The organism is Catenulispora sp. GAS73 (assembly GCF_041262085.1).
Classification (GTDB): Bacteria; Actinomycetota; Actinomycetes; order Streptomycetales; family Catenulisporaceae; genus Catenulispora.
Genome location: NZ_JBGCCM010000002.1, coordinates 170,285 through 400,970, shown reverse-complemented (window position 1 = coordinate 400,970; position 230,686 = coordinate 170,285). Strand labels below are relative to the sequence as shown.

At 68.6% G+C, this 230,686-nt stretch carries 210 protein-coding genes, 5 tRNA genes and 3 pseudogenes (2 of these 218 cut by a window edge); 158 read left to right on the top strand and 60 right to left on the bottom strand.

Features of this window, described 5'->3' with window-relative positions:
• The 7 genes from ABH935_RS04340 to ABH935_RS04310 form a co-directional block, all read right to left on the bottom strand.
• Positions 1-1,568, bottom strand: the 5' portion of a protein-coding gene (locus ABH935_RS04340; protein WP_370376429.1) for a hypothetical protein. It extends 1,282 nt beyond the left edge of the window; 1,568 of the gene's 2,850 nt are visible here — the first part of the coding sequence; the start codon lies at positions 1,566-1,568; its stop codon lies off the left edge, out of view.
• Positions 1,565-3,274, bottom strand: coding sequence for a phosphate ABC transporter substrate-binding protein PstS (locus ABH935_RS04335; RefSeq protein ID WP_370376428.1), 1,710 nt, complete (start codon positions 3,272-3,274; stop codon positions 1,565-1,567). Before ABH935_RS04335 ends, ABH935_RS04340 begins: the two co-directional genes overlap by 4 nt.
• The gene (gene pstA / locus ABH935_RS04330) at positions 3,271-4,698 is read right to left on the bottom strand and encodes a phosphate ABC transporter permease PstA (RefSeq protein ID WP_370376427.1); all 1,428 of its coding nucleotides are present in this window, start codon (positions 4,696-4,698) and stop codon (positions 3,271-3,273) included. Before pstA ends, ABH935_RS04335 begins: the two co-directional genes overlap by 4 nt.
• 1 nt (position 4,699) lies before the next feature.
• Entirely contained in the window at positions 4,700-5,752 is a 1,053-nt protein-coding gene (gene pstC / locus ABH935_RS04325; RefSeq protein WP_370376426.1) for a phosphate ABC transporter permease subunit PstC, read from the bottom strand.
• A complete protein-coding gene (locus ABH935_RS04320) occupies positions 5,749-6,141 on the bottom strand; it encodes a hypothetical protein (protein ID WP_370376425.1) in 393 nt (130 codons plus the stop codon). The genes pstC and ABH935_RS04320 overlap by 4 nt, the downstream gene beginning before the upstream one ends.
• A 445-nt stretch (positions 6,142-6,586) precedes the next feature.
• A tRNA-Tyr gene (locus tag ABH935_RS04315) sits at positions 6,587-6,667 on the bottom strand.
• 206 nt (positions 6,668-6,873) lie between these two features.
• Positions 6,874-7,845, bottom strand: coding sequence for an ArsR/SmtB family transcription factor (locus ABH935_RS04310; RefSeq protein WP_370376424.1), 972 nt, complete (start codon positions 7,843-7,845; stop codon positions 6,874-6,876).
• Between the two features lie 73 nt (positions 7,846-7,918).
• On the opposite strand from ABH935_RS04310, the gene ABH935_RS04305 reads away from it, so the two are divergent.
• Complete coding sequence (locus ABH935_RS04305) at positions 7,919-9,304, top strand: hypothetical protein (RefSeq protein ID WP_370376423.1); 1,386 nt, start codon at positions 7,919-7,921, stop codon at positions 9,302-9,304.
• Positions 9,305-9,522: 218 nt separating this feature from the next.
• Here the strand turns inward: ABH935_RS04305 and ABH935_RS04300 are convergent, their stop codons facing one another.
• Positions 9,523-11,436, bottom strand: coding sequence for a hypothetical protein (locus ABH935_RS04300; protein ID WP_370376422.1), 1,914 nt, complete (start codon positions 11,434-11,436; stop codon positions 9,523-9,525).
• Between the two features lie 308 nt (positions 11,437-11,744).
• On the opposite strand from ABH935_RS04300, the gene ABH935_RS04295 reads away from it, so the two are divergent.
• Positions 11,745-12,431, top strand: a complete 687-nt coding sequence (locus ABH935_RS04295; protein ID WP_370376421.1) for a RibD family protein — start codon at positions 11,745-11,747, stop codon at positions 12,429-12,431.
• On the opposite strand, the gene ABH935_RS04290 is transcribed toward ABH935_RS04295, so the two are convergent.
• On the bottom strand, positions 12,432-13,193 hold the full coding sequence (locus ABH935_RS04290) for a YqjF family protein (protein ID WP_370376420.1): 762 nt from the start codon (positions 13,191-13,193) through the stop codon (positions 12,432-12,434).
• 85 nt (positions 13,194-13,278) lie between these two features.
• Complete coding sequence (locus ABH935_RS04285; protein WP_370376419.1) at positions 13,279-13,695, bottom strand: PPOX class F420-dependent oxidoreductase; 417 nt, start codon at positions 13,693-13,695, stop codon at positions 13,279-13,281.
• Between the two features lie 42 nt (positions 13,696-13,737).
• Here ABH935_RS04285 and ABH935_RS04280 point away from each other — a divergent pair, with 42 nt between their 5' ends.
• The 5 genes from ABH935_RS04280 (at position 13,738) to ABH935_RS04260 (ending at position 22,080) form a co-directional block, all read left to right on the top strand.
• Positions 13,738-15,375 (top strand): alpha/beta hydrolase, encoded by a 1,638-nt coding sequence (locus ABH935_RS04280; RefSeq protein WP_370376418.1) that lies wholly within the window; start codon positions 13,738-13,740, stop codon positions 15,373-15,375.
• Between the two features lie 92 nt (positions 15,376-15,467).
• Entirely contained in the window at positions 15,468-16,064 is a 597-nt protein-coding gene (locus tag ABH935_RS04275; RefSeq protein WP_370376417.1) for a DUF2076 family protein, read from the top strand.
• Between the two features lie 379 nt (positions 16,065-16,443).
• Positions 16,444-19,872 (top strand): S8 family serine peptidase, encoded by a 3,429-nt coding sequence (locus tag ABH935_RS04270; protein WP_370376416.1) that lies wholly within the window; start codon positions 16,444-16,446, stop codon positions 19,870-19,872.
• Between the two features lie 126 nt (positions 19,873-19,998).
• The gene (locus tag ABH935_RS04265) at positions 19,999-20,460 is read left to right on the top strand and encodes an iron chaperone (RefSeq protein ID WP_370376415.1); all 462 of its coding nucleotides are present in this window, start codon (positions 19,999-20,001) and stop codon (positions 20,458-20,460) included.
• 111 nt (positions 20,461-20,571) lie between these two features.
• Complete coding sequence (locus tag ABH935_RS04260; RefSeq protein ID WP_370376564.1) at positions 20,572-22,080, top strand: SDR family NAD(P)-dependent oxidoreductase; 1,509 nt, start codon at positions 20,572-20,574, stop codon at positions 22,078-22,080.
• Positions 22,081-22,093: 13 nt separating this feature from the next.
• Here ABH935_RS04260 and ABH935_RS04255 read toward each other — a convergent pair whose 3' ends face one another.
• A complete protein-coding gene (locus ABH935_RS04255; RefSeq protein ID WP_370376414.1) occupies positions 22,094-22,852 on the bottom strand; it encodes a helix-turn-helix domain-containing protein in 759 nt (252 codons plus the stop codon).
• 72 nt (positions 22,853-22,924) lie between these two features.
• Between ABH935_RS04255 and ABH935_RS04250 the strand changes: the two genes are divergently transcribed.
• Complete coding sequence (locus tag ABH935_RS04250) at positions 22,925-24,157, top strand: alpha-L-fucosidase (RefSeq protein ID WP_370376413.1); 1,233 nt, start codon at positions 22,925-22,927, stop codon at positions 24,155-24,157.
• Between the two features lie 183 nt (positions 24,158-24,340).
• On the opposite strand, the gene ABH935_RS04245 is transcribed toward ABH935_RS04250, so the two are convergent.
• The 5 genes from ABH935_RS04245 to ABH935_RS04225 form a co-directional block, all read right to left on the bottom strand.
• Positions 24,341-26,560, bottom strand: a complete 2,220-nt coding sequence (locus ABH935_RS04245) for a DUF5107 domain-containing protein (protein WP_370376412.1) — start codon at positions 26,558-26,560, stop codon at positions 24,341-24,343.
• A complete protein-coding gene (locus tag ABH935_RS04240; RefSeq protein ID WP_370376411.1) occupies positions 26,557-27,426 on the bottom strand; it encodes a carbohydrate ABC transporter permease in 870 nt (289 codons plus the stop codon). The genes ABH935_RS04245 and ABH935_RS04240 overlap by 4 nt, the downstream gene beginning before the upstream one ends.
• Positions 27,427-27,439: 13 nt before the next feature.
• Positions 27,440-28,408, bottom strand: coding sequence for a carbohydrate ABC transporter permease (locus tag ABH935_RS04235; RefSeq protein WP_370376410.1), 969 nt, complete (start codon positions 28,406-28,408; stop codon positions 27,440-27,442).
• 2 nt (positions 28,409-28,410) lie between these two features.
• Positions 28,411-29,730, bottom strand: coding sequence for an ABC transporter substrate-binding protein (locus tag ABH935_RS04230; protein WP_370376409.1), 1,320 nt, complete (start codon positions 29,728-29,730; stop codon positions 28,411-28,413).
• A gap of 227 nt (positions 29,731-29,957) precedes the next feature.
• Complete coding sequence (locus tag ABH935_RS04225; protein WP_370376408.1) at positions 29,958-31,952, bottom strand: DUF5107 domain-containing protein; 1,995 nt, start codon at positions 31,950-31,952, stop codon at positions 29,958-29,960.
• A gap of 121 nt (positions 31,953-32,073) precedes the next feature.
• On the opposite strand from ABH935_RS04225, the gene ABH935_RS04220 reads away from it, so the two are divergent.
• Positions 32,074-32,859 carry a DeoR/GlpR family DNA-binding transcription regulator gene (locus ABH935_RS04220; RefSeq protein WP_370376407.1) on the top strand — a complete coding sequence of 262 codons (786 nt, stop codon included), beginning with the start codon at positions 32,074-32,076 and terminating at the stop codon, positions 32,857-32,859.
• 111 nt (positions 32,860-32,970) lie between these two features.
• Complete coding sequence (locus ABH935_RS04215; RefSeq protein WP_370376406.1) at positions 32,971-33,777, top strand: SIMPL domain-containing protein; 807 nt, start codon at positions 32,971-32,973, stop codon at positions 33,775-33,777.
• 40 nt (positions 33,778-33,817) lie between these two features.
• Here ABH935_RS04215 and ABH935_RS04210 read toward each other — a convergent pair whose 3' ends face one another.
• The gene (locus tag ABH935_RS04210; RefSeq protein ID WP_370376405.1) at positions 33,818-34,450 is read right to left on the bottom strand and encodes an NUDIX hydrolase; all 633 of its coding nucleotides are present in this window, start codon (positions 34,448-34,450) and stop codon (positions 33,818-33,820) included.
• Between the two features lie 91 nt (positions 34,451-34,541).
• Here ABH935_RS04210 and ABH935_RS04205 point away from each other — a divergent pair.
• The 6 genes from ABH935_RS04205 to ABH935_RS04180 all read left to right on the top strand — a co-directional run bounded on the left by ABH935_RS04205 (position 34,542) and on the right by ABH935_RS04180 (position 37,288).
• Positions 34,542-34,614 (top strand) — tRNA-Thr (locus ABH935_RS04205).
• A 78-nt stretch (positions 34,615-34,692) separates the two neighbouring features.
• Positions 34,693-34,766, top strand: a tRNA-Met gene (locus tag ABH935_RS04200).
• Between the two features lie 109 nt (positions 34,767-34,875).
• Positions 34,876-35,040 carry a 50S ribosomal protein L33 gene (gene rpmG / locus ABH935_RS04195; protein ID WP_194892873.1) on the top strand — a complete coding sequence of 55 codons (165 nt, stop codon included), beginning with the start codon at positions 34,876-34,878 and terminating at the stop codon, positions 35,038-35,040.
• A gap of 177 nt (positions 35,041-35,217) precedes the next feature.
• The gene (locus ABH935_RS04190; protein ID WP_370376404.1) at positions 35,218-35,685 is read left to right on the top strand and encodes a MaoC family dehydratase N-terminal domain-containing protein; all 468 of its coding nucleotides are present in this window, start codon (positions 35,218-35,220) and stop codon (positions 35,683-35,685) included.
• Positions 35,682-36,110, top strand: a complete 429-nt coding sequence (locus ABH935_RS04185; RefSeq protein WP_370376403.1) for a MaoC family dehydratase — start codon at positions 35,682-35,684, stop codon at positions 36,108-36,110. The genes ABH935_RS04190 and ABH935_RS04185 overlap by 4 nt, the downstream gene beginning before the upstream one ends.
• Positions 36,111-36,223: 113 nt before the next feature.
• Positions 36,224-37,288, top strand: coding sequence for a UDP-N-acetylmuramate dehydrogenase (locus ABH935_RS04180; RefSeq protein WP_370376402.1), 1,065 nt, complete (start codon positions 36,224-36,226; stop codon positions 37,286-37,288).
• Positions 37,289-37,541: 253 nt separating this feature from the next.
• Here ABH935_RS04180 and ABH935_RS04175 read toward each other — a convergent pair whose 3' ends face one another.
• The 4 genes from ABH935_RS04175 to ABH935_RS04160 all read right to left on the bottom strand — a co-directional run bounded on the left by ABH935_RS04175 (position 37,542) and on the right by ABH935_RS04160 (position 43,807).
• Positions 37,542-40,109 (bottom strand): ArnT family glycosyltransferase, encoded by a 2,568-nt coding sequence (locus ABH935_RS04175; protein WP_370376401.1) that lies wholly within the window; start codon positions 40,107-40,109, stop codon positions 37,542-37,544.
• Positions 40,106-41,392 carry a glycosyltransferase gene (locus tag ABH935_RS04170; protein WP_370376400.1) on the bottom strand — a complete coding sequence of 429 codons (1,287 nt, stop codon included), beginning with the start codon at positions 41,390-41,392 and terminating at the stop codon, positions 40,106-40,108. The genes ABH935_RS04175 and ABH935_RS04170 overlap by 4 nt, the downstream gene beginning before the upstream one ends.
• Before the next feature lie 241 nt (positions 41,393-41,633).
• Positions 41,634-43,079 carry an ATP-binding protein gene (locus ABH935_RS04165; protein ID WP_370376399.1) on the bottom strand — a complete coding sequence of 482 codons (1,446 nt, stop codon included), beginning with the start codon at positions 43,077-43,079 and terminating at the stop codon, positions 41,634-41,636.
• Between the two features lie 8 nt (positions 43,080-43,087).
• On the bottom strand, positions 43,088-43,807 hold the full coding sequence (locus ABH935_RS04160; protein WP_370376563.1) for a response regulator transcription factor: 720 nt from the start codon (positions 43,805-43,807) through the stop codon (positions 43,088-43,090).
• Positions 43,808-44,093: 286 nt separating this feature from the next.
• Here ABH935_RS04160 and ABH935_RS04155 point away from each other — a divergent pair, with 286 nt between their 5' ends.
• Positions 44,094-44,762: a TetR/AcrR family transcriptional regulator gene (locus ABH935_RS04155; RefSeq protein ID WP_370376398.1), complete on the top strand. Its 669-nt coding sequence runs from the start codon at positions 44,094-44,096 to the stop codon at positions 44,760-44,762.
• 147 nt (positions 44,763-44,909) lie between these two features.
• The gene (locus ABH935_RS04150; RefSeq protein WP_370376397.1) at positions 44,910-46,466 is read left to right on the top strand and encodes an MFS transporter; all 1,557 of its coding nucleotides are present in this window, start codon (positions 44,910-44,912) and stop codon (positions 46,464-46,466) included.
• On the opposite strand, the gene ABH935_RS04145 is transcribed toward ABH935_RS04150, so the two are convergent.
• From ABH935_RS04145 to ABH935_RS04135, 3 genes are all read right to left on the bottom strand, one after another.
• Positions 46,353-47,147 carry a lysostaphin resistance A-like protein gene (locus tag ABH935_RS04145; protein WP_370376396.1) on the bottom strand — a complete coding sequence of 265 codons (795 nt, stop codon included), beginning with the start codon at positions 47,145-47,147 and terminating at the stop codon, positions 46,353-46,355. The genes ABH935_RS04150 and ABH935_RS04145 overlap by 114 nt on opposite strands.
• Positions 47,148-47,380: 233 nt before the next feature.
• Entirely contained in the window at positions 47,381-49,195 is a 1,815-nt protein-coding gene (locus ABH935_RS04140; protein WP_370376395.1) for an alpha/beta hydrolase, read from the bottom strand.
• A gap of 105 nt (positions 49,196-49,300) precedes the next feature.
• Entirely contained in the window at positions 49,301-50,533 is a 1,233-nt protein-coding gene (locus tag ABH935_RS04135; RefSeq protein WP_370376394.1) for a pyridoxal phosphate-dependent aminotransferase, read from the bottom strand.
• A gap of 192 nt (positions 50,534-50,725) precedes the next feature.
• On the opposite strand from ABH935_RS04135, the gene ABH935_RS04130 reads away from it, so the two are divergent.
• From ABH935_RS04130 to ABH935_RS04085, 10 genes are all read left to right on the top strand, one after another.
• A tRNA-Trp gene (locus tag ABH935_RS04130) sits at positions 50,726-50,798 on the top strand.
• A 109-nt stretch (positions 50,799-50,907) separates the two neighbouring features.
• Complete coding sequence (gene secE / locus ABH935_RS04125) at positions 50,908-51,177, top strand: preprotein translocase subunit SecE (protein ID WP_370376393.1); 270 nt, start codon at positions 50,908-50,910, stop codon at positions 51,175-51,177.
• Between the two features lie 48 nt (positions 51,178-51,225).
• Positions 51,226-51,969, top strand: coding sequence for a transcription termination/antitermination protein NusG (nusG, locus tag ABH935_RS04120; RefSeq protein WP_370376392.1), 744 nt, complete (start codon positions 51,226-51,228; stop codon positions 51,967-51,969).
• A gap of 119 nt (positions 51,970-52,088) precedes the next feature.
• A complete protein-coding gene (locus ABH935_RS04115) occupies positions 52,089-54,218 on the top strand; it encodes a cell wall-binding repeat-containing protein (RefSeq protein WP_370376391.1) in 2,130 nt (709 codons plus the stop codon).
• Between the two features lie 279 nt (positions 54,219-54,497).
• Positions 54,498-54,932: a 50S ribosomal protein L11 gene (gene rplK / locus ABH935_RS04110; protein WP_194908826.1), complete on the top strand. Its 435-nt coding sequence runs from the start codon at positions 54,498-54,500 to the stop codon at positions 54,930-54,932.
• A gap of 171 nt (positions 54,933-55,103) precedes the next feature.
• Positions 55,104-55,817, top strand: a complete 714-nt coding sequence (gene rplA / locus ABH935_RS04105; RefSeq protein WP_370376390.1) for a 50S ribosomal protein L1 — start codon at positions 55,104-55,106, stop codon at positions 55,815-55,817.
• Between the two features lie 925 nt (positions 55,818-56,742).
• The gene (rplJ, locus tag ABH935_RS04100) at positions 56,743-57,267 is read left to right on the top strand and encodes a 50S ribosomal protein L10 (protein WP_370376389.1); all 525 of its coding nucleotides are present in this window, start codon (positions 56,743-56,745) and stop codon (positions 57,265-57,267) included.
• A gap of 52 nt (positions 57,268-57,319) precedes the next feature.
• Positions 57,320-57,703: a 50S ribosomal protein L7/L12 gene (gene rplL / locus ABH935_RS04095; RefSeq protein WP_370355830.1), complete on the top strand. Its 384-nt coding sequence runs from the start codon at positions 57,320-57,322 to the stop codon at positions 57,701-57,703.
• Between the two features lie 595 nt (positions 57,704-58,298).
• Complete coding sequence (gene rpoB / locus ABH935_RS04090; RefSeq protein WP_370376388.1) at positions 58,299-61,775, top strand: DNA-directed RNA polymerase subunit beta; 3,477 nt, start codon at positions 58,299-58,301, stop codon at positions 61,773-61,775.
• 32 nt (positions 61,776-61,807) lie between these two features.
• Entirely contained in the window at positions 61,808-65,686 is a 3,879-nt protein-coding gene (locus ABH935_RS04085; protein WP_370376387.1) for a DNA-directed RNA polymerase subunit beta', read from the top strand.
• 90 nt (positions 65,687-65,776) lie between these two features.
• On the opposite strand, the gene ABH935_RS04080 is transcribed toward ABH935_RS04085, so the two are convergent.
• Positions 65,777-66,121 carry a hypothetical protein gene (locus tag ABH935_RS04080; RefSeq protein WP_370376386.1) on the bottom strand — a complete coding sequence of 115 codons (345 nt, stop codon included), beginning with the start codon at positions 66,119-66,121 and terminating at the stop codon, positions 65,777-65,779.
• A 112-nt stretch (positions 66,122-66,233) separates the two neighbouring features.
• Between ABH935_RS04080 and ABH935_RS04075 the strand changes: the two genes are divergently transcribed.
• The 7 genes from ABH935_RS04075 (at position 66,234) to ABH935_RS04045 (ending at position 72,584) form a co-directional block, all read left to right on the top strand.
• A complete protein-coding gene (locus ABH935_RS04075) occupies positions 66,234-66,650 on the top strand; it encodes a hypothetical protein (protein WP_370376385.1) in 417 nt (138 codons plus the stop codon).
• A 555-nt stretch (positions 66,651-67,205) separates the two neighbouring features.
• Positions 67,206-67,580, top strand: a complete 375-nt coding sequence (gene rpsL / locus ABH935_RS04070) for a 30S ribosomal protein S12 (RefSeq protein WP_194896225.1) — start codon at positions 67,206-67,208, stop codon at positions 67,578-67,580.
• Complete coding sequence (rpsG, locus tag ABH935_RS04065; protein WP_012785149.1) at positions 67,580-68,050, top strand: 30S ribosomal protein S7; 471 nt, start codon at positions 67,580-67,582, stop codon at positions 68,048-68,050. The genes rpsL and rpsG overlap by 1 nt, the downstream gene beginning before the upstream one ends.
• A 37-nt stretch (positions 68,051-68,087) precedes the next feature.
• Entirely contained in the window at positions 68,088-70,205 is a 2,118-nt protein-coding gene (gene fusA / locus ABH935_RS04060) for an elongation factor G (protein ID WP_370376384.1), read from the top strand.
• 114 nt (positions 70,206-70,319) lie between these two features.
• Positions 70,320-71,513 (top strand): elongation factor Tu, encoded by a 1,194-nt coding sequence (gene tuf, locus ABH935_RS04055; RefSeq protein ID WP_370355836.1) that lies wholly within the window; start codon positions 70,320-70,322, stop codon positions 71,511-71,513.
• A 170-nt stretch (positions 71,514-71,683) separates the two neighbouring features.
• Positions 71,684-71,902: a hypothetical protein gene (locus tag ABH935_RS04050; protein ID WP_370376383.1), complete on the top strand. Its 219-nt coding sequence runs from the start codon at positions 71,684-71,686 to the stop codon at positions 71,900-71,902.
• Positions 71,892-72,584, top strand: a complete 693-nt coding sequence (locus ABH935_RS04045) for a hypothetical protein (protein ID WP_370376382.1) — start codon at positions 71,892-71,894, stop codon at positions 72,582-72,584. The genes ABH935_RS04050 and ABH935_RS04045 overlap by 11 nt, the downstream gene beginning before the upstream one ends.
• Positions 72,585-72,597: 13 nt before the next feature.
• On the opposite strand, the gene ABH935_RS04040 is transcribed toward ABH935_RS04045, so the two are convergent.
• Positions 72,598-72,783: a type II toxin-antitoxin system prevent-host-death family antitoxin gene (locus ABH935_RS04040; protein WP_194914692.1), complete on the bottom strand. Its 186-nt coding sequence runs from the start codon at positions 72,781-72,783 to the stop codon at positions 72,598-72,600.
• Between the two features lie 136 nt (positions 72,784-72,919).
• Between ABH935_RS04040 and ABH935_RS04035 the strand changes: the two genes are divergently transcribed.
• The 26 genes from ABH935_RS04035 (at position 72,920) to ABH935_RS03910 (ending at position 89,232) form a co-directional block, all read left to right on the top strand.
• Positions 72,920-74,179, top strand: coding sequence for an FAD-dependent monooxygenase (locus ABH935_RS04035; protein ID WP_370376381.1), 1,260 nt, complete (start codon positions 72,920-72,922; stop codon positions 74,177-74,179).
• A gap of 574 nt (positions 74,180-74,753) precedes the next feature.
• Complete coding sequence (gene rpsJ, locus ABH935_RS04030; RefSeq protein ID WP_012785157.1) at positions 74,754-75,062, top strand: 30S ribosomal protein S10; 309 nt, start codon at positions 74,754-74,756, stop codon at positions 75,060-75,062.
• An 11-nt stretch (positions 75,063-75,073) separates the two neighbouring features.
• Complete coding sequence (gene rplC, locus ABH935_RS04025; protein ID WP_194914696.1) at positions 75,074-75,721, top strand: 50S ribosomal protein L3; 648 nt, start codon at positions 75,074-75,076, stop codon at positions 75,719-75,721.
• Position 75,722: 1 nt separating this feature from the next.
• Positions 75,723-76,376: a 50S ribosomal protein L4 gene (gene rplD, locus ABH935_RS04020; protein ID WP_370376380.1), complete on the top strand. Its 654-nt coding sequence runs from the start codon at positions 75,723-75,725 to the stop codon at positions 76,374-76,376.
• Entirely contained in the window at positions 76,373-76,708 is a 336-nt protein-coding gene (gene rplW, locus ABH935_RS04015; protein WP_194914704.1) for a 50S ribosomal protein L23, read from the top strand. Before rplD ends, rplW begins: the two co-directional genes overlap by 4 nt.
• Positions 76,708-77,544: a 50S ribosomal protein L2 gene (rplB, locus tag ABH935_RS04010; protein ID WP_370376379.1), complete on the top strand. Its 837-nt coding sequence runs from the start codon at positions 76,708-76,710 to the stop codon at positions 77,542-77,544. The genes rplW and rplB overlap by 1 nt, the downstream gene beginning before the upstream one ends.
• 12 nt (positions 77,545-77,556) lie before the next feature.
• Positions 77,557-77,838 (top strand): 30S ribosomal protein S19, encoded by a 282-nt coding sequence (rpsS, locus tag ABH935_RS04005; RefSeq protein ID WP_370337329.1) that lies wholly within the window; start codon positions 77,557-77,559, stop codon positions 77,836-77,838.
• Positions 77,831-78,223 (top strand): 50S ribosomal protein L22, encoded by a 393-nt coding sequence (gene rplV / locus ABH935_RS04000; protein ID WP_370355844.1) that lies wholly within the window; start codon positions 77,831-77,833, stop codon positions 78,221-78,223. The genes rpsS and rplV overlap by 8 nt, the downstream gene beginning before the upstream one ends.
• On the top strand, positions 78,223-79,101 hold the full coding sequence (gene rpsC, locus ABH935_RS03995) for a 30S ribosomal protein S3 (protein ID WP_370355845.1): 879 nt from the start codon (positions 78,223-78,225) through the stop codon (positions 79,099-79,101). Before rplV ends, rpsC begins: the two co-directional genes overlap by 1 nt.
• A complete protein-coding gene (gene rplP / locus ABH935_RS03990; protein WP_012785165.1) occupies positions 79,101-79,520 on the top strand; it encodes a 50S ribosomal protein L16 in 420 nt (139 codons plus the stop codon). Before rpsC ends, rplP begins: the two co-directional genes overlap by 1 nt.
• Positions 79,520-79,744, top strand: a complete 225-nt coding sequence (gene rpmC, locus ABH935_RS03985) for a 50S ribosomal protein L29 (protein ID WP_370355846.1) — start codon at positions 79,520-79,522, stop codon at positions 79,742-79,744. The genes rplP and rpmC overlap by 1 nt, the downstream gene beginning before the upstream one ends.
• Positions 79,741-80,019, top strand: coding sequence for a 30S ribosomal protein S17 (gene rpsQ, locus ABH935_RS03980; protein ID WP_370355847.1), 279 nt, complete (start codon positions 79,741-79,743; stop codon positions 80,017-80,019). The genes rpmC and rpsQ overlap by 4 nt, the downstream gene beginning before the upstream one ends.
• 91 nt (positions 80,020-80,110) lie before the next feature.
• Positions 80,111-80,479 carry a 50S ribosomal protein L14 gene (gene rplN, locus ABH935_RS03975; protein WP_012785168.1) on the top strand — a complete coding sequence of 123 codons (369 nt, stop codon included), beginning with the start codon at positions 80,111-80,113 and terminating at the stop codon, positions 80,477-80,479.
• 12 nt (positions 80,480-80,491) lie between these two features.
• The gene (gene rplX, locus ABH935_RS03970) at positions 80,492-80,851 is read left to right on the top strand and encodes a 50S ribosomal protein L24 (protein WP_370355860.1); all 360 of its coding nucleotides are present in this window, start codon (positions 80,492-80,494) and stop codon (positions 80,849-80,851) included.
• A 1-nt stretch (position 80,852) separates the two neighbouring features.
• Positions 80,853-81,425, top strand: a complete 573-nt coding sequence (rplE, locus tag ABH935_RS03965) for a 50S ribosomal protein L5 (protein ID WP_370355848.1) — start codon at positions 80,853-80,855, stop codon at positions 81,423-81,425.
• A gap of 4 nt (positions 81,426-81,429) precedes the next feature.
• Positions 81,430-81,615: a type Z 30S ribosomal protein S14 gene (locus ABH935_RS03960; RefSeq protein WP_012785171.1), complete on the top strand. Its 186-nt coding sequence runs from the start codon at positions 81,430-81,432 to the stop codon at positions 81,613-81,615.
• 94 nt (positions 81,616-81,709) lie between these two features.
• Positions 81,710-82,108 carry a 30S ribosomal protein S8 gene (gene rpsH / locus ABH935_RS03955; protein WP_370376378.1) on the top strand — a complete coding sequence of 133 codons (399 nt, stop codon included), beginning with the start codon at positions 81,710-81,712 and terminating at the stop codon, positions 82,106-82,108.
• 17 nt (positions 82,109-82,125) lie between these two features.
• Positions 82,126-82,668 carry a 50S ribosomal protein L6 gene (rplF, locus tag ABH935_RS03950; protein WP_370376377.1) on the top strand — a complete coding sequence of 181 codons (543 nt, stop codon included), beginning with the start codon at positions 82,126-82,128 and terminating at the stop codon, positions 82,666-82,668.
• Positions 82,668-83,051 carry a 50S ribosomal protein L18 gene (gene rplR / locus ABH935_RS03945; RefSeq protein WP_370376376.1) on the top strand — a complete coding sequence of 128 codons (384 nt, stop codon included), beginning with the start codon at positions 82,668-82,670 and terminating at the stop codon, positions 83,049-83,051. The genes rplF and rplR overlap by 1 nt, the downstream gene beginning before the upstream one ends.
• A gap of 31 nt (positions 83,052-83,082) precedes the next feature.
• The gene (rpsE, locus tag ABH935_RS03940; protein ID WP_370376375.1) at positions 83,083-83,721 is read left to right on the top strand and encodes a 30S ribosomal protein S5; all 639 of its coding nucleotides are present in this window, start codon (positions 83,083-83,085) and stop codon (positions 83,719-83,721) included.
• 5 nt (positions 83,722-83,726) lie between these two features.
• Entirely contained in the window at positions 83,727-83,909 is a 183-nt protein-coding gene (rpmD, locus tag ABH935_RS03935) for a 50S ribosomal protein L30 (RefSeq protein ID WP_012785176.1), read from the top strand.
• A 1-nt stretch (position 83,910) separates the two neighbouring features.
• On the top strand, positions 83,911-84,351 hold the full coding sequence (rplO, locus tag ABH935_RS03930) for a 50S ribosomal protein L15 (RefSeq protein ID WP_370376374.1): 441 nt from the start codon (positions 83,911-83,913) through the stop codon (positions 84,349-84,351).
• A 941-nt stretch (positions 84,352-85,292) separates the two neighbouring features.
• On the top strand, positions 85,293-86,639 hold the full coding sequence (gene secY / locus ABH935_RS03925; RefSeq protein WP_370376373.1) for a preprotein translocase subunit SecY: 1,347 nt from the start codon (positions 85,293-85,295) through the stop codon (positions 86,637-86,639).
• A 91-nt stretch (positions 86,640-86,730) separates the two neighbouring features.
• Positions 86,731-87,408, top strand: coding sequence for an adenylate kinase (locus ABH935_RS03920; protein WP_370376372.1), 678 nt, complete (start codon positions 86,731-86,733; stop codon positions 87,406-87,408).
• A gap of 47 nt (positions 87,409-87,455) precedes the next feature.
• Positions 87,456-88,283 carry a type I methionyl aminopeptidase gene (gene map / locus ABH935_RS03915; protein WP_370376371.1) on the top strand — a complete coding sequence of 276 codons (828 nt, stop codon included), beginning with the start codon at positions 87,456-87,458 and terminating at the stop codon, positions 88,281-88,283.
• A gap of 76 nt (positions 88,284-88,359) precedes the next feature.
• On the top strand, positions 88,360-89,232 hold the full coding sequence (locus tag ABH935_RS03910) for a sensor domain-containing protein (RefSeq protein WP_370376370.1): 873 nt from the start codon (positions 88,360-88,362) through the stop codon (positions 89,230-89,232).
• A 61-nt stretch (positions 89,233-89,293) separates the two neighbouring features.
• Here the strand turns inward: ABH935_RS03910 and ABH935_RS03905 are convergent, their stop codons facing one another.
• The 3 genes from ABH935_RS03905 to ABH935_RS03895 form a co-directional block, all read right to left on the bottom strand.
• Positions 89,294-91,423: an MMPL family transporter gene (locus ABH935_RS03905; RefSeq protein WP_370376369.1), complete on the bottom strand. Its 2,130-nt coding sequence runs from the start codon at positions 91,421-91,423 to the stop codon at positions 89,294-89,296.
• A gap of 78 nt (positions 91,424-91,501) precedes the next feature.
• Positions 91,502-92,185 carry a response regulator gene (locus ABH935_RS03900; RefSeq protein WP_370376368.1) on the bottom strand — a complete coding sequence of 228 codons (684 nt, stop codon included), beginning with the start codon at positions 92,183-92,185 and terminating at the stop codon, positions 91,502-91,504.
• Between the two features lie 36 nt (positions 92,186-92,221).
• Positions 92,222-93,379: a sensor histidine kinase gene (locus ABH935_RS03895; RefSeq protein WP_370376367.1), complete on the bottom strand. Its 1,158-nt coding sequence runs from the start codon at positions 93,377-93,379 to the stop codon at positions 92,222-92,224.
• Between the two features lie 115 nt (positions 93,380-93,494).
• On the opposite strand from ABH935_RS03895, the gene ABH935_RS03890 reads away from it, so the two are divergent.
• From ABH935_RS03890 to truA, 9 genes are all read left to right on the top strand, one after another.
• On the top strand, positions 93,495-94,118 hold the full coding sequence (locus ABH935_RS03890; RefSeq protein ID WP_370376366.1) for a DUF1707 domain-containing protein: 624 nt from the start codon (positions 93,495-93,497) through the stop codon (positions 94,116-94,118).
• A 378-nt stretch (positions 94,119-94,496) separates the two neighbouring features.
• Positions 94,497-94,718: a translation initiation factor IF-1 gene (gene infA / locus ABH935_RS03885; RefSeq protein WP_012785186.1), complete on the top strand. Its 222-nt coding sequence runs from the start codon at positions 94,497-94,499 to the stop codon at positions 94,716-94,718.
• A gap of 131 nt (positions 94,719-94,849) precedes the next feature.
• The gene (gene rpmJ / locus ABH935_RS03880; protein WP_009740505.1) at positions 94,850-94,963 is read left to right on the top strand and encodes a 50S ribosomal protein L36; all 114 of its coding nucleotides are present in this window, start codon (positions 94,850-94,852) and stop codon (positions 94,961-94,963) included.
• Positions 94,964-95,142: 179 nt separating this feature from the next.
• Positions 95,143-95,523 (top strand): 30S ribosomal protein S13, encoded by a 381-nt coding sequence (rpsM, locus tag ABH935_RS03875; RefSeq protein WP_370365682.1) that lies wholly within the window; start codon positions 95,143-95,145, stop codon positions 95,521-95,523.
• 75 nt (positions 95,524-95,598) lie between these two features.
• Positions 95,599-96,009 (top strand): 30S ribosomal protein S11, encoded by a 411-nt coding sequence (gene rpsK, locus ABH935_RS03870; RefSeq protein ID WP_012785188.1) that lies wholly within the window; start codon positions 95,599-95,601, stop codon positions 96,007-96,009.
• A 20-nt stretch (positions 96,010-96,029) separates the two neighbouring features.
• The gene (gene rpsD / locus ABH935_RS03865; protein ID WP_012785189.1) at positions 96,030-96,656 is read left to right on the top strand and encodes a 30S ribosomal protein S4; all 627 of its coding nucleotides are present in this window, start codon (positions 96,030-96,032) and stop codon (positions 96,654-96,656) included.
• A gap of 111 nt (positions 96,657-96,767) precedes the next feature.
• Complete coding sequence (locus ABH935_RS03860) at positions 96,768-97,793, top strand: DNA-directed RNA polymerase subunit alpha (protein WP_012785190.1); 1,026 nt, start codon at positions 96,768-96,770, stop codon at positions 97,791-97,793.
• Between the two features lie 89 nt (positions 97,794-97,882).
• Positions 97,883-98,416 (top strand): 50S ribosomal protein L17, encoded by a 534-nt coding sequence (gene rplQ, locus ABH935_RS03855; RefSeq protein WP_370376365.1) that lies wholly within the window; start codon positions 97,883-97,885, stop codon positions 98,414-98,416.
• A gap of 135 nt (positions 98,417-98,551) precedes the next feature.
• Positions 98,552-99,406, top strand: a complete 855-nt coding sequence (gene truA, locus ABH935_RS03850; protein ID WP_370376364.1) for a tRNA pseudouridine(38-40) synthase TruA — start codon at positions 98,552-98,554, stop codon at positions 99,404-99,406.
• Positions 99,407-99,443: 37 nt separating this feature from the next.
• On the opposite strand, the gene ABH935_RS03845 is transcribed toward truA, so the two are convergent.
• Both ABH935_RS03845 and ABH935_RS03840 read right to left on the bottom strand, forming a co-directional pair.
• A complete protein-coding gene (locus tag ABH935_RS03845; protein WP_370376363.1) occupies positions 99,444-99,998 on the bottom strand; it encodes a DUF6886 family protein in 555 nt (184 codons plus the stop codon).
• A gap of 34 nt (positions 99,999-100,032) precedes the next feature.
• Positions 100,033-100,500 carry an NADPH-dependent FMN reductase gene (locus ABH935_RS03840; protein WP_370376362.1) on the bottom strand — a complete coding sequence of 156 codons (468 nt, stop codon included), beginning with the start codon at positions 100,498-100,500 and terminating at the stop codon, positions 100,033-100,035.
• 57 nt (positions 100,501-100,557) lie between these two features.
• On the opposite strand from ABH935_RS03840, the gene ABH935_RS03835 reads away from it, so the two are divergent.
• The 4 genes from ABH935_RS03835 to glmM all read left to right on the top strand — a co-directional run bounded on the left by ABH935_RS03835 (position 100,558) and on the right by glmM (position 104,922).
• Positions 100,558-102,219: an ABC-F family ATP-binding cassette domain-containing protein gene (locus tag ABH935_RS03835; protein WP_370376361.1), complete on the top strand. Its 1,662-nt coding sequence runs from the start codon at positions 100,558-100,560 to the stop codon at positions 102,217-102,219.
• Between the two features lie 197 nt (positions 102,220-102,416).
• Positions 102,417-102,860, top strand: coding sequence for a 50S ribosomal protein L13 (gene rplM / locus ABH935_RS03830; protein ID WP_370376360.1), 444 nt, complete (start codon positions 102,417-102,419; stop codon positions 102,858-102,860).
• A 75-nt stretch (positions 102,861-102,935) separates the two neighbouring features.
• Complete coding sequence (gene rpsI / locus ABH935_RS03825) at positions 102,936-103,430, top strand: 30S ribosomal protein S9 (RefSeq protein WP_370376562.1); 495 nt, start codon at positions 102,936-102,938, stop codon at positions 103,428-103,430.
• Positions 103,431-103,578: 148 nt separating this feature from the next.
• Complete coding sequence (gene glmM / locus ABH935_RS03820; protein ID WP_370376359.1) at positions 103,579-104,922, top strand: phosphoglucosamine mutase; 1,344 nt, start codon at positions 103,579-103,581, stop codon at positions 104,920-104,922.
• Positions 104,923-105,064: 142 nt separating this feature from the next.
• Here glmM and ABH935_RS03815 read toward each other — a convergent pair whose 3' ends face one another.
• Positions 105,065-106,384 (bottom strand): ATP-dependent 6-phosphofructokinase, encoded by a 1,320-nt coding sequence (locus tag ABH935_RS03815; RefSeq protein ID WP_370376358.1) that lies wholly within the window; start codon positions 106,382-106,384, stop codon positions 105,065-105,067.
• 230 nt (positions 106,385-106,614) lie between these two features.
• Here ABH935_RS03815 and ABH935_RS03810 point away from each other — a divergent pair.
• The 7 genes and pseudogenes from ABH935_RS03810 to ABH935_RS03780 form a co-directional block, all read left to right on the top strand.
• Positions 106,615-107,592 (top strand): annotated as a pseudogene (locus ABH935_RS03810) (ABC transporter ATP-binding protein); the annotation flags it as partial.
• 466 nt (positions 107,593-108,058) lie between these two features.
• The gene (locus ABH935_RS03805) at positions 108,059-109,021 is read left to right on the top strand and encodes an ABC transporter permease (protein ID WP_370376357.1); all 963 of its coding nucleotides are present in this window, start codon (positions 108,059-108,061) and stop codon (positions 109,019-109,021) included.
• 2 nt (positions 109,022-109,023) lie between these two features.
• The gene (locus tag ABH935_RS03800; protein WP_370376561.1) at positions 109,024-110,001 is read left to right on the top strand and encodes an ABC transporter ATP-binding protein; all 978 of its coding nucleotides are present in this window, start codon (positions 109,024-109,026) and stop codon (positions 109,999-110,001) included.
• Positions 110,002-110,014: 13 nt separating this feature from the next.
• On the top strand, positions 110,015-110,809 hold the full coding sequence (locus ABH935_RS03795) for an ABC transporter permease subunit (protein ID WP_370376356.1): 795 nt from the start codon (positions 110,015-110,017) through the stop codon (positions 110,807-110,809).
• Positions 110,810-110,905: 96 nt separating this feature from the next.
• Positions 110,906-111,745 (top strand): helix-turn-helix domain-containing protein, encoded by an 840-nt coding sequence (locus ABH935_RS03790; protein WP_370376355.1) that lies wholly within the window; start codon positions 110,906-110,908, stop codon positions 111,743-111,745.
• Between the two features lie 327 nt (positions 111,746-112,072).
• Positions 112,073-112,576, top strand: coding sequence for a SigE family RNA polymerase sigma factor (locus ABH935_RS03785; protein ID WP_370376354.1), 504 nt, complete (start codon positions 112,073-112,075; stop codon positions 112,574-112,576).
• Between the two features lie 14 nt (positions 112,577-112,590).
• Positions 112,591-113,508 (top strand): hypothetical protein, encoded by a 918-nt coding sequence (locus ABH935_RS03780; RefSeq protein ID WP_370376353.1) that lies wholly within the window; start codon positions 112,591-112,593, stop codon positions 113,506-113,508.
• 85 nt (positions 113,509-113,593) lie between these two features.
• Here the strand turns inward: ABH935_RS03780 and coaA are convergent, their stop codons facing one another.
• A complete protein-coding gene (gene coaA, locus ABH935_RS03775) occupies positions 113,594-114,580 on the bottom strand; it encodes a type I pantothenate kinase (protein ID WP_370354873.1) in 987 nt (328 codons plus the stop codon).
• A gap of 95 nt (positions 114,581-114,675) precedes the next feature.
• Here coaA and glmS point away from each other — a divergent pair, with 95 nt between their 5' ends.
• Together glmS and ABH935_RS03765 are read left to right on the top strand one after the other, a co-directional pair.
• Positions 114,676-116,565: a glutamine--fructose-6-phosphate transaminase (isomerizing) gene (gene glmS, locus ABH935_RS03770; protein ID WP_370376352.1), complete on the top strand. Its 1,890-nt coding sequence runs from the start codon at positions 114,676-114,678 to the stop codon at positions 116,563-116,565.
• A 24-nt stretch (positions 116,566-116,589) separates the two neighbouring features.
• A complete protein-coding gene (locus ABH935_RS03765) occupies positions 116,590-116,940 on the top strand; it encodes a holo-ACP synthase (protein ID WP_370376351.1) in 351 nt (116 codons plus the stop codon).
• 167 nt (positions 116,941-117,107) lie between these two features.
• Here ABH935_RS03765 and ABH935_RS03760 read toward each other — a convergent pair whose 3' ends face one another.
• Positions 117,108-117,761, bottom strand: coding sequence for a DUF1707 domain-containing protein (locus ABH935_RS03760; RefSeq protein ID WP_370376350.1), 654 nt, complete (start codon positions 117,759-117,761; stop codon positions 117,108-117,110).
• Positions 117,762-117,807: 46 nt separating this feature from the next.
• On the opposite strand from ABH935_RS03760, the gene ABH935_RS03755 reads away from it, so the two are divergent.
• Positions 117,808-119,292 (top strand): NAD(P)H-hydrate dehydratase, encoded by a 1,485-nt coding sequence (locus ABH935_RS03755; RefSeq protein WP_370376349.1) that lies wholly within the window; start codon positions 117,808-117,810, stop codon positions 119,290-119,292.
• Here ABH935_RS03755 and ABH935_RS03750 read toward each other — a convergent pair.
• Entirely contained in the window at positions 119,286-119,657 is a 372-nt protein-coding gene (locus ABH935_RS03750; protein WP_370376348.1) for a hypothetical protein, read from the bottom strand. The genes ABH935_RS03755 and ABH935_RS03750 overlap by 7 nt on opposite strands.
• A gap of 745 nt (positions 119,658-120,402) precedes the next feature.
• Complete coding sequence (locus ABH935_RS03745; RefSeq protein WP_370376347.1) at positions 120,403-121,206, bottom strand: GNAT family N-acetyltransferase; 804 nt, start codon at positions 121,204-121,206, stop codon at positions 120,403-120,405.
• 104 nt (positions 121,207-121,310) lie between these two features.
• On the opposite strand from ABH935_RS03745, the gene alr reads away from it, so the two are divergent.
• From alr to ABH935_RS03720, 5 genes are all read left to right on the top strand, one after another.
• Positions 121,311-122,489, top strand: coding sequence for an alanine racemase (gene alr / locus ABH935_RS03740; RefSeq protein WP_370376346.1), 1,179 nt, complete (start codon positions 121,311-121,313; stop codon positions 122,487-122,489).
• A gap of 52 nt (positions 122,490-122,541) precedes the next feature.
• Positions 122,542-123,726, top strand: coding sequence for an alpha/beta fold hydrolase (locus ABH935_RS03735; protein WP_370376345.1), 1,185 nt, complete (start codon positions 122,542-122,544; stop codon positions 123,724-123,726).
• Positions 123,727-123,773: 47 nt separating this feature from the next.
• On the top strand, positions 123,774-124,496 hold the full coding sequence (locus ABH935_RS03730; RefSeq protein WP_370376344.1) for a glycosyltransferase family 2 protein: 723 nt from the start codon (positions 123,774-123,776) through the stop codon (positions 124,494-124,496).
• Positions 124,493-124,945 carry a DUF2304 domain-containing protein gene (locus ABH935_RS03725; protein ID WP_370376343.1) on the top strand — a complete coding sequence of 151 codons (453 nt, stop codon included), beginning with the start codon at positions 124,493-124,495 and terminating at the stop codon, positions 124,943-124,945. Before ABH935_RS03730 ends, ABH935_RS03725 begins: the two co-directional genes overlap by 4 nt.
• A gap of 164 nt (positions 124,946-125,109) precedes the next feature.
• Complete coding sequence (locus ABH935_RS03720) at positions 125,110-126,690, top strand: DUF2142 domain-containing protein (protein ID WP_370376342.1); 1,581 nt, start codon at positions 125,110-125,112, stop codon at positions 126,688-126,690.
• 21 nt (positions 126,691-126,711) lie between these two features.
• Here the strand turns inward: ABH935_RS03720 and ABH935_RS03715 are convergent, their stop codons facing one another.
• Positions 126,712-129,720, bottom strand: coding sequence for a lipopolysaccharide biosynthesis protein (locus ABH935_RS03715; RefSeq protein ID WP_370376341.1), 3,009 nt, complete (start codon positions 129,718-129,720; stop codon positions 126,712-126,714).
• An 87-nt stretch (positions 129,721-129,807) separates the two neighbouring features.
• Here ABH935_RS03715 and ABH935_RS03710 point away from each other — a divergent pair, with 87 nt between their 5' ends.
• Together ABH935_RS03710 and tsaE are read left to right on the top strand one after the other, a co-directional pair.
• Positions 129,808-131,538, top strand: a complete 1,731-nt coding sequence (locus ABH935_RS03710; RefSeq protein WP_370376340.1) for a hypothetical protein — start codon at positions 129,808-129,810, stop codon at positions 131,536-131,538.
• A 28-nt stretch (positions 131,539-131,566) separates the two neighbouring features.
• The gene (gene tsaE, locus ABH935_RS03705; protein WP_370376339.1) at positions 131,567-132,118 is read left to right on the top strand and encodes a tRNA (adenosine(37)-N6)-threonylcarbamoyltransferase complex ATPase subunit type 1 TsaE; all 552 of its coding nucleotides are present in this window, start codon (positions 131,567-131,569) and stop codon (positions 132,116-132,118) included.
• Positions 132,119-132,167: 49 nt separating this feature from the next.
• On the opposite strand, the gene ABH935_RS03700 is transcribed toward tsaE, so the two are convergent.
• Complete coding sequence (locus ABH935_RS03700) at positions 132,168-132,809, bottom strand: hypothetical protein (protein ID WP_370376338.1); 642 nt, start codon at positions 132,807-132,809, stop codon at positions 132,168-132,170.
• Between the two features lie 34 nt (positions 132,810-132,843).
• Between ABH935_RS03700 and tsaB the strand changes: the two genes are divergently transcribed.
• The 5 genes from tsaB (at position 132,844) to ABH935_RS03675 (ending at position 136,431) form a co-directional block, all read left to right on the top strand.
• On the top strand, positions 132,844-133,500 hold the full coding sequence (gene tsaB, locus ABH935_RS03695; RefSeq protein WP_370376337.1) for a tRNA (adenosine(37)-N6)-threonylcarbamoyltransferase complex dimerization subunit type 1 TsaB: 657 nt from the start codon (positions 132,844-132,846) through the stop codon (positions 133,498-133,500).
• Positions 133,501-133,516: 16 nt separating this feature from the next.
• Positions 133,517-133,987: a ribosomal protein S18-alanine N-acetyltransferase gene (gene rimI / locus ABH935_RS03690; protein ID WP_370376560.1), complete on the top strand. Its 471-nt coding sequence runs from the start codon at positions 133,517-133,519 to the stop codon at positions 133,985-133,987.
• The gene (tsaD, locus tag ABH935_RS03685) at positions 133,984-135,033 is read left to right on the top strand and encodes a tRNA (adenosine(37)-N6)-threonylcarbamoyltransferase complex transferase subunit TsaD (protein ID WP_370376336.1); all 1,050 of its coding nucleotides are present in this window, start codon (positions 133,984-133,986) and stop codon (positions 135,031-135,033) included. The genes rimI and tsaD overlap by 4 nt, the downstream gene beginning before the upstream one ends.
• Positions 135,030-135,320, top strand: coding sequence for a hypothetical protein (locus ABH935_RS03680; protein ID WP_370376335.1), 291 nt, complete (start codon positions 135,030-135,032; stop codon positions 135,318-135,320). The genes tsaD and ABH935_RS03680 overlap by 4 nt, the downstream gene beginning before the upstream one ends.
• Before the next feature lie 112 nt (positions 135,321-135,432).
• Positions 135,433-136,431 (top strand): polysaccharide deacetylase family protein, encoded by a 999-nt coding sequence (locus ABH935_RS03675; RefSeq protein WP_370376334.1) that lies wholly within the window; start codon positions 135,433-135,435, stop codon positions 136,429-136,431.
• Here the strand turns inward: ABH935_RS03675 and ABH935_RS03670 are convergent.
• The gene (locus ABH935_RS03670; RefSeq protein ID WP_370376333.1) at positions 136,428-137,012 is read right to left on the bottom strand and encodes a hypothetical protein; all 585 of its coding nucleotides are present in this window, start codon (positions 137,010-137,012) and stop codon (positions 136,428-136,430) included. The two genes, ABH935_RS03675 and ABH935_RS03670, sit on opposite strands and share 4 nt — an antisense overlap.
• Positions 137,013-137,680: 668 nt before the next feature.
• Between ABH935_RS03670 and groES the strand changes: the two genes are divergently transcribed.
• Positions 137,681-137,977, top strand: a complete 297-nt coding sequence (gene groES / locus ABH935_RS03665) for a co-chaperone GroES (RefSeq protein ID WP_012785229.1) — start codon at positions 137,681-137,683, stop codon at positions 137,975-137,977.
• A 151-nt stretch (positions 137,978-138,128) separates the two neighbouring features.
• The gene (gene groL, locus ABH935_RS03660) at positions 138,129-139,751 is read left to right on the top strand and encodes a chaperonin GroEL (protein WP_370376332.1); all 1,623 of its coding nucleotides are present in this window, start codon (positions 138,129-138,131) and stop codon (positions 139,749-139,751) included.
• Positions 139,752-140,207: 456 nt separating this feature from the next.
• Here the strand turns inward: groL and ABH935_RS03655 are convergent.
• Positions 140,208-140,469: pseudogene (locus ABH935_RS03655) on the bottom strand (WhiB family transcriptional regulator); the annotation flags it as partial.
• 867 nt (positions 140,470-141,336) lie between these two features.
• Here ABH935_RS03655 and ABH935_RS03650 point away from each other — a divergent pair.
• The 11 genes from ABH935_RS03650 to ABH935_RS03600 all read left to right on the top strand — a co-directional run bounded on the left by ABH935_RS03650 (position 141,337) and on the right by ABH935_RS03600 (position 152,377).
• Complete coding sequence (locus ABH935_RS03650) at positions 141,337-141,948, top strand: response regulator transcription factor (protein WP_012785233.1); 612 nt, start codon at positions 141,337-141,339, stop codon at positions 141,946-141,948.
• A 167-nt stretch (positions 141,949-142,115) separates the two neighbouring features.
• Complete coding sequence (guaB, locus tag ABH935_RS03645) at positions 142,116-143,612, top strand: IMP dehydrogenase (protein WP_370376331.1); 1,497 nt, start codon at positions 142,116-142,118, stop codon at positions 143,610-143,612.
• A gap of 78 nt (positions 143,613-143,690) precedes the next feature.
• On the top strand, positions 143,691-144,800 hold the full coding sequence (locus ABH935_RS03640) for a GuaB3 family IMP dehydrogenase-related protein (RefSeq protein WP_370376330.1): 1,110 nt from the start codon (positions 143,691-143,693) through the stop codon (positions 144,798-144,800).
• Between the two features lie 130 nt (positions 144,801-144,930).
• Complete coding sequence (locus ABH935_RS03635) at positions 144,931-146,640, top strand: glycerol-3-phosphate dehydrogenase/oxidase (RefSeq protein ID WP_370376329.1); 1,710 nt, start codon at positions 144,931-144,933, stop codon at positions 146,638-146,640.
• Between the two features lie 85 nt (positions 146,641-146,725).
• On the top strand, positions 146,726-147,214 hold the full coding sequence (locus tag ABH935_RS03630) for a glutathione peroxidase (RefSeq protein ID WP_370376328.1): 489 nt from the start codon (positions 146,726-146,728) through the stop codon (positions 147,212-147,214).
• Between the two features lie 44 nt (positions 147,215-147,258).
• Positions 147,259-148,233, top strand: coding sequence for an oxidoreductase (locus ABH935_RS03625; protein ID WP_370376327.1), 975 nt, complete (start codon positions 147,259-147,261; stop codon positions 148,231-148,233).
• A 123-nt stretch (positions 148,234-148,356) separates the two neighbouring features.
• A complete protein-coding gene (locus ABH935_RS03620; RefSeq protein WP_370376326.1) occupies positions 148,357-148,866 on the top strand; it encodes a hypothetical protein in 510 nt (169 codons plus the stop codon).
• Positions 148,867-149,081: 215 nt separating this feature from the next.
• Positions 149,082-150,734 (top strand): succinic semialdehyde dehydrogenase, encoded by a 1,653-nt coding sequence (locus ABH935_RS03615; protein WP_370376325.1) that lies wholly within the window; start codon positions 149,082-149,084, stop codon positions 150,732-150,734.
• 191 nt (positions 150,735-150,925) lie between these two features.
• Positions 150,926-151,294 (top strand): WXG100 family type VII secretion target, encoded by a 369-nt coding sequence (locus ABH935_RS03610; RefSeq protein ID WP_370376324.1) that lies wholly within the window; start codon positions 150,926-150,928, stop codon positions 151,292-151,294.
• A gap of 13 nt (positions 151,295-151,307) precedes the next feature.
• Positions 151,308-151,604, top strand: coding sequence for a WXG100 family type VII secretion target (locus ABH935_RS03605; RefSeq protein WP_370376323.1), 297 nt, complete (start codon positions 151,308-151,310; stop codon positions 151,602-151,604).
• A gap of 317 nt (positions 151,605-151,921) precedes the next feature.
• Positions 151,922-152,377 (top strand): chorismate mutase, encoded by a 456-nt coding sequence (locus ABH935_RS03600; RefSeq protein ID WP_370376322.1) that lies wholly within the window; start codon positions 151,922-151,924, stop codon positions 152,375-152,377.
• Positions 152,378-152,700: 323 nt separating this feature from the next.
• Here the strand turns inward: ABH935_RS03600 and ABH935_RS03595 are convergent, their stop codons facing one another.
• Complete coding sequence (locus ABH935_RS03595) at positions 152,701-153,135, bottom strand: hypothetical protein (protein ID WP_194917767.1); 435 nt, start codon at positions 153,133-153,135, stop codon at positions 152,701-152,703.
• A 229-nt stretch (positions 153,136-153,364) separates the two neighbouring features.
• Here ABH935_RS03595 and ABH935_RS03590 point away from each other — a divergent pair, with 229 nt between their 5' ends.
• The 3 genes from ABH935_RS03590 (at position 153,365) to ABH935_RS03580 (ending at position 154,665) form a co-directional block, all read left to right on the top strand.
• Positions 153,365-153,940, top strand: coding sequence for a PaaI family thioesterase (locus tag ABH935_RS03590; RefSeq protein ID WP_370376321.1), 576 nt, complete (start codon positions 153,365-153,367; stop codon positions 153,938-153,940).
• 76 nt (positions 153,941-154,016) lie between these two features.
• Positions 154,017-154,088, top strand: a tRNA-Arg gene (locus ABH935_RS03585).
• Between the two features lie 373 nt (positions 154,089-154,461).
• On the top strand, positions 154,462-154,665 hold the full coding sequence (locus tag ABH935_RS03580) for a hypothetical protein (RefSeq protein WP_370376320.1): 204 nt from the start codon (positions 154,462-154,464) through the stop codon (positions 154,663-154,665).
• Between the two features lie 312 nt (positions 154,666-154,977).
• Here the strand turns inward: ABH935_RS03580 and ABH935_RS03575 are convergent.
• A pseudogene (locus tag ABH935_RS03575) lies at positions 154,978-155,250 on the bottom strand (recombinase family protein); the annotation flags it as partial.
• On the opposite strand from ABH935_RS03575, the gene ABH935_RS03570 reads away from it, so the two are divergent.
• Positions 155,188-156,090, top strand: coding sequence for a hypothetical protein (locus tag ABH935_RS03570; protein ID WP_370376319.1), 903 nt, complete (start codon positions 155,188-155,190; stop codon positions 156,088-156,090). The pseudogene ABH935_RS03575 and the gene ABH935_RS03570 overlap by 63 nt on opposite strands.
• 13 nt (positions 156,091-156,103) lie before the next feature.
• Here the strand turns inward: ABH935_RS03570 and ABH935_RS03565 are convergent, their stop codons facing one another.
• On the bottom strand, positions 156,104-156,754 hold the full coding sequence (locus tag ABH935_RS03565; protein ID WP_370376318.1) for a DNA methyltransferase: 651 nt from the start codon (positions 156,752-156,754) through the stop codon (positions 156,104-156,106).
• A gap of 393 nt (positions 156,755-157,147) precedes the next feature.
• Here ABH935_RS03565 and ABH935_RS03560 point away from each other — a divergent pair, with 393 nt between their 5' ends.
• From ABH935_RS03560 to ABH935_RS03490, 15 genes are all read left to right on the top strand, one after another.
• Complete coding sequence (locus ABH935_RS03560) at positions 157,148-158,026, top strand: hypothetical protein (RefSeq protein ID WP_370376317.1); 879 nt, start codon at positions 157,148-157,150, stop codon at positions 158,024-158,026.
• 26 nt (positions 158,027-158,052) lie between these two features.
• Positions 158,053-158,451: a pilin gene (locus tag ABH935_RS03555; protein WP_370376316.1), complete on the top strand. Its 399-nt coding sequence runs from the start codon at positions 158,053-158,055 to the stop codon at positions 158,449-158,451.
• Between the two features lie 6 nt (positions 158,452-158,457).
• Positions 158,458-160,086: a conjugal transfer protein TrbL family protein gene (locus ABH935_RS03550; RefSeq protein WP_370376315.1), complete on the top strand. Its 1,629-nt coding sequence runs from the start codon at positions 158,458-158,460 to the stop codon at positions 160,084-160,086.
• Entirely contained in the window at positions 160,067-160,978 is a 912-nt protein-coding gene (locus tag ABH935_RS03545) for a PrgI family protein (protein ID WP_370376314.1), read from the top strand. Before ABH935_RS03550 ends, ABH935_RS03545 begins: the two co-directional genes overlap by 20 nt.
• An 80-nt stretch (positions 160,979-161,058) precedes the next feature.
• Positions 161,059-162,747 (top strand): VirB4 family type IV secretion system protein, encoded by a 1,689-nt coding sequence (locus tag ABH935_RS03540; RefSeq protein ID WP_370376313.1) that lies wholly within the window; start codon positions 161,059-161,061, stop codon positions 162,745-162,747.
• Between the two features lie 701 nt (positions 162,748-163,448).
• Positions 163,449-165,251 carry a TraM recognition domain-containing protein gene (locus ABH935_RS03535; protein WP_370376312.1) on the top strand — a complete coding sequence of 601 codons (1,803 nt, stop codon included), beginning with the start codon at positions 163,449-163,451 and terminating at the stop codon, positions 165,249-165,251.
• On the top strand, positions 165,248-166,078 hold the full coding sequence (locus ABH935_RS03530) for a replication-relaxation family protein (RefSeq protein ID WP_370376311.1): 831 nt from the start codon (positions 165,248-165,250) through the stop codon (positions 166,076-166,078). The genes ABH935_RS03535 and ABH935_RS03530 overlap by 4 nt, the downstream gene beginning before the upstream one ends.
• An 89-nt stretch (positions 166,079-166,167) precedes the next feature.
• Positions 166,168-167,013: a C40 family peptidase gene (locus tag ABH935_RS03525; protein ID WP_370376310.1), complete on the top strand. Its 846-nt coding sequence runs from the start codon at positions 166,168-166,170 to the stop codon at positions 167,011-167,013.
• A gap of 758 nt (positions 167,014-167,771) precedes the next feature.
• Positions 167,772-168,002, top strand: a complete 231-nt coding sequence (locus tag ABH935_RS03520; protein ID WP_370337486.1) for a hypothetical protein — start codon at positions 167,772-167,774, stop codon at positions 168,000-168,002.
• A 155-nt stretch (positions 168,003-168,157) separates the two neighbouring features.
• A complete protein-coding gene (locus ABH935_RS03515) occupies positions 168,158-168,535 on the top strand; it encodes a hypothetical protein (RefSeq protein ID WP_370376309.1) in 378 nt (125 codons plus the stop codon).
• Between the two features lie 17 nt (positions 168,536-168,552).
• A complete protein-coding gene (locus ABH935_RS03510; RefSeq protein ID WP_370376308.1) occupies positions 168,553-169,143 on the top strand; it encodes a hypothetical protein in 591 nt (196 codons plus the stop codon).
• A 61-nt stretch (positions 169,144-169,204) separates the two neighbouring features.
• Positions 169,205-169,795 (top strand): hypothetical protein, encoded by a 591-nt coding sequence (locus ABH935_RS03505; RefSeq protein ID WP_370376307.1) that lies wholly within the window; start codon positions 169,205-169,207, stop codon positions 169,793-169,795.
• Positions 169,795-170,076, top strand: a complete 282-nt coding sequence (locus ABH935_RS03500; RefSeq protein ID WP_370376306.1) for a hypothetical protein — start codon at positions 169,795-169,797, stop codon at positions 170,074-170,076. Before ABH935_RS03505 ends, ABH935_RS03500 begins: the two co-directional genes overlap by 1 nt.
• A gap of 172 nt (positions 170,077-170,248) precedes the next feature.
• A complete protein-coding gene (locus ABH935_RS03495; RefSeq protein ID WP_370376305.1) occupies positions 170,249-170,383 on the top strand; it encodes a hypothetical protein in 135 nt (44 codons plus the stop codon).
• A gap of 52 nt (positions 170,384-170,435) precedes the next feature.
• The gene (locus ABH935_RS03490) at positions 170,436-171,323 is read left to right on the top strand and encodes a hypothetical protein (RefSeq protein ID WP_370376304.1); all 888 of its coding nucleotides are present in this window, start codon (positions 170,436-170,438) and stop codon (positions 171,321-171,323) included.
• Between the two features lie 176 nt (positions 171,324-171,499).
• On the opposite strand, the gene ABH935_RS03485 is transcribed toward ABH935_RS03490, so the two are convergent.
• Positions 171,500-172,024: a MarR family transcriptional regulator gene (locus tag ABH935_RS03485; RefSeq protein ID WP_370376303.1), complete on the bottom strand. Its 525-nt coding sequence runs from the start codon at positions 172,022-172,024 to the stop codon at positions 171,500-171,502.
• A 315-nt stretch (positions 172,025-172,339) separates the two neighbouring features.
• Between ABH935_RS03485 and ABH935_RS03480 the strand changes: the two genes are divergently transcribed.
• Both ABH935_RS03480 and ABH935_RS03475 read left to right on the top strand, forming a co-directional pair.
• Positions 172,340-172,804, top strand: coding sequence for a hypothetical protein (locus ABH935_RS03480; protein ID WP_370376302.1), 465 nt, complete (start codon positions 172,340-172,342; stop codon positions 172,802-172,804).
• A 55-nt stretch (positions 172,805-172,859) separates the two neighbouring features.
• Positions 172,860-173,711, top strand: a complete 852-nt coding sequence (locus tag ABH935_RS03475; RefSeq protein ID WP_370376301.1) for a phosphotransferase enzyme family protein — start codon at positions 172,860-172,862, stop codon at positions 173,709-173,711.
• 39 nt (positions 173,712-173,750) lie between these two features.
• On the opposite strand, the gene ABH935_RS03470 is transcribed toward ABH935_RS03475, so the two are convergent.
• Both ABH935_RS03470 and ABH935_RS03465 read right to left on the bottom strand, forming a co-directional pair.
• The gene (locus tag ABH935_RS03470) at positions 173,751-174,299 is read right to left on the bottom strand and encodes a hypothetical protein (RefSeq protein ID WP_370376300.1); all 549 of its coding nucleotides are present in this window, start codon (positions 174,297-174,299) and stop codon (positions 173,751-173,753) included.
• Positions 174,300-174,416: 117 nt separating this feature from the next.
• Complete coding sequence (locus ABH935_RS03465) at positions 174,417-175,751, bottom strand: hypothetical protein (protein WP_370376299.1); 1,335 nt, start codon at positions 175,749-175,751, stop codon at positions 174,417-174,419.
• 302 nt (positions 175,752-176,053) lie between these two features.
• Between ABH935_RS03465 and ABH935_RS03460 the strand changes: the two genes are divergently transcribed.
• Genes ABH935_RS03460 through ABH935_RS03430 form a run of 7 tightly spaced genes read left to right on the top strand, consistent with a single transcriptional unit; the run spans position 176,054 to position 182,143 of the window.
• A complete protein-coding gene (locus ABH935_RS03460) occupies positions 176,054-176,401 on the top strand; it encodes an ATP-binding protein (protein WP_370376298.1) in 348 nt (115 codons plus the stop codon).
• The gene (locus tag ABH935_RS03455) at positions 176,398-177,675 is read left to right on the top strand and encodes a UDP-N-acetylglucosamine 1-carboxyvinyltransferase (RefSeq protein ID WP_370376297.1); all 1,278 of its coding nucleotides are present in this window, start codon (positions 176,398-176,400) and stop codon (positions 177,673-177,675) included. Before ABH935_RS03460 ends, ABH935_RS03455 begins: the two co-directional genes overlap by 4 nt.
• Positions 177,672-178,892 (top strand): metallophosphoesterase, encoded by a 1,221-nt coding sequence (locus ABH935_RS03450; protein ID WP_370376296.1) that lies wholly within the window; start codon positions 177,672-177,674, stop codon positions 178,890-178,892. Before ABH935_RS03455 ends, ABH935_RS03450 begins: the two co-directional genes overlap by 4 nt.
• Positions 178,889-179,431 (top strand): dCTP deaminase, encoded by a 543-nt coding sequence (gene dcd / locus ABH935_RS03445; protein WP_370376295.1) that lies wholly within the window; start codon positions 178,889-178,891, stop codon positions 179,429-179,431. The genes ABH935_RS03450 and dcd overlap by 4 nt, the downstream gene beginning before the upstream one ends.
• The gene (locus tag ABH935_RS03440) at positions 179,428-179,952 is read left to right on the top strand and encodes a deoxycytidine triphosphate deaminase (RefSeq protein WP_370376294.1); all 525 of its coding nucleotides are present in this window, start codon (positions 179,428-179,430) and stop codon (positions 179,950-179,952) included. The genes dcd and ABH935_RS03440 overlap by 4 nt, the downstream gene beginning before the upstream one ends.
• Positions 179,949-181,061, top strand: coding sequence for a glycosyltransferase family 4 protein (locus ABH935_RS03435; protein WP_370376293.1), 1,113 nt, complete (start codon positions 179,949-179,951; stop codon positions 181,059-181,061). Before ABH935_RS03440 ends, ABH935_RS03435 begins: the two co-directional genes overlap by 4 nt.
• Before the next feature lie 5 nt (positions 181,062-181,066).
• Complete coding sequence (locus ABH935_RS03430; RefSeq protein ID WP_370376292.1) at positions 181,067-182,143, top strand: serine hydrolase domain-containing protein; 1,077 nt, start codon at positions 181,067-181,069, stop codon at positions 182,141-182,143.
• Positions 182,144-182,246: 103 nt separating this feature from the next.
• Here ABH935_RS03430 and ABH935_RS03425 read toward each other — a convergent pair whose 3' ends face one another.
• A complete protein-coding gene (locus ABH935_RS03425; RefSeq protein WP_370376291.1) occupies positions 182,247-182,855 on the bottom strand; it encodes a hypothetical protein in 609 nt (202 codons plus the stop codon).
• A 1,104-nt stretch (positions 182,856-183,959) separates the two neighbouring features.
• On the opposite strand from ABH935_RS03425, the gene ABH935_RS03420 reads away from it, so the two are divergent.
• From ABH935_RS03420 to ABH935_RS03370, 11 genes are all read left to right on the top strand, one after another.
• Positions 183,960-184,679 (top strand): hypothetical protein, encoded by a 720-nt coding sequence (locus ABH935_RS03420; RefSeq protein WP_370376290.1) that lies wholly within the window; start codon positions 183,960-183,962, stop codon positions 184,677-184,679.
• Positions 184,680-184,743: 64 nt separating this feature from the next.
• Positions 184,744-185,460, top strand: a complete 717-nt coding sequence (locus ABH935_RS03415; protein ID WP_370376289.1) for an SAF domain-containing protein — start codon at positions 184,744-184,746, stop codon at positions 185,458-185,460.
• Positions 185,460-186,182: a hypothetical protein gene (locus ABH935_RS03410; RefSeq protein WP_370376288.1), complete on the top strand. Its 723-nt coding sequence runs from the start codon at positions 185,460-185,462 to the stop codon at positions 186,180-186,182. The genes ABH935_RS03415 and ABH935_RS03410 overlap by 1 nt, the downstream gene beginning before the upstream one ends.
• Positions 186,183-186,187: 5 nt before the next feature.
• On the top strand, positions 186,188-187,483 hold the full coding sequence (locus ABH935_RS03405; RefSeq protein ID WP_370376559.1) for a CpaF family protein: 1,296 nt from the start codon (positions 186,188-186,190) through the stop codon (positions 187,481-187,483).
• Positions 187,480-188,385, top strand: a complete 906-nt coding sequence (locus ABH935_RS03400; RefSeq protein ID WP_370376287.1) for a type II secretion system F family protein — start codon at positions 187,480-187,482, stop codon at positions 188,383-188,385. The genes ABH935_RS03405 and ABH935_RS03400 overlap by 4 nt, the downstream gene beginning before the upstream one ends.
• An 83-nt stretch (positions 188,386-188,468) precedes the next feature.
• Positions 188,469-189,281: a type II secretion system F family protein gene (locus tag ABH935_RS03395; RefSeq protein ID WP_370376286.1), complete on the top strand. Its 813-nt coding sequence runs from the start codon at positions 188,469-188,471 to the stop codon at positions 189,279-189,281.
• Between the two features lie 48 nt (positions 189,282-189,329).
• Entirely contained in the window at positions 189,330-189,545 is a 216-nt protein-coding gene (locus ABH935_RS03390; RefSeq protein WP_370376285.1) for a hypothetical protein, read from the top strand.
• Complete coding sequence (locus ABH935_RS03385; protein ID WP_370376284.1) at positions 189,545-189,940, top strand: TadE family protein; 396 nt, start codon at positions 189,545-189,547, stop codon at positions 189,938-189,940. The genes ABH935_RS03390 and ABH935_RS03385 overlap by 1 nt, the downstream gene beginning before the upstream one ends.
• A complete protein-coding gene (locus tag ABH935_RS03380; RefSeq protein ID WP_370376283.1) occupies positions 189,937-190,353 on the top strand; it encodes a TadE/TadG family type IV pilus assembly protein in 417 nt (138 codons plus the stop codon). Before ABH935_RS03385 ends, ABH935_RS03380 begins: the two co-directional genes overlap by 4 nt.
• Positions 190,350-190,736 carry a hypothetical protein gene (locus ABH935_RS03375; RefSeq protein ID WP_370376282.1) on the top strand — a complete coding sequence of 129 codons (387 nt, stop codon included), beginning with the start codon at positions 190,350-190,352 and terminating at the stop codon, positions 190,734-190,736. Before ABH935_RS03380 ends, ABH935_RS03375 begins: the two co-directional genes overlap by 4 nt.
• Complete coding sequence (locus ABH935_RS03370; protein ID WP_370376281.1) at positions 190,733-193,474, top strand: BTAD domain-containing putative transcriptional regulator; 2,742 nt, start codon at positions 190,733-190,735, stop codon at positions 193,472-193,474. The genes ABH935_RS03375 and ABH935_RS03370 overlap by 4 nt, the downstream gene beginning before the upstream one ends.
• Positions 193,475-193,731: 257 nt before the next feature.
• Here the strand turns inward: ABH935_RS03370 and ABH935_RS03365 are convergent, their stop codons facing one another.
• Positions 193,732-194,169 carry a hypothetical protein gene (locus ABH935_RS03365; protein WP_370376280.1) on the bottom strand — a complete coding sequence of 146 codons (438 nt, stop codon included), beginning with the start codon at positions 194,167-194,169 and terminating at the stop codon, positions 193,732-193,734.
• A gap of 101 nt (positions 194,170-194,270) precedes the next feature.
• Positions 194,271-194,819, bottom strand: coding sequence for a thioredoxin family protein (locus ABH935_RS03360; RefSeq protein ID WP_370376279.1), 549 nt, complete (start codon positions 194,817-194,819; stop codon positions 194,271-194,273).
• 439 nt (positions 194,820-195,258) lie between these two features.
• Between ABH935_RS03360 and ABH935_RS03355 the strand changes: the two genes are divergently transcribed.
• Complete coding sequence (locus ABH935_RS03355) at positions 195,259-196,629, top strand: sigma factor (RefSeq protein ID WP_370376278.1); 1,371 nt, start codon at positions 195,259-195,261, stop codon at positions 196,627-196,629.
• Positions 196,630-196,898: 269 nt separating this feature from the next.
• On the opposite strand, the gene ABH935_RS03350 is transcribed toward ABH935_RS03355, so the two are convergent.
• The 3 genes from ABH935_RS03350 to ABH935_RS03340 all read right to left on the bottom strand — a co-directional run bounded on the left by ABH935_RS03350 (position 196,899) and on the right by ABH935_RS03340 (position 199,609).
• Entirely contained in the window at positions 196,899-197,354 is a 456-nt protein-coding gene (locus ABH935_RS03350) for a fibronectin type III-like domain-contianing protein (RefSeq protein ID WP_370376277.1), read from the bottom strand.
• Positions 197,355-197,451: 97 nt separating this feature from the next.
• Positions 197,452-198,918, bottom strand: coding sequence for a hypothetical protein (locus ABH935_RS03345; protein ID WP_370376276.1), 1,467 nt, complete (start codon positions 198,916-198,918; stop codon positions 197,452-197,454).
• Between the two features lie 70 nt (positions 198,919-198,988).
• The gene (locus tag ABH935_RS03340; RefSeq protein WP_370376275.1) at positions 198,989-199,609 is read right to left on the bottom strand and encodes an SLATT domain-containing protein; all 621 of its coding nucleotides are present in this window, start codon (positions 199,607-199,609) and stop codon (positions 198,989-198,991) included.
• 107 nt (positions 199,610-199,716) lie between these two features.
• Here ABH935_RS03340 and ABH935_RS03335 point away from each other — a divergent pair, with 107 nt between their 5' ends.
• The 3 genes from ABH935_RS03335 (at position 199,717) to ABH935_RS03325 (ending at position 206,836) form a co-directional block, all read left to right on the top strand.
• A complete protein-coding gene (locus ABH935_RS03335) occupies positions 199,717-204,294 on the top strand; it encodes an HTH domain-containing protein (RefSeq protein ID WP_370376274.1) in 4,578 nt (1,525 codons plus the stop codon).
• Positions 204,295-204,670: 376 nt separating this feature from the next.
• The gene (locus ABH935_RS03330) at positions 204,671-205,966 is read left to right on the top strand and encodes a hypothetical protein (RefSeq protein WP_370376273.1); all 1,296 of its coding nucleotides are present in this window, start codon (positions 204,671-204,673) and stop codon (positions 205,964-205,966) included.
• 207 nt (positions 205,967-206,173) lie between these two features.
• On the top strand, positions 206,174-206,836 hold the full coding sequence (locus ABH935_RS03325; RefSeq protein WP_370376272.1) for a hypothetical protein: 663 nt from the start codon (positions 206,174-206,176) through the stop codon (positions 206,834-206,836).
• Between the two features lie 575 nt (positions 206,837-207,411).
• Here the strand turns inward: ABH935_RS03325 and ABH935_RS03320 are convergent.
• Positions 207,412-209,451: a hypothetical protein gene (locus tag ABH935_RS03320; protein WP_370376271.1), complete on the bottom strand. Its 2,040-nt coding sequence runs from the start codon at positions 209,449-209,451 to the stop codon at positions 207,412-207,414.
• A gap of 266 nt (positions 209,452-209,717) precedes the next feature.
• Here ABH935_RS03320 and ABH935_RS03315 point away from each other — a divergent pair, with 266 nt between their 5' ends.
• From ABH935_RS03315 to ABH935_RS03300, 4 genes are all read left to right on the top strand, one after another.
• Positions 209,718-210,347 carry a hypothetical protein gene (locus ABH935_RS03315; protein ID WP_370376270.1) on the top strand — a complete coding sequence of 210 codons (630 nt, stop codon included), beginning with the start codon at positions 209,718-209,720 and terminating at the stop codon, positions 210,345-210,347.
• Between the two features lie 190 nt (positions 210,348-210,537).
• Complete coding sequence (locus tag ABH935_RS03310; protein ID WP_370376269.1) at positions 210,538-211,002, top strand: hypothetical protein; 465 nt, start codon at positions 210,538-210,540, stop codon at positions 211,000-211,002.
• On the top strand, positions 210,999-211,187 hold the full coding sequence (locus ABH935_RS03305; protein ID WP_370376268.1) for a hypothetical protein: 189 nt from the start codon (positions 210,999-211,001) through the stop codon (positions 211,185-211,187). The genes ABH935_RS03310 and ABH935_RS03305 overlap by 4 nt, the downstream gene beginning before the upstream one ends.
• Positions 211,188-211,256: 69 nt before the next feature.
• A complete protein-coding gene (locus tag ABH935_RS03300) occupies positions 211,257-211,754 on the top strand; it encodes a hypothetical protein (protein WP_370376267.1) in 498 nt (165 codons plus the stop codon).
• A gap of 156 nt (positions 211,755-211,910) precedes the next feature.
• Here the strand turns inward: ABH935_RS03300 and ABH935_RS03295 are convergent, their stop codons facing one another.
• From ABH935_RS03295 to ABH935_RS03275, 5 genes are all read right to left on the bottom strand, one after another.
• Positions 211,911-215,108, bottom strand: coding sequence for a tetratricopeptide repeat protein (locus tag ABH935_RS03295; RefSeq protein ID WP_370376266.1), 3,198 nt, complete (start codon positions 215,106-215,108; stop codon positions 211,911-211,913).
• 62 nt (positions 215,109-215,170) lie between these two features.
• Entirely contained in the window at positions 215,171-215,497 is a 327-nt protein-coding gene (locus tag ABH935_RS03290) for a trypco2 family protein (protein ID WP_370376265.1), read from the bottom strand.
• Between the two features lie 1,041 nt (positions 215,498-216,538).
• Positions 216,539-217,012 carry a hypothetical protein gene (locus tag ABH935_RS03285; RefSeq protein WP_370376264.1) on the bottom strand — a complete coding sequence of 158 codons (474 nt, stop codon included), beginning with the start codon at positions 217,010-217,012 and terminating at the stop codon, positions 216,539-216,541.
• A 231-nt stretch (positions 217,013-217,243) separates the two neighbouring features.
• Positions 217,244-217,711, bottom strand: a complete 468-nt coding sequence (locus ABH935_RS03280; RefSeq protein ID WP_370376263.1) for a hypothetical protein — start codon at positions 217,709-217,711, stop codon at positions 217,244-217,246.
• Between the two features lie 71 nt (positions 217,712-217,782).
• A complete protein-coding gene (locus ABH935_RS03275; protein ID WP_370376262.1) occupies positions 217,783-223,839 on the bottom strand; it encodes an RHS repeat-associated core domain-containing protein in 6,057 nt (2,018 codons plus the stop codon).
• 73 nt (positions 223,840-223,912) lie between these two features.
• Here ABH935_RS03275 and ABH935_RS03270 point away from each other — a divergent pair, with 73 nt between their 5' ends.
• Positions 223,913-224,371 (top strand): hypothetical protein, encoded by a 459-nt coding sequence (locus ABH935_RS03270; protein WP_370376261.1) that lies wholly within the window; start codon positions 223,913-223,915, stop codon positions 224,369-224,371.
• Positions 224,372-224,632: 261 nt separating this feature from the next.
• Positions 224,633-229,354, top strand: a complete 4,722-nt coding sequence (locus ABH935_RS03265) for a LamG domain-containing protein (RefSeq protein ID WP_370376260.1) — start codon at positions 224,633-224,635, stop codon at positions 229,352-229,354.
• Here the strand turns inward: ABH935_RS03265 and ABH935_RS03260 are convergent.
• The gene (locus ABH935_RS03260; RefSeq protein ID WP_370376558.1) at positions 229,341-230,399 is read right to left on the bottom strand and encodes an IS256 family transposase; all 1,059 of its coding nucleotides are present in this window, start codon (positions 230,397-230,399) and stop codon (positions 229,341-229,343) included. The two genes, ABH935_RS03265 and ABH935_RS03260, sit on opposite strands and share 14 nt — an antisense overlap.
• A gap of 246 nt (positions 230,400-230,645) precedes the next feature.
• A protein-coding gene (locus ABH935_RS03255) for a hypothetical protein (protein ID WP_370376259.1) crosses the window boundary here: on the bottom strand, positions 230,646-230,686 show its 3' portion. The gene runs 250 nt beyond the window's last position; only the last 41 of its 291 coding nucleotides appear in the window; the start codon falls outside the window, past its right edge — the gene reads right to left on this strand; it ends in the stop codon at positions 230,646-230,648.

Sequence of the window (230,686 nt, the reverse complement as noted above, 5' to 3'; positions counted from 1 at the left end):
TAGTTCGGATTGAGGGTCATGCCCGTGTAGCCGGGCTGACCGTACTTCCCGGCGTTGTCCGCGACGCCGTTGAGGAATTCCGAGGCCGCGGGGTCGTTCTTGAGCCAGGTCCACAGCTCGGTGTAGGCGTCGGCGTTGCCGAACGGCACCACCACCGACGGGATCCCGCCGGAGAAACTCAGGCCCTTGAACTGGGGGTTCAGTGCCAGGAACTCCGGATCCACGGTCAGATCACGCGGATTCTGCTTCGCCAGGTCCGACGCCGCGCCCTGCGCGGTGCCGACGGAGGAGTCGACACCCCACCGGTAGGACTGCGTGACCAGCTTCGCCACCAACCTGGCGTTCAGGTTCAGCCGGGTGAGCTGCACCCCGTTCTGGGCCGCCGGCGGATTCGGCGGCTGTCCCGGCGGCGGGACGACGGCCTGGCTCTGGATGTAGAACGAGATGGTCAGCCCGGAGATCGCGGCCGGGGCGTAGAGCATCTTCGGTAACGGCACGCCCGACGTCGGGACGACCGGTTTGGAGACGAACTGGAAGCCCGGGATGGGCCCGGCGAGCTGTTGGCGGGCGGCGTCCCCGCCGATCTGCGAGAAGCTGAACGGGGCTTTGGGGTTCTTGGCGCACAGCCCCGGCTCCCAGCTCTTGATCGCCTCGGCCAGCATCTCGTCGCCGCCGATCTGCACCTCGTTCGCGCCGATGGTGCAGGCGGAGGCGGCGGGCTGGAAGGTCAGCTGGAAGACGATCCGGTTGGCCCAGTTCGTGGGGGACAGCGGCGAGGTCTGCAGCACGATGTTGGTGCCGTCGACGGTGGTCTTGCCGTCGGCCTCCAGGGTGCTGCGGGGCACCACGACCAGCCAGCAGGGCTCGATCCTGGTGCCGCCCGGCGCCGTCGGGTCGGCGACCGGCTGCCCGCAGCCCAGCGCCGGGGACTCGCGCACGGTGTCCAACTGGAAGTAGACGTGGCCGGTGCCGTTGGCGTAGGTCCGGGCGTAGGGGATCTCGTTCGTGTTCGAGCTGTCGAAGGACGTGGCGATGTGCGCCGGGTCCTTGGTCGGCGCGGGCGCCTGGTAGGGGGTCGTCGGCGCGGTCGTCGGGGCCGGGAGGAAGTCCTCGTACTCCTGGTTCGGGTCTTTGGCGACCGCCGGAGGCAGCAGTGGATCGGGGAGCTGGGGGTTGTTCAGCCGCCGGGTGGTCGGCCCGCCGAGCGTCGTGCCGCCGAACTCACACTGCGAGGCGTCCGGGCCGTTGGGGTCGTCGCCCCAACACTGCATGATCTGCAGGTAGTCGGCGCCGAAGTTGGTGTTGTTGTTCGGCGGCAGGGTGGTTGGCGCGCCGGACCAGCTGACGCCGACGGCTTCGTTGATCAGGCTCTGGGTCTTGTCGACCGTCACCGCCGTGCCGCTGAAGGCGCCGGTGCCGGTTTTGGTCACCGACGAGCTCGGAGCCTGCGCCGCGCTGTGCGGCGGCGCGGCGACGGCGTGCTGCGCCGGGCCCGCGAGCAGGCCGGACACCGCCACGCAGACGGCGAAGACTCCGGAGATCTTGCGGGACAGTGTCAGGGCCCTCATGATCGGCGCCCCTTCCGCAGCCGGGTCACCAGAGGCGGACCGAACACCGTGACCAGCAGCAGGGTCGCCGCCACGGCCGCGAGGTAGGCCCCGAGCGAGCCGCCGAACGACGAACCGACGGACACCGGCTCGGCGGCGGCGTCGGCGCCGTCGAGCGAGACCGCGGTGCTCGGCGTGGTCGGCACCGTGACCACGTCTCTCGTCGAGCTGGGATGCGCCGACGGGCCGCCCTTGCCGGAGGCGCTCGCGGTCGCCGGGCCGGTCGCCCCGCCGGCGCCGTTCCCGCCGTTTCCGTTGTCGCCGCCCGAACCGCCGGACGAGCCTCCCGAGGAGCCGCCGCCGGAGCCGCCGCCCGAGCCGCCCGCCGCGCCGACCGGGATGGCGGTCACCCCGTCGTCGGCGCACTGGGTGTTGCCGGCCTTGTCGCAGGGCGCCGGGTTGGGCGCGGTCGCCACCAGGGTGTTGACCCCGCTGGTGGAGAAGGTGGGGTTGTTGCAGGAGGAGATCACGATGTTCTGCACGACCGCCCCGGGGATCTTCTTGATCTGGTTGAAGCCGGCCTGCACCAGGTTGATCGGCAGCGGCGAGTACCCGAGCGGGGCCATCGTGCTCTGGCCCTGGCACAGCAGGTAGTAGCCGAAGGCGCTCAGCGTCTGGCCCTTGGCCGTGTTGAACGGCGGTGCGGTGGACAGCGGGATGACCATGTAGCTGTAGCTGGACAGCGGGTACGTCCGCGGGTCGGAGTACCCGTACACGTTCGACAGGTTCTCCGTGAGGTACTTCGTGGGATCCGAGGCGTCCTCGTCGATCTGCGCCTGGGTCAGGGAGACGGCGACGTTCGACGCGTTGGGCAGCGTGTAGTAGCCGGCCGCGTTGAGCATCTTCGCGACCGGGAACCCGGACTGGATCGCGTAGGAGTACTCGGTGTACGTGATCGCGCCCTCCGAGGTGGGCTGCGCGACGTAGCCGGCGACCCCGGAGTCCAGCGACTGCGAGATGAAGGCCGATCCGGCCGGCGCCGGCGGGAAGAACGAGGTCGCTCCGCAGTGCGGGGCGACCACGCGGCCCGCCGTGGAGCAGAACGCGTCCCACAGTCCCGGATACTTGGCGGCCATCCAACCCGTCAGCTGCGCGGTGGTGCCGGAGCCGTCGGTGCGCACCACCGGGATGATCTGCCGGGCCGGCAGCGTCAGCCCCGGGTTGGTCTTCGCGATCGCGGGGTCGTTCCAGCTGGTGATGCCGCCGGTGAAGATCTTCGCGATCGTCTGGTCGTCCAGGCGCAGGTCCGTCACCCGGTGGCCGCCGATATCCAGGTGGTACATGAACGCCGTGCCGCCGGCCACCACCGGCATGTAGGCGAACGGCTTGGTCGGCAGGACGTCCAGGGTGCCGTTGTCGACCGAGCCGTAGGGGATGTCGGAGATGGCGAAGTCGACGGTGGCCGGGTCCGCCTTGAACTGGTTGCGGCCGTCGGACGAGCCGGAGCCGGTGTAGCTGACCTGCATGCCGTACTGCGCGACGTCGCTGGTCCACTGGTTCACGGCGTTCTCGGCCCAGGTGGAGCCGGCGCCGGCGATCGGCGCGTACTGCGTCGCCACCGCCGTCGGCGGGGTCGCCAGCTGCGCCCCGAGCAGGCCGAGGGCGGCGCCGAGCAGCAGGAGTCTGCCGCGCGGCGATCGACGGCGCCGCGGGTGCTGGCGGTTCATGAAGGGCGCTCCGGGGGTTCGGGTCGGTCGGTCGCTGCGGGGTCGGTCGCTGCGGGGTCGGTCGGCACGAAGTCGGTTGGTCCGGGCTCGGCCGGCACGGCGTCGTTCGGGGCGAAGCCGATCGCCGCGAGACCCGTCGCCTCCAAGCTGGTCGTCCCGAAGCCGCCCCGGCGCTCCAGGAACCGCGCCTGGACCCGCCTGGACGCGGCGGTCCGGCGTCTGCGCTGGCGCCGGCTCAGCTGCCCCGCGCCCTTGCCGCCGACCGCCCGCGCGGCCACGAACAGCACCAGGACGAGCAGCATCAGCAGTGCTGCGGCGCCGTACCCGCGCGTGATGTAGTTCGGCTGGCCGGAGGTGACGAGTTTGAACGTCGCCAGCGGCAGGGAGGTCTGCGGGCCCCGGCGCGGGTCGTAGTTCGTGTACTGCGTGTAGCCCGCGGTCAGCAGCACCGGCGAGGTCTCGCCGATGCCGCGGGCCGCCCCCAGGATCACCGCCGTGGCCAGTCCCGACCGCGCCGTCGGGATGGTGACCCGGAGCGCGGTCCGCCAGCGGCTGGCCCCCAGGGCGTAGGAGGCCTCCTTCAGATGGCCGGGCACCAGGCGGAGCACGACGTCGGAGGCGCGGATGATGATCGGCAGCGTCATGATGCTCAGCGCGAACGCCGCGGCCAGCCCGGACTTGGGGAGTCCGAATTCGAGGATGAGCAGCGCGAAGACGAACAGGCCGGCCACGATCGAGGGCAGTGCGGTGGCCGCCGCCGCGACCGTCCGCACCAGGTTCGCCAGCCGGCCCGGGGACTCGTTCATGAACACCGCGCAGGCGATGCCCAGCGGGACCGTGATGGCCAGGGTGATCGTGATCTGCTCGACCGTGCCGACCACGGCGTGCCGTACGCCGCCGATCGAGATCGGCTGGACCGGGCCGGCCACCCGCAGGTCCTGCGTGTAGAAGTTCACGTGGGTCAGGGACTTCAGGCCGCCCCAGATCGGGAAGCCGACGATCAGCACGAGGACGCAGAACACGAGGATCGCGATGGAGTGCGTCACCACCGCCATCAGGCGGTCCCGCAGGATCGGGCCGCTCTCGTCGGTCCACACCAGGATCGCGTAGCAGGCCAGGAAGAGCGGATAGCACAGGACGACGAAGCCGAGCGGCCCGGAGAACGGCGCGAACCAGTCGCTGATCAGGACGGTCAGGCTCACGGCCGCGGCGGCGGCGCCGAGGAGGGCGAACAGCGCGTCGGGTTTCAGGCGGCGGACGCGGCGGCGGCGCTCGGGCGGGGCGCCGTCCTCCGGTGATTCCGGCGGCTCCGGCGGCTCCGGCGGGATGGTGGTCTCGTCGGCGTCCTGGGCCTCGACGTCCTCGAAGTCTTCGGAGTTCTTGAAGTCCTTGAAGCCCTCGACGTCCTCGACGGTGGCGGTCATCTCAGCCGCTGTCCCTTCCGGACCGGCTGCGCGCGATGATCGCCGACGCGGCCAGGTTGATGACCAGGGTGAGCAGGAACAGCACGAGGCCGGCGGCCATGAGCGCGGAGAGTTCGAAGGGCGTCGCCGTGCCGTAGTGCGCGGCGATCAGCGCCGCCACCGAACTGGCGCCGGCCTGCAGGAGGTGCGGCTGGATCCGGAACACCAGCGAGATGATCATGTACACCGCGATCGTCTCGCCGAGCGCGCGGCCCAGCCCGAGCATCGCGCCGCCGATCACGCCGCCCCGGCCGAACGGCAGCACGACGGTGCGGATCATGCCCCACTTGGTGGCGCCCAGCGCGTAGGCGCCCTCCCGCTCGCCCAGCGGCGCCTGCGAGAACGACTCGCGCATCAGGGAGCTGACGATCGGGGTGATCATCAGGCCGACCACGATGCCGGCGATGAAGGTCGAGGCGGTGTAGACGGTGAGCGGCGCCAGCGGGTCGTGGACCCGCGCGCCGGTGACGTGGAACCCGGGGATCCAGCCCAGATAGGTCGCCATCCAGTGCGCGACCCCGACCGCCCGGTGCTCCAGGAACAGGAAGCCCCACAGACCGTAGACCACGCTCGGTACCGCGGCCATCAGGTCGATGAGGCTGGTGAACAACGGCCGCAGCCGGGGCGGGGCGTACTCGGAGATGTAGAGCGCCGTACCGAAGGCCAGCGGCACCGCGATCACGATCGCGACCAGCCCGATGAGCACCGTCCCGGTGAGGATCCCGGCCACCCCGAACTTGGACGCGCCGCCGGTGCCGTTCCCCGGGGACCACGCGGCGGTGGTGAGGAAGCCGGTTCCGGCCACCCGCAGCGCCTGCGAGGCGCGGGTGCCGAGGAAGCCGCCGATGACGGCGATGACGGTCAGGACCAGGATCCCGCTGCCGGCCAGCACGGTGAGGAAGACCCGGTCCCCGCCGCGGGCGCGCAGACGTACGGCTCGCGGCGGTTCCGTGCCCGTCACCGGCGGCAGGTCGACGACTACCGTCTCGGCCGCCGGGATGGATTGTTCCGTCATGCCAGGCACACCCGGCCGCGTTCATCCCGAGTCGACGCGGGCAACTCGGCGAGCAAGACGGAGTCCAGGAAGTGGGCGAGGTTGTAGAGGTTCTCCCGCCCCCGCAGATACGTCCGCGCCGACCGCGCGACCACCACGTTGTCGATCTCCAGCCGCCACGTCCGCCCCCCGGTGTCGGCGGCGACCCCGAGCACAGGGACCGCGTCGGCGATCCGCGCCCGCAGGAAAAGAATGGCGGCGTACCCGGTCTCGAAGTCCTCGAAGCAGCCGGGCGCACGACCCAGAACCCGGTTGTTCCCGCCGACCAGCCGCCAGGCCGGAAGCGCCGCCGAACCCGGCCCGGCGATCGCGGTCTGCGAAGGCCCGACGTGAAAGCGAGTATGTGCCATGAGCCCGATCCCTCCCCCACACCCCACAAGGACCGGACGCCGGAGGAGAATCAGTAGCCCGGGCGTCCGCGAACACTAGTTCCGTGCAGGCCGAAGGTCCCAGCCCACTACGTCATAGCGGCGACCGAAGTGTTAACGCCGGACATGGCGCGGCCAAACCACAGACAATCGCAGCCCCCTGACCTTGGCTGATTCACAGCGCCACAGCGGTGACACACAGTGACGATCATCGGTGCCTGCTCATCCGCTTTATCGACGGCTTTGCGCTCCGGCACCGGATCAGGAGGGCGGAGAGGTTCCGCCGATCATGCTGGCCGACGCGAAGCGGAAGTCGGCGGCGCGGCGATGACGGGTGCGGCGCGGCCTTAAGCGATCAACCGTACGGGGGTTGGTTAACGCGAAACAGCCTCGGGCCAGATTTCTTGGCCAGAGGCTGTTTCTGATGTGGCAGGTGAAGGATTCGAACCTTCGAAGCTTTCGCGACGGATTTACAGTCCGCTCCCATTGGCCGCTCGGGCAACCTGCCAGGGATGTGTCCCGCGGGTCCGATCGGGACCGGCTCCGTGGGGCGACGGCACAACAATAGCGGATGGCGGGGGGTGCTTCGCCACCCGGTTCTTTCGTGGGGGGCGGGTGGGGCGGGCGGGGTGGGCGGTCTGTGTGATCTTCGGGTGGGCGGGTGGTGGGGTTGTCGGCTTTTCGGGGGTCGGGCTCGGCCGGCCTGCGCGCCGGTCAGGCGGGGGCTGCTTCGGCGAGGATGCGGCCGAGGTCGGTGCGGGTGTGCTGGACGCGGCGGCCGTCGCGGGTGGTGGTGATCAGGCCGGCGCGGCGGAGGGCGGCTGAGTGGGAGGAGGCTGTGGGCAGGCTGAGGTGCGCCTGGGCCGCGAGTTCGGTGGTGGTGCGGGGGTGGTCGAGGAGGCGGAGGATGCGGGCTCGGGAGGGGCCCAGGACGTCGGCGAGGGCGTCGCTCGGCGGGGTCCCGGTGCTTCCGGTGCTTCCGGTGCGCGGCGGGGGGAGGCCGGGGCCGGCCGGGTAGACGAGGAGCAGGGGGCGGTCGGGCCACGCGCCGATCAGCGGCTCGTGGGTCCAGTGAAAGGTGGGGAGCAGGGTCAGGCCCCGGCCGGCGAGGTGGAGGTCGCGGTCTCTGGAGGCCGGGAGGTGCCAGCTGGCGCCGCAGAGGTGGGCGCCGGGAGTCAGGGCGGTGAGGGCCCGCTCGACGCCGTGCTCGGCGGAGCCGAGGGCGAAGCGGGTGAACTCGGCGGCGTGCTGTTCGCGGACGGTGTTCCAGGACGTCGCCAGCACCGACCGGTAGGCGTCGCGCAGGCTCAGGTCGAGGAGGTCCCAGGCGTGGGCGTCCCGCGCCATCAGGGCCCTGACCCAGGGCGTCGGGGCTCGGTCGAGTTTGGCGACGTCCGAGCGGACGACCCGGCCGGGGGTGCCGCGAACCAGTTCCAGACCCTCTTCGAGGTCGTCGGAGACCGGATCCAGGAACGCCGGGCCGCGGTGGGGTTGGAGCAGGTCCCACAGCGGCCGGGTGGTGGCGGGCAGGCTGTGGCCGACGTCGCGGCGCCAGCGGCCGAACAGCAGGGCCGAGTCGCGGCGGCGGGACATCATCAGCGACAGCTTCAACTCCACCAACGGCGCCGGCCGTGCCAGGAAGCGCACGCGGGCGAAGTCGCCGGGGCTGAAGTGGATCCGCAACATCGTTCCTCCGCAAGCCTTTCCACCAGGATAGAAAGCCTCGCCCCGCTGTGTCGCGCGGTGGATCCTCGCAGGCATGGGTCTGGATCGGCGACGAGTCTCCCGCATCGCGACCGTGCTGGTCCTGGCGCTCGCCGTGGCGGGCTGTCACGGGGGCAGCCCGCGCGCGGTGCCGAGTGGGACACGCAGCATGGCGGCGTCTACGAGTTCTGCGACGGCGGCTTGTTTCGGCCAGCCGGCTGGCGCGCGGGCGCTGACGCTCACGACCAACGACGGCCTGGCACTCTCGGCGGTGGAGATCGGTGGCGGCGCCAAGGGGGTGCTGCTGGTTCCGGAGGCCGGTACGCAGGGTGAATGCGGCTGGATGTCCTATGCCGGTGAGCTCGCCGCGAAAGGGCTGCACGTCCTGCTCTTCGACATGCCGTGTCAGGGAGCGAGTACGTGCTCGTCGGCGGCGTCGGCGGCGGCGGATGAAGAGCAGCCGGGATTCGGGAAAGAAGGCATCGCGGCCGTCGACGCCGCGCTGATCGAGCTCCACTCCGCCGGCGCCAAGACGATCGTGATGGTCGGCGCGTCGGCGGGGGCGACCACAGCGCTGGCCGCCGAGGCCGGAACCGCCGCGAGCTCGTCGCCGGGTGTGGCGGCGATCGTGGCACTGTCGGCCGACGAACTGGGCACCCTGCCGTCCGAGGCCTCGACCATCCACGTCCCCGTCTTCATGGCGGTGGCGGACGGCGACAAGTACGTGTCGACAGTCGACGAGCGCAAGCTCTTCGACGCGCTGGGGGCGCCGCCGACGCTCAGGACGCTGGACGTGCGACCGGCCGGTGCGGGCCACGGCTGGGATCTGTTGGCCGATGACGGGTTCAAGGGCAAGGTGACCGACTTCATCACGGCGCAGCTGGCCGCCGGCTACACCCTCTGGGGCACCGGCGCGAAGACGATCATGCTGAGCAACGAGAGTGACGAGGACCAGGGGTCGTGGCAGGCGTACGCGGACCATCTCGTCGGCGAGGGCTACAAGGTCGCCATGTGGGACTACGGCGATCAGGACCCTGTGACGCATCTCGGCGCGATCGTGGCCGATCTCCGTGCGCACGGCTCCGGACCGGTGTTCTTGATGGGTGCTTCACAGGGTGCGAAGACGTCGCTGGTCGCCGCGGCCGGGATCAAGCCGCCGGTGACCGCGGTGGTGACGTTGTCCGCGGAGGCGATAATGAGGCCGGGTATCGACGTTTCGAGCTATGTCAAGCAGCTGACGTGCCCCGTGCTCCTTCTCACCGCGGCGCAGGACGTCTACGGATCGGCCGACGCCGCCAAGACCTTCCAGGCGGACTTGCCGAACCTGGCGCGCACCCTGACCTACGACGGCTCGGACCACGGGACACACCTGCTGAGCGGATCCAATGGAGTGAAGGTGATCGCGGACGTCGACGCGTTCCTGAAGGCGCACTCGGCCTAGGTCAGAATGTGTGTCTGGGGTGCCGGGAACCGGCCAGGATCTCCAGCGCCTTGATCAGACCATCCGCACCGGCGACGTCCAGGTCCAGGCTGCCGCGGTAGAGCTCCAGCAGGCGCGCGCGCCCGTCGGCGTCGGGCAGCGGGGCTGCGTCCGGGTGGGTGGAGCGGTCCCGGGCGATGAGGCGTATCAGGGCGCTGAACCAGAGGTGGAGCGAGGGCTTACCCGCGGTTGACGGCCCGTGCCAGCCCTGCGGCGATGGTGGTGGCGAGGATCCATCCGGCGGCGGTGAGCAGATAGGCGACCCACTGGTAGCCGCCGGTGGCGACGTAGGCGCGGCCCTGACCGAAGTTGATCACCGGCAGCAGCAGGTCGAGCGAGTAGATCAGGGGATTGAAGGGCGGCGCCGTGCCCGGGCTGACCGGGACCGGATGACGCAGGCCGAAGACCACGATCCCGGTGACCAGCAACGCGGCCAGCCAGCCCAACGCGCGCTCGGGACGGTAGCCGTAGCCGACGGCGGCATCCTGCACGAACCCCCAGGGCCGCGCGGCGCGAGGCAGGGTACGGCGCCGCGCACGCTGCTTGGCGAGCAGGACGCGGCGGGCCTCGCCGTCCAGGCCCTGCCGCCGGTAGACGGCCGCGAGCTGCTCGTAGGGGCCGGGCCGGTACCCGGCGGCCTCGCGGGCCAGCCAGCCGATGCGGCCCGCGACGGGGCCCGGCTCGGCGATGCGGTCGTACGTGAAGCCGTCCCGGGTGAAGTGCGGGGACCAGGTGGCGGGATCGTCGTTGAGGACGCCGACCTGGGCGTTGGCGAGGTGGATGGAGCCGGCCGGCGGGGCGGCGAAGCGGAGGGTGAGTTCGCCGGCCCGGAGGTTGCCGAGGAAGAGGATGTTGGAATCAGAACCAGAAGAAACACTGGCGCTGGTGACGGCAGCTGGACTGGAGGCGGCAATTGCAGCACCGCCGGCGATGGCGGAAGTGGTTGAGGCCCCGCCACCCGCAGTCCCCGCACTGCCTGTGCCGCCGCCACTACCACCGAAAACCGGCCCCAGCCCCAACTCCGCCACCGAACCGGCCAGCACCGCCTCGCGGAAGTCCAGATCGTTCCCCACCCGCGCGCTCGCGAATCGCACCGACCCCGCCGCGCGGATGCCGCGGCAGCGCGCCGCGCCGCCTATCTCAGCGTAACGGGCGTCGAGGGCGGTGGTGTCGTCGCCGCGGAGGGTGGCGCCGTCGAAGCGGGCGTGGCCGGTGATGCGGGCGCCGTCGATGCGGACCAGGCCTTCGGCGTCGAAGCCTTTGTAGCACTGGAGGTCGGCGCCGATCTTGGCCTGGTACGCGATCAGGGCTATGCCTCCGGGCTGGTGCAGTTTCGCGTTCGCCAAGCGCAGTAGGCCTTGGATCTCCGCGCCGGAGAAGCGCAGCATGCCGTCGGCGTGCAGGTCGTCGCCGATCAGGTCGCTGCCGACCTGGACCCGCGCGGCGTCCAGGACCAGGCCGTCGGGGTCGCGCAGGTCCGTGCGCTCCAGGCTCATGACGCCGCCGACCTTCGCGTCGCGCAGGCTCGTGCGCCCCTCGATCGTCGTGCCCCACAGCATCAGGTCGCCGCCGACGCGGATGCGGTCGGCGCGCAGTGCCAGGTCGGCGGGGTGGTGCAGGTGTGCGTCGGTGATCAGGAGTTCGCCGCCGATGACCGCGTGGTCCAGGCGGACGCGTCCGTCGACCCGCGTCTTGTGCAGCACCACCGTCGCCTCAACGCGCGTCAGCGAGGCGTTCAGGCCCGCGAGGCGGGTGCCGCGCAGGTTCAGGCGGCGCAGGCGGGTGTCGTGCAGGTCCAGATCGTCCTGGAACCAGCAGTCGGCGAAGCTCAGCGAGTAGCCGAGCTCCAGGTACTCCAGCTCCAGCGGCCCCACGATGCTCGCGCCGACCACGCGCAGCGGCGCGCGCCGGTCGCCGGCCTCGGTGATCAGGCCCCTGAGGAACTCGGCGCGCAGGGTGCGCTCCGCGCCCCAGGCCGCGCCGGTTGCTGGGTCGTCAGCTGCCGGGTCGCCGGTCTGGAAGGACGTGCGCCCTCCGGCCAGGAAGTCTGCCCGGACCCGCTTCTCGCTGTCGGTGAGTCCGATGGGGCGCATGGGACGTTTCTACCGTGGTTCGGCCAGCTCGATCGAGTCCTGAGGCGGCGTCCCCTTCGGCCGGCGCGGTTCGCGCACGCCGCCGTCGGGTCCCAGAGGTCCCTTCGGCCAGCCCCGGCCGCCCGGCTCGCGGTCCCTCCTTCTCGCTTTTCTGGAACGCAGGGCGTGTTTCACTCGCTGCTTCACCGTCATGTATCGGGAACGCCTCGGAGAAAAGCTCCGGTTCCGGAACGGAGATCGCGTACTCTCTCGGCGAACACCAGGAAGATCGCCAAGCTCCCGGCCGCCGCCGATGCGACGATGACACCATGCCCGAGCGCCCCCACGTGATCCTCAGCGCCGCCATGTCCCTCGACGGCCACCTCGACGACACCACCCCCGACCGCCTCATGCTCTCCGACGACGCCGACTTCGACCGGGTGGACGCGCTCCGGGCCGCCTCCGACGCGATCATGGTCGGCGCCGAGACCATCCGCCGCGACGACCCCCGCCTCCTGGTCCGCGACCCGGAGCGCCGCGCCGAGCGGCTACGGCGCGGGCTGCCCGAGCACCCGGTCAAGGTCACGGTGACCGGCTCCGGTGCGCTCGACCCCGACGCACGCTTCTTCACCACCGGCGGCCACAAGCTCGTCTACTGCGCCGACGCGGCGGTCCCGGCGCAGGCCGACCGCCTGGCCACGGTCGCGGACACCGAGGTGGTCCCGGCCGGCGCGCTGGTCGACTTCCCCGGCATCCTCGCGGACCTGAAGCGGCGCGGCGTCGAGCGGCTGATGGTCGAGGGCGGCAGCTCGCTGCACACGCGGTTCCTCGCCGAGAACCTCGCCGACGAGATCCAGCTGGCGATCGCCCCGTTCTTCGTCGGCGACGACCTGGCCCCGCGCTTCGTGCGTGCTGCGGAGTTCCCGCAGAACGCGCAGCACCGCATGACCCTCGCGGAGACGCGGCCCATCGGCGATCTGGTCTTCGTGCGCTATTTGATCAGCCACAAGATCTGATCAGTCGCGGCTGACGGGGCGCGGCAGCCCGAACCGCACCGGCACGCCCGGCGAGAACAACACGCTGTCCGGCGGCCCGGACGCGACGCCCGGCAACCCCGCCGCCGCGACCAGATCCTCGTCGCACGCCAGCAGTTCGGCCTTGTGCAACGGCCACCGCGGGTGCGCGTTCGGCATGTGCACGGTCCGGCCGCCGAGCGTGAAGTGCAGCCGCCAGCGGGCCGTGAGGAAGTGGTCCAGCGCGGTCGGCGACTTTACAACAGGCCCGACCCGCACTCCGATCAGACTCCGGGAAGGCGGCAGGCCGGGCTCGCGGCGTCGCGAGCCGTACCAGTACTCGTCCCCGACGCGGTACGCCGACATCCGGGCCCATCGGTACGGCAGCCGGAAAGCGGTCCGCGCCATGGCCACCGGGGCCAGTCGCGACGCTTCCAGCGACCGGAACACCACGCCGCGCCGTCCGGCGGCGTCCACGGAGTACAGCCGCACATTGGTCTCGGGAAAGGTCCCGAGATAGGGCAAACCAGGTAGCGGCCACCACCCGATCCGGTGCATGCGGAAGGCGATGAGCCCCACGTAGGTGACCCCGTCGATGACGTCGGGCAGCACCCCGGCGGGCAGCAACGGTGCCACCTTCGCCGGATCGACGGCCCAGTGCAGGAAGGTCGCGTCCAGCCAGGACTGCGTCATCAGCGGCCGGCCCGGCAGCCGCGGCGGATCCGCGGTGACTGGCTCCGCGGTGACCGGCTCCGGCTCGATCATCGGCTCCGAGCTGATTTCCGGCTCCGGTTTGGCTGCTGACTCCGGCTCAGGCCCCGCCGCCGAAGCGCCTCCCGCCGTGTCCGTCTCAGACCCCCATGCCGTAAGCGTGCGTCACCCGGATGCGCAGCACCAGCCGCTTGTCGGCGACCATCGCGGCCCGGTACTCGTCCCAGTCCGGGTGCTCCTTCCCGGACGCCGCCCGGTACAGCTCCACCAGCTCGTCGACCGTCGCGTCGTCCGGCTTCTGCGCGACCGGCGTCAGCTCCGCGTCGCCGTCGTACACCGCGAACTTGTACGTCTCCGGCTGCACCATCAGCGTCGCGCGCGGGTCCCGCCGCAGGTTGCGGGTCTTCGCCCGGTCGTCGGTGATGGAGATCCTGATCACCTGCTCGGCCGCGTCGTAGGCGTAAGTGATGACGGACAGCTGCGGCCGTCCGTCCTTCTTGATCGTCGCCAGTGTGGCGACGCCCCGCACGCCCAAGAGTTCCAGGAAGGCATCCATATCGTGATTCTAGGGTCGGGGCGAGGTGATACACATGAGCGCATGAAGTCATTCGGCGAACACCGAGGCCGGACCATATCCGTCGTCGCGTTGCTGCTCGGCGCGACCCTGGTGGCCGGGTGTACTTCGTCCGGTTCCGTCGGCGGTTCCGGCGGTTCCTCAGGTGGCTCTTCGGGCGGTTCCTCGGGGGCCGGAAAGTTGTCCAGCGGCAAGTTCACGTCGACCCAGGCTTTCGACTCCCAGAAGATCTCCTGGGGCGCGTGCACCAGCGAGCCGCCCGACGACCCGACCGCGGACCTGAGCGCCTTCCAGTGCGGCTCGGTCGTGGTCCCCCTGGACTACGCCAACCTCTCGGGCAAGGACGTGACCCTCGCCCTCGTGAAGTGGCCGGCCGCGGACCCGGCGAACAAGGTCGGCTCGCTGCTGACCAACCCCGGCGGGCCCGGCGCCTCCGGCGTGGACTTCGTCGAGGAGTCCAAGTCCGAGTTCGACGGGGCGCTGCACGCGCACTACGACATCATCGGCTTCGACCCGCGGGGCCTGGGCCGCAGCGACCCGATCACCTGCCTGGACGACAAGACCCAGGACAAGCTCTACGAGCAGGACCCGCCGAAGGACGCGACGGCCCGGGCGAACAAGGCCGCGCAGGACAGCAAGACCCTGGCCGCGGCCTGTGAGAAGAACTCCGGCGCCCTGCTGCCCTACGTCGGCTCCAAGTACGTCGCGCAGGACATGGACCTCATGCGCCAGGTCCTCGGCGACAAGAAGCTGAACTACCTCGGCATCTCCTACGGCACCTACATCGGCTCGGTCTACGCCGAGGAGTTCCCGGCGAACGTCGGCCGCATGGTGCTCGACGGCGCCGTCGACCCGAACGCCGACCAGCTGGAGTCCAACGTCCAGCAGCAGGTCGGCTTCGAGAAGTCGCTGGAGAAGTTCGCCTCCGACTGCGTCACGAACTACGCCGCGCAGTGCCCGCTGTCCGGCAGTCCGACGGCCGCGGCGCAGCAGCTCGGCCACTTCATCGACGGCCTGCAGGACAAGCCGCTGCAGACCGACGACCCGAGCCGGCCTCTGGACGCCACGCTGGGCTGGACCGGCGTCATCATCGGGCTCTACGGCGACGTCGGCTCGGACTGGTGGAAGTACCTGCGCGACGCGCTGACCAAGGCGATGAAGAACGGCGACGGCTCGGAGCTGCTGGCCGGCGCCGACCAGTACGACGGCCGCGACGCGCAGGGCCACTACAGCACCGAGCAGAACGGCCTGATCGCGGTGCGCTGCGCCGACTTCACGACCCCGGCGCCGAGCCCGTCCGCGGTGCAGAACGCGTACAGCCAGCTCAAGTCCGGGGCCTCGATCCTCAACTCCAACCTGGCCCCCGGCGACCTGGCACAGCCGATGTGCGCGAACTGGCCGTTCCAGACCACCGAGAAGCCGCACCAGATAAAGGCACAGGGCTCGGACACGATCCTGGTCGTCGGCACCACGGACGATCCGGCCACGCCGTACCAGAACGCCGTGAACCTGGCGAACGGCTTCGCCAACGCGCGGCTGCTGACCCGCGTGGGCACCGGCCACGCCGCGTTCGGCAGCGGGAACCAGTGCGCGCAGTCGGCGATGGAGGCGTACCTGGTCAGCGGCACGCTGCCGGCGCAGGGGACGCGTTGCACGGCGTGAGCCGACCGTGAGAGGGATCGTTAACGGGAACCCCTGGTGTCCGCGACCCGTTTAGGATCGCGGATAGTGTCAACGAATTTGGGGGAACACCCGTGATCTGCTTCTTCGATCCGGCTCACGGCCAGGCGTCCGTGAACGTCATGTGGCAGCCGCAGTGGGGCGTGGCGCGACCCGTCGAGGTCTGCCAGTTCTGCGCGCAGCGCATCCAGACCACTCAGCCGCCGTACTACCAGCCCGTTCAGCAGCAGGGTTATCCCCAGCAGGGCTATCCCCAGGCCGGCTATCCGCAACAGCAGGGCTACCCGGCGCAGCAGCCCGGCTACCCGCAGCAGGGGCAGTACCAGCAGCCGCCCCGCCAGGGCCACAGCACCGGCGCGGTGGTCGGCGCGGGCGCGGCCGGCCTGGTCGGCGGAATGCTGCTCGGCGAGATGCTGGAAGGCGACGACAACAAGCGCGACGAGCAGCAGGCGTACGAGCGCGGCTTCGAGGAGCGCGGCTTCGACGACCAGCGCAACGAGTACCAGCAGGAACAGTTCCAGCAGAACGAGTACCAGCAGAACGAGTACCAGCGCGAAGAGTTCCAGCGGAACGACTACCAGCAGAACGACTACAACAACAACGACTTCAACGGCGGCGGCTTCGGCGACGACTACAACAACAACGGCGGGAACGACGACGGTTTCTTCTAAACCGCACCAGTTCACGTCGGCCGAGGCCGGTCGCAGCCTAATATAAAAGTGCTAATACGCCGTCGGGGCGAGGATCTGAAGGATCCTCGCCCCGACGGTATTTCTCCCCTCGCCACCCTTGCTCACCCCTTACCGCGTAGACGCTTCCCCGCACGCATATCACGAGGTGAACGCAAGTCCAGGCGTGTCGCAACGTAGAAGCGTCTACGTCTTTCTGAGGTTCCTGACACCCTCTACTGTGACGAGTATCGATCTTCGCAATGTCTAGTCGCATTGCCATTTCCCGCTGCTCGTTGCAAGACCCTGTAAGCCACCACTCGGGTTCGACGTCAAAGGGGGCGCGCGGCGGCGTGGCCGCGCGCCGGGAGAAAGGCACATTATGCAGTTTGCCCGCAAACACCGCATCGCGGTGGTCGCGGTCACGGCGCTCGGTCTGGGGGTCGGCACTTCTGCCGCCGCCCTTGCCAGCCCGGCGCCCGCCAGGCCGTCCGCGGCCCAGCAGCTGGCCGCGCTGTCGACCGGCGCGAAGCACCCCGTGATCGTGCTGCTCAAGAACCAGCACTCCGACCTGTCGGTCAAGACCGCCAAGGCCCAGCGCAAGGCCGTCACCAACGCCGACCAGGCTCCGCTGGTCAGCAACGCGCAGTCCACCGGCGCCCAGGACATCAAGAAGTTCTCGGTGATCAACGGCTTCTCGGCCAAGATGACCGACGCCGAGGCCCAGAACCTGCGGCAGAACCCGAACGTGGCGGCGGTCGTCACCGACCAGCAGCGCGTCGTGAACACCCTGACCGCCGCCCAGAAGCAGGCCATCGCGGACGCCGCCAGCGCCAAGGGCAGCACCGCCAGCGGCGCCGACGGCCAGACCCCGGCGGACAAGGTCATCCCGGGCACCTGTCCCACCGACCCCAGCAAGCCGCTGCTGGAGCCGGAGGCTTTGCAGACCACGAACACCGCCTTCCTGAACAAGAGCCAGCCGCAGGCCCAGAACCTGGTCGACGGCAAGGGCGTGAAGGTCGCGTGGATCGCCGACGGGCTGGACGTCAACAACCCGGACTTCATCCGGGCCGACGGCACCCCCGTGTTCAGCGACTACCAGGACTTCTCCGGCACCGACCCGAACGGCAACGAGAGCGGTGACGAGGCCTTCGGCGACGCCAGCTCCATCGCCGCGCAGGGCCTGCACAGCTACGACCTGTCCAAGTACGTCATGCCCGGCCACGCGCTCCCGGCCGGCTGCAACATCACCGTCCGCGGTGTGGCCCCCGGCGCCTCGCTGGTCGGCCTGAACGTGTTCGGCGCGGCCAACCTGGTCTTCGACTCCACCGTCGTGCAGGCCATCGACTACGCGGTGAACGTGGACAACGTCGACGTCATCAACGAGTCGCTGGGCAACAACGCGCAGCCCACCGAGGGCCTGGACGTCACCAGCCTGGCCGACGACGCGGCGGTCGCCGCCGGCGTCACGGTCGTCACCTCCACCGGCGACGGCGGCGTGACGAACACCGAGGGCCAGCCGGCCGTCGACCCGAACGTGATCGGCGTCGGCGCCACCACCACCTTCCGGGACCAGGCGCAGACCGGCACCGGCGGCGCGCGGAACCTGGCGAGCGGCTGGGCCTCCAACAACACCGCGGCGCTGTCCTCCTCCGGCACCAACGTCCGGGGCCGCGTCCCGGACCTGGTCGCGCCGGGCCAGGGCGGTTGGGCGCTGTGCAGCCCCGAGGCCCGCTTCAGCGCCTGCGTGGACTACAACGGCAACCCGGCCTCGGTCGAGGACTTCGGCGGTACGAGCATGGCCTCGCCGCTGGTCGCCGGCGGTGCCGCGCTGGTCATCGAGGCGTACGAGAACACCCACGGCGGGGTCCGTCCGACGCCGCAGCTGGTGAAGCAGATCCTCACCTCCTCGGCCAGCGACCTCGGCCTGCCGGCCGACCAGCAGGGTTCCGGCGAGCTGAACACCTATCGGGCGGTCCGCACCGCCATGTCCGTCAAGGACGACAACGGCTCGCCCAAGGCGCAGGGTGACGGCCTGGTGGCCACCACCGGCTCCGGCGACACGCAGGTCTCCCTGATCGGCAAGGGCGGCTCGAAGCAGTCCGCGACCGTCACGCTGACCAACACCAGCCCGAACACGCAGACCGTTTCGGCGAACGTGCGTGAGTTGGACACGACGGTCGCGAACATCACCGGCACCAAGGCCGTGGACTTCACCGACCCGAACTCGCCGTGGTTCTACGAGGGCTACACCCTCGGCACCCCCGGCCTGAAGCGGCACTGGTTCAGCCAGACCTTCACCGTTCCGGCCGGCGCCGACCACCTCACCGGCACCGCGACCTGCGCCTGCGGCGGCACCAGCACGCTGCTGCGCCTGGTGCTGGTCGGTCCGAACGGCGAGTACGAGAACTGGAACAGCCCGCAGGGCCTCACCAACTACGCGACCGTCGACCAGGCGAACCCGCCAGCCGGCACCTGGACGGCGTACTTCTACGCCAACGCCAACGCCACCGGCTTCAAGGGCAACGTCGCGTACGACTTCCTGGCCACCAAGTACAAGGACGTCGGCTCGGTGAGCCCGGCGAACGCCGTGCTCAAGCCCGGCCAGTCGCAGAAGTTCACGGTGAAGCAGACGCTGGGCGAGAACCCCGGCGACGTCTCCGCGGCGCTGGCGTTCTCCACCTCCTTCCACCAGGTCACCACCATGCCGGTGACCAAGCGGACGCTGATCTCCACCGGTAACGACGGCGGCGCCTTCACCGGCACGCTGACCGGCGGCAACGGCCGCGCGAACACGCCGTCGCAGACCGAGTCGTTCTACTTCGACGTGCCGAGCGGCAAGAAGAACCTGGCGATGAACCTGGCGTTCACCGGCAGCCACGCGGTCTCGGCCTACCTGGAGTCCCCGGACCACCAGGTGGTGTCGCTGAGCACGAACATCGCGGTCGACGCGCAGGGCAACCAGAGCCTGCAGCCCGCGCTGACCGGCTACGTCGACGCCCCGGCCGCCGGCCGCTGGGTGCTCTTCCTGGACGACAACAACCCGGGCGTCCTGTCCGGCGACCTGGCCGATCCGTTCACCGGCCAGCTGCGGTACAACTCGGCCGACGCCCACGCCAAGGGCCTGCCCTCGGGCTCGCTCGCGGCCGGCAAGGCGGTGACCGCGACGGTGACCATCAAGAACAACGGATGGGCCCCGCTGACGGTGTTCGCCGACCCGCGGCTGAACAGCAGCGCCGACTACGACCTGCCGGCGCAGCAGCCGCTGGGCGCGACGGTGCCGCTGCCGTTCGCGACCACCGGCCCGCAGCCGTCGTTCCAGATCCCGACGCACACCACGGAGCTGCGCGCGTCGCAGTCCTCGACGATCCCGGCGGACTTCTCCACCAGCAGCCCCTCGGGCACGCCGGAGATCTACGGCGTCTCCAAGGGCCTGACCGCCTCGGTCACCCTGGACTCCCCGTGGGTGACCCCGGGCGTCTGGGGCCAGGACCCGACCCCGCTGGGCCCGACGAACGGCGCCGTGAGCGGCAGCGCGACCGAGGCGCAGAGCGTGACCACGCTGGCCTTCGACCGCTCGGCCGTCGCCTCCACCGGCGACCTGTGGCTCAACGGCGTCGACCCGACCGCGCCGGCGCTGGCGCCGGTGACCATCCAGCCCGGCCAGACCGGGACGGTCACCGTCACCATCACGCCGACCGGCAAGAGCGGCACCAAGGTGAGCGGCGTGGTGTACGTGGACACGTACAACGCGGCGTTCGGCACCGGTGACGAGCTGACGGGCCTGCCCTACAGCTACACGGTGAAGTAGTCGCACCAAGACTGCGGGCGCCCGGACCTCGGCGGTCCGGGCGCCCGCTGTTGTGTGCCCCGCTGTGGTGCGCACTGATCAGTTTTTGAGAAGCCCTCCGTGGCGCGTCTTCCTACGATGGATCACATGGCGAACACGACGAAGAAGACAGCGAAGAAGGCCGCCGCCGGCTCCGAGGAGAACTTCAGCGCCGAGGAGCGCGCCGCGATGAAGGAGCGGGCCAAGGAGGTCCGTTCCTCCAAGAAGGCTGCCGACGTCGACCCCGAGGCCGAGGTCCTGGCGAAGATCGCGGAGTTCCCGCCGGACGACCGCGAGCTGGCCGAGCAGGTACACAAGGTGGTGCTCGCCGCCGCGCCGACGCTGACCCCGCGCCTGTGGTACGGCCAGCCGGCGTACTCGAAGGACGGGAAGGTGCTGGTGTTCTTCCAGCCGGCGTCCAAGTTCAAGACCCGCTACGCCACGCTCGGGTTCAGCGACGTCGCGGCGCTGGACGAGGGGTCGATCTGGCCGACATATTTCGCCCTGACCGCCCTGAGCGCCGCCGACGAGAAGCGGATCGCGGAGTTGGTGGCGCGGGCTGCCGCGTGAGGGCGGCGCTCACGTGGACCTGAGCAGGTCCGCGCGGCAGGTAGATTTGTGCGGGTGATCGAGCAGGGTGAAGTGGACGAACCGGCGGGCCGCGTGGCTGATGAGGCTGCTGTGGCCGCCGATGGTCCCGACGGTCCCGATGTTCCCGAGGACTTCGGGCCAGGCCTCGCCCCCGAGCGCCTGGCCCTGCTGCTCGACATCCTGGCCGAGGTCGAAACCCTGCCGACGGAGCACCCCGACGCGGTGACCGTGCGGCGAGCGACGGCCGGCGTCTACAAGAGTGTCAAGCTGCGGCGCCGTGCCGACCGGCAGGCGCGGGTGATCGCCGCCGATCGTGCGGTCACCGCCAAGACCGCGACCGGCGCGTCGACCCGGCTCGACGACGAGACGCAGGGACTGCCACTGAGCTCGGAGACCGTCGCTTCCGGCAACGCCGTCGCCGGGGTCCTGAACCGCGACCGCGGGTGCTACATCTGCAAGCAGCGGTACCGCGAGGTGCACGCGTTCTACCACAACCTGTGTCCCGACTGCGCCGCCGAGAACTGGAAGCGTCGCGACGCCCACGCCGACCTGACCGGCAAGCGCGCACTGCTCACCGGCGGCCGGGCGAAGATCGGGATGTACATCGCGCTGCGGCTGCTGCGGGACGGCGCGCACCTGACCATCACGACGCGCTTCCCGAACGACGCCGCGCGGCGGTTCGCAGCGATGCCGGACAGCGGTGAGTGGCTGCACCGGCTGCGCGTCGTCGGTATCGATCTGCGGGACGTCGCGCAGGTGGTGGCGCTGGCCGATTCGGTCGCGGCCGAGGGGCCGCTCGACATCATGGTCAACAACGCCGCGCAGACGGTGCGGCGCTCGGCGGGGGCCTACGAGCCTTTGATCCGTGCCGAGTCCGAGCCGCTGCCCGACGGGCCGTTGCCGGAGCTGGTTTCATTCGGGCGGTTCACGGGGTCGGGGTTGGTGGCGCTGCCTGGCCAGACGCGTTCTTCGGAGGCGACTACCGCGGACTTGATCGGTGTCGGCGTCGGCGCTGATCTTGTCTCGCTCGCGCTCACCGCCGGCTCGGCCGCCCCGGACCGCATCGCCGCCGGAACCGCCATCGACGCCGGTGGCCTGGTCCCGGACCTGGCGGACAGCAACTCGTGGGTGCAGACCGTCGAGGACGTGGACCCCATCGAGCTGCTGGAGGTCCAGCTGTGCAACTCGACGGCTCCGTTCATTCTCATCAGCAGGCTGCGTAACGCGATGAAGGCCTCGCCGTCGGCGCGCAAGCACATCGTCAACGTCTCGGCGATGGAGGGCGTCTTCAGTCGTGGTTACAAGGGCGCCGGCCACCCGCACACGAACATGGCCAAGGCCGCTCTCAATATGCTGACCCGGACCAGCGCCAAGGAGATGTTCGAGACCGACGGCATCCTCATGAACAGCGTCGACACCGGCTGGATCACGGACGAGCGGCCGCATCCGGACCGCGTTCGGTTGGCGGGGGAAGGGTTTCACGCGCCGCTGGACCTGGTGGACGGGGCGGCGCGGGTCTATGACCCGATCGTGCGGGGTGAGCAGGGTGAGGATCTTTACGGGCACTTCCTCAAGGATTACGCGAACTCCGGCTGGTAGGGCGGCGGTTGCCCTACCGGCTCCGGCTTTGGCGTAGGGCCCGTGGCGAAGCGCCGAAGGCTTTGCGGCACGTCTTGTTGAACGCCTGCAGGTCGGGGATCCCGACGGACGCCGCGATCGCCGTCACCGACAGCGTGGACGCCTGTAACAGGTGCAGCGCGCGAGCCATCCTCCGCGAGGCGATGTAGCCGACGACCGTGTCGCCGACGTGCTCGTGGAACAGGCGGGTGAGCTGGTTGTGCGAGACGCCGGCGAAGCGGGCCAACTCGGCGACGACCAGCGGCTCGGCCAGGCGTTCCTCGATGCGGCGGACCACGGCCGCGACCACCGGGTTGCGGGGCGTGGCGGTCTCGGCGTCGGCGAGGTCCGACACCCGCCACAGCGCGGCCCAGACCGCCGCGGCCGAGCGGTTCGGCGAGGTGGGGAAGGCCGCGACCGCGTCGAGCAGCAGTTCGCGCAGGATCTGGAGGGCCGGGCCCGCGTCGCCGACGAAGGGGGCGCGGTGTCCGGGCATGGCGAAGTGGACGTACAGGTGCTCCGAGCGTCCTCGGTAGCGGAATTCGACCTTCGTGCCGGGTGGGACCAGGCTGACGGTTCCGGGGCGGAGGTCGTGCCAGACGCCGTCGGCCGCGAACGCCGCGTGGTAGCCGTAGAGGTGGAGCTGCCAGAGGTCGGGGAGGCGGAAGACGTCGACCGCGGTGTTGATGCCGTGCACGCCGATGCCGGCGTTGGCCACGAGGGGCGGGCCGGCTTCGAGCTCCTGGACCTCCATGGTGAGAAATTACCAGTATCGGTGATCCAGACCGATCAACAGCCAGCCCTTTCGCGCCTAGCGTGGTGAACCGTGACCATGCAGCCCTGGTTCGCCGACGCCAAGCTCGGCATCTTCGTCCACTGGGGGATCTACGCCGTCGACGGCATCCCGGAGTCCTGGTCGTTCTACAACGGCGAGATCACCCACGAGAACTACATGAAGCAGCTCGACGGATTCACCGCGAGCAATTACGACGCGGGGGAGTGGGCCCGGCTGTTCAAGGCGGCCGGCGCGCGGTACGCGGTGCTGACGTCCAAGCACCATGACGGCGTCGCATTGTGGGAGACGGCCGAGAACGATCTGAACGTGGTGCAGCGGACGCCGGCGGGGCGGGACCTGCTGGCGCCGTACGCGCAGGCGATGCGCGACGCGGGGCTCAAGGTGGGCCTCTACTTCTCGCACCTGGACTGGTCGCACCCCGACTACCCGTTCCACTCCCGCGAGGAGTTCGAGGCCGGCGCGGCCGCCGAGGACCCGGAGGCGTGGGAGCGCTTCCTGAAGTTCCACCGCGCGCAGCTGAGGGAGCTCGTCGAGGGCTACGCGCCGGACCTGCTCTGGTTCGACGGGGACTGGGAGCGATCCGAGGAAAAGTGGCGGATGGCGGAGCTGCGCGAACAGCTGACCGCGATGAAGGCGGACACGGTCTTCAACTCGCGGCTGCTCGGCTACGGCGACTACGCCACGCCCGAGCAGGGCGCGCCGATCACGCCGCCCGAGGGCCCGTGGGAGCTGTGCTACACGGTGAACAACTCGTGGGGCTTCCAGCGCAACGACCAGGACCACAAGCCGATCAGCCTCCTGGTCCGCACCTTCGTCGAAACCATCGCCGGCGGCGGCAACCTGCTGCTGGACGTCGGCCCGCGCGCCGATGGCACGATCCCCTCGGAGCAGACCTCACGCCTGGAGGCACTCGGCAGCTGGATCCGCCGCAACGAACCCGCGGTCTTCGGCACGGTGCGCGGCATCCCGGCGGGGCACGTCTACGCGCCGACGACCGTCTCCGAGGACCGCCGCACACTGTACGTGTTCTGCTACGACCCGCCGCGCGACCCGGTGACGGTCCGAGGCCTGACCAGCCGCGTGAAGCGCGTGACGGCGCTGGCGACCGGCGAGGAGCTGACGCACCGGCGGTATGGAGGCTTCGACACGATCCCGGCGGTGCTGGCTGTCGACCCGCCGAGCGTGGCGGATCCTGTGGTGACGGTGCTGGCGATCGAGCTGGAGGGGGAGGCGGAGCTGTATCGCGGGGAGGGGCGGAGCTGAGGGGTTGGATTGGCGAGCTCGGGCCTTCGGATTGCGCTCGGCGGCTGTTTTCTGTGTCCGAGCTCAAGCTTCGGTGAGCGGCTGAGCTCGGGCGCTCAAGACGGACCGGACAGACACAGAAGCGCGCAGCGGCTCCCCTCCAGATGCCGCTGCGCGCTTTGCCCGGTGGGTCAGCAGCTCGGATCAGCTTCCGGACATCCGGAAGTCGTATTCGGGCGGGACCGGCAGGTCGGGATGCGCAGCGAGCCACAGGAGGTCCAGAGAGGCCTCGCCTTCCTGCAGGTTGTCGACCGTGATGCCTTCGTCGAGGAGGCGCCGGACCTCGTCGAGGTCGCCGGTGGTGAGCGCTGCCTGCGCGTTGTAGAGGCGGATGCGGCCATGGTCGCGATCCGCGTTGCTCAGCGCCGCGATGAGGTCGAGCGCTTCAGCGGCGCGGTCCGCGGCGAGCAGCGCCTGGAGGGTCTCGACGGTGAGCTCGCGAAGCTCCGGCTGGAGACGGTGTGCCGCCACCGCCAGGTCGGCGCGCTCGTCGGGCGACACCGCGAGATGCGCCAGCGCACGCTGCGCCCACGCGTTCCGGCGATCGGCGAGAGAACGCATCCAGGCCTCGCGGGCCCCGTCGCGGTCGCCGTCGGCGAGGCGGAGGAGGCCGAGGTGGTAGAGCGCGTGCCAGTCGTCGGCCGACGCTTCAAGGAGCGAGCGCCAGATCGGGCCGGTGACCGGGGACGCCGGTGGCTCGCTGGACGGCAATCGCTTTGTCCGCAACAGATCCAGCCACGGCTGCTGCTCCGCATCGCAGGACCCGAACGGCCGCAGCGCATCGGCGGGCATCGCCTCAGCGGCGACTTCCAAGGCCCCCCAGCCAGACCCACGATGCAGCACTTCTGGCCAGGCTGTCGCACCCGCGCCAGCCTGCACGCCCGCACCCGCGCCGATCCGCGCACTCGCGCCAGGTTCACCCACCGCATGCGCGCCGACCACATGCTCGCCCACCACATGCTCGCCCACCACATGCTCGCCCACCACATGCTCGCCCACCACATGCTCGCCCTCGACAGGCGTGCCCGCACCGACCCGCGCACTCGCACCAGGCTCGCCCACCACACCCGCGCCCTCGCCAGGCGTGCTCGCATCCGCGGCAGCTCCGCCGACCCGCGCACGCGCACCAGGCTCGCCCACCACACCCGTGCCCTCGCCAGGCGTGCTCGCATCCGCAGCAGCTCCGCCGAACCGCCGCGCCTCAGCGAGCGCAGCGTCCAAAGAACCCCGCGGCACCAATCGCTCCAGCGCCCGCGCCACCGCGCTCCGCGACTCGTCCCACGTCCCGTGTACCGCCGCCGGATCCGCTTCCAGCAGCCCGTAGGCCTCGACCCACTCCCACGTGGCGCCGCCGGGCAGCTCCAGATGCTCCAGCTGCGTGCGCGCGAGCCCGGCCTGGATCTCGATGTACTCCGCGTCCGGCCCCGACAGCCACTCCTGCCAGTGCTGCCCGCCGGCGCCGGTGCCCCACTGGAACAGCTTCCGGCCGAGCAGGCGGTCCGTCGAGGTCTGCACCAGGCCCGCGCCGTTCCCGTCCAGCGCGGCGATCCAGCGGCGCTCGCCGGCCGGAATGTCCATGAAGAAGTCCGCCGCCGCCGGAAACCGCGCCGGGTAGCTTTGGTCGCCGGCGACGCTCTCCGGGAAGCCGATCAGCTTGAGCTGCGCCGTGTAGTCGAAGTGGAACGCACGCTCGGCCGGCGCCACCACGCGCACATCAGCACTCTGCGGTACCGCGATGTTCGACCACCAATACACCGGCGTCGGCGTCTCGGCCGGGTTGTGCAGCGCGACGTGCACCAGTAGCGTCGGCGACCCCGCCGGCAGCCACGCGTCGACGGTCATCACCACCCGCCGCATCCGCTCGAACTCGTACATGCGCAGCACCGGCGTGCCGTCCGGCGTGCTCAGCCGCACCGCGTGCAGCGGTTCGCACGTCAGCGGCCAGTGCCCGGTGCCGCCGATGTTCCACTCCACGCCGCCGGCCAGCCAGGCGTCGCGCAGTGCCAGGTTCGCCGGCTGCAGGATCGGGTTGCGGTGCAGCAGTTCGCGGCCGGTCGGCCGGTGCACCAGCGACCACAGGCGCCCGCCGTAGTCCGGGAGGAACGTGGCGGTCAGTACCTCGTTCTCCAGCACCAGGGTCGGCAGCTCGCGGTCGGTGCGCTCGCGGGTGTACGAGTCCTGCGTCGTGTACGGCAGCAGCGTCGCCGGCCGGCCGTACTCCAGGTTCCGGGCCATGTCCGGGTAGGGGGCCACGGCGGAGTCGAAGCCCGGCCTGGCGATCCCGTGCAGGATCGGCAGCCGGCCCGCGGCCGGATCGGCGGCGCCCGGGATGCGCAGGACGTCGCGTCGGAGTTCGGAGGTCACTTGCCTATCCCCACTGTCATACCTTGGATGATGCGGCTGCCGAGCCAGCTGAACAACGCGATCATCGGGGCCAGCACCACGCACACCCCGGCGAACATCGCGCCCCAGTCCAGGCCGTTGAGCTGGGCCTCCTGGACGAAGTTGGACAGCGCGACGGGCAGCGTCACCTTGTCCTGGCTGTGGGTCAGCACGATCGCGAACAGCGTCTCGTTCCACGCCGAGATGAACTGCAGCAGGAACGCGGTGACCAGACCGCCGCGCGCCACCGGCAGGATGACGCGGGTGAACGTGCGCAGCGCGCCGGCGCCGTCCAGGACCGCGGCCTCCTCCAGTACCTGCGGGATGCCGGAGAAGAAGCCGGTCAGCAGGTAGACGGTGAAGGGCATCGCCAGACCCAGATACACCAGGATCAGGCCGGGCTGGGAGTCGTCGAGGTTCACCTTGGCCATGCCGATGAACAGCGGCACCACCATCACCTGGCCGGGCACCCCCAGACCCATGGCGAAGGTCATGCTCATCGCGCCGGAGACCCGGTTGCGACGGCGGGCCAGAGCGTAGGCGCAGGGCGCGGCGACCACGACGGCCAGCACCGAGGACAACACGGCGACCAGCACGCTGTTCAGCGCCGCGCGGCCGAAGCCGCCGTCGGAGAACACCTTGCTGTAGTTGGCGAACTTCGGATGCGTCGGCGCGCCGAAGGGGTGGTTGAGGATGTCGGTGCCGTCGCGCAGCGAGGTGAGCAGGATCCAGCCGATCAGTGCGATGTCGGCGGCGACCACCACCCACACCACGCCGGTCGCGATCCGCATCGGCAGGCTGGCGGGCTTGCGCTTGCGCCGGGCGGCGGTCATTGTTCGGGACGTCATGAGCTCCCCCGGATCAGTACTCGACGGGGTCGCGGCGCAGCAGCCTGCGCAGCACGACCGTGAAGACGACCACCAGGAACAGGCTTACCAGCGCGGCGGCCGTGGCCAGGCCCAGCTGCGGCGTCGAGGCGGTCGGGAAGGCCTCGATGTAGACGTACATGGCGGTGTTCCAGGAGTCCGACGGCGGCTGGGAGCCGCTGCTGCCGCCGTACATCAGGATCAGCTCGAAGATCTTCACCGAGCTCACCGTCCACAACACCGCGCACACCGAGATCACATCCCAGCACATCGGCAGAGTGACGTGCCGGAAGCGCTGGAAGGCGTTGGCGCCGTCGAGTTCGGCGGCCTCGTAGAGGTACTCCGGGATCTGGTCGACGGCGGCCATCAGGATCGCGGTGTAGTAGCCGGTGGCCGTCCACACCAGAGTGCCCAGGATCATCGTCTGCAGGTGCTCGGTGGCCAGCCACTGCGGCGGATGGCTCCAGCCGAGCGCTTCGAGGGTCTTGTTCACCGGGCCGGTGGGGGAGAACAGGACGCCCGCGGCGATGCCGAACACCATCGCGTTCACCAGGCACGGGAAGAACAGCACCGAGCGGGCGAACAGTTTGCGGTTCATCTCGCGCAGGATCAGCATCAGCGCGAAGGCGAACGCGAAGGTGAGCAGGCCGCCGACGAGGAGGATCTTCAGCGTGTTGGTCAGCGAGTGCCGGAAGATCGGGTCCTGCCACAGGGTCTGGTAGTTCTTCAGACCCCGCCACTTCTTCGGGCCGATACCGTCCCACTTGTAGAGGCTGGTCCAGGCCGCGTAGCCGACCGGGACCAGGAACAGCACGACGTAGATCAGGACGGCCGGCGTGGTGAACGCCCAGAACATGCGGCGCCGCGAACGCTCCAGCGGGGCCGCGCCGACCGGGGGACGCGAGGCGGACCCGCCCCGGGCGCGGCGCGTCCGGGACGAGTCCTGAATGGTGGCGGTGCTCATGGTCAGCTCTGGCTCTTCCAGAACGAGACCTGCGCGGACTTCATCTTGGAGACGAAGGTCGCGGCGTCGATCTTGCCGTGCCAGAAGTCCAGGTAGTTCTGGTTCCAGACCTTGGTGGTCCAGTCGCCGGCCACGCCGTCGAAGGTGAGGCGCAGCTTGGGCGCGTTCAGGGTCTTCTGCACGTCGGCCAGCTCGGCCGGGGCCGGGATGTCGGTGCGCGGCGTGATGTTGCCGGCCTCGGTGGAGATGCCGGACAGCGTCTTCTTCTGCAGGAAGTAGGCCATGAACTGCTCGGCCTGGCTGACGTTCTTCGCGTTCTTGGTCAGCGCGAAGCCGAAGACCATCGAGTCCGGCTGGGTCGCGCCCGGCGGGAGCATGAAGCCGTACTTCCAGGTCGCCGGGATCTGCTTGGCGACCTCGGCGGTGACCCAGTTGCCGTTCATCAGGAACCCGGCCTTGCCGCCGGCCCAGTTGGTCTGCTGCGCCGGGTACTTCGTGGCGGTGTAGGTCGGGATGATGTAGCCGCCCTTGACCAGTTGCTCGACCTGCTGCGCGGCCTTGAGCACGGCCGGGTTGTCCCAGCCGGCGCCGGTCTTGTCGGTGGCCAGGTCGTTGAAGTTCACGCCGCCGGCGTTGAGCAGGTAGTCGAACCACAGGCCGTTGGTCCACGAGTCCTCGCCCTCGGAGGCCAGGCACGGCTCGCTCTTCGCCTTCAGGGCGTCGCAGACCTTGATGAAGTCGTCCCAGGTGGCCGGCTGCGAGGTCATCGCGGCCGAGACGGTCGGGTCGGCGGAGTTGTAGAAGACGCCCGCGGTGCTGGCCTCGTACGGGACCACCCAGTGCTGGCCGCCGTCGGGGTCCTTGGGCAGCGAGTCGAAGTACTTCGACGGGATCGCGTCGGAGACCTTCTCGTTGTCGGTCGGGATGGTCATGCCCAGGACCGCCGAGAGGTCCTTGGCGTTGCCGTTCTGCGCCGCGGCGCCGTAGATGACGTCCGCGCCCTCGTCCCACATGTCCGGCGCCTTGCCCGCGGCCATCGCCGGGCCGATCTTCTTGGCCACGTCGCGGCCGGTCCACTCGACGTTGACCTTGATGCCGGTGTCGGCGGTGAACTGGGTGATCGCGGCCTGGATCACCTTGGCCTGCGGCTCGTCCTGCCGCCACATCGACCAGTAGCTGAAGCTGCCGCCGGACTTGCCGGAGCCGCTGGAGCCGGACGAGGAACTGCTCTTGCTGCTGGAACACGCGCTCACACCGACCGCGAGGACGGCGGCGGTGGTTATCGCCAGGAGCCGGGGACCCCGGCCGGTGCTGCTGCCCATTTCGTTTCCTCCGAAGGCTGATCACTCGGGGTGCTGGGAGGAGACAGTAGGGCGCCGCTCGCGTGAACTACAAGCATTCTTTGCAAGATTTCTTCTGGTGATGCGAGATTGAGATATCTGATTGCAGAGGCTCGCAGGAAGTTGCAAAAATTGCGAGAAACGGCGGCGCAAGGCCGCTGCGCAGCTGTGAGCTGGGATGGAGTCGAGGGTCCCGAGGAAGGAAGCTGCTACAGCTGGCGGACGCTGTAGTCGTAGCTGCACGGCAGCGGGTGCTCTTCGCGCAACCGCTGTGACACGACCGGACCGAGCCCGCCGGCCTGCCGGGAGTGGAACTCCCACCACATGTCCGACAGCGGGTCCTCGCCCTCGCGGACGTCCTCGACGACCAGACCGGTCTCCAGGATCCGGCGCGCACGCACCAGATCGCCGGCGTCCAGGGCGGCGCGGCACTCCAGCATCAGGATCCGCCCGGCGAAGCGGTCGGGCTCCTTGAGCCGGTCGACGATGTCCAGTGCCTCGGCGGGGCGCTTGGCGGCGATCAGGGCGCGCAGCGTCTCGATGGTGAGCGGACGCAGACGCGGTGAGAGCTGCCAGGCGCGCAGATAGCGGTCGGCGGCCTCGCCGGGGCGGCCCTCGGACTCGTCGAGGATCGCCAGATTCCGGTGCGCCCACGCGGTTTCCGCCTGGGCCATGGACTGCTCCCACGCCTCGCGCGCGCCGGTCAGGTCGCCGGCGTGGTAGCGGTTCACGCCCAGATGCAGCCAGGTGAACCAGGTCGCGTGCGCGGGGTCGGAGGTGGCCTTCTCCAGCAGCGCGCGCCAGACCGGGCCGACCGCGTAGGACGACGGCGGCAGCGCCGGGGCCGGCGTCGGCATCTGGCCCTTGCGCACCAGCGAGAGCCAGGACTGCTGGTCGCGGCCGATCGTGGCGTCGGGGAAGGGCGTGCCGGGCAGGTTCAGCGCGCGGTTGCGGCCCAGGGCGCGGCGCTCCAGGGCGCCCCAGCCGGTGCCCGGGTGCAGGACTTCCTCCGGCGGCTTCTCGGCCAGCGCGGTCATGGTCGCGAGCTCTTCGTCGAGGCGGCTCGCGGGCAGCAGATCGGCGAGCGCGGCGGCCGCGGCTTTGGTGGCGTCGGGCCATTTCGCGCCGTGGACCTTGTCGGGATCTGCCTGGAGCAGGCCGTACGCCTCGACCCACGACCACGACTGGCGGCCCGGGAGCCGCAGGTGCTCCAGCTGGGTGCGGGCCAGGCCGGCCTGGATCTCGAAGTACTCGTGGCGCGGGCCGGACAGCCAGTCCTGCCAGTTGCGGCCGCCGGACCCGGTGCCCCAGTGGAAGAGCTTGCGGCCGCGCATCCGGTCGGTCGAGGTCTGGAAGAGCCCTGATCCACTCGCGTCGACGGCGGCGATCCAGCGGCGTTCGCCGTCCGGGATCTCGGCGAAGTAGTCGGCGCCGTAGTCGATGCGGCCGGGGTAAGAAGTGTCGGCATCTCGCCAGCGCGGGAACGGGATGCGGCGCATCTTGCCGGTGTAGGAGAAGTGGTACGCCGAGGTCGCGGGCATCAGCGCGCGGGAATCAGGGGTCTGTGATACGGCGGCACTGCTCCACCAGTAGACCGGCGCGTCCTCCGGGAAGGGGTTGTGGACGCGGACGTGGACCAGCAGGACCGGGGAGCCGTCGGGCAGGTAGCAGTCGAGCTGGTAGACCAGGCGGCGCTGGCGCTCGTACTCGTACATGCGCAGGACCGGCGTGCCGTCGTCCCGGGTGAGGCGCACGGCGTGCATCGGAGAACAGGTGAGGGCGGTGTGGCCGAAGGTGCCGAGGTTCCATTCGACGCCGCCGGCGAACCAGGCGTTGCGCAGCGCCAGGTTGGCGAGCTGGAGCTTGGGCGGAAAGTGCAGCAGCTCGCGGCCGGTCGGCCGGTGGCGCAGGGATATCAGGCGGCCGCCGTAGCCGAGGAGGAACTCGGCGCGCAGCAGGTCGTTCTCCAGCACCGCCGTGACCAGCTCCCGGTCGGGGGTCTCGCGGGTGTAGCCGTCCTGGAAGGTGTAGGGGAGCAGGGATTCGACGTGGCCGTAGCCGAGGTTCGTGACCATCTCGGCGTCGGCTTCGGAGACATCCAGGCCGCCGCGCGGGTCCGCGAGCTTGCGCAGCGGCGGGAGCGGGTTCTCCGGGCCGAGCGCGGCCACGGGCAGGAGCGCGGAGGCCAGGCGCAGGACGCTCAACCGACGGCCCCCTAGGATTTGGCGCTGATAGGTCTACACCTTGCAGGATCGCTTCAGTGTGCCAGAAAATCTTGCAAGGAAGGTCACGATCTCAGCATGGAGTGAGCGGAAGGAGCTTTGCGTGAACCGCTATGAGCGCTGGAGCGTCCTGTTGGAGATGCTCGCCGAGCTGGGCAAGCTGGAGATCGAGGAGACCGCGGAGAAGCTGGGGGTCTCGGCGGCCACTGTGCGACGGGACTTCGACGAGCTCGCCGCGCAGCAGTTGCTGTCGCGAACACGCGGCGGCGCCACGGCGCATAGCGTCTCCTACGACCTGCCGCTGCGCTTCAAGGTCGCGCGGCACGCCCCGGAGAAGCAGCGCATCGCCTCGGTCGCGGCTGGCATGGTCGCGGTCGGCTCGACGGTCGGCATCAACGGCGGCACCACCGCGACGGAAGTGGCGCGTGCGCTGGCGACGCGTGCGGACCTGGCGGGCGAGCAGCGCGGCCCGGCGGTGACGGTGGTGACGAACGCCCTGAACATCGCCCAGGAACTGGTGGTCCGGCCCTACCTGCACGTGGTCGCGACCGGCGGCGTCGGCTCGCCCAAGTCCTACGAGCTGGTCGGCCCGGTGGCGGCGGCGATGCTGGAGCGCGTGGCCCTGGACCTGGCCATCCTCGGCGTGGATGCGCTTGACGCCGAGCATGGGGCGAGTGCCCACAATGAGGCGGAGGCGACGGTGAACCAGACGCTGGCATCGCGCGCGCGGCACGTGGTGGTGGTCGCGGACTCCTCGAAGCTGGGGCGGCGGGCGTTCGCGCGAATATGCCCGATCTCGGATGTGACGACGCTGGTGACGGATGGGGACGCGCCGGAGGAGATGGTGGCGCGCTTCACGGAGCTGGGGGTACGGGTGGTGCGGGCTTAGGGGTGGGGAAGCAAGCCGGCAAGCCAGCAAGCTTTGCGCGCCCGCCGAGCCGCCGAGCCTGCCGATCCTCCCGTGCGGGAACCGAACCTAGATCGGCCGCATCCAACGGCCATGGACCTCAATCTCAGCATCACCCGCCGCACCCTCGTGGTCGGCGTCGCGACCCTGCTCGCCGCCGGCGGTGCGGTCGCCATCGGGATGTCCGGCGGCAGTTCGGCGCCGGACGCCAATGCCGCGCCCTTCCGTTCCGAGCTCGTCGCCAACGGCACGCCGGTGGCGCCGGACGCGTTTCCCGGCATCACGGTTCAGGGCACCGGGAAGGTGACCGGGACGCCCGACACGCTCATCCTCACGTTGAGCATCACCAAGGACGCCTCGGATGTCAGCTCCGCGATGAACGGTGTCTCCGCGACGATGGGCGCCGTGCAGTCCTCGCTGACCGGCAATCACGTCGCCGCCGCGGACCAGAAGACCTCCGGGCTGAACGTCGGTCCGCAGTATGAGAATTCGAGTGGTAAGCCGACGGTCAGCGGATATCAGGCTTCGGAGAACCTGACCGTGACGCTGCGCGATCCGAAGTCGGCGGGCACGGTCATCGCCGCGGCGACGACGGCCGGCGGGAACGCCACCCAGATCTCCGGATTGTCGACCGATCTGCAGAATGACTCCGGTCCGCTGGAGCAGGCCCGGGACGCCGCCTTCAACGACGCCAAGGCCAAGGCCCAGCAGTACGCGAAGTCGGCGGGGCGCACTCTGGGCCAGGTGGTGCGGGTCGAGGAGAACGACGCCAACCCCACCCCGACGCCGGTCAACTTCGCGCCCTCGGCGGCCGGGGCGGCGCCGGCGAACCCGGTGCCGATCCAGCTGGGCAGCACTGATGTCACGGTGCAGGTGACCGTGGTGTTCAGCTTCGCTTGAGCCGTTCGGCCGCCCGCCGTTCGGGTCGGCTGGTGGTGTCCTACTTCCGCTCGGCCAGCACCCGCAGCAGCCCGACCAGCGAGGAGGACGTCGCGATCTGCCCGGCGTCGATCAGCCCGAGTACCTCGTCCAGCGGAATCCACGCCACCTTCTCTGCCTCGTTCTCCTCCGTCGGCTCCCCGACGTACTCGGCGCCGAACGCGCGGAACAGGCGGTACTGCGTCCGCAGCATCCCGCCGACCGGGTGAAAGGACAGCAACGGTGTGACTTCGCTCACCCGCCAGCCGGTCTCCTCCTCGACCTCGCGGCGCGCGGCGTCCGCCGGGTCCTCGCCCTCCTCGATCAGGCCGGAGGGGATCTCCCAGACCCACTTGTCGATCGCGAAGCGGTGCCGCCAGATCAGCAGCACCTCCTCGCGCCCGGCCTCGGTCCTGGTGACCACGCAGCTGGCGGCGCTACGGGTGCGGATGACGTGGTGCTCGAAGCGGGTGCCGTCGCCGAGTTCTACGTCGGCCATGAGGACGTCCACCCAAGGGTTCTCATACACGGCCCGCTCGGAGTGCACGGTCCAGTGACTCCGACTGCGCGCAGGGGGTGCGGCGGGGGCGTCGGGGGTGTCGCCGCGGGCGTCGTCGGGTGTCTCGTGAGACGGCATCGGCTCAGGCTCTGACATGCGGCTGAGCGTAGTGGACCGGGGTCGCGACACGGCGTGCCGAAACCCGATTTCGCGCCTGGCCCAAGACCGTGTAACTTATTCCCTGCTCGCCCCTTTAGCTCAGTCGGCAGAGCGTCTCCATGGTAAGGAGAAGGTCTACGGTTCGATTCCGTAAAGGGGCTCAGGTCACACCGGGGGTCCGGTGGACACGAAAGGGTGAAAGCCCGTGTCCACCGGACTGTTCCGGTAGTTGATCGAGTGGCGGTGTAGCTCAGCCTGGTAGAGCAAGCGGCTCATAATCGCTGTGTCGCCGGTTCAAGTCCGGCCACCGCTACGCATCTGGCAAAACCCTCAGCCCTGCAAGGTACTCTTGCAGGGTTGTCCATCGTGAGGGCCGACCTGGGAAGGTCCGGAGCCCTTGAGAAGTAGAAAGAGGCACCCCAGTGGCTGCTGTCGACGTCCGGCCGAAGATCACCCTCGCGTGCACCGAGTGCAAGCGGCGCAACTACATCACCAAGAAGAACCGGCGCAACGACCCGGACCGTCTTGAGCTGAAGAAGCACTGCCGCTGGTGCAACAAGCACACCCCGCACCGCGAGACCCGCTAGTCCGCCAGGCTCCGCGCCCGGCACGCAGCCGGGCGCCGCTCAGAGCCGCTCCAGCGTCGCGCCAGGCCCGTACTGCCGGGTCACGCCTCGCGGCCTGTAGTTTTGGACCGCCCCGCCGACTCCCGATCACGGAGTGGGCGCGGGCGGTTTCTTCGTATCCAAGGAGGCACAGCGACGATGGCGCTGGACGTCGGTTTCATCGGCCGTACCTATCCGCCCACGGCGGTGTACGAGGTCGGCCGCGAGAAGATCCGCGAGTTCGCCGACGCGATCGGGGATCCGAACCCGGTCTACCGCGACCCGGCGGTGGCCCAGGACCTCGGGCACCGCGACGTGCTCGCGCCGCCGACCTTCCCGATCGCCATCACCTGGCCGGCCGCGACCGTCATCATCGAGGACCCGGACCTCGGCCTGGACTTCAGCCGGGTGCTGCACGGCGAGCAGCGCTTCGTGCACAACCGGCCGATCTACGCCGACGACCAGCTGACCGCGACCGTGATCATCGAGGACATCACCGAGCGGATGGGGCAGGGCTTCCTGAGCACCCGCACGGAGCTGAACACCGTGGACGGCGAGCTGGTGGTGACCGGCTTCTCCAAGCTGGTCGTGGTCGGAGCCGGCGCGGGCGAGGGGGAGCAGGCGTGATCAAGTTCGCTGACGTCGCGAAGGGCGACGTGCTGCCCGCGCAGACGTTCCCGATCCGGCGCGTCGACCTGGTGAAGTACGCCGGCGCCTCCGGCGACTTCAACCCGATCCACTGGAACGAGCGATTCGCGCAGTCGGTCGGGCTGCCGGACGTCATCGCGCACGGGATGTTCACGATGGCCTCGGCGATCCGCGTGGTCACCGACTGGTGCGGGGACCCGGGGATGGTCGTGGAGTACCAGGTCCGGTTCACGAAGCCGGTGGTGGTGCCGGACGGCGTGGACGAGGAGTCCGGGGCGCGGCTGACGGTGACCGGGAAGGTCAGCGCGGTCAACGAGGACGGGACGGTGCGGGTCGACCTGGTCGCGACCAGCGAGGGCGAGAAGGTGCTGGGGCTGGCGCGGGCCGTGGTCCGGCTGCCCTGACAGCCCTGCCAACGCCCTGACCTGCCCTGTCCGAACAGTTCGGACCCCGTGATGATCGTTCGGAGACTGAGATGGCGCGCCCGCCGGGCCCGGCACCCGGTAGCGTGTCCCTCATGCTCGAACAGGCCTCGGCACCCCTCGCGCCCCTGACCACCCTGCGTGTGGGCGGACCGGCGCGGCGCATGGTGACCGCGACCACGGAGCAGGAGATCGTCGAGACCGTCAAGGACTGCGACCGCCGCGGCGAGCCGCTGCTGATCCTGGCCGGCGGCTCCAACCTGCTGATCGGCGACGACGGCTTCGACGGCACCGTGCTGAAGATCGCGCACACCGGCGTGACGAAGCAGAAGACGTGCTCGGGCCTGCGCCTCGGCGTCGCGGCCGGCCACGACTGGGACGCCTTCGTCGCCGAAGCGGTGGACCTCGGCGCGGTCGGCGTCGAGGCCCTCAGCGGCATCCCCGGCTCGGCCGGCGCCACCCCGATCCAGAACGTCGGCGCCTACGGCCAGGACGTCGGCCAGACCATCGCCTGGATCCGCGCCCTGGACCGCGAGACCGGCGACATCCGCGGCATGCAGTCCCGCTGTCTGGACTTCGGCTACCGCGACTCGGTGTTCAAGCAGCACCCGGGTAAGTACGTGGTGCTGACCGTCTGGTTCGGCTTCGACCCCCCGGCCCCCTCGGAATCCGAGCGCCTGTCCGCCCCGATCCGCTACGCGGAACTGGCCCGCGCCCTCGGCGTCGAGGAAGGCGACCGCGCACCGCTCGCACAGGTCCGCGAAACCGTGCTGAAGCTGCGCGCCGCCAAGGGCATGGTCCTGAACGCAGAGGACCACGACACCTGGTCGGCGGGATCGTTCTTCACGAACCCGGTCCTCGACGCCGCAGCCTTCGACGCCCTGGCCGCCCGCGCGACCGTGGCACCCCCGCGCTTCCCGGCCCCGGACAACCAGGTGAAGACCTCAGCAGCCTGGCTGATCGAGCAGGCGGGCTACCCGAAGGGCTACGGCGCCGGCGCGGCGACCCTGTCGACGAAGCACACCCTGGCCCTGACCAACCGCGGCGACGCGGCGGCCGCCGACGTCCTGCGGCTGGCGCGCGAGATCCGCGACGGCGTGCGCGACCGGTTCGGGGTGGAGCTGGTGCCCGAGCCCGTCTTTGTGGGCGCTGATCTGTAGCTTCGATGACAGGGGTTGATCGCAAGTAAGCGATCGATCACTGCATATCGGGCGATATCGGGCGAACGCCGCGCCCACGGGAGACCGCTTCGCTGAAACGCCCGCGCCCCCAAACGCTGCTCCCCAGGACGCACCGCTGCGCGCCACACTCCTACGGCATTCAGGCAGCGAGTCCTGCGTACGCGAGTCGGCGGGTGAGTGGGCCGTACCCCACTCACCCGCCGAGCTTGTGTCCCTCCTTACGGGGCGCGCCTTACGAGGTGGGCGCCGTCAGGTCGTAGATCGTCACGCCGTCGATGGTCTGGGCCTTGTAGTGGGCTGCGACCCAGGTGCTGATGGAGGTACCTTCGTCGGCTCCGCCGTTGGCGCGCATGCCGATGCCGCCGCCGATGTAGTAGTGGATCTTGTGTTGGGCGACGTCCGCCTGGAACTGGGCCAGGGTCGGGGAGGGGTCGGAGCCGTTGAAGCCGCCGATGGCCATGACGGCGTCGCCGGTGCCGAGCTGGTAGCCGGAGGCGTTCTGGGCGCCGATGGCCGCGGCGACCCAGGTGTAGCTCGACGCGTTCTGCTTCAGCAGGGCCAGGATCTGGGCGCCGGGCTTGCTGCCGTCGAGGAAGTTGTTCATGCCGCCGGCGCCGCCCGCGGTTCGGGTGCTGCCGCCGGGGACCTGGGTGGTCGTGCCGCCCTGGGTGCCGCCGAGTGGGTTCTGGCCGCCAGTGCCGCCGCCCGTGCCGGTGCCGCCGGTGCCGCCGGTGCCGCCAGTTCCACCGGTACCGCCGCCGAAGCCACCGGTACCACCAGTGCCGCCGCCGAAGCCGCCGGCCGGCGGGGTCTGCCCGGTGCCGGTCTGGCCGGTCTGGCCGGTCGTGCCGCCGGTGCCACCCGTGCCGCCGCCCTGGAAGCCCGGGAACGTGCCGGTGAAGTGCCGCCCGGTCCGGCCACCGCCGCCGAAGCCGCCGCCCGGACCGCCGAAGCCCTGGCCGGCCGGTCCGGCCGACGGGATGGAGCCGCTGTGGCCCTGGCTCGTCGTGGCCATGGCGTACGCCGCCGGGCCCAGCAGCACCGCACCGACGCCGATGGTCACCGCGGCCAATCGCAGAGCCCTGTTACGGGGAGCCTCGACGGCGGGCTGAGCGGCGGGGCCGGTAGCGGAAGTGGTAGCAGGATCCTGCGAAGAGTCGTCCGCCGCGGCACCCGCGGCACCTTCGTCGGGCACCCAACCAGGCTGCCCGACCGGCGCCGAAGTTGTGGCAGAAGCAGCCTGCGCACCCTTCCGCAGCCAACCCGGTCCGGCCAGCAGCAGCACCGTCCCGACCACACCGGCGACCGCGATCAGATACCGCAGCCACGAGTACCAGTCCGGCGTCTGCCCCAGCAGGTGGAACGACCACCACGTGGTCACGCCCACCGCACCGGCCAGCCCGATCCGCGCCAGCGGCTCGGCCCGCCGCGCCCACACCATCCCGCCGCCGATGCCGAGGGTCACCGCGATGAGCGGCGCCAGCGCGATCGTGTAGTACGGGTGGAAGATGCCCTTCATGTAGCTGAAGACCGCGGCCGTGCTCACCAGCGACAGCCCCCACGCCAGCAGCGCGGCCCGCGCGTGGTCCGTGCGGCGCGCCCGGCCGGCGGCCCACAGACCGAAGACGAACAGCACCAGCGCGGCCGGGATCAGCCAGCTGACCTGGCTGCCGATCTCGGAGTCGAACATCCGGCCGATGCCGGTGCCCGAGCTGAAGCCGCCGGGGCCGCCGCCCCGCCCGCCGCCGGTCCCGCCGGGCGGGGCGAACGTCCCACCGGCGCCCGCCGCGCCCGTAGCGCCTGTGACGCCCGTCGTGCCAGCGGCACCCGCGGCACCCGCCGCACCTCGCGCCGCACCGCCGCCGAACCCGCCGCCGACGCTCCCGGTCTCGTTGCCGGTCAGCCGGCCGAAGCCGTTGTACCCGAACGTCAGGTTCAGGAAGCTGTTGTCCTGCGAGCCGCCGATGTAAGGCCTCGAACTCGCCGGCCACAGCTGCACGATCGCGACCCACCAGCCCGCGCTCACCACGATCGCCAGCCCGGCCGCGCCGATCTGCCACAGCCTGCGCAGGAACCTGCCCGGCCCCAGCGCCAGATACACGGCGGTCAGCGCGGGCAGGATCAGGAACGCCTGCAACGTCTTCGTGAGGAACCCGAACCCGATCAGCGTCCCGGCCAGCACCAGCCAGCGCGTGCTGCCGTGCTCCAACGCCCGCACCACCGCGTAGACGGAGACCGTCATCAGCAGCACCAGCAGCGCGTCGGGGTTGTTGAACTTGAACATCAGCACCGCGACCGGCGTCACCATCAGCGCGGCCGCCGCGACCAGCCCGGCCGCCGCGCCGATCGTCGCGGTGTGCGTCCGGCTGAGCACCCGCTTCACCGCCGCGTAGACGACGCCGCACGTCGCGACGCCCATCAGCGCCTGCGGCGCCAGCATGGTCCAGGAGTTGAAGCCGAAGATCCGGCCCGAGATCTCCATGATCCACAGCGAGGCCGGCGGCTTGTCCACGGTGATCGAGTTGCCGGCGTCCAGCGAGCCGAACAGCATCGCCTTCCAGCTCTTCGTGCCGGCCTGGACCGCCGCGGCGTAGAACGAGTTGGCCCAGCCGGAGGACGACAGGTCCCACAGATACAGGACCGCCGCGGCCACCAGCAGGCCGAGCAGGCTCGGCCGGGCCCAGCGCGGGTCGGACTCGGGGCCGCGCCAGAAGCGCGTGAAGCGCCCGGTGCCGCCGGCCGCCGTGGACGGCGAGCCGATCTGGTATCCGACGTCTGACGTCGGGGACAAGGTGCTCATGACAGCTCTCCAGAAGTCTGACCCGCCCGCACCGGGGATTCGTGATCGGCGGACGTCAGGGGATGGTGCCTCGGGTGGAAGACCCAGGCGCGGAGCAACACGAAACGGGCCAGCGTCGACAGGCCGTTGGCGACGACCAGCGCCGCCAGTTCCGTGATGCGGGAGGGATGGTGCACGGCCGCGTTGACCCCGGCCAGCGTCCCGGTCGACAGCACCAGGCCGATGCCGAAGGCGACGAGGCCCCCGATCTGGTCGCGCAGCGCGTTGCGGCTGCCGGTCACGCCGAAGGTGAAGCGGCGGTTGGCCGCCGTGTTCGCGACCGCCGTGACGGCCAGCGCGACGGCGTTCGCCGCGAAGGCTCCCATCGGCGCGCGCAGCAGCACGTAAAGCAGCAGATAGGCCAGCGTGGACAGCACTCCGATGGTCGCGAACACCGGGATCTGCCACTTCAGCCCGGGCGGCGGATCGGCCGCCAGCACCCGGGCCCGGACCGGCGCGCCGGACGAGGACCGCAGCGAGGCCTTGGCGACCCGCCACATGCCCCGCAGGTCCGCCTTGGCGGTCTTCACGATGTCGACCCGCGAGTCCGGGTCGTCGATCCAGTCCACCGGCACTTCGTGGATCCGCAGCCCCGAGCGCTCGGCGAGCAGCAGGAGTTCGGTGTCGAAGAACCACTCCTCGTCCTGCACCCGGGGCAGCAGCGCCTGGACCACCTCGGTCTTGGCGGCCTTGAACCCGCACTGCGCGTCCGAGAAGCGCGCGGCCATCGTGGTGCGCAGCAGGAAGTTGTACGTGCGCGAGATGAACTCCCGCTTCGGACCCCGCGCCACGGCGCTGCCGCGGGCCAGCCGCGAGCCGATGGCCAGGTCCGAGTGCCCGCTGAGCAGCGGGGCCACCAGCGGCAGGAAGGCGTTCAGGTCGGTGGACAGGTCGACGTCCATGTAGGACACGACGTCGGCGTCGGAGGTGGACCACACGGCACGCAGCGCGCGGCCGCGGCCCTTGAGGTCCAGATGGACCGCCCGCACCCCGCTCAGCTCCCGAGACAGCCGGGCGGCGACCGCCCACGTGCCGTCGGTCGAGGCGTTGTCGGCCACAGTGATCCGGAAGGGATAGGGCAGGTTCTCGACGAGGTAGCGGTGGAGTCTGCGCACGCTGGCCTCCAGGACGTGCTGCTCGTTGTAGACGGGCACCACGACCTCGACCAGCCGTCTGCGCGGCCCACCCGCCGCCCCGGTGCCGGCGTCCGGCGGTTCGCGGTCGGTGAGAGCGGTTGCGTTCATGCCCTCGACGCTCGCGGCGCGGCGTGGGAGGGGAATGAGGCTTCGATGAAGCACTGATGAGAATGGGCGCGGCGCTGGTCGGAGGTGTGAGCGTCTGTTGACAAACCTGAGATCGTCAACGGAACGCGGAGCGTCGGAACCACGGCGCGGTAGCCGTGATTCCGACGTGGCGGTCACTCGATCAGACCCGTCCGACTGCGGACGGTAGCGCCAATGATGACAAAGCCCTGATTGCTTCGTATCAGGCCTCGGAGGTTCCGGGCAGAAACAGTCGCGCGATGGTTCCGGGGCCGTCGTACGGCTTCTCGAAGGCGATGATGCCCCCGGACTCGCGAGCGGCGCGGGCCGCGATCGCCAGCCCGAGACCGCTGCCGGGCATGGCGCGTGCCGTGGGGGAGCGCCAGAAGCGCTCGAAGACATGCGGCAGCTCCTCCGGCGGGATGCCCGGTCCGCGGTCGCGCACGGTCAGCGAGCCGTTGGCCAGCCGCACCTCCACGGCCGCCCCCGGCGGCGAGAACTTCACCGCGTTGTCGAGCAGGTTCACCACCGCGCGCTCCAACGCCGCGCCGTCGCCGTGCGTGGTCCACGGATGCAGATCGTCGATGATGGTGACCGGGGCGTCGCGCGCGGCGCCGCGCGGGCGGACGCGCTCCACGGCGCGCGCGGTGACCTCGTGCAGCGCCACCGGGGCCGTGACGGACATGGCCTGCTCCGGGCGCGACAGCTCCAGCAGGTCGGCGATCAGCACCGTCAGCTCGCGCATCTGCGTGCGGGCGCCGGTGAGCAGTTCGGTGCGCTTGCCCTCGGGCAGCGGCCGGCCGGACTCCTCGGAGCGGATCAGCAGGTCGATGGCGGTGCGCAGGGACGTCAGGGGAGTTCGCAGTTCGTGGCCGGCGTCGTCGACGAGGCGCTTCTGCTCGTCCCGGGACGCCTGCAGGGCCGCGGTCATCGAGTTGAAGGACTCCGAGAGCCGGGCGATCTCGTCGTCGCCGGACACCGGCATCCGGACCGACAGGTCCTCGGTGCGGGCGACGTGCTCGACCGCCGAGGTCAGCTCGTCCACCGGACGCAGTCCGGCGCGCGCGACCAGCAGGCCCGCTGTAGCGGCGCCGCCGACGCCGATCAGCGAGACCACGATCAGCAGCCAGGCCAGGCTGCTCAGGGAGTCGTCGATGGGGCCGTAGGCCTGCGACTTCAGGAAGACGCCGGGGTGGAACGGGTCGGGATTGGCCACGACCTCGACGCGGACTTTGGCGCCGGTGGTCGTGACCCCGTCGCGCCAGGTCCCGTGGCCGGGTGGGGCGTTCATCACCTGCAGGTCGCTGGCCTGCCCCTTGACCGCTGTGGAGCCGGGCAGGGGGCAGGTCTGCTGCCCGTCGTAGAAGGTGACGCCGACCGCCGGCGGCGGGTAGTTGTTGGGATCGATGTGCGCCGGGTCTGTCGCGTCCGCCGCGCCGGTCGTGTCCGCCGGGCCCCGGATGTGACAGGGGGACTTGTTCGGGTCCCACCCGCCCGCGGGGTCGCCGAAGTGCAGGCCGAAGCCCGGATCCCGGCTGCCGGCGATCGCGCTGTCCATCTGGCCGTGGAGCCGGTCCCGCACCGCGACGTAGGAGACGAGCGCCACCGCGCCGATCGCGATCGCCACGGCCACGGCGCTCATGATGGCCAGCCGCGACCGCAGGGGCATGCGTCGCCTCATCGGCGCGCGCCGGAGGCCGTGCGCAGTGCGTAGCCGACCCCGCGCACGGTCTGGACCAGGCGGGGGAGGCCGTCGAACTCGGTCTTCTTGCGCACGTACATGACGTACACATCCAGGGAGTTCGAGGCGGGCTCGAAGTCGAAGCCCCAGACCGCGCGCAGGATCTGCTCGCGGGTCAGCGCCTGGCGCGGGTGGGACAGGAACATCTCCAGGAGCAGATACTCCGTCCGGGTGAGTTCGATCAGCTGGCCGGCGCGGGTCACCTCGCGGGTGAGGGTGTCCATGCGCAGGTCTTCGTACTCCAGGACGTGGTCGCCGTGGCCGGCCGCCCCGGGGGCGGCCTCGGTGCCCTCGACGGTGAGCGCGCCGCGCCGGAGCAGCGCCCGGACCCGGGCCAGCAGCTCGTCGAGCTCGAAGGGCTTGGCCAGGTAGTCGTCGGCGCCGGCGTCGAGGCCGGCGACCCGGTCCCCGGTCAGGTCCCGGGCGGTGAGCATCAGGACCGGCAGGTGCGGGTCGGCGGCGCGCAGCCGGCGGCAGGCGGTGAGCCCGTCCATGCCGGGCATCAGCACGTCCAGCACGACCAGGTCCGGCCGCCCGCGTTCGACCTCGGCCAACGCGGCGCGGCCGTCGTTCGCGGTGCGGACCGCGTACCCCTCGAACTCCAGGCTGGAGGCGAGCACGGCGCGGATGCCGGGCTCGTCGTCGACGACGAGGATCTCGGGGGTGCTCTGTCCCGCCGGGGACCCGGCGGGACCAGCGAGGAAGGGCGTGGGAGAGCTCACGGCGACCACTATCGGCGGGGTGGATGAGGAACGTCTGAGAATCCGTCAGGAGAAGTATGAGAGGTTTTCGGCTCCCCGACCACGGGTTCTCAGCCACCGCGGCACGGTGTTCCGGGGGGCGCGCACGTCGAGGTCGACTCCGCGTTCGCCTGCGGCGAGTCGCGTTCGGGTTCCGGCCGTGGGGTTGCGAGCTTGATTAGTGACTGCTAACTTACTTCCCATGAGCCCCCGCATGAGTGCCGACGAACGACGCGACCAAGTGGTGCGAGCCGCGGTCGCCGAGTTCGCCGTCCGCGGGCTTGAGGGCACCTCGACCGGCGACATCGCCAAGCGGGTCGGGGTGTCGCAGCCCTACCTGTTCCGACTGTTCCCGACCAAGCGCGATCTGTTCATCGCCGCCGTGCAGTACGGCGCGACGCAGGTGCGCGACGTGTTCACCAAGGCGGCTGAGGGCAAGTACGGGCACGCCGCACTCGCCGCGATGGGCGACGCCTACCAGAACCTGCTCATGGAGGACCGCCTGGTGCTGAACATGCAGCTCCAGCAGTTCGCCGCCTGCCACGACCCGGAGGTCCAGGCCGCTGTGCGCGGCGCCATGCAGAGCCTTTGGCAGCACATGGAGAACCTCTCGGGCGCCCCGGTCGGGGTCCGCGTGGACTTCCTGGCCAAGGGCATGCTGTGCAACGTGATCGCCGCGATGGGCCGCGACAACGTCGAAGACCCGGAGTGGCAGCCGATCCTCAACGTGCTGCGCGACGACACCGCCGTCGCCGCCGACACGGCCGAGGAGCTCGACGCGGAGGCCGCGAAGGGGCGCTCGGACGAGCGGTCCGGCAGCCCGGCCGAGCCCGAGTACGCGAACTACATCGCGAAGGCGTTCACCGACTGAGCTGACCGGGCCGGCGGGAACGCCGACCGAGCCACCGCAAGGCACCTTCAGCGCCACCCGTTTGTCCAGCGAAGTTAGTGACTGCTAACTACCCGACCAATCCGATCAACCCGACCTGCGCTGTTCCATGATCTGGAGGGGATCACCATGAGCACCGAGACCATCGGCCGGCACCAGGGCCCACCGACGGACGGCCTTCGGGCCGCCACCATCGGCCACCCGGTCCGCACGTTCATCATCACCGGCGTCGCCATGTTCATGGCATCGCTGGACAACCTCGTCGTCAGCATCGCGCTGCCCTCGATCCGCGAGTCCCTGCACGCCGGCCTGTCCGGTCTGCAGTGGACGGTCTCCGCCTACACCCTCACCTTCGCGGTGTTCCTGCTGACCGGCTCCACGCTCGGTGACCGCTTCGGGCGCCGGAACATGTTCGTCATCGGGCTCGCCGTGTTCACGGCCGGGTCTGTGGCTTCGGCGCTGGCGCCGAACATCGCGGTGCTGATCGCGGCGCGCGCCGGGCAGGGCCTGGGCGGTGCGGTGGTGGTGCCGCTGAGTCTGACGATGCTGTCCGCGAGTGTGCGTCCGGAGAAGCGCGGCGCGGCCGTCGGCGCGTGGAGTGCCATCTCCGGCCTGGCCGTGGCGCTGGGGCCGGTGGTCGGCGGCGCGGTGGTGGAGGCCGCGTCTTGGCAGTGGATCTTCTGGGTGAACGTGCCGCTGGGTGTGGTGCTGCTGCCGCTGGCGTGGTTCGGCCTGACCGAGAGCCACGGCGCGTCGCGCCGGCTGGACGTGGTCGGGACGGTGCTGGCCACCGGCGGTCTGCTCGGCGTGGTGCTGGGCCTGATCCGGGGCGGCGACGTCGGCTGGACCAACGCGCTGGTGCTGACCGGGTTCGTCGGCGGCGGGGCGCTGCTGGTCGCCTTCGTGGTCTGGGAGCTGCGGACCGACGCGCCGATGGTCCCGATGCACCTGTTCCGCGGCCGGGCCTTCCCGCTGACCAACTTCAGCACGCTGCTGATGTCCTTCGGGATGTTCGGGGCGATCTTCTTCCTCTCGCAGGTCTTCCAGACCGTGTACGGCTTCTCGCCGCTGGGCTCCGGACTGCGGGTGCTGCCGTGGACCGGCATGCCGATGCTGGTGGCGCCAATCGCTGGGATCCTGTCCGACCGGATCGGCGGCAAGTGGATCGTCACGGTCGGCCTGGGCCTGCAGGCGGTGGCGCTGGCCTGGGTGGCCGCGGTGATCTCGACCGAGCTGGACTACGCCGCGCTGCTGCCGGCCTTCCTGATCGGCGGGGCGGGGATGGCGATGTTCTTCGCGCCGATCGAGAACCTGGTGCTCGGCTCGGTGCGGCGCGACCAGGAGGGCATCGCCTCCGGCGTCAACAACGCGCTGCGCGAGTTCGGCGGCGTGCTGGGCATCGCGGTGATGGGCGCGGTGTTCTCCGCGACCGGCGGCTACGGTCCGACCGCGACCGAGTCCGCCGACCAGCACTTCATCGACGGCCTGATCCCCGCGGTCTACACCGGCGCGGCGATCCTGGCCGTGGCCACAGTCGCGATGTGGCTGGTCCCCGGTCGCCGTGCCGCTGCCTCACAGCTCGGGGATGACTCCGACGCGCAGCAGGAAGCCGAAGACGTAACCCAGGGCGTTGGTGGCCCAGTGGAAGGACATCGGCACCAGGAGACTGCCACTGCGACGGCGTAGCTCGCAGAACACCGCGCCGCCGAGGCCGGTGAACACCACGGTCCCGAGATCAGCCAGCGCCGCCCCCAGCCCCGAAGGCCCCAGGAGCGAGGTGAGCGCTGGCTTCTCGGTGTTCAGGTGCAGGGAGGACAGGATGTGCCAGCACCCGAACATCAGGGAGCTGAAGGCGGTGGCGCCCAGCGGCGCCCAGCGCCGCAGCGCCAAACCGAACAGCACACCCCGGAAGGCGACCTCCTCGGCCAGCACGGTGGCGAACGGCACGTCGACGAACACCCGCACCGCGACCTGCCAGGCGGTCAGCGAGGCATAGCGTTGGTCGGTGAACAGCGACCGCGTGGCCGGCAACAGGGCGCCGCCGAGGTAGACCAGGGCCACCCCGCCGATGACGATGCCGGACCACTTCAAGCCCAGCGGCCAGGACTCGCGGTCCAGACCCAGCTCTTCGAGCGCGTGCCCGGACCACCAGGCCAGCGCCGCGAACAGGCCGGTGACGACGAACGCGACGACCAGCTCCGGCAGGCTGTCGAACCAGTGGACGCGGTGCTCCAGCCAGTTCAGCGCCGCCAGGAGGAGGGCGGCGAAGATCAGGGCCAGGCCGTTGCTGAGGGGGCGGCGGAGGTGGGTGGTCAGGCGGGTGGCGGTGCTGATGCCGGGAGTCGGGTCCGCTACAGGCACCGGCACAGGCACAGGCTCCGGCCCCGGACTCGCACTCGGCTCCGGCACCGGACTCGCACTCGGCACCGGCTGCGGCTGCGGACTCGCACTCGGCACCGGCTGCGGCTGCGGTTCTGGTTCGGTCCGCGTGCCCGGCTTTGGCTCCGGCGTGGAGCCCGGTCCCGGCATCGGGCTCGGTCCCGGCTCGGGTCTCGGCGACGCACTTGGTTCTGGTTCCGCCAGCCGTTCCTCGCCCGGCTTCAACTCCACCTCCGGTTGATCGCGGCCATCACGTTCTCCAGGTCCTCGGTCCGCCCCGCGTTCCAGCCCGGCGGGGGCAGCACGGCGGCCCAGGCGTCGCACGCGCCGGTGCCGTAGCTGTGGCCGTGCGGGGTCGGCATGCCGAAGGAGACCGCCAGGTCCACCGTGGTCTGCCAGAAGGAGACGATCGGGTAGTAGCGGAGCTGCGGCGTGATGTCCGGGCCGAGGGGCGGGGAGGCCCAGCCGGGCTTGTCGAACAGCAGGTCCGGCGTCCACCAGACCACGGGGTCCGAGGCGTTCTGCAGGTAGACCACGCGCGGGTGGCCCCAGGGCGCGCCCCAGGGGAAGCGCAGGTCGACTGAGGGCCACTGGCCGAAGCGGATGTTCTTCGCCCCCTGATACACCGGCTGCCACACCGGTGAGTCCGGGTCCCGGTGCGCGGTGATCTGCTGCCAGATCCGGCTGGCCTGCGGCGGGCCCTCGAAGACGACCCCGTCCGCGCCGTCGATCAGGGCCTGCGGGCTGGTGAAGACCGAGTCCAGGGCGTAGGAGCCCAGGGACTCGCCGGAGAGCACCAGCTCGGGCCGGCGGTCCGCCGGGATCGTGAGCAGCCGGGTGTGGACCGCCTGATACAGCGCGCGGGCGGCGTGCCCGGCGCGCTCCTTGTCGACCAGGAACGAGATCCAGCTCGGCAGATACGAGTACTGAAGTGCCACGGTCGCGGTGTCGCCGTCGTACATGTACTCCAGCGGGGTCGGGATGTTGCGGTCCACCCAGCCGCTGCCGGTGGTGCCGACCAGGTTGATCACTTTGCGGTTCCACGCGCCGGTCCGGTCCATCTCGCGCAGTGCCAGTGTCGCCGCCCCGGTGAAGTCCGCGGACTCCACCTGCTCGCCGACGTAGACCCGGATCGGCGGGAGCGCGGGCTGTCCGGAGAACGCCGCGAGCTCCTGCGTGGTCGGGGCGGTGGCCACGAAGGTGCGGCCCTTGGTGCCCAGGCTCGACCAGCTCACCAGCGACTGCGGACTGCCGGAGACCTCGGGGGAGGACGGCCGGCGGATGCCCGGCTCGGTGCCGTCGTTGGCCTGCCGGGAGACGTGGTCCATGAATCCGATGAAGCCGCGGTCCCAGAGCACGTTCTTGGTCCCGACCACGACCAGCGTCGTGCAGACCATCAGCCCGGCGGCGTACGCCAGCGGCCAGGGCACCAGCCGCCCGAACCAGGCCACGAGCTTGCGCGCGAGCAGCCGGACCGCGCGGCACAGGAGCAACAGGAACAGGAACGTGCCCAGCGACAGCCCGATGATGATCCCGGCGTTCCAGGTCGAGGACTGGTTCTGGCCCATCAGCGGCTGCAGCTCGCGCTGCGCCCGGGCGCCCCAGACCACCACCGAGACGCTCACCACGAGCAGCACCACCGGGATGAACTGCCAGGAGCGCTTCCGCAGGTGCTCGCTGAAGCTCCGGCCCCGGCGCCGCGCCACCGAGCGGACCAGGGTGCTGATCAGGGAGCCGACGCCGTAGCCGGCGATCCCGGTGATGCCGCCGAGCAGGCCCTGCATGATCCAGGGGCGCGGGAGCAGCGAGGGGGTCAGCGACAGCCAGAAGAAGAGCGTCGCGAAGCAGTAGCCGGTCAGGTCCGGCCAGCGGCGGACCACCCAGGACGGGTCCGGCGGGTCCCAGTACGGCTTCCGGGCGAAGGCTGCGATCCGGTGCGTCAGCCGCCGGCGGCGTCCAGAGCCGGTGTCGGAACCGGAGCCAGGGTCGGTATTTCCGGTTAGTGAGGAGAAGTCTGTGAGATCCGATTTCTCCATCCGGCCATTATCAGCGCTCGTACGGCGAAATCGTGGGACCGGGGCCTGCGGACCGTGCGAAAGGGCCCCGGCACGACGCCGAAGCCCTTTCGGGGTGGTTCTGTTTCAGCGCGCCTCGCCCAGCAGCTTCTGCAGCCGCGACACGCCCTCGACCAGGTCCGCGTCGCTCAGCGCGTAGGACAGCCGCAGGTAGCCCGGGGTCCCGAAGGCCTCGCCGGGCACCACGGCGACCTCGGCTTCGTCCAGGATCAGCGAGGCCAGCTCGGCCGAGCTGGCCGGCCGCTGCCCCCGGATCTCCTTGCCGAGCAGCGCCTTCACCGAGGGGTACACGTAGAACGCGCCCTTGGGCTCCGGGCACAGCACGCCGGGGATCTCGTTCAGCATCCGCACCATCGTCTGCCGGCGGCGGTCGAAGGCCAGCTTCATCTCGTTCACCGCGGCCAGGTCGCCGGACACCGCGGCCAGCGCCGCGACCTGCGCGACGTTGGAGACGTTGGAGGTGGCGTGCGACTGCAGGTTGGTGGCGGCCTTGACCACGTCGGCCGGGCCGATCAGCCACCCGACCCGCCAGCCGGTCATCGCGTAGGTCTTGGCCACGCCGTTGACGATCACGGTCTGCTCGGCGAGCTCCGGCACCGCCTTCAGGATCGAGGTGAAGCGCGCGTCGCCGTAGACCAGGTGCTCGTAGATCTCGTCGGTGAGGACCCACAGGCCGTGCTCCAGGGCCCAGCGGCCGATCTCCTCGACCTGCTCGGGGCTGTAGACCGCGCCGGTCGGGTTCGACGGCGAGACGAACAGCAGGACCTTGGTGCGCTCGGTCCGGGCCGCCTCCAGCTGCTCCACCGAGGCCAGGTAGCCGGTGGTCTCGTCGGTGACCACGTCCACCGGCACGCCGCCGGCCAGCTGGATCGCCTCGGGGTAGGTGGTCCAGTACGGGGCCGGGACGATGACCTCGTCGCCGGGGTCCAGCAGGGTCGCGAAGGCGTTGTAGATGGCCTGCTTGCCGCCGTTGGTGACCAGGACCTGGTTCGCCGACACCGACACGCCGGAGTCGCGCAGTGTCTTGTGCGCGATCGCCTCCTTGAGCTCCGGCAGCCCGCCGGCCGGCGTGTACTTGTGGTACTTCGGGTCCTGAGCCGCCTTCAGCGCCGCCTCGACGATGTAGGCCGGGGTCGGGAAGTCGGGCTCTCCGGCGCCGAAGCCGACCACCGGCCGGCCGGCCGCCTTGAGCGCCTTGGCCTTGGCGTCCACGGCCAGGGTCGCGGACTCGGCGATGGCGCCGACGCGCTGGGAGACCCGGCGCGACGGGGAGGGTGTTGAGGCTGCGGAGGCTGTCATGCCTCCTATCGTCCCACCGCAGGGGGGTCGTTCGGGGTGACGTTCCACGAAAGGAGACGCCCGCGACACGTCGGTTATGCGTGCCGGTGCGGAACCCGTTCGCAATCGGGGACGTGCGTCCCGTACACTCTCGATCGGCGGATTCCCCTTCCCCACCTCGGCGAGGTAGGTTTGTGGAGCACGCTTAGGCAAAGGGTCGTAGCTCAACTGGCAGAGCACCGGTCTCCAAAACCGGGGGTTGGGGGTTCAAGTCCCTCCGGCCCTGCTTAGGCGCCCAGGAAAGCCCGGTGATGGGCTCTCCTGGGCGCGAAGCGTGTTCGCGGCAAGACCTGCCGCAACAACTTGCCACTTTCACCGAATGTGATGAGGACCAGGTGACCGAGACGAGCTCGACCTCCGCGATGTCGAAGCCGGACCGCGGGCGCGGCGGTGACCGCCGCCCCGAGCGCCGCCGGTCCCCGCTGGGCCGGATCAGCCTGTTCTACCGGCAGGTCATCGCCGAACTGCGCAAGGTGGTGTGGCCTACCCGCAACGAACTGGTCACCTACACGACGGTGGTCATCGTGTTCGTCGCGATCATGGTGGGGATCGTGGCTACGCTGGACTACGGGTTCAGCAAACTGGTGATGTGGGCGTTCGGCTGAGCTGTCGTACCGAACCCACCACCCCGAGCAAAGGAAGTATGAGCGACCGTGTCTGAGACCTACGGAGACCTCGAAGAAGCGACTGTTCTCGTGGAGAACGACGACGAAGAGGCCGTCGAGGAGCAGGTCGCTGCCGGTGCGCCCGAGGACGTCGCCGAACCGGACGCCGAGGCCGGCAGCGAGCACGCGCCGGGCAGCCCGGAGGCGATCGAGGAGTTCCGCGAGGCGCTGCGCCGCGCGCCCGGCGAGTGGTACGTGATCCACAGCTACGCCGGTTACGAGAACCGGGTGAAGCAGAACCTCGAGACCCGCATGACCACCCTGAACATGGAGGAATTCATCTTCCAGGTCGAGGTGCCCATGGAGGAGGTCGTCGAGATCAAGGGCGGCCAGCGCAAGCGGGTCAAGCGCAACAAGTTCCCCGGCTACGTGCTGGTCCGCATGGACCTGACCAACGAGTCCTGGGGCGTGGTGCGCAACACCCCCGGCGTCACCGGTTTCGTCGGCAACGCCCACGAGCCGTACCCGCTGACCCTGGACGAGGTCGTCAAGATCCTGCTCGAAGAGCAGCCCGAAGAGGTCAGCGGCAAGCAGAAGGCGCCGGCCGAGGTCAAGGTGCTGGACTTCGAGGTGGGCGACTCGGTCACCGTCATCGACGGCCCGTTCGCCACGCTGCAGGCCACGATCAACGAGATCAACGCCGACTCGCAGAAGGTCAAGGGCCTGGTGGAGATCTTCGGCCGGGAGACCCCGGTGGAGCTGAGCTTCAACCAGATCCAGAAGAACAGCTGAGCCGCTCCTCCCCCAAAGGTATGACCGGTCTTCATGCTGCTTTCGCAGGCGGCTGACAAGGGCGCCCCACTAGCCTGGGGCGCCCTTAACATTTCCTGAAGATTCCGTGGGGGGATCTCATGGCTTTCCGCATGTCCCGGCGGCTGTCCGCGGCCGCGATCGTCTCGGCCTCACTGGTCGGCCTGGCGGTCGCCCCGCAGGCCGGTGCCACCGTCGCCGGCGTCCCGGCGAGCAGCCCGCTGACCGTCAGCCACACCGATGGCTCCCTGGAGACCGTCGGCGGGGGGACTTCCTCCGTGCCGTGGGCCGGGACCGACGTCTCCTGGTCGCCCGACGGCAGCAAGTACGCCTTCTCCGCCAACCACCAGATCTACACCGCGAACGCCGACGGCTCCGGTCTGAAGGTCGTGGCGCACGGCGCGGCCTCCGATGCGCAGCCGGTCTGGGCCTTCGACGGCGAGCTGCTGGTCTTCGCCGGCTGGGACCCGACCGTCAGCAGCTCCGGTCCGAGCCAGCTGATGGCCACCTGGTCCAACGGCTCGGCGAACGACAACGGCCTGCCGGTGTCCTGGCCGCTGCCGAAGGTCGCCGCGGCCGGCACCACGGACTCCAGCCCCGACTACGGCGGCGACGTGCTGGCCTTCGCCCGGGCCACCGTGGTCTCCGGCGGGACGAACACCTCCGACGGGATCTGGGTCCGCAGCAACGCCGGGAACTACGTCCCGTTCCAGGTCGCGGCCACCGGCGTCGCGCCGACCGTGTCGCCGGACGGCAAGACGGTCGCGTTCGTGCAGGCCGACAAGAACAGCGTGCCGCAGATCTGGACGGTGCCGACCTCGGTCCCGGCCGGCGGGCTGCCGACTCCGGTGCAGCAGACCTTCGTGGCCGCCGGGTCCTCGACCACCCCGACGATCACGGTCGCCAACCCGGTGTTCTCCCCGGACGGCAAGCGGATCGCCTTCGACGAGACCTCGGTGTCGGCCGGCGCGGGCAACCGGACCAGTCAGGTCCACTCGGTCGCGCTGAACACCGACCCGAAGGCCACGGCGAACACCGAGGTCGTCTTCGCCGTGGGCGGTGCGCTGAGCGGTACCGAGCACCTGGCGTACCGGACCGAGTTCACCAAGCAGGTGCTGCGGCTGGCCGGCGCGGACCGGCTCGGGACCGCTCAGTCGGTGTCGCAGTCGCAGTGGCGGAACAACGGCGACGCCTCGGACCCGGTGCGGTCGCAGGCCAGTGTGGCCGTGCTGTCCCGTGACGACCTGCCGGCCGACGCGCTGGCCGGCTCGGCGCTGGCCGCGCGGCAGAACGGCCCGCTGCTGCTGACCGCGAGCGCGACGCTCTCGCCGCAGGCCGCCGCCGAGCTCAAGCGGATCCTGCCGGCCGGCGCGACGGTCTACCTGCTGGGCGGGACCCAGGCGCTGTCCCCGGCGGTCGCGAACTCCGTGCACGCGCTCGGGTTCAGCGTCGTCCGGATCGCCGGTGTGGACCGGTACGACACGGCGGTGAAGATCGCCGACCGGGTCACCGCGCATCCCACCCAGATCTTGGTGGCCACCGGGACCGACTTCGCCGACGCGCTGTCCGCGGGCGCTGCGGCGGGTGCTACCAACGGTGCGGTGGTGGTGCTGAGCAACGACAAGGCGATGCCGACGGAGACGGCGCAGTACCTGCACCGGTTCGGGACGGACTTCGGGCCGAACTCGGACGTCGTGCTGACCGCGGTCGGCGGCCAGGCGCTGAAGGCGATCGACTCGGAGCACCAGGGGTACTGGCGGCTGCCGCTGGTCGGCGCCGACCGGTACCAGACCTCGTACTTGGTGGCGAGCACGTTCTTCCCGTACATGACCGCCGCGGGCGTGGCGACGGGCTCGGCGTGGCCGGACGCGCTGTCCGGCGGGGCCGCGATGGGCAGCATGGGCGGCCCGCTGCTGCTGGTGAACCCGGCCACGGGGCTGTCCGGGCAGGACGTCGCGTTGTTGGACGCGAACCGCGGGGAGCTGTTCGGCGGGTACGTGTTCGGCGGGCCGGTGGCGGTGCCTTCGGGGGTCGACAAGGAGCTGGCGGGGGCGATCGCTGGTCCGCTGGGTGTGATCAACGGGGGCGGGAGTCGGCTGGCTGTCTCGGGGGGCGGCTCGGGTGTCTCGGGGGTCTCGGGCTCGGGGGTCTCGGCGGCGCGGGCGGCTGCGGACCTGGCTTCGGCGGTGCCGGGCGGGGCTCGTGGGCTGGTCAAGCCGGTTCGGCCGTAGGGAGTGCCGTATCGGCATAGCGACATAGCGATGTAGCGATGTAGCGACGTAACGGACGTCCTAAGTAGTGCGGATGTCGTAAGTAGTAAGGAACAACGCTCCTGGGAGCGATGTTGTGCATGAGGCCTCCGTGCCGGTCCTGACCGGCGCGGAGGCCTCGCAGCGTCCGGGGCACGGCAGCCGGTCCGGTAAGCTTGGCTGCTGTTGCCTTATGGCGACGTCTCTCCGCCGTGCCCTTGGTAGGGGTTATCGGCGACGTCTACAGAAACGAGTACGGGAATGCCTCCCAAGAAGAAGCTCACCGCGGTCATCAAGCTGCAGATCAAGGCCGGTATGGCGAACCCGGCCCCGCCCGTCGGCCCGGCGCTGGGTCAGCACGGCGTGAACATCATGGAGTTCTGCAAGCAGTACAACGCGGCCACCGAGGCGCAGCGCGGCCAGGTCGTGCCGGTCGAGATCTCGGTGTTCGAGGACCGCTCCTTCACCTTCATCACGAAGACCCCGCCGGCGGCGAAGCTGATCCTGAAGGCCGCGGGCATCGAGAAGGGCTCGGGCGTCCCGCAGAAGGACAAGGTCGCGACCCTGTCGCAGGCCCAGGTCCGGGAGATCGCCGAGACCAAGATGCCCGACCTGAACGCGAACGACGTCGAGGCCGCGATGAAGATCATCGCTGGCACCGCGCGTTCGATGGGCGTCATCGTCTCCGACAGCTGAGCTGTCTGAGGCTCCGGCTCCTGAGTCTCTCAGCTGGCGATTGGCTTTTGGCTATCGGGCTTGGCCGTTGCTGACACCAGCAACACCGGAACCACCAGCACCACCAGAACCAGTGGCAGAGCCGCGCGCGGCTCGCGAAGACCACACCTCACCATCTCTAGGAGAGCAGCAATGAAGCGCAGCAAGGGCTACCGCAACGCCGCGGCGAAGATCGACGCCGACGAGTTCTACACGCCGCTGGCGGCCATCCGCCTGGCGAAGGAGACCTCGGTCACCAAGTTCGACAGCTCCGTCGAGGTCTCGATGCGCCTGGGCATCGACCCCCGCAAGGCCGACCAGATGGTCCGCTCCACCGTCGTGCTCCCGCACGGCACCGGCAAGACCGCCCGCGTGCTGGTCTTCGCCCAGGGCGACAAGGCCGAGCAGGCCCGCGAGGCCGGCGCCGACATCGTGGGCTCCGACGAGCTCATCGACGAGGTCGCCAAGGGCCGCCTGGACTTCGACGCGGTCGTGGCCACCCCGGACCTGATGGGCAAGGTCGGCCGCCTGGGCCGGGTCCTGGGCCCGCGGTCCCTGATGCCGAACCCGAAGACCGGCACGGTTACCGCGGACGTGGTCAAGGCGGTCAACGACATCAAGGGCGGCAAGATCGAGTTCCGTGCCGACCGGCACTCGAACCTGAACTTCATCATCGGGAAGGTGTCGTTCTCCGAGCAGCAGCTGGCTGAGAACTATGCGGCTGCGTTGGAGGAGGTGCTTCGTGTGAAGCCGAGTGCTGCTAAGGGGCGGTACCTGAAGCAGATCACGTTCGCTACCACGATGGGGCCTGGGATTCAGGTGGATGCTAACCGGGTGCGTAACGTCGTGTCTGACGACGAGGCGTGAGGTAGTGGGTTAGAAGGTTAGTGGGTTTGGGTTAGTGGGTTAGAGCGTAGGAGGGGCCCCCGTCCGTGTGGACGGGGGCTTTTTCGTTGGGTCTTACAGGCGAATTTTTACGGCTTCGCGCAGGGGTTGATGACCTCGCAGGGGGACGCAGTTCGGTTGTGCCCCGCTGGTTGCGTTGGCGGCCGCCGGTTGTGGCGAACACGACCGCGCGGCGGTTCAGGTCTCTGCGGCGGTGCGTTGGCGGGTGGCGGTTGTGTGGGTGCAAGACCACGCGCCGGTCCGAGTCACTGCGCATGTCGTAGGCGGCAATCGTCGTGCGTGGTGGGCGCCTTGAGGCCTCCGGCGGGCGCTCTACAGCGAGGGGGCGACCCGCGCGTCCGGCTGTTTGGCGGCGGTCCGCGACTGGTCGGCTTTCTGTCCGCTCGTGGTGCGTTGCGCTGTCTGCTGGCGGTGTTGCTTGTGGTCGCCGAGGTTCTGTGCCCCTCGCCGCGTCGTCGCCTTACGGAACCAGGCCGGTCCGGTGGTGTAAAGCCGGATCGCTGTTGCTGTGGTCCGGTTTCGTCCGGCTTGACACCACCGGCCCGGCCAGGTTGGCTGCGCCCGCCGACGCGGCGAGGGGCCCAGAACCAACACCCCGCGTGGTCCGGAGGATCCGGTGAAGCACGGGTTCGGCCGGTCAAAAGCACCCCTGGCCCCGTGCTAGTCTTGACGGAGCCGAAGACCGCTGGTCGCTGCTCCGAGCCGAACGGCCCGGATCAGTCGAAGGCCTCCACACGGAGCGACCCGCCGAGGCGCGATTAGTGAAGCAGTTGTTGCTTGTCCTTGGGACTGGCCTTCTTATCTGTGACGCCCGCGCTGACGCGCCGGGCGTTTTTTCGTGTCTGGTGGCTCATCGTCGGCTCTGACACCCCGGAAGGAGGCCCGTATGGCGAGGCCTGACAAGGCGGCTGCGGTCGCCGAGATCGCGGATCACTTCCGCGGCTCGAACGCCGCCGTGCTGACCGAGTACCGCGGGCTCACTGTTGCGCAGCTGAAGGAGCTTCGGCGCGCGCTCGGTGCGACCACGGACTATGCCGTGGTGAAGAACACGCTGACCAAGGTCGCTGCTCGTGAGGCCGGTATTGAGGGTCTTGATGAGTCGGCGCTGAAGGGTCCTTCGGCTATCGCCTTCATCAAGGGCGATCCGGTTGAGGCGGCCAAGGGTCTTCGTGACTTCGCCAAGGCGAACCCCCTTCTGGTGATCAAGGGTGGGGTGATGGAGGGCAAGACCCTCACCCCGGCTGAGATCACCAAGCTCGCGGATCTGGAGTCCCGCGAGGTTCTGCTGGCCAAGGCGGCCGGCGCGATGAAGGCGTCGCTCGCGAACGCGGCGGCGCTCTTCCAGGCTCCTTTGGCCAAGGCCGTTCGTACCGTGGACGCGCTGTCGGCCAAGAAGTCCGCCGACGCCTGATAGGCACCCGGCAAAACCGAGCTAGAACTCACTTAGAGAAAGGACGCCTATCATGGCGAAGCTCAGCAACGACGAGCTGCTCGAGGCTTTCAAGGAAATGACCCTGATCGAGCTCTCTGAGTTCGTGAAGCTGTTCGAGGACACCTTCGACGTCAAGGCTGCCGCTCCGGCCGCCGTCGCCGTCGCGGGCCCGGCCGCGGCCGCCGCTGAGGCCGCTGTCGAGCAGGATGAGTTCGACGTCATCCTGGAGTCGGCCGGCGACAAGAAGATCCAGGTCATCAAGGTCGTGCGTGAGCTGACCTCGCTGGGCCTGAAGGAGGCCAAGGACCTGGTCGACGGTGCGCCGAAGCCGGTTCTGGAGAAGGCCACCAAGGAGGCCGCCGAGAAGGCCAAGGCTTCTCTGGAAGAGGCCGGCGCCGGCGTCACCGTGAAGTAAGTCCTCTTCGCGGCGCGAGCCATTCGAAGGACCCCCGGGGTTATCCCCGGGGGTCCTTCGTGTTCGGCGTGACCTGTGTGATCACCGTGCGCGGCGGGCTTGCCAGGAGAGAGATCCCCGCACGCCTCTTGACGTCGGCCCAGCTACGCGGGATTCTGCGGTACGTCGGCGATATACCGCAGGACCCCCGGGACCGAGGCAGCGCGAGGCAGAGGCCGGGGAAGAAAAAAGGTGCGAAGGACGGACGTGCCGCCCGTGTCGGCGGCGACAACTGTCGGTCGATCCGGCTAGTCTGTCCGTCTGTTGCCCGACGCGTCGGGGCCCCGCGAGGCGGGGGCGACCGACCCGCGTCAGGCCTATTAAGGCACGGGCTGGACAGGCGTGGCCGATATGGCTACACTGTTCGTTTGCGCTGCCTTTCTGCATGCCTCGTTCCGTCAACGGCCTCGCGAACCCCTTCCGACCACCCGGCACCGGTGCCTCCAACACCGCCGCCGACCAGGGGTTTCGCTGAATCCGTCGCCGGGTAGGGATACAGGTCCGCCTGGTAGCGCTAAGGACAGCCAGTCCAGTCCGAGCCCCGGAAGGACCCCTCTTGGCCGCCTCGCGCACCGCCCAGAACATCACCAAGAACGCCGCCCGCCGCATCTCCTTCGCGAAGATCAAAGAGCCGCTCGAGGTTCCGAACCTGCTCGCGCTGCAGACGGAGTCCTTCGACTGGCTCGTCGGCAACGCCACCTGGAAGGGTCGCGTTTCCGAGCAGCAGGCCGCAGGCCTCGACGTGCCCACCACCTCCGGTCTGGAGGAGATCTTCGAGGAGATCTCCCCGATCGAGGACTTCCAGGGCACCATGTCGCTGACGTTCCGCGACCACCGCTTCGAGCCCGCGAAGTACTCCATCGACGAGTGCAAGGACCGCGACTTCACCTACGCCGCCCCGCTGTTCGTGACCGCCGAGTTCACGAACAACGAGACCGGCGAGATCAAGAGCCAGACCGTCTTCATGGGCGACTTCCCGCTCATGACGAACAAGGGCACCTTCATCATCAACGGCACCGAGCGTGTCGTGGTGACCCAGCTGGTGCGCTCCCCGGGTCTGTACTTCTCGCAGGACATCGACAAGACCTCCGACAAGGACGTCTTCAACGCGAAGATCATCCCGAGCCGCGGCGCCTGGCTCGAGTTCGAGATCGACAAGCGCGACATGGTCGGCGTGCGCGTCGACCGCAAGCGCAAGCAGCACGTCACCGTGCTCCTGAAGGCCCTGGGCTGGGACGACGCCCGGATCCTGGAGGAGTTCGGCGAGTACGAGTCCATGCGCCAGACGCTGGAGAAGGACCACACCGCCGGCCAGGACGAGGCGCTGCTGGACATCTACCGCAAGCTGCGTCCGGGCGAGCCGCCGACGCGCGAGGCCGCCCAGACCCTGCTGGACAACCTCTACTTCAACCCCAAGCGCTACGACCTGGCCAAGGTCGGCCGCTACAAGATCGACAAGAAGCTGGGCCAGGCCAGCGGCATCGACAACACGGTGCTCACCGAGGACGACATCGTCAACGCGATCAAGTTCCTGGTGAAGCTGCACGCCGGCGAGACCGAGATGGACCCGCAGGTCGAGGGCGCGCCGATGGTCGTCGTCGAAGAGGACGACATCGACCACTTCGGCAACCGCCGCCTGCGCAGCGTCGGCGAGCTGATCCAGAACCAGGTCCGCACGGGCCTGGCCCGCATGGAGCGCGTCGTCCGCGAGCGCATGACCACGCAGGACGTCGAGGCCATCACGCCGCAGACGCTGATCAACATCCGGCCGGTCGTCGCCTCCATCAAGGAGTTCTTCGGCACCAGCCAGCTCTCCCAGTTCATGGACCAGACCAACCCGCTCTCGGGCCTGACCCACAAGCGCCGCCTGAACGCGCTGGGCCCCGGTGGTCTGTCCCGCGAGCGCGCCGGCTTCGAAGTCCGCGACGTGCACCCCTCGCACTACGGCCGCATGTGCCCGATCGAGACCCCGGAAGGCCCGAACATCGGCCTGATCGGCTCGCTGGCCTCCTACGGCCGGATCAACGCCTTCGGCTTCATCGAGACCCCGTACCGCAAGGTCGTCGACGGCAAGGTCACCGACCACATCGACTACCTGACCGCGGACGAGGAGGACCGGTACGTCGTGGCCCAGGCCAACGCCCCGGTCCGGGACGACGGCTCCTACACCGACGAGCGCGTGCTGTGCCGCCGCAAGGGCGGCGAGATCGAGATGATGGCTCCGGCCGACATCGACTACATGGACGTCTCGCCGCGCCAGATGGTGTCGGTGGCCACGGCCATGATCCCGTTCCTGGAGCACGACGACGCCAACCGCGCCCTGATGGGTGCGAACATGATGCGCCAGGCCGTGCCGCTGCTGCAGTCGGACTCGCCGTACGTGGGCACCGGCATGGAGTACCGCTGCGCGGTCGACGCCGCCGACGTGGTCACCGCCGACAAGGGCGGCGTGGTCACCGAGGTGTCCGCCGACCTGGTCACCGTCGCCAACGACGACGCGACCACCAGCGTCTACCGGATCGCCAAGTTCCGCCGCTCCAACCAGGGCACCTCCTTCAACCAGAAGGTGGTCGTGGCCGAGGGCGAGCGGGTCGAGGTCGGCTCGGTGCTGGCCGACGGCCCGTGCACCCAGGACGGCGAGATGGCCCTGGGCAAGAACCTGCTCGTGGCGTTCATGCCGTGGGAGGGCCACAACTACGAGGACGCGATCATCCTGTCGCAGCGCCTCGTGCAGGACGACGTCCTGTCCTCGATCCACATCGAGGAGCACGAGGTCGACGCCCGGGACACCAAGCTGGGCCCGGAGGAGATCACCCGGGACATCCCGAACGTCTCCGAGGAGGTCCTGGCCGACCTCGACGAGCGCGGCATCATCCGGATCGGCGCGGACGTCGTCCCCGGCGACATCCTGGTCGGCAAGGTCACGCCCAAGGGCGAGACCGAGCTCACCCCGGAGGAGCGGCTGCTGCGCGCGATCTTCGGCGAGAAGGCCCGCGAAGTCCGCGACACCTCGCTGAAGGTGCCGCACGGCGAGCAGGGCAAGATCATCGGTGTCCGGATCTTCGACCGCGACAGCGGCGACGAGCTGCCGCCGGGCGTCAACCAGCTGGTCCGGGTGTACGTGGCGCAGAAGCGCAAGATCACCCACGGCGACAAGCTGGCCGGCCGGCACGGCAACAAGGGCGTCATCGCCAAGATCCTCCCGGTCGAGGACATGCCGTTCCTGGAGGACGGCACCCCGGTCGACATCGTGCTGAACCCGCTGGGCGTGCCCTCCCGCATGAACCCGGGCCAGGTGCTGGAGACCCACCTCGGGTGGATCGCCGCCACCGGCTGGGACATCGGCGACGGCCAGGCCGAGTGGCAGGAGCGCCTGCGCTCCATCGGCGCGGACAAGGCCGAGGCCCGCACCAAGGTCGCGACCCCGGTCTTCGACGGTGCCCGCGAGGATGAGATCACCGGCCTGCTGGGGAACACCCTGAAGACCCGCGACGGGGTCCGGCTGGTGGACAGCACCGGCAAGGCCCGGATGTTCGACGGCCGCTCCGGCGAGCCGTTCCCGTACCCGATCTCGGTCGGCTACATGTACATCCTGAAGCTGCACCACCTGGTCGACGACAAGCTGCACGCGCGCAGCACCGGCCCCTACTCGATGATCACGCAGCAGCCGCTGGGCGGTAAGGCCCAGTTCGGCGGCCAGCGGTTCGGCGAGATGGAGGTGTGGGCCCTGGAGGCCTACGGCGCCGCGTACGCGCTGCAGGAACTGCTCACCATCAAGTCCGACGACGTGCTCGGCCGCGTGAAGGTCTACGAGGCCATCGTCAAGGGCGACAACATCCCCGAGCCCGGCATCCCGGAGTCCTTCAAGGTGTTGATCAAGGAAATGCAGTCGCTGTGCCTCAACGTCGAGGTGCTCAGCAAGGACGGCACCATGATCGAGCTCCGCGACACCGACGAGGACGTGTTCCGAGCGGCCGAGGAACTCGGCATCGACCTGAGCCGGCGTGAGCCGTCCAGTGTCGAAGAGGTCTGATCGAACGAGTCATCGAGGAGGATAGAAACCACATGCTTGACGTCAATTTCTTCGACGAGCTCCGTATCGGTCTGGCGACTGCCGACGACATCCGCACCTGGTCCTACGGCGAGGTGAAGAAGCCGGAGACCATCAACTACCGCACCCTGAAGCCGGAGAAGGACGGACTCTTCTGCGAGAAGATCTTCGGCCCCACCCGGGACTGGGAGTGCTACTGCGGCAAGTACAAGCGGGTGCGCTTCAAGGGCATCATCTGCGAGCGCTGCGGGGTCGAGGTCACCCGGGCCAAGGTGCGCCGTGAGCGGATGGGCCACATCGAGCTGGCCGCTCCCGTGACCCACATCTGGTACTTCAAGGGTGTGCCGTCCCGGCTGGGCTACCTGCTGGACCTGGCGCCGAAGGACCTGGAGAAGGTCATCTACTTCGCCGCCTACATGATCACCGAGGTCGACGACGAGCGTCGCACCCGGGACCTGCCCTCGCTGGAGGCCAAGGTCTCCGTGGAGCGCCAGCAGGTCGAGAACCGGCGCGACGCCGACGTCGAGGCCCGGCAGAAGAAGCTGGAGGAGGACCTCGCGGCCCTGGAGGCCGAGGGGGCCAAGGCCGACCAGCGCCGCAAGGTGCGCGAGGGCGGCGAGCGGGAGATGAAGCAGCTGCGCGACCGCGCGCAGCGCGAGATCGACCGGCTCGACGAGGTCTGGAGCCGGTTCAAGTCGCTGAAGGTCCAGGACCTGGAGGGCGACGAGATCCTGTACCGGGAGATGCGTGACCGCTACGGCACGTACTTCTCCGGGTCGATGGGTGCTGCCGCGCTGCAGCGCCGGCTGGAGACCTTCGACCTGGACGCCGAGGCGGAGTCGCTGCGCGACACCATCCGCAACGGCAAGGGCCAGAAGAAGACCCGTGCCCTCAAGCGCCTGAAGGTCGTCGAGGCCTTCCGCTCGACCAACAACTCGCCGTCCGGCATGGTGCTGGACTGCGTGCCCGTGATCCCGCCGGACCTGCGTCCGATGGTGCAGCTGGACGGTGGCCGCTTCGCCACCTCCGACCTGAACGACCTGTACCGCCGCGTGATCAACCGGAACAACCGCCTCAAGCGGCTGCTCGACCTGGGCGCGCCGGAGATCATCGTCAACAACGAGAAGCGGATGCTGCAGGAGGCCGTGGACTCGCTGTTCGACAACGGCCGCCGCGGCCGTCCGGTCACCGGGCCCGGCAACCGTCCGCTGAAGTCCCTGAGCGACATGCTCAAGGGCAAGCAGGGCCGGTTCCGCCAGAACCTGCTGGGCAAGCGCGTCGACTACTCGGCCCGTTCGGTCATCGTCGTCGGCCCGCAGCTCAAGCTGCACCAGTGCGGTCTGCCCAAGCAGATGGCGCTGGAGCTGTTCAAGCCCTTCGTGATGAAGCGGCTGGTGGACCTGAACCACGCGCAGAACATCAAGTCCGCCAAGCGGATGGTGGAGCGCGCGCGGCCGGTGGTGTGGGACGTGCTGGAGGAGGTCATCGGGGAGCACCCGGTGCTGCTCAACCGCGCCCCCACGCTGCACCGCCTGGGCATCCAGGCCTTCGAGCCGCAGCTGGTCGAGGGCAAGGCGATCCAGATCCACCCGCTGGTGTGCACCGCGTTCAACGCGGACTTCGACGGCGACCAGATGGCGGTGCACCTGCCGCTGTCCGCCGAGGCGCAGGCCGAGGCCCGCATCCTGATGCTGTCCTCGAACAACATCCTGTCCCCGGCGCACGGCCGGCCGATCACCTCGCCGACGCAGGACATGGTCCTGGGCATCTTCTTCCTCACGATGGACCGTGACGGGATGAAGGGCGAGGGCCGGGCGTTCGGCTCGATCTCGGAGGCCATGATGGCCTTCGACAACCGCGAGCTGGACCTGCAGGCGCCGATCGAGCTGCGCATCTCCGAGGCGGTGCCGCCGCGCGGCTGGGTGGCTCCGGAGGGCTGGGAGACCGGCCAGCCGTTCCGCCTGAAGACCTCGCTGGGCCGGGCGCTGTTCAACGAGCTGCTGCCGCTGGACTACCCGTACGAGAACCGCGAAGTGGCCAAGAAGCAGCTCTCGGCGATCGTCAACGACCTGGCCGAGCGCTACCCGAAGGTGACCGTCGCGGCGACCCTGGACAACCTGAAGTCCTCGGGCTTCTACTGGGCGACCCGCTCCGGCGTCACGGTGTCCGTGGAGGACATCGTGGTCCCGCCGAAGAAGGGCGAGATCCTCGAAGGCTACGAGGCTCAGGCCGCGAAGATCCAGAAGCAGTACGAGCGCGGTCTGGTCACGAAGGAGGAGCGCAACCAGGAGCTCATCTCCATCTGGACCAAGGCCACCAACGACGTCGCCGACGCGATGCAGGCGAACTTCTCGAAGACGAACCCGATCTTCATGATGGTCGACTCCGGAGCGCGCGGTAACTTCATGCAGATGCGGCAGATCGCCGGTATGCGCGGTCTGGTGTCGAACGCCAAGAACGAGACCATCCCGCGTCCCATCAAGGCGTCCTTCCGCGAGGGCCTGTCGGTCGTGGAGTACTTCATCTCCACGCACGGCGCCCGCAAGGGTCTGGCCGACACCGCGCTGCGCACCGCGGACTCCGGGTACCTCACCCGGCGTCTGGTGGACGTCTCGCAGGACGTGATCATCCGTGAGGAGGACTGCGGCACCGAGCGCGGCATCATGATGCCGATCGCGGCCAAGAACTCCGAGGGCCGTCTGATCAAGGACGAGAACGTCGAGAACTCGGTCTACGCGCGCAACACCGCGGAGAAGGTCGTCGTCGACAAGAAGACGATCCTCGACGCCGGCGTGGACCTCGGCGACGTGGCCATCGACAAGCTGATCGAGAACGGCGTGGCCGAGGTCAAGGTCCGCTCGGTCCTGACCTGCCAGTCCAAGGTCGGCACCTGCGCGATGTGCTACGGCCGGTCGCTGGCCACCGGCAAGCTGGTGGACGTCGGCGAGGCGGTGGGCATCATCGCCGCGCAGTCGATCGGCGAGCCCGGCACCCAGCTGACCATGCGCACCTTCCACACCGGCGGTGTGGCCGGTGACGACATCACGCAGGGTCTGCCGCGTGTCATCGAGCTGTTCGAGGCCCGCACGCCCAAGGGCGTGGCGCCGATCGCCGAGGCGGCCGGCCGGGTCCGGATCGAGGACACCGACAAGACCCGCAAGATCGTCATCACCCCCGACGACCCGTCGGTGGAGGAGGTCGCCTACCCGGTCAGCAAGCGCACCATGCTGCTGGTCGCCGACGACCAGCACGTCGAGGTCGGGCAGGAGCTCACCAAGGGCACCGTCAACCCGCACGACGTGCTGCGCATCCTGGGCCAGCGCCAGGTGCAGATCCACCTGGTGGCCGAGGTCCAGAAGGTGTACCGCAGCCAGGGTGTGCCGATCCACGACAAGCACATCGAGATCATCGTCCGGCAGATGCTGCGCCGGGTGACGATCATCGAGGCCGGGGACGCCGAACTGCTCCCGGGCGAGCTGGTCGAGTTCGGCCGCTTCGAGACCGAGAACCGCAAGGTGCTCGCCGAGGGCGGCAGCGCGGCTTCCGGCCGTCCGCAGCTGATGGGTATCACCAAGGCGTCGCTGGCCACGGACTCGTGGCTGTCGGCGGCCTCCTTCCAGGAGACCACCCGGGTCCTGACGGACGCGGCGATCAACGGCAAGTCCGACTCGCTGCTGGGCCTGAAGGAGAACGTGATCATCGGCAAGCTGATCCCGGCCGGGACCGGCATGCCGCGCTACCGGAACATCAAGGTCGAGCCGACCGAAGAGGCGAAGGCCCAGATGTACACGCTGGTGGGCTACGACGACGACTACTCGTCGTACAGCTTCGGCAGCGGCTCCGGCCAGGCGGTCCCGCTGGAGGAGTACGACTTCGGCGGCTACAGCGGCTGAGGTCCGGGAGCTGATCCCGTAGCACGCTGATTGGGCGGCCGTTCCCCGGTGGGGGAGCGGCCGCCCTTCGGCTTCTGAGTTTCTGGCCTTCTAGGCGAAGCGGCGCATGACGCCGCCGCGCAGCAGCCCTCGACGGTTCTGCTCGGCCCGGACGGCGGAGACCAGACTGAACGACGACAGCGCGGGATCGCCGCGCAGCGCGTCGAGTTCGTCGTGCACGGCCGGCGCCGGATCGGCCGACGCGGGAAGCGCTCCGGCTTCGCACATCTCTGCCAGCGTCCGGTCCAGCAGCGGCCCGAGCTTGCGGACCGGCCGGTCGACCAGTTGGGCGACGTGTGCCAGAGGCAGTCCTTCGCGGTAGCGGAACACCAACGCGGCCCGGGTGGTGACGTCGAGCGCGTTGAAGCGTTGCTGGAAGATCTCGTGGGCGGTCATGTGGGTCCCCCGGTTGTGCGGACGTTACAGACCTTTGATGCATGAGACGTGGTTCAGGTTCCCCGTGGGTACTGTGGAACATGTCGCCAGTGACCCGAAAGGCGGACGGCCGATGAACGACCAGCCCGAGGTCGGGCGTCCCAACTACAATGCGGCCGGCAGCCGGTCCTCGCCGAGCCCGGTGCCGCGGCAGGGCGGCGGGTACGGGGGACCGGACCAGGGCTCCCGGCTGGAGCCGCGGGCGGTGGCGGCGATGGCGGCCGCGGTGCTGGCCTGGTCGTCGTGGACGCCGTTCTACAACCTGCCGATAGCCGTCGCGCTGGTGTCCGCGGTGTTCGCCGCGCGCTGGGGGGCGCGGGCGAAGCGGAACATACTGGCGGCCGAGGGCACCCGGACCGGAGCCGGGCTCGCGGACCTGGCCCGGCTGCTGGGACTGGCGGACCTGGCGATCCTCGCCTACCTGATCTTCCACTACTACTTCGTGGCGCACGCCGGAATCAAAGGCGTGCTGACGCTGTTGCTCACGTGACGGGCCGAGTCCGGTGGGGCGCGGGAATACCTCCGGTGCCCCTGCCGTTGAGCCCTGTGTCGGCTGACGTCACCCGCCTCGTTAAACGGTCACGGACCTGTGTCCGGCATGCGAGAATGAGTGGGTTCGCCAGTGAGGCGGACCGTGGTGGGCCCGGCGCACAGACTGTGTACAGACCAGCCGCCTTGATGGCGGAGAAGTCCGGTGCTAAGGTCCCTCCCTCCGTTTTGACCTCACCGGCATGCCCTGGGTAGGCTCGTCGCCGTGCCAGGGGTGTCCCCCCGGCTACTCCTGCCTGCGCACCATCCGGGTGCGGGCTCGCGGTCACCGCGCGGCTCGTCGTCCGAGACAGCAGGGGTCTGTAGGTCGCGACACGCCCGACCTCGTGGACCGGACGTCCCGGGTGGTACCCGGACAGGACGCCCGTGGAGTCGACGAGGGTGGGCCGTGGCCGGTGAACCAGCAGGAACTCGACGCGAAACCGAGAGGTAGTAGCACTCCGCGCCCGGGGTCGCCCCCGCGGAGCCGTAGAAGGAAAGGGAAGGCCAGCACCTAGTGCCTACAATTCAGCAGTTGGTCCGCAAGGGCCGGCAGGACAAGGTTGTGAAGAACAACACTCCTGCGCTCAAGGGATCCCCGCAGCGCCGCGGCGTCTGCACCCGCGTGTACACCACCACGCCCAAGAAGCCGAACTCGGCTCTGCGCAAGGTGGCCCGTGTGAAGCTGTCCTCCGGCATCGAGGTCACGGCGTACATCCCGGGCGTCGGCCACAACCTGCAGGAGCACTCGATCGTGCTCGTGCGCGGCGGCCGTGTGAAGGACCTGCCGGGCGTTCGGTACAAGATCGTCCGTGGCTCGCTCGACACCCAGGGCGTCAAGAACCGCAAGCAGGCCCGCAGCCGCTACGGCGCCAAGAAGGAGAAGAGCTAATGCCTCGCAAGGGTCCTGCCCCGAAGCACCCGGTCGTCATCGACCCGGTCTACAACTCCCCGCTGGTCACCTCGCTGGTGAACAAGGTCCTGCTGGACGGCAAGCGCTCCACCGCCGAGCGCATCGTCTACGGCGCCCTGGAGGGCTGCCGGGAGAAGACCGGCACCGACCCGGTGATCACGCTCAAGCGCGCGCTGGACAACGTCAAGCCGACCCTGGAGGTCAAGTCCCGCCGCGTGGGCGGCGCGACCTACCAGGTGCCGATCGAGGTCCGCGCCGGCCGCAGCACCACGCTGGCCCTGCGCTGGCTGGTGGGCTACTCCCGGCAGCGCCGCGAGAAGACCATGACCGAGCGCCTGATGAACGAGCTCCTGGACGCCTCCAACGGCCTGGGCGCCTCCGTCAAGCGCCGCGAGGACACGCACAAGATGGCGGACGCGAACAAGGCGTTCGCGCACTACCGCTGGTAACCCCGGTAGCCGAGACCGCAGAAAGTAGCTGAGCGAAATGGCCCCCAACGCCGTTGACCTGGCCAAGGTCCGCAACATCGGGATCATGGCCCACATCGACGCGGGCAAGACCACGACGACCGAGCGCATCCTGTACTACACCGGGATGAGCTACAAGATCGGCGAGGTCCACGACGGCGCTGCCACCACCGACTGGATGGAGCAGGAGCAGGAGCGTGGCATCACGATCACGTCCGCCGCTGTCACCTGTCACTGGACGGTGGACGACGTCGACAACACGATCAACATCATCGACACGCCCGGGCACGTGGACTTCACCGTCGAGGTGGAGCGCTCCCTGCGCGTGCTCGACGGCGCGGTCGCGGTGTTCGACGGTGTCGCCGGCGTGGAGCCCCAGTCCGAGACGGTCTGGCGGCAGGCCGACCGTTACGGTGTCCCGCGCATTTGCTTCATCAACAAGCTGGACCGCACCGGTGCGGAGTTCCACCGCTGCGTCGACATGATCGTCACCCGTCTGCAGGCCACTCCGCTGGTCATGCAGCTGCCGATCGGTGCCGAGGCGGACTTCAAGGGCGTCATCGACCTGGTGAAGATGAAGGCCCTGGTGTGGAGCGCCGAGACCAAGCTGGGCGAGGCCTACGACGAGGTCGACATCCCGGAGACGCACACCGAGGCCGCCGACGAGTGGCGCGGGCGTCTGCTGGAGACCATCGCCGAGGCCGACGACGAGATGATGGAGCTGTACCTGGAGGGCCAGGAGCCCACCACGGAGCAGCTGTACGCGGCCATCCGCCGCGCCACCCTCGCCGCCAAGCTGAACCCGGTGTTCTGCGGGACCGCGTTCAAGAACAAGGGCGTGCAGCCCCTGCTCGACGCGATCGTCCGCTACCTGCCCTCCCCGCTCGACGTGGACGCCATCGACGGCCACAAGGTGGGCGACGAGGAGACGGTCCTGCACCGCAAGCCCTCCGACGACGAGCCGATGTCGGCGCTGGCGTTCAAGATCATGAGCGACCCGCACCTGGGCAAGCTCACGTTCGTGCGGGTCTACTCCGGCAAGCTGGAGTCCGGCGGCACGTACCTGAACTCCGTCAAGGGGCGCAAGGAGCGCATCGGCAAGATCTACCGCATGCACGCGAACAAGCGTGAGGAGATCGAGTCGGTGGGCGCCGGCGACATCATCGCCGTCATGGGTCTGAAGGACACCACGACCGGCGAGACGCTGTCGGACACCGCGAACCCGATCATCCTGGAGTCGATGACCTTCCCGGCCCCGGTGATCCACGTCGCGATCGAGCCGAAGACGAAGTCCGACCAGGAGAAGCTGGGCACCGCGATCCAGCGCCTGGCCGAGGAGGACCCGTCGTTCCAGGTTCGCACCGACGAGGAGACCGGCCAGACCGTCATCTCCGGCATGGGCGAGCTCCACCTGGAGATCCTGGTGGACCGCATGCGCCGCGAGTTCAAGGTCGAGGCGAACGTCGGCAAGCCCCAGGTGGCCTACCGCGAGACCATCCGTCGCGCGGTGCCGAAGGTCGAGTACACGCACAAGAAGCAGACCGGTGGTTCGGGCCAGTACGCCTCCGTCATCATCTCGCTGGAGCCGCTTGCGGACGGCGAGCCGGGTGCCGAGGGCTACGAGTTCGTCAACGCCGTCACCGGTGGCCGCATCCCCAAGGAGTACATCCCCTCGGTGGACGCCGGCTGCCAGGACGCGATGGAGTTCGGCGTGCTCGCCGGCTTCCCGCTGACCGGTGTCAAGGTGACGCTGCTCGACGGCAAGTACCACGAGGTCGACTCCTCGGAAATGGCGTTCAAGGTCGCCGGCTCCATGGCGTTCAAGGAAGCGGCCCGCAAGGCCGACCCGGCGCTGCTGGAGCCGATGATGGCGGTCGAGGTCACCACGCCCGAGGACTACATGGGCGACGTGATCGGCGACCTGAACTCCCGCCGTGGCCAGATCCAGGCCATGGAGGAGCGGTTCGGCTCCCGGGTCGTCAAGGCCCTGGTCCCGCTGAGCGAGATGTTCGGCTACGTCGGCGACCTCCGGTCGAAGACGTCCGGCCGTGCCTCGTACAGCATGCAGTTCGACTCCTACGCCGAGGTTCCCCGGAACGTGGCGGAGGAGATCGTCAAGAAGGCGCGCGGCGAGTAGCCCAAGCCGTCGGGACGGTCATGGCCAACCCAGGCCGTCCTGAGAATCCGTAGAAACGCCGCCGGCGGAATCCATCCCCGGGGCGCACCTCACCAAAGTCCACAGGAGGACAACGTGGCGAAGGCGAAGTTCGAGCGGAACAAGCCGCACGTCAACATCGGCACCATCGGTCACATCGACCACGGGAAGACGACGCTGACCGCGGCCATCACCAAGGTTCTGCACGACGCACACCCGGACCTGAACCCCTACACCCCGTTCGACCAGATCGACAAGGCGCCCGAAGAGCGTCAGCGCGGTATCACCATCTCGATCGCGCACGTCGAGTACCAGACCGACAAGCGCCACTACGCGCACGTCGACTGCCCCGGTCACGCGGACTACATCAAGAACATGATCACCGGTGCGGCGCAGATGGACGGCGCCATCCTGGTCGTGGCCGCCACCGACGGCCCGATGCCGCAGACGAAGGAGCACGTGCTCCTGGCCCGCCAGGTCGGCGTGCCCTACATCGTGGTCGCGCTGAACAAGTCGGACATGGTGGACGACGAGGAGATCCTGGAGCTCGTCGAGCTCGAGGTGCGCGAGCTGCTCTCCGAGTACGAGTTCCCGGGCGACGACCTGCCGGTCATCCGCGTCTCGGCGCTGAAGGCGCTGGAGGGCGACGCCGAGTGGACCGCCAAGCTCCTGGAGCTCATGGAGGCCGTCGACACCGCGATCCCGCAGCCGGAGCGCGAGATCGACAAGCCGTTCCTGATGCCGATCGAGGACGTCTTCACGATCACCGGTCGTGGCACCGTCGTCACCGGTCGTATCGAGCGCGGCATCGTCAAGGTCAACGAGACCGTCGACATCATCGGCATCCGCAACGAGAAGCAGACCACCACGGTCACCGGTGTCGAGATGTTCCGCAAGCTGCTCGACGAGGGCCAGGCCGGCGAGAACGTCGGTCTGCTGCTCCGCGGCATCAAGCGCGACGACGTCGAGCGCGGCCAGGTCGTGATCAAGCCGGGCACGACCACCCCGCACACCGACTTCGAGGCGAACGTCTACATCCTGTCCAAGGACGAGGGTGGCCGGCACACGCCGTTCTTCAACAACTACCGTCCGCAGTTCTACTTCCGGACGACCGACGTGACCGGCGTCGTGACCCTCCCCGAGGGCACCGAGATGGTCATGCCGGGCGACAACACCGAGATGTCGGTCGCGCTGATCCAGCCGATCGCCATGGAGGACGGCCTGCGGTTCGCCATCCGTGAGGGTGGCCGCACCGTCGGCGCCGGCCGCGTTGTGAAGATCACGAAGTAAGGACCCTGCGGCCGCGAGGCCACAGAGCGGCACCACCGGGAAGGCCCCTGGAGCTTCGGCTCCGGGGGCCTTCCCTTTCTACTTTCGAGTGAATTTCCTGTGCGGCTCACGCTGCTGAGCGGCACCCGGGGCATTAACTAGATGTAATTCCCCGAACTTCGGAGGTAGGTGTGCAGTATCCACCGTTGCCCGGCGAGACCTTCGACGCGTGGCTGGCCCGGATCCAGCCGCTCCGCAGGAACGATCTCGACCGCAGGGTGCGCACGGCCGGTGTCAGGCCCCTGACGCTGGAGGAGTTGGCCCAGTGGCCGACGCTGTTCGCCTCGGAGCGCGAGCGCGAGGCGTTCCTCGCGTGGCTGCACGAGGAACGGAGGCACCATGTCGGCTGAGGAGAATGAGTTCTCCGGCGCGGAGCTGGCGTCGCGCTGGTTGACGGTGGAGCAGGTGCTGGGGCGGCACGGGGGATGGGGATGGGCCGCCGTGGATTCGGCCGGCGAGTACTTCGCGGCCGATGCGGCTGCGGCGGGCGGTCAGTGTCCTGACGATGGGCCTCCCGATGGAGACGGCGGTGATGACGGCGACGGTGCCGATGCCGATCGGCCGGTGCCGGGGCCGGAGGTGGCCGCCGCGAACGGTGCGCACCTCGCCCCGGACGCGATCGCCGCGATCGGTGAGCGTCCCGTCCCGGACCTGGTCGCCGCCGACGCCGACCTGGCGTCCCGCTGGTTCACGGCGGACCGCACGCTCGGCGAGTTCGCCGGCTGCACGGTGCTCCTGCCGTTCCCCGCCGTCGCCGAGCTGGCGACCTGGCCCGAACGCCTGCTGTGGGGCCACTCCCGCGCCGAGGACCTCTGCGAATGGCTCGATCCCGGCCGCACGATCCCCGGTGACGAGACGGTGGCCCGCATCTGGGGCCGCATCGTGGTGGCCGCTCAGCGCGCTGGCCGCACCCCGCCCGCGAACGCGGCTTGGACCGCTGCGGGCTGCCTGTCCTACGGACTGCCGCTGGCCACTCTGGACAAGCGGCGCTACCAGCCCTTCGCCGACCGCTACGGCCTCCAGCTGATCTGAGCGCCGCCCCGCGTCAGGCCGAGGTCCCGCTCTCGGCCATCAACTTCTCGCACTCCTCCAGCCACTGGATCCCGACGATCGCGACGACCGGCTCCCCGGCGTCGTCGGTGACGTAGACCGGGTGGCGCGTGACCCGGGCCTCCTCGACCAGGTCGGGGAACAGGGCGCGGGCGTCGTCGAGGGTGTACGCGGCTTCCATGGCGCGACCGTATGCCGCACGCCGCCGGGAATCGCGGATCGACACGTTTGTACAATCGTCTTGCACGATCGTCCAAGACGATTGTACAGTTGCCTCATCAGCACGAAGCGGGACCCGTCGATCCAGGGGGTAAGTCATGAGCGGCATCCGGAAGAACCAGAGCACCAAGAACGTCAGCAGCGTCCTCATCTCGGGCGCCGGCATCGCAGGGCCCTCACTCGCCTACTGGCTGCACCGCCACGGTTTCGAGGCGACGGTGGTCGAGCGCTCGTCGTTCCTGCGGGACAGCGGCGGCGCGGTCGACTTCCGCGGCGAGCAGGTGAAGCTGCTGAAGGCGATGGGCATCTTCGACGCGGTCAAGGCCACCGAGACCGCGATGGGCGACCAGGTCGTGATCGACGGTGCGGGGGAGCCGGTCGTCGCCTTCTCCTCGGCCTTCTTCAGCGGCGAGGTCGAGATCGAGCGCGGCGACCTGGCGCGCATCCTGTACGAGGTGACGTGCCGGGACACGCGCTACGTGTTCGGCGACTGGATCGTCGGCCTGGACGACCGTGCGGACGGCATCCTGGTCACCTTCGCCAGTGGCGCGACGGCCACCTACGATCTGGTGGTCGGCGCGGACGGCCTGCACTCCGGCGTCCGCGGCCTGGCCTTCGGCCCCGAGGAGCGCTACCGCCGGGACCTCGGCTGGGTGATCGCGGGCTTCACCGCCCCGAACGACCTCGGCCTGGACCACGAGGGACGCATCTACAACGTCCCCGGCCGCGGTGTGATGGCGGCCAGCGCCCGGGACACGGCGCGCCTCGGCGTCGGCTTCGTCTTCCACGCCCCGGACCTCACCTACGACCGCCACGACGTCGCCGCGCAGAAGCAGCTCGTGGCGGCGACCTACGCCGACGCCGGCTGGCAGACCCCGGCCCTGCTGAAGGGGATGTGGCAGGCCGAGGACCTGTACTTCGACACCCTCAGCCAGATCCGCATGGACCGCTGGTCGACCGGCCGCGTGGTCCTGCTCGGCGACGCCGCCTGGTGCGCCGGTCCTGGCGGCAGCGGCACCGGCATGGCGATGATGGGAGCGCACGTCCTGGCCGGAGAACTGGCGGCGGCCGCCGGCGACCACACCGCGGCGTTCGCCGCCTACGAGCGCGTCCTGCGCCCCGCGGTCAAGATCGGCCAGAAGCAGGGCAAGGGCGCCGGCGGCTTCCTGGCGCCGGTCGACGCCAAGAAGATCGCCGGCCGCAACAAGGCCTACAAGATGCTGACCCGCAAGATGGTGGCCGGCTTCTTCAACTGGCTCACGGCCCGGGCGGCCAACGCGGTGGAGTACCAGGAGTACCCGACGGGGCCCGTGGCGCCAGCGGTGCGCGTGGCGGGGGAGTCGCGGATCGCGGCTTGAGAGCGGGGTGGAGGCCGAGAGGTCGGGCCGGTTCTGTCGAATGTCGACAGTGCCGGCCCGATTCCGGTCCGTGACCAGCACGGGGCCGCCGAGATCCGGGCTACGCAGACGTGCTCCATATCACATCTCAAAAAGGAAGCGTGGTATGCCCACGCCTCGATTTCCCAAAACCCCCAGGCCTGGGCCATACTGTTGAGGTTGCTTGACCGTCCGCGCCCGCATCTGGGTGCGCGGGGGCTCCAGGCCGGGTTCGGCCGGGGCTCCGCAGCTGGTAGAGCACGTTCTCGCGGAATCCGATTCTGCAGGCGAGGCGATGAGTCGCGCCTACGGGATCGCCACGCTCCACCGGGCGACACGCCCGACCGCGTGGACCGGACAACGCGGGACAAGCACGACAAGCTTCGCGGGACACACAGGCTGTGGAACGCGGCAAACCCGGTGGTCGGGTGGGTCCACAACCACCTTGATCGCCGGGCGCGTTGATGCGAGCAGTCCCCGGCACCGATCGGGGTCGGCCGACGCAGACGCCGGACAACAGGTCCAAGAATGACGAAGGATAAGGAACCAAGCAGCCATGGCGGGACAGAAGATCCGCATCAGGCTCAAGGCCTACGACCACGAGGTGATCGACTCCTCGGCGAAGAAGATCGTCGAGACCGTGATCCGCACTGGTGCGCAGGTCGCCGGCCCGGTGCCGCTGCCGACTGAGAAGAACGTGTACTGCGTCATCCGCTCGCCGCACAAGTACAAGGACTCGCGCGAGCACTTCGAGATGCGCACGCACAAGCGACTCATCGACATCCTCGACCCGACCCCGAAGACGGTTGACTCGCTGATGCGTCTCGACCTGCCGGCGGGCGTCGACATCGAGATCAAGCTCTAGGCGGCCGGCACATGGGAAAGCAGATTAAGGGCGTCCTGGGCGAGAAGCTCGGCATGACCCAGGTCTGGGACGAGAACAACCGGGTCGTCCCGGTGACCGTCGTCAAGGCCGGGCCGTGCGTCGTGACGCAGATCCGCAAGCAGGAGATCGACGGCTACGAGGCCGTGCAGATCGCCTACGGTGCCGTGAAGCCGACCAAGGTGACCAAGCCCGAGGCCGGACACTTCGCGAAGGCCGGCGTGACGCCGCGCCGCTACACCGTGGAGATCCGCACCACCGACGCCGCCGAGTACTCCCTGGGCCAGGAGATCACCGCCGAGACCTTCACGCAGGGTCAGATCGTGGACGTCTCCGGCACCTCCAAGGGCCACGGCTTCGCCGGTGTCATGAAGCGCCACAACTTCCGGGGCCTCGGCGCGGGCCACGGCGTGCAGCGCAAGCACCGCTCGCCCGGTTCCATCGGCGCCTGCGCGACCCCCGGTCGCGTCTTCAAGGGCGTGCGCATGGCCGGTCGGATGGGCTCGGCGCGCGTGACCGTCCAGAACCTCACCGTCCAGGCCGTGGACGCCGAGAAGGGCCTGATCCTCGTCAAGGGTGCCATCCCCGGCCCCAACGGCGGGCTGGTCCTGGTCAAGACCTCGGTCAAGAAGGGAGCCTGACATGACGCAGGTTGTCTCCGTCGACCTCCCCGGCGAGATCTTCGACGTCCAGACCAACATCCCGCTGATCCACCAGGTCGTGGTGGCCCAGCTGGCGGCGGCCCGTCAGGGCACGCACAAGACCAAGACCCGCGGCGAGGTGTCCGGCGGCGGCAAGAAGCCGTACCGCCAGAAGGGCACCGGCCGGGCCCGTCAGGGTTCGACCCGCGCGCCGCAGTTCGCCGGCGGTGGCGTCGTCCACGGCCCGGTGCCGCGCGACTACGCCCAGCGCACCCCGAAGAAGATGAAGGCCGCCGCCCTGCGCGGTGCCCTCTCGGACCGGGCCCGCGACGGCCGCGTGATCGTGGTGGACGCCCTGGTCGAGGGTGCGACCCCGAACACCAAGTCCGCCGTGGCGCTGCTCAAGGGCGTGACCGAGCACAAGAACGTGCTGGTCGTGCTGCAGCGCACCGACGAGGTCTCCTACAAGAGCCTCCGCAACGTCCCGACCGTGCACCTGATCGACGTCGGCCAGCTGAACACCTACGACGTGCTCGTCAACGACGCCGTCGTGTTCACCCAGGGCGCCTACGACCAGTTCGTCGCCGGTCCCGCCAAGGGGAAGTCCGTTACCGCGGTGGCGAGCTCCCTCGAAGTTGAGGGGAGCGAGGCGTGAGCAGCAAGTTCGCTGACCGCTCGGTCCTGGCCCGCGACATCATCATCAAGCCGGTGGTGTCGGAGAAGAGCTACAGCCTTCTGGACCAGAACACGTACACGTTCGTCGTCCACCCGGACACGAACAAGATCCAGATCCGCGAGGCCGTCGAGGAGATCTTCGACGTCAAGGTCCTGTCGGTGAACACGATCAACCGCCAGGGCAAGCGCAAGCGCACGCGTTACGGCGTGGGCAAGCGCAAGGACACCAAGCGCGCGATCGTGACCGTGGACCCGAACCCCGGTGACGGCAAGAAGGGCCGCATCGAGCTGTTTGGAGGGCCGGTTTCCTAATGGGCATCCGTAAGTACAAGCCGACTACCCCGGGCCGTCGCGGCTCGTCGGTCGCCGACTTCGTCGAGATCACCCGGAGCACCCCGGAGAAGTCGCTGGTCGTCCCGGTCCACAGCAAGGGCGGTCGCAACAGCACCGGCCGCGTGACCGTGCGCCACCAGGGCGGCGGCCACAAGCGGGCCTACCGCCTGATCGACTTCCGCCGCCACGACAAGGACGGCGTGCCGGCCAAGGTCGCTCACATCGAGTACGACCCGAACCGCACCGCCCGCATCGCGCTGCTGCACTACGCGGACGGCGAGAAGCGCTACATCCTGGCCCCGAAGAACCTGGGCCAGGGCGACCGGATCGAGAACGGTCCCGGCGCGGACATCAAGCCCGGCAACAACCTGCCGCTGCGCAACATCCCGACCGGTACCACGATCCACGCGATCGAGCTCCGCCCCGGCGGCGGCGCGAAGCTGGCCCGGTCCGCCGGCGCGAGCGTCCAGCTCGTCGCCAAGGACGGCGGCTTCGCGCAGCTGCGCCTGCCCTCCGGTGAGATCCGCAACGTCGACATGCGCTGCCGCGCCACCGTCGGCGAGGTCGGCAACGCCGAGCAGTCGAACATCAACTGGGGCAAGGCCGGCCGCATGCGCTGGAAGGGCAAGCGCCCGACCGTCCGCGGTGTCGCGATGAACCCGATCGACCACCCGCACGGCGGTGGTGAGGGCAAGACCTCCGGCGGCCGCCACCCGGTGTCCCCGTGGGGTCAGAAGGAAGGCCGCACCCGCAAGCCGGGCAAGGCCTCCGACAAGTACATCGTCCGCCGCCGCAAGTCCAACAAGAAGCGCTAGGAGGAGGTTTAGATGCCGCGCAGTCTCAAGAAGGGTCCCTTCGTGGACGCCCACCTGATCAAGAAGGTGGACGCCCAGAACGCGAAGAACACCAAGAACGTCATCAAGACCTGGTCCCGGCGCTCGATGATCGTGCCGGACATGCTGGGTCACACCATCGCCGTCCACGACGGCCGCAAGCACGTCCCGGTGTTCATCACCGAGGCGATGGTCGGCCACAAGCTGGGCGAGTTCAGCCCGACCCGCACGTTCAAGGGTCACGTGAAGGACGATCGGAGGTCGCGCCGTGGCTGAGAACAAGGCCAAGGACCTCGCGGGCAATGAGGCCATCGCCCAGGCGAAGAACATCCGCATGACCGCCATGAAGGTGCGCCGGGTCGTGGACATGGTCCGCGGCCAGGACGTCGAGCAGGCGCTCGACACCCTGCGCTTCGCGCCGTACGCCGCCGCCGAGCCGGTCTTCAAGTGCGTCGCGTCGGCTGCCGCCAACGCCCGCAACAACAAGCAGCTCCGCGGTCAGCTGGTCATCAGCGAGGCCTACGTGGACGAGGGTCCGACCCTGAAGCGGTTCCGGCCGCGTGCCCAGGGCCGCGCCTACCGCATCCGCAAGCGGACTTCGCACATCACGATCGTGGTCCAGGAGACCGCGGGCGTCGCGCAGAAGGGCAGGACCCGATAGTGGGCCAGAAGGTTAACCCGCATGGGTTCCGCCTCGGCATCACCACGGACTTCAAGTCCCGGTGGTACGCCGACAAGCTGTACAAGGACTACGTCAAGGAAGACGTCGCGATCCGCCGTCTGATGACGGAGGGCATGGACCGCGCGGGCATCAGCAAGGTGGAGATCGAGCGCACGCGTGACCGCGTCCGCGTCGACATCCACACCGCGCGTCCGGGCATCGTCATCGGCCGCCGCGGCGCCGAGGCCGACCGCATCCGCGGCAAGCTTGAGAAGCTGACCGCCAAGCAGGTCCAGCTGAACATCCTTGAGGTGCGCAACCCCGAGAGCGACGCCCAGCTGGTCGCTCAGGGCATCGCGGAGCAGCTGGCGCAGCGTGTGGCGTTCCGCCGCGCGATGCGCAAGGCGATCCAGTCCTCGATGAAGGCCGGCGTCAAGGGCATCAAGGTCCAGGTCTCCGGTCGTCTGGGCGGGGCCGAGATGAGCCGCTCGGAGCAGTACCGCGAGGGCCGCGTGCCCCTGCACACGCTCCGCGCGAACATCGACTACGGCTTCTACGAGGCCAAGACCACCTTCGGCCGGATCGGCGTGAAGGTCTGGATCTACAAGGGCGACGTCACGTCGCTGTCCGCGCAGCGCGCGCTGAACGCCGCGGAGGCCCGTGCCGGGCGCCCGCCGCGTGACGGCGGCGACCGCCGCGGCGGTGGCGGCCGTGACGGCGACCGCCGTGCCCCGCGCCGTGACGGCGGCGGCGGTGGCCGCGGCCCGCGTCGCGACGGCGGCGGTGGCGGCGGCCAGCAGTCCCAGGCCCCGCAGGCCCAGGCCCCGGCCGCCGCTGAGGCGTCGGCCCCGGCCGCTACCGAGACCAAGGAGGCGTGATGCTGATCCCTCGGCGGGTCAAGCACCGCAAGCAGCACCACCCCGGTCGCTCCGGCGCCTCCAAGGGCGGCAACAACCTGGCGTTCGGCGAGTACGGCATCCAGGCGCTGACCCCGGCGTACGTGACCAACCGGCAGATCGAGTCCGCTCGTATCGCCATCAACCGGCACATCCGCCGTGGTGGCAAGGTGTGGATCAACATCTACCCGGACCGTCCGCTGACCAAGAAGCCGGCCGAGACCCGCATGGGTTCCGGTAAGGGGTCGCCCGAGTGGTGGGTCGCGAACGTCAAGCCCGGCCGAGTGCTCTTCGAGCTCTCGTACCCGAACGAGGAGCGCGCACGCGAGGCCCTGCTTCGCGCGACGCACAAGCTCCCGCTCAAGTGCCGGATCATCAAGCGTGAGGCAGGTGACATCTGATGGCGACCGGGACCACCGCGCGCGAACTGCGCGAGCTCGGCGACGCCGAACTGCTGGAGAAGCTCCGTGAGAGCAAGGAGGAGCTGTTCAACCTCCGCTTCCAGCAGGCCACCGGCCAGCTTGAGAACCACGGCCGCATGCGCGCCGTGAAGAAGGACATCGCTCGCATCTACACCCTGATGACAGAGCGTGAGCTCGGCATCGGCATTCAGGAGGCGAAGTGAGCGAGACCGTGGAGAACACCGAGGCGCGTGGCGCGCGCAAGGTGCGTGAGGGTTACGTCGTGAGCGACAAGATGGAGAAGACCATCGTCGTGCTCGTCGAGGACCGCAAGACGCACCCGAAGTACCGCAAGGTCGTGCGCCGCACCACCAAGCTCAAGGCCCACGACGAGCAGAACACGGCCGGCATCGGCGACCGCGTCCTGCTCATGGAGACCCGGCCGCTCTCGGCGACCAAGCGCTGGCGCCTGGTCGAGGTTCTCGAGAAGGCCAAGTAACCAGTCCGTTCGGCCAGGCACAGGGAAAGCTGCCGACTGGCTCGTCTGGGCGGCAGCCCCCTGTGAACCGGCACGACGAAGGAGATAGATAGTGATCCAGCAGGAGTCGCGGCTCCGGGTCGCCGACAACACCGGAGCGAAGGAAATCCTTTGCATCCGCGTGCTCGGTGGCTCCAGCCGCCGCTACGCCGGAATCGGCGACGTCATCGTCGCCACCGTGAAGGACGCCCTGCCCGGCGCGGGCGTCAAGAAGGGCGACGTCGTCAAGGCCGTCATCGTGCGCACCGTCAAGGAGCGCCGGCGTCCGGACGGCTCGTACATCCGCTTCGACGAGAACGCGGCCGTCCTGATCAAGGACGGCGGGGACCCGCGCGGGACCCGTATCTTCGGCCCGGTGGGCCGCGAGCTGCGCGAGAAGCGCTACATGCGCATCGTCTCGCTCGCCCCGGAGGTGCTGTAAGCCATGGGTGGTCTGAACATCAAGAAGGGTGACCTGGTCCAGGTCATCACCGGTAAGGACAAGGGTCTGCAGGGCAAGGTCATCCAGGCCTTCCCGGAGACCGAGAAGGTCCTGGTCGAGGGTGTCAACCGGGTCAAGAAGCACACCAAGGTCGGCCAGTCCGTCCGCGGGAGCAAGACCGGCGGCATCATCACGATCGAGGCCCCGGTCCACGTCTCCAACGTGATGCTGGTCGTCGAGCACGAGGGCGTCAAGGTCGTCACGCGCGTGGGCTACCGCCGCGTGGAGGAGGAGCGCACGCTCGCCGACGGTTCCAAGAAGACCGTCACGCGCAGCGTCCGCTACGCCAAGCGCACCGGTAAGGACATCTGACATGACCGTGACTGAGACTGAGACCACGGTGCAGCCGCGTCTGAAGCTGCGTTACCGCTCGGAGATCGCCCCGGCGCTCAAGGAGCAGTTCAGCTTCCCGAACGTCATGCTGATCCCCGGTCTGACCAAGATCGTCGTGAACATGGGTGTCGGTGACGCCGCCCGTGACTCCAAGCTGATGGACGGCGCCGTCCGCGACCTCGCGGCGATCACCGGCCAGAAGCCGACGGTCACCCGGGCCCGCAAGTCCATCGCGCAGTTCAAGCTGCGCGAGGGCCAGCCCATCGGCGCGCACGTCACGCTGCGCGGCGACCGGATGTGGGAGTTCTGCGACCGGCTGGTGTCGGTGGCCCTGCCCCGTATCCGTGACTTCCGCGGTCTGTCGCCCAAGCAGTTCGACGGTCGTGGCAACTACACGTTCGGTCTGAACGAGCAGTCGATGTTCCACGAGATCGACCAGGACAAGATCGACCGCGTGCGCGGCATGGACATCACCGTCGTGACCACCGCCCGCAACGACGACGAGGGTCGCGCGCTGCTGCGTCTCCTCGGATTCCCGTTCAAGGAGGCGTGATCACATGGCGAAGAAGGCCCTGATCAACAAGGCTCTCGCGAAGCCGAAGTTCAAGGTGCGCGGCTACACCCGCTGCTCCAAGTGCGGTCGCCCGCACTCGGTCTACCGCAAGTTCGGCCTGTGCCGGGTTTGCCTGCGCGAGATGGCGCACGCCGGCGAACTGCCGGGCGTGACCAAGAGCTCCTGGTAACTACTACACGCCGCAGGTCCCCGCGTATGTGCACTCTGATCGGAGAGTGTGAGCAGCGCGGGGATACCACGGCGAGGAAGGCCTACGGCCAACCATGACCATGACCGACCCGATCGCGGACATGCTCACCCGGCTGCGGAACGCCAACTCGGCGTACCACGACCAGGTGACCATGCCGTCCAGCAAGATCAAGACCCACATCTGCGAGATCCTCAAGCAGGAGGGCTACATCGCCTCCTGGAAGGTCGAGGACGCGGAGGTGGGCAAGTCCCTCACCATCGAGCTGAAGTTCGGCCCGAACCGTGAGCGCTCCATCGCGGGCATCAAGCGCATCTCGAAGCCGGGTCTGCGTGTGTACGCGAAGAGCACGAGCCTGCCGAAGGTCCTCGGCGGCCTCGGTGTCGCCATCATCTCGACTTCGACCGGTCTGCTGACCGACCGCCAGGCCGCACGCAAGGGCGTCGGCGGCGAAGTCCTCGCCTACGTCTGGTAAGGGAAGGAGGAGAAGCAATGTCTCGTATTGGACGGCTGCCGATCCCGGTTCCCGCCGGCGTCGACGTCACCATCAACGGCCAGGACGTGACCGTCAAGGGTCCCAAGGGCACCCTGTCGCACACGGTCGTCAACCCGATCACGATCGCCAAGGGCGAGGACGGCAACCTCGTCGTCTCGCGCCCCAACGACGAGCGGATCGCCAAGGAGCGCCACGGTCTGTCGCGCACCCTGGTCAACAACATGATCGTCGGCGTGACCCAGGGCTACACCAAGAACCTGGAGATCTCCGGCGTCGGTTACCGCGTGACCGCCAAGGGCTCGGACCTCGAGTTCGCCCTGGGCTACAGCCACCCGGTTCCGGTCCCGGCTCCCGCCGGTATCACCTTCGCCGTGGAGAGCCCGACCAGGTTCTCCGTGTCCGGGATCGACAAGCAGCTGGTGGGCGAGACCTGCGCCTACATCAAGAAGCTGCGCAAGATCGACCCGTACAAGGGCAAGGGCATCAAGTTCGCCGGCGAGGTCATCCGCCGCAAGGCCGGAAAGGCTGGGAAGAAGTAATGGCTTTCGCAGTCAAGATCGGCAAGGGTCCGGCGAAGAAGCGCAACGCGGTCAAGCGCCGTCACCTGCGCGTCCGCAAGAAGGTCTCCGGCACGGCACTGCGTCCGCGCCTGGTGGTCACCCGCTCGGCGCGCCACATGGTCGCGCAGATCGTGGACGACGTCACCCGTGTGACGCTGGCTTCCGCCTCCACCATGGAGGCCGGCCTGCGCACCGGCGAGGGCGACAAGACCGCCAAGGCCAAGGAAGTGGGCAAGCTCGTCGCCGAGCGGGCCAAGGCCAAGGGTGTCGGCACGGTCGTCTTCGACCGCGGCGGCAACAAGTACCACGGCCGGGTGGCCGCGGTGGCCGACGGCGCCCGGGAAGCGGGGCTGGACCTGTGAGGAACACGAGCACGAACGGAAGGAGCCTCTGATGGCTGGACCGCAGCGCCGCGGAGGCGGCTTCGGTGGACAGAACAACTCCGGCGGCAGCGGCGAGGGCGGCAACAACCGCCGCGAGCGCCGTGACCGTCGTGGCGACCAGGCCCCGGTGGAGAAGTCGGCGCACATCGAGCGCGTCGTCACCATCAACCGCGTGGCCAAGGTCGTGCGCGGTGGCCGCCGCTTCAGCTTCACCGCTCTGGTGATCGTCGGCGACGGCGAGGGCACCGTGGGCGTGGGCTACGGCAAGGCGAAGGAAGTCCGCGACGCGATCGCCAAGGGTGTCGAGGAGGCCAAGAAGAACTTCTTCAAGGTCCCGCGCATCCAGGGCACGATCCCGCACCCGATTCAGGGCGAGCGCGCCGCCGGCGTCGTTCTCCTGAAGCCGGCCGCCCCCGGTACCGGCGTCATCGCCGGCGGCCCGGTGCGCGCCGTGCTGGAGTGCGCGGGCGTCCACGACGTGCTGAGCAAGTCGCTCGGCTCGGACAACCCGATCAACATCGTCCACGCGACCGTGGCGGCTCTGAAGGGCCTGGTTCGGCCCGAGGAAGTCGCCGCGCGCCGCGGGCTCCCGCTGGAGGACGTGGCCCCGGCTGCCCTCCTGCGCGCCCGCGCCGGTGTGGGGAGCTGAGAGACATGGCCCGTTTGAAGATCACGCAGACCCGCTCCAAGATCGGCACGAAGCAGAACCACCGGGACACCCTCCGGTCGCTCGGTCTGAAGCGGATCAACGACACCGTGGTGAAGGAGGACCTCCCGCAGTTCCGCGGCATGGTCCACACCGTCCGCCACCTGGTCAAGGTCGAGGAGGTCGACTGACATGACGCTGAAGGTCCACCACCTCCGCCCGGCTCCGGGCGCGAAGACCGCCAAGACCCGCGTGGGTCGCGGCGAGGGCAGCAAGGGCAAGACGGCCGGCCGCGGTACCAAGGGCACCAAGGCCCGCTACCAGGTTCCGGTCCGCTTCGAGGGCGGCCAGATGCCGCTGCACATGCGCCTGCCCAAGGGTCGCGGCTTCAAGAACCCGTTCAAGGTGACCTTCCAGGTCGTCAACCTGGACAAGCTCTCGGCCCTGTTCCCGGCCGGCGGCGAGGTCACGGTCGACGACCTGGTCGCCAAGGGCGCGGTCCGCGACAACGAGCTCGTCAAGGTGCTCGGCACCGGCGACGTCTCGGTCGCCCTCCAGGTGAAGGCGCACGCCTTCTCCGCCTCCGCGAAGGAGAAGCTGGCTGCCGCCGGCGGCTCCGCCGAGGAGATCTGAGCCGCCAGGCACAGTCAGCACAGGGCGCCGCCCCGGGCCGTATGGCCCGGGGCGGCGCTTTTTGTGCGCCTACAGCGAACACATTCATATAGATAGGTACGGCCCGGGTGGCTGCGGCCGGATCGCGGCGCGGGGCCCGAGGTCGGGATGTTCGCCGGGGTTTCGCGGCAGGCCTGGACCGCGGTGTCGGACTGCTCGCTGCGGCTGGATCGCGGTACGGGCCCGAGGCGGGAGTGCTCGACGGGATTTCGCAGCAGGGCCGAACCGCGGCGCCGGACTGCTCGCTGGACAGTTCCGAGTGCTGGGCGGGCATAGGTGCCGGATTTCGCGATGCTGCCCGCTCGCAGCGCTGGGTCGCCGCATCGCTGGCTCGATGGTGCGGCTGGATTTGAGGAACCAGCAGGGTGTTCAGCGCCTCGCGAGCCGCATTTTGCTCGCTTCTCGTCGTCGCGTGAGCGCCTACGCGCGCAGCCCTGCCGATCCCGCACTGGCAAGCCCTCGCGCACTCAACTGGCAAACCGACTCCCGAGCCGCCGACCGCACGGTCCGGCCCCTCGCCGCACGGCCCGGCGCCAGTAAGCGCTTCACAGCGCACCCCTGTCCGCCCGCGTCCCATCACCCGCTGTCAAGCCGTCGCCGGCATGCGCGCCAGCCGCCCGTCCGTACGCTCGCGGCCACGGCGGGGCCGCCGAACAGGGCCCCGATCCGCCCTCGCGCGAACACCCCCACCTCGACCCCCAGTAACCCGGCGAGCACCCTGCGCCGAACCCTCCCACCCGACGCTCGCCTTCGCCTCCCTGCTATGCGTAAGATGGCGCAGGTCGGCCATCACCCCGACCCGACCCCGTGTGCCCTCCGAGCCCCGCGTACCTGCGCAGAGCCCGCGGCGCGCGGTCATCAGGACCCTTTGACAATCTGTCGCGTCAAGGCGCAGGAGGACCATGCTCACCGCATTCGCTCGGGCGTTCCGTACGCCCGACCTGCGCAAGAAGCTGCTCTTCACGCTCGGCATCATGGCTCTGTTCCGGCTCGGCGCCCACATTCCGGCGCCGGGTGTGGACACCAAGGCGCTGAGCGCGTGTGTGGGGATCAGCAAGGCCAGCGGGCAGGGCAACGGTGCGCTGGGGCTCATCAACCTGTTCTCCGGCGGCGCGCTGCTGCAGCTGTCGATCTTCGCGCTGGGCATCATGCCCTACATCACCGCGTCGATCATCCTGCAGCTGCTGACGGTGGTGATCCCGCGCCTGGAGGCCCTCAAGAAGGAGGGCCAGGCCGGTCAGACGAAGATCACGCAGTACACCCGGTACCTGACCATCGGGCTGGCGATCCTGCAGTCGACCACGATGCTCACGCTGATGAAGAACAACCCGACCGCCCTGCTGGGCCCGGGCTGCCAGGGCGCGAACGTCATCTTCACCAAGGTCGACTGGATCGGCATGGCGGTGATGGTGATCACGCTGACCGCCGGCACCACGCTGATCATGTGGCTCGGCGAGCTGATCACCGACCGCGGCATCGGCAACGGCATGTCACTGCTGATCTTCACCTCGATCACCGCGAACTTCCCGTCCTCGCTGTGGTCCATCAAGCAGGGCTCCACCACGATGGACGGCTGGCCGGTGTTCTTCGGCGTGCTGCTGATGGGCATGATCATGGTCGGCGCGGTGGTCTTCGTCGAACAGGGCCAGCGGCGCATCCCGGTGCAGTACGCCAAGCGCATGGTCGGCAGACGCATGTACGGCGGGTCCTCGACCTACATCCCGATGAAGGTGAACCAGGCCGGCGTCATCCCGGTCATCTTCGCCTCATCGCTGCTGCAGCTGCCGCTGATGGTCGCGAACTTCACGAACCCGAACGCCCAGAAGGGATGGGCGCACTGGGTGAACCGCGAGTTCGGGATGACCACCAACGGCTACTCGCTGACGTACTCCATCACGTACTTCCTGCTGATCCTGGGCTTCGCCTTCTTCTACGTCTCGATCACCTTCGTCCCCGACGAGATCGCGGACAACATGAAGAAGTACGGCGGCTTCATCCCCGGCATCCGCGCCGGCAAGCCGACCGCCGAGTACCTGCAGTACGTCTCGACCCGCGTCACCTGGCCCGGTGCCCTGTACCTGTCGGTGATCGCGATCATCCCGATGATCGCCCTGGCCGAGCTGCACGCCAGCGGAAAGTTCCCGTTCGGTGGCACGACTATCCTGATCATGGTGGGTGTCGGCCTGGAGACGGTGAAGCAGATCGAGTCCCAGCTCCAGCAGCACAACTACGAAGGCTTCCTGCGGTGACGGCGGTGATGACGACGGCGTCGACGCGCCTCACCCGACGCGGGCGGCACCGGGCCGTCCGTCCCATCGACGCCGAAGGGTTCCTCATCTAGTGCGTATCGTTCTCGTCGGACCGCCGGGGGCGGGCAAGGGCACCCAGGCCTCGTTCATCGCCGGCCACCTGGGTGTCCCGAAGATCAGCACGGGCGACATCTTCCGGATGAACATCTCGCAGGGCACCCCGCTCGGCGTGCAGGCCAAGGAGTACCTGGACGCCGGACAGTTGGTCCCGGACGAGCTCACGATAGACATCGTCCGCGACCGGCTCTCGCAGCCGGACGCGGCCGACGGCTTCCTGCTCGACGGCTTCCCGCGCAACGTCGCCCAGGCCGAGGAGCTGGACAAGATCCTGGCCGACAACGGCGTCACGCCCTCGGTCGGCAAGGCCTACCTGGACGTGGTGCTCGACCTGGAGGTCGACAACAACGAGGTGATCAAGCGGATCTCCGGCCGCCGGCTGTGCCGCAACGACTCCGGGCACATCTTCCACGTCGACTACAGCCCCTCGGCGGCCGGCGACAAGTGCGACATCTGCGGCGGCGAGCTCTACCAGCGCTCGGACGACGCCGAGGACGTGGTGCGCACCCGCCTGGAGGTCTACGCCGCCGAGACCGCCCCGATCATCGACTACTACCGCGAGCAGGGTGTGCTGACCACGATCGACGCCACCGGCGAGGTCGACGTCATCACCCGGCGCGCCTTCGCGGCGGTCGACGCCGCCCGCGGCTGAGCCACACCGGCCGGCCCCCTCCCGCAGTCCCGAAGGAAATCCCACACATGCACGCCCACGGCGACGACGACGGCCTGATCGAGCTGAAGACCTCCGAGCAGTTCGAGGCCATGAAGCAGGCGGGCAAGGTCGTCTCGCGGACGCTGGCGCTGCTGCGCTCGGCGGTCCGGCCGGGCATCACCACCGGTGAGCTGGACCGGATCGCCGAGGAGTCCATCCGCTCGCTCGGCGCCGCTCCGTCGTTCCTGGGCTACGGCGACTTCCCCGGCTCGATCTGCGCCTCGGTCAACGAGGAGATCGTGCACGGCATCCCCGGCTCGCGCGTGCTGCGCGAGGGGGACCTGATCTCCATCGACTGCGGCGCGATCATCCCCGCCGACCCCGCGCAGGCCGCCACCGGCCGCTGGAACACCCGGGGCTGGCACGCGGACGCCGCGATCACCGTCCCGGTCGGGGAGGTCGCCGCGGAACTGGCCGAGCTCTCCCGGGTCACCGAGCAGGCCATGTGGGCCGGCATCAACGCGGTCAAGGAGGGCGTCGCGCTCAACGACGTCTCCACCGCGATCGACGGCTACACCCGCTCCCAGCCCCGCCGCTACGGCATCGTCCGCGACTACGGCGGCCACGGCATCGGCTCGGCCATGCACATGGCCCCGATGGTGTTCAACTACCCGGTCCGCGGCGAGCACACGGTGTTGGCCACCGGCATGGCGATCGCCATCGAGCCGATGCTCACCCTGGGCAAGAACAAGACCCGGGTCCTCGCCGACGACTGGACGGTCGTGGCGAAGGACGGCTCCCCGGCGGCACACTGGGAGCACACAGTCGCCCTGACACCCGAGGGTGTCGTGGTGACCACTGCTCCGGAAGAGTGACCAGACGTGACCGACTGGGGTGACCGCACGACGCGGGGCGCCCTGGCGGCGACCTTGACCCGGCGGACGATGAAGTATGGCGCGTGACCGATCGGCGGCCCTGGCGGCCGCCGCGCTCCTGGCCCTCGGCGCTGCGGCCGGCTGCGGCCCCTCCAAGAGCGCCGCGAGACCTGCCGCCGCGCCGCACCCGGCCGGCCCCTCCACCCCCACCACCCCGACCGCGCCCGCCTCGCCGCCGGCGCCGACCGCCGCCGCGCTCCAGGCCCGGCTGCTCACCCTGGCCGACATGCCGGCCGGCTTCGTCGCCGACGACGACACCGACGACGCCAACGGCGTCATGTCCTCCACCGAGCCGGACTGCCGGCCGATGACGGACCTGATGAACAGCCAGGACCATCCGGCCGGCGCCCTGGCCTCCGCCGACGCCTCCTTCACCCGCTCCCAGTTCGGCCCGAACATCGCCACCGGCCTGGCCGGCTTCGCCACCTCCGAGGCCGCGCAGAAGCTGCTGGACTCGGTCACCGAGGCGATGCACAGCTGCACGAAGCTCACGGAGACGGATAAGGACGGCAGCAGCTACGACTTCCTGGTCACCCCGCTGGCCTTCCCGCAGACCGGCGACGCCAGCGGGGCGATCCGCATCGTCGCCGATGTGGACGACCTGCCGGCGCAGGTGGACCTGGTGCTGGTGCGGGTCGGCAGCACCCTGCTGTACGTGGCCGACACCGGCTTCGGCAGCACCGACCCGGACCTGACGCAGCAGGTGGTCGCGCGGGCGGTGGCCAAGGTGAAGGACCCGGCCGCGGCGGACTCGAAGCCGACCTCGTCATCGCCCTCGACATCGTCATCGACGCCGCCGCCGACTCCGGATCCGGAGTCGGCGACGAGTTCGAGCACCACGGCTTCGGCGGACGCGGCCCGGGGCACGGCCGGCTTGCCTGCGGCCTGACCTGACCGGACCGGACCCCTGCAGGATGGTCGCGCGTGCGGGAGACGTGTCCGGCTGAGCCTCACACTTGCTGCAACAGCCCCTCCGCCGCAGGTTCGGGCGCCTCGGCGACGCCGAACCGCGCATGCACCCCGCGCAGCGCCCGCGGCGCCCACCAGGCGCCCTCTCCGAGCAGCGCCAGCACCGCGGGCACCAGCATCATCCGCACCAGCGTCGCGTCGATGAGCACCGCGAGCGTCAGCCCGAACCCGAACTCCAGGATCGGCGCCGCCCCGCCGGTCATGAAGCAGGCGAAGACGATCATCAGCAGCGCCGCCGCGCACGTCACCACCCGCCCCGTGTGCCGCACCCCGGTCACCACCGCACGGCGTGCGTCCTCGCCGGCGAGCCGGGCCTCCCGGATCCGGCCGAGGATGAAGATCTCGTAGTCCATCGACAGCCCGAACGCGACCGCGATCATCAGCGGCGGCACGGTCACGTCCAGCGCTCCCAGCCCGCCCTTCACCCCGGAGCCGAAGAGCCCGGCGAAGTGCCCCTGCTGGAAGACCCACACCATCGCCCCCAACGCCGCCCCGATGCTCAGCAGGTTGGTCAGCACCGCCTTCAGCGGGATCAGTACCGAACCGGTGAACAGGAACAGCAACACGAACACCGACAGCAGCACCACGGCGGTGGCGTACGGCAGCCGATCCACCAGCATCCGCCGGAAGTCCACCAGGTGCGCGCTGTCGCCGGTGACCGCAGCCCCCTGATGCTCGTCCCGGATGGTCTGCACCAGCCGGGTCGCCACCTTCCCGTTGACCGTCCCGGCGGGTGTCAGCTCCAGCACCGCGCTGCCGTCCGGAAGCGCCTTCTGCGCTGAGTCGACGACACCTGGCAGAGCTCGGAGATGCGCCAGATAGTCGGGCCGCGCGGCGCCGCTCCGCACCACCACGTACAGCGGCGTCGCCGCGCTCCGCCCCGGGAAGTGCGCCACGCTCAGGTCGTACACCTGCCGCGACTCCGAACTCGCCGGCAGCTCCCGGGCGTCGCCGGGAGTCAGGGTCAGCGCCGTCACCGGGGTCGCGACCGTCACCAGGCCGGCGGCGATCACGATCAGCACCGGTACCGGCCGCCGCACGACAGCCGCCGCGAACCGCCCGAACCAGCGTCCCTCGGACCGTCGCGGGCTCGCCGGCTTGATCCGGTGCCCGAACTTCGCCAGCAGCGCCGGCAGCAGGGTCACGGCCGCCAGCATGTCCACGGCGACCACCGCCGTCGCCGCGAGCCCCATGCTCCGCAGGAACGGCGCCGGGTACACCACGAGCCCGACCAGGCTGACCGCGACCGTGAGTCCGGAGAAGAACACCGTGCGGCCGGCGGCCGAGACGGTGCGCCGCACGCAGTCGGGAATGTCCGTCGCCGCCGTCCGCTCCTGCTTGAACCGGGTCACCATCAACAGTGCGTAGTCCACGCCGAGGCCCAGGCCCAGCATCGTCGTGATCTGTACGGAGTACACCGACAGGTCGGTCACGAAGCTGAATCCGTAGAGCACCAGCAGCGTGGACGCGACGCCGCACAAGGCCAGCACCAACGGCAGCGACGCGGCCAGCAGCCCGCCGAACACCACCACCAGCAACAGCAGTACGATCGGCAGCGAGATCATCTCGGCTTTGCCGGCGTCGGACTGCGCGGTCTGGTTCAGCGCGTCGCCGACCAGCGGCCCGCCGCCGACCCGCACCTGGAAGTCCGGCGTGGCGATGGCGTGCAGCCGGTCCTGGGCCGCTCGCGACGCGACGCTTTCAGCGTCTGAGGTGATCCCGCCGGCGAACGTCACCGGGATCGCGACCACCTGGCCGTCACCGGTGGCGCCAGGGATCTGATACGGGTCCGGTACCTGCGCGACGCCCGGGATCGCGCGCAGATCGGCGACGGCGGAGGCGACGCGAGTCCGCAGCCCCGTGTCCGCGGTGATCACCCGCCCCGCGGTCGTCGAAGTGATGAGGCCGTCAATGGTGTCCGGGTTCGGGTCGAGCTTGTCCAGGCGGTCGGCCGTGACCTGGGACTCGCTGCCCGGCACGTTCGCCCCGAGCCCCCCGAGTCTGCCGAACACCGCCCCGCCCAGGCCCAGACCGACCACCAGCACCAGGGTCCAGACCGTGATCACGGTCCGGGGCCGGCGGATGGCGAGTTCTGCCGCGTGTCTCAACATGCCCCCACTGTCCGGGGGCGGGCAGGGTCCTGTGATCCCGCGCGGGAGGGGAGGGCCGGACTCGGTAGATCGGGGGAGTCATCCCTCCGGAGAGGGAGTCACCAGCCCGCTGTCGTAGGCGAAGATCACCGCGTGCACCCGGTCGCGCATGCCGAGCTTCATCAGGATGTTGCTGACGTGGGTCTTCACCGTGTGCTCGGTGACGAACAGCTGCGCGGCGATCTCGGCGTTCGAGGCGCCCTGCGCGATCAGCAGCAGTGTCTCGCGCTCGCGCGGGGTGAGGACGTCGAGCCGGGCCGAGGGCGCGGCGGCCGGGTCGGCGGCGCCGGATCGGGCCGGGCGGCGGGAGGTGACGTCGGCGATGAGGCGGCGGGTCACCGAGGGCGCCAGCAGCGAGTCGCCGGCCGCGACCACGCGGACCGCGTGCACCAGGTCGTCGCGGCGGACGTCCTTGAGCAGGAAGCCGGAGGCGCCGGCGTAGAGGGCGTCGTAGACGTACTCGTCGACGTCGAAGGTGGTGAGCATGAGGATCCGGCTGCCGCCCTCGGCGCTGACCCGGCGGGCCGCCTCGATGCCGTCCATCACCGGCATCCGCACGTCCAGCAGGACCACGTCGGGGTGCAGCGCGCGGGTCAGGGCCACCGCCTCGGCGCCGTCGCCGGCCTCGCCGACCACCTCGATGTCCGGCTGCGCGTCCAGGATCATCGCGAACCCGCTGCGCACCAGTTCCTGGTCGTCAGCCACCACCACCCGAATCGCCACGTTCGCTTTCTACCAGGCGTAGGTGTCGGCTGTCCTTTATACGGCCGGCGCGGCGGTCATCCCACCGTCCTGCAGTCCCGACGGGATCACCGCGGTCAGCGCGAACCCGCCGGTGTCCGGCGGCGACGTCCAGCTCAGCGCGCCGCCCACCGGCGCCAGGCGCTCCCGCAGGCCGGGCAGACCTTGGCCGTGGCCGGCGTCCGCCACACCGTCGGCCACGCCGCGGCCGTTGTCGGCCACCGTGATCTCCAGTGCGCTCGGCGACCAGGACAGCCGCACTTCGGCGCGGGAGGCGCGGGCGTGTTTCAGAGTGTTGGTCAGGGCCTCCTGCACCACCCGGTAGGCGGCGGTCTCGGCGCCCGGGGATAGGGAGGTGGCGCTCCCGGTCTGTTCCATGCGGACTTGGAGCCCCGCTTTGCGGACTCGGTGCACCAGGTCGTCGAGGTCGGACAGGGTGGGCAGCGGCTGCCGGCCGCCGCCTTCGTCCTTGTGGAGCGTGCCGAGCAGGCCGCGCAGCTGCGCCATGGCGTCCCGGCCGGCGGCCGAGATGGCTTCGAACGCCGCCTCGGCCCGCTCGGGCTTGGACCGGACCAGCAGCGGTCCGGCCTCGGCCTGCACGACCATCAGAGCTACGGCGTGCCCGACCACGTCGTGCATGTCCCGGGCGATCCGGGCGCGCTCGGCGCGCAGCTCGCGGTCGGCGCGGACGGACAGCGAGTCGCGCTCGGACTGCATCAGGACGCCGAGGAACAGAGAGGTCATGCTGAGGGTGAAGGTGACCAGGAAGTCCTCGGGGTTGTTCATCTGCCGGTGCAGGTATTCGGCGACGACGTTCCCGACCATGTAGACCGCGATCATGATGATCCGCGTCCGGCCGCGCAGGACGGAGCCGATCGTGTACTCGACGACGAGGACCGCGTACGGGAACGGCTGGGCCGGGTGCACGGTCGCGGTGATGACCAGCGTCAGCGCGCCGGTCACCAGGGCGGTCACGACCGGGTAGGTCTCCCGCCACAGCATCGACGCGATGGTCACGGACTCCAGCAGGTGGCGCCAGGGTCCCCAGGGCAGTACACCGGGTACCAGGTAGGTGCCGCTGTTCAGCACCAGCACGATGACGACGGCCAGCACGTCGTTGCGTCGTGGCCGTCGCAGCCGGAATCCTCGGCGGGACAGCACGCCCGGGGTCAGCACGTGATAGATCATGCTCCACCGGGAGTAGTCGCACCTCCCTCCCACGGGGGATCCCGCTGCGGACAACCTGAGGTACAGTCGAGATATGTCGCGAGTGAGTCAGGGAGTCACGGAGATGACGACGCAGGGTGGGGCCTCGTTCGATCCCGATATGCGCGCCGGCGACGCCGACCGCGAACGCCTCGTCGAGCAGCTGCGCGAGCACCACGCCGCCGGCCGGCTCACGCTCGACGAGTTCGACGAACGCATGACGAAGGCCTACGAGGCCAAAACCTACGGTGAGCTGCGCACCCTCACCCGGGACCTCCCGGTGGACCTGTCGCAGCTGAACATCGACCAGGCCCAGCAGCGCACCTTCCAGCAGCGCACCCAGCAGCGCCCGGTGGAGGTCCGCCGCGACGAGTCCGGCCGCATGCAGATCAACATCGACAACCAGGCCATCCAGGACCGCATCAACGAGCACCTGGAGCGCCACACCCAGCGTCGGCAGCGCCACCAGGAGCGGCACGAGCAGCGCTGGACGCAGCAGCAGGAGCGCTGGAAGCAGCAGGCGGCGCGGCGCGGAGGCCGGGGATGGGGGTCGTTCAGCTCGTGGCTGTCGCTGACGGTCCTGCTGACCGGGATCTGGCTGGTCAGCAACGTGGCCGGCGGGGACAACTGGGGGAACTTCTGGCCGGCGTGGCCGATCGGGATCATGGGTGTGCTGATGCTGGCGCGGGGGATCAACAAGCGGAGCTGAGCTGCCGGGCCGGGACCGGCCGTTGGTTGCCCGTGGTTGCCTGTGGGAGGCTGTGACCGCCAGATCCGGTCGCGGCCTTCCGGCTTTTTGCGATGTCACCGCATCGGGTGACATCGCTCTTCCGGTGTCGCTGAGGCGAACGGGGCGGGAATTTACGCCACCCGGTAGCGGTTTCAAGACATGTGCGACCGGGGTACAAAGCCCCGGTTTCGCGTTCTGCAAGTGTTCGGCGTACACTGGCGTGTCGGCTCCGTATGGAGTGGTTCACGTGCGTTTCCCGCGGCTGGGTCTACGAGCGCATATCGCTGGACCACCACTTGCTCCTGTTGCCGGAACCGACGCGGCAGTAGACACCCTTCTGAAGGAGATTGAAGGAACTTGGCCAAAAAAGAAGGCGCCATCGAGATCGAGGGCACCATCATCGAGTCCCTGCCCAACGCGATGTTCCGCGTTGAGCTGGCGAACGGCCACAAGGTCCTCGCGCACATCTCCGGCAAGATGCGGATGCACTACATCCGGATCCTCCCGGACGACCGGGTCGTCGTCGAGCTGAGCCCGTACGACCTGACCCGTGGGCGCATCGTCTACCGCTACAAGTGATCTGTAGGACTCCACCCTTCGCGGGCGGGGTCCTCGCCGATCACGACTCATCGAGGCTCACCACGCTCTAGGTGGTGGGCTGCCTTTCGGTGTTTCCACACCGGACGACCGATACCAGTTAAGGAACCATCATGAAGGTCAAGCCCAGCGTCAAGAAGATCTGTGACAAGTGCAAGGTGATCCGTCGCCACGGCCGCGTCATGGTGATCTGCGAGAACCTGCGCCACAAGCAGCGTCAGGGCTGAGCTAGCTCGAAGCCGGGTCGCAACACCCGGCTGAAGTAACCGCAGCGTCCCGACCCCGCGAGCTCCCGCCATGGGGCTCGCGGCTGAAACCCCCGGCCCGGAGGCTGGAGACCTGGTCAGGCACCAGGAACGGCGCTGTACCGACACCTCCGGATGAAACAGAAACAGGAGCCTGCCTGATGGCACGTCTCTCTGGTGTGGACATCCCGCGCGAAAAGCGTCTGGAGATCGCCCTCACCTACATCTACGGCATCGGCCGCACCCGCTCGCAGCAGACGTGCGCGGAGACCGGCATCAACCCCAACACGCGCGTGAAGGACCTGACGGAGGACGACCTCGTCAAGCTCCGCCAGTGGATCGACACGAACTACCGCGTCGAGGGCGACCTGCGCCGTGAGGTCCAGGCGGACATCCGCCGCAAGATCGAGATCGGCTGCTACCAGGGTGTCCGGCACCGCAAGGGTCTGCCGGTCCATGGTCAGCGCACCCACACCAACGCGCGTACGCGCAAGGGCCCGCGCAAGGCCATCGCCGGCAAGAAGAAGGCCGGCCGGAAGTAGTCCAGCCACGGACCGGACTCCATCTGGTTGTCAGTGGCCCCGGACCGATCACCTCATTCAGGAGAACCCAGCACAATGCCTCCCCAGAGCCGTAAGGCCGGCGCCAAGGCTCCCAAGCTGCGCCGCAAGGAAAAGAAGAACGTCGCCCACGGGCACGCTCACATCAAGAGCACGTTCAACAACACCATCGTCTCGATCACCGACCCGCAGGGGAACGTGATCGCCTGGGCGAGCTCGGGTCAGGTGGGCTTCAAGGGCTCGCGCAAGTCGACCCCGTTCGCCGCTCAGATGACCGCCGAGGCCGCCGCCCGCCGCGCCATGGAGCACGGCATGAAGAAGGTCGACGTGTTCGTCAAGGGTCCCGGTTCCGGCCGTGAGACCGCCATCCGGTCGCTGCAGCAGACCGGCCTGGAGGTCGGATCCATCAACGACGTCACCCCTTCGCCGCACAACGGCTGCCGCCCGCCGAAGCGCCGGCGCGTCTGAGCTAGGAGAGAAGAACACACATGGCCCGTTACACCGGCCCCGACTGCAAGCGCTGCCGCCGCGAGAAGACCAAGCTCTTCCTCAAGGGCAGCAAGTGCGATGGCCCGAAGTGCCCGATCGAGATCCGTCCCTACCCCCCGGGTGAGCACGGTCGCGGTCGCACCAAGGAGAACGAGTACCTGCTCCAGCTTCGCGAGAAGCAGAAGACCGCCCGCATCTACGGCGTTCTGGAGAAGCAGTTCCGCGGTTACTACGAGGAGGCCAACCGCAAGGGCGGCAAGACGGGTGAGAACCTGCTCCGCATCCTCGAGTCCCGCCTGGACAACGTGGTCTACCGCGCCGGCTTCGCGAAGTCCCGCGACCACGCGCGCCAGCTGGTGCGCCACGGCCACATCCTGATCAACGGCCACAAGGCGAACATCCCCTCGATGCGCGTCACCCCGAGTGACATCGTCGAGGTGCGCAAGGAGAGCCTGGAGCTCACCCCGTTCGTGGTGGCCCGTGCCGAGGCCGGCGAGCGTGCCGTCCCGGCGTGGATCGAGGTCATCCCGTCGAAGATGCGGATCCTCGTGCACTCGCTTCCGGAGCGTGCTGTCATTGACACGCAGGTCCAGGAGCAGCTGATCGTCGAGCTCTACTCCAAGTAATCCGGAGTACGTGTTCGAGACCTATAGGGAGTCCCTGCGCGGGACTCCCTATAGGAGCGTCATCCCCGTGGCTGGTAAATAGCGGCCAGCCCAGGCAATGGAGGTTCCACCGTGCTTATCGCACAGCGCCCCACCCTCACCGAGGAAATCATCGATGAGTACCGTTCGCGGTTCCTCATCGAGCCGCTGGAGCCCGGCTTCGGCTACACCCTCGGCAACTCGCTGCGCCGGACGCTTCTGTCGTCCATCCCCGGCGCCGCGGTGACGTCCATCCGGATCGACGGCGTGCTCCACGAGTTCACCACGATCCCGGGTGTGAAGGAGGACGTCACCGACCTCATCCTGAACATCAAGCAGCTGGTCGTCTCCTCGGAGATCGACGAGCCGGTGACCATGTACCTGCGCAAGCAGGGCCCGGGCACCGTCACCGCCGCCGACATCGCCCCGCCGGCCGGCGTCGAGGTCCACAACCCCGAGCTGATCATCGCCACGCTCAACGGCAAGGGCAAGCTCGAAATGGAGCTCACCGTCGAGCGCGGCCGCGGCTACGTCAGCGCGGTGCAGAACAAGCAGGCGGGCCAGGAGATCGGGCGCATCCCGATCGACTCGATCTACTCGCCGGTCCTCAAGGTCAAGTACGACGTCGAGGCCACCCGCGTCGAGCAGCGGACCGACTTCGACCGCCTGGTGCTGGACGTGGAGACCAAGCAGTCGATGCGCCCGCGCGACGCCGTGGCGTCGGCCGGTAAGACCCTGGTCGAGCTGTTCGGTCTCGCCCGCGAGCTGAACATCGAGGCCGAGGGCATCGACATGGGCCCGTCCCCGACGGACGCCGCCCTGGCCGCCGACCTGGCGCTGCCGATCGAGGACCTGGAGCTGACCGTCCGCTCCTACAACTGCCTCAAGCGCGAGGGCATCCACACCGTGGGTGAGCTCGTCGCCCGCAGCGAGGCCGACCTGCTGGACATCCGCAACTTCGGTGCGAAGTCCATCGACGAGGTCAAGGTCAAGCTGATGAGCATGGGCCTGGCGCTCAAGGACTCCCCGCCCGGATTCGACCCCTCGCTCGTGGTGGACAACCAGTACGACGAGGAAGAGGACCTGGACTCCGGCTACGCGGAGACCGAGGAGCTGTAAGGCTCGACACCGGCGGCGCGCATCCTGCGCGCCGCCGGCTCAAGATCCCGGGTACCTGACACGGCCCGAGACACCAAGGAGAAGAAGCAATGCCCCAGCCGAAGAAGGGCGCCCGCCTCGGCGGCTCCCCGGCCCACCAGAAGCTGATCCTGGCGAACCTCGCCAAGTCGCTGTTCGAGCACGACAAGATCACCACCACCGAGGCCAAGGCGCGCCTGCTGCGTCCCTACGCCGAGCGGCTGATCACCAAGGCCAAGAAGGGCGACCTGCACAACCGTCGCCAGGTCCTGGCCGTGCTGGGCGACAAGGACATCGTCTTCCGCCTGTTCGACGAGATCGCGCCGAACTACGAGAACCGCCCCGGCGGCTACACCCGCATCATCAAGGCCGGCAACCGCAAGGGCGACAACGCCCCCATGGCCGTGATCGAGCTGGTCGAGGCCCTGACCGTGCAGCAGACCGCGGTCCGCGAGGCCGAGGCCGCCACCAAGCGCGCGAGCAAGAAGACCGCCGCCCCGGCGCCGGCTCCGGCCGCCGCCGAGGTCGTCGAGGAGGCTCCGGCCGCCGAGGTCGAGGCCGAGGCTGTCGAGGCCACCGAGGCTGAGGCCGCTGAGAAGGAGTAAATCCTTCCGGTGTTCGTGGAGCCCGCCGTCTCTTCGGAGGCGGCGGGCTTTCGCCATCTCTCGCATCCTGCCGGCGCTGACCGACGACCCAGACTGACGACCCAGACTGACAACCCCCTGCGCCACAATGGACCGATGAGCACCGAGCCCGCCCCCGGCCACGTCCGTGTCCGCCTCGACCTGGCCTACGACGGCACCGCCTTCTCCGGGTGGGCCGTCCAGCCCAAGCGGCGGACGGTGTGCGGGGAGTTGACCGGCGCCGTGTCGACGGTGCTGCGGCAGGACGTGACGCTGGTCGTGGCCGGCCGCACCGACGCCGGGGTGCACGCCAGCGGGCAGGTCGCGCATCTGGACGTCCCCGCCGAGCTCTGGGCCGAGCACGAGGAGCGCCTCCTGCGCCGCCTGGCCGCCGTCCTGCCGGGCGACGTGCGGGTCTGGTCGGCGGCGGTCGCGCCGGCCGGCTTCGACGCCCGCTTCGCCGCCATGGGCCGCCGCTACGCCTACCGCGTCACCGACGCCCCCTACGGCCCGCACCCGCTGCGGCGCAACGACGTCACGTGGCACCCGCGCGCGCTGGATCCCGCGCTCATGAACGAGGCCGCGGCCGCGCTGCTCGGCGAGCACGACTTCGCCGCCTTCTGCAAGAAGCGCGAGGGAGCCACGACGATTCGCTGCCTCACGCGCCTGGAATGGACGCGCGAAGCGCCGACCTCTCTGACTCCCACCGGCCTGCTGGTCGCCGACGTCCGCGCCGACGCCTTCTGCCACTCGATGGTCCGCAGCCTGGTCGGCGCGCTGCTGGCGGTGGGGGAGGGACGCCGGCCGGTCGGCGACCCGGAACGCATCCTCGCCGAGGTCGTGCGCTCGCCCGAGGTGAAGGTGGCGCCGCCGCAGGGGCTGACGCTGGAAGAGGTCGTCTATCCCGCCGACTCCGACCTCGCCGGCCAGCAGCTGAAGACGCGGCGGATGAGGGTGCTCGGGGCCGACTGAGCCAGAGTCCTGAGGCCGGACCGCCGAAGTAGCCGGACTAACCGGAATAAACCGAGGCCGCCGGAGCAGGCCGCGCGTTCCGCAGCCGGATCCCGCTGAACCCCAGCGTCGTGCTGATCACCTGGTCCCAGAACGGCAGCAGCGTCGGCAGCACCCTGAGCTGGATGTCCGCCTCCTCATAGAGCTCGAACAGGTCTCCCACACGCTCTGCGGGCCCGAGAGGACGTACCTCGTGCTCGGCCACGTGCGCGTTGGGCGGCTCGCCGAAGGAACGGAAGTCCCGCGCGTCAAGGCGATACGCGTAAAGCTCCACCGTCCGCATCCGCTCCAGCCAGCCGTACTCCACAGCGTGCACGCGCAGCCCACCCCCGGGGCCGATGATGCGCTCCCGGTCCTCCTCCGTGGTCTCCGGCGTCACCCACGCCATCGCGCGCGGACACTGCCGAGGGAACCAGTAGTCGGGCGCGCGGTCGTAGTCGACGGCCCATACGTACGCCTCCGGCTGCTGAGCCGTGGCGGCGACATGCGGTGCGAAGCGGGTGATCGTCGGGTCTTCCGAGAAGTGCAGAACTTGCCCAGGTTCCGGTCGCATCCGTCCGTTCTACCGCAGCGCCGTCAAGACCGCGCTAATGCTTTCTCGTATATCCGGGTCCCCGCGCAATCCGCACACATGCGTCCTCCACGATCGCCGCACCGGTGTACTCCAACACCAACCGCAGCGTCGCCACCGCACCCTCGCCGCGCCCCGGATTCGCCGCGTTGATCCATCCCGTCGGTTTGTCGCAGATCTCGGTTCCCCCGACGGTCCAGTCCAGGAGGTTCTTGAAGGAGCCCGGCAGCGTCCCTGCGTACTCCGGCGTACAGACGAGCACCGCATCCGCTTCCGCTATGGCGCTGCGCAGCTCCGTGACGGCCTTGGGAAGCGGGTCCGCGTCCAGATCCGGGTTGAAGTGGGGAAGCTCTCCCAGGCCCTCATAGAAGACCGCACTGTCCACGTTCTGGGCGTCCCTCGCGACCTCCTGCACCAGCCGTAGCATGGCCTCGTTCGAGGACCCCTTGCGCACCGACCCGCAAAGCAACAACACCTGAGCCATGCGCTCGACGCTATAACCACTCGCGCGACTAAGAAGCCCTGAGCGAGACTGCCACCTATGGGCCATATCGACGTCAACAGCCTCCAGTACCACCTCCCGGACGGCCGCGTCCTCCTCGACGACGTCTCCTTCCGGATCGGTGACGGCGACAAGGCGGCCCTGGTCGGCGCGAACGGCGCCGGCAAGACGACCCTGCTGCGCCTCATCGCCGGCGACATCGAGCCGACCGGCGGCGCCGTGGTGCGCTCCGGAGGTCTCGGCGTGATGCGGCAGTTCGTCGACCGCAAGCCGCAGGAGGGGGAGGAACCCCCGACTGTCCGCACCCTCCTGTTGTCCGTCGCGCAGCCCGCGCTCCAGAAGGCCGCTGTAGAGCTGGAGGCCGCAGAGCTGGCGATGATGGAGGACGACTCCGAGCCCACGCAGATGCGCTACGCACAGGCGCTCGTCGACTGGGGCGACGCGGGCGGCTATGAGGCGGAAACGCTATGGGACACCTGCTGCACCATCGCTATCGGCGTCCCCTATATCCAGGCCCAGTTCCGCGCCGCCTCCACGCTTTCCGGAGGCGAACAGAAACGCCTCGTTCTGGAAGCCGTCCTGCGTGGCCCCGATCAGGTCCTCCTGCTCGACGAGCCGGACAACTTCCTCGACGTCCCCGGCAAGCGATGGCTGGAAGAGGCGATCAACGAGACCGCCAAGACGGTCCTGTTCGTCACCCACGACCGGGAGTTGCTGGCCGGCACCGCTAAGAAGATCGTCACCGTAGAGGTCGGCTCCGGCGGCGGCATCGGCGGCTCCGTCTGGATCCACGGCGGCGGCTTCGCGAACTACCACGAGGCCCGCAAGGCCCGCTTCGACCGCTTCGAAGAGGTCCTGCGCCGCTGGGAAGAGGAGCACCGCCGTCTCAAGGACCTCGTGAACACCCTGCGCCAGCAGGCGAAGATCAGTCCCGACATGGCCTCCAAGTACCGCGCCATGTGCACCCGCCTGGAGAAGTTCGAGCAGGCTGGTGCGCCTCCGGCGCCCCCGCGCGAGCAACAGGTGAAGATGCGCCTCAAGGGCGGCCGCACCGGAGTCCGCGCCTTTGAGTGCGTAGACCTTGAACTCACCGGCCTCATGAAGCCGTTCTCTGCAGAAGTCTTCTATGGGGAACGCGTAGCGGTTCTCGGAGGGAACGGCTCGGGGAAGTCCCACTTCCTCCGCCTTCTAGCCGGCGAGGACGTCGCCCACACAGGTACCTTCAAGCTCGGCGCGCGGGTCGTCCCCGGCCACTTCCGTCAGACGCACCGCCAGCCGGCTCTGGAGCAGAAGACGCTTCTGGAGATCCTCTGGGAGGAGTTCTCCTTCCAACGCGACAACGCAGCTCCGACGCTCGCGCGCTATGCGTTGAACGAGCAGGCGGAACAACGTTTCGGGAATCTCTCCGGCGGTCAACAGGCCCGGTTCCAGATCCTGCGTCTGGAGCTGACCGGTTCGACGATGCTTCTGCTGGACGAGCCGACCGACAACCTGGACCTGATGTCGGCGGACGCCCTTGAGGCGGGCCTGGAGGCGTACCAGGGAACCGTGATCGCCGTCACGCACGATCGCTGGTTCGCCCGCGGCTTCGACCGCTACCTGGTCTTCGGCTCCGACGGCCGGGTCTACGAGGCGTCCGAGCCGGTCTGGGACGAGCGTCGTCCGGACCGCAGGCCGGTCAAGTCCGGTGCGAAGTCATGAGCACCTCCGGCCATCGGGTAAAGTGGTGCCTTGGTGCGTCCCATCCGCGCCCATACGAGACCGAGTCCTTGGCGTTGCATCCGGGGAAACGGGGAGTAGGGCGAGGCCACACGCGCCTTTAGGCATGCCTTGTACTCACGACGACGGCGTGCTTCTTCATCGCGTAAACGTCTACGACACACGCCAGGAGCATTTCCGTGCGTACGTTCAGCCCCAAGCCCAGTGACGTGCAGCGTCAGTGGCACGTCATCGACGCCCGTGACATCGTTCTCGGCCGTCTCGCCTCGCAGACCGCGCAGCTGCTGCGCGGGAAGCACAAGGCGATCTTCGCCCCGCACGTCGACACCGGCGACTTCGTCATCATCATCAACGCCGAGAAGGTGCACCTGTCCGGCAACAAGCGCGAGGACAAGCTCGCGTACCGGCACTCCGGTTACCCGGGCGGTCTGCGCTCCGTCAAGTACGGCGACCTGATCGACAAGGACCCGCGCAAGGCCATCGAGAAGGCCGTCCGCGGCATGCTGCCGAAGAACTCGCTCGGCCGCCAGCAGCTGTCCAAGCTGAAGGTGTACCGCGGCGAGGAGCACCCGCACGCCGCGCAGAAGCCGGAGCCGTTCGTCATCAACCAGGTCGCGCAGTAGTCCCGGCCACTCCACTCTTCTTAGTTTTCCCAGAAAGGAACTGTGGCTGTGACCGAGGTCGACACCACCACCGAGATCGTTGACGAGTTCGCCGGCGACGGCGCCGCCGAGGAGGAGCTCACCGAGTACACCTCGGAGACCCCCGCGACCGCCGCCGCTCCGGTCGTGCGCCGCACGGCCAGCACCTCCGGCCAGGGCCTGGGCCGCCGCAAGGAGGCCATCGCCCGCGTCCGCATCGTCCCGGGCACCGGCCTGTGGAAGATCAACGGCCGCACTCTGGACGGCTACTTCCCGAACAAGGTCCACCAGCAGCTGGTGAACGACCCGTTCAAGGTCCTGGAGCTGGACGGCGCGTACGACGTCGTCGCCCGCATCGACGGCGGCGGCATCTCCGGCCAGGCCGGCGCGCTGCGCCTGGGCGTGGCCCGCGCGCTGAACGCGGCGGACCAGGAGAACAACCGGGCGACGCTGAAGAAGGCCGGCTTCCTGACCCGGGACGCCCGCGCCACCGAGCGCAAGAAGGCCGGTCTGAAGAAGGCCCGTAAGGCCCCGCAGTACAGCAAGCGCTAAACCGCCGTCTGTCCGCGGGGGACTGCGGGCGCCACGGTGTCTACGAACGCCCCGGGAGCATCCGCTTTCCGGGGCGTTCGTACGATGTTTCCCGGGAATACCGTCCCCTAGGGTTCCACCCTCCTGCCCTCTCTAGGAGCGCGCGCATATGACCAGGCTTTTCGGCACCGACGGCGTTCGCGGCATGGCCAACCGGGATCTGACAGCGGAACTGGCGTTGGACCTTTCGGTGGCCGCCGCGCACGTCCTCGGCGAAGTGGGGGCGTTCGAGGGCCACCGTCCCAAGGCGGTGGTCGGCCGCGACCCCCGTGCCTCGGGCGAGTTCCTGGAGGGGGCGGTCGTCGCCGGGCTCGCCTCGGCCGGCGTGGACGTCCTGCGCCTCGGCGTCCTGCCCACCCCCGCGGTCGCCTACCTGACCGAGATCCTGGGCGCCGATCTCGGCGTGGTCCTGTCGGCCTCGCACAATCCGGCCCCGGACAACGGCATCAAGTTCCTCGCCCGCGGCGGCGTGAAGCTCGACGACGCCCTTGAGGACGCCATCGAGGCCCGCATGAACGAGCAGTGGTCCCGGCCCGTGGGCGCCGCCGTGGGCCGCGTCGCGGACTACCCCCAGGGCGGCGAGCGCTACATCGAGCACCTCCTGGACACCCTCCCCAACCGCCTGGACGGCCTGAAGGTCGTCGTCGACGAGGCCAACGGCGCCGCCTACCGCGTCTCCCCGGAGGCCCTGCGCCGCGCCGGCGCCGAGGTGATCGCCACCCACGTCGAGCCCGACGGCCTGAACATCAACGAGGACTGCGGCTCCACGCACCTGGACAAGCTGAAGGCCGCCGTCATCGAGCACGGCGCGCACGCCGGCATCGCCCACGACGGCGACGCCGACCGCTGCCTGGCCGTGGACGCCGCCGGCGAGGAGGTCGACGGCGACCAGATCCTCGCGGTCCTCGCGCTGTCCCTGCGCGACCAGGGCAAGCTCGCCGGCGACACCGTGGTCGGCACCGTGATGGCCAACTTCGGCTTCAAGCAGGCCATGCAGCGCGAAGGACTGCACTTCATCGAGACCGCCGTCGGCGACCGCTACGTCCTGGAGGCCATGCGCACCGGCGGCTACGTCCTCGGCGGCGAGCAGTCCGGCCACCTCATCCTCACCGAGCACGCCACCACCGGCGACGGCACCCTGACGGCCCTGCACCTCCTGGCCCGCGTCGCGGCCACCGGCCGCACCCTGGCCGACCTCGCAGGCGTGATGCACAAGCTGCCGCAGGTGATGATCAACGTGAAGAACGTCGACAAATCCCGCGCCGCGACCAGCGCCGAACTGGCCCAGGCGGTCAAGGAGGCCGAAACGGAACTGGCCGAGACCGGCCGCGTCCTCCTGCGCCCCAGCGGCACCGAGCCACTGGTGCGCGTCATGGTCGAGGCCGAAGACGCGGAGCAGGCGCGACGGCTGGCGGCGCACCTGGCGGATGTGGTGAAGACGGCGCTGGGCTGAGGCTGAGCTGAGGTCGGGCTGAGGCGGGAGGGTGCGGCGCGTCGCTGGGCGCGTCGCAGTTCGCCCGCCTCGCACGAACGTGTCAGCGGCGCGCGCTATACGTATGTTCGGGGGCGAATCCCGCTAACAAAATGCCGCCGCCTCACACCATCCGCTTCGGCTGCCCCGTCGTCTCCAGCACGTTCATCCACAACTGCCCGTGCGGATCCACCACATTCCGGCTAGCCGTGGCCAACTCGATCGGCAGATGCACCATCCGCCCGCTCCACTGCCCGACCACCATCGACGTGAAGCCGGCCATTCCCGCGTGCGTGGCCGCCTGCGCCAGCCGCGTGCAGTACACGGCGTCGAAGGCGTTCGCGGGCACTGACCGGATCTCGTAGCCGGGGTCCACGTACCGCACCGACAGTGGCTCGTCGCCGAACGACTCGATGATCCGCTTCTTCAGCAGCGCCCCGACGTCGTTCAGCTTCGCGTTGCCCGAGGCGTCGGTCTGGTCCGAGGCCGGGAAGTGCTCCTGGCCCGCGCCCTCGGCGACCACGACCACCGCGTGCCCCTGCTGTTCGACCTTCTTCTTCAGCCGGGACAGGAAGACGTCCACGTCGAACGGGACCTCGGGGATCAGCGTGAAGTCGACGGCGTGGCTGGCCAGCGTCGAGTAGCAGGCGATGAAGCCGCTGTGACGCCCCATCAGCTTCACCAGGCCGACGCCGTTCTCCGTCGAGGAAGCCTCTATGTGCGCCGCGCGGATGGACTTCGAGGCCTGCTCGAACGCCGTGTGGAAGCCGAAGGACCGGTCGATCCAGGGGATGTCGTTGTCGATGGTCTTCGGGATCCCGACCACCGCGATGCGCTCGCCCCGGGCCCGCGCCTCGTCGGCCAGCTTCTCCGCGCCGCGCAGGGTGCCGTCGCCGCCGATGACGAACAGGATGTTGACGCCGAGCCGTACCATGGTGTCCACCGCGACCACCGGGTCCTGGTTGCCGCGCGAGGTGCCCAGGATCGTCCCGCCGCGGTTCTGGATGTCGGCGACGGCCTGCTCGGTGAGTACCATCGGCTCCGAGCCGTCGGCGAGGCCCTTGAAGCCGTTGCGGAAGCCCAGGACGCGCTTGACGCCGTAGGCCCGCCCCAGGTGCAGCACCAGGCCGCGGATCACGTTGTTCAGCCCCGGGCACAGCCCGCCGCAGGTGACGATGGCGGCGGTGACCTCGGACGGCTCGAAGAACAGCTTCCGGCGCGGTCCGCCGGGGTTGAAGGCCGGCAGCCCGGCCACGTCCACGTCGCGCTTGTTCGCTATGCCCTGGACCACGTCGAGCAGGACCCGGTCGGTCTCGGTGACGTAGTGCCACGTCTCCTCGCGCTCGCCGAGCAGGTCGGCCAGCGGCGTGTCGACAGTGCGCTCACCCAGGCGCGTGATGGCCAGATCATCGGAGGTGATGGTGAGAAGATCGGCCGTGTTCATGGTTTCACGCTAACAAGATTCACTGGATTCGCCGCGCCCGGTCCACAATCCGGCCCGGGAGGTATGCGCATCCGGCCCGGGAAGTACGCGGCGCCCCGCCGCCGTCCCCGGGAGTGGACGTCAGAGCCCGGGACTACTCCCGGCGGGCTACGCCGTCATCCTTGCGGGTTACGGGCAACGGCGACTTCAAGCTGAAGCGCTCGGCCTGCTTTCCTCTCTACCTTGGAACCATGACCACAGCCACGAGATCGACGGCCGTCCCGGCCGTCCCGGCAGCCTCCGCCGCCGTGATCGAGGCGTCCGGCCTCACCAAGCGCTACAACGGCGCGGCCCGGGGGGCGGTGACCGCGCTGGACGGGCTGACGCTGTCCGTCCCGGCCGGCGTCATCGGCCTGGTCGGGGCGAACGGGGCGGGCAAGTCGACGCTGATCAAGATCCTCCTGGGCCTGCTGCACCCGTCCTCCGGCACCGCCGCGGTGCTCGGCTACGACGTGGTCGACCAGGCCGAGCGCATCAGGACCCTGGTCGGCTACATGCCCGAGCACGACTGCCTGCCCCCGGACGTGACCGCCACCGAGTTCGTCACGCACATGGGCCGCATGGGCGGCCTGCCGCCGACCGCGGCCAAGGAGCGTGCCGCCGAGTCGCTGCGCCACGTGGGCCTGCACGAGGAGCGCTACCGCCTGATCGGCACCTACTCCACGGGCATGAAGCAGCGCGTGAAGCTGGCCCAGGCCCTGGTCGGCGACCCGCGCCTGCTCCTGCTGGACGAGCCCACCAACGGCCTGGACCCGGCCGGCCGCGAGGCGATGCTGGACCTCATCGAGCGCATCGGCGCCGAGTTCGGCATCTCCATCCTGGTCGCCTCGCACCTGCTCGGCGAGATCGAGCAGATCTGCGACTCGCTGGTCGCGATCGAGTCCGGCAAGCTCCTGCGCGCCGCCTCCATGTCGGCCTTCACGAAGGCCAGCGCGGTCCTGGCGGTCGAGGTCGACGAGGGCGCGGCCCGCCTGGCCGCCGCCCTGAAGACCGCCGGCCTGGCCCCCCGCCGCGACGGCCGCGCCCTCCTGGTCCGCCTCGGCGGCACGGAGGAGGAGTCCGACCAGGTCTACGACGCCATCCGCGACGCGGTGGCCGACCTCGGGCTGCCGCTGAACCGGCTGGAGCGGCGCCGGCACCGGGTCGAGGAGCTGTTCGCGGACGAGGACTTCGACGACCTCGACGATCTGGACCTCGACCTCGACGACGACGGCGACGCCGACAACGACGCCGACAGCCCTGCCGAAAGCGCCGCCGCCGATTCCGCCGCCACCAGCGCCACAACCTCGCCGGCAGCAGCTGCCGCGACCGCCGCTGGTGCCGCGCCACCTGCTGCAACAGCCAGCGGCGCCTCGGCACCTGCCGCGACCGCCGCCGGCGCCGCGACACCTGCTGTAGCAGCCGCCGGCGCCGCGCCACCTGCTGCAGCAGCCGCCGGCGCCGCGCCACCTGCTGCAGCAGCCGGCGAGCCAGTCGCCGAGCCCGCCGCATCCCGCGAACCCGCCGCATCCCGCGAACCCGCCGCATCCCGCGAACCCGCCGCATCCCGCGAGCCGGCCGAATCTCCCGCCCCGGCCCCCGAAGCCCCCGCCCGAGCCGAAGCCCAAGCCGAAGCCGCCGAGAGCGAGACCGACCATGAGTAGCGACACCGCCGCCGCCGGCTCACCCTCCGGCGTCATCCACGACATCGGCTACCGCACCTACACCGGCGACCGCATCGGCCGCCTGGGCATCGTCCGCGCCCTCTACTGGCACAGCCTCCGCTCCGCCTGGGGCCTGGGCCGCGGCCCGCGCGCGAAGATCGTCCCGTTCCTGGCCCTGGCCATCATGTGCCTGCCGGCCGTCGCGAACGCCTTCGCGGTCTCCCGCACCGGCGTCCACGCCATCGCCTACGACGAGTACATGTACAGCTTCCAGCTCGTCCTGGTCCTGTACCTGGCGGCGGTGACCCCGGAGCTGATCTCCCGCGACATCCGCAACCGCACCCTGCCGCTGTACTTCTCCCGGCCGCTGCGCCGCACCGACTACCCGATCGCCAAGATCAGCGCCCTGATCACCGCGATGCTGGTCCTCACCGCGGTCCCCGAGATCCTGCTCTACGTCGGCACCATCGGCTCGCTGCACGGCGGCTCCGCCGTCTGGCACGAGACCCGCGCCTTCATCCCCGGCCTGGAGCTGGCCCTGCTGTACTCGGTCGTGTTCAGCGTCCTGGCCGCGGTCCTGTCCTGCTACACCGGCCGCCGCGCGTTCGCCACCGGCGCCGTCGCGGTGTTCTTCTTCGGCACTTACGTCATCTCCTCGGCGATGGTCCGGCTTACCGGCTACCGCCCGCACTATGTGCACGACGCCAGTACGGACGGCGGCGGCTACTTCGTGAAGCCGACCTCGCCGGGCAGCGGCCCGAAGATCTCCGGGCTGCTCAACCCCGCGAACCTGCTGGAAGGCCTCAAGGACTGGGTGGTGGGGCGCGCTCCGAAGAACTCCGACGTGCCCTACCCGGGCAGTTTCGGAATCGTGTACCTGGCCGTGGTCGTAGTGCTGTGCGCGCTGGCCGTCCTCCTCCTGATTCGCCGCTACCAGAAGGCGAGCCTGCTGTGACCATCGACGAGATCCCCGGGCAGCGCGAAGCCGCCGCCCCGGTCCCGACCCGCCCCGGCGGCCCGGCCGAGATCGTGCTGGACAACGTGACCCACTGGTACGGCAACGTGGTCGCGGTCAACGACATCACGATGACCATCGGCCCCGGCGTCACCGGCCTGCTCGGCCCGAACGGCGCCGGCAAGTCCACGCTGCTGCACCTGGTCTCCGGCTTCCTGTCGCCCTCGCGCGGCACGGTCACCGTGGCCGGGCAGACCGCCTGGCACAACCCCGGCATCTACAAGGTGATCGGCCTGGTGCCCGAGCGCGACTCGGTCTACGCCTTCCTGACCGGCCGGCAGTTCGTCTCCGCGACCGCCAAGCTGCACAAGCTGCGCGACGTCGAGGCCGCCACGGCCCGCGCCCTGCGCATGGTCGAGATGGACACCGAGGCCGCCGACCGCCGCATCGACACCTACTCCAAGGGCATGCGCCAGCGCATCAAGGTGGCCGCGGCGCTGGTGCACGAGCCGCGTGTGCTGCTGCTGGACGAGCCGTTCAACGGCATGGACCCGCGCCAGCGCATGCACATGATGGACCTGCTGCACCGTCTCGGCGACGCCGGCCACACCATCGTGTTCTCCTCGCACATCCTGGAGGAGGTCGAGCGGCTGTCCGGCACGGTCCAGGTGATCGTGGCCGGCCGGCTGGCCGCCTCCGGCGACTACCGCACCATCCGCCGGCTGATGACCAGCCGCCCGCACGTGTTCCAGGTCGCCTCCAGCGACGACCGGACCCTGGCCGCGGCGCTGATCGGCCGGCCCTCGGTCAACGGCGTGGAGCTGAACCCCGCCGGGGGCCTGGAGGTGCGGGCCGGGGACTACGGCGCGTTCAGCCGGGAGTTGGCGGCGGTGGCCCGCGAGCACGGCGTGCGGCTGCGCGCGGTGCTGCCCGCCGACGAGTCGCTGGAGTCCGTGTTCACCTATCTGGTGGCGTCGTAAGGAGCTGGCACAGATGTCAACCGTCTTCAACCCCACGATCGCCGCCATCACGCTGCGCGGCCTGCTGGGCCGGCGCCGCTCGCTGCTGATCGCGCTGCCCCCGGCGCTGCTGCTGGCCCTGACCATCGGGCTGCGCGCCGCCACCAACATCAACAGCTCGCACGACTTCGCCTGGCCCGGGGTGGTCCTGGGGCAGATCGGGCTGGTCACGCTGCTGCCGCTGACCGCGATGATCATCGGTACCTCGGTGCTGGGCACCGAGGTCGACGACGCCTCGATCCTGCACCTGCTGGCCACCCCGGTCAGCCGGGCCACGGTGATGTTCACCAAGTGGATCGTGGCCTCCGGCGCGACCCTGGTGTTCGCCGTGGTGCCGATCGCCGCGGCCGCCTTCATCGGCACCTCCGGCTACGTCGACAACCCCGGCCCGCTGGACATGACGTTCACGCCGATCAAGGGCGACACCAGCGAGGCGATCGGCGTGATCATCGCCGCCGCGGTCGGGGCCGTCGTCTACAGCGCGTTCTTCCTGTTCCTGTCGGTGGTGACCAAGCGCTCGGTGGCCGTCACCCTGATCTACATCCTGGTCTGGGAGAACCTGCTCACCCGCTTCGTCAGCGGTCTGCGCCTGCTGTCCATCGGGCAGTACGAACTGGGCCTGGCCGACAAGATCGGGCATCTGCCTAACCTCAGCGCGAACCTGTCGTTGGGCACCTCGGTGATCATGTCCCTGGTGTTCGTCGTCGTGGCCCTGGGCTACGGCACCCGCCGGCTGCAGTCGTTCCGGGTGTCCGGGGACGCGGCGTGATGACCGGGACTGTCGGGACTGTCGGGACTGTAAAGGGTTCTGCAAGCTTCTGACCGGCCTCATCGCAGAACGTTCATTCGGGAATAGGCTCCGCGCATGGAAAGCGTGCGTCGCGAGCCTGTTCCCGCTTTACGCGGCCTCGTGCACCACTACCACGGCTTCAATTTCCCCGACGTCGCCGACCGCGCGCGCCTGGAGATCCCCTCCGGCGCGGCCACGCTCGTCATCGCCTTCGCCGAACCGATTCGCATCGGCCTGGCCTCCGACGGCGAGTCCGAGGTCTTCCGCCGGGCCTCGTTCCTGTCCGCCGGCCGCGCGGTGGCGGCGATCGGCCGGCACCGCGGCCACATCTCCGGCATCGAAGTGACCCTCAGCCACACCGGTGCGCACCACATCATCGGCCTGCGCATGGCCGAGCTGGCGAACGGTTTCCCGACGCTCGGCGAAGTGCTGGGCCGCGAGGGCGAGCTGCTCGTGGAGCAGCTGGCCGGGCTGCCGACCTGGGAGGCGCGCTTCGCCCGGCTCGACGCCTACCTGACCCGGCGCGCGGCCGACTCCCCGGTCCTGCCGGCCTGGCAGGTGACGCGCGCGACCCGGCTGGTGGCGGCCGGCTGGCCGCTGCGCGACATCCAGCGTGACGTCGGCTGGGGCGACCGCCACTTGCGCTCGCGGTTCCTGGAGCAGGTCGGGATGTCGCCGAAGGCGATGGCGCGGGTGCTGCGCTTACAGACCGCGCTGCGCGCGCACCTGGACGGCCGCAGCTGGTCGCAGGCCGCGGCGCTGGCCCGCTACCACGACCAGGCGCACCTCGGGCACGACGTCAAAGCCATCACCGGGCTGACGCCGGGGCGGTTGGCGGAGCTGCGGCGCGGCGCCCCACCCGGCTCCGCGCTCGACCGGCTCCCCGGACGGGTGACCAGCGTGCTGCTGGGCTGACCGGCCGCCGCGCTCGCGCGCCGACCGGGTCCACCCCCGGCCCGCACCCCGCGGCCGTCGAGCACGCTGAACCGAACCGAACCCGTCGGGCGAGCCCCTCCGGCTCTTCCCACCGCCCCGGCGGCCCACGTCCCGGCGATACCGGAGCCGCCCAGCCCGGCCGGCCCCGCTACCGTCCCCCCGCTCCGGGAGGGCCGGGCGTGATCGTCAGAATGGCCTCCGGCCTCGCGTCGTGTCTTGTAGAAAACGGAGAACTCCAGCTCACCGGTTCCAACCGATCGGCCCGGCACGGCATTGAGTACTGGTGAGTCGTCAACGGGAGGGTGGATGGGTGACGAGGAGGACTTCCGGCAGTTCGCCGCGAGCCGCCAGAAGCAGCTGCTGCGCACGGCGTATCTGCTGTGCGGGGACTGGCACGGGGCCGAGGACCTGGTGCAAACGGCCTTCGGGCACCTGTACCGGTCGTGGCGCCGGATCGGGCGCGTCGAGCATCCGGACGCCTACGCCAAACAGGTTCTGTACCGCTGCCACCTGTCGGCCAACCGCAAGAAGCGGTTCGCGACGGTGCCGATCGAATCGGTGCCGGAACCGGTCGCGTCCGGCGACGGCTTCGGCGACGGCAGCACCAGTGTCCTGATGGAGGCGCTCGCCGGGCTGCCGCCCAAGTCCCGGGCGGTGGTGGTGCTGCGGTTCTGGGAGGACTACTCGGTCGCGCAGACCGCCGACGCCCTCGGCGTCTCGGAGGGGACGGTGAAGAGCCAGACCTCGCGCGCCCTGGCGACCCTGCGGACCCGGATCGGCGACTCGCTCAGCGACATCCGTCGAGACTGACGAAGGAGGAACACATGACGGATCACGAAGCCGAGAACATCAGGACCCTGTTCCACGACGCCGACCTGGAGCACGTGCCGACCTCGCGCGACCTGATCGGCCCCGCGGTCGCCTGGGGCGACGGCCGGCGCCGCCGCGACCGCTGGACGGCGGCCGGCGTGACCGGTGCGGTGGCCGCGGTGGCGGTCGCCGGGGTCGTGGCGCTGCGTCCCGGCCACGGCAAGCCCGACGCCGTCGCACCGGGCGTCCCGGTGTCGACGCAAAGCACGGCGAAGCCGACCCCCACGCTGCCCAAGCTGACGGGGACCATCGTCCAGCGGGAACAGGAGGTGCTGGACGCGTTGAAGCCCTACCTCCCGACGGGAGACCACATCGCCTGCCAGACCGCCGACCAGCCACCGGGGTTCTGCACCACGTTGACGTTCACGAGCTCGACCGGCGGCACCAGCATCGTTCAGGTGCTGCCCGGCGATCACTTCATCCAAGCGGCCCCGGTCGACACGAAGTACATCCACCAGCATCCGGCGACCGCGGCGATTCCCCTGGTTTCCGGGACGAAGGAGGTGCCGGGCGGAACCGTCCAGATCCAGTCGACCGACATCGAGGCGCGGGACAGCATCCAGGACACGGCGGCGCTGACCGATCCCTCGGCGCTGTCCTTCCACTCGGCACAGTATGTGTTCGCCCCGCCGGGCTCGGGCACTTCGTGGACCATCGAGCTGGACGAGCTGGTCAGAGAGCTGCCCTGGAAGGGCAGCTCCGGGGTCGCCGATGAGCACGGCGTCTTCGGCTTCAATCCGAGCGGTCCGGTGTTGAGCCCGGAGCAGTTCGCGGCTCTCGTGTCGACGCCGATCTTCCCCGCTGTCATGCAGCAGTTGGGGGACCTGCGGACCCAGATGGAGCAGAACCAGACACAGAGCCAGAGCAAGTAGCGGCACCGAGAGCCGGGAGCGCGGGCCGGAATGCGACTTCGACCCGCGCTACCCCTCTCCGGTCCGCTCCGTCCGGCCTCTCGGCTCAGGGCTTGCGCAGCCGCACCCGCTCCACGCGGTGATCAGCACCCTTACGCAGCACCAGCCGCGCCCGGCCCCGCGTCGGCAGGATGTTGTCCATCAGGTTCCGCTCGTTGATCGAGGTCCAGATCTCCAGCGCCAGCCCGCGCGCCGCCTCGTCGGACAGCGAGGCGAACTTGTGGAAGTAGGACTGCGGGTCGCTGAACGCCGTCGAGCGCAGCGCCAGGAACCGGTCGGTGTACCAGCGCTTCAGGTCCGAGCGCCGGGCGTCGAGGTAGATGGAGAAGTCCAGGAAGTCCGAGACCGCCAGCGACGTCCGGCCGTCGGCGCGGGTGCGGGCCGGCTGCAACAGGTTCAGACCCTCGACCAGCAGGATGTCCGGCCGCTTCACGTCGACGCACTCGTCCGCGACGATGTCGTAGACCAGGTGCGAGTACACCGGCGCCTGCACCGTCTCCTGCCCGGACTTCACCGCCGTCAGGAAGCGCAGGAACGCGCGCTGGTCGTAGGACTCCGGGAAGCCCTTGCGGCCCATCAGCCCTCGCCGCTCCAACTCGGCGTTCGGATACAGGAAGCCGTCGGTGGTGATGAGGCCCACTTCCGGATGCTCCGGGCTGCGCGCGAGCAGATCGCGCAGGGTCCGGGAGAACGTGGACTTGCCGACCGACACCGAGCCGGCGATGCCGATCACGAACGGCGGCGCGGTCTCCGGCGTCCACTGTCCCTGCCGGTCCCCGCCGCCGGTGCCGGAGGCGAACGCGGCGATGGTGCCGCGCAGCTCCGAGGTCGCCCGGACGTACATGCTGAGCAGCTGCGACAACGGCAGGTAGACGTCGCGCACCTCGTCGATGTCGGTGACGTCCAGCAGACCGCGCAGCCGCTCGATCTCCGGCTCGGTCAGCGGCAGCGGCGTCCGGTCCCGCAGGGCGGCCCACTCTTCGCGGCTGAACTCCAGGAAGGGATTGGGAGCTGGTGGCGCGGCACTGGTCACCCTGCCACCCTACCGACACGCTACCGACTGGTAGCGATGCCCCGATTGGTCTGTACCAATCCAGGTCACCGGGCATACCACTATGCTCTGGACCCATGTGCGGAATCGTGGGTTACGTGGGCTCCCAGCAAGCCCTGGGCATCGTCATAGAGGGTCTGCGCCGGATGGAGTACCGGGGCTACGACTCGGCCGGCATCGCCGTGGTCGACCGGTCCGAGGGCGAAGCCCGCCTGGCCGGGGCCAAGAAGGCCGGGAAGCTGGCGAACCTGGAGAAGGAACTCGACGTCCGCCCCCTCCCGGCGTCGACGACCGGCCTGGGCCACACCCGCTGGGCCACCCACGGCGGCCCCACCGACGGCAACGCCCACCCGCACTTCAGTGCCCCCGGCGGCGCCTACACCGACACCACCGGCAAGGTGGCGGTCATCCACAACGGCATCATCGAGAACTTCGCCCGGCTCAAGGCCGAACTGGCCGGCCAGGATGTGACATTCCTCTCGGAGACCGACACCGAGGTGGTCGCGCACCTGCTGGCCCGCGACTTCGCCGAGGCCGGCGACGGCGACCTCGGCGCCGCGATGCGCCGCGTCGTGAACCGGCTGCAGGGCGCCTTCACGCTGGTCGCCGTGCACGCCGACGCCCCCGACGTGGTGGTCGGCGCGCGCCGCAACTCCCCGCTGGTGATCGGCGTCGGCGAGGGCGAGGCGTTCTTGGCCTCCGACGTCTCGGCGTTCATCGCCCACACCCGCGAGGCCATCGAGATGGGCCAGGACCAGGTCGCCGAGGTCTTCCGCGACGGCTCGGTGAAGATCACCACCTTCGACGGCGAGGTCGTGGAGGGCAAGCGGTTCCACGTGTCCTGGGACGCCTCGGCGGCGGAGAAGGGCGGCTACGACTGGTTCATGCAGAAGGAGATCGCCGAGCAGCCGCGCGCGGTCGCCGACACCCTGCTGGGCCGGGTCAACGGCGACGGCAGGCTGAAGCTGGACGAGATGCGGCTGTCCGAGGACGAGCTGCGCGCCGTCACCAAGATCATCGTGGTCGCCTGCGGCACCGCCTACCACGCCGGCCTGATCGCCAAGTACGCCATCGAGCACTGGACCCGGCTCCCCGTCGAGGTCGAGCTGGCCAGCGAGTTCCGCTACCGGGACCCGATCCTGACCAAGGACACGCTGGTGATAGCGATCTCGCAGTCCGGCGAGACCATGGACACCCTGATGGCCATCCGGCACGCCCGCGAGCAGCACTCCCGCGTCCTGGCGATCTGCAACACCAACGGCTCGACCATCCCGCGCGAGTCCGACGCCGTGGTCTACACGCACGGCGGCCCGGAGATCGGCGTGGCCTCCACCAAGGCCTTCCTGACCCAGCTCACCGCCTGCTACCTGGTCGGCCTGTACCTGGCGCAGGTCCGCGGCGTGAAGTTCAACGACGAGGTGGCCGAGGTCCTGACGCAGCTGTCGGACTCCCCTGCCGCCATCGCCGAGACCCTGAGCCGCATGGAGCCGATCCGCAAGCTGGCCCGCTCCATGGTCGGCGCGCGCACGGTGCTGTTCCTGGGCCGCCACGTCGGCTACCCGATGGCCCTGGAAGGCGCGCTGAAGCTGAAGGAGCTCGCCTACATCCACGCCGAGGGCTTCGCCGCCGGCGAGCTCAAGCACGGGCCGATCGCCCTGATCGAGCAGGACCTGCCGGTGGTGGTCGTGGTGCCCTCGCCGAAGCGGCCGCTGCTGCACGACAAGATCGTCTCCAACATCCAGGAGATCCGCGCCCGGGGCGCCAAGACCATCGTCATCGCCGAGGACGGCGACGACGTGGTGGCCCCCTACGCGGACTTCCTGTTCCACGTCCCGGAGCTGCCGATCCTGCTGCAGCCCCTGGTCGCCACCGTCCCGCTCCAGGTGTTCGCCGCCGAACTGGCGGACGCCCTGGGCTACGACGTCGACCAGCCGCGTAACCTGGCGAAGTCGGTCACTGTGGAGTAGGTAGCAGGACGAGTAAGGACGCGCATGATCCTGGGTGTGGGCATCGACGTGGTGGACGTCGAACGGTTCGCGGCGTCGCTGTCCCGCACCCCGGCTCTGCGGGAGAAGCTGTTCACCCCCGGGGAGCGCGAGCGCGGCACGGCGTCCCTGGCGGCCAGGTTCGCCGCCAAGGAGGCGCTGGCCAAGGCGCTCGGCGCCCCGCGCGGCCTGCGCTGGCACGACGGCGAGGTGGTGACGCTGCCGGACGGCCGCCCCGAGCTGCGGGTGACCGGGACGGTCGCGGCGCTCGCTGAGGAGCGGGGGATCCGGGTCTTCCACGTGTCGCTGTCGCACGACGCCGGGATCGCTTCGGCGGTGGTGATCGCGGAGGGGTGAGGCCCGTCGCTCGGGCGGCGCAATTTCGCCGCGAATCCGTTGACGCCAGCCGGTGTCGGCGGCGATTCTGACCGAGGTCGGCTGGCGCGCGCTAGTTCTTGGGGATGGCTGCCCCCTTGGATGGGGCGGGGCCCCATCGGTGCGCAAGATCGTTTTCGGCGGCCCGACTACCGCCCCAACTCCCGCCGCCCGCGCCGCCCCAGTTCGCGCCGTCCCCGGCGCTGCCGCCGCCGCTCCGCCAACCGCGAAAGCCGCCGCACCCGCAGGTTCGTGTGCTCCGCCTGCCCGCTGATCGTCAGCCGGATCGCCTCCGGCCCGGCCGGCCCGAGGTCCGGCTGCCCGATGTTCGCGTGCCGCGTCGCCAGCGCCGAGGTGTCCAGCGCCGTCCCCGCCGGCACGATGACCCGCAGGTTCGCGTGCCGCAGGTCCAGCGCCAGCTCGACCTCCCGCACGCCGCTGAACACCGCCTCGGTGAAGTCCAGCAGGATGTTCCCGTGCCGCACCGCGATGTTCAGCCGCCGCGGCACCAGCCACGCGCCGCGCTTGTGCGTGTTCCCGTGCGAGATGGTGATGTTCTGCGAAGCCTCCGCCTCGGTGCGCCGCGCCGGGCTCGCCGGCTGCGCCGACTGCGGCAGATCCTTGACCAGCTTGTCCAGCTCGCCGTACGTCCGCGCGGTCATCGCCGCCTCGATCCGCTGGTCGAGCTCGTCCCCGTCGATCCGTCCGTCCCCGGCCGCCACCCGCAGCTGGTCCACGACGCTGTCACGGTCCTCATGTGACGCGCGCATCTCGGCGCGCGACAGCGCTTCCTCCCCAGACATGCCGAGGATCTTAGCGAGGCGCACCGGGCCGTGACAGGGTGGAAGCATGCTGACGGCGCATTCGGTGGACCAGGTCCGGCACGCGGAGGCGGCGCTGATGGCGCGCCTGCCCGACGGCGAGCTGATGCAGCGCGCGGTCTCCGGGCTGACGTCGGAGTGTGTACGGCTCCTGGGAGGCGTCCGTAGAGGCGCCCACGGACGCGTCGGGCGCGTCTACGGCGCGCGCGTCCTCGTTGTCGCAGGCAGCGGCGACAACGGCGGCGACGCCCTGTACGCCGCTGCCCGCCTGGCCCGCCGGGGGGCTAAGGTCGAGGCCGTCCTGCTCGACGAGGCGCGCGCCCACGCCGCCGGCCTGGCAGCCCTCCGCGCCGCCGGTGGCCGGGTCAGCGCCGCGGGGGAGTGGCGCTACACCCCCACCGACCTGGTGCTCGACGGCGTCGTCGGAATCGGGGGCCGAGGAGGTCTGCGTCCCGCAGCGGCAGCGGTGTTCGAGCAGATCGCAGCGACCGACCCCCGCCCCCTCATCGTCGCCGTGGACCTCCCCAGCGGCATCGACGCCGACACCGGCGAAGTCGCCGGCCCCGCGGTGAACGCCGACGTCACCGTCACCTTCGGCACCTACAAGCCCGGCCTGTTCATCTCCCCGGCCGCCGAGCACGTCGGCGACCTCCGCTTCGTCGACATCGGGCTGGCACCCCACCTCGAAGGCGCCCCGGTCCTGGAAGCCCTCGAACCCGCCGACATCGAAGCCCTCCTGCCGACGCCCACCGCCGAGAGCAACAAGTACCGGCGCGGCGTCCTGGGCCTGGCCGCCGGATCCCCGCGCTACCCCGGCGCCGCCGTCCTCGCGACCGGCGCGGCTCTGCGCAGCGGCGTCGGCGCGGTCCGCTTCGTCGGCGAGCCCGAGGTCAACGCGGGCGTCCTGGCCCGCTACCCGGAAGTGCTGATCGGCGACGGCCGGGTCCAGGCCTGGGTCGTCGGCCCCGGCATCGGCCCGGACAGCACCGACCGCGTCGCGAAAGCCCTGGCCACCGACCTGCCGGTCCTCGTCGACGCCGACGGTCTGACCGCGCTCAAGCAGCTCGGCCAACCCGACAAGCCCCTCGACCGTTCCCACCCGACGCTGCTCACGCCGCACTCTGGCGAAGCCGCACGCCTTCTCGATGACGCCGCCTGGACTCCCGAACACATCGAGGCCCACCGCCTGGCCGCCGTCCGCGAACTGGCCGACCGCTTCGGCTGCACGGTCCTGCTGAAGGGCTCGACGACGCTCATCGCCGACCCGGGAACCACCACCGTGCGCGTCAACCGCACCGGCACCCCGGCCCTGGCCACCGCGGGCTCCGGCGACGTGCTGTCAGGCCTCGCAGGCGGCCTGCTCGCCGCCGGGCTGCACCCGCTGGACGCCGCCGGCGTCGCGGCCCACCTGCATGGCCAGGCCGCCCTCGACGTCCAGCGCCGCCACCCCGGCCGCCAGCTCATCGCCTGGGACCTGGTCGAAGCCCTCACCGCGGCGCGTGTGGCTCACTGAGGCGCCCGGACACTCCGGAATCCCCGCGACAGCAGGCACAGCAGCCCCAGCACCTCCACCGCCCCGCTGATCCCGAACGCCGTCCGCAGCCCGAACGCCCCGACCATCAGCCCCATCAGGCCCATCAGGCCCATCGTCAGCGGCACGATCCCCAACGAGATCAGCGTCGTGACACTCCCGACCCGTCCTCGGAAGGCGTCATCGCACTCCGCCTGGATCACCACCGTCGCGGGCACCCCCATCGCGCTCGACAGCACCCCCGCCGACGCCGACGCCGCGACCACCCCGCCCAACCCCGAGTACTGATGCGGCTCCAGCAGCCGCGGTCGCAGCGCCACCGAAGCGGGCATGAACAGCGCGTCCACGACCCCGAACACCAGCCGCGACGGCCGCCAGCAAGCCCAACCTCGGCGATGTCGCCGTGGGCCTCTGTCAGGACCTCTGTTTGGTGTCTGCGCGCTGCCGGGTGTGCGGTTGGTCTGTGCGTTTACAGGCGATTTTTACGGCTTCGCGCAGGGGTTGATGACCTCGCAGGGGGACGCAGTTCGGTTGTGCGCCACGTGTCGCGGTGGCGGCTGGCGGTTTTCGTGGGCAAGACCGCGCGGTGGTTCGGGTCTGAGCGTGGTGCGCTGGCGGCTGCCGGTTTTCGTGTCCACGACCGCGCACAGGTCCGAGTCACTGCGCACGCGTTGCGTAGGCGGCAATCGTCGGGCGTGGTGGGCGCCTTGAGGCCTCCGGCGGGCGCTCTACAGCGAGGGGGCGACCCGCGCGTCGGGCTGTTTGGCGGCGGCCCGCGACTGGTCGGCTTTCTGTCCGCTCGTGGTGCGCCGCGCTGTCTGCTGGCGGTGTTGCTTGTGGTCGCCGGGTTCTGGGTCCCTCGCCGCGTCGTCGCCGTAAACGGAACCAGCCCGGTCCGGTGGTGTAAAGCCGGATCACTGCTGCTGTGGTCCAGCCTCGTTCGGCTTGACACCACCGGCCCGGCCAGGTTGGCTGCGCCCGCCGACGCGGCGAGGGGCACAGAACCAACACCCCGCATGGTCCGGTCGGACCCACCGCGCGTTGGCCCGAGTCACGGCGGCCGGAGGCCAGTGCGCTGCCGCTGAAAGTGCCTCAGGGCTTCCAGATGAACAGCATCTCCCCAAGGCTCCGGTACCCGATCGACGCGTACAACCGCTCCTGATCAGGCCCGGAAGGCGACAGCCACACGCAGTCCAGCCCCGCCACCTCCAGCAGATGCCGCGAGAGCGCCGCCGTCACCGCGGCCCCGGCCCCGCGCCGCCGGAATGGCGGCCGCGTCGCGATCCCGCCGATCTCCGTCGTCCCCGAGTTCGCCGATCCGCTGCCGCCGCCGGCCATCGGGACGCCGGCCGCTGCGCTGTCCGCGGCGCCGCGCGCCAGCACCAGGAACCTCCCGGCGTCCACCGCGCCGCGCATTCCGATCACATCGTCGGAGAAGTCCGCGTCGTCCTGCGGCTCGTCCGACTCGCCGTACGCCTCTCGCTGTGCCAGCGCCACCCCGCGTAGTTCCTCGTCCGTCGCCGACTTGTCCAGCACCACCACCTCGACGCCGTCCACGGCACCCGGCTCGACCAGCTCTGCGGCCGTCACCACCATGAACGGCAACCGCTGCTGCACCTCGAACCCGGCCGCCAGCAGCGCCTCCTCCAACCCCGGGGCCCCGCCCGGCGCGAACTCCAGCCGCGGCGTCCGCTCCCGTCGCGCGAAGGCCGCGAGCAACGCATCGATGTCCTCGGACGTCACCACAGCGTCGACTTCCGGCACCGCGTAGTTCAGGAAGGGATTGGCGCTGCCGGCGTCGAAACCGATGTGGAACGGCCCACATGCCTCATTTATCGCCCGGGCGCGGGCGTTGCCGTGCAGGTAGCCGTTGACCTTCGCTTCGAGCGCTTCCACAATCAAGAACCCCCACTGATGAGCAGGGCCGCGAGGGCCCGGCCCCGGCCGAAGGCGACCTGGTGTCACCATCAAGACCGCGGCGGCCTGGCAGACTACCGTCGATGACAGATCTGACCGCCACCGATTTTTCGCCCGGCCCGCTGCGTGCCGAGGCGCGGATCGACCTGGACGCGATCCGCGCGAACACGCGCCGCGTGGGACAGATCGTCGCCGAGTCCGGGGCCGGGGTCATGGCCGTCGTGAAGGCCGACGCCTACGGCCACGGCGCCGTGCCGTGCGCCCGCGCCGCCAAGCAGGCCGGCGCCGCGTGGCTCGGCACCGCCCTGCCGGAGGAGGCGCTGCAGCTGCGCGCCGCCGGGCTGACCGGCCCGATCCTGGCGTGGCTGCACCCGGCCGGCGGGCCCTGGGACGAGCTGATCGCGCGGGAGATCGACGTCACCGGCTACGCCCCCTGGGTCCTGGAGGAGATCACCGCGGCCGCGCAGCGCCTGGGGATCCCGGCGCGCGTGCAGCTCAAGGCCGACACCGGCCTCGGGCGCGGCGGTACCCAGCCGCACGACTGGCTGGAGCTGGTCGAGCTGGCCGCCAAGGCCGAGGCCGCCGGGCACATCCGGGTCACCGGCGTCTGGTCGCATTTCGCCTGCGCCGACGAGCCCGGCCACCCCTCGATCCGCTCCCAGCTGGACCTGTTCCGCGAGGCTCTGGCCGTCGCCGACCACGCGGGCCTGCGGCCCGAGATCCGCCACATCGCCAACAGTCCGGCCGCCCTGAGCCTGCCCGAAGCGCATTTCGACCTCGTCCGAGCGGGCCTGGCGCTCTACGGCCTCTCGCCCCTGCCGGACAGCACCCCCGCCGACTTCGGCCTGCGCCCGGCGATGACCCTGCGGGCGCGCGTCGCGTTGGTCAAGAACGTCCCGGCCGAGCACGGCGTGTCCTACGGGCACATCTACCACACCTCGGCGCCCACGACCCTGGCCCTGGTCCCGCTCGGCTACGCCGACGGCCTGCCGCGCAACTCCTCCAACGTCGGCGAGGTCCTGATCGGCGGCCGGCGGTACCGGATCGCCGGGCGGATGGCGATGGACCAGTTCGTCGTCGACCTCGGCGACCCCGACGCCGTCCGTGACCTGCGGGTCGGCGACGAGGTCGTGATTTTCGGGTCCGGCGAGAGCGGCGAGCCGACCGCCGACGACTGGGCCCGCGCGACCGGGACATTGAATTACGAGATCGTCACGCGCATCGGTCCGCGTGTCCCGCGGGTCTACGTCGGGAACTCGTGACGTAAGGGGCCGACGGTGAACACCGCGAGGGCCGTCGAGCGGAAGGGGCGTCATGGCAGTCAGCACCGCTAAGAAGGCGGGGATCGCCGGAGCCGCGGTCGGCGTGATCGCCGCCGGGGCGGCGGCCGGGTTCGCCATCGAGCGCGCCACCATCGGCCGCGCCGTCCGCCGGCTGGCAGAACCCCGCCGCCTGGCCGAGCCCTACGGCACCCTGCGCGGCAAGCCTTTGACGGTCCGCGCCGACGACGGTGTCGGCCTGTACGTGGAGGTCGACGGCCCGCAGCTGTTCAGCGGCGGCGCCGGCTGGGCCCGCCGCCGCGGCCCGCGCGCCGAGGTCGGCCCGACCCTGGTGTTCTGCCACGGCTATGCCCTGCACCAGGACACCTGGCACTACCAGCGCGCGGAGTTCGCCGCGACCAACCGCTGCGTGTTCTGGGACCAGCGCGGGCACGGCCGCTCCGAACGCGGCACCCCGGCCTCGCACACCATCGACCAGATAGGGCGCGACCTGTTCACCGTGCTGGAAGCGGTGTGCCCGGACGGCGACGTGGTCCTGATCGGTCACTCCATGGGCGGTATGACGATCATGGCGCTGGCCGCGGAGCACCCCGAGCTGTTCGGCGGCCCCGAGGGCGGCGAGCACGCGCGGGTGCGCGGCGTGGTGCTGTGCTCCACCACCGACGGCCACTGGAACGAGATGACGCTGGGCCTGCCGGCGCGCGCCGCGCAGCTGTTCCAGCGCACCGCCCCCGGCGTGTTCGCGCTGCTGGGCCGCGGTCACACCCTGGTGGACCGGACCCGCCGCGCCGGGACCGACCTGGCGCAGCTGCTGACCCGCCGCTACGCCTTCGCCTCCGACGTGCCCCCGGCGCTGGTCCGGTTCACCGACGAGATGCTGTCCAGCACGCCGATGGACGTCATCGCCGACTTCTTCCCGACCTTCTCCGCGCACAACAAGGCCACCGCGCTGCCCACGCTGGGCCGGGTGCCGGTGGAGATCATCGTCGGCGACCACGACCTGCTGACCCCGGCGTTCCACAGCGAGCGGATGGCCGCCGAGATCGACGCCGCGGCGCCCGACGACGCGCACCACACCGGCGTGGAGATCGTCCCGGCCGGCGGGCACGTCCTGCCGCTGGAGCACCCCGACGCCGTGGACGGGGCGATCCGGCGCGTGCTGGCGCGGGTGGACACGTCGGGCTTGGGCACCTCGGGCTCTGGCACATCAAGCCATTAGGCCTAATCACGGTGCGCCTCATGCGATAACCGCACAATCTGGGACTTGTGCAGACAGCGGAGGCTCCCGGTTCGGCTGGGACTTCGGAGTTCGACGACGTCTGGGTCGTCATCCCCGTCTACAACGAGGGCTCGGTGATCGCCGAGGTCGTCGCAGGCGTCCTGCCGACGTTCCCGAACGTGGTGTGCGTGGACGACGGCTCGCGTGACGACTCCGCCGACCACATCTTCCGCACGGCCGCACACCTGGTCAGCCACCCGGTGAACCTGGGCCAGGGCGCCGCGCTGCAGACCGGCCTGGAGTACGCGCTGCTCCAGGAGGGCGCGGAGTACTTCGTCACCTTCGACGCCGACGGCCAGCACCGCGTGGAGGACGCCGCCGAACTGGTGCGCGCGGTTCGCGACGGCGGCGCCGACGTGGCCCTCGGCTCGCGCTTCCTGAGCGGAACCGTGCACGTGCCGTGGGTCAAGCGCGCGCTGCTGAAGACCGTCGCCGCGCTCAGCCCCGCGGCCCGCCGCCTGGAGCTCACCGACGCGCACAACGGCCTGCGGGTCCTGAACCGGGCCGCCGCCTCCCAGCTCAAGATCACGATGAACGGCATGGCGCACGCCTCGGAGATCGTGGACTACCTGGCGCGCTCGGAGCTGGAGGTCACCGAGGTCCCGGTGACCGTGCTCTACACCGACTACTCCAAGGCCAAGGGCCAGTCGCTGATCAACGGCGTCAACATCCTGTTCGACCTCTCCCTGCGGTCGCGGAGGACGCCATGATCATCCAGGCCATCCTGCTGGTGATCGCGGCCGGCTTCCTGCTGCTGTTCATCCGGCACTGGTACTCGGTGCAGACCAGGGCGCTGAAACGGCTGGCGTTCCTGGTCTTCATCGCCCTGATGGTGGTCGCGATCCTGCGCCCCAACTGGGTGAACTCGCTGGCCCACAAGGTCGGCGTGGGCCGCGGCACCGACCTCGTGCTCTACGCGCTGACCGTGGCGTTCGTCTTCGTGTCGGTGAACACCTACTTCCGGCTCAAGACCCAGGAGGCCCGGTTCACCGAGCTGGCCCGGGTCATCGCGGTGCGCGACGCGACCACGCTGAACGCGCAGCGGCTCGGGCGTCCGGTGCGGGAGGCGGCCGCGATGACCGACGTCTCCGGGCCGCCCGGCCTCGCGACGCCGCTGCCCCCGCTCACCGGCGGATCGGCCGGGGGAGCTGCCCGGTGAGCGGATCCGGCGCGCTCGAACCGCCGCCGCAGCCACTTCCGGAACCGGAACCGGGCCGGGAACCGGGCTCGAACCCGGCAGCAGGGTTTCCGGCGGCTTCATCAACTCCGGCTTCCCCGGCTGCTCCGGCTGCTCCGGCGAGTCCGACGCCAGACCTGGCAGCCGTGCCGATCCTCCCCGCCAAACCCCGCCGGCCGTCCTGGCCACGCCGCAGCACCGCCAAAGTCCTCAGGGTCCTCAACCGCCCCTGGCTGCTGGCCCTGGTCGGCTTCTTCCTGGTCTCCACCGGCTGGGCCTTCGCCTCCCCGATGTCCACGTCACCGGACGAGCCCTCCCACATGGTGAAGGCGGCCGCGACAGCCCGCGGCGAGTTCGTGAACTCGACCTCCCGCCACGAGATCAGCGGCGGCTTCGAGAAGACCTGGCTCGGCTATCCACTGCCCGCCAAGTACGGAACTCTCGACGCGATGTCCGCGTGCTTCCGTAATTCGTTCCTCTCCGCGGCGTGCGGCAAGAAGTTCGGCACCGACAACTCCACAGCGATCGTCGAGACCTCTGCGGGGAACTACAACCCCGCGTACTACTTCCCTGTAGGGCTCCCCAGCCTGGTGCTCCCTGGAGTCGGCGCGCTATACGGAATGCGCCTAGCGTCCGCACTACTCAACTCAGGGCTCCTCGCAGCAGCAGTCGGCATAGCCGCCGGCTGGCGCCGTCCCGGCTGGCCACTGCTCGGTGTCATCGCTTGCGGAACCCCTATGGCGCTCTTCCTCAGCGGCACAGTGAACTCCAACGGGATGGAGGCCACAGCCGCAGTACTCGCCTGGACTGCGGCTATGTCCCTGGCGCTCGACGACGACCCGAAACCCGGTCAAGTAACGCGGCGCGCTATAGGGCTCGCCATAGGGGGCGCACTGTTGGCGAACACCAGGAGCCTGGGGATCGCCTTCGTGGCGTCCATCCTGGTCGCTCTGGTGATCGTGGCCGGACCGCGCAAGCTCGCCTGGCTGGTCCGATTCCGGGCCGTGCAGATCATGGCGGGCGTGCTGATCCTCGGCGGTGTCGCGGCGTTCCTATGGAGCCGCTACGCGGACGGCCTCACCACCTCGAACCTGTCGTTCCCCACCCTCACACCGGCGGTCGTGTTCAACGAGGTGTTCTGGAGCTCCGGCACCTACGTCATGCAGATCGTCGGCGAACTCGGGTGGCTCGACGTCGCCCTGCCACCGGGCACCACGATCGCCTGGTACGCGGTCGCCGGCTTGCTCATCCTGTGTGCCTTCGGCGTAGCGCGCTGGCGCGAGGTGACGGTCGTAGCGGCCCTGACCGTCGGCACGGTCGCCATCCCGATCATCGCGCAGCTGCTGGAGGCCAAGCGCTTCGGCATCGGCTGGCAGGGCCGCTACATCCTGGCCTGGGCGTTCGGCCTGCCGGTACTCGCCGGCCTGCTGATGGCCCGCCGCGTCGGCGCGGACCTGCCCGGCGCGCTGGAGCGGCGTGTGCCGACGGCGTCAGCCATCGTGCTCGCCCTGGCCGGCCTCGGAGCCTTCTACTGGTCGATGACGCGCTATGCGCACGGCGGCTGGAGGAAGTACGGCATCACCCCGATCCAGTGGAGCCCGCCGGGCGGCTGGATCATGTGGTGGATCGTCTACTCGATCGGGCTCGTGATCCTGGTCGCGGCCGTCGCCGTGCGGCGACGGGACGTCCTGTGGCATCCGCCGCCCGCCGCAACAACGCTTAGCTGAACGGCCTCCATAGCTGAACAGTCAGTGGTTCCGCGGCCCCGCGAAGTTGTTCATCCAGGACTGGTCGCCGGTCGCCGAGCACTCATGGTTCGGCGCGTACTTGGGGCAGGTCCCATCGGGCTTGCGCATAGTCTGCGACACATAGGCGAGGATCTTGTAGCTGTTCGTCTTAGCGGGCATCCAGTAGTCAGACACCGACGACGCCGCACTCCCCAGCACCATCAGCACCGCGGCCAGCACCCCGACGTGTGCCCCGAGCCGCGAGGGCAGCGGCGGCCAGGACCCCAGCCGCGTGGCGCCGAAGGCTGTCGCCGCAGCGCCTAACACGAGGATGCAGTACAGGAGCTGGTTGTCGGTGCGCGGCCACAGCTGCACGGTGCCGGTAGCCCACATCCGTGAGGCGATCTCCATCCGCCACAGCCAAGTCCCGGCGAACACACACGCCACGGTCACCGCCAACGGCCGCCGCCACCCCAACCACAGCGCCACGCCGAGCCCGGCGAACGTCAGGACGCTGAACAGTCCCAGACCCGCCAACTCACCCGGCGGCGGCCACTGCCCCACATCACCGGGCATGTCCGTGCGCCACATAGAGAAGAACGTAGGGTCGGTATAGGCGTCGAACCCATAAGCGCGATCCACGTTCCCCGGTCCGATGAGGTCGTTGACGTACCAGCCACACAGCAGCCCGAACACCCCGACCGTCACCCCGATGAACGCCAGCAGCCTGCCGACGCGCGCCCTCGACCACGGGAACAGCAGCAACACCGCCGCCACCAACCCTGGCGCGCTCCACAGCGACGACCCCGGATACGTAAGGAACAGGGCCGAATACAGGAGCCCGAAGAGCAGCGCGCTGACCAGTACCCGCCGCCACGCCATGTCCCCGACCCGCGTCGTGTGCCGCACCGAGAGCACGAACACCGGCAAAAGAACGATCATCACAACAGCGCCGTACGGCTTGTAGGGGTCGATGATCGAGTACGCCGGCACCACCCCCACCACCAGCGCCCACAGCGGACTCAGTACGAACCGCCACGCCAGATACGCCGCAGGCCCGGTGATCGCGGCCCCGCCGATCTCCATGTCCCGGAACGCCGACGCGGTGTTCCCGTGGTGGAACAGCTGCGCCCACCATGCCAAGGCGTGCAGCGTCAGCGGCGGATAGGTCGGGTTCGGATTGCCGTGTCCGTGCACGATCGATTCCGACCACTGCACCAGCCGCCCGGTGTCCCCGGACAAGCCGAACAGCGGCCACGGCGTCCCCCGCAGCGCCACCACGATCCCTCCGGCGAGGAACCCCGACGCCAGCCCCGCGAGAGCAGCGCAGACCAGGTGCTTCACCAGGACGTAGTTCCGGCCCCCACGCCACCGGTGCGCACCGATGAGCAGCGCGAGCAGCACGATCCCCAGCGCCGTGAACCGCACCTGCAACGCCGCCAGCGCACTGACCTGCCCCGTCCGGTCCAGCGGATCTACGTCGACGTACCGCGCGGCGACCGGCATCGCGAAGGCCCCGACCAGCGCCGCGGCGACCTCACCGGCCGGCCTCGCGACCCGCCGCAGGCGGAACCCACCTCCCGGCCACCGCCCCGGCGTCCCGCTGGTCATCGCGCCCTGCCTCTCCTGACCCGATCGGCCCTGCCGCCGGGGGAACGACCGAGATCGCCACCGGTCACGCGACCCGCGCCCGCTGACAGTGCCGACTGCGGCACCGACGGCTTCGCCCGCTACCGCCTCTGCCCGTGCCCCTGCCTCCGCCCCACTCCGCACCCCGCGCAGTGCCCCTGCGAGCCCGATCCCCATGACCGCGACGACCGTCGCCGGCCCGCCCAAGCCCCCGGCCGCCGCCGCGTGCAGCGGATCCACCGGCAACTCCACCAACACCGCGAGCACCACCGCCCCCGCGCCCCAGGCCATCGGCACCAACCGATGCCGATCCAGCGCCACCAGCGTCGGCTGCAGAATCGCCGCCGCCATCAGAAAGACCGTCCCGACCCCCAACACCGCCAACAACTCGTGCGACAACGCGGCCTTCGTCCCGAAGAAGACCCGCAGCACCCACGGCCCGGCCAGGGCCAACACCCCCGTGCCCACCACCCCCAGCGCCGCGACCGCCGCCAACGCCACACGAACCCGCCCCCGCAGCGCCGCATGATCGCCCCGCGCCGCCGAACGAGTGAGAGCCGGCAGCAACATCGCCTGAATCGGCGAGATCAGCAGCAGCGGAATCCGCACCAGCACGAACGCCTGCCCGAACGCAGCCGCCACCGCGTCAGAGTGCGTCAGCCGCGTACTGGCGACCAGCGGCGGCAAGTTCGCCACCACCTGCGTCAGCAAACTGCCGGCGACCAACAACGCCAGCCCGCCGGCCGCCGAGCGCTCCCCGGTCTCGAACGCCGAGACCTCGACGTCCAGACAGTCCCGCCCCGCGTCCTCGAACCCTTCGCGCAGCCACCACAGTCCCGCCAGCGTCGCCAACCCCTGCGCCGCCGCGAACGCCAGCGCATAGCCCCACGCCGGTCCGCCCCGACCAGTGGCCACAAACACCGCCACGCACGGGACCAGTCGCCCCAACCCCTCCGTGGCCAGCGTCGCGGCGTACCCGTGGAACTCCTGCCGCCCGCCGAGAATCCCGCGCACCCAATAACAGGCCGCCCCTACCCCCGCGGCCAGGACCAGCGCCCCGAACAGATCCCACTGCCCGCGCAGCGGCCCCGAGACCAACACCGGCGAGAGCGCCGCCAGGACGACCACAGTGATCCCGAATAAGAACGCAGTATGCCGCCGAGCTCTATGCGCCACCGGTGCCAGAGCCCTCCCTTCGGCCACCGCCCGACTCGTGGCCCGGCTGGTCTCCTGCTCCAAACCGACGAACACGCCGAGCGTCACCAGCCCCGCCAGGAAGTACAGCGAAGACAGCGCGGCGGCGTCCGAGGGCGTGGAGGAGTGCCCGGTGACCGCCAGGAACACATACCCTGACAAGCCCACCAGGAGCAGCCCCGCCGCCATCCCGACGGAGGCCCTCATGCTCACCTCCGGTGCGGGAGTCCTCGGCGCCGATCATGCCCTGGCCGGAACGTGGGTAATCAGTCCCAAAAGCGGTATATGCCCCTCATGCGACGAGCCGCCGGCCTCTGGCGTCACGATGTGCTGGGGGTCCGCCTCGGCACGCTCGTCATCGCCCTGGCTCCGCTCGCACTGACGATCGCCTACACCCTGGACACCCGCGGGATCTGGCTGCACCCTCCCGACAGCCGCTACTACCTGACCATGACCGCCCGAGACATGGGCCACCCGGTCAGCGACGCCATCGCCCGCACCCGCGCAGCCACCGGCTGGCGCCTCGCGCCCTGGTACTTCGCCGGGAACGAACCCACCTGGCAGTTGGTCAAGACGCGCGCGCTGTACCCGTTCCTGTCCATCCCGTTCGTCTGGCTGACCGGTCTGAAGAACGGCACCATGTACGTCCCCTGCGCATCACTCCTCGCGTTCTCCTGGACCACTGCGTGCGTCCTGCAACGCCTCTACGGACCCGCGGTAGCGGCGCTCATCGCCGGAGCCTTCGGCCTGACCGTAACCGTGACCGGCCTCGTCTGGGCCACCACCGACGCGCTGGCCTTAGCGCTGTCCGCAGTCCTCGTCGCCAACCTGCCGATCGAACGCCGCGTGAGCCGCGCCAACCTGGTCTGGCTCGGCGCGGCCTGCGTCGCCCTGGCCCTGACCCGGCAGGTCGGTGTTCTGGCGCCCGCGATGGGCGTCGCGGGCTGGGCCTGGGCACTGGTGCGCGAACGGACATGGCGCAACCCCTGGCTCGGGGCGATGGCCGTCACCGTCGTCGTCACCGGGGGAATGCAGCTGATCCTGGGAATGGTCGCGCACGTCGACACCCAGGGCATCGTGACACGCGACCAGTCCACCTTCGGCGGCGTCGTCAGCCGACTCCTGAGGAACGTACGTACGGTCACCACAGGCGACCTGCGCTATATGTGGAACGAAGACCGGCTTCTCTATGTGCTGCTCGGCACAGCCCTTCTCATGGCCCTGGTCCGCTTCACCAAAGACCTGGCGGCCGTCTTCTGGGGAGCGTTGGCCTCCGCATACGTACTCACCGCAGGGGTCGGATACAGCGCGGGCATGCGCTACGAGATCATCATGTTCCCTGCCGCCGCAGTCGCCGTCGGCGGATTCGCCGCCTGGGCACTCGGCCAAATGGGCTCGCCGTTCCCCCTCGTACGCGAACCCGAAGTAGAACCCGACCTGCGGCGCTCGCTATGGATCCCGCAGCTAGTGGGGTGCGTAGTGCTGCTCGGCCTCTGCATCGCCGTCGCCGCGGTCGGCGGATCCCGATCCACGATCCCGACGCCTGCGTCGCCCTCCTTCCCAGCTGCGCAGGGCAGCCAGACGTACGCAGTACGGCCCCTGGCAAGACCCGGCGCGGAGGTGACGCTTAAAGCCGCCCTCACGCAGGCGCTCGCCATCCTGAGTAAGAAGGACACCACCCTCGAAGGCGCCTTCGACTGGGTCCACGACCTGAAGTACCGCGTATCCGGCCCCGGAGACCCGAACTACGCGCGCCGCGCCAAGGACGGAACGACTATCACGCGCATCAACGCTATGAGCGGACCGGAACAGACTGCCTTCTCTCAGACGATCACCTTCCAAGGGACTGCGCAGCCCGGCACGCTGGAGATCGACTCACGCCAGACCACACCCTTCGGCGAAGACGTGGACTTCTCCATCGAGGACAGCGCAGGGGTCCGGCACCAGGGCACGGCGACCACGCTCTACCCGATCTGGTCCGCCACCGACCCGGGCTTGGTGACGGCGATCGTCTACGCTCCGTGACGTCCCCGGGGCCCGGTACGGTGGAGCCATGTCGGTGATCCCTGACCAAGCCGGCCCCGGGCTGCCCGGGCCCGTCCTGGAGACCCCCGTCGCGACCGCGGGGGCCATGCAAGACCTCGGCCGGCGCCTCGGCGCGCGGCTGCGCCGCGGCGACCTCGTGGTGCTGACCGGCGACCTCGGCGCGGGCAAGACGACCTTCACGCAGGGCCTCGGGGACGGGCTCGGCGTGCGCGGCCCGATCACCTCGCCGACGTTCGTCATCGCGCACGTGCACCCCCCGCTCGCCGAGGGCGGGATCCCGCTGGTCCACGTGGACGCCTACCGGCTGGGGTCCCTGGACGAGCTCGACGACCTGGACCTCGACGCCGACGTCGAGCAGTCGGTGACGGTCGTCGAATGGGGCGAGGGCAAGGCGGAGGTCCTGGCCGACGACCGGCTGGACATCGTGATCTCGCGGGAGTTCGCCGAGGAGCTCGACGAGCCCGGCGACTCCGACGTGCGCTGGGTCGTGCTGCGCGGGATCGGCGAGCGGTGGACCGACGCCGAGCTGGCCGGGCTTGAGGACCGGGACCAGGAGTAGCGGCAGGCAGGTTGACCGCGCGGTGGTGTCAAGCCCGTCGCCCGGCGCCCTACGGCACCACGACGACCGCGGTCCCCTTCACCGTCGCGAACTGCCACACCGCCTGCGCGTCGTTCTGCGTCAGCCGCACCCCGCCGGTCCTCGTCCCGGAGGCCGGTTTGGACGGCAACTGGTCGCCCGGCAGCGAGGCGATCGCGTCGAAGGCGAACTGGTTGGCCCCGCTCTTCTTCGAGCCCCACAGCACCTCGTACTGCACGGCGGCGCCGTCAGCGCCCTGGTGCGTGGCGTACCACTTCCCGACCTCGTAGCTGCCCGCGTCCGGTGTCACGGTGCCCGGGACGGCCTGCGCGCTCAGCTGGACCTTCTCGTCGGCGCCGACCAGCCAGATGCGCGACTTGGACAGGCTGTAGACCACCCGCTTGCCCTTGCCGCTGGACGCCGGCAGCGCCAACGCCGGATCCGGAGACGGCGCGACCGTCTGGCCGGACTGGTTCGTGGAGACCACCGGCTGCTTGGCGGCGACCACCGTGGCCGGCGCCTTGTCCGGCGCCGAACCGTTCGCCTGCATGGCCAGAACGCCCACGCCGACCAGGGCCGCGGCGGTGATCACGGCGACCGATGCCATCGGGTTGACGCGGCTGCGCCGCGCCCGCGCGCTGGACCGCGGGGCGTTCTGCTGCTGGCTGGTCATGGGTCGTATGGTGCCAGAAAGATAGGCTGTGCGGGTGCTCCTGCTCGCGTTCGACACCGCCACCCCGGCCATCACCGTCGCCCTCCACGACGGCGCGCACGTCCTCGCCGAGTCCACCACCGTGGACGCCCGGCGCACCGGGGAACTCCTCGCGCCCGGCATCACCGCGGTCCTGACCGCCGCCGGACGCAAACCGGAGGAGCTCACAGGAGTCGCCGTCGGAGTCGGGCCCGGCCCCTTCACCGGACTGCGCGTGGGATTGGTCACGGCGCGCGCCCTGGGCGACGCCCTCGGCATCCCGGTGCACGGCGTGTGCACCCTCGACGTGGTCGCTTATCAGACCGAGAGCGCAGAGCCCTTCGCAGTGGCCACAGACGCGCGCCGCAAAGAGGTCTACTGGGCGCAGTACACGGACTACCTCACCCGCTCGACCGAACCGGACGTGGCGCACCCCACCCTCATCGCCGAGCGCCTCGCCGGACTCCAGGTCGCGGGGGAGGGCGCGCTCCTCTACCCGGAGGCGTTCCCTAAGGCGATCGAACCGCGCCACCCCTCGGCTGCGGCTCTGGCGGAACTCACTATTAAGCGTCTGCAGAGCGACCCCGACTCCCTCCTGTTCCCGGAGCCGCTCTACCTGCGCCGCCCGGACGCCGTGGAGCCGGGCACCCGCAAGCGTGTCTCCACAAGCTGACGGCGTGGAGACCGTCATGGCCCCGACGTTGCGCCCGTTCCGCTGGTGGGACATCGAGCCGGTGCGGCGGATAGAGCAGGACCTGTTCCCCGAGGACCCCTGGTCCGTGGAGATGTTCTGGTCCGAGCTCGCGGACATCCCGCACTCGCGCTACTACGTCATCGCCGAGCAGGACGGGGCGATCGCCGGATACGCGGGCCTGATGGCCCAGCCCGGCGCCGCCCCCGGCACGGCCGAGGGCTGGGTCCAGAACATCGCGGTGGCCCGCGCGCACCAGGGCCGGGGACTCGGCGCGGTCCTCCTCCAAGCGCTTCTGGACGAGGCCCTGCGCAGGAAGTGCGTGGAGGTCTGGTTAGAGGTGCGCACCGACAACGACTCCGCGCAACGCCTCTACGTCCGCTACGGCTTTGAGCCGGCGGGCATCCGCCGCGGCTACTACCAGCCCGGCAACCACGACGCGCTGATCATGAGGAAGGCAATGGCGTGACGGCACAGAACGACGGACCTCTGGTCCTCGGCTTCGAGACCTCCTGCGACGAGACCGGCGTCGGCATCGTGCGGGGCAACACCCTGCTGGCCGACGCGGTGGCCTCCAGCGTGGACGAGCACGCGCGCTTCGGCGGCGTGGTCCCCGAGGTCGCCAGCCGCGCGCACCTGGAGGCCATGGTCCCGACGGTGCGGCGGGCCCTGAGCGACGCCGGCGTGGCGCTGTCCGACATCGACGCGATCGCCGTCACCGCCGGCCCCGGCCTGGCCGGGGCGCTCCTGGTGGGCGCTGCCGCGGCCAAGGCCTACGCCCTGGCCCTGGACAAGCCGATCTACGGCGTCAACCACCTGGCCGCGCACATCTGCGTCGACCAACTCGAACACGGCCCCCTGCCCGAGGGCTGCGTCGCCATGCTGGTCTCCGGCGGGCACTCCTCGCTGCTGTTCGTCCCCGACGTCACCGGCGACGTAAGGCCCCTGGGCCAGACCATCGACGACGCCGCCGGCGAAGCCTTCGACAAGGTGGCCCGCGTCCTCGGCCTCGGCTTCCCCGGCGGCCCCCTGATCGACAAAGCGGCGCGCGAAGGCGACCCCGAAGCCATCACCTTCCCCCGCGGCCTCACCGGCCCCCGCGACGCACCCCTGGACTTCTCCTTCTCCGGGCTCAAGACAGCCGTCGCACGCTGGGTCGAACGCCGCGAACGCGCCGGCGAGAAGGTCCCCCTGGCCGACGTCGCCGCCTCCTTCCAGGAAGCAGTCGTGGACGTCCTGACCCGCAAGGCCATCCTCGCCTGCAAAGAGAACGGCGCAGACTACCTCCTCATCGGCGGCGGCGTAGCAGCCAACTCCCGCCTCCGAGTCCTGGCCGAGGAACGCGCGGCCAAGGCCGGCATCCAAGTCCGCGTCCCCCGCCCCGGCCTCTGCACAGACAACGGCGCCATGGTCGCCGCCCTGGGCTCAGAACTGGTACGCCGCGGTCGCACCCCCTCCACCCTCGACTTCCCAGCGAACTCCTCGCAGCCGGTTGTAGAGGTGGTCGTCCGATGAGCGCCAAGAACGCGAAGAACCAGTCCCTCATGTGGGAGGTCCGCTGCGAGCCCGGCAAAGCAGCCGCAGTGGAGGAGTGGGTCCGCGCCATCATCGTCCCGCCCCTCTGGGAAGACGAAGCGGTCGCCTCCTACAACGCCTACAGCTCCGTAACCCAAGACGGCGAACGCGTAGTAGTAATCATCGACTACCTAGCCGCAGCCCCCATAGCCCTCCCCGCAGAACCCCCGGAGCACCTGATCGCCAGACCCCCCCACGCCTGGGTCTTCCAACGCCTCGACGTGTGAATGTCCCCCGATTGCCCGTCTTAAGCAACTCTTAAGGTTGCAAACACGTCTTCCCTCGGTAGGGAACCAGGTGGGCTCCCCAGAGCCCACCGAACCGAACTGGGGCAGAGGCGTGACGTACGAGGACCAAGAGCAACCCATAGGCTGTGGCTGCGAAGACCACGGCGCGATACCCGGCGCGGCCCCCACGAACGGCTCCCGCCGCCGCTTCCTGCGCACAGCGGCGGGACTCGCCATAGCGGCGCCCACCCTGCTGGCCGCAGCCTGCAGCTCATCATCCTCATCCCCGAAGCAGAGCACCGCCGCCGGCACCACCCCCACCCCGGGCGCGCCGTCCACAGGCGCCTCCCAGCCCCCCACGTCGCCGTCGGGCACCGCCACCGGCACCGGCGCTCTCCCCGGTCCCGAGACGGCGGACGCGGCCCTCCTGGCGTCCCGCTACGACGGCCTGAAGCCCTTCGCCCCGGCCCCGCCACCCCCCGCGACCAAGCCGGTGAACACAAACGTCGACCTCCCCCCGGTCATAAGCCACGTCCCCACCGACCAGAAGATCTGCTTCCTGACCATCGACGACGGAGCGGAGAAGGACCCCGCCTTCCTCCAGATGGTGAAGGACTTCCGCATACCCATAACGATGTTCCTGGCCGACTGCTTCATCCAGGACGACTACTCGTACTTCACCCAGCTCCGCGACACCGGCTACTGCACCATCCAGAACCACACCCTCCACCACCCCGACATGGAGACCCTCAACCCCCAACGCCAACTGGCGGAGGTCACCGGCCAACAGCAGAAGCTGGTGAAGAACTACAACGCCAACCCATACCTGTTCCGGGCACCCTTCGGAAACTCGAACAAAGCAACCCAAGAAGCCTGCAAGCAAAACGGCCTAAAAGCCATCTGCTACTGGCGAGCCTCCTTCCAAAAACAAGGCTTCCAATGGCAAGCCGCCGACAAGAAGCTCCGCCCCGGCGACATCCTCCTAGCCCACTTCCGAGGCCCCAAAGCCAACGGCAAAGGCTGGCCCGAAATGCACGAACTCATGACCAACCTCTTCCGCATCGTCCAAGACCAGGGCTACACCTTCGCCCGCCTAGAGGACTACGTCTAAGCCCTGCCGCCGCCCTGCTGGCCGGAGCCCTCCGCCGTCGCCCCGCTGACCGCAGCCGTCCGCCGCCGTCCCCCGGAGCGGACCTGCCCGCCGTCGCCTGGAGCCGTCCGCCGCTGCCCGCCGCCGTCCCGCGGACCGGAGTCGCCCGTCGTCGTCCCGCCGCCGTCGTGCGGACCGGAGCTGCTCGCCGCCGCCCCGCCGCCGTCGTGCGGACCGGAGCTGCTCGCCGCCGCCCCGCCGCCGTCGTGCGGACCGGAGCTGCCCGCCCTCTCCCCGCCGCCGTCGCGCGGACCGGAGCTGCCCGCCCTCTCCCCGCCGCCGTCGCGCGGACCGGAGCTGCCCGCCCTCTCCCCGCCGCCGTCCCGCGGACCGGAGTCGCCCGCCGCCCGCCGAAGGCACCTCGCCGCTAGCCCAGCATCGTGGCGCCCACCTGGCGCCGACTCCCCGTCGGGCCCGTAGCTGGTTCCTCCCCGCACTGCCGTTCCCGCCATGTCCCATGAGCCAGCCATGCGCTGTGCCTGATCGCCGCCCTGCTCTGCCAGGCCCCGCCCTCCTCGCAGCGAGCCGTGCCCCTCGCGCATCGCCATTCCTCCCGGCACCGCCCACCGGCCACCCACCTAGCCTCCGCCAACGTCCCGTCCCGCCGCCGGGCCCCCAGCATCATCCATTCGGCCTCGTCGATTCCGCGTAGCCCTGATACGCACAACATCGGATGTCCGACTTGCCCGAATCGCGAAGTATGGACATGTTCCCGGTGACGGTGTCACGACGCACAGCCGCTGGGAATCGACAACCGACAACACCCGTCAGCGCGGACAGAGCTCACCGCGCCGGCGGGCGCATCGGACGTCGTGCCCTCGGACGGTCCCAGACCGCCCGTCTGCTCGGTGGAAGGGGAGTAAATGCCCCGGACACTGGTCAGTGTCCAGGGCGGGGGAGCTCCCCCACCATCGAGCAGTCCCGGGGCCGGCGCGCCGGCCCCGGGAGGGCAACCCACCGTCCGGCCCCTCGGACGGCCAACGGGGGCGCTTGCGCCGCCCGGTATGTCGGCGTGCCATCGTGGGAGTCGCTTTTGCGACTCGCCCCTGGCACTCCACTTGACCGAGTGCTAAAGGCCCGCCTAGTCTCGCTTTGGCACCCTCGCACCGAGAGTGCCAGCGCGATACGGCCGGACCCTGGCACCCGCGACGACAGGTTCCGCAACCAGTTCCCATCGCCGATCCGTCACGCGAACGAAAGGTCACACATCGTGGCTACCGTTGCCATCAAGCCGCTCGAGGACCGCGTCGTCGTCAAGCCGCTCGACGCCGAGCAGACCACCGCCTCCGGCCTCGTCATCCCGGACACCGCCAAGGAGAAGCCGCAGGAGGGCGTCGTCCTGGCCGTGGGCCCGGGCCGCTGGGAGGACGGCAAGCGCGTCGAGCTCGACGTCAAGGAGGGCGACATCGTCCTCTACAGCAAGTACGGCGGCACCGAGGTCAAGTACAACAACGAGGAGTACCTCGTTCTGTCGGCGCGCGACCTGCTCGCGATCGTCAACAAGTAGCACCCGCCCGTCGCCCGACCACCGCCCCAGGTGGAGCGCGACGCGCCGCAGTACTTGATCAGCTGCATTTCCGCCCCGGGCGGCCGGGGACCCGGCCTTGAGCGCCGGGGCGGATTTTTCTTCTTCTTAAAGACAAGGAACGTACTCGCTCATGGCGAAGATGCTCGAATTCGACGAGGACGCCCGCCGCAAGCTTGAGCGCGGCGTCAACGCGCTCGCCGACGCGGTCAAGGTGACCATCGGCCCCAAGGGCCGCAACGTCGTCATCGACAAGAAGTTCGGCGCCCCGACCATCACCAACGACGGCGTGACCATCGCCCGTGAGGTCGAGCTCGAGGACCCGTACGAGAACCTCGGCGCGCAGCTGGCGAAGGAAGTCGCCACCAAGACCAACGACATCGCCGGTGACGGCACCACCACCGCGACCGTGCTGGCCCAGGCGATGGTGCGCGAGGGCCTGCGCAACGTCGCGGCCGGCGCGCAGCCGATCGCGCTCAAGCGCGGCATCGACGCGGCTGTCAAGGCCGTCGCCGAGCAGCTGCTGTCCACCGCCAAGCAGGTGGAGACCAAGGAGTCCATCGCCCAGGTCGGCGCGATCTCCGCGCAGGACAAGGCGATCGGCGACCTGATCGCCGAGGCCATGGACAAGGTCGGCAAGGACGGTGTGATCACCGTCGAAGAGTCGAACACCATGGGCCTGGAGCTTGAGTTCACCGAGGGCATGCAGTTCGACAAGGGCTACCTGTCGCCCTACATGGTGACCGACCAGGAGCGCATGGAAGCGATCCTGGAGGACCCCTACATCCTGATCAACCAGGGCAAGATCAGCTCCCTGAACGAGCTGCTGCCGCTGCTGGAGAAGGTCGCGCAGTCCCGCAAGCCGCTGCTGATCATCGCCGAGGACGTCGACGGCGAGGCGCTGTCCACGCTGGTCGTGAACAAGATCCGCGGCACCTTCACCTCGGTCGCGGTCAAGGCCCCGGCCTTCGGCGACCGTCGCAAGGCGATCCTGGAGGATCTGGCGATCCTGACCGGCGCGCAGGTCGTGGCGCCCGAGGTCGGTCTGAAGCTGGACCAGGTCGGCGTCGAGGTGCTCGGCACCGCCCGCCGCGTGACCGTCACCAAGGACGACACCACCGTCGTCGACGGTGCCGGCGACGCCTCGGCCGTGGCCGACCGCGTGAAGCAGATCAAGGCCGCGATCGAGACCACCGACTCCGACTGGGACCGCGAGAAGCTGCAGGAGCGCCTGGCCAAGCTGGCCGGCGGCGTCTGCGTCATCCGCGTCGGTGCGGCAACCGAGGTCGAGCTGAAGGAGAAGAAGCACCGTCTGGAGGACGCCATCTCCGCGACCCGTGCCGCGGTCGAGGAGGGCATCGTCTCCGGCGGCGGCTCCGCGCTGGTGCACGCCGTCTCGGTGCTGGACGGCGACCTGGGCCTGACCGGCGACGAGGCGACCGGCGTGCGCGTCGTGCGTCGTGCCGCGGTCGAGCCGCTGCGCTGGATCGCCGAGAACGCGGGCCTTGAGGGCTACGTCGTGACCGACAAGGTCGCGAACCTGCCCGTCGGCTCCGGCCTGAACGCGGCCACCGGCGAGTACGTGGACCTGGTCGCGGCCGGGGTCATCGACCCGGTCAAGGTCACCCGCTCCGCGCTGGCCAACGCCGCGTCCATCGCGTCGATGCTGCTCACGACCGAGACCCTGGTCGTCGAGAAGCCGGCGCCCAAGGAGGACGAGGGCCACTCGCACGGCGGCCACGGCCACAGCCACTAAGAACTGGCGGCGCTAAGGGCTCGCGAAGCTAAGAGTCCGCATCGCTAAGAGCTTGCTGGCTCAACAGTGAGCGCTGAGGGCGGCTCTATACGGAGAACTCCGTATAGAGCCGCCTTTCCACTGCTCGCCGTGCAGCCGGAACGACTACCCGAGCTGCGCGTGTTCCGCCGTCCTTACGGACTTCGGGAACCTGTGGAACCCAGCGGATCCACAATCCGCGCGGCTCTAGATGCAACTACTGCTTCGTCTTCGCCTTAGCCCGCACTCCAGCCGAAACCGTATTGGCTGGCCGCGTCATGGTCATCCCATTGCTCGGCGCAGTGGCCGGCGCACCAGAAGGCTTCGCCTGCAGCTTCACCGGCACCTTCGTCGACGGCTTCCGCGTCGGCTTCGAGTTCTTCGCCGAGGCCAGCGCCGCGAGCTTCGCAGCCCGTGCCACAGCCTTCTCGCGTGCGTAGTGTTCGTCGCGCTCTTCCTCGGTCATGCCGCCCCACACTCCATAGGGCTCATGTACCTGTAGCGCGTGCTCCCGGCATGGTTTGCATACCGGGCAGTGCAGACACACTTCCTTCGCGGCCTCCTCCCGCGAGGTCCGCGCCTGGCCGCGCTCGCCTTCCGGGTGGAAGAACAGGTCGCTGTCGGTACCGCGGCACGAGCCGCGCAACTGCCAGTCCCAGAAGTCCGCGTTCGGGCCCGGGAGACGGGACACGTCGGCCATGGCAAGCCCTTCCTTCCGTCGCCCACCCCCGCCGGCGAATCCGCAGGTCAGTCGTCCTGTTGTCGGACGACCGACGGCGAGTCGCTGGATGGAGTGGTCTTCGGCTGCATCGTGTTGGCCGCAGCCGCGGCGGGTGCATGATCCCGGTGAGAATGAGTCGGGAAATGCATCGGCGCCGCGGCGGCGGCCCTACCTCGTGGTGAACCAGGTGTCGGTTGTCCAATACCTGATCCGGCGAGCGGTCATTCCGATCATGCCCCGAACCGTGCTCGATTGTCACTGAGTTGCCGCAATCGACTACGGACTGTGAGCAACGGCACGGCGGTTGACCGCCGGTCGGAAGGAGAGGCACGGCGAAGTGATCGGGCTCCGCGAGGACGACGGCTGGGCGGAAGAAACGTGGGGGCGGGCCTTGGACGCCGGCCGGCCCCCCGAGAGCGGTGGCGGAGGCGGGCGTGGCGGCCGGGGCTCCCGGGACGAAGGCAACGGCAGAGGCGGCCGGGAGGGTCGAGACGGCAGGGGCGACCGCGACGAGCCGGAATCCGACCCGTCGGCACGCCCGGAGGACCGGCCCTGGACCCCGATCCCACGTCAGGCGAAGGCGGCCGACCCGGGCCTGATCCCGCCCCAGCGCCGTCTGAAAAAAACATCGCGGAGCGCGTAACGCTTTCGGGTGAAGCTCGTTTTCCATCTCGGAGTAACGATGGCCCGCGCCCCCGCCCGCCGCCCGTCCGCCTCGCCGGAGGCGCTTCGCGCAGCGGTCTGCAAAAGGGTGGGTGGCGAAGCGGCGCGAACCATCGACTACGGGGACCTGTCCGCCATAAGCTCAATAGGTGTCACAACCTCACGAATGTGGAGGCTTGACCAATGACGTCCATCCTAGTCTGCGACGACTCCCCGCTGGCCCGGGAGACGCTGCGACGCGCCGTGGCGACCGTGCCCGGCGTCGACAAGGTCACCACCGCCAACAGCGGCGAGGAAGTGCTGCGCCGGTGGACTGCCGACCGCTCCGACCTGGTCCTGATGGACGTGCGGATGCCGGGCCTGGGCGGTGTGGAGACCGTGCGCCGGCTGCTGTCCAACGACCCCAACGCCCGCGTGATCATGCTGACCATGGCCGAGGACCTGGACGGCGTGGCGCTCGCGGTGGCCACCGGTGCCCGCGGCTACCTGCACAAGGACGCCTCCCGCGCCGAGCTGCGCGCCACCGTCAGCCAGGCGCTGGCCGACCCGACCTGGCGGCTGGCCCCGCGCCGGCTGCGCCCGGCCGAGATCGGCGCCGTCCCGACCCTGACCGCGCGCGAGATCCAGGTGCTGGAGGGCATGAGCCACGGCCGCTCCAACGCCGAGATCGGCCGCGACCTGTTCCTCTCGGAAGACACGGTGAAGACCCATGCGCGCAGGCTGTTCAAGAAGCTCGGCGCCTCGGACCGCGCGCACGCTGTGGCGCTCGGGTTCCGCTGGGGCCTGGTCCGCTGAGGCCGGACCGGCCGGTACCGCGGCCGCCGTCCCCGGCGGGGGGTACGGCGCCTGGTGCCGGTGTGATTCCGAGCACGCCGGAGGCGATCATCCGTTGATCGGTTTGGTCGGGCCGGATTCCTGGGGGAAGATTGCTTATCGGTCCCCCTTGACATTCGGATGGTGACATGTCTGACGCCGGCCTGCCCGCCAAGTTCGCGACTCTCGGCCTGACCTACGACGACGTCCTGCTGGTGCCGGCCTACTCCGAAGTGGTGCCCACCGAGCTGAACACCGGGACCCGGCTGTCGCGCAACATCACCTTGAACGTGCCGCTGATCTCGGCGGCCATGGACACCGTCACCGAGGCGCGCATGGCCATCGCCATGGCCCGCCAGGGCGGCGTCGGCGTCCTGCACCGCAACCTGTCGATCGAGGCCCAGGCCGCGCAGGTGGACCTGGTCAAGCGCTCCGAGTCGGGCATGGTCACCCAGCCGGTGACCGTCGCGCCGGAGGCCACCTTGGCCGAGGTGGACGAGCTGTGCGCCAAGTACCGCATCTCCGGCCTGCCGGTGACCGCCACCGACGGCACCCTGCTGGGCATCATCACCAACCGCGACCTGCGCTTCGAGACGGACTCCTCGCGCCGGGTGGCCGATGTCATGACGCGCATGCCGCTGGTGACCGGCCCGGCCGGGATAAGCGGCGAGGACGCGATGAAGCTCCTGGCCAAGCACAAGATCGAGAAGCTGCCGCTGGTCACCGAGGACGGCAAGCTGTCCGGCCTGATCACCGTCAAGGACTTCGACAAGAGCGAGAAGTACCCGCTGGCCACCAAGGACGAGAACGGCCGGCTGCGCGTCGGCGCGGCGATCGGCTTCCTCGGCGACTCCTTCGAGCGCGCCCAGGCCCTGATGCAGGCCGGCGTCGACTTCCTGGTCATCGACAGCGCGCACGGCCACTCCAAGGTCGAGCTGGACATGATCGCCAAGGTCAAGGCCGAGGCCCCGCACATCGACGTGATCGCCGGCAACGTGGTCACCGCCGCCGGCGGCCGGGCGTTGATCGACGCCGGCGCCGACGCGATCAAGGTCGGCGTGGGCCCGGGCTCCATCTGCACTACGCGCGTAGTGGCCGGAGTCGGCATGCCTCAGGTGACCGCGGTCTATGAGGTCGCCGAGGCGGCCAGGGAGCACGGCGTCCCGGTGATCGCCGACGGCGGCCTGCAGTACTCCGGCGACATCGGCAAGGCCATCGCCGCCGGTGCCGACTCGGTGATGCTCGGCTCGCTGCTGGCCGGCTGCGAGGAGTCGCCCGGCGAGCTGCTGTTCATCAACGGCAAGCAGTTCAAGTCCTACCGCGGTATGGGCTCGCTCGGTGCTATGCAGTCCCGCGGAGAGAACAAGTCCTACTCCAAGGACCGCTACTTCCAGGGCGACGTGGAGTCCGACGAGAAGCTGATCGCCGAGGGCATCGAGGGCCAGGTGCCTTACCGCGGCCCGCTGGCGTCGGTGGTGCTGCAGCTGATCGGCGGCCTGCGCCAGTCGATGCTCTACTGCGGTGCGCACACCATCCCGCAGTTGCAGGACGCGCAGTTGGTCCGGATCACCGCCGCAGGCCTGCGCGAGAGCCATCCGCACGACATCCAGATGACGGTCGAGGCGCCGAACTACTCCAAGCGCTGACCACATAGAGCACTCCACGGCCCGACGCTGTAGCGTCGGGCCGTAAGTACGTCCGCAACAAGAGTTGAGGTATTCCAGGTGACCGAGGTCGAGATCGGGCGGGCCAAGCGTGGCCGCCGTGCCTACGGGTTCGACGATGTGGCGGTCGTCCCGTCACGCCGTACCCGGGACCCCGAAGAGGTCTCCATCGCCTGGCAGATCGACGCCTACCGGTTCGACACTCCGTTCATGGCCGCGCCGATGGACAGCGTCGTGTCCCCGGCGACCGCGATCCAGATCGGCAAGCTCGGCGGCCTGGGCGTCCTCAACCTCGAAGGCCTGTGGACCCGCTACGAGAACCCTGAGCCGCTTCTCCAGGAGATCGCGGACCTCCCCGCAGAGAGCTCCACGAAGCGTCTGCAGGAGATCTACAGCGCGCCGGTCCAGCCGGAGCTGATCTCCGCACGCATCAAGGAGATCCGCGCCGCGGGGGTCACCGTCGCGGGCGCACTGTCGCCGCAACTCACAGCGGAGTTCCACTCCGTAGCCGTCTCCGCAGGGCTGGACATGTTGGTCATCCGCGGGACCACGGTGTCCGCCGAGCACGTGTCGGCCAACGCCGAGCCGCTGAACCTCAAGCAGTTCATCTACGAGCTCGACATCCCGGTCGTCGTCGGCGGCTGCGCGACCTACCAGGCGGCCCTGCACCTGATGCGCGCCGGCGCGGCGGGCATCCTGGTCGGCTTCGGCGGCGGCTCAACCCAGACCACCCGCGACGTCCTCGGCATCGCCGTGCCGATGGCCTCCGCGGTCTCCGACGTGGCCGCCGCGCGCCGCGACTACCTGGACGAGTCCGGCGGCCGCTATGTGCACGTCGTCGCGGACGGCGCCATGGGCGTCTCCGGCGACATCACCAAGGCGATCGCCTGTGGCGCCGACGCCGTGATGATCGGCTCGCCGCTGGCCCGTGCCGCCGAGGCTCCGGGGCGAGGCTTCCACTGGGGTGCGGAGGCGCACCACGCATCCGTTCCGCGCGGGCACCGTACTGCGGTCGGCACTGTGGGGACTTTGGAGGAGATCCTGGTCGGCCCCTCCTCCTCTCCGGACGGCACGATGAACCTCGCCGGGGCACTGCGCCGAGCGATGGGAACCTGCGGCTACACCGAGCTCAAGGGTTTCCAGCGCGTCGAGGTCACTGTCGCGACCTGAGTCGCCCCTGCTCCCGGCCCTAGAGAGCGAACGCTTAAGCGAACCCCTCGGCGACCCTTGTGATCGGCTTCACGGGTGACGTGCCACATGTGATCGCGTGCAGTGCCCACTATTAGGGCAGGCTTATAGCGTGCGTAGTCTGCGGTTGGGTCCAGTAGAGCGGGAGGCGGCACTGTCCGCCATGGCCGAGCGCGAGCTCGATGTCGTGGTCGTGGGCGGTGGCGTCGTGGGTACCGGGACGGCGTTGGACGCCGCGACCCGGGGTCTGAGCGTGGGGTTGCTGGAGGCGCGGGACTGGGCGTCAGGGACGTCCTCCCGTTCCTCCAAACTCATCCACGGCGGTCTCCGTTATCTGGAGATGCTCGATTTCGGTTTGGTCCGCGAGGCGCTGAAGGAGCGCGGCCTGCTGCTGGAGCGGCTGGCCCCGCACCTGGTGCGTCCCGTGCCGTTCCTGTACCCGTTGACGGGCCGTGCGTGGGAACGCGTATACGCGGGTTCCGGCGTGGCGCTCTACGACGGGATGGCGACGTCGTCGAGCCACGGCAGAGGTCTGCCTCTACACCGCCAGCTGACGCGCCGAGCCGCCCTGCGCATCGCGCCGGCGCTTAAGCGTTCCTCGCTCGTCGGTGCGATCCAGTACTACGACGCACAGGTGGACGACGCGCGCTACGTCACCTTCCTCGCGCGTACGGCAGCGAGCTACGGCGCCCACGTGGCCTCCCGGGCCCGCGTCACCGGCTTCCTACGCGAAGGGGAGCGCGTCACCGGCGTCATCGTCAAGGACCTGGAGACCGGCAACACGCAGGAGATCCGCGCCAAGCAAGTGGTGAACGCGACCGGCGTGTGGACCGATGAGACACAGGCCCTGGTGGGGGAGCGCGGACGCTTCCATGTGCGTGCCTCCAAGGGCATCCACCTGGTCGTCCCCAAGGACCGCATCCAGTCCGCGACCGGACTCATCCTGCGCACTGAGAAGTCCGTGCTCTTCGTCATCCCGTGGGGACGGCACTGGATCATCGGGACGACCGACACAGACTGGACACTCGACAAGGCGCACCCCGCAGCCTCGCAGACGGACATCCAGTACCTGTTGGACCATGTGAACTCGGTCCTTAACGTTCCCCTGTCGCGGGCCGACGTAGAGGGCGTCTACGCAGGACTCCGTCCGCTCCTGGCCGGAGAATCCGACGAGACCTCGAAGCTGTCCCGGGAGCACGTCGTCGCGCACGTCGTCCCAGGCCTCGTCGTGGTCGCCGGCGGCAAGTACACGACCTACCGCGTGATGGCCGAGGACGCCGTGAACGCGGCCGTCCACGGCCTCGGCGGGGGCGTTCCCGCCTCGGTCACCGAGGACGTGCCGCTGCTCGGTGCAGACGGCTACAAGGCGCTGTGGAACAACCGCGGACGCATCGCCGAACGCAGCGGACTGCACGTCGCGCGCGTGGAGCACCTGCTGCGCCGCTACGGCTCGCTGATCGACGAGGTCCTGGACCTCACCGCCGAGAAGCCGGAGTTGGCCGAGCCCCTGCCCGGCGCGGAGGACTACCTCAAGGCGGAGGTCGTATATGCGGCCGCCGCAGAGGGTGCGCTGCACCTGGACGACGTCCTGGCCCGCCGCCTGCGCGTCTCCATCGAGACCTTCGACCGCGGTGTCAGTGCTGCCGAACCCACCGCGCGCCTCATCGCTCCGGTGCTGGGATGGACCGAGGAGCAGATCAAGCGTGAGGTCGAGCACTACGTGGCGCGCGTCGCCGCGGAGCGGGAGTCCCAGGAGCAGCCGGACGACGCCACCGCGGATGCAGCGCGGCTTGGCGCGCCGGACATCGTCCCGGTGATGTAGCCCGCGCTATAGAGATTCCCGAGGGATTCCCGGACAGATGGAGCCGTCCGGGAATCCCTTCGAGCCCGCGTGCTTTGATACCGGCATGAGCCTCTACGACATCCCGATCAACACCCTCGACGGCAAGCCGGCCTCCCTGAAGGACTACCAGGGCAAGGCCGTCCTCCTCGTCAACGTCGCCTCCCGCTGTGGCCTCACGCCTCAGTACGAGGGCCTGGAGCGCCTCCACGAGCGCTACGCGGACCGCGGTTTCACTGTCCTCGGCGTTCCCTGCAACCAGTTCGGGGGCCAGGAGCCCGGCACCTCTGAGGAGATCCAGGAGTTCTGCTCCGCGACTTATGGCGTGACCTTCCCGCTCACGGAGAAGATCGAAGTCAACGGCGATGACCGTCACGCCCTTTACACCGAGCTCACGAAGACGACCGACGCAGAGGGCAACAACGGCGACATCCAGTGGAACTTTGAAAAGTTCCTGATCAGTTCTGACGGCTCCGTCCTCAAGCGGTTCCGTCCGCGCACCGAGCCGGAGGCCCCGGAAGTGGTCGAAGCCATCGAAGCGGCGCTCCCGGCCTAGTGACGGGTAGTGACAGGCGCCGCTGATCACGCCAGGATGGCGCTATGCCGCATTGGACTCCGGAGGAAATGCCGGATCTGACGGGGCGAGTCGCCATGGTCACGGGGGCCAGTAGCGGTATCGGGTTCCAGACAGCGTTGGAACTCGCGCGTCACGGAGCCCGGACCCTGCTCGCCGTCCGTGATCCGGAAAAAGGAGAGTCCGCGCGGGAGCGGATCGCCGCGGTGATCCCCTCCGCGCGTGGACTCGTCGAGGTCGTCCACGTCGACCTGGCGAGTCTGGACTCGATCGAGGACGCCGCCGCCGACCTGGCCGACCGCACGGCGGCGGTGGACATCCTGGTGAACAACGCGGGCGTGATGGTGCCGGACGGCAGCACCACCGCCGACGGGTTCGAGCTCCAGTTCGGGACCAACCACCTGGGCCACTTCGCGCTCACCGGCCGCCTGCTGCCGTTGTTGCTGGCCGCCGAGTCCGCGCGGATCGTCACGGTCTCCAGCCTCACCCACCGCAGAGCGCGGCCGATCTGGGACTTCGAACCGGCCACGGCGAACGCTAAGGAGTTCTACACAGAGGCCGAGTGGCACCGTCACCGTGTCTCTGCGTATGGCCGCTCCAAGCTCGCCAATCTGCTCTTCACGCGGGAGTTGGACCGTAAGGCGAAGCGCGCGCGGGTTTCCTTAGCCAGCGTCGCCGCGCATCCCGGCTATGCGGCGACCGGCCTGTTCGTGAAGACCTCCTTCAGCCGCCACCACCGTGTCGTCTCCGGCCTGTCGAACCTGGTGACCAGAGCGACTGGCCAGAGTGCTGCAACCGGCGCGTGGCCCTCTCTATACGCCGCCACGCATGTGGACCTCTTCGGTGGCGAGTACATCGGACCGCGCGGACCCGGGGAGATGCGTGGCGCGCCTGCCCCGGCCGCTATGAGCCTGATCGCCCAAGACGAATCCGTCGCCGCCATCTTGTGGGACCAGTCTGTCGCCGCCACTGGAGTGGGGTACGAGGAGCTGTCCCGCTGACCGGTCTGATGGTCCGGTGATGATCCGGTGCCGGCTCAAAAGATCCGCGAAAAAGGTGGGAACCGTCGTGCGAGTCGCTGCGTCCAAATGCCAGTGACAGTGTCGGCTAGGAGATGGAGCACAATGAAGCCCCTGGTGAAGACCGTGGCGACCACCGCCGTCGTGCTGGCGGGGCTCGCCGGGTGCGCCTCCCGTAGCTCGGGAGGCTCCAGCACGTCGGCAGCCGGCGCGGGGAGTGGCGGCTCTTCAACGTCGTCCTCCTCGTCCGCGGGCCAGACGTCGAGCACCTCCCCTTCGAGCACCGGCCAGACCGGCTCGCCGAACCCCTCGAACCCTTCGGGCCCCGCCACGGTGAAGTATGTCCCGCTGCAGGGCCTGTCGCTGCAGAAGGACGGCGTCACTCTGGTCACCGAGGTGAACTGGGGCGGGTGCAACGAACAGCCCACGCTCGTGATCAAGAGCCAGGACGCCTCCAAGGTCGTCATCGAGGAGAAGACCGTCTCGCACTACCGCGTCGGCGTCATGTGCCCCGACTTCTCCCGCGACGGCCAGGCCAGCGTGAAGCTCGACGCACCGCTGGGCTCGCGCCAGGTGATCGACGGCGTCAAGAACGTGGCCATCAGCGTCAGCTGAGGTCCGGCCCCCGAGCGTCGGGCCCCTTCCGTAGTGCCTGGGACAACGGAGGGGGCCCGACGTGCTTCCCGGAGCACGAACGCCTATAGCGGACAACGCTATGTGTCCGTCTGTAGGTCTCCCGTACGTCTCCCGTGTAGGACCCGTGCCAAGCGGTCTCCACATGTTGCTATGCATGGCTGACACCGGCGGGTTTTTCTGGGAGGCTCATCGCCATGACCGCCGACACCATCGACCCCGGCAACGGCATATCCGAGGACGCTCAGGACGTTCCGGCCGGCGCCGGTCCCCAGCAGGCCACCCGCCTCGACAGCATCCACTCCCGACTGTCCGCCGACCTGGTCGAGCGGCTCATCGGAAAGGTGGCCATCCACGGGGCGGTGGGCGGTCGAACGCAGTCCTACAGTCCGCTGACCGGTGAGCTCATCGCCGACTACCCCGCCAGCGCCCCGCAGGACGTGCGCGCCGCCTTCGCCAAGGCCCGGGCTGCGCAGCAGGAGTGGGGAAGCACGCACCTCTCGCACCGGACCGCAGTCGCCCGCCGCCTGCACGACCTGCTCCTGGAGCGCTCCGACCAGCTGCTCGACCTGGTGCAGATCGAGACCGGCAAGGCCCGCAAGCACGCAATGGACGAGATCCTGTCGGCGGCTACGGCGACCCGGCACTATGCGTACGCCTCCCGCGGATACATACGCAGCAAGCGTCGCCGCGGCGTCCTGCCCGTCCTGACGAAGGTCACCGAGAACCGCATCCCCAAGGGCGTCGTCGGCATCATCACGCCGTGGAACTATCCGCTGGCGCTCGCCGTCTCCGACGTCATACCGGCACTCATCGCGGGCAACGCAGTGGTGCACAAGCCGGACACGCAGACAGCGCTCACCGGGCTGCGCCTGCGTGAGCTGGCCGTACAGGCCGGGTTGCCGGAGGACCTGTGGCAGGTGGTCGTCGGCGACGGTCCGGTGGTCGGGCCTGCGGTGATCGCAGACGCTGACTACGTCGCCTTCACCGGTTCCACTGCTACCGGCCGCACAGTGGCACAGGCTGCGGCCTCCCGACTGATCGGTTGCTCGCTGGAGCTCGGCGGTAAGAACGCCATGCTCGTGCTCGATGACGCCGACATCGATAAGGCAGTGTCTGGAGCGGTACGCGGCTGCTTCTCCTCTGCAGGGCAGCTCTGCATATCTATAGAGCGCATATACGTGCACTACACCAAGTACGACGAGTTTCTGTCGCGGTTCCTTACAGAGGTCCGCGCTATGCGTCTGGGATCCGGTCTCGACTACACGGCGGACATGGGCTCGCTGACCAACACCAAGCAGCTTGAGAACGTGACGCTGCATGTGGAGGACGCAAAGGCGAAGGGCGCCAAGGTACTCGCCGGAGGACGCCGCCGTGCGGAGGTCGGCCCGCTGTTCTACGAGCCGACAGTGCTCGGAGACGTTAAGAACACCATGCGCGTCTATGGCGAGGAGACCTTCGGGCCGGTGGTGTCCGTGTACTCCTTCAAGAACGAAGGCGAAGCCATAGCGGACGCCAACAACACGCCCTATGGCCTGAACGCCTCTATGTGGACGCGCGACCATAAGCGTGCCCGCGAGATAGCGCGCCAGCTGCACGCCGGCACCGTGAACGTCAACGAGGCCTACGCCGCGGCCTGGGGGTCGGTCGACTCGCCGATGGGCGGCATGGGCCAGTCGGGCCTCGGGCGGCGGCACGGCGCCGAGGGCATCCTGCGCTTCACCGAGGCCCAGACCGCGGCCCGCCAGCGGCTGCTGCCGATCGCGCCCTGGTTCGGGATGTCGGAGCAGCGGTGGGGCACGCTGATGCTGCGTTCGCTGAAGCTTCTCAAGGTGCTGCGGATGAAGTAGCTGTTCGTGGATCGGCTGTCTCGCGAAGCGGTGCTTCGTGGGGCGGCCGTTCCGCAGAACGGGTGACGCCGCGACCGTTTGGTTCCGATTGTCGGTGCCGGGGGCTACGGTGGTGATCTGACGTCACCCAAGGTCACCGACCGCCTCCTCTGTGACGTCACCGCATCGCACCAGAGGGGATGGTGATCCGCATGACGGAACCCGCCTCGTCCGCCTTCGTTCCCGCACCCGGCGGCGCGGCGTCCGGGGGGCCGGCTCAGTTCGGCGCGACCCTGGACGTCATGGCTCAGGCCGCCGCGCACGTCGGCACGGTCAACGAGGAGATCGCCGCGCTGCTGGCCACGCTGCTGGCCCAGCTGGAGCCGATCGCCTCGACCTGGAAGGGCGCCGCCTCCGGTGCGTTCCAGAACCTGCACCAGCGCTGGAACGCCGACGCCCGCAAGCTCAACGCCGCGCTCGGCGGGATCGCCGAGTCCCTGTCCGGCACCCACCGCCGCTACTCGGCGGCTGAGGAGTCGAACACTACCGCCGTCAACCGCGTCGCCGGCCTGATCGGCTGAGGGGAGACTCGCGATGAGCTACGGAGGCGAGCTGCTCGTCCACGCCGAGACGCTGTCCTCGGCGTCGCAGAACGTGGCGGCGGCGCACAACGAGCTGAACAGCAAGCTGCACGATCTGCGGACCCTGCTGCAACCTCTGACGCAGACCTGGAGCGGCCAGGCGGCCGCGGACTACCAGGAACGACAGCGGCAGTGGGACCAGGCACAGGCGGATCTGAACGAGGTGCTGCAGCAGATCGGGAAGGTGCTGGAGGTCGCGCAGCAGCAGTACGGGGATGCCGAGCGAGCGAACATCGACGTGTGGGCTTAGGCGGCGCGCAGCGGCCTGTCGCGCGGCGTCACGGTGCGGCGTGCCGTCGGGCGTGCCGTGGGCGTCACCGTCGGCCGTCCGGGTCCGCATCACAAGACCGGCTGGACCGGAACGCGGACGCCGTGGCACGATGGCGCCATGCTTGCGAACCGCCGATTTTTTTATGGCTATGGACCTGGGTCCCTAGTCATCGTCGGCTGCTGAGCAGAACCAAGCCAACGAGCGCCTCGGACCCCTTCCGGTTCGGGGCGCTCGCCTTTGGTTCGGGGGCTGCCGGACCGGTGGGAGACCGGGCCGAGCCCGAGGAGCCCCGTCACATGACCGCCAGCGCCACCGCCAGCACCACCGCCGACTCCACGTCCGCCGGATCCACCGACTCTGCCGACCTCGCCGCGCCGGGGGAGTCCCTGGTGCCCGTATCTGTCCCTGTCCCTGGCCATGCAGCGGCCTCGCTGTCGGTTTCCGCCTCGGGCGGCTCCAGCGGCTCCGGTTCCAGCGGTTCCGGCGGCTCCGAGCACGTCGGCCAACCCACGCCGGCCGGCGTCCGGTCCGGCCGTACCCAGATCGATGACCTCGACGCCCGCATCCTCGCCCTGATCACCGAGCGCATCAGCACCGCCGCCGACATCCAGACCGCACGCATCGCGGAAGGCGGTCGTCGGCTGGACCTCAAGCGCGAGACCGAGATCATCGCCCGCTACCGGCAGGCGCTCGGCCGGCCCGGCGTGACGGTTGCGATGGCGGTCCTGGAATTGTGTCGAGGACGCGTCTGAGGTGGGCTTGAGGTATGCGTGGGATGCGTGTGGGGAGGGCCCGGGGCGCTGCGGGGCGCGTCGTGGGTGCCTTCCCCGAAAGCCCCACGAACCTTGTTCGCGAGCCGTAACCGCCGGGTCGCCGGATCGTTGAACCGCTCGAATCACCGGTGCGGATCGCGGAGCCCGGTCGGCGCTCCACGCTCATGCGCCCGACCGGTGAAGGCGATGTGGGACACCTCGCCGGTGCCAGTGGTCCACCGCAGGGGACAGCGGGCCGGCCACCAGGGAAAACGGCGGCTGCCCCGGGGACGCCCGGGACAGCCGCCGCAGCACCGCGTGAATCAGACGGTGTACTTCTCGACGATCTTGCCCAGCTTCGGCAGCGCCTTCTCGATGTTGTCGACGCCCTTCGGACGGACCTGCTCGTACGCCTTGCGCAGCGTCGCGCGGTCCGACTGCGCGGCCCGGTCGTCCGTCACACCCAGCAGCGCGTTCGACACCTCCGGCCCCCTCCCGGCCAGGTAGTCGCCGAACGACCCGCCACCGGCGGAAACGAAGTCCTCGTGGAACGGCTCCAGCCGCGCCACGAAGTCGTCGACCAGGGTGTCCACGGCATCCAGGATGATGCCGGACTTGAACGCGGTGACGACCTTGTAGGCGCCCTTCACCACCAGCCCCGAGTCCTTGACCTGCTCATCGATGAGCTGCACGCAGTCCTTCACGACCTGCGGGCGGTTGGTCGGATTGAGGAGGCTCTCCTGCAGAGTCTGTCCCATTGTTTATGTCCTCGAACGCGGTAGAGGGACGACCGCAACGGACCGGACGCACGGCCCGGGGCCCGACGTGCGGCCGAGTAGTGAGCGCTTAGGTTACCGTAACGCGCCCGGCCGCCAAGACGCGTTCCGCCACCTCGCCCTCAGATGTCTGAGACCCGGCCCCCACCCCCGCAACCCCGGAAAAACCCCACCCGCCCAACCCCACCACGCCCAAGCGCCCCCCTATCGTGTGACCGTGAGCACCCCGCAACCCCCGGCACCCCTGACCCCCGCCGAAGCAGCCGAAATCCTCGCCGAAAACTTCGCCCCCTGGATCCAAGCCCTCAACCTCAAAGTCGAGAAAACAACCCCCACCACCACAACCCTCCGCCTCCCCTGGATCCAAGCCCTCAACCTCAAAGTCGAGAAAACAACCCCCACCACCACAACCCTCCGCCTCCCCTGGAGCCAAGACCTCGCCCGCGAAGGCGGCACCCTCTGCGGCCAAGCCCTGATGGCAGCAGCCGACACAGCAACAGTCCTGGCCATCACCGCAGCCCGCGGCACCTTCTGCCCCATGACGACCGTCCAACAGAACACCACATTCCAGCGCCCGATCAAGGAAGCAGACGTCCTGATCACGGCCCACGTAACGAAGCTCGGCCGCACCCTGGCCTTCACGGACATCACGATGACCCCGGCACCGCCGACCGGCGAGGGAGCGGGCGAGGCGGAGGCAGAGCTGGCGGCGGGGACGGAGCAGAAAGAGGTACAGCTGGCCCCACCGGCAGCACACGCCACGACCGTGTACGCGCTCCTCGGCTGACCATCCGGCCCCGCCGCACCCACCAAAACAGTGGCGCAACCCCCACCGCGGACCTGATATCGTTTCTACGTCCCGAGCCCCCGTAGCTCAGGGGATAGAGCACCGCCCTCCGGAGGCGGGTGCGTAGGTTCGAATCCTACCGGGGGCACCGTCCAGATGGGCACGGACGAGGCATTTTCCTCGGTCGTGTCCATTTTTGCGTTGTTAACCTCTGAAATCAGAGGTGCCTCAAAATCTGTGGCCGCTGTGGCCGCAAGGAGCTTCTGTAGCTTCGGAAGCGTGCCAGCCGTGATCGTCACTGTGCAGTCCGCGCGGTTCTTCGCCTTGTCGAAACTGATCTTCAAACGGAACATCTCGAACAGCTTGCGCCGCAGGCCGTCGTTCATTGCGACGAGATCGATCGTGCCGATGGGTAGTCCGCGGATCAGGGTTGGATCCGTCAACGGGCGCCTTGTCTCATTCAGCTGCGTCAGCTTGGCGGCCAGTGCTGTCCGTTCTGCGCCCAGCTCGGCGACCCGTGCTTGGATGTCGCGGACGAACGCCTGGTCACCGTCGTCGGCCAGTTCCAGGGCTCGGATCTGGCGCGCACGACGGCTGTCGACGTCGGCGATGCTCTTTTCGAGGGCGGTGGTGCGCTGTTCCTGCTCGGCCGCCAGTACTTCCTCATGCCGGTCCATCAGCGCGTACAGCAAAGACTCGCGCTCCTCACCGAAGATGCGGGCTAGGAAGAAGCGGTTGATCCCGTCCAACAGCGGTTGCTCGCGGACGTACAACGTGGGCGGGTGGTCGTCAGGCCGGTGCTCGCGATCGGGGATGCAGGCGTAGTAGGAGTTGCCGTGGCGGACCTTTCCGAACATCGCGCGCTCGCACTCGGCGCAGTAGATGAACGATCGCAGGGGGTATGAGCGTGTGGTGTCGGGGTGTGAGTTGTCCCCGCTGGTCGCCCTTGATCTGGAAGTGCGCTGACTTACTCCGCCGGCCTGCGTGAACAGCTCGACGTTGACGATCGCCGGGTGTGTCGGTTCGGGGGACCAGACCCATTGGTCCGGCGCGTTGTAGCGGCCGGCCGCGCTCTTGGTCGCCCGACGGTTCCACACCATGTGGCCGGTGTACTTGGGGTTGTTGATGATGTCTCGTACCGACGATGGGGTCCAGCGTCCGAGCGCGCGTGCCGGATCCGGCGGCACTGGTGGCGGGTAGAGGATGAGGTCTGCATTCAGGCGGGCCGCGATCGCTTTGTAGCCGAGATGTTCCAGCGCCCGCCACTCGAAGATCCGCTGGACGACGAATGCCCTGGTCGGATCGATCATCAGCCTGGATTTGCTCTTTCCCTCTGCGCGGCGTGCCGGTACTGGATGCGGGATCTTGTCAGCGGCATATCCGTACGGCGGCTGGCCGACGTTGAAGCCCTGCCGGGTGTGTTCCTCGAAGCCGCCCCACGCCTTCTCCAGCATGTCCAGCACGTACCACTCAGCTACGCCCTGCTTCACTCGGCGCGTGAGAATCTGTGTGGCGCTCTGTGCAGATCGCCCGCTCAGCACGATCGGCTCGTCCGAGGCCAACAAGGGAATCCCGGCACGCTCCAGCCGATGCTCGATGAGCGTGCCGTAGTACGTCCGGCGGGCGATGCGATCTACGCTCTCACAGATCACCGCATCGAATCTGGCCAGCCCGCCTTCGGCTTCGGCGAGCAGGTCCTGGATACCGCCGTCGCGCGGTACGGGGATGTTCAGGTGCTCGTGGCCTCGGCCTTTGCCCCGATCGGTGAGATCTTTCCGGCCGGACTCGACATCGTAGAAGTACGCGACGATCACAGCTCCGTCGGGCAGGGCGTTCTCACAGTTGCGGAGCTGGCGCGGGATCGAGATGGTCGGGTCTTGCTGGTCCTCGGTCGATGTCCGGGCGAGCAGCGCGACGCGGATGTTGAGGCTTGGAGCTGGCCCAGGTGTTGTCGTCGGCGTGATCCCCGCCTGCTTCAGCCATCCTGGCGGGGGCCCGCCGCTCGTCGATTTTCCTCCGAAGACACCCATTCCAGTACCTCCATCACGATCTTTGCCTGCTCGATCCGCAGTGAATCTGCAAGGTCGCCGGTCACGATTTCCACGTGGAAGACGACCTGCGGCGAATCGGCTCTCTTGAACAGATCTTGACCGTAGGTTGTGTTCATCGATCCAGGCCACCGATGTCGATCTGATTAGCCCTCTCCGGGATCGTCGGTCCCGTATCCGGTCGATCGAATAGCAAGAGGCTGACGGCTGTGTTATAGGCGGTCTGGCGGTCAACCAGCGTGAATCCGACAGCGGTGAAGACTTCTTCGATCGCCCAGGGGATGTCGACGCTGGGGGCCGGCCAGCAGATGACGCCATAAAGGCTCTGAGCGGATGTGACCTGAGCGCAGCGAGACACGGCCGAGACCGAGCCCGCGATGAACTCGGCGATGTTTGAAGCGGTGCCCTTATCGTCGCCACGCAGGGTCGTTCCGGTTTGAGGCGCCGTCAGCACCATCGAGGCCTGGTGAGGGCGGACCTCGTCCGCCAGCATCCTGACGAGCGTGTCGACACTGCCCTTCACCACCGCCGCGAATCCTCCGCGACCTGAATCCGTGGCCCGCTCGATGCGGGTTCGCGCCATGTCCACCCAGTAGGGCTCATGTTCGACGCCGATGGCCATGCGGCCGGCGCGTACGGCCTCGACCAGGATGTCGCCTGAGCCGCAGATCGGGTCGAGGAGCAGGCCTTCTTTTTCGGTGTACGTGGTGATGGCGTGCTGCGCGAGTTCGGCGACGGAGCGTTGGTGGTTGGCATGCGGTCGCATATGCAGTTGTCCTTCGGAGAGTGGTGGGTGGTGTTCCGATCACTGCCGAAGTCCGGTTTCACGCCGTGAAACTGTCCGGCGCTTGCGCCGTTTCACTCCACTGGCCGCGCGCGGCTGCGTGAAATGAGCGTGAAAACCATCGCGAAAGCATGATCATCGATCTGATGTGGCGCCGTGGATGGCGTGGCGTAGACCGGCAGAACGAGTGAATCTCGTGCGGCGCGAGTTGACGGGCTCCCAAGCTCTCGACTGCGGGTCGTCAACGTGAAACGTCCAGGTCTACGTGATCTGGTTACGTTTCGCTGCTTGGCCGTCATCGGCCTGGCACCAGGCCGCGATGCGTAGGTAATACACGATGCGCGGTCGCTCTTGCCACTTTCTCGCGATAGATATTTGACCGCCGTGGTCGTAGCTGGAAAGGCAATCAACTTTCCGGCGACCACGGAGGTCAATGAAATGACGGGTAACACCGCTCTTGCGTCTGCATCGCGCGAATTCGATTCGCTGGTGGCGCTTCCGGTTCTCTTGGGCGGACGCTCATTCGGGGAAGATCGGGATCTGCGTCTCGACGAGGTCAAGGAACTTCTTCTCTCGCGCGCCACATCTCCTGCGATTCGCGATCTGATCTGGCGCGAGATCGTCAACAATGCACGTTCGGGTGACGGGATCTGGACTACGGTCGCGCTCGGCATGGCCGTGCCCGGTCTTGCAAATCTGGCGAAGCAGTTCGCCCGTGATTACGTCGACACGAGCTACGAGGACTTGTGCGCGGAGGTCGTGACGGCCTTCTTGGAAGCGCTGCGTACGGTCGATGTCGACCGGCCGGCGATTCTGACGCGGGCGTACTGGTCGACGTATCGCGCCGTCCGTCGGTCGGCGTACGCCGAGGTCCTTGCAGCCAGGGCCGTCGCAGCCGCGGCGACTGAAGCCCGCGTCGTGCCGGACGGCGGCCATCCGGACCTCGTTCTGATCAGGCTCGTCGGGGAGAGCGTCATCACCGATGCGGAGGCGAGCCTGATCTCTGCTGTGCGCCTGGACCGGCGGTCCCTGGGGGACGTCGCCGAGCTGCTGGGGATCAGCACGAACGCGGTCCTGCTGCGCCTGCGCAAGGCCGAGATGCGCGTCGCAGCCCATCTGACCGGCACCGCGGCGTGCTCTCGGAAGGCGTTCAAGCAGGGCCGAAAGAGTGAAGCCGTCGGCGGCCCGGACAGTTTCGGGGCACCTGACCGGACTTCCGTGGTCGAGGAGCCGCCAGGGATCCTCGCCGCCTGAGGCGGATCCGACGAAGGACGTTTTCAATGACTTCGAACCTCGCACCCCGTCCGCGCTCACCCCGACGGCCACCGAGCGCGGCGGTCTATCACCGACGTCGCGCGGTGCTGCTGCTGTTCGTCTCGGTCCTGCTGCTGGTCTTCGCTGCGACTCGCGCTCCGGCGGCGACCGCAGACCCGCATCCGGCCGTGATGGATCTGTCGAAGGTCGCGGACAACATCACCGGCTGGGTCGTCGGGATCCTCGCGGCGGTGGCGACGATGTTCCTCACGATCGGTGGGCTGCGCTATGTGATGGCGGGTGGCGATGCCGGTGAAGTCGAGAAGGCGAAGTCGTCGCTGAAGTCTGCGATGTATGGATACGGCCTCGCGATGCTGGCGCCGGCCGTTGTGCAGGTGTTGCAGACCATCGTCACGAAGAGCTGATCGACCGTGCCGGTGATCACGGCCAGCGTGCACAGCCTGGTCCGTTTCACGGTCCTGGCCGTGGTCGTGCTGGGGATGGTCGTGGGGCTTGGCGCAGGAGCCGCGTTCGCGGAGCCGGCGCCGAGCCCGCCTGTCCCATCTCCTGCGGTGCCGTCGCCGCTGCCCGGGATCTACGGCCCCGGCTTCACCCCGGACTCCTCGGTGCCGCCGCCGACTGGTCCGCTGCCGGGCCAGGATGCGCCGGGACCGCAGGACCCTGGCTTCTTCGACATCCCGGGCCAGATCGAGAAGGCGATCGACACCTGGTTCGGAAACCTGGTCAAGCAGGCCCTGGAACCTGTCCTGAAGCTGCTTGGGAGCACGCTGCTGGCGTCACCGAACCTCACCGACGGCCGGGTCAGACAAATCTGGGAGGGCGTGCTCGTCACGACGAACGTCGTCTACGTCCTCTTCGTACTGGCCGGAGCCCTGATCGTCATGGGCCACGACACCGTCCAGTCCCGCTACAGCCTCAAGGAGATCGTTCCACGCCTGGTAATCGGTGTGATCGCCTCCAACGCCTCGCTGTGGTTGATCAATCAGCTGATCGGTGTCGCGAACGCGTTGTCGGCGGCGCTGATGGCCGGCCCCGTCTCCGCAGAGGGTGTCGGCAACGTGCTGACTTCGACCTTGATGGACAATGTGCTGCTGTTCGGCGCGGGCAACCTGTTCATGGTGCTCATCGGCTTGGCAATCGCCGTGCTGGGCGTCGCGCTGCTGATCACGTACCTGCTCCGGTCGGCCACGCTCGTCGTGTTGACCGCCGGTGCACCGCTGGCCTTCGCGTTTCACGCGCTGCCCCAGACCGAGGGCGTAGCCAAGCTCTGGTGGCGGGCGCTCTTCGGATGCGGCGCGATCCAGGTCCTGCAAGCACTCGTCCTGGACACGAGCATCCAGATCTTCTTCGATCCGCAGGCGACGAACGTCATCGGGCTCCCGACCGGCGGTGGCCTCGTCGATCTGCTGGTGTGTCTGTGCCTGTTCGTCGTGCTGCTGAAGATCCCCGGCTGGGTGCAGCGAGTCGTGATGGGACGCTCGCCCTTTCACCCGAGCATGGCCGGCAGCATGGCCCGAGCCTTCATCTACTACAAGACCTGGGGCCTGCTACGGGGCGGTGGCATCCGGATGCCACGACGGAGCAGCAGTACGGGTGGTCCCCGACGTTCCGGGCCACCTCCAGGCGGCGCGATCACGCCGATGCGCGGGCCGCGTCCCGGTGGCGGGGGTGGCGGGCTCGGGGGTTGGCGTCCGCGCCCGCCGACGATGACCGCCACTCAGGAGCCACCGCCTCCTGGCTCGCCGCCGCCGAGTCCTTCGCGCGGTCCGCGCCCGCCGGGGCCTGCTCCGCTGCCGCCGCCCGGCCCGGTCCGCCGCCCGCTGGCTCTGCCGCCCGGCCGCAGCGCGCGGCTGGACCAGCGGCACCGGGCCACGGTCGCGAACCCCCCGCGCCACGGCGAGCAGACCGCCCTGTTCTCGGCTCCTGAATCCCCGCCGCGTCCTCGACCGCCGGAGGCGCCGACCCCACCGACTTCGCCGAAGCCGCCGAGCCCGCCGACACCGCAAGGAACTCGAACCCGTGGCAGACCACCTCGATGACGACGCGATCCCGATCGTCCGCATCCCGGCCGACGTCGACCAGCCCGACAAGATCGTGGCCGGGCTCACTGCCCGCCAGCTCGCGGTACTCGGCACGACCACCTTGGTGCTTTGGCTCGGCTATCAGGCCTGCTGCCACCTCGTGCCGCCGATTCCGTACCTGTTGGCTTCGGCCCCGGTCCTGCTCGGCACCGCCGTCGCCGTCACGATGAAGCGCGACGGTGTACCGCTGGACCGCCTACTCGGCGCCTGGGTCAGGTACAAGCGGACGTCGCCTCGGCAGGTTTTGGCGCCAGAGGGGCTTCCCGAGGTGCCCAAGCGCCTGGCGAAGTCGCCTCGCACTCGGCCGGCGCCGTTCGTCTCGCCAGTACGCGAAGTAGCCGAGGCCGGAGTGCTGGACCTCGGTTCCGACGGCGTCAGCGCCCTGGCCCGGTGTTCGATGGTGAACCTCTCTCTGCGGTCGCCGCGCGAGCAGAGCGTCCTGCTGGCCGGGTTCGCTCGCTGGCTCAACAGTCTGACCGGCCGGACCGCCATCAACGTGCGGAGCCGACCAGCTGACCTGTCCGGGGTCTGTGACTCGCTACTGAATCAGGCTGCCGGCCTTCAGAACGAGGCCCTGCGTGCCGCTGCCTCCGAGCACGCGAACTTCATCGCCCATCTCGTCGCCGACGAGCAGCTACTGACACGCGAAGTGATCGTCGCCGTGCACGAGCCTTCCAAGGCCGCGGCGTCCCGTCTCCACCGTCGGCTTGAAGACGCTGATTCGCTGCTTGGCTGCGCTGATATCGCCGTGGACCCACTGCCCGAGTCCGCAGCCACTGCCTTGATCAACGACGCATACAACCCGGCTCCGGCAGGGCTGCGCGACATGGCCTGGGAGGAAGTCCTGTGATCCCAAACCCGCTTTCGGCTCGCGGCAGAGGTGCCTCCTCATGGTTCGGCCCGTCGAGCTTGGCGATCGAGCCGCGGAGGTTGAGCATCGGAGACGGCTTCGCGACGAGCTTCGCCGTCGCCGACTACCCGGCCGACGTCATGCCGGGCTGGCTCGACCCGCTCACCTCCTACGCGGGCCGCCTCGACCTGGCGCTCCACATCGAACCGGTTCCGTCGGGCGAGGCCGCCGACCGCCTGCGCCGTCAACGAGCCCGGCTGGAATCGACCCGTCGCCGCGGCTTCGAACGAGCGTCGCTCGACGATCCCGACCTGGAATCCGCTGCCGCCGACGCGCGAGAACTCGCTTACCGGGTCTCCTCCGGGTCGGGGAAGTTGTTCCGCGTCGGGATCTACCTGACCGTGCACGCGGGCAGCGCGACGGAGCTGGAGGTCGAGGCTGCTCGCGTCCGGGCCGTGGCCGACAGCATGCTGCTCAAGCTCGTTCCCCTGACCTACCGCGCCATGGAAGGCTGGTGCGCGACCCTGCCGCTCGGGATCGACACCGTTCTCCTGCGCAGAACCTTCGACACAGAAGCCCTCGCTACCTGCTTCCCCTTCGCGTCCACCGACCTGCCGCTGCCCCGCGAGACCGACTCGGCAGTCCTCGTCGGCGCCAACGCGACCGGGGCCGGCGTCGTCTTGTGGGACCGCTGGAGTCTGCCCAACTTCAACTCCGTGACCCTCGCGTCGTCCGGGGCAGGCAAGTCGTACGCGACGAAGCTGGACGTACTGCGCTCCCTCTATCGCGGCGTCCGGGTCTTGGTCGTCGACCCTGAAGACGAATACGACCGAGTCGCGGCAGCCGTCGGCGGCACACGCATCGCGCTCGGCCTCGACGGCGTTCGCATCAACCCTTTCGACCTCCCACCAGCCGCCGCCCGCACCCCCGACGCGCTGAAGCGGCGGGCGCTGTTCGCGCAGACTGTCGTCGCCGTCCTCCTAGGAACATCGCTCTCGGCCGACGAGCGCGCGGCTCTCGACGCAGCAGTCCTCGACGCGTACGCGGCCAAGGGAATCACCGACGATCCAGCGACGCACGACTTGCTGGCCCCGACCCTCGCCGACGTTGTCGAAGCGCTCCGGACTGCAGAACCCGCGGCCGCCATCTCGCTCGCCGAGCGATTGACTCCGCACACCCGCGGCTCCTTCGGCGGCCTGTTCAACGGCCCGACGACCGTCGAGACCGGCAGCCACCTCACCGTGTTCGCGCTCCGTCACCTGCCGGACGAGCTGCGTGCAGCCGGCATTCTGCTGACCCTCGATGTCATCTGGCGTGAAGTCTCCGACCTGAACCGCAGCATGCGGCGCCTGGTCGTGGTCGACGAGGCATGGCAGCTCATGGCCGTGCCTGACGGCGCGCGGTTCCTGTTCCGCATGGCCAAGTCCGCACGCAAGTACTGGGCCGGCCTCGCAGTGGTGTCGCAGGACGTCGGAGACTTCCTCAACACCGACCTCGGCATGGCCGTTGTGGCGAACGCAGCCACGCAGATCCTTCTGCGTCAGGCGCCACAGTCCATCGACCACGTGGCCAGTGCCTTCCGGCTGTCGGCGGGGGAGCGGAGCTTCGTCCTGACGGCGTCCCGGGGCCAGGGACTCGTGATGTCCGGGACCACGCGAGCGGCTTTTACCGCCGTTGCTTCACCCTTTGAACACCGCCTCGTGACGACTGATCCCGAAGAGGTTGCTGCACTCGGCCGTGTGGCGAGCGGCGATGAGGAGGCCCTTTGAGCTCCGTGAGCGATCCGCTGGGCCAACTCTTGGCACGCGTCGAGCACCTCAGGTCCGTTGGCTCGGTCTACGCCGCTGGCTGGTGGCCACAGGCCACTGCGGCACTCGGTTCCGGAGCTACGGCATCAACCGCCGGCCGGCACTGGGCCTGCCGACTTCGGATCCGCGCCCAACTACGCGAGGCCAGGCTGATCCGGATCCTGCTGCCAGCCTCCGTCGATCAGCACTCCGGCACGGCGTTCTGGGCGAACCTGCACGGCCTGGTGCGTCCGCCACGGCGCCGGATCTGGCCAGGACAGCCCCATCTGTCGTTCGAGTACTCGTTCAGCTCCGCCGGCGTGCACATCCAAATGTGGGTTCCGGGCAGCGTTCCTCCCAGCATGATCGAGCGAGCGATCGAAGCGGCCTGGCCCGGCGCGCAGACTGAGACCGTGCTGTCGGCGGGTGCCCCTGTCCCGAGCCAGCCGCAGCTGGTCCGGGCGGTCGGCGGCCGTCTTCGTCTTGCCCGGCAAGAGATCCACCCGCTACAGGACCGGTATTCGAGCGACCCGCTGCGGGCGCTTCTCGGCGCATGCGCCGATCTCGGGACACGCGAGCACGCCGCCGTTCAGGTCTTGGCACGACCCGCCGCCGGCCGTCGGCTTCGGAGGTTCCGCAGTGCCTTGCGCTCCTTTCGGAAGGCGCCGACTTCGCGGAATTCGGTGAAGACCACCCTGTTCGATCTGACGACGCCGGGGCTGCGAGGTAAGACGACCACGGTCCGCGCCGATCTGGAGCACTCTGCAGAGCTCCGTGCCGCGATGGCCAAGAGCGTGGGACCGCTGTGGGAGACAGTCGTCTACTACGTGGTCACGACGACGGCTCCGGCCTCCACGACAGCTGCTGAGCGGCGTTCGGATGTCGGCCGACTACGAGGCCTTGCGCACGCGATCGCCTCGTCCTACGCCGTCCACGCCGAACGCAACTGGTGGGCGCGCAAGCCCATGCCCGGCCTCGTTCGAGCCGTCACCGAGCGCCGCTTCGTCCGCGGAGACCTGCTCAATCTGACCGAGCTGGCAGCGATCGCGCATCTGCCGTTCGACCCTGACGCACCAGGCATCAGCCGAGCCGGCGCGAGGTCGGTCCCGGTCCCGCCTGCAATCCCTGGTCCGTCGTCGATGGCGAAGCCACTCGGTCGGTCCGACGCGGGCGGCGCACGCCAGATCGGTCTCGGCGTCGCGGAGGCGCGGCAGCATCTGCACATCGTCGGCAAGACCGGCTGCGGCAAGTCGTCCCTGCTGGCGAATCTGGCGCTGGCCGATGTCGAGGCCGGTCGCGGAGCCGTCGTCATCGATCCGAAGGGCGATCTGGTGAGGGCTGTGCTGGAACGGCTTCCGGAGCGGGCCGTTGGGCGCACCGTGCTCATCGATCCGGAGTACGACGGAATCCGGCCCACGATGAACGTCCTGCGCGTGGAGAACAACCATGAGATTCCATTGGTCGTCGACAACCTCGTGGGCATCTTCCACAAGATTTATGGTGCGTACTGGGGCCCGCGCACCGACGACATCCTTCGCTCGACTGCACTGACGCTCCTCAAGAGCCGGAGTCCAGGTCACCCGCCGACATTGATGGACATCCCGGCCCTTCTGACCGCTGGCGACGCTGCCCGCTCGGCCATCACGTCCCGAGTCCAGGACCCGATGCTCGGCAGCTTCTGGGACTGGTACTCGCAGCTCTCTGACGGAGCCCGGGCGCAGGTCATCGGGCCGTTGATGAACAAGCTGCGGGCCTTCCTGCTGCGCGACTTCGTGAGGCAGACCGTTGCCGCGCCGACGTCGAACTTCGACATGGCGAAGGTTCTGAACGGCGGCGTCCTGCTTGTCCGGATCCCGAAGGGCGTCCTCGGCGACGAAACCACAAGGCTGCTCGGCTCGTTGGCCGTGGCTGGCGTGTGGCAGAAGGTTCAGGCTCGGGCGCGGCAACTGGAAGCCGATCGTGCGGACAGTGCGCTCTACCTCGACGAGGGGCAGAACTTCTTGACGCTGGCCCATCCGTTGGAGGACATGTTCGCCGAGGCCCGCGCCTACCGCCTCTCGATCACCTTCGCGCATCAGAACCTCGGCCAGCTCTCGACCGAGCTTCGCGAGACCTTGTCGGCGAATGCTCGGACGAAGGTCTACTTCAACGCCTCACCCGAGGACTCGCGGTTGATGGAGCGGCACACAGTCCCGACGCTCACTGCCTACGACCTGTCCAATCTCGGGGAGTTCCAGGCAGCTGCCCGATTGGTGACCGGCGGACAGGAATCCCGAGCCTTCACCTTCAGGACCGCGCCGCTCTCGGAGGCAGTTCCCGGCAGGGCCGAAGCCGTCCTGGCAGCTGCCGCCGCGCAGTGGCCGGCGGCAGCGAAGACTCCGACGCCTCGACTCGTTGCCGACCCCCGCACGCCACGCGGCCTCGACGACACGCTCGAACTCGACCTCGATCCCGAATCGCTTCGTCAGGCAGGTGGTTCAGCATGAAGATCAACCAACGGGCCGAGCTCGCCGCTGCGAACAGGCTCACTGAACGTGATCGCCAGATTCTGCACCTGCTCGGACAGCACCAGGTGCTCACCACCCACCAGATCACCCACGCCTTCTTCGAGAACTCACGGGTCGCCCGTCGACGCATTCAGGTTCTCCACGGAGTTGGCCTGCTGGACTGCTTCCGGCCCCCGCTGCAGGTCGGGACCAACCCGAAGCACTGTGTCCTGACTGCGCTCGGGGCTCAAGCTGTCGCGAGTTTCGATCAGGAGTGGGGCCTGGTACCGCCACGTGCCGTCTTGGCGGAGAAGATCGCACTGCGGCCCGACCTCAAGCATCTCGTTGGCGTGAATGGCGTCTTCTGCAGCTTGCTCGGCGCCGCGCGCGAAACTCGTGAGGCGAGCCTGGACCTGTGGCTGTCCGAACGGGCGTGTGCGAAAGCCTGGGGAACCTACGTCCGCCCCGACGGGTTCGGCCGGTGGCGCGAAGGCACACGCAGCGTCGACTTCTTCCTCGAATACGACACCGGCGTCGAGAACAGCGCCCAGATCCTCGCCAAGCTCCCCGGCTATGAAGCCATGACCGCCGCAACCGGCATCAGCACACCGGTCCTGTTCTGGCTCCACTCCTCTCGCCGCGAACAAGGGCTGCATCACCGTCTGGCCCGCGCGGGATCGCCTGTCCCGATTGCCACGGCAAGCGGTGACTCGACAGCGGCTGCCCCTGCGAATGTCGTTTGGCGGCGCGTCGGCGCCGCTGCTGATGATCCTGTCCGTCTCATCGACCTCGCTGGCGGTGCCGCCAGCTCCGGGGGACGTCTGTGACGGCAGGACGTATCGCGGTGGGAGCTTCGGCCGCGCTGCTCCTTCTGGTGACTCTGCTGTCCGCTGCGGCGGCCGCCGTCGTCGAGTCGATGACCTCCTCGCTGGATGTGTTCAGCGTGTCTTCCAGTCCTGGAAGCAGTCGTATCTCTGACGCGGACGGTGAGATCCCGCTGCGTATGTATGAGCTCTACCACGACGCTGCGGCGACCTGTCCCGGCTTGTCGTGGGCCGTGCTGGCGGGCTTCGGGAAAGTAGCGTCAGACCACGGTCGTCACCTGAGCGACCGGGGACTCATGGGGATCACCACAAGCCAGTTCCAACAGCATGCCGACCCGATCCCCGCCGGCGGTGCATCGCCCGCCTCACCACTCGATCCGGTCGACCAGGTCTACGCGGCAGCCAGAACAATATGCGCTTCCGGACCGGCTACCGACCTCACCGCAGTGGTGCGCCGAGCAACGGCCGATCCAGCATCCGCGGTCCGGATCATCGAACTCGCCGACGTCTACCGCCGCGCCCCCAGCAGCACCTCGTTCATCGCCGTCGCCGCCCGCTCCGCCCCGACCGCAGCGGCACGCCTCGCGCTCGAATACGCGGGAGCCCAGATGGGCCTGCCCTACGTCTGGGGCGGCGACGGCCTTGACCGGGGAGGAGTCGGCTTCGACTGCTCGGGACTCACCCAGAGCGCGTATCAGGCCGCCGGTATCGCCATTCCCCGGACGGCCACAGATCAGTTCAAGACGGGACGGCCCGTCGCCACGGCTGATCTGCGCGGCGGCGATTTGGTCTTCTACGGCGACCCGAACGGCTTCCTGCATCACGTGGCGATATACGTGGGGGCTGGGCTCGTTATTGACGCGCCCCATCCCGGAGCTGTCGTTCGCCTGGATCCGGTCGCGGCCGACGACTATGCAGGTGCCCGGCGTGAGCAGTGACTCTCCACCCGACTGCTTGAATTGCCGGGGTGATCACGCCAGCCATTTGAAAATCTCGGCGCATTGGGGGCCGATGTGCGAGATATGATTGTGGAGCTAACCTTGAAAGCATTGTCGTTCGCTTGTCCGCGCGCACATAGAGTCGCGCGATTGGCGAATATCGAGCCGCCCTAGGCAATGCGCCTAACTGTCCGATTGGTCGTAGAACCATGCTACGCAACTGAAGAACTCAACGTGGACCCGGACGGCCTGCTCTGCTACCCGGTCCGAAGGTGTGCCGTTGGGTGTCCGCTTAGACCGGACCACCTAGCGGCAACATAAAACAGCTGGTAGGGGGCATGTTTTCACGCCCTTGCGGAACTCGGGCCGATCGTGGCTTCCCGATGAAGTGTCGTCAGCCGGCTCGCCCCAGCCTTGGCCTGCTTGCCATCCGGCTCACTCCAGCTCTACTTTTCATAAACAATCTGCGATTGTTTATGAAAAGTATTCACCTCGCTTGCCGGCGATGCGTTTTTGCATTCTCGCATTCCGGCTTCTATCGAGTCAAAAACTCGTGCTCCAAATGGGTGAAGAAAAGCACTGTTTGGGCTTGATTGGGCGGTTTCAATGGTGAATGATGGGTATATCAAGAAGTGAGGGGAACGGGAGAACGTCGAATCCCAGAAAGGGCTCGGCAAGCGCGCTCCAACGCGCTCACCGAGCGACGGGCTCCCTGACCGCTCCGCAAGACACCGTCAAACGCCCAGCAAGGAGCAGCCATGAACCCTGACCACATTCTCTCTCAGCTGCGCGAGCTTTCCGCGCACGCCATGCTGAAGAAGACCGAACCGCCTCGCGGCGGCTGCCAGTCCCCTGACTGCGGGCACAAGTACCGCGCCGAGACGATGGCCGCGCGGTTCCTAGAGCTGGACGAATCGCTGTCCCACGGCGGCATCTACCCGACCGACTGGGCCACTCCGCTGATCCCGGCACAGCGCACCAAGCGCTGATCCCCCCGCGCGGCCTGACGCCGCGCCCTTTAGACCGGCCGCCGGGCCGACCCCTTCCCCCTAGAGCCCGGCGGCCGTCCCTCCCCACCACTTCAACGTGCGGCGGCGCAGCCATGCCCGAAAACGGCTGGCGCGTCCCGGAACGGAGCTTCGTCATGCCTGTTTTCACTCCTGAGCAGCAGCCGGACATCTGGCCTCTGCTGCGCGCGGCCGGTTTCCAGCAACGCCAGGTGCCTGCGCGAGCCGGTGCGCGTACGCAAGCACCGATGCGCATGTTCTACCAGGCCCCGGATCACCTCGTGGTGCTTCTGGAGTACGTCGTTCAGCGTCCGGCGGGAGGCGTCAAGGTGGCTGAACTCGCCGTCTATCCCGAGTTGTCCGATCTGCGGGTGGCGACGGCTCCTCCCGTGGAGCGTGCTCACGCCCGGTTCTTCGCGGTCCCGTTCGAGCCGCGTACGCCGGTCTCCGTGATCGGCGCTGCCACCATCGCGGCGCTGACGGTGAGCGTCCCGCGCCGGACCAAGCGGTACTGAGGAAAGGAACGAACACCATGACCTCAGCACGTATCGCAAAGACGGCCGTGGCACAGTCCGTCCTCCTGATCGAAGAGTTCATCACACGCGGCTGGACCGCGAATCAGCATCCAGTACGCGACGACGCCGACCTGTCGCAGGCAGCGCTCCTGACGCCTCCGAGCGGGGCCGTGCCGGTGAAGCTCGCGATCGTCACCGAGCCGAACGGCGGGGCCAAGCTCGCGGAGTTCATCTACGAGCCGACGCGCGGCACGGGCAAGGGGAGTAGCAGCGCGCGCTGCTACTGGCGCATGAGCATCTTCGACGCCCCAGCTTCGGCGATCCTCGCTGCAGCGCGTGTCGCGATCACCGATGAGCATGGCCGGACCTTCAACACCGCCACTTACGAGGGGTGGGAGGCCTGCTCCACCCACACCGCCAGTGGTCATCTGGCGTCAACCACTTTCGTCCATCCGACCGGACAGGTGGCGGCTTCCTACCACTATCCGGACGTGCCGGGGGAGTGCGGCGCCTGGCTGATCTACGGCCCAGTCTGCTACGCGGACGCCACCGGCCATACGCCCGGACCCGTCATCCGCGCGTTCGCGGAGAACCTTCTCACCAGCTGACCTCCTGCCGCCGGGCGCAGGAGCGCCCGGCGGCTCCTGAACGCAAGGGAGCCACCCTGTGATGGAACTCAACTCGGATGTACAGCGGTACATCAGCGAATCCCTGATGGCCGACCTTTGGCAGACACGCCAGATCGCGCACCCGAGCTACCCCGGGTCCAAGTGGGTCCTCGTGGGCCCGCAGCATCGCGGACGCCTGGTGATGATGACCGATCTATTCGAGGCGAGCGCTCGCCTGGCGGTCAGCGGCGCTCCGCTCTCCGGACACGTCGCGCCGGATTGGCACCTTGAGGCACGCTTCGCATCGGCCGAAATGATTCTGGCTATGGCGCGGGTCGCCGAAACCGCCTCGAACGCGGAGCCGGTCGCGTGGTCGCAGCATCTTCTGAACCGGCGCCTGCGTGCGGTCGGTTGGAACCGCGTCACCGGACGAATTCGTGCCCTGTTCGGCTCTACGGCGGAGTGGGAGAGCCCGGGCGGCAACTACCGGCTCAAAGTGTCGGTTCATCCCGAACGCCGCGCCCGAACCGCTGAGCTGTGGGGCCCCGAGGCCCTGGTCTCGATCGGGGCGACTACCCCGGTCGCGGTCGTGGTCAGCCTCGCCGAAGCCATCTCCGGCAAGCGGTTCGACAACGGGAAGGGTGTTGCCTGATGTGCCCGGACGCGACTGATCTCGCTCTGCTGAAGTACCTGGAAGGTGAGCCCGAAGTCGTGCGCTCTGCGGCCGGTCTGTGCGGTGCTGCCGCACGGTTCCGGGCAACGCAGGCTGCGCTCACGGCCGCCAACACGCGCCTGTTGGCTGCGCTGGCCGAGGCCGGGGTGCCGACGAAGGACCGCGCACAGATCGCGTGCGCGTTCGTGTTCCTCAACCACCGAGTCTGCGAAGTCAGCAACGCGGCTCACGCGGAGGACGGCGGGGACGATGAACTCTGACCAGAGGGCGAAGCGGCGGACAGATCTCGGTGCGGTCCACACGATGCCTACCCGGGACGAGATCCGAGATCAGCAGCCGACTGCCACGTCGGCTCCGGGCGGCCCCGGTGCCGTTCCGCGCGTTCTGCTCACCGCTGGCGAGCAAGCGGCTCACGTCGTGTCAGAAAGCTGCGTGAACTTCACGCTGCCTGGAGGCGGCGCCGTGCTCATGACGGTGCCGACGGCGCTTTCGAAGCGGGATGCGTTGTTCGCGGCCTGCATCGTCCGGGACTTCGTCACGTCGCTCGCTGAACGGATGAACGCCTAGCGGTTTCTCGGTGGGCCCGGCCGGACCGGTCGGGCCCACCGATCCCGCCCGCGTGACCGTCCAGAACGACCAATGGCCGGAGGAACCCGTGAACCTTTTCGCCCGCTCCACCCGCTCTGCGGTGGTACCGACGACGTCGCCAACCGACCCGCCGCCGATCGAAACGCCCCGCTCGGTCCTGATCGCGCTCCGGCTCGGCGGGACGGTGTCGTTGATCGCGATCGCCGTGATCAGCTTCGACGTCCTGACCGATCTCGGCCGTCAAGCAGGCCTGCACCGGCTGGCCGAACTCTTCCCGCTCGCCGTGGACGCGTACGCCGCCTCAACGCTCTACACCGCCTACCGCCTCCCCGCCGGTCATCCCGCGCGCGACCAGGCGAAACGCACCGCGCGGTACGCCCTCGCGCTCACCGTCTGCTGCAACGTCCTCGACCACGCCCTGGCGCTGGCCGGCTTCCTGATCCCCACGATCGTTCGTGATCTGATCCTGGTAGTCGTTGCCTCGCTGCCGCAGCTGGTCGCGGATCGGGAGCTTGACTTGCTGGTCGCCGTCACTGCCCATGGGCAACGCGGACAGGCGAGCGGCTGCCGTGTTCCCGGCGAGGAATCGGACGCTTCTGTGGACGATACAGCCGGTCAAGTGGACGTTCTGACCGCCCGCGAAGAGGCATGGCTCAAGATCGGGGGCCCGGTCTACGACGAACTGCGGGAGCTGCACGGCCGACGCCCGACGGAGAAGGCGTTCCGGGAAGCCCTGGCGCAAAGATTGGCCGTCCAGACCGATCAGGACGCTGGTCTGGACGGTCAAGCGGAGCCAGAGCTCATCCTCGGTGAGGGCGTGTCGCTGTCCACCGCCAAGCGGGTCCGGGCCCTCGTCGAGTCCCGCCACCCACAGGACGCACATGCGACCATCGACAGGGAAGTCTCAGAACCGCAGTGATAAGCCGCGACCCAAAGGACTCGCGACGGTGCCGTCCGCGCTGACGGCGCCGCCGCGAGTCCGCGCCTTCGGACGTCCGTGATCCCACCGGCGCGTGAGCCCGAGCCGGTGGGACGTAGCAGCCGGCGACCGAGATTGGCGGGATCTCCTGTCCGCCTGGGGTCTGCATCTTTGCCTCAGAGCTCGAACAACGGCACGGTCGCGTCGTCCAACGCCAGTTTCCAACCGTCGGCCAACCGGCCCCCGCTGGGACCTCTCCTCTCTACGGGACAGACAACGCCCTGCTTCTCCAGGTTGGCGAGCATCTCGACAACGCTCGTACGGGACAGGGCGGTAGCCCACTCGATGTCGCCGATCGTCAGCTCCGGCCGGAGCGCGAGAGCGGTCAGAACCTTGTCGCGCGCACAAGGCGCGACGAGGGCTCGCACCAGGGGCAACGCTCCCGAGCTGGCGACCAGATCGAGCACCGTCGCTGAGGCAGACCAGAGCGCGCGAACCGACTTTCCATCGAGACCCGTTCGGTTGAAGCACATCGCAGCACCAAGCGACTCGAACCGACGCAGCGCACGCTGCGTCGTGGCCAGCGACAGACGAGCGGCTACGGCGATGCCTGCCGCTGACGCTTCGGGACGCCGGACGAGCGCGACCAGCACAGCCCGCTCACTGGCCGAGAACCGCACAGCTTCTTTTGTCTTGCGCATGCTGGGCACGAGGCACCTCTTTCGTCGTTCTGACAGGTGCTCTCATCGGCGCACGCCGAGGTGGTGTCGATCGCTACTCCAGAGACAATCTGTGGATAACTACCGGCCGCAGGGTGACAAGACTTTGATCTAGAGCTTCAGCGGTGCGATGTTGGAGGGTCGTTGCCCGCTTCGCGGCCCGCCGCGCCCTACCGTTGAAGAGTGACGAGCACGAGCCCCCGAGACGGGGATGGTGAAGGGTTCTTACAACAACTTGCGGCCATGAAAGAGATTCGTCTTGGGCCCTGTGGCCGTCGGGTCAGGCTGCGTCGCTGGGTGAACATGCTCATCACGCCGATCCACTTCCGTGGACAGGGCGGAATCGGCTGGAGGACGTTTCTCTTCGTCTCGTGCTTGCTCGGCGGCTACGGAGCGCTCGTCTGGGAGGAACGCTCGTCGAAGATCACCGCGGTTCTCGACACCGACCGGCGTGCCGGACTCGACCTCCGCAGGGTGACGGCTGGCGACGAGTCCACCTGGAAGATCACGAGCTTCTGGGCCTGGCCGACCGGCCGTGGCCGCGGGCTGGGCGTCATCGCCGCGGTCCTGGCCGCAGCGGACGTTACCGGGACCACCCTGCTGCTGAACGCCGCCAACCGCCGGCTGGCAGTCCGGTACTACGGACCGCTCGGCTTCGTCGTACGCCCGGGGCAGGAAGCGGCTAAACGGCCATGGCTAGAGCGGCTACCCGGTGCGGTGCGTGCAGAGGCGGATTCGATCACGCGTGCTGGCGTAGCCTGATCCCCAGTGCTCCTAGAGTCTGGAGGATCCGCTGTTCGCCCAGGTCGCACAGGAAGTGCTGGTCGACGCCGCGTCTTGCGCGGGGTTGCCGCAGGATGGTTGGCGCACTGTCCGGATTGGTGAACGTGCCGTTTTCAGGCACGACGCGACGGACCTGATCGCCAAGGTCGGCCGTTCCGCGCAACGGTTCGCGGCGGCCAAGCGTGAAGTGCGTGTTGCGCGGTGGCTGACGTCGTCCGGTTTGCCGGTCGAGCGTCCGTTTGACGTCGCGCAGCCGGACGCCACCTGCGCGCTCCCGGTGACGTTCTGGCACGCGGTGGCCGGCGAGTGGACGACCCCTGATCGGCTCGCCGAAATCCTCAGGGAGCTGCACAAGTTGACGCCACCCGCATACCTTGCGCTGCCGAAGCTCGACCCGTTCGCGCGGATGCGCGAACGGCTTGTCAGCTCGCCTGGCCTCAAGGCCGAGGTCAGAGACGAGCTGGAGTCAATGATCGCCCGGCAGGAGACCGAATTGCCGGTCGCTCTGGCTGGTCGGGAGGACGTCGTACTCCACGGTGATGCCAACATTGGCAACATCCTGCTGCTCACCGCAGAGGACGAGGCGATCCTGCTGGATCTGGAAGGCTTCTGTCTCGGGCCTCGCATCTGGGACTTGATGATCACGGCTGTGTACCGCGACCTCGGTTGGCACACGGAGGCCGAGTATGCCGCTTTCTGCGCCGCCTACGGCGAGACTCCTTCGGACGATCCCGCGTTTCCTACGGTCGCGGCCGTCCAGCAGTTGCGCATGGTGTGCTGGCTAGCGCAGCGGACGGGAGACTATCCGGTCATCGCTGAGGAGTTCGCGACGCGGTTGGCGGACCTCCGAGATCCGGCTAGGCCGCGTCTTTGGCGCCCTTACTAGGCACTTGCGCGTGAGCTCCAGTTCAGGGGCGTATCTGCGTCAATCGGGGCTGGCCGGCAAGCCGGTTGAGCCGTTCTGCGCCGACACGATCACAGCGTGCCTTCGCCGCTGCTCGGCCAGGCTCGGCCGGGCGACGAGGCTCCGGACGGGTTCCTCGACACCCACCAGGTGTCGGCGGACAGCGTTGATGAACGCCAATCGACTGGCCTCCATGGGTTCACGGACCGCTGCCCACTGCTCCTCGGTGGCTATTAGCCGGTCCCTGATGATCGAGCTGTAGTCCCAAAATCTCAGGTCCATCTGTTGGGCAGCATCGACAATCCGGCTATCGGCGACCATCTGGAGCACTGTCAGGGACTCGTTCCAAGGGGCCCACTCCACCTTGGGCGCGGACTGGTCCTTGAACCGGCGGCGTAGTGCGAGTTGTACTTTTGTTGACTCACGCAGCACTGCGACGCAAGCTTCTGCCTGTCGGTCACGGGCCCAGTGTCTAGCCTGTGCTCGAAAGGCGATCCTGCCACCGAGCAGGACTCCGATCATGGTCGTAAGGACCCCAACAGCAGCAGGAATCAGGATATCGAGATGCATGCGTCCCCCTCTCCAGCAAAGGACGTGCCCTGACTTAAGACTCGCTGATCGGTCACGATCCGTCGAGAGGGGGCAGTCGCCGGTTTCCGGCGCCTTGGTGCCGTTCGCCGCAGGGGGTTACCTGGTCGGCGCGGACTGTTCCAAGAAGTCCGCAACGCCAGCGACCGACGAATACGGCTCAGCCTTCGCCCTCAGCCGTTGGAGGTAGGCCACAGTGCGCCGCGAGGCCAAGGCTGTCGCGTGCGGCAGCACCTCGCTCGCGATGCTGGCTCCGTGTTCGGCCTCGCCAGCTCCGAACAGGGATTCGGCGTAGACGATGCGGGAGAAGACGCGGCTGCGCGGTGAGCCTTGCTCCGGGTGCGCCAGGCAGCTTTTGGCCGCGGCGATCGCTCGCCGGTCGTCGCCGAGATCGCGGTGGCAGTGTGCGGCCTCGTCGGTGAACTCGCAGGTGTCGAAGTACGCGATCCACGGCGGCACCTCCCGATCGGTGCGGCCGAGCTCCGTCTCCGAGCGTGACAGCGCACGCAGGCAAGCCGCACGGTCGCCGAGTCCCGCCGCTGCGCGAGCCTCCATCGCGTGGAACTGGGCACGCAAGGTGGTGCTCCCGTCAGCCGCAAGGGAACCGGTTGCGGCCCGTGCGATCACCAGGGCCGTGCGCGGGTCGCCGGTGTGGTTGGCCTGGTGGCTCATCGCCGACAGCACGCTGGCGCCGAGCGCACGATCGCCGGCCAGCTGAGCGAGCGCGAGTGCGTGGACGAAGGCGCTCCTTGCGGTATCGGAGCTGCCGGTGTCGTAGGCCATCCATCCAGTGAGCAGCGTGAACTCGGCCGCGGCGGTGAACAGCGCCCGGCCGACGGCGTCACTGAACGAGGCGCTGAGCAGCGGAGCGACGCAGTCGGCGAGGTAGCGAACGGCGGCATCCCGGGCCCGACCGCCGCCGTATTCGTTGTCCAGGTAGACGAAGACGGCCAGTGTGGTGCGCAGCGCCTCCACGTCGGCCATTCCGATGTGTCCGACTCCGTCGCAGGCGACAGTTTCGACCGGCTCGGCGGTCAGCCAGCCGAGCACCGGTCCGATGAGATCGGCGCCCTGCCGAGCCGCGGTGCCGTCCGCGTCGGCCCTCCAGAGGTCAGCCGTGACGCGCAGTGCCTCCACCGGGTCGGTCACCATCCGCAGCGCGTCCGGCGCCGGTACTCCATGGCCCTCAAACCCGAGGTCGGCCGGCGTGATGGTCCGGCCGAGCTTTTCGCTGAGCACCAGCGCGACCATTCTCGCGACAGGGCCTCGCGGCTGTTGCCCCTCCAGCCAGCGGCCGATCTGGGTGTGGGACGTGCGCACAGGCAAGTGCGCGGACTCAGCCGCGTCGCAGATACGCCGCGCGAGCCCGGCTGCCGAGCATCCGGCCTCGTTGATCGCGGCAGCGAGAAGCCGGTTCGGTTCCCTGCCCGTCATCGCATCAGAGCTCTCCGTGAGGGATTCGGTCCGTATCCAGGATGACACCGTGCCGGGCATTCGTCGGCTGATATGGACCGGATGTGCGCGTGAATGCACATATGCACAGCCCGTGTGCGCTACCTGAGTCGACCGTCCTGTCGTTCCCTTGATCCGGGGGCCACGTACAACGGGCACCGTCCGGATCGGAGCATCCAATGGGCACCAGGGCAGCACCTGAGCAGCAGCGTCTCGAGAACGCGGATTCAGTCCACGCTGCGTTCCCGCTCGACGCCGCCGCGCCGCGCGCAGCACGGACGTTCGTGACAGAGACCCTTGACGACCTGGGCCTCGATGTCCTGATAGACGACGCCGCCCTACTCGTCAGCGAGTTGGCGACGAACGCTCTGCGCTACGCCGGCGGCGACCAGATCGATGTCGCGGTTCAGCCAGAGCTGGGGAGGGTCGTGTTCAAGGTCTTCGACGCCGACACAGTCCTACCTCGCTCGCGCGAGATGCCGTCGATAGACCCCGCTGATCCGGCTTCGTTGCCGGAGAGCGGCCTGGGCCTGGCGATCATCCAGGCGGTCGCGGCTTCGTGGGGCCGTTGCCGTGTCCCCGGCGGCAAATGGACCTGGTTCACCCTGGCGACACCGGAGGCACACGCATGAGCTTGAACGTCATCGAAGTGCGCGGCGGCACCCCGCTGCGCGGGACCGTCGCCGTGGACGGTTCGAAGAACGCCTGCCTGCCGTTGTTGGCCGCCGCTGCCACGCTCGGCGGCGGCGTACGAATGACCGGCGTGCCGGATTCCGCAGACGTCGCGGCGATGATGCGGTTGCTCGACCGGGCCGGGTGGCCGGTCTGGCAGGAGCAAGGGCAGGTGAGCATCGGGGCGCCGCTCGGTACGTCGGTCGGCGAGCTGGCGGAGGCTGCACAGATCCGTGCGTCCTACTACCTGGTCCCCGCCCTGCTCGCCGCACACGGGATCGCCCGCCTGCCGTGGCCTGGCGGCTGCGCGGTCGGGGACCGCGGGATGCACCTGCACTTCGCCGTCTACGAGGCCTTCGGCGACTGCGCCGAGGTGAACGCCGACGGCTATGTGGTGCGGGCGGGACAGCACTCATCTCGAATCACGAAGGTGGCCCTGCCGTTCCGAAGCCGGGGTGCGACGATCGCCGCGCTGCTGCGCGCCGTCGTCGCCGGACGTCCGGTTCGGATCGAACAGCCGAACACGGCTCCCGAGACCCAAGCCGTTCTCGCGGCGTTGACGGTTGCCGGCTGGGAGTACACAGCCAAGGCCACTTCGTTGACTGTCGTTCCCCCTTCAGGTTCGTCTGCGGGCGGGCACTCATGGCCGGTCCCGGGCGACAAGATCGAGGCAGGAACCCTGGCGTGCGCGATTGCCGCCACAGCCGGCTCCGGGATCGTTACCGGAGCCGAGGCCGCCGACCTGACGGCGTTGGTCAACGCGCTTAGACGCCTCGGCGTCATGGTTGACGCGGAGGCGCAGGTGCTCGCCATCGACGCGAGCGCACCGCTGTCCGCTAAGAACCTGCGCGCGATCGCCACGCTCAATCCCGGCGGCCTGGACGCCGACTTCGAACCTGCGCTGCTGGTCACTGCCTCGGGGCGTCGTGGACGACACCGGTTTGCCGACGCGATCAACCCCGGCCGCCACGGCAACTTGCTGCCTCAACTGGCCCGTCTCGGGTTGCAGGCCAAGCCGATCAGCGCGACGGAGTGCGTTCTTGAAGGCCCGCAGGCGCTCTCTGCGGCGACCGTGGAGGCCACCGACATTCGTACCGGCACCGCGCTGCTGGTCGCCGGCTGCGCCGCACGGGGCACCACGGTGCTTCACCGACCTGAGCAAGTCCGTCGCGGCCACCCCGACCTACCCGGCAAGCTCCGCGCCCTCGGCGCCGAGATCCAGGAGAGCCGATGACACTGCGCGAGATCACGTCCATCACCGCGACCACCGACTTCCACTCGTCCCTCGACGCGGCGCCGGCCCTCCTGGCACACCTGGAGAAGGTCCGCGCGAAGTCGCTCACAGTAGATTGCGGTGACTTCTTCGAAGGCACCGGCTACTACCGTCGAGGTGGCGGAATCCCCGAGACCCGGATCCTGGACGGCTTCTACGACGTCCTGCTTCCCGGAAACCACGGCTGGAGCCACTACCTGAGCCCGCCGCTGCGTCCGATCACCGTGTGCGCCAATGTGATGTCTGGGATCAGCACGCTGTTCAAGCAGTACTTCGTCACGTGTGTCGGTAACCGCATGGTGGGCATCGCCGGCGTCATCGGTGTGGATGCGTTCGCGACGATCCCGCCTTCCGATCGCGCGGGACAGACGGTGGTGGATCCTGCCAAGGCGCTGAACGCGTTGTATCGCTACCACGGTCGCACGGCAGACGACTGGGTACTGCTCAGCCACTCGGGGTTCGAGCACGATCTGGCGCTTGCTGAGGCATGTCCCTGGATCGACGTCATCTTCTCCGGCCACTGCCACAGCTCGCAGTCCGGCCCGATCGTCGTGGGACGCACCACGATCGTCAAAGCCCCGGAACTGGGCCGGGGCGTAGCCGTCGCCCGCCGTCACCGATCAAAGTGGGTCGGCGAGCCGTCTCTCTTCGCTGCTGATCACGCTGCGCCGCGCACTGCGCGGTCGGTCGAGATCAGTAAGGAGGTCGAGGCGCTTACGGCCCTGCTTGTTGATCCGTGTGGGCCAATCCGGTCGCGCTGGCAGGACACAAGGCTGGACCGCGATTCTCTCGCGTCGCATGTCGCCGTTGCCGTATACGAGACGACAGGCGCGGAAGCCGCACTGATCAACCACACCTCACTACGCGATCACCGCCTCAACAATGTCCTGACGCAGGGCGACTTGATGACCGTGGAGCCCTTCGACGCCGCGCTCGTCGTGCTGCGGTTCTCGGAGCCCCAGGACCTCGCCGAGATCGTCGAGCGGATCGAGCCGATCGTCGGTCCGTTGGCTCTGTCCCCGCGCCCGCTGCCCGACCGAGTCAGCTCGCTGGCCACGACTGTCTACCTCGCCGACACGTTCCTGCCGGAGTTCGGTGAGCGGTCGCGGGGCGCTGCGCTCGCAAGCCTGGTCGCCGACGTGCTGTGTGAGCGAGCCGAGCAAGGAGGTAGTTCATGATCCTTACCGGGCCCGAGATCGCCGCCGCGCAACGTGACGGCCGCTTGCGCATCGATCCCTTCGACCTGGCCGCCGTCAACCCCAACAGCTACAACCTGCGTCTCGGCCCGACGCTTCTGCAGTACAACGTGCCGGTTCTGGATGCTGCCCGGCCGAATCCGACGCGCGAGATGACCGTCGGTGAGTCCGGAGTCGTACTCCAGCCCGGCCGGCTCTACCTCGGACACACCATCGAGACGGCCGGCTCCGACGTCTTCGTGCCGCTGCTGTTCGGCAGGTCCTCTGTGGGGCGTCTCGGGCTATTCGTAGAGATCACGGCCCCGATAGGGGATATCGGATTCCACGGCCAGTGGACGCTGATGCTGCACCCCACCGTCGCGGTCAGGGTCTACGCCGGGATGCGCATCAGCCAGATCATGTTCTTTCTGTCCAAGGGCCCGATCGACACCTACTCCGGGAAGTACCAGCACGCTGACGGGCCGCGCTCGTCGGCCAGCTGGCAGGACCTCGTCGCGCTCGGCGTCGGAGCGTCTTCGTGATACTGACCGGACCTGCGATCGCTGATGCTGTTGCGTGCGGCGACATCGTTATCGATCCCTTCGACCCCGCGTGCTTGTCTCCGAACGCCTACGACTGGCACCTCGGCAACGAGCTGAGGATCGCCGCCGGTCCGTTGGACGCCGCCCGGCCGAGCCGCTTCATCGAGCGCCGGATTCCGCCGACCGGCGTCGTGCTCCAGCCAGGGCGGCTGTATCTGGGCACTACCGCTGAACACACTGCCTCGACGCGGTACGCCCAGCTGCTCAACGGTGACCACGGCACCGGATCGCTCGGCGTGTTCGTCCATGTCTCCGCGCCGCTCGGGCATCAGGGCCACGCGATCCGCTGGACGCTGGAGATCCGGGCGGCCCAGCCAGTACGTGTCTATCCCGGCATGTGTTTCGGGAAGCTCGTCTTCCTGAATGTCTGTGGTGAGCTCGCGTCCTACCAGCAGCGCGGGGCGAAGTACGCCGCGACGGTCGGCGCCGGCACCTCGCGTCTGTTCGAGGAGTTCTCATGAGCAGCCCGAAGATCCTCACCGGAATCGACGTCCCCGCGGGCACCCCCGGCGGAAGCATCGCGCTGTTCACCGACCTCTACTTGGCACCCGACGCTCCGATCCAAGCCGACGCGTTCATGCTCGCTGGGCCTGTCGACGGCGCCTTGTCGCGGAACCTCACGCTGCTCGACGTCTCGGGCAGAGCTGAAGGTCGGGGTGCCTACTCGGCCTACGTCGACCGGCTCGTGCAAGCTGTCCGCGCCGCGCTCACTGGGACCGCGCCCGAGCTCTTGCACCTACACCATCTCGCTTTCGGTGCCTCACCGGCGCTCATCGAGGCCTTCCCGGAAGTGCCGGCCATTGCGTTCATCCACGGCACTGATCTGCTCGTAGCACAGGCCGACGCCGATCAGCGCGACGTGCTGACGCGCATGGCCGACCACGCGTCCGCGATCATCGCTCCCACTGAGGCCATGGCCAGCCGGCTGTGCCGTCTTGTACCTCACCTCGCGCCCGACAAGATCCACCATGTCGGCTGGGGGCTGCCGGGCCGGCTCCTGGACGCACCGCCGGAGCGATGGCCGGTCGGGCGCCGGCTGCCGCACCTGTTGTACGCCGGGCGCCTGACCCCGGAGAAGGGGTTCGACCAGTTCGCGGCCGTGTGCGCGTCTCTCGGCCTGCCGCTGTCCGTCGCCGCGCCGACCGAACAATGGCACCAGGCCCGATACCGGCTCGGTCACGTCACCGAGACCGTCGACTATCTCGGCTGGTTCCGCCGCGACGAGCTGTGGAGCGAGTTCACGCGCCACGACGTCCTTGCGGTGCCGTCAGTGGAACTCGAAGCGTTCTGCCTCACCGCTGTCGAGGCCCAGGCGGCGGGCCTTCCCGTCGTCTACCGGCCTGTCGACGGCCTGTCCGACGTCCTGGGCGACTCGGCGATGCCCGTCGACCTGTACGACCCCGCCGCGCTGGCCAAGGCGGCGTATTTGTTGCGCTCCGAAGCCCTCCGCGACGAGCTGCGCGAGCGCGGACGAACCAACGCCGGCCGCTTCAGGCTCTCCGCGACTGCGGCTGCGATCACGGCCCTCGGCCGCCGCGTCGTCGCGGCTCCTCCCGCTGGCGCCCGGTAGCCTCGATGAACGCCCTCACCCGGAAGCAGGACCTGATGCCGAAAATCCCCACCGCCGAAGTCACCGCCCTGCTCAAGCGGGGTGTTCAGGACAAGGTCTTCCCCGGGGCCGTGTGGGCCATCGGCGGCCCCGGGGTTCAGGCCACCGGCGCAGTCGGCGTCCTGGACCCCGCCGAGCCCACTCTGGCGATGCAGACCGACACGGTCTTCGACGTCGCCAGCTTGACCAAGATCGTCGCCGTGTGGTCGAGCATCGGGGTGCTGTGGGAGGCCGGACGCCTTGCTCTGGACGACCGCCTCGACACCCACCTCCCGGAGACAGTCGGCTACCCGCTCGGCGATGTCACTGTCCACCACCTGCTGACCCACACCGCGGGCGTCCCGCTGCGTTCCCAGCTCAAGGCGCTGTATGGGGCCGATCCCGACGCCATCCGCCACGGTGTCCTCCAAGAAGCCGCTCACCGCCCCGCCGGCGAGGCCGTTGAATACACCGATCGCGCAGCCCTGATCCTCGGCTACGTCGTCGAGGCGATCTCCGGACAACCGCTCGACATCTTCGTCCGCCGCGCCGTTTGGGAACCGTTGCGTATGCACACCACCGCCTTTGGCCCCATGCCGAGCTCCGCTACCTGGCGCTGCGCACCCACCGAGCTCGACGAATCCACCGGCGACCACCTGCGCGGTGTCGCTCACGACTTCTCCGCCCGCCTCCTCGGCGGTGTCTGCGGCATCGCTGGCGCCTTCTCCACCGCCGCCGACCTCGGCAACTTCGCTACGCACTTGCTCACGCCCGCCAACGGTAGCCAGTTCGGTGCGAAGTGGACCGCTGAATCGCTGCGTATCCAGACCGGCGACCTCGAACCGGCTCGCGGCCTGTTTTGGCACCCCGCACCAGGTACGGCCCCTGACGACGAGGTTTGGGTCCACTACGGCTTCACGGGCACCGGCCTTTGGGTGTCTCCGAAGCACGGTCGCTGGGCGACCCTTCTGACAAACAAGCTCTACTACACCCGTGACCGCGAACCTATCGCTGAGGTTCGCAACGCTTTTCGTGCCCTCACTCTCTCGGGGCCGGTGAAGTAGCTTCCTGAGCGTTCAAGATCCGTGGCTAACGGCAGCAGCAGTCGATTGTTAGCGTCGAAGCCGCTGGATGTGTTGGAAGCTTCCCTGATCTCGACCGGATGAGCTATTCGGCATTCGCGGAATCAACCAGGCCAAGACTCGCCAAACCGTTGAAGGTCTCGGCGACCATCTCGTCCAGCCATTCGGCGAACGTGCCGACCTGATGCTCGGGCAGGCCGTCCTCGACGTACCACACCTGCGGTTCGCCCGTCCCTTCCGGTTCGTCGCCGGCTGGCCAGAACGCCCAGCCGCATCCTTCGGCGGCCTCGATGGCAGCGAACATGACGTACTCCCAACGGTATTCGCCGCGCTCGCGCTCCGCCCGGACGTCCACCCACTGCCGCCCGGGATGCCCCATCGTGCCCGTTGCCCGGCGCATCCCGTGGTACGACAGGAACTCGAAGCAGCGTACGGCGTCACTGACCCGCTCGTTCTCTTCATCGTCGTCCTCGTCCGCCAGACGCCACGGCTCGACCGCCGGACAACGGTACGCCGCGACGAATCGCCGGTACGACTCGGGCAGCAGCGCCCGCAACTGGTCCTCGATCGGGCAGCGCCTCAAATCCGCCCCCTCGTCGTCGATGTCGGTGGGTTCGGCATATCGGACGAGTCTCCCCAGGGTGTGCTCCTGAAGCGTCGTATCCAGCCGAGCCCAACATATGTTCGCGTCCATGAACGCGACACTAGGGGCGAGCACCGACGGCCCGGAGCGCCGAGCGCGCTATTGGATCGACACCGCCCGCGCCTACGCGCAGTGGATTGGGCACCGTGCCCACCTCGCTGCCGACGTGCGCCACGCCTACCCCGAGGCCAGGGGGGTCAGCCCGTGTATACCAGCATGCCTGGCCGCAGATTATAGCCAATACCGCCATGCTGATGAAGCTGTAGTCGCCGGAGTCAAAATCTCTCGTCACTCGATCGAGTGATCTTGACCTTTCTGTCGCGTCCATCCTTTACTTCATGGATCGCTATGGAAAGTCTAGATCTCCGCGAGGTGAGAACGTATCCGTTGATGGCGGATACAGGAGATGAAGGAGCGTCCCGGCTTGGTCTCGTCGAGACTTGTCGCGTTCTGCGCAATCGCAATTGCTTCGATGATTGCCGGGTGCTCGGCATCCGGGTCGAAGTCGGCAGTGAAGGTGCCCGCAGGATCTGGCAGTTCGCAGTCCTCAGCTGTGTCCGCTCCGATGTACCAGGCACGCGATGCTGCCCTGAGCGCCTACACCGGTATGTGGGCCGACGCTGCGGCCGCGGCTCGGACGGCGGATTGGAAGGATTCCGTTCTCACCCACCATGCCACTGACCAGGCACTGGCCGAGCTTGTAAAGATCTTGTATCGGGAACAGGCCCAGGGGCTGGTTTCCCGCGGCACCCCGGTGACGCACGCCCAGGTGACTCAAGTTTCGCCGGGCGCCGTGCCCACGGCGGTCATGATCGAGGACTGCGCGGACTCCTCGACAGCTCCTGAGATCGATCCGAGGACTGGTCGCCCTCCTGCCGGAGCGGCACCTGGCGGCCGACGCCTCATCCGGGCGCGGGTGGCAGAGGCCGATCTGGTGTGGCGAGTCACTGATCTAGCGATTTTCCCGATCGGATCGTGCTCGTGAGAGGACTGCCGATTCCCATTGTCGGCCTGGTTGCCGCGGTGGCAGCACCCTCTGGTTCACCGTCTCCGGCTCCGCCAGCAGTCCATGCGCCTGCGGTCGGCGATTGGGTCGTGGGCGCGGATTGCTCGACGAACCCCGACGCCCCAGAATGCCACTTCAGTATCGACGGCATGTCCCCGACCAAGCTGGCGAGCATCTCGAAGGCCGGACCAGCGAACACATCAGACGTGCGTGTCTGCCAGGAAGTACCTGTCTTCATTCCGCTGGTGCAGCACGTCGTTACGGTTGGAGACCCATCCGTGGCGGGCCGAATGACGCAGCAAGAGTGCACCGTCAACGGACGCATGGTCGACTCATCCCTCGTCTTCACCCCGACCGATTCTGCTGCCCGTCCTGTCAGTGCTCAACAGCTGGCGCAGCACGCGTATCAGGCATTGGTGATGCCCCAACCCGATGTCGGGATGAGCCCGAAGGCTGATGTGCCGCAACTCGCGGGCTTGCCGGTGTGGTTGTGGCTGAAGCCTGGTTCGTGGAGTTCGAAGTCGGTGACGCTGACGGCCGGTGGCGTGACGGTGACGGCAACGGCGACGCCACGACAGGTCGTGTGGTCCATGGGGGATGGAACGACTGAGATCTGCGCTGGTCCCGGCACCCCATTCCCGGAGCATTCGACCGGCGATGGGACGGCACCGTCACCGACTTGTGGCCATGCCTACCGCCGGACTTCTGCAACGGAGCCCGGCGGAGCGTTCCACGTCACGACGACGGTCGCGTGGCGGGTGGACTGGACGGGATTCGGGCCTGGCGGGACGTTCCCCGACGTGGAGTCTTCAACCGGATTCCCGGTGCGAGTCATCGAGGCGGCAGCGCTCGTAACCAACAGCCATTGAAGATCGTTACCGATCAAGATCGCTGAGTTCTGATATCGATTCTCTGGCGTTAGGCGAGTTCATCGTGCGTTCCGTCATTCCTGGCCAGGCGCCGCCCGCAGAGGCGCAGCCTGAAGAGGCACCGCGCCCGAAGGCCAGGTCTGTGCGTCGGTTGGCTTCGACGCGCCGGGTTCGCCCGGCCTACGTGAAGGCAGGGGCTGGTCTGGTCGCGCTGTGTGGGGTGGGCGGTGGCGTGCTGCTGTCGTCCGTCGACGGCCGGATTCCTGTGTTGCTGGTCGCCACGCCGGTTCCGGCCGGGCAGAAGGTGCTCGCCGCTGATTTGCAGACGGCGGAGGTCGCCGCCGACTCCGGTGTCGGGTTGATTCCGGAGTCGCAGGAAGACCAGGTTGTCGGGCATATCGCGGCGGTTCCGCTGGTGGCTGGGGATTTGATGACCCGGAACAAGGTTGGGGCGTCGGCGGCCTTTCCGCCGGCCGGTCAGGCGGTCGCACCAGCCGAACTGAAGGCGGGGTCGTATCCAGCGGAGCTGAAGGCTGGCGATCAGGTGGCCGTGCAGATCAATGCTCAGGAGCAGGGACCGGCTCAGGTCCCTCAAGCGCCCGCAGATCCGCTGAAGAACGTGATGACGGCGACCGTGGTGTCGGTGAAGGACGCGCAGCAGACCGGCTCGGTCGATGTGTCCTTGCTGACCGACGAGGCCTCGGCCGCCCGGATCGGCCAGGCCGGGAGCAACCCCGTCTCGCTAATCGTGTTGGCTCCCGGCAGCGCAGGTGGTTCCTGATGCTGGTCGCGGTGGCGTCGGTGAAGGGCGCGCCTGGAGTGACGCGGCTGGCGATGACCCTGGCGGCGCTGTGGCCGCACAATATCTCGGCGACGCTCGTCGAGGCGGACGCTGCCGGCGGAACGCTCGCGGGGCGCTTCGGCCTGGCCTCGTCGCCGTCGCTGACGACCCTCGCTGCGGCGATGTTCCCGTCAGCCCAGGACGTACGGATCGGCGAGCACACGCAGCAGCTCCCGTCGGGGCTGCCGGTGGTGGTCGCACCGGCCGATCCTGCCGGCGTGCAGGCGACGGTCGCGGGTCTCGCGGCGACCGGTGGCCTGCTGGAGCAAGTGTCCGCTGATTCCGAAACGGCTGTGATCCTCGACTGCGGTCGCGTTGACGTGCGGCGACTGTCTCGGGCCATGTTCCTCGCCAATGAGGTCCTGCTGGTGGTGCGTCCGGTGCCGGAGGAAATCGGACTGTTGGACGTGGCCATCAAGTCCCTGCAGGCAGCTGGAAGCCGAGTGCGCCTGGTCTTGCGTGGAGCCGGTTACACCGCCGGTGAGATGAGCCGCACGCTCGGTGTCGAGGTGGCAGGCAGCCTTACGGAGGCGCCGGAGACGGGGCTGCTCGCCAGAGGCCGTCAAAACGCCTACGCGCGTTCGGTGCAGCAGATCGCACTGGGCATCGGCGGCACTCGGGCGTGTGCAGCACCTGTCGCAATGCCGGAGGCTGTGGCGTGACGGCGATGCTCGACCCTGCCATGGTGGCGCGAGTCGGAGACCGTGTCGCAGCCCGCTTGGTTGCGGAATCCGAGCAGGCTTCCTGGGACCTGGCGAATCGCCGGGCAGCCGTGGACCGTCTCTGCGCACAGGAGTTGCAGGCCGAGGTGGCCGCTGCTCTGTCAGCCGGCCTGCCATCGCCGCGACGGGAGGTCACCGAACAGGTGGTTAGGTCGGTCGCCGACCGGCTTCTCGGCTTCGGCGGCCTGCAAAGATATCTGGACCTGCCAGGGGTGGAAGACATCGACGTCCTGGGCCACGACGTCGTCTTCGTCAAGTACGCCGGCAAGCGCCGCGAACGCGGTCCATGGCCGGTGGCCGCGAGCGATGCCGAGTTGATCGATCTGGTAGGGACGATCGCCGGGAGAAGCGGAATCGAGGAGCGCTCCTTCGACCGGCGCGCTCCGATCTTGTCGATCGGGCTGCCCGACGGATCGCGGCTGTCGGCGGTCATGGCGGTCAACAAGCGCCCCAGCGTGACAATCCGCAGACATCTCCACCGCGACATCGATCTCGACGAGTTGGTGAGACTCGGGACGATCGACGTCGCGCTGCGCGACTTCCTGACTGCCGCGGTCCAGGCCCGATGCAACATCTTGATTGCCGGCGGTATGGGCGCGGGCAAAACCACGATGCTGCGGGCTCTCGCGACTGCCATCGACCCCTACGAAAAGCTTGTCACGATCGAGGACGCCTTCGAACTCGGCTTGGACGCCGATCCCGAACGGCATCCGGTCGTGGACGCACTCCAGGCACGCGAGGCCAACGCCGAAGGAGTAGGCAGGATCCGCGCCGCCGACCTCGTGCGCGCCGGACTTCGGCTGTCCGCAGACCGCGTGATCGTCGGCGAAGTCCGAGGCGACGAGACCCTGCCCATGCTCCTGGCCATGAGCCAGGGCAACGACGGGTCCTTGTCCACAGTGCACGCGGAATCCGCAGACGCGGCATTCGATCGTTTGATCACCTACGCGCTGCTCGCGCCGGAGCACGCTCCGGCGGAGGCCGTCGCGCGACTCGCGGCGCACGGCATCGATCTGGTGCTTCATATCGCCGAGTTGGGCGACGGTCGCCGCGTGGTGCGGGAAGTCGCGGAAGTCACCGGGTCTCACGCTGACCAGGTGGTTACGAACAGGCTGTACGAGCCGGGACCGGACGGCATCGCTGTGCGTGCGACCCCGCCGTCTACCTCGCTGACAGAGCGTCTGGCCACGGTCGGATACAACCCGTTCGCTGCACGCGCGCAGGAGAGGCAGGGCTGGTGAACGGTACGCAGCTACTCGGAGGCCTGTTCGGCGCTGGAACCGCCATCGGTTCGCTCGTGATCGTCAAAGGCCTGCGGCCAGCGGTGGAAGGGGCGTCCGCGGCTCCTTCGCGTTGGGCCTCGCTCGCCGCAAGCCTGAGCCCGCGCCGATTGACCGGCCAGAAGCCGCGTGTCGCGGGCTGCGCGGCTGGCGCGGCCGCACTGTTGGCCTGGACCGGTTGGCCGGCGATGGCCGTGATCGGATACCTCGCGCTCTGGCATCTGCCGCGCGTCCTCGGTCCCGACAGAATGTCGCGCCACGCGATCGAGCTGTCGGACGCTGTCGCCACGTTCGCCGAGATGCTCCGGGATACGTTGTCGGCCGCCGCAGGGCTACAGCAGGCGGTCATGGCTGCCGCACCCTTGGCGCCAGAGCCAATCACCGCGCCCTGCATGCGGTTGGCCGAGCAGGTTGATACGGGTACGCCGTTGGCGGAGGCCATCGCGGTGTGGGCCGATGCGATTGCCGATCGCCACGCCGACGCCGTCGCCGGCTGCCTGATCATCGCATCCCGCAGGCAGTCAGGGAACACCGCAGCCGTGTTGAACAACGTCGCCGCCTCCGCCCGTGAACAGGCGTCGATCCGGCGGCGTGCCGTCGCCACCCAAGCCAAGCCTCGCACGTCGGTCCGCATCACCATCTGCGTGGTGCTGGCGCTGTTCGGGGTGCTGATGTTCGGCGATCCGGCCTTCATGGCTCCCTACGACAGCCTCCGCGGACAGGTCGTGCTCGTCGCTGCCGCCGGGGTGTTCGGCGTGGCACTGCGCTGGATGGACACGATTCTGCACCCGGAACCCGAACCACGAGTCCTCACCAACCTGGCCGCCGTCGCGACTACCAGGCAGGAGGTCGCGGCGTGGTAGCCGTCCTGCTCGGGGTCGGCATCGGTGCTGGGCTGTGGCTCCTGCTCATCGGCCTGCGACCGCCCGCCCCGTCTGCAGCGTCGGTGCTGGCGCGCCTGTCCACACCGGCACCTGCTGTCGTACCAGCTTGTGCTTCACAGGGTCCTGTCAGCGGTTGGTCGGCGCGGGCCGGCTGGCGATTCGTCCCGCTGCTGGCCAAGTCGGGCCTGCCAACTGCCAAGGCTCGTCGTGACCTTTCGGTTCTCAACCGCAGCGCTGAAGACCTTCTGGCGCAGCAGGCCGCGACCGGGGCAGCCGGACTGATCCTGGCACCCGTGGCAGACCTGTGGTTCGACGCGCTTGGCCTACGTATCCCGAGCGTCTTCCTGGTGCTGGGGACGGTAGCGGCGGCTGCGCTGATGTTCTGGACCCCGGTCGTGAGCACTGCCGCCGCCGCAAAGGTCGCGCGTGCTGAGACCCGAGCCGCGCTGGCGATGTTCCTGGAGTTGGCCGGCACGTCCTTCGCGGCCGGGGGCGGCGTCGAGCAGTCGCTGCATGACGCCGCCGCGATCGGCGACGGGCCGACTTTCACCAAGCTGCGCGCTGCTCTGGCAGAAGCCCGCCTCGCGCGTACCCCCGTTCCCGCCGTCTTCGCCCGGCTCGCGCACGAGCTGGACTCGGCCGACCTCGCGCAGTTGGCGGCTTCGCTGGCGCTGACCGGTTCCGAGGGAGCTCGCATCAAGGATGCGCTCGCGGCCAAGGCGCAGGTCCTGCGTGCCAGTCAGCTCGCGGATGTCCAGGCCGCTGCGGAGGCTGCGACCGAGCGCAGTGGCGTACCGATCGGGCTGATGTTTCTCGCCTTCATGATCGCCATCGGTTTCCCCTCGGTCATGAAGGTCCTCGCCGGGTTCAACTGATCCGGCATCCACCCAACGGTAAAGGAAGCACTACCCATGATCTCTCGGATGACCGACCTGACCACTCGCGCCTGGGCCCTGCTGACGTGCGGTCAACGCCCGCGGACCCTGCGTAAGCTTGTTCGCGACCTGAAGACGTATGACACCGGCGGCATGTCCTCAGACACCGTCATCATCATCGCCTTCATCGTGTTGGCCGCGGTCGGTGTCGGTGTCCTGTTCACGACGAAGATCATGGGCAAGGCCACGAGCATCCAATTCTGATGCGCCATGCGCTACACCGCCCATGTGGCGATGCCGGTTCGGCCACGGTCCAGATGGTGTTCGCGGTCCCGGTGATCGGGCTGATCATCTTCAGTACGTTCGCGTTCGTCCTCTACTTCCATGCTGAGCAGATCGCGCACTTGGCCGCGTCTCAAGGCCTGGAGGCAGCTCGAGTCCAAGGCGGCACCCAGGCGGCGGGGCAGGACGCGACCGAGCACTACCTAACCGAATTCGACAAGAGCACGCTGCATGGCGTGCGCGTGACGGTGCAGCGCGGCTCCCGGGACGTCCGTGTCGAGGTGAGTGGATACGCCGAACAGATCGTGCCATTCCTAAAGCTCCCGGTGCACGTCACGGTCACCGCGCCGACCGAGACCATCGGGGACCGAACGTGAGGAAGCGGAGATCTCTGCGATCGGATACCGGATCCAGTCTCGTCGAAATGGTGATCATCGCGCCGTTCTTGCTGCTGGTGATGACGTTCGTCGTGCTCCTCGGACGGTTGTCCATGGCCGATATCGACGTCAACACCGCCGCGCACGCCGCCTCCCGCGCCGCATCTCTGGCGACAGACTCTGCGCGGGCGCGAGCCGTCAGCGAGCAGACGGCCGCGACCATCCCGAGCAGTACCGCCTGCACCCGGAGGGACGTGAAGGTCGATACCGCCTCGTTCAAACCCGGTGGGGTGGTACGGGTCACGATCTCCTGCCACATCTCTCTGCAGGCCATCACCGGGTTGCTACCTGGCACCCAGACCTTGACCGCCTCGTCAGTGAGCCCAGTGGACCCGTTCCGGAGCACACCATGATCGTTCTGGCGGTTCTCCTTGTTCCATCCCTGCTCCTCGCATCCGGTTTGGTGCTGGACGGCGGTGCGGCGCTTTCCACCAAGGACCGGGTTCTCGGAGAGGCGGCCGAAGCTGCCCGAGCCGGAGCCGATGCCCTGGACGTGATCGCCTATCGTCAGACGGGACGGGCGGCCGTGGACCCGGTACGTGCCCGGGCTGCGGCCGAAAAGTACCTCGCGGCGACAGGCGACCAGTACACGGTAACGGCTTCCGCTGATGCGGTGACGGTCACCGTGCGGGCCGACTACCGAACCCAGCTGCTGAATGTCGGCGGCCTGGACGTGATCCACGTCGCCGGCCACGCGACCGCACACCCAGTCACGTCGGATGCGAGCGCACCATGAGGACCCTGATCCGAGTCGTTCGCGGACTGCTCGCGCTGGTGCTGCTGGTCGCAGTCGTCGGCGGCGTCCCGTGGTTTCTCGCCGATTCGCTCGGCATTCCCTTCCCGCGGCCGCTGCCGACGTCCTTGAGCCAGGTGGGGCCGTGGCTGGATGTATGGCGGATCGACCGGGCACGCTTCGTCCTGGATCTGCTCGGCATCGCCGGATGGTGCTACTGGGCGGCGTTCATCCGACAGCTCGCCGTCCAGGTGCCGGGGGCACTGGCCGATGCCGTAGCGGTCGCACGCCAGACTGCGCCCGCGATTCGCGATCGGCAAGCAGGGCCGGCGGCTTCACTGGTGGCAGTGCTGTTGGCCGCCCTGGCCGTATCGGTGCTTACATCCCGGACCCCGGCAGCGGCCAAGACGGGCTTCATCACCCCGGCCAAGCCCGCTGCCAGCTCCACTGCACCGGCCGTCCCCGCCGAGCCGACGGCGACAACGTCGTCCGCGACGTACACGGTCGTCGATGGCGACACCCTTTGGGGCATCGCTGCACAACACTTCGGCGACGCTGAGCGCTGGCGCGAGATCTACGACGCCAACCGTGCCCGCATCCAAGCGGACGGGCAACGGCTGTCGGATCCCGACTTGATTCTGCCCGGCTGGACTCTCGAACTGCCCGCGTTGGGTGCCACCGCCGAAGCTCCTGCCGCGTCGTCGATCTCTACAGTTCCACGACCGACTGATGCCGCTGTGCCTTCCTTTGCGTTTCCCCAGCCCACCGTCGCCGCCGGCGAGTCCGTGGTGCAGTCGTCGCCGAGTACTCCCAGTGCGGCAGTTGCGAACACTCACGTGCACGACGTCGTCGCACGGCCCAAGGCGCATCGCGACCGATCGTTCGTAAACCTCCCCGGCGGGGGAGTAGTGGGCATCGGTCTCGCCGGCGCCCTCGCCGCAGCGATCGCCTTGGCCCGCAAACGTCGCAGGATCCGCACCACCGCACGCTGGCCGATCCCGCTGGATACACCCCAACCAGCAGTTCCGGAGTCGGTCGCCGAGATCGAGCGGGCCCATCTGGCGACGCTGGCTCCGCCAGCTCTCGGCTACTTCCAGGACGGCGACCTCGACCCCGAAGACGACGACCCATACCAGTCCGGGCTCGACGACCCCGGACCTGAGCGCCCTGACCTCCGCCTTCCTGAGCAGGCCGTCACCACCTCGGAGGAACGGTCCAGATCGGGGCTGACCGGGCCGAGCATCCCCGCGTCGTACACCGAGTTCACCGCGCCGGGCTCGCTCGCGTTCGGCACCGACGGCGACCACGAGATCGGACTGGCCCTGCGAGACCATGCCGGCCTCGGCTTGAGCGGCCCAGGCGCGTTGAGCACGGCCCGAGCGCTGCTGGTCGGAATCCTCGCCAACGGCGGGCCGTTGGCGAGCCTGGACCACATGCGGGTCCTCATTCCCTCGGTCGATCTCGCAACTCTGCTGGCCAACGAGCCCCAGCACGTCCCCCGCTTGGAGATCACAACCGACCTGGACGACGCCGTCGACATGCTGGAGGCCGAGTACCAGGATCGGCGCCGCACCGTGGCGGATCTCGGCGTCCGCACCGCAGCAGACGTGCGCCGCTTCTACCCGGAGCAGACACTCGAGCCGCTCGTCCTGATCGCAACACCCACGCCGGCCATCACCCCGCGCCTGGCCGCGATCCTGGATGTCGGCCGGGCCGTGGATCTGCACGCGATCCTTCTGGGGCCGTGGGACTCCGGTACGACAGCTGAGATCGACCACGATCAACGCTCTCGCAGCGCGGACGAACAGCTCGACGGCGTGCAGGCCTTCTCTCTTTCGGCGTCGGAAGCACAGGCTCTACTCGCGCAGCTCGAACCCGACTTGGACACCAGCCAGGACACGACCACCGACAGGCCTGATGAGACATCAGCCCTCCAACCTGCCGCTATCCCTAAGCAGACCACGGTGGCCACGGATCTTCCGCCACTCCCGCGAGTCCACGTCAACGTCCTGGGCCCGGTCACCGTCACCGTCGACGGTCACGAAGTCGTGCTGAACAACAAGGAGACGTCGATCCTGACGTTCCTGGCGCTGCACCCCAACGGCGTCGCCCGCGACGAGATCATCGCCGCTCTGTGGACCAACCCCGACGGCACCAACAACGGCAGCGCCGAAACCTTCCGCTCCACCGTCTACCACGCCAGAACCCGCATCCGTGCCGCCACCGGCGAGGGGAAGACGATGTACATCACCAACCGCGGCACCCGCTACCTGCTCGACCCCGCGGAAATCACCACCGACCTCGCCCGCTTCACCAAGCACCTCGACACCGCCAACCGCACCCGCGACGAAGCCGAAGGCACCACAGCACTCGAAGCCGCCATCGACACCTACCGCGGACACCTCGCCACCGGCATCCACGCCGACTGGCTGATCATCGACCGCGAAGCCGAATCCCGGCGCTTCGGCGACGCCTGCGCCCGACTGTCCGACCTCACCGCCGACACCCGCCCCGAATTCGCTCTACACGTGCTGGAACGCGCAGTCGCCGATGCCGACTGCAACCAGGAGCTCTACGCCAAGATCATGAAGATCCAGGCCCACCTCGGCCGACACGCCGAGATGTGGAAGACACTTCGACTCTTGGAGGTACGACTCGCCGCGCTCGACGACGAGCCCGATCGGGATCTCTACGAGCTCGCGAACCGTCTGACGAACCAGCGGTCCGAGCGCTCCAGATAGCCAACAGGGCCACGCCCCACATGATCTTGAAACGCCATCCGGGCAGCTTCGCCGATAGCTACCTCGACTTCGGTCAAGACCAAACCCGGGAGCAGTTCAAGTGGACTTGGACCCCGTAGCCGCGGATTAAGAGAGGCTTTTGTCGAGACTTCGCAGGCGAGGACAGCGGGGAGTGGGCGGCGGCTGCGAGGCGGGGAGAGAACGTAATGGTCCGTCTCCTCGTCTCGCGCGCAATACGCTTCGGCCGCTGGGAATCTTCAGGCCCGTTCTGTGATGCGGGAGGCGTTGACTTCCAGGTCGATGGGGTGATCGGTGACCGGTGGAAGGCAGTCGTTGGAGCTGCAGGCGGCGTAGCTGACCAGGAGGGTGGCGGCGCCGTCGCCGTCTAGAGCGACCGGGAGTTCGGCCGTTACCGGGCCGTCCGGGTACACCGGAAGGGTGAGGTCGGTTCCGGCGAGCGGCAGCGTCAGGACTTTGGCGTCCGCGGTAAGGGGCCCGGTGCCGTGCAGCTTCCCCTGAGGCACGACCTTGATCGGCCGTCCGACGCCCTGGATGCCGTTGGCTGGGAGGTCGGCGCTGTACAGGTGGAAGCCTGGTTTCTGCGGAGTGAAGGTCGCGACGATCGTGGCGTGGGATGCCACATGATCCTTGACGGTGATGGTGACTGTCACGCCCTGGCTGGTGAATCGTGCCACGGTCGACTGCTTCGGAGTGTCGGACCGTGTGGCGAACCAGGTTGCGGCACCTGCGACCAGTAGAGCCGCTACAGCGCCGATGGCTATGGACCGGGCAGTTCTCATACGGCCCACTTCTTCAAGAATTCCACGAAGCTGGACTGGTCGAAGCTGGGGTTCCCAGTCGTGTTGGTGTCCACGCGCACGCTCCCCGAGGGGCTGAGGATGATCAGTACCGGTAGCCCGAAGCTGCTGGAGTCGTCGTAGGGGGAGATGGCTGACATGTTGGTGTCGACGTCGATCTGTACCAGGTGGTAGGAGGCGGCGAGGACGGCCTGGACCTCGGGGGTGTGGAAGTCGTGGTCCATGGCGACGCAGTTGCCGCACCAGTCGGCTCCGAAGTCGAGTAGTACCTCCCGGCCGTCGGCTTCGGCGGCGGCGCGGGCGGCGGCGATCTGCGTCTTCGCGTCGGCCGTCGGTGAGTAGCCGAAGGACGTCGGCGTCGATCCGGGTGTGGGGTGGCTGGTCGGCGTGGTGGTGTGGGACGGGCTGGGCTTCGTCGAAGTGGGCGTGGAGGGTGTGGGCTTCGTCCCGGTCGGCTTCGTGGCCGAAGTGGTCTGCTTCGTCGGTGTGGGCTTCGTCGTGGGCGGCGCCGACGATGACTGTGTCACGGATGTCGAGGTGGTGTCGGACGTGGGTGCCGGATCGGACTGTCCCACTGTCCCCGTGACGGAGGCGCCTGCGCCTGCGCCTGCGCCAGCGGCGGCGGCGGCGGATGGCGACGGAGAGGTGGAGGCACAGCCCGCGAGCAGAGCGCTAGCCGCTCCCACTGCGAATATTGATATGGACCTGCGCATTACGGCTCCTGAACGGTAGGTCGGTCAGCCGGCCGCGGGTCCGGGATCGCCGCAGCCTTCCTCGTGCTGGAGATTGCGCGGAACGGCCGACGTCACAGAAATCCGCCGAGAGTGCGCCGATGCCCGGCCGAGATACGGCTCCGGCACCGTGGCTCGAACATGTCACCGAACTTTCTGTGACCCGCGACCTGCTGCTGCCGTTGTCTCCCAAGCGGGACCGGACACGGACAGAGCTGGAAGCGCGGTGGCAGGAATGATCGAGCAGTCGGACACGGCAGTACTGGCCGCGGCTCGGATCGGAGATCCGGATTCGCAGGCGGAACTGGTCGAGCGCTGCCTGCCTGTGGTCTACAACATCGTCGGCCGTGCCCTGCCCCGGCGGGCTGACGTCGACGACATCGTGCGGGACGCCATGCTGCAGGTGTTGCGTGCGCTGCCCGGCGTCCGCGACCCGCGCAGCCTTCGTTTGCTCCTGGTGGCCGAGGCGCTGGAGCAGGTCCGCCGGTACCCGCAGCCCCGACACGCCGGCTCGGCTCGTCGCGACGACTCATCGGATCGCGGCGGCGCGGCCGTGGCCTTCGATGGCTTGGATGCCAGTCGGCTCGGGCTCTCCGGTGAGCAGCGAGAGCTCGTCAGAGCCGCCGCCTGGTCGGATGTCGAGGACCGTGAGCTGCTCAGCCTGTGGTGGCTGGCCGAGTCCGGGCACCTGGCTCGTGCCGAGCTCGTCGACGCCCTGGAGTTGGCTTCGCATCAGGCTGCTGTACGGGTGGCGAGGTTGAAGGAACAACTGGACGCCGCGCGTTTGGTGGAGCGGGCACTGACCGCATCGCGGGGCTGCGCCATCCTGTTCGCCAGCGCCTCCGCGTGGGACGGTCGACCGGATCAGCGGTGGCGAGTGCACCTGGCCGGACACATCCGCACCTGCACTGCGTGTCGAGGTGCCGCTGGGTACGTCGCGCCCGCTGAACAAGTGTTTGACGGGCTTGCCATGGTTGCGCCGCCGATCGGTCTCGCCGGCCGCATCGTGGCCGGCGCACATGACGGTCGGAGCGGGTCGTCGGCCCGAACAGCCAGGCCGTCGGCCGGCGGGCACCGCGCCACTGGAAAACGGACGCGTCATCGTGCCGGTGGCCTGCTGGCCGGGTCGCTGGCGGGTGAGACGGTGCTCACCGCCGTGGCCGGGGCCGCCCTTCTCACCGGCTACACCGTTCTGCCCGACGCTGCCGCGCCGTCGGAGGCGGGCCACAAACCGCTGGCGGCTGAGTCGTTCACGGCGAATCAGCATCCTGGTTCTCCCCCGGCTGTTCTGGGCACACCGATCCGGGCGGACCCGACAACCGATACGGCGCCTACCGGATCCGCTCCGCCGCACAATCCCGCGACGTCCGCGCCGACTGGAGCGGCGAAGCCCGCTTCGAGCTCCGACGCGAAGCCCCCGACGTCGGCGAGCACCAGCGTGACCACTTCGTCGGCACACCCGACCGTCGCCCCGTCGTCTCAAAGCCCCACTACGACGTCCGCGCCGTCGACCTCCCCGGATCCATCACAGCAAGGTCCCGTCGCCCAAGTCCTGGCCGAGATCAACCAGGCCCGGCCCAGGCGGGCCTGCCGCCGTACACCCTGACCTCGGGCCTGAACACCAGTGCCGGCGCCCATACCCAGACGATGGCCGCCGGCTGCGGGCTATCGCATCAGTGTCCGGGCGAAGCGGAACTGGGCACGCGCGTCAGCCAGGCCGGAGTCCGGTGGGGCGCGTGCGGAGAGAACATCGGCGAAGGCGGGCCCGTCGCCGTCGGCAACGCGTCTATCGGCGCCATGGCGGTCGGCTTCGCCGCTTGCCGGCGCAAAAGCACTACGGCCGGCTCGTGCTCCGCCACAATGGTGCTCGTGGCCTCACTGACCCGCGATCAAGCCGCCAATGCCCTGCAGCTGTTCGAGGCACAAGCGAATGCTGCCCGGAACCTGGACCAGGGTGCCGTCGGTCGTCCCGCCGCCGGCGACGTCGACACATTGGCCGAGGATCTGCAACGTGTCGGTGGCGCCTGTGGGGTCTGAGGGGTCAGGGGCCACCTTGACGGCCTGAGCACCGGTGCCGTTGCAGTTGTAGATCCAGATGGGGTCGCTGTTGGAGGTCGAGCCCCATTTGTCATCCAGGCACAGGTTGGCGGCTACGCCGGCGACGGTCTCTCCGCTCGGGGCTGTGCCGTTGACGGCGAAGGTGCCGTTCAGCGGCAGGTTCCGGGAGGAGTCGCCGACCGCGATGCTGTAGGTACCGCTGGGTGTGATCCAGCCGTTTGTGGCGGTGCTCCAGGTGCTGATGTCCTGCGATGACAGACTGAAGGTTCTCAACTCGGTGCAACACTGCCCTTCGCTTGACCCGCAAAAGAGGCCCCTGACGGCAGTGAAGTCGTCGTGGAGCGCGGTCGTCCCGGGGCGTTCCCGGCAGTCATCCGCGCTGGGTGCGGAACACCTCCCCCAATCGTGCGGCCAACTCCTGGGCCACCTGGTCGACTGCATTAGGCAGGTCGGCCGTGCTGACCGAATCCTCGCAGGTGGTGCGAACTGGCCGCATGTGCGTGCTGATCTGCACAGCGCCACTTTGGGGCACACCAATCGTGCCGAACGCGACCGCCATCGCTGGCTCAAGTCCGACGACCGGCGCGATCCGCGCGGGTATCGGCGTCGACACGCCGAGCAGGATGTTGATAAGCGCAGAGAGACGAGCGGCGATGTGCTTCGGGTCGAAGATGGGGGTCATCTCGCCGCGCGGCAGAGCTTCCCAGGCCGAGCGCTGGCCTGTGCGCATCACCGCGAGCCCGCTGTTGACCCGTGCCTGCAGGTCGCGCACGCAGGCGACGGTGGCGAGCGCGGATGCGTCGGCGTCGACGCCTTGGGCCTGGTCGAACAGGCCGCGGTCGCGGCCGAGCTGCACCAGCTCGTCCCGCAGGGATGCCAGGCGCTGCACCTCCAACCGGGCGTCGGCGTCGACGGGTACCAGGTGCACCTCGAGTGTCGCTGGTTCTGATCCATAGGCCTGCTGCAGCTGCGCGCGCCAGGACACCGCTGGGACTGTTTCGAGAACGGACCACCGAAGCAGGTCGGCCTGCGGCTCCGGCGGTGCGGCGGCATTGACCTGCCCGCGCGCCGGGCCGGGACCTGAGGGCGCGGGCAGTTCGGTGATCGTGCCGAAGGCGAGCGCCGCCGCGTACTGCGCGGCGCGAGTCTGTGACCCACGCGCGTCGCTAGCGGCTTTGGTTCCGTCAGCTGGGTCGCTGATCCCGCGGATGACCATCAGCCGCGCATCGGTGTGGTGGGCGGCAAGCGCTGCCCCGGCCCCCTCGGTCTCGATTGCGGCGGCGCTGTTGTAGTGGGTGTCGAGAAAATCGGAGACCCACGAGTCGGCGACATCCTTAACTGCGGGGCCGCTGGCGATCGGCTTGAAGTGCACTAGCGGCGCCGGGTCGGCCCCGTCGGGCATGAAGGCCAGCCAGGACCCGGTGCTCACCGTCTCCTGGGCCGCCTGCACCAGTCCGTGCGTACTATCCCAGGCGGTAGGCCGCGCCTTGAATCCCTCCGTGGTGTGCTTGCCGCCATCGTAGGCGAGCACCTGCGTGGCTGCGACCACATCGCCGACGGCAACGTCGGACTTGAGAGAACCGGCGACGCCGACGAAGAACACGGCAGCCGGGTTCGCCCAGGTGATAACACTCTGCGCGATCAGCGCGGCCTGCGGGTTGCCAGGGCCCGTGCATGTCACGCACACGGTGTACTCGGTGCCGGGTAGCGGCGCTTCGCGCACGATCGTGCCCTGCGGCAGATCGTGACGTTGTGCCTGCTGAGTCATCAAGGCGTGTACGGCGGCGGTCTCCACCGGCAGGGCCGTGAGCACGACGATTCGGTTGGTGGTGTCCACCGCGGAATCCTTACTGCTCGTCGAAGCGGATCACGGACGGTGTGCCGCCCGCGAGCTGTCTATGGCGGCGTCACACGCCGGGCGTTGCCGGAGCCCCGGAGTCGTTCCCGCTGGCGCTGGGCGACGGCGTGGGGTCCGCAGCGCCGAGGGAGAACGCGCTTTCCTTGGCGGCCGCCGGGGTCTCGCGCAGTTGGTGCCAGGCCCTTTGGTCCTCCGCGATAATGGCGTCGAGTTCGGCGAGGCAGTCTCCGAGTACGGCGGGGTCGGTCGGTCGGCCACCGACGCCTGCCGAGTAGAAGTCCAAGTGTCGGCCGAGTGTTTCCAGGCGACGCACCGTGCCCGTGCGTAGCACCCACAGCCGCCTATGGGTGAAAAACGCCTCCGCCGCGGCGAGCACGGTGATCAGCGCACCGAGGACTAGCGCGATGTTCAGCATCCACGCGCGCGTGGCGTCAGACGTGCGCAGGCCCAGCAGAATCGTGACGGTCGCCGACAAGGTGACCGTGGCCATCTGCAGCGCGAAGGCCTTGCGCTTGTCGCGGCGCCGACGGCGCCGGTAGCTGGCCAGTTGCCGCGCGACCTCCTGGCGCAGGAACTGCCATCGCGCGTCCAGATCCGCCTGCGCTACAGCCCCACCTGGACCAGCGGACGCCTCCGTATTGTCTTCCACCGTGCCTCCCGCCGAATCCACCGCGCGGCGCTCCCATTGAATCGGGTGCCGCCGTTTCTCGGCATCCTACGCGCGTCGAAACAAGGGTGTCCAATGGATCTGGACATAGGTGTGTTAAGGTCGGAGGCGTGACAACGGCCGACGACCAACTGCGAGCCCTTCTCGACGACACGGCGTATCGCGCGCTCGAGTCGCTCGCGCGCTCGAGCGAGCCTGTGAGCGGGAGGGCGCTGGCTCGCGCCCTGAACGTCTCGCCTACGACCGCGACCTCCGCGCTCGCCCTGCTGAGGAAGGCTGGCTTCGTGACTTCCACGGCTGCGGGCCGGTCGATGTTGTGGTATCTCGACGCAAGTAACCCGACGATGCGTAGTTGGCTGCAGGAGACCGCCGGAGCCGCAGTCGCTGATCACGCCCAGCGTCCGCGCCTGGAAACAGTGATCTTCACCGCGCTGCCTTTAGAGTACGAGTCTGTGGCCGCACACCTGCCGGACCGGCGGCCGACCCGCGTACGTGCGACACGTTTCGAGCAAGGAGAGTTCACAGGCGACCACGTGGACTGGACCGTGTACGTCGCGGAAGTCGGCGCGGGCAACATCGGGACCGCCATCGAGGTCACCGCAGCGATCGCCGCGCTCAACCCCCACCTCGTGCTGTTTGTCGGCGTCGCCGCGTCGGTCAAGCCGAAGGATCTGTGCCAGGGCGACGTCGTCGTCGCTAACAGGGTCTATAACATCCATTCCGGCAAAGACGTGCACGACGAGGCCCACGGATCGGTTCACCAGACACGGCCTCTGTCCTTCTTGGCCAGGCACGACACCGTTCAGCTCGCAATGGAAGTACGGCGGCGTGGTTGGGCCTCTGAGCTGCCCGCGCAGGCCAGTAACGCCCGCGGGCGGGCCCCTGAAGCCAAGATCTCCCCGATCGCCGCGAGCGAGGTGGTGCACGCCGACAGTCGCTCGCAGCTGATGCAGAAGGTACGCACGCAGTTCAACGATGTGGCAGCGGTCGACATGGAATCCCTTGGTCTATACGAGGCGGCTCACAGGGACGACCGGGCCGCGCTCGCCGTGCGCGGTATCTCCGACTGCATCGACGACAAGGACCCTGACTCGGACGCCGAGTGGCAACCACGAGCAGCGAGTCACGCCGCCGCGTTCGCGTTCGCGCTGCTACGCCGGGCCGAGCCGGAGGACTTTCCGGTGCAGGGAACCAGGACAGTGCCGGATGGCGGTGACACTACATCTAGTGGCCGCTCGCCGGCGCAGCAGCTGCTGCGCGTGGCGCCGTCAGTGGCTCTCGCCTACGAATGGGCGGTACCGATCACTGGGGCAAGTGCCCATGAAGTGCTACGCGATCTCGCGGCGCTCGGTTCTCAGCCGGCGACTTGGCTGGGTCGCTTCCGGCACAGGCCCCCCGAGGCGTTCCGCAGCGAAGACAGCGCCGCGTTGTGGGTTCTGGTGGCCGAGTTTGCCGACTCCCACGAGCACCCGGCCGCGCCATGGTTCTTCGAGCAGGCAGCGCAGCGATGGCAAGGCGACCCGCTGTCCGGATATATGTACTGTCGTGCAGCGGCGGCCGCTGCACGCATGGGGCAAGGGCCTGCGGCAGAAGAACTGATTCGGCGCGCAGAGGCCGCCGTCCCGGCAGGCCGTCCGTTGTGGGCGTTCTACCACGCTGCGCTCGGCCCCGACATTGCGGTGGTGGCCGCGCGCATTCTGGCCGTTGCAGACAAGCTTGAGTTGCCGTTCCCACAGTCGGTTTCGCACGCCCTGCAGGGTGTATCGACGGCCGCACGGCCCGATGATGACTTCGCGGCCTTCGTCGAAGAGCTCGCCGAACTTCACCCCGCCTTCCTGGAGCAGATGAGGCTGATCATCGTTCTCGCTGCGGCCGTAGTGCTGCGCTCAACTGCAGGACAAACCGAAGCCGCTCAGATGCTCCTGGAACAGATAGTAGACGGCCTTCCGGCGTATCGACCTGGACCGGCCAGCACATCAGCACTGGCGGCGCTCGCAGGTTCCAGGTCTACAGTGATCCTGCTTGAACTGGCCAAAACGCTCAGTATGAGGGCCGCAGATCCCGTGGGCAGGGGATCGAGCTTCGACGCGGACGCGGTGCTGACCCGTGCAGAAGAATTTGCCCTCACCGCCCGGGACCGGCGGCTGGACTGGGGCGGGCCGACCGGTGAAGCCCTGGCGCTTGCAGCAGGTTGTCGTGCCGCATTAGGGGACGTGCGCGGCGCTCTGCTACTGCTCCTGCCACCGCCCGCAGGCACGGCTAACGCCGTGGAAGCCGCATCCCAGCCCGTTGTCCAGGCCGCCGCGCCCCTAGCTGCGCAACTCGGCGATATTGAACTGGCGCTAGATCTCGCCGCAAAGGTTGACGACCCGGTGCAACGGCGGCTGGCGACCGCGCTCGCATTGAGCCTGCGCGAGGACTCCTATCCTGAAGCCGCAGCCGAGTATCGCGCGGCGCTCGCTGACGGCGCAATTACCGCCCGCGCCGATCTACAGATGAAGGCCTTGGTCGGCCTGTCGATGGTCGCGGACCTTGCCGACGATGAACTAGCGCTGCTCGAAGAACGTGATGCCGAGATCGCTGATCTGATCCGCGCGCGGTCCTTCCTCAAAGCTGGCGAAATCAGCCGGGCTCAGGTCCTTGCCCGGTGCTACCCCGACTCCGAGGCAGCGCTTCACATTCGAGTCGAATGCCTTCGGACCTCAGGCAGAACCGCCGAAGCCATCGCCGCCTTGGAGTCCTTCGCCACGCGCCACCATCACGACGAGCGGCTTCTGCTCAACGCGGCGGTACTGGCGCTCTCAACCGGAGCCGCGGATGAGGCCGTACGCCTAGCACGTATTGTCGCCTCGAGCCTCGACCCCGTGCGCCGCCGGACCGCTCGCGAGATCATGCTCGACGTTGCATCAAGCGGCGGAGACTGGGACGGCGTCCTGGAGCAGACGTATCGCCTCATTGGTGATGTAGCGATCGACGAATCCGATCCGAACCGGGCCAATAGCGTCGCGAAGTATCGCTGGGCGCGAGCATACGCACTTCACCAGCTTCGCCGGATGGACGATGCGTACGAGGTCATCCGCGCCGAACCGCGCCTGATGCCCGTTGATCTCAATCAGGCGCGGCTGCTCGCGTCCGTACTGCGCACGATTGCGCCGTCGGTCACGAATGTCGACAACCGCACTGAGTCAGGCGAGAGCGGCGTCACCCAGAGGGAGGTCTTGACCGCCGTCGGGGACGCGGCGCGGGCCTTCCCGGACGACGAGGAACTCGTCGCCACGGCGGTGATGACTGCGTTCTCAATGCCGACTGATGGCCAGCTCGACTACGGGCAGATGGCCAAGGCACGCGAGCTGCATCAGCAGTTCTTCGAGAGCTTTCCCAACAGCAGGCTGATGCAGGCGGTGCCCTATGACGAGAACCTCAGTGGGGTGAAGGAGTTTCTGCGTACGCACCTGGCGCCGGTAGCGAGCGCTGCGGAGGCGATGCGGCGGCGCGCGTACATCGGCGGAATGCCGATCAGCGTGTTCGCCGCGGCATTCGGAAAGAACTACGCCGAGGCTCTGATCCGCAATGCCGTCGGCTGCTACGTGGTCCGGTATCCGGACGACCATCTCGACGCGCAGGAGATCGAGGCGGCTCGTCGCGCCGTCGACAAAGCAGTGGTGGTGGATACCTCCGCATTGTTCCTCTCGCCACTCACGTTGGAACCCGCGACGCGGCTATCGGCCCATTTCGAGCGGCTGCTTGTCGCTGCGCCCCAGCGCGACGACATCGTGCAGGCCCGGGCATCGATGGCGATGCGAAGCGCTGGTTCGCTTGGATGGGATCCCGAATCCGGGCGGCCCACATTCGAGCAGTACGACGAGAAGCTCACCGCACGTTGGGCTGAGCAAGCTGACAACCTCGCTAAGGCGCTTGACCGGTGCGACATCGAGAATGACCCGCTCGCCGACCACGGCGACTCCGATCCCAGACACCGGGTCTGGAGTTCACCAATCCGCCTGGCGCGAGAGCGTGGGCTGAGCCTGGTGGCAGACGACGCCGCGCTACGAGCAGCGGCACGCAGCGAGGGCATCCCCGCTTTCGGCAGTCTGCAGTTGCTCACAGCCCTTGTTGAGGATGGCGCGTTGCCCGTCGGCACTGTGCAGCAGGCCCATCGTCGCCTGATGGGGGTGTGGGCCGCCGAGCTGCCGGTACTTAGCCGGTTGCGTGAGATCGCCGGCGAAGAGCAATGGAACCCAGCGGGGTACGCGGCATTTCTGCTCGCGCGCCCCGCGACCTGGCTGCCGATTGCGGACGGGTGGCGGACCTACACGACGCTGATCAAAGCGCTACCCGAGCACGGACGGCAGGAGGTCGCCGGCTGGTGCACCGCCGCCATTACCGGCCTCAGCCTGGTAACCGCACCGCCGATCGTACCGGCGGCCGCCTCAGGACTCATTGTTTGGACCTTGCTCGAACTGCGGGATGCCGCAGCACTGCCTTTGCTCCTCGAAGGTGCCGAACGGGTGGTCAAGCAGTTCGTGCCCGATGTAGACCTGCTCGAAAAGGTCGTACAGCGGCTTGTGACGACGATGCGACAGATCACACCCCCGGACATGGTCGGCGCCGTCGTACTGCCCCTGCTGTCCGGACTAGGCAACGACGCACGGGCGAAAGCCGTCGAGTGCTTCTTCACTATGCCGTGACGGTAACTTCTTCTCGCGGCAACGCGGTGTCCATTGCGCTGCGGATGTTCGAATGTCCCTCCGACGGCGCCGACCTGGTCATCGAGCTCGACCCACCACACCTCACCGCGTCGCACAGGCCCTCCCTCAACCGCTCCGCAGCCAACCCTACGCGGCTCGCCGCTCCGGCCGGTTCCCGAACCCGGGTATCAGGCGGAGCCCCTGAAGCCGGTGGGCACGGCTGCTGGGCATCGGCATTCGCATGGCGTCCCGACTTGATCTCTCGGCGCTTTGCGGCGACAGCAGAATCGGCGTACCTCGGTGGGGTGAAAATCGAGGTACCGATGCATCCGCTGGGCTTATGGTTCAGGGTCCCCACCTACTCGCGGAGGAAGCCATGGGCATCAAGACGTGGGATGAGCTCAGGGAGCCGGACGAGCGGACGCTGCGCTTTACGCCGATTGGGCTTGGCGGAAGGATGCGTCCAGAGGATTCCGCTCGCTACTGGCAGGAGGTCATGGCCGGCCTCGATCTCGATCCCGTCGTCGCGGATGGCACGCGGCAGAGCTTTGACCGGCTCCGGCAGGTCCTCCCTTACGGCCTCTTGTGCTACGACATTTTCACCCTGGTCAGAGACCACGCACTTCTGACCATCGAGCAGGCGCTCCGGGACCGCTTCATCGACTATCACCAAGGCGTCGTGACGTTCGTCGATAACCAGGGGACCGCTCACACGTCCACAGTGGCGCAGTACGAGGATGTCCACGAAGCTGTCCGGAAGAATAAGAATCGGCAGCTTCAAATCGGAGCCGGCCCGGAGAAGATCCATTTCAATGGCATGCTCAATGGCCTGAACAAGTGGGCACGGGCGGCAGGACTGCTGCGCGGCCAACGAAACCGCGGCGTTGAGGCCGTCCTTGCGAACCTCCGAAACATGGTCGCTCACCCGACCTCGTACCACCTGCTCGATCCTGTTGATGCCGTGCGCATGCTCAGCGATGTGCGCGAGATCATCAATCAACTTTGGGCGGCGCCCACTCCCGGAGGTCGACTGTATCCGGCGCCGCTGAAGCAATCCGTGGCTGCCCTCGCCTGGCTCAAGGACGGCACGGCAGCCCATGTCGCCGCTGTCGACGCGCTTCGTAACAGCACCGAAGGCGAAGATCAGTACAACTTTGCGATTATCCGAGGCGTCTGGGAGTTCGGAGAGCGACTGTCTGACCCGGAAATCCTGTCCTTCGACTCGCGGTATGAGACGACTTGGTATCCGGCGGAGCACTTGTGGGGACCCGGGACGCGCGAGGAAGGAATCACCTGGCTCGACGCGAACGATCCCCAGCCAGGCGTCTGCGATTACCTTGATCGGACGTTTATTCTCCGGTTCCACGATGGCGAGCTGTATCTGCCAATGAAGCCGAGTATCGCCGCAGCTCTTCCTGTGTCAGAGCAGACCGGGCAGTGGTTCGCTGTGCGCGCCGACTTCCCGAATGACGCTTTCTCACACATCCGCAGCTATGCCAGCGGAGCGTCGGACTGCGCGCCAATGGGACCCTGCTCGCGGTGTCACGCTGAAACGCTGGCCGGGGGTACGCATGCGGAGGTGATCGCTGCGTGCGGACAGCTTGTCGCAACCGCATCGCTGCCGCCTGACATGCGTATGCCATTGACTGATCGCCGCTCCTGGCCCCTCTAGGCGGCTCGTTCACGTACGAGGCACGATTCCGTGATCGCGCAACCTACTTAGTGGGTTACCGCAACGAGGAGAACACGGCCAGCGTCCCTCGATGTCCATTCCAGGTCAGGTCTGCCAGTCGCAGATCCCTGACCTCGGTTTGGCAATGTTACAGTAAGGGAGGGTTCCGCAGATTCGCCTTAAGTTGACAACCTACGATGTCCAGTCGTGACCCCCGACGAGCTCGTCCACTACTACCCCCGCCTCTACCACATGGCGGTCGGCGGCATGTGGCCGATGATTCAGCAGCATGGCCTGTTGCCCACCAGCCATATCGTCACCACCTCCGACCTGTCGGCTGACGAGCAAGCCAGCTTGCTTATGCGGCGTAGGTCGACGTCCGTGATGATCGCCCACCCCGTGCTTGGCGTTGTGACGATCCGCGACCAGGCACCGTTGCGTGAGGAATTCCTGACCCGGTCGTTGACGGACATGACGGCAGCCCAATGGCTCGGAGTGCTCAACGACTGCGTCTTCTTCTGGCCGCACCCCGACCGGTTGCACACCCTGCTCACTGCCCGCCGCTACCGAGACCGCGTCCAAGACGTCGTCACCATCGACACATACAGCCTTGTCGAGGCTCACCATGATGCGATCCGACTGTGCCCGATCAACTCTGGGGCCACGCTGTATCCGAACGCACCGATGCGTGGCTCGGGAACCTTCCGTACGATCGAGGACTACCCGTTCGCCCAGCGACGCAAAAGCCATTCGATACCGGCCGCCATCGCCGAACTCACCGTGATTGGCGGGGTACCGGACCTGCACGCCCACGTGGTGGAGGTCAACCGCTGCCGAGGTGCTGACCTGCTTGAACGGCTCCACCCCTAGCCTCCCGCTGAGGCAGTCTCAGCGTATTGTGACTGTGGGGCTCCAAAGCCCAGTAGCTGTCCTGAGCCGAGGTCCTTGGGGGCCTATCACAGGGTTCTTATGATGTGCTCGTGTATTCGTTGAGGAGCCCCCAGGATGGCTTCGCGTCGTATGGGTTCTGCGGGAAAGGGATGACGTTCGGGTCATCATCGGGCGCGTGAAGGTTCGGTGCCCAGCGGGGTCGGGCGGAGCTGGAGTGCCGGGCGTAGCGTTCCAGGATGGTTCGCAGGTGTCGTTCTCCGAAGGTCTGTGACGACTTGGCGCTCGATCGGGTCCATGGCCTTGGCGACTCGCCGAATGGTATCGCGGTGTTCCATGGTGACCGCAGGGTCGGAGATCCGATCCGGGATGTGGTCGGTCCTTTCTTCGAGTGCGATCACGATCGCGCCTTTGGCGGTCAGCCACGTTCTTCTAGCTCTGCGACCAGCGTGATCACGGAATGAGGGTCGAAAGCATTCTGAATTGCAGCAAACGCTGACCGTCGAACCGATAACTTCCCAAGGCCTGAATGTTGCAAACTTGAAGCAATCTCTTGTTCAACGATCCCAGCCTGATGACGTGGGGCTGGTCAAGTATTGAGCGTTTAGGTGGGAGGAAGTCGCTCCCTTCAGTTCTTTGATGAGGTTCTGTTGGCGAACACTGAGCTCATCGACGATCTGCATTGCTGACCAACCCGCCTTCGCCGGGTCATGGGCTGCGGCAGCCTGGTACCAGTTGCCGAGGAATTCGAGCGTCATATCTACCAGAGCGCAGGCGCCATGCGCGTCAAGTTCATCCGATTCGGACTCGAATGAGCCAGTATGCAACGCAAGATTGCGTATTGTGTAAAGCCAGTTAAGCATCGCCTTGAAGCGCCCCTGGCATTCCTCGAGCCAGTCCGCAGTCTCGCTGAGGCTGGCCAGGCGTCCTCGCCACGCAATGATTTCAGCAGCAGCCAGGCCGCCGATAGTGCCACATAGTGAGGAAACTGCTGCATGGGCAGCGGTCAGAGCGGCGTGCGGTGCCCTGGGCAGCGGTTCCATTAGCTCAAGCCATCGATTTACGTCGTCAAGCCAGAACCAGTCCGTCAGAGCGCAATACGCGTCCAAGTCACTCAGCGGCTGTACGCACTCGCCCCGCAAGTCGGCAAGGAACGTCTCGCTCGCACTCAATTCGGTGCGAGCCGCGAGAACCTTCTTGGCGACCGTATCTGCTTTCACCGACTTCGCGAGCTGTGCCTTAATCGCATACCGCTCCAGCTTCCGTAACGTTCTGGCTGCTCGCTTGTTCCTGCGCTCGGCCGCTAGCAGCGCTCCTTTGACGGTGTTGCGTAGACCGTCGTGCGTGCCAACGAGCTGCTGGCGTAGTGCGACGAGGCTCAAGGCGTTTGCGAGGGTCTCGACGTTCGTAGCCTTCAGCCCGAAGGATTCAAGTGCCACCCAGCTAAGTCCCGCGCGCGCCATCGGTGCTTCGGTTGTCCGGGCGATATGGGAAGAGCGCAGGCTCTCGCGGATCTCCAACGGCCAGTGCGTAGTGAGTGGGCGTACGGAGTCTCGCCGGGGCCCGTGGGTGCTAAATCGTGCGCATGTTTGGGAATCATGGGAGAAGACCATCGACTCGGGTCCAAGCCGTAGATCGGAGAGCCGATTGCCGGCCACGTACTGATCAAGGACCTCGATAATTCTTCTACGAGCGCGCACCGCGGCCGCACCCAGGTCCGGTGCTACTACGTGGAAGCTCAATACAACCGCGCCGTCCGAAGACGCGGCCTGGACGCTCGGGGCGCCCCGGCGCTCGCTGAGCGCTTGTTGAACGAACTGCAGCAACTGGGGCATGCGATGGCCTGGTCCGCTCGGCGCTGCGGCGAGGGGAAACTGATGCACGTCTGTGTCGACGCCCATCAGTGCATCGAGTGCGATCAGCTTGTGGGTCCCATCGACCACGACCGTCGCCCGATAACGCCGGTCCTGGGAGTAGAGCGCTTGTAAGATCTCTGGCGCGGTAATATTTCCACGCCTTATCGTGCTTTCCAGGTCCACCTTCGCGTGATCATGTGTACGGCCTCGCTGGATGCTGAGCGCTCCGATCTCCACCGCGATCCGTTCCAGACTCCGCGGTGCTCCTCCCCGGTCCCACAATTCCTCGAATATTGTCTCGACCGCCGTCGTCAGGCCGGGAGCGGCGGCATCCAGGCGAGCAGCGAACGCCGCACATGCTCTCAGATCATTCAGGCCTTGCTCTCCTCCGCGGAAGATGTCGGTAAACACATTGCGCGTTGCGATAATTCCGGCAGGTGGCTGACGCGAGTCAATCAAGGAGTCGATAGCTGCGGATGCAGACTCCTGAATCTTGAATGCGAGCCTGGCGTAAGGCTGATGCTGACCGCCGCCTCGCGGTGGAAGTGTCCGTGCGTGCAGCACCGCCCGGGCGTGGGCCACGGCGAGCACCGACGCGTTCGCCGAGGCTGCATGCCAGCTGAGATGCGCAATCGGCTGGATGGCCAGCAGTATTCTTCGCAGAAGAGCGCGCCGGTGGTCTGCAAGGCGCGCAGCATCGAAGCTCTCGATAAGGCTTCCCTCGTGGCTGGCGCTTAACATGCCCACACGCTACTGGTCTCGCGGCCTGAAGTCTGGGTTCCACTGTGGAGGCAACCGTTGGTGTGTAGACCTACTTAGGGGCCGACCGCCACGGCGACGGGAGGGGGCATCGTCTCGCGGCGGAACACGTTACCGCCGCGCCCACAGGCTTGGACGACCAAACGCAAAGCCCTGATTCGATCAGCAACGATACGGAAACGCCACATGAGGGGGTCGCGCGTCCGCCATAGGTTTGCGCCTGACGTGCCGACCATCCGGGGAGAACCATGCGCCGTACTACCCTGCCTGCTGCCGCCGCCATCCTTGTGGCAGTGGCCAGCTGCTCCAGTACCAGCAGTCTGAAGTCGCCGCCGCCCGCCGGCCCCGAGGTCCAGACGCACTTGGTTTTTTCCGGCGCGGTCGCCACCACCGCAGCCGGATCCGTCGCGGTAAAGCCACCACTTAACGCCAAGGGCGACAGTTCCGACAGCGGCAGCGGTCCCTGGACAACTCAATGCACCTTCGCTGGGGGCAAGGCGGCGTCATGGAGCGCACAGGTCACCGTCACGACCCCGGGCAACCAGTGGACCGTGACCATCGACGACGCCGCCACCTTCGGCAACCCCGCCCCGGGCGCCCACAAGGCCGAGACGACGCTTGTGCGGGCCAGCGATGCCAGCGAGGGCAAGCTGGAGCTGGACGTGCGGTCGCAGAAGCCGATCGCCGCGTACCTGGCATCGGGCGCGGGTGAGGACAACGGATATAGGTACTACGTTCCGATTGATCACAACGGTGGCGACGCGGACGTAACCATCGATCCGGACTTGAGGTCGGGCACGCTGGACGCGTGGCTCACGCCAGACGCTCTCGGGAGCCCTTTGGTGTTCCACCTCACCGGTCAGTGGTCATGCAGTTAAGCATTCCGGACTGCCCCGTCTGGGACGCTGCCAGCCATCAATGTTAGGCCCTGACCTGGGAATGACTGGTAGCGTCGCCTATTCGACTGTCGCCAATTCCTCACGGCGGGGTGCTGCTGGCGTTTCCGACATTTTGTGGCGAACGTGGCCACGGCGGGCTTCGTCGGGAACGGCGCGTACTGTCAGCCGCGTGATGAGTGTCTTGGCGATCAGGTCCCAGTTCACACAAGCAGCGGACAACGCGGAGTTCCCCGACTTCAACAACGGCTACTACTACCCGGTAGACGCGCGGCTGCGTCTCATGCGGGATCCGGAGCGATGGGCGATGGTCGTCGAGCTACTCGGCTACAACCCGCGCGGCGGCAACCTTTTCGATGTGGTGCACACCTTCGGTAGCTGCCTGACCAGCGGAGAGCCGGGCTTCCGCGGGGACGGCAGCTTCTTGGAGCGGGTCGAGAATATGGACGAGGCTGAGGGCGACGAGGAGACCTACACCGGAGCCGGGTTGGTCGTGCGCGGTCGGCGGATCTTCGTCGAAGCTCCAACTGGAACGCGACGGAGCAGGCCCTACGCCTGCTCGTCCCCGCGCACCGTGATCTGCTCCTGGCCGACACCGCCGAGCTATACCGGCGGCTACCCGGAGATCTGCCGGTGATCCTGACCCTCGATGAGTGGCGCCATCCGGAAGGTCTGATGGACAACTTTGCCGACGAGGTGGATGCCGACGAGACTTTCCGAATGCTCGCCGAGGTAATGGAAACCGGCGACACTGCGCGTTACCGACCGCAGCGTCCACCGAACACCCACTGGTCCAACTGGCCGGAGGCTGGGACGCTCTGAACACGGCAACTGGCCGACTTCGGATGTTCCGAAGAGATGGGCGTCGTATGCGGCGGCTAGTCTCCCACCATGTCCGCAACGCCCGACGGCCAATGGCCGTTCGTCAGCCCGGAGAACTGGCTTGATGCGATCGACGATGCGCTGATCCGCCCCTTTCCGATGCAGCGGGAGCGGCATGGGAGCGGATTCAGCGCTCCCGGTCAGCATGAGGTGATCCTGCAGTGCAGCGAGGAATTCTGGGAGGAACGCTCGGCGGAACTGTTCGAGGCGGCCGAGGCGGAGATAGAGAACGAGCGCCAAGTCCTGGCACGAGAGCTCACCGGCCGCTGGGGCGCTCCTGAGACGCTCGATCTGGAGCCGTACTTTCAGGCCGTGGTGGCCGGCCTCCCGCTGCACGAATCGCTCGTGTACTTGAGCACATACGCGGCTGACGCCCTTCTTTGGCGCCGACCGAAGGAGGACCGATGGCTCGCCCTGTCCATCCTGAAGCACGACACAGAGCTGCCGTACGTGTTGGTGGCTTTGGTCGGCGCGCTCGGCATACTGATCGAGCCGCCAGCCGCCTAGCGGTCGACTACCTCTGGCCGGCCCGACGCCGTCCGCCAACTGACGCCCGTTCAGGCTCCTGACCTGGGAATGACTGGCGAGGTCATGTATTCAACTGTCGCGGGTTCGGTTGACGGCGGGCCTTGTGGCGTCAGTGCTGTCCCCTTGGCCACCTGCCTATTCACCGCTGGATGCATCCAGCCGCGGATTATCACTTAACCAGCGGCGGATTGCCTCTGCGTCTCGGGAGTGCCCGAGCCGGTCGAGCAGCAAAGCCTGCAGCCTCAGCGTGGTATGCAATCGCGTCATGAGGGCGGGCATCAAAGCGGTGTGGTGCTGGTAGCACTCCACGGCTTCACTCGTGACGGCAAGCGCTCCGGGATAATCGCCCTCTGCTGTTAGAAGCAACGCCGATAGAGACAGTGAGTTGGCGAGGTCGGGCTCGTAAGCGGCAGGGTTGCCAGCCGCCAAGCGGCGCTGGAAATGTATCACCTGCTGTGTAGCCGCCAAGGCCTCTCCGTACCGATCAGCCTGCGAAAGCCAAGTGCCGAGGTTGGTTAGCGAGGCGGCGAGGTCGGCCTCGTAGGCGGCAGGGTTGCCGGCCGCTAGCGGCTTATAGATTTCTACCGCTTGTTGTGTGGCTTCCAAGGCCTCCCCACGCCGACCAGCCTGCGAAAGCTGGGCACCCAGGTTGGTCAGCGAGCGGGCGAGGTCGGCCTCGTAGGCGGCAGAGTTGCTGGCCGCTAGCGGCTTATAGATTTCTACCGCCTGCTGTGTGGCCTCCAAGGCGTCCTCGTGTCGACCGGCCTTCGAAAACCGGATGCCGAGGTTGCTCAGCGAGGCGGCGAGGTCGGGCTCGTAGATGGCAGGGTTGCTGCCCGCTAGCCACTTATAGATATCTACCGCCTGCTGTGTGGCCTCCAAGGCGTCCTCGTGTCGACCGGCCTGCGAAAGCTGGACGCCGAGATTGGTCAGCGAGCGGGCGAAGTCGGCTATGTAGGTGGCGGGGTCGCTGTTCGCCAGCCGCATATGGATCTGTGCCGCTCGTTGTGCGGCTTCCAAGGCCTCCCCGCGCTGCCCGACCCCCGTAAGTCGGTTGCCAAGGTTGGATAGCGAGGCGGCGAGATCGGGCTCGTAGGCGGCAGGGTTGCCGACCGCCAGCCGCTCATAGATTTGTACTGCCTGCTGTGTGGCCTCCAGTGCCTCCATGCTCCGACCGGTCTCTGAAAGCTGGTTGCCGAGGTGGGCCAGCGAGCGGGCAAGTTCGGGTTCATGGGTGGTCGGGTCGTCGGCCGCCAGCTGCCGATTGGCGACGACGAGATCTTCGGCGAGGCGTAGGGCCAGAGAGGCGATGATACGGGAAGGGTGGGGGAGGGCTACGGCGGTCGATCGGATGCCTTGGCGGGGCAGAGTTGTGGTGTCCAGGGCATGGTTCAGTGTGTGCAGGACACGATCGGCGTCGGTGGCGCGACCAGCGTTGTAGTGTGCGATGGTGGCGCGGGCCAGGACCGTGATGGCTTGGGCCTGCTGAGCCGGGGCGGATGCGGCGAGCAGGGTCGGCAGGGAGATCTCGCCGCTAGTCAGGGTGCGGGATGCGTGATATTCAGCGATGCGGTCGGGCTGCAGGGAGCCCCAGTAGCGGTCGGGGTCGGCCGGGTACAGCCCGGCCAGCCATGCCGCGGCGTCAGGCACTTTGTCCGCGGGCAGGCCGGGCACCTGTACCAGGGTACGTTGTGCTTCATCAGCGCTGGCCGCCCCGCACAGGGCCGCGACGGCCACGGTCTGTTTCAGGGTCCTCGTAGACAACCCCAGTGCGAAGGCGGGGGTGTCGGCGCTGGCTTTCCAGAACCGCTGCTCGTGTTGCAGGAGCACTTCCTCCCCCGGGGCCCCTTCAGCGACTTGGACAGGGTCCGGACCGCGCTGCAGCAGTGTGACGAGAGCCGCCATTTGCAACGTCAGGGCGTTGTCGTAGCGCGGGTGGTCCAGATCATCGGAGGGTTTGAGCCCGCTGGCCAATAACTGCCAGGGATGGGCCGGCACGGTGGGTACCGCTGGTAGTAGTTGGGCCAGATCCGCAGCGGCGGCCTGGAACATCGCCAGCCGCTGCCCGGCCGGGCCGCTGGCGGGAACCAGCGGGGCAAGCGGGAGGACTGGGGCTGCGGCCAGCAGTGCTCGCACCGCCGGCACCGCCTCCAAAGTGTCGGTGCGCCATTCGCCATCGGCGCGAGCCAAAAGCAGCACCCGGCAGCGGTGCTGGGAGCGTGCCAGATGGGCCAGCAGACGGCGCAGCAGATATGGGCGGGTCTCGGCATAGTCCAGGACCAACAGCAGCGGCATGGCGGTGGCCAACACGGTGAAGTCCGGGGGGTCGTCGTGATCGGTCAGATCCGATCGTAGGTGCCCGGTAACCCAGCCCTGCCAGCTGAGCTGGTCGGTCAGACGGCGGCCCAGACGGGTCTTGCCCTGCCCGCCAGGCCCGGTCACCACGTGTACCGTCACCCTCGATGGCCCTGTCATACACCAGGTGTGCAGGGCTTCCAGCTCGGCGGTACGGCCGTAGAAGCCGACGGCTTCGGTGTCGGCGCGCAGCAGCGCGGCCGGGGAGTTCAAGTCCCGGTCGTAGGCGGCCGGTTTGAACAGACTGGCCGGCTCGACCGGCTCGACCGCTGGCTCCCACCGGCCGTGCTCGTCCACTACCGCACGGAAGGCAGGGTCGGCCAGCAGCACCGGAGCCGGGGTGGCGGACAGCCGAGTTCCGCCGTCGGCGCGGCGGTCGGCCCGGACTACCCCGCACAACAAGTCCCCACCGAAACCATCCTCAGCCAGAACCGGCGCACCGGAGACCCCCGACCAAGCGCTCCCGCCGCCCGGACCGGGCTGGAAAGGCAGGACGGGCTCGGTACTGCTGATCTCATACCGGCCGGCCAGAGCGCCACTGCCGGGCACGATACGTCCAGGCAGCACCTCATCCAGGCGCCGGCCGTCATCAGGATCCTTTTGCGCCCGCGGGAACCCTGGCACCGTGACCTGGACCGGGCGGGTTCCGATAAGCAGTCCGAACCTTTGCGGCGGACGGGAGACCAGATCGACCAGCGACTCCGGCACGGGCCAACCGCCGTCATTGACGACCTCGACCAGTGCCGCGTCCACCGCGCCATCCCGTCGTCGCCAACGCACCACCGCCGGGAACTGCCCCGGCCCGGCATCTGGCTGACATACCGTCAGCGCCTGCACGCCACCATTAGGATCCATGCCGTCTAGGACATGGTCGGCGGTCAGTACCAAACGTGGTGCGAGCAGATACCCCGACCCGAAACCCTTCCCGCCCCCGCCCGCCTTCGCTACGCGGATCTGCACTCGGCGGTCCAACTCCACCGGACCCTCCCCTCGCCCCGGGCGAGCCGCCCAGGTGCACTGCAGCTCGTCGTACAGGGCCGCTACTCGTCGTCGCTGACGTCGATGTCGCCGCCACCAGGCCGATGCGGGGCCAGCTTCACCGTCACCGTGTGGGTGGCCTTTTGGCCGTTGTCCTTCGTCCCGCCAACCGCAATCACCCCCCAGCGCAAGTCGCCCTTTGTGCCCTTGCTGCCGGTCAGCTCCAGCCCCAGCTCTAAGGTCACCTCGCCAACGGTGAACAACACCCCCTGATCACCGCTAGCTGGAGCAGACAGCTGCTCCTGCGCCTGGGCGATCTGCTTGCGCAGCAAAGCGATCGCGTCGGCCAGATCCAGCCACTGCTCATCCGAGCCATTTACCACGGCCATACCAGCCCTCTGATTCCCTAGCATTGAACCGCTACCGTACGTGCCCGGCCTAACCCCCCGCGACGGATCCCGCAAAACCAGGCCGCAACGAGACCGAACCAAGGGAGAACCCTGCCTCCAGCCGTTGCAGGGTTTCTGTCAGGATTTTGGCACCGGCCGAGCTGGGCCCGTGGACAGGAGTGACTGGCAGGCAACCGTATCCGATGGTCCGGAGCTGCTTGAGTCTTTCGTCGGTCTCAGCCGGGCAGTTGAGCTTGGAATGCAGGGTCGCTGTCAAGGTCGCGGGTGGCGTTTGACAAGGTTGCGAGAGCGGCTGCCGGGTACGCGCCTGCTCCTGTCGGCGCACTGAGGACCAGGTGTTGCTTCGCAACGCCCGGAACGATCACTTTGGACCGCCTTTTGCCGTTCGCATCTGATGCGATGTTGCCGCATGGGATGCGAACTGCGACGTACGGAAACCCGGCCGCGACGTCGCAGCACGTCTTACAAAGATCCGAGATGAGATGGACGAAGATCACCTGACGGCGCGGCTGGCGCTGTCGAGTGGCTCTATTCGATCTTTCGGTCGGTACCCCGCAATCGATACTGTGGGGCACCTTCGGAGTTGGCGACGTTCGAGCTGAGGCCGTCTACGGGCTAAAAATAAATCGTGCCGGAGACAACGAGCTGGGAGCTAACGCCCAGGTGGCGCCCGTGCCCTTCTGGGCGGTATCCCTCCGGGGGCACTGGTGTTCGGATGCCGCAGCCTTTATGAGCTGCGGCTTTCTGTTTTCCGCTATCGAGCGCGTGTGCGAGCGTGTGTCGCTGAGAGCCGCCCTGTGTCGGCGTTCGTGGCCTATCCGTGGCCTGAAAATTGGGCCCTTCTCTGCAGGTCGGCTGTCCTTGCGGCCCGCGTTCAGAGAGGTCTGGGCGCGGGCCGCAAGGGTCAAATGTTGAACTCGGCGACGGATACTCGCACGAACTTGCGTACGATCGGCTGTGTCGACTCAATAGTTACCGAATCATCCCAGAAGTCCGACACCAGGGGCGGGGCAGGCCGTGTCACGAACGCATGATCGAAAAACCCCCGCTTGGTCCCGCGATGGATGCGTACGACGGCACGTCGATGACGATCGCCGGCACTACGGTCACACCGGGCTGAAGCAGGCCAGTTGCTCGGTGATAGCCGTCTTGGAGGAAGTATCGACCTTCGCAGTGAGCAACAGTTACGTGTGGCGCGCCCATGCCCAGGGCCATGTTGACCGTCGACCCCTGACATCCGAACTGCTGCACTCGCAAGTTCTGATTCGTGGACGCGAATGTGATCGCGCGGCGGTCGAGATCCGGGGCCATGGCGATTTGCGTTCCTAGCAGTTGGCTCGGGAGGCAGAGGCCGATAAGCCCTGCCTCGTCACGTCCCGCTGATTCCAGGCGTTCGTTGAATCGACCTAGGTCGATCGTCTTCTGAATCGACTGCAAGTGGCGAAGGTCGACCCATTCGGCTCTCGGATTGCTGCCGTTGAAGATCGCCTGCACGTCGGGGCGACTTGCGATGTGATGCGGTCACGTCCGCGCTGGTGGTGTGTGAGGTGGCCAGCGGGTGATCCTGTTTGTTGGTAGGCGATCAGGGCTGCCGGTTCTGTATCTGGTTCGAGGTCCTGGCCTGTGCGCTGGATCTTAAAGACTTGCCGGTACCTTCAACCCCACCGGGTAGTACGAATGCAGACTCAGTGCCCTCATACCCTGTGCAGGTCCGACCATGATTGACTACCGGTGCCTCGTCGCCAGCAGGGCAATCAAGCCGACGCCGGCGGCGATGCCGGTCCAGAAAGTAAAGTAAGAAGGGCGATAAAGCCATCCAAGCCAGCTTGGAATCGGTCGGCTCCCCCTCATCCGCGCAGCGCCGAAACCTGCAATCGCCATGGCCGCGACCAGCGCCCCCGCAAATCCTAAGAAAGCGTCGGCGAAGAATCTCGACGGCATGCTGTTGAACGTGAGCGCCTTCGAGGTGATGGCGCTGACGAACCCGAGCAGGAAGAAGAGACCTGCCAATTCGAGCCACACGACGAGGGTCGCCGCCTGCGCGACCCATACCTGCATCCTGTCGGCTCGTTTGTTCCTGGCCACGACCCGACATGCCGCCGACCCGTCGGCGATGTCGAACAGCTTCAAGACCCGCTTCGCGGGCGAGCGGTCGGCCAGGGCGGCTGCGACCCAGATGTCAATGATGGGCATTCGTGTGGAACTTTCTACTGACTTTTTCCTTGTCCCGCGCTCACATGGCGCGGGACAAGGCTGATCTTACGCTAGCCGCCGAAGGCGTTTCCGAAATAGGTGTCCCCCCAACCGAGGAATGTCGCACCGAGGTTCGTGAACTGGGCCGCGTACTTCAGCCCGCTAAGGCCGCTGGACTTGGCGGCTGCCGCGGCCGCGTTGCCTTGCGCCTTGAAGCTCCATGGCCTTTGCTGCGCCGCCTTCGCGGCGCTGGCGGCCTCGCCCTCGGCGGCGAGCGCTGGCTTCTCGGCCACCTTGGCGGCGGCCGCGCCGCCAAGGCCGACCAGGCCGAGGGCCATGCCGAGACCGTCGGTCGCCGTCTTCAGGCCAGAGACGTTGGGGTCGTTGAGGTCGTTCACCGTGTTGATCGCCGAGTCGGCCGTCGCTGCTACGTCCGCAGTTGTGGCAAGGGTCAAGGTGACGGCGTCGAGTCCGGGCACCTCAGCGGTGGCCAAGGCCACGACGTCAAGGACGGGTGCGGCCTGCGCCACGACGTGGATCGCCTTCTGCCACCAGGGGCGGGCGGCATCTTGTGCCTTCTTCTTGGCGGCCGCGGCGGCTGCTGCCGCGGCTTGCTCCGCGGCACGCTGGCGGGCCTGCTCCAGGGCCTGGGCTACAGCCACGCCGTTCGGCCCGTACCAGGACTGCACCATCGTCTTGTACTTCTTCAGCGCCGGGTCGTTGGGGTTGTGGGCCGCGATCTGGCTGGGCGACTGCTGGGAGAACCAAGTGCCGCTGCTGCCGTCGAACCCGGCGCTGGAGTCTTGCCCGCTCTTCTTGTCCGCAGCGTCCATCGCCGTGTAGTTGCCCGACTGGACCTGCGTGCTCTGGACGCAGGGAGCGTTCGGGTCGACTCGGTTGCACATACCGGTGGGGTCGCTGAAGTCCACCGGGTCGCCGCCGCCGTATGTGTAGCCGCCGTACTGGTTGGGGTCGGTTTGTTCGACCAGCGGGTCGCGGGAGACGAACCGGCCGGCGTTCGCGTCGTAGGCGCGGGCTCCGATCATGTCCAGGCCGGTGGCGCTGTCGGTCGGCTTGTCCAGGAAGGCATGCTCGTCGAGCCAGGAGGCCGGGGCGGCGCCGCGGGTTCGGCCGAAGGGGTCGAAGTAGCGGCGGCTCACCTGCAGGGTTGCCGCGTTGATGGCAGTGGTGGCGGTGTTCTGCAGGTTGGAGAACTCGTAGCTCGTGGTGCCGTTGGACTGTTCCGCCACCTTGGAGCCGCCCGGAATCGGGACGTATCGGACGCCGGTGGAGGTGTTGCTGCCGGTGGCCAGGTGGATCTCCTGGCCGTCCAGGTACAGTACCGTCTCGGTCGGGTCCTTCTGCAGGAGCAGGCCGCCGGCGGCGTCGTAGACGTAGCTGGAGGTCTTGCCCGTGGAGGCGTCGCCGACCTGCGCGAGTCGGCCTTCAGCGTCCCAGGTCAGAGTCTGGTTCGCACCGGTGGCGAGCTTGCGGGTCACGGTGTTGCCCGCGGTGTCGTAGGTGAAGGTGTCGTTTCCGGTGGCGCCACCGCTGATGGTCGTGGAGCCCGAGGAGTGAGCACCGGTGGTGCCGGCGGCCGGGTAGGCGTAGGCGTGGGTGACGTTCTTGGCGGTGTTTCCGGTGACGTCGTGGTCGACCTGACCGGTGCGGTTGCCGGCGATGTCGTAGCTGAACGTCTGCCAGTACGGTGCCGGGCCGCCCACGGTCGTGCCGCTCGGCGTGGCATTGGTGCAGCCACCGATGCCCGGGACGGACGGGGACGCTGCGGTGTTCACGCCGCCGCTGTCGGTCCACGCCGTGCTGAGCCGCCCGGCGTAGTCGTAGGAGTAGCACTGGAGGTCGGTCGCACCGCTGTCCTGAATGTCTTTGGAGGAAGCGATCTGACCTGCGGTGTCATAGGTATAGGAGTTGATATCGACGGAACGGGACCCGTTTTCCTTGTCGACGGTCACCGACAGTGGCCGCGCGGTGGCCAGATCGTAGTTGTAGGTCTGCACCGCCTGGTTCGGCATGTCTCCGAGCGTGACGCGCAGTGGCTTGCCGAACCCGTCGTAGGTCATGCCCGACAGATAGTCGGCGTTGCCGCCGATCGACATCGCCAGGCCGAAGGAGTTGTAGGAGTAGTACACGGATTCGGCGGCCAGTCCACCCGCAGCGGGCATGTCCGTGTGGTCGAGCAGACCATCGGCGGGCGTATAGGCGATGGTGGTGGTGTAGGTGCCGGCCAGGGTGCCCTCGGCCGCCGGAATGGTGATCGACGAGCCGGTGGGCTTGTAGTCGGGGGAGTATCCCGTCACGGCGTTGACATACGCGGGTCCGGAGGTGCCGGCCGTGTACCGGGTGGACGAGGTGAGCTGGCCCTTGGCCAGGCTGTCGTACGCCCAGGCGGCCAGCTGCTTCGTGGCGTCGGTCGTCGACGTGCCGGAGTACTCCCCAGTCTTGCGCCCGAGCAGGTCGTAACTGAAGGAGAGCGCCTGCCCGCGTCCGTCGGTGGTGGAGGTGATCCGCGAGTCGGCGTCGTAGCCGGTGCTGGTGGTGCCGGCGTCGGGGTCCGTCGCCTGGATCTTCCGGCCGCGCAGGTCGTACTGGGTCGTCCAGACGTTCTTGCCGGTGGCGTCGGTCATCGAGACCTGTCGGCCGGTGGCGTCGTAACCGTAGCCGGTCACGTCCGCGTCGCCGGGGTTCCGGGTCGCGGTGGCGGTGTGATAGCGCCACAAGGCTGTCGTGTGTCCGCGGGCGTCGGTGAAGGTGCTCGTCGGGGCCTGCCCGGTGGGCGGGGTCACATCGACTTCGTCGGCGCCCGGGTAGGCGGTGGTCGTGCTCCACTGCGGTTGGGCGTAGGAATAGAACGCCGACACCGTCGGCCGACCTGATCCATCGTAGGTCGTCAGGGTTTGCCCGGGCACCGCGTTGTCGTTGACTGCCAGCACCGTCGAGGACGACGGGCTGGAGTTGTAGTAGGCGCTGGACACCTTCTGCGTCCAGCCATGGGAGTCATAGAAGGTGTCGACGACGTCGCGGCCGCCGGAGTTGTCCGGGGCGTCGGTCTGGGCCTGCCGGACATCGCCGAACCCGTTGAGGATCTGGTAGGACGAACCGTACGTCAGGTCCTCGTGCAGGGTCTGGGTCAGAGTCCAAGACGGTGCCCCGGTGCCACCCAGGTAGTAGCTGAACTTCTGGCTGGGGTTGTTGGGATTGGCGGCCTTGGTCCATGACGGCTTCCACACCGTGCTGACCCGGCCTAGCGCGTCATAGGTGACGTCGGTGACGTTGCCGTTGGCGTCGACTGTGTGGGTCGGCTGGCCGCGGCCCGGATCCAATGTGGTGGTGGCCTGCCAGCCGAGCGGGTTGGTGGTCACGATCTGAGTCGGCAATGCTCCGGTGGCCGGAGTGTAGGCGGTGCCGGTCACCGCGCCGGCCGAGTGGTTGGCGTCGGTGGAGTTCGGGTCGGTGGTGCTGGTAGTACGGCCGTAGGCGTCATAGGTGGAAGTGCCAATGGTCGCGTAGACCGGATTCCCCGAGCCGTCGTAGTGGTCCAGCACCTCCGAGGAAGTGGCGTCACCGGCGCCGGAGATTGAGCCGAGTCCGGAGTCGGCGGCCCCGTCGTACAGGCTGCGCTTGTCCGAAACGGTGTTGGCTGTGGTCGGGGTCGTGCCGCATGCGGCGGAAATACTCAGGGTGCGGCTCAGGTGGGTGAGCATCTGCGGGTTAGCGGAGGACGCGGCGTAGCTGAGGGTGGTGCAGATCTCAGGAACGCCGGGCGTGCCGTCACCTCTGTCATCAGTGGTGGTCAGGCGGTTGCCGCGGGCGGGGTCGTAGCTGTAGTCGACCTCGTGGCTGCGCCAGGCGCCGCCGGCCAGCAGATCACGGGTGACCGTCTTGGCGGTGTCGATCATCTTCGCCGCCTGTGCCGGCAGAGGACTGATTCGCGTGTGGGTGGCCGTGGCCGCACTGACGCTGGGCGTGTTGATCACGTCCGTGACCACCGAGCCGCCGGCGACGCCGTAGGTCTGGGTCTCCAGGGCGAACCCCGCGGCCGCGGAATCGTCAGGATGGACCCCGCCTTGGGAGTCGGTGACGTTGACCGTCTGTACGGTGCCGGCGGCGTTGATGTCGCCGTTCATGCCGCGCAGGTACGTTGTGGTCGTCGCGGTGACCGGATCTGGGGCCGTACCGGTGCTGACCGTGACCTGGCCGAAGCCGCGCCACTGGTCCCACACGCGCTGCGCCGGGTCGGTCAGTTCACTGTCGTTGGAGTGCCAGGCCGGGGCGCCGCCATAGGTGTAGCCGGTGGTACGGGCAGTAGTGCCCATCGGCTTGTCCGCCACGGTGACCGAAGTGACAACGTACTTGTTGAACCAGTCCAGGATCGGGGTGCTCTGGTTCGGCGGAGTCCAGTAGGCCGGGAAGCACAGGCTGTGATTGCTGTCCTGAGTCGGGAGCGACGATGGGGAGGAACAGGCAGGGACGCCCGCCACCGTGTCGGCGTAGCTGATCCCGACCGAGGCGCCGGTCTCGTCGTCGATCTCGGTGAGCCGGTAGTGGTTGTTCGCCGGCAGCCCCTGGCCGCCGACGGTCTGCCCCGGCACGCGGTTGGCGAACACGCCGCCATAGAAGCTGACGTTCGGCACAGCGATCGCGGCCTGGCCGTTGGTGGCCGTGCGGGAGACCGAGGACAGCCACAGCGCGGGGCGCTGACCGTCCCCCGGGTCGGGGAACGAGTGGTTCAGCGTGTAGGCGTCAACGGTCTGGTACGCGCTGCCGACCAGCACCTGGGTGGTGATGGTGGACAGCATCTTCGTGGTCCAGAACGTGGGGGAGTACACCGCGCACGAGCCGGTCGCGTTGCAGTTCTCATCCGCCGGCACATCGGGCCAGTAGGACTGGCTGATCTGCGCGGAGACGTCGTCGACCGACACGGGGCCGGTGTTGGCCGTCGGTGCCGACAGCGAGATCACCGCGCTGGTGTTGGACGCACCGGTGGTGAAGGTCACCGACCCGCGACTGTAAGCGGTGGACGAGCCGATGCAGGACGAAGCGGTCGTCCCGGCGGCGTCGAAGTTCTGCGCGGTGAGGGTGACGCAACCGCCGCCACCGAGACCCCAGGCGCTCACCGTGTAGCTGGTGGACGGAGCCAGGCCACTGATGGTCTGAGTGGCCGAAGCGCCGGCCGGCAGGTTCAGAGCGTCGGCGCCGGTATGGACGGAGCCGGTGCCGGCCGCGGCGCCGCCGGTACACGTCCAGCCCGTGCAGTTCCCGGACTCGAAGCCCGGGTTGGTGACAGCCGGCGCGCCGGTTGTGCCCTGCAGGTTCGAGAGTTGGCAGATGCTCGACGAGCCGGTGCACCGCTCGCTGGTTCCGAACAGCACCTGCGCCGCCGGCTTCGCGCCCGCCAGTTCCTCCGAGAGGCGGTAGCCGTAGCTCATCGAGGCGAGGGTGCCTCCCCTGGTGTACTGGGTCAGTACACCGTTCCCGCTGCTCTGACCGTAGCCGCGGTCGTAGTAGTTGGTCTCCGGGTTGTAGGCGTACCGGACCAGGTTGCCGTGCGGGTCCACGGAGAAGTCCAGGTTCCACCGCCACGCCATGGTGCAGAAGGAGTTCTGGCCGGTGGCTGACGCGTAGCAGGGGTCACCTGAATTCGGACTGTAAACCGGCTCGGTGAATGCGGAGTTGGTGGCGGTGTCTGCGTTGCCCCCACCGGGAGCATGGTTCAGGCCGAAGTAGTACGTCGTGCCGTCCGTGGTGGCGATCTTCCACGCCTCGCCGTTCCAGGCGCCGTTGGCAGCTCCGGTCACCGGGGTGACGGTCGTGCCGTCGTCCGAGGACAGACGATAAGTACCGGTGGAGTCGTCGCGCACGATGTCGCCGGCATGTCCGGGCAGGGAGACTGACAGCATGGTGTTGCCGGCCCAGCACAGGTCTGCCGAGCCGGTCACGCCGTCCTTGGCACACGGCTTGTACGTCCGCTCCACGAACCCGGGCTCGTATGACCAGCCGTCACCGACCCACGACGCCTGGCCGTTGGCCGCGGAGGTCTTTCCGTCGACGTCGCCAGAGTTGTAGGACAACGCAACCTGGGGTACTGCGCCACCGAGCGTGCCGGGCATCTGGACGGGGTAGCTGTAGGTGAACGCGCCGGATTCTCCACCGCCGGACCATTTGTCCGATTCGGACAGGGGTGTGGCGGTGTACGACCCGCCCGAGCCTGCCGGCGGCGTCGAGGGCGATGACGACCCGGACGTTGCCATCATGCTCAGGCTGCGGGTCTGGGTGGTCTGGGATCCGGTGGAGCCTGAAGTCGTGGCGGGCTGCCACTGCGGCATCACGGGATGGGTGCCCGACGGCTTCGAGGCGAGATTCGTGCCGCTGACCGAACTCGTCTTGGACAAGGTCGTGTTCGGAGGCGTCCAAAGCTGGTGCTTCTTGTACGTCGCTGCCGCAGCGATCGGCCCGCTGACCATCCCGGCGATCAACGAGACCACGAACATCCAAGCCACACGCGCGATCAGACGCTTCTTGATCGCCTTCGAGCGCGCGGTTTTCCGGCCCCAGGCCCCCATCGTCCCACCCCACCTCAGTCCACTGGCTCGACCGACGGTCGACATGCCGAGCGCCGGAACTCTAGGCAGTAATTGCTGAGCATGTCTAATCCTTGACCTGTAACCCACTGCTCGGTGAGCTGAACCGTTACCAAACCAGGGGCTGTGCCCGCGTGGCGACTAACGATTGGATCACCGGCCACCTCTCGGCTGCGCAAAAGCCGCCGCCGACTGCTACGGTCGGCGCCGCTAGTGTCAAGCTGTTTGTAAATGGGTGGAGTGAATCATGGGCCGGATACCCTCTTGGGGGTCTCAACCCCCGCGGCGCGGGCTTCGCGCAGGCCTCGCGGCCCTGCTCGGTGTGGGCCTCATCGCGGGAACGGTCGCGCTCGCCCCTGCCGCCGCGGCGACCGCAGCATCGCCGGCGCCCGCGCCGAGCGATCCGACTACCTGGGCCCAGGCCGAAGCCAAGGCGTCCGGGCACGGTGTCGTCGTGGACGCGCTCACCGACGAGTACTCCACCACGACCGCGAACCCCGACGGTTCGCTGACACTGAGCCGCTACGTGGACGCCCAGCGCGTCAAGCAGAACGGTACGTGGGCTCCGATCGATCCGACCCTGAAGGTCAATGCCGACGGCTCGGTCGCGCCGAAGGCGACCCTGAACAACCTGACTATCTCCGGCGGGGGAACCGGCGCTCTGGCGACGCTCACCAATGGCAAGGCCAGCTTGGCGTTCACCTGGCCGACCGCGCTGCCCGCGCCGAGCCTGTCCGGCTCGACCGCGACCTACAAGAACGTCCTTCCCGGTGTCGACCTGCTGCTCACCGTGGACCGCTGGGGCGGCGTGGAGGACACCCTGGTCGTCCGCGACGCCACCGCCGCGGCCAATCCCGCGCTGCGCCACATCCACGTGGCCAGCACGCTCAGCGGCGCCGCGCTGTCCACCGACGCCGCCGGTGACACCACAGCGACCACCCCCGACGGCAAGCTCGCCTTCAGCAGCGGCGACGCCCGGATGTGGGACTCGGCTACCGGAGCATCGAGCGCCGCTCCGTCGCGCTCCGTCGCGCCCGCGCCCGGATCCGGATCCGTTCCCGCGCCGTCGACGCCCACATCGCCGTCGACCTCGACCTCGACGGCGACCGGGCCCGGCGCCGGCGCCCACGTCGCCAAGATCTCCTCGACGCTGACCGCTGCCGGTGCCGATCTCACGCCCGACGTGGCGACCCTGACCGGCCCGAACATCGTCTACCCGGTGTACATCGATCCCCAGTGGGCCCAGAGCCCGAGCACGGCTCAGCACTTCAACCAGCTCACCCAGGCCGATCCCGCGAACGCCGCCACGTTCGACCGGGCCCAGCCCTCAGGTGAGGGCATCGGGTACCAGGACAACTACTACGGCGGCGCTTCCGGTGGCGGCTCGTATGCCTCCGGCGACCAGTGTCCCTGCGGTCTGGACCGTACCGACCTGCAGATCGCCATCCCCAGCGCGATCTTCGGAGCGACGATCCTGAACGCCACATTCCAGGCCGGAGCGCGCTTCGAGTCCGATCAGTACGCTCACACCACTCCGGTGTCGCTGTACTCCATCGGCCCGCTGAGCTACGGCCAGACCTGGAACAGCCCCCCGGTTCGCGACAGCCAGGCAAACCCCAACTACCCGAATCCGGTGGTGACCGGCAGCTTCTCCACCCCGGCCAACAACAACTACCCCGGCCAGGCGTTCAATCTCAACGTCACCAGCGCGATGCAGCAGGTGGCGAACCGTTCTTGGGGCACCTGGACCGTCGAGCTGGCCGGCGATGAGTCCAATGCGTACAACTTCTTCCGCATCGACCAGACGGCGGTCTACTTCAACATCCAGTACGACCGCCCGGCGTGGCTGGACACCTTCGCCACGAGCCCTGCGCCCATGAACGCCGGTACCAACGGCGGCTGCCCCTCGACGGGCAACGTCGACGGCGGCTGGCTCGGCGCGGCCACCGGCGGTTCGGTGAACGCGAGTGTGAAGGTCCACTCCTCGACCACCGCCAACACCTCGCAGCTGGGGGCGAACTTCTGGCTACACGACGACACCGCCAACAGCTACGTCTGGAACAAGCTCCCCAGCCTGGGGACGTTCAACGACGGCGACACCATCACCGAGTCGGTCGGCGGTCTGGCAGACGGCCACGCCTACAGCTGGTCGGCTGACGCGTACGATCACTACATCGAGTCCGCGGGCCAGGGTCCGTGCCACTTCTCCACGGACTTCACGCCGCCGACCGCCACGGCCGTCGTTTCGCCGCAGTACCCGTCGAGCGACTCCGGCTGGGCCCGCACGGCAGCCGGCGTGGCGGGCACCTTCAACCTGTCCGCCGCCGACCCCGGGACCAATCCGTCCGGCGTGTGGTGTTTCCAGTACGTGTTCGACGGCACGCTGTCCACGGCGGCAGCGACGAACACCTGCAACTCGTCGGATCCGCAGACGACGATGGCGACCAACGGCGCCGCCGGCGTGACGTGGACCCCGCCGTCCTGGGGCACCCACACCCTGCAGGTCAGAGCCGTGGACCGGGCCGGTAACACCTCATCGGCCGCCAGCTACTCCTTCTACGCGCTCAACGCTCCCAATGCGAAGCCCTCGCCCGGCGCCCTGACCGGCGACGGTGTTCCCGGCCTGGTGACCACGGATGGTTCCGGAGACCTGGTCCTCTACCAGGCCAACCTGGGTGTCGGCGCCGACCAGGCCGGGACCCTGGCTGGCGGCACGGTGCTCCTGCGGCCCACCGACAGCCCCAACGGTGACAGCTGGGCGAACTATCACGTCACGCACCGCGGCTCCATGAGCGGCAAGTACGTCGACGACCTGCTGGTGCAAAAGCCCGGCAGCACCACACTGTGGATCTATCTCAACGACGGCGCCGGCCACTTCAGCAAGGCCGGCTCGAAGCAGATCCTGAATCAGGGTGCGAATCTCTCCGCCGCGCTCCAGATCGTCGCGATCGGCGACGGCGACGGACGCACCGTCAACGGCTTCGGCAACTTCTCCGACTTCCTGGCAGTCACCCCTGACGGTTCGGGTGTCAACCAGTTGTGGCTGTTCAAGTACATCAACAACAGCCGCTTCGCGACGCCCGTGCAGATCAGCGCCTACACCGCCGCGAACAACCTGCTGGCGAACGTCACTGCGAAGAACCCCAGCCTGTTCGCCCCCGGTACCAACGCGACCGACGGCACGGCCTATCTGTGGTATCAGGACTCCACCGGCCAGGTCTGGCAACAGTCAGGCCTGAAGAACAGCGCTACCAACGCCATCGACTGGAACAACGGGATCGGCGGACAGGACCAAACCAACCACGCGGCGGTCAAGATCGGCGCACCGATGCCCTCGTCCACCTACACCCTGGTGACCTCCACCGGCAGCGTGACCGGCAACGCCACACCTGACCTGTGGGGCGTAACGGCCTCCGGCACCGTCGTCCTGCTTCCCGGTTCCTCAAGCGGCTTCGGCGCCGCTGTGAACCAGGCCTCGACCGGCAGCAACACGGGTCCGGTCATGTCCTGGATGCTCGGCAACGGCCCCATGGCGGCCGGGTACAACAGCCTGGACGTCAACACTGCCAGCACCGACACCACCGGACGCCACTACATCACTGGCGAGTACGACGCTTCCGGCAACAGTGCCAACGGCACTGGAACCGGCGGCGTGTGGGAGGTCGGCAGCCACGACGGCGGCGCCGCCAGCTTCGACGGCTCCACCGGTGTCCTCACGGCCGCCGGTCCGGTGATCGACACCACCAAGTCCTTCACCATGTCCGGCTGGGTCAACCTGACGGACGAGGTCAAGCACTACGCGGTGGCCGCGCGCAGCGGCGTCAACGCGCCCAGCGCGTGGCTCGGATACGACCCCAACATCAACACCTGGGCGTTCGAGATGCCGAGCAACGACTCGACGGCTCCGGCCAGCTTTCCCGGCGCGATCGCACCGGCGGGCGCCGCGGTCGCGGGCACCTGGACCCACCTGGCTGCGGTGTACACCGCCACCGGGCCGACCAGCGGCAACCTGGCGTTGTACGTCAACGGCGTCCTGGCCGGCACCGGTAGCACGACGACGGCGTGGAACAACTCGAGCACGGCGCTGACCGTCGGTGCCCGGACCGGAAGTGACTTCCTCAACGGCTCCATCGACGACGTCGCCGTCTACAGCCATGCAATCGGTGCCGGCGAGGTCACCTCGCTGTACACCGCGGGCAAGAGCCGCATCCCCACCGGCTACAGCGTCGCCCTCAGCGGTGTTACCGCGGGGTCGACCGTCTCCGGCGCGGTTACGCTCAGCGCTACGACCAGTCAGACCGGGGTGGCCAAGTACCTGAGCTACATCGTGTCGGGCCCCAGCTACACCGAGGTGTTCGGCGGTGCCGAGACCGCCGCGACCAGCGGCACCGGTGGCCAGTTCGCGGGCGTCAGCCTGCCCACAGCGACCCTCGCCGACGGCTCGTACACGATCACGCCCCGGGCGACCATGCAGAACGGAGGGACCCAGGACTTCCCCGCGGTGTCGTTCACGATCAGCAACAACCCGGGACACAGCGCTCTGATCAAGCGCTCCGACAGCCCCGAGATCTCCGTCTACACCGGCAACGCCCGGGTCGTATATACCGACTGGAACGATCTCGTCGCGGGCTACGGGTCGTCGCCGACCATCATCACCGTTACCGACGCCTGGTACAACAGCCTGCCCACCACGCCGACGCCCGGCACGCTCGTCAAAAGCGCCGGAGCCCCGGACATCGGGGTGTACGCGGGCGGCGCCAACCTGAAGTTCACCAATTGGAACGACCTGGTCGCCGGTTATGGAACCACACCGCCGACCATCATCGTGCCGACGTACTTCTGGAGCGGTCTGACCGCCACCCCGGCGGACGGCACGCTGATCAAGAAGGCTGGCAGCGTTCAGATCTGGAAATACGAGGCTGCTACCAACACCAAGTTCGCCGAAAGCATGGACGACCTCATCGCCACCTATGGCACGGCCGTGCCGCCGATCAGCGTGGCTCCCACCGGCTACGTCGACGGGCTGGCCGTCAGCACCACCTGACTCTCCGGAAGGGATGAAATGAACCGAGGCCGGCCGCTCCACGCGGCCGGCCTCGGCTTCTTTGGGATTCAGGGACCCCCGGGGCGAGCAAGTAGTGCATCTGCGAATGCTCGACCAGGTGAGACTGCGCGAACGCTTTGACCGCCGCCTGGGCGCGTTCCTTATCCTCGGCGTTGTAGATCTCGGCGATAGCCGCCTTGGCCGCTGGGTGGGTGGACTTCGGTAGAGCATCCAACACGTTCGCAGTTTTGTGCACCCAGCAGCGCTGTTCCCGTGATTCAGGGAAGACCTCCCGCAGCGTCTTCCAGAACCCCAGCGTGCCGTCGCCGACGGCCAGGTGCGGGGCGCGCATCCCGCGCAGGGCGCAGCCACGCAGCAAACTCGCCCATGACTCGCCGGGCTCCCGGTAGCCAGAGTCCAGGGCTATCAGCTCCTTGCTGTCGTCAGCCCTGACCCCGACCAGGACCGGCACGCACGCTTTGGCCTCGTCCAGCCGGACCATCAGATGCACCCCGTCGGCCCAGACGTAGACGAAGTCCAGCCCGAACAGATCTCGGCGCTGGAACGCCTGATGGTCCTCGGTCCAGGTCGCGGTCAGCCGAGACACCGCCGCTGCCGACAGGCCGGCGGTCGAGCCGAGGAACTTCTCGAGAGCCGGCACGAAGTCCCCGGTCGACAACTCGTACAGATACAACAGCGGCAACACATCGGCCACCTTCGGGCTCTTACGCGCCCACGGCGGCAGGATTGCCGAGGAGAACCGTTTGCGCTCACCGGTGGCCGGGTCGACCCGCTTGTCGTTCACCCGAGGCGCCTTCACCGCTACCGGACCCGCGGCCGTCGCGACGGTCCGTTCGGCGTGGTAGCCGTTGCGCAACACGAAACGCCGCCCGCGCTCGTCACGCTGCTCAGCCAGCTCGGCGAGGTAGGCGTTGACCTCGGCCTCCAGCGCGGCGGCCGCCATCCGCCGGGCTCCCTCACGCACGATCTCATCGATCAGGGAGCCGGACTCCGTCGAGCCGTCGGCGTTGACTAACGTAAGAATGGGCGTGCCCTCCGAGCCGACGTTGGCGCGTCGGCCTACTCAGTGACCTTCGAAACGATCACTCGGGAGGGTAGGCCCTCACCGAGTCGATCCACAGGTACTGAGCCTTGCTCGTGGTTGGTGGCGCTGCCTTTGATCTGTGCGGCGCCGACCGCCTGCATCAGCTAATGGGGGCACATACGTTCAACCGGCTGCTCAAGGCCCCTCACCTCGGTGAAGGGCCTCTTCTATGTCCGCGGCGGTGGGTCACCTCATGTCAGCCTGGGTCACGCTATGACCACGGCTGT

Excerpts from the sequence above, each read along its gene's own strand:
- ABH935_RS04335 (WP_370376428.1), bottom strand. The coding sequence starts at position 3,274 with ATGAACCGCCAGCACCCGCGGCGCCGTCGATCGCCGCGCGGCAGACTC.
- pstA (WP_370376427.1), bottom strand. The coding sequence starts at position 4,698 with ATGACCGCCACCGTCGAGGACGTCGAGGGCTTCAAGGACTTCAAGAAC.
- pstC (WP_370376426.1), bottom strand. The coding sequence starts at position 5,752 with ATGACGGAACAATCCATCCCGGCGGCCGAGACGGTAGTCGTCGACCTG.
- ABH935_RS04320 (WP_370376425.1), bottom strand. The coding sequence starts at position 6,141 with ATGGCACATACTCGCTTTCACGTCGGGCCTTCGCAGACCGCGATCGCC.
- ABH935_RS04310 (WP_370376424.1), bottom strand. The coding sequence starts at position 7,845 with ATGTTGCGGATCCACTTCAGCCCCGGCGACTTCGCCCGCGTGCGCTTC.
- ABH935_RS04305 (WP_370376423.1), top strand. The coding sequence starts at position 7,919 with ATGGGTCTGGATCGGCGACGAGTCTCCCGCATCGCGACCGTGCTGGTC.
- ABH935_RS04300 (WP_370376422.1), bottom strand. The coding sequence starts at position 11,436 with ATGCGCCCCATCGGACTCACCGACAGCGAGAAGCGGGTCCGGGCAGAC.
- ABH935_RS04295 (WP_370376421.1), top strand. The coding sequence starts at position 11,745 with ATGCCCGAGCGCCCCCACGTGATCCTCAGCGCCGCCATGTCCCTCGAC.
- ABH935_RS04290 (WP_370376420.1), bottom strand. The coding sequence starts at position 13,193 with ATGATCGAGCCGGAGCCGGTCACCGCGGAGCCAGTCACCGCGGATCCG.
- ABH935_RS04285 (WP_370376419.1), bottom strand. The coding sequence starts at position 13,695 with ATGGATGCCTTCCTGGAACTCTTGGGCGTGCGGGGCGTCGCCACACTG.
- ABH935_RS04280 (WP_370376418.1), top strand. The coding sequence starts at position 13,738 with ATGAAGTCATTCGGCGAACACCGAGGCCGGACCATATCCGTCGTCGCG.
- ABH935_RS04270 (WP_370376416.1), top strand. The coding sequence starts at position 16,444 with ATGCAGTTTGCCCGCAAACACCGCATCGCGGTGGTCGCGGTCACGGCG.
- ABH935_RS04265 (WP_370376415.1), top strand. The coding sequence starts at position 19,999 with ATGGCGAACACGACGAAGAAGACAGCGAAGAAGGCCGCCGCCGGCTCC.
- ABH935_RS04255 (WP_370376414.1), bottom strand. The coding sequence starts at position 22,852 with ATGGAGGTCCAGGAGCTCGAAGCCGGCCCGCCCCTCGTGGCCAACGCC.
- ABH935_RS04240 (WP_370376411.1), bottom strand. The coding sequence starts at position 27,426 with ATGACGTCCCGAACAATGACCGCCGCCCGGCGCAAGCGCAAGCCCGCC.
- ABH935_RS04235 (WP_370376410.1), bottom strand. The coding sequence starts at position 28,408 with ATGAGCACCGCCACCATTCAGGACTCGTCCCGGACGCGCCGCGCCCGG.
- ABH935_RS04230 (WP_370376409.1), bottom strand. The coding sequence starts at position 29,730 with ATGGGCAGCAGCACCGGCCGGGGTCCCCGGCTCCTGGCGATAACCACC.
- ABH935_RS04215 (WP_370376406.1), top strand. The coding sequence starts at position 32,971 with ATGGACCTCAATCTCAGCATCACCCGCCGCACCCTCGTGGTCGGCGTC.
- ABH935_RS04210 (WP_370376405.1), bottom strand. The coding sequence starts at position 34,450 with ATGTCAGAGCCTGAGCCGATGCCGTCTCACGAGACACCCGACGACGCC.
- ABH935_RS04190 (WP_370376404.1), top strand. The coding sequence starts at position 35,218 with ATGGCGCTGGACGTCGGTTTCATCGGCCGTACCTATCCGCCCACGGCG.
- ABH935_RS04180 (WP_370376402.1), top strand. The coding sequence starts at position 36,224 with ATGCTCGAACAGGCCTCGGCACCCCTCGCGCCCCTGACCACCCTGCGT.
- ABH935_RS04175 (WP_370376401.1), bottom strand. The coding sequence starts at position 40,109 with ATGAGCACCTTGTCCCCGACGTCAGACGTCGGATACCAGATCGGCTCG.
- ABH935_RS04170 (WP_370376400.1), bottom strand. The coding sequence starts at position 41,392 with ATGAACGCAACCGCTCTCACCGACCGCGAACCGCCGGACGCCGGCACC.
- ABH935_RS04165 (WP_370376399.1), bottom strand. The coding sequence starts at position 43,079 with ATGCCCCTGCGGTCGCGGCTGGCCATCATGAGCGCCGTGGCCGTGGCG.
- ABH935_RS04155 (WP_370376398.1), top strand. The coding sequence starts at position 44,094 with ATGAGCCCCCGCATGAGTGCCGACGAACGACGCGACCAAGTGGTGCGA.
- ABH935_RS04150 (WP_370376397.1), top strand. The coding sequence starts at position 44,910 with ATGAGCACCGAGACCATCGGCCGGCACCAGGGCCCACCGACGGACGGC.
- ABH935_RS04140 (WP_370376395.1), bottom strand. The coding sequence starts at position 49,195 with ATGGAGAAATCGGATCTCACAGACTTCTCCTCACTAACCGGAAATACC.
- ABH935_RS04135 (WP_370376394.1), bottom strand. The coding sequence starts at position 50,533 with ATGACAGCCTCCGCAGCCTCAACACCCTCCCCGTCGCGCCGGGTCTCC.
- ABH935_RS04115 (WP_370376391.1), top strand. The coding sequence starts at position 52,089 with ATGGCTTTCCGCATGTCCCGGCGGCTGTCCGCGGCCGCGATCGTCTCG.
- rplK (WP_194908826.1), top strand. The coding sequence starts at position 54,498 with ATGCCTCCCAAGAAGAAGCTCACCGCGGTCATCAAGCTGCAGATCAAG.
- rplA (WP_370376390.1), top strand. The coding sequence starts at position 55,104 with ATGAAGCGCAGCAAGGGCTACCGCAACGCCGCGGCGAAGATCGACGCC.
- rplJ (WP_370376389.1), top strand. The coding sequence starts at position 56,743 with ATGGCGAGGCCTGACAAGGCGGCTGCGGTCGCCGAGATCGCGGATCAC.
- rplL (WP_370355830.1), top strand. The coding sequence starts at position 57,320 with ATGGCGAAGCTCAGCAACGACGAGCTGCTCGAGGCTTTCAAGGAAATG.
- ABH935_RS04085 (WP_370376387.1), top strand. The coding sequence starts at position 61,808 with ATGCTTGACGTCAATTTCTTCGACGAGCTCCGTATCGGTCTGGCGACT.
- ABH935_RS04080 (WP_370376386.1), bottom strand. The coding sequence starts at position 66,121 with ATGACCGCCCACGAGATCTTCCAGCAACGCTTCAACGCGCTCGACGTC.
- ABH935_RS04075 (WP_370376385.1), top strand. The coding sequence starts at position 66,234 with ATGAACGACCAGCCCGAGGTCGGGCGTCCCAACTACAATGCGGCCGGC.
- rpsG (WP_012785149.1), top strand. The coding sequence starts at position 67,580 with ATGCCTCGCAAGGGTCCTGCCCCGAAGCACCCGGTCGTCATCGACCCG.
- fusA (WP_370376384.1), top strand. The coding sequence starts at position 68,088 with ATGGCCCCCAACGCCGTTGACCTGGCCAAGGTCCGCAACATCGGGATC.
- ABH935_RS04045 (WP_370376382.1), top strand. The coding sequence starts at position 71,892 with ATGTCGGCTGAGGAGAATGAGTTCTCCGGCGCGGAGCTGGCGTCGCGC.
- ABH935_RS04040 (WP_194914692.1), bottom strand. The coding sequence starts at position 72,783 with ATGGAAGCCGCGTACACCCTCGACGACGCCCGCGCCCTGTTCCCCGAC.
- ABH935_RS04035 (WP_370376381.1), top strand. The coding sequence starts at position 72,920 with ATGAGCGGCATCCGGAAGAACCAGAGCACCAAGAACGTCAGCAGCGTC.
- rpsJ (WP_012785157.1), top strand. The coding sequence starts at position 74,754 with ATGGCGGGACAGAAGATCCGCATCAGGCTCAAGGCCTACGACCACGAG.
- rplC (WP_194914696.1), top strand. The coding sequence starts at position 75,074 with ATGGGAAAGCAGATTAAGGGCGTCCTGGGCGAGAAGCTCGGCATGACC.
- rplD (WP_370376380.1), top strand. The coding sequence starts at position 75,723 with ATGACGCAGGTTGTCTCCGTCGACCTCCCCGGCGAGATCTTCGACGTC.
- rplB (WP_370376379.1), top strand. The coding sequence starts at position 76,708 with ATGGGCATCCGTAAGTACAAGCCGACTACCCCGGGCCGTCGCGGCTCG.
- rpsS (WP_370337329.1), top strand. The coding sequence starts at position 77,557 with ATGCCGCGCAGTCTCAAGAAGGGTCCCTTCGTGGACGCCCACCTGATC.
- rplP (WP_012785165.1), top strand. The coding sequence starts at position 79,101 with ATGCTGATCCCTCGGCGGGTCAAGCACCGCAAGCAGCACCACCCCGGT.
- rpmC (WP_370355846.1), top strand. The coding sequence starts at position 79,520 with ATGGCGACCGGGACCACCGCGCGCGAACTGCGCGAGCTCGGCGACGCC.
- rplE (WP_370355848.1), top strand. The coding sequence starts at position 80,853 with ATGACCGTGACTGAGACTGAGACCACGGTGCAGCCGCGTCTGAAGCTG.
- ABH935_RS03960 (WP_012785171.1), top strand. The coding sequence starts at position 81,430 with ATGGCGAAGAAGGCCCTGATCAACAAGGCTCTCGCGAAGCCGAAGTTC.
- rpsH (WP_370376378.1), top strand. The coding sequence starts at position 81,710 with ATGACCATGACCGACCCGATCGCGGACATGCTCACCCGGCTGCGGAAC.
- rplF (WP_370376377.1), top strand. The coding sequence starts at position 82,126 with ATGTCTCGTATTGGACGGCTGCCGATCCCGGTTCCCGCCGGCGTCGAC.
- rplR (WP_370376376.1), top strand. The coding sequence starts at position 82,668 with ATGGCTTTCGCAGTCAAGATCGGCAAGGGTCCGGCGAAGAAGCGCAAC.
- rpsE (WP_370376375.1), top strand. The coding sequence starts at position 83,083 with ATGGCTGGACCGCAGCGCCGCGGAGGCGGCTTCGGTGGACAGAACAAC.
- rpmD (WP_012785176.1), top strand. The coding sequence starts at position 83,727 with ATGGCCCGTTTGAAGATCACGCAGACCCGCTCCAAGATCGGCACGAAG.
- rplO (WP_370376374.1), top strand. The coding sequence starts at position 83,911 with ATGACGCTGAAGGTCCACCACCTCCGCCCGGCTCCGGGCGCGAAGACC.
- secY (WP_370376373.1), top strand. The coding sequence starts at position 85,293 with ATGCTCACCGCATTCGCTCGGGCGTTCCGTACGCCCGACCTGCGCAAG.
- map (WP_370376371.1), top strand. The coding sequence starts at position 87,456 with ATGCACGCCCACGGCGACGACGACGGCCTGATCGAGCTGAAGACCTCC.
- ABH935_RS03910 (WP_370376370.1), top strand. The coding sequence starts at position 88,360 with ATGGCGCGTGACCGATCGGCGGCCCTGGCGGCCGCCGCGCTCCTGGCC.
- ABH935_RS03905 (WP_370376369.1), bottom strand. The coding sequence starts at position 91,423 with ATGTTGAGACACGCGGCAGAACTCGCCATCCGCCGGCCCCGGACCGTG.
- ABH935_RS03890 (WP_370376366.1), top strand. The coding sequence starts at position 93,495 with ATGACGACGCAGGGTGGGGCCTCGTTCGATCCCGATATGCGCGCCGGC.
- rpmJ (WP_009740505.1), top strand. The coding sequence starts at position 94,850 with ATGAAGGTCAAGCCCAGCGTCAAGAAGATCTGTGACAAGTGCAAGGTG.
- rpsM (WP_370365682.1), top strand. The coding sequence starts at position 95,143 with ATGGCACGTCTCTCTGGTGTGGACATCCCGCGCGAAAAGCGTCTGGAG.
- rpsK (WP_012785188.1), top strand. The coding sequence starts at position 95,599 with ATGCCTCCCCAGAGCCGTAAGGCCGGCGCCAAGGCTCCCAAGCTGCGC.
- rpsD (WP_012785189.1), top strand. The coding sequence starts at position 96,030 with ATGGCCCGTTACACCGGCCCCGACTGCAAGCGCTGCCGCCGCGAGAAG.
- rplQ (WP_370376365.1), top strand. The coding sequence starts at position 97,883 with ATGCCCCAGCCGAAGAAGGGCGCCCGCCTCGGCGGCTCCCCGGCCCAC.
- truA (WP_370376364.1), top strand. The coding sequence starts at position 98,552 with ATGAGCACCGAGCCCGCCCCCGGCCACGTCCGTGTCCGCCTCGACCTG.
- ABH935_RS03845 (WP_370376363.1), bottom strand. The coding sequence starts at position 99,998 with ATGCGACCGGAACCTGGGCAAGTTCTGCACTTCTCGGAAGACCCGACG.
- ABH935_RS03840 (WP_370376362.1), bottom strand. The coding sequence starts at position 100,500 with ATGGCTCAGGTGTTGTTGCTTTGCGGGTCGGTGCGCAAGGGGTCCTCG.
- ABH935_RS03835 (WP_370376361.1), top strand. The coding sequence starts at position 100,558 with ATGGGCCATATCGACGTCAACAGCCTCCAGTACCACCTCCCGGACGGC.
- glmM (WP_370376359.1), top strand. The coding sequence starts at position 103,579 with ATGACCAGGCTTTTCGGCACCGACGGCGTTCGCGGCATGGCCAACCGG.
- ABH935_RS03815 (WP_370376358.1), bottom strand. The coding sequence starts at position 106,384 with ATGAACACGGCCGATCTTCTCACCATCACCTCCGATGATCTGGCCATC.
- ABH935_RS03805 (WP_370376357.1), top strand. The coding sequence starts at position 108,059 with ATGAGTAGCGACACCGCCGCCGCCGGCTCACCCTCCGGCGTCATCCAC.
- ABH935_RS03795 (WP_370376356.1), top strand. The coding sequence starts at position 110,015 with ATGTCAACCGTCTTCAACCCCACGATCGCCGCCATCACGCTGCGCGGC.
- ABH935_RS03790 (WP_370376355.1), top strand. The coding sequence starts at position 110,906 with ATGGAAAGCGTGCGTCGCGAGCCTGTTCCCGCTTTACGCGGCCTCGTG.
- ABH935_RS03785 (WP_370376354.1), top strand. The coding sequence starts at position 112,073 with ATGGGTGACGAGGAGGACTTCCGGCAGTTCGCCGCGAGCCGCCAGAAG.
- ABH935_RS03780 (WP_370376353.1), top strand. The coding sequence starts at position 112,591 with ATGACGGATCACGAAGCCGAGAACATCAGGACCCTGTTCCACGACGCC.
- glmS (WP_370376352.1), top strand. The coding sequence starts at position 114,676 with ATGTGCGGAATCGTGGGTTACGTGGGCTCCCAGCAAGCCCTGGGCATC.
- ABH935_RS03765 (WP_370376351.1), top strand. The coding sequence starts at position 116,590 with ATGATCCTGGGTGTGGGCATCGACGTGGTGGACGTCGAACGGTTCGCG.
- ABH935_RS03760 (WP_370376350.1), bottom strand. The coding sequence starts at position 117,761 with ATGTCTGGGGAGGAAGCGCTGTCGCGCGCCGAGATGCGCGCGTCACAT.
- ABH935_RS03755 (WP_370376349.1), top strand. The coding sequence starts at position 117,808 with ATGCTGACGGCGCATTCGGTGGACCAGGTCCGGCACGCGGAGGCGGCG.
- alr (WP_370376346.1), top strand. The coding sequence starts at position 121,311 with ATGACAGATCTGACCGCCACCGATTTTTCGCCCGGCCCGCTGCGTGCC.
- ABH935_RS03735 (WP_370376345.1), top strand. The coding sequence starts at position 122,542 with ATGGCAGTCAGCACCGCTAAGAAGGCGGGGATCGCCGGAGCCGCGGTC.
- ABH935_RS03725 (WP_370376343.1), top strand. The coding sequence starts at position 124,493 with ATGATCATCCAGGCCATCCTGCTGGTGATCGCGGCCGGCTTCCTGCTG.
- ABH935_RS03715 (WP_370376341.1), bottom strand. The coding sequence starts at position 129,720 with ATGAGGGCCTCCGTCGGGATGGCGGCGGGGCTGCTCCTGGTGGGCTTG.
- ABH935_RS03710 (WP_370376340.1), top strand. The coding sequence starts at position 129,808 with ATGCGACGAGCCGCCGGCCTCTGGCGTCACGATGTGCTGGGGGTCCGC.
- tsaE (WP_370376339.1), top strand. The coding sequence starts at position 131,567 with ATGTCGGTGATCCCTGACCAAGCCGGCCCCGGGCTGCCCGGGCCCGTC.
- ABH935_RS03700 (WP_370376338.1), bottom strand. The coding sequence starts at position 132,809 with ATGACCAGCCAGCAGCAGAACGCCCCGCGGTCCAGCGCGCGGGCGCGG.
- rimI (WP_370376560.1), top strand. The coding sequence starts at position 133,517 with ATGGCCCCGACGTTGCGCCCGTTCCGCTGGTGGGACATCGAGCCGGTG.
- ABH935_RS03680 (WP_370376335.1), top strand. The coding sequence starts at position 135,030 with ATGAGCGCCAAGAACGCGAAGAACCAGTCCCTCATGTGGGAGGTCCGC.
- ABH935_RS03670 (WP_370376333.1), bottom strand. The coding sequence starts at position 137,012 with ATGCGCGAGGGGCACGGCTCGCTGCGAGGAGGGCGGGGCCTGGCAGAG.
- groL (WP_370376332.1), top strand. The coding sequence starts at position 138,129 with ATGGCGAAGATGCTCGAATTCGACGAGGACGCCCGCCGCAAGCTTGAG.
- ABH935_RS03650 (WP_012785233.1), top strand. The coding sequence starts at position 141,337 with ATGACGTCCATCCTAGTCTGCGACGACTCCCCGCTGGCCCGGGAGACG.
- guaB (WP_370376331.1), top strand. The coding sequence starts at position 142,116 with ATGTCTGACGCCGGCCTGCCCGCCAAGTTCGCGACTCTCGGCCTGACC.
- ABH935_RS03630 (WP_370376328.1), top strand. The coding sequence starts at position 146,726 with ATGAGCCTCTACGACATCCCGATCAACACCCTCGACGGCAAGCCGGCC.
- ABH935_RS03625 (WP_370376327.1), top strand. The coding sequence starts at position 147,259 with ATGCCGCATTGGACTCCGGAGGAAATGCCGGATCTGACGGGGCGAGTC.
- ABH935_RS03620 (WP_370376326.1), top strand. The coding sequence starts at position 148,357 with ATGAAGCCCCTGGTGAAGACCGTGGCGACCACCGCCGTCGTGCTGGCG.
- ABH935_RS03615 (WP_370376325.1), top strand. The coding sequence starts at position 149,082 with ATGACCGCCGACACCATCGACCCCGGCAACGGCATATCCGAGGACGCT.
- ABH935_RS03610 (WP_370376324.1), top strand. The coding sequence starts at position 150,926 with ATGACGGAACCCGCCTCGTCCGCCTTCGTTCCCGCACCCGGCGGCGCG.
- ABH935_RS03605 (WP_370376323.1), top strand. The coding sequence starts at position 151,308 with ATGAGCTACGGAGGCGAGCTGCTCGTCCACGCCGAGACGCTGTCCTCG.
- ABH935_RS03600 (WP_370376322.1), top strand. The coding sequence starts at position 151,922 with ATGACCGCCAGCGCCACCGCCAGCACCACCGCCGACTCCACGTCCGCC.
- ABH935_RS03595 (WP_194917767.1), bottom strand. The coding sequence starts at position 153,135 with ATGGGACAGACTCTGCAGGAGAGCCTCCTCAATCCGACCAACCGCCCG.
- ABH935_RS03570 (WP_370376319.1), top strand. The coding sequence starts at position 155,188 with ATGTTCCAGCGCCCGCCACTCGAAGATCCGCTGGACGACGAATGCCCT.
- ABH935_RS03565 (WP_370376318.1), bottom strand. The coding sequence starts at position 156,754 with ATGCGACCGCATGCCAACCACCAACGCTCCGTCGCCGAACTCGCGCAG.
- ABH935_RS03555 (WP_370376316.1), top strand. The coding sequence starts at position 158,053 with ATGACTTCGAACCTCGCACCCCGTCCGCGCTCACCCCGACGGCCACCG.
- ABH935_RS03530 (WP_370376311.1), top strand. The coding sequence starts at position 165,248 with ATGAAGATCAACCAACGGGCCGAGCTCGCCGCTGCGAACAGGCTCACT.
- ABH935_RS03525 (WP_370376310.1), top strand. The coding sequence starts at position 166,168 with ATGACCTCCTCGCTGGATGTGTTCAGCGTGTCTTCCAGTCCTGGAAGC.
- ABH935_RS03520 (WP_370337486.1), top strand. The coding sequence starts at position 167,772 with ATGAACCCTGACCACATTCTCTCTCAGCTGCGCGAGCTTTCCGCGCAC.
- ABH935_RS03515 (WP_370376309.1), top strand. The coding sequence starts at position 168,158 with ATGCCTGTTTTCACTCCTGAGCAGCAGCCGGACATCTGGCCTCTGCTG.
- ABH935_RS03510 (WP_370376308.1), top strand. The coding sequence starts at position 168,553 with ATGACCTCAGCACGTATCGCAAAGACGGCCGTGGCACAGTCCGTCCTC.
- ABH935_RS03505 (WP_370376307.1), top strand. The coding sequence starts at position 169,205 with ATGGAACTCAACTCGGATGTACAGCGGTACATCAGCGAATCCCTGATG.
- ABH935_RS03500 (WP_370376306.1), top strand. The coding sequence starts at position 169,795 with ATGTGCCCGGACGCGACTGATCTCGCTCTGCTGAAGTACCTGGAAGGT.
- ABH935_RS03485 (WP_370376303.1), bottom strand. The coding sequence starts at position 172,024 with ATGCGCAAGACAAAAGAAGCTGTGCGGTTCTCGGCCAGTGAGCGGGCT.
- ABH935_RS03470 (WP_370376300.1), bottom strand. The coding sequence starts at position 174,299 with ATGCATCTCGATATCCTGATTCCTGCTGCTGTTGGGGTCCTTACGACC.
- ABH935_RS03465 (WP_370376299.1), bottom strand. The coding sequence starts at position 175,751 with ATGACGGGCAGGGAACCGAACCGGCTTCTCGCTGCCGCGATCAACGAG.
- ABH935_RS03455 (WP_370376297.1), top strand. The coding sequence starts at position 176,398 with ATGAGCTTGAACGTCATCGAAGTGCGCGGCGGCACCCCGCTGCGCGGG.
- ABH935_RS03450 (WP_370376296.1), top strand. The coding sequence starts at position 177,672 with ATGACACTGCGCGAGATCACGTCCATCACCGCGACCACCGACTTCCAC.
- dcd (WP_370376295.1), top strand. The coding sequence starts at position 178,889 with ATGATCCTTACCGGGCCCGAGATCGCCGCCGCGCAACGTGACGGCCGC.
- ABH935_RS03435 (WP_370376293.1), top strand. The coding sequence starts at position 179,949 with ATGAGCAGCCCGAAGATCCTCACCGGAATCGACGTCCCCGCGGGCACC.
- ABH935_RS03430 (WP_370376292.1), top strand. The coding sequence starts at position 181,067 with ATGAACGCCCTCACCCGGAAGCAGGACCTGATGCCGAAAATCCCCACC.
- ABH935_RS03425 (WP_370376291.1), bottom strand. The coding sequence starts at position 182,855 with ATGGACGCGAACATATGTTGGGCTCGGCTGGATACGACGCTTCAGGAG.
- ABH935_RS03420 (WP_370376290.1), top strand. The coding sequence starts at position 183,960 with ATGTCCCCGACCAAGCTGGCGAGCATCTCGAAGGCCGGACCAGCGAAC.
- ABH935_RS03410 (WP_370376288.1), top strand. The coding sequence starts at position 185,460 with ATGCTGGTCGCGGTGGCGTCGGTGAAGGGCGCGCCTGGAGTGACGCGG.
- ABH935_RS03405 (WP_370376559.1), top strand. The coding sequence starts at position 186,188 with ATGCTCGACCCTGCCATGGTGGCGCGAGTCGGAGACCGTGTCGCAGCC.
- ABH935_RS03390 (WP_370376285.1), top strand. The coding sequence starts at position 189,330 with ATGACCGACCTGACCACTCGCGCCTGGGCCCTGCTGACGTGCGGTCAA.
- ABH935_RS03385 (WP_370376284.1), top strand. The coding sequence starts at position 189,545 with ATGCGCCATGCGCTACACCGCCCATGTGGCGATGCCGGTTCGGCCACG.
- ABH935_RS03375 (WP_370376282.1), top strand. The coding sequence starts at position 190,350 with ATGATCGTTCTGGCGGTTCTCCTTGTTCCATCCCTGCTCCTCGCATCC.
- ABH935_RS03370 (WP_370376281.1), top strand. The coding sequence starts at position 190,733 with ATGAGGACCCTGATCCGAGTCGTTCGCGGACTGCTCGCGCTGGTGCTG.
- ABH935_RS03355 (WP_370376278.1), top strand. The coding sequence starts at position 195,259 with ATGATCGAGCAGTCGGACACGGCAGTACTGGCCGCGGCTCGGATCGGA.
- ABH935_RS03330 (WP_370376273.1), top strand. The coding sequence starts at position 204,671 with ATGGGCATCAAGACGTGGGATGAGCTCAGGGAGCCGGACGAGCGGACG.
- ABH935_RS03320 (WP_370376271.1), bottom strand. The coding sequence starts at position 209,451 with ATGTTAAGCGCCAGCCACGAGGGAAGCCTTATCGAGAGCTTCGATGCT.
- ABH935_RS03315 (WP_370376270.1), top strand. The coding sequence starts at position 209,718 with ATGCGCCGTACTACCCTGCCTGCTGCCGCCGCCATCCTTGTGGCAGTG.
- ABH935_RS03300 (WP_370376267.1), top strand. The coding sequence starts at position 211,257 with ATGTCCGCAACGCCCGACGGCCAATGGCCGTTCGTCAGCCCGGAGAAC.
- ABH935_RS03290 (WP_370376265.1), bottom strand. The coding sequence starts at position 215,497 with ATGGCCGTGGTAAATGGCTCGGATGAGCAGTGGCTGGATCTGGCCGAC.
- ABH935_RS03280 (WP_370376263.1), bottom strand. The coding sequence starts at position 217,711 with ATGCCCATCATTGACATCTGGGTCGCAGCCGCCCTGGCCGACCGCTCG.
- ABH935_RS03275 (WP_370376262.1), bottom strand. The coding sequence starts at position 223,839 with ATGCCCGGCACGCTCGGTGGCGCAGTACCCCAGGTTGCGTTGTCCTAC.